At 68.9% G+C, this 227970-nt stretch carries 200 protein-coding genes, 4 tRNA genes and 5 pseudogenes (2 of these 209 only partly in view); 105 read left to right on the forward strand and 104 right to left on the reverse strand.

The window, feature by feature from the left end; genetic code table 11:
- Positions 1-415: the end of a DUF3014 domain-containing protein gene (locus ASF94_RS07125; RefSeq protein WP_056663638.1), read on the forward strand. Its footprint begins 518 nt before the window's first position; only the last 415 of its 933 coding nucleotides appear in the window; its start codon lies off the left edge, out of view; its stop codon occupies positions 413-415.
- A gap of 75 nt (positions 416-490) precedes the next feature.
- On the forward strand, positions 491-793 hold the full coding sequence (locus ASF94_RS07130) for an antibiotic biosynthesis monooxygenase (RefSeq protein WP_200933034.1): 303 nt from the start codon (positions 491-493) through the stop codon (positions 791-793).
- Between the two features lie 31 nt (positions 794-824).
- Here ASF94_RS07130 and ASF94_RS07135 read toward each other — a convergent pair whose 3' ends face one another.
- The gene (locus ASF94_RS07135; protein WP_056664805.1) at positions 825-1295 is read right to left on the reverse strand and encodes an Lrp/AsnC family transcriptional regulator; all 471 of its coding nucleotides are present in this window, start codon (positions 1293-1295) and stop codon (positions 825-827) included.
- A 103-nt stretch (positions 1296-1398) separates the two neighbouring features.
- Between ASF94_RS07135 and mdeB the strand changes: the two genes are divergently transcribed.
- A complete protein-coding gene (mdeB, locus tag ASF94_RS07140) occupies positions 1399-4086 on the forward strand; it encodes an alpha-ketoglutarate dehydrogenase (RefSeq protein ID WP_056664807.1) in 2688 nt (895 codons plus the stop codon).
- Positions 4087-4133: 47 nt separating this feature from the next.
- Here mdeB and ASF94_RS07145 read toward each other — a convergent pair whose 3' ends face one another.
- Entirely contained in the window at positions 4134-5090 is a 957-nt protein-coding gene (locus tag ASF94_RS07145) for a LysR family transcriptional regulator (RefSeq protein ID WP_056663643.1), read from the reverse strand.
- A 133-nt stretch (positions 5091-5223) separates the two neighbouring features.
- Between ASF94_RS07145 and ASF94_RS07150 the strand changes: the two genes are divergently transcribed.
- Both ASF94_RS07150 and ASF94_RS07155 read left to right on the forward strand, forming a co-directional pair.
- The gene (locus tag ASF94_RS07150) at positions 5224-6225 is read left to right on the forward strand and encodes a tripartite tricarboxylate transporter substrate binding protein (RefSeq protein ID WP_056663646.1); all 1002 of its coding nucleotides are present in this window, start codon (positions 5224-5226) and stop codon (positions 6223-6225) included.
- Positions 6225-7877, forward strand: a complete 1653-nt coding sequence (locus ASF94_RS07155) for a gamma-glutamyltransferase family protein (protein ID WP_056663648.1) — start codon at positions 6225-6227, stop codon at positions 7875-7877. Before ASF94_RS07150 ends, ASF94_RS07155 begins: the two co-directional genes overlap by 1 nt.
- A 191-nt stretch (positions 7878-8068) precedes the next feature.
- Here ASF94_RS07155 and ASF94_RS07160 read toward each other — a convergent pair whose 3' ends face one another.
- The 6 genes from ASF94_RS07160 to ASF94_RS07185 all read right to left on the reverse strand — a co-directional run bounded on the left by ASF94_RS07160 (position 8069) and on the right by ASF94_RS07185 (position 13628).
- Positions 8069-8929, reverse strand: a complete 861-nt coding sequence (locus tag ASF94_RS07160; RefSeq protein ID WP_056663651.1) for a zinc-dependent peptidase — start codon at positions 8927-8929, stop codon at positions 8069-8071.
- 6 nt (positions 8930-8935) lie between these two features.
- Positions 8936-9739 carry a UDP-2,3-diacylglucosamine diphosphatase gene (locus ASF94_RS07165; RefSeq protein ID WP_056663654.1) on the reverse strand — a complete coding sequence of 268 codons (804 nt, stop codon included), beginning with the start codon at positions 9737-9739 and terminating at the stop codon, positions 8936-8938.
- 163 nt (positions 9740-9902) lie between these two features.
- Complete coding sequence (locus ASF94_RS07170; protein WP_056663659.1) at positions 9903-10409, reverse strand: peptidylprolyl isomerase; 507 nt, start codon at positions 10407-10409, stop codon at positions 9903-9905.
- 82 nt (positions 10410-10491) lie between these two features.
- Complete coding sequence (locus ASF94_RS07175; protein WP_056663660.1) at positions 10492-11076, reverse strand: peptidylprolyl isomerase; 585 nt, start codon at positions 11074-11076, stop codon at positions 10492-10494.
- Positions 11073-12410, reverse strand: a complete 1338-nt coding sequence (locus tag ASF94_RS07180; RefSeq protein ID WP_056663666.1) for a L,D-transpeptidase family protein — start codon at positions 12408-12410, stop codon at positions 11073-11075. The genes ASF94_RS07175 and ASF94_RS07180 overlap by 4 nt, the downstream gene beginning before the upstream one ends.
- 60 nt (positions 12411-12470) lie before the next feature.
- A complete protein-coding gene (locus ASF94_RS07185) occupies positions 12471-13628 on the reverse strand; it encodes a tetratricopeptide repeat protein (protein ID WP_056663668.1) in 1158 nt (385 codons plus the stop codon).
- A gap of 215 nt (positions 13629-13843) precedes the next feature.
- On the opposite strand from ASF94_RS07185, the gene cysS reads away from it, so the two are divergent.
- The 6 genes from cysS to ASF94_RS07215 all read left to right on the forward strand — a co-directional run bounded on the left by cysS (position 13844) and on the right by ASF94_RS07215 (position 19557).
- Complete coding sequence (gene cysS, locus ASF94_RS07190) at positions 13844-15223, forward strand: cysteine--tRNA ligase (RefSeq protein ID WP_056663671.1); 1380 nt, start codon at positions 13844-13846, stop codon at positions 15221-15223.
- 44 nt (positions 15224-15267) lie between these two features.
- Positions 15268-15939: a DNA-3-methyladenine glycosylase gene (locus tag ASF94_RS07195; protein WP_056663674.1), complete on the forward strand. Its 672-nt coding sequence runs from the start codon at positions 15268-15270 to the stop codon at positions 15937-15939.
- Positions 15940-16032: 93 nt separating this feature from the next.
- A complete protein-coding gene (locus tag ASF94_RS07200; RefSeq protein WP_056663677.1) occupies positions 16033-17010 on the forward strand; it encodes an acetyl-CoA carboxylase carboxyltransferase subunit alpha in 978 nt (325 codons plus the stop codon).
- Positions 17011-17103: 93 nt separating this feature from the next.
- The gene (gene tilS, locus ASF94_RS07205) at positions 17104-18054 is read left to right on the forward strand and encodes a tRNA lysidine(34) synthetase TilS (RefSeq protein WP_056663680.1); all 951 of its coding nucleotides are present in this window, start codon (positions 17104-17106) and stop codon (positions 18052-18054) included.
- Positions 18055-18154: 100 nt separating this feature from the next.
- Complete coding sequence (locus ASF94_RS07210) at positions 18155-19423, forward strand: aspartate kinase (protein ID WP_056663683.1); 1269 nt, start codon at positions 18155-18157, stop codon at positions 19421-19423.
- A 41-nt stretch (positions 19424-19464) separates the two neighbouring features.
- Positions 19465-19557: transfer RNA gene (locus ASF94_RS07215), tRNA-Ser, on the forward strand.
- Between the two features lie 155 nt (positions 19558-19712).
- Here ASF94_RS07215 and ASF94_RS07220 read toward each other — a convergent pair.
- On the reverse strand, positions 19713-20210 hold the full coding sequence (locus tag ASF94_RS07220; RefSeq protein ID WP_056663685.1) for a DUF4142 domain-containing protein: 498 nt from the start codon (positions 20208-20210) through the stop codon (positions 19713-19715).
- 195 nt (positions 20211-20405) lie between these two features.
- Here ASF94_RS07220 and ASF94_RS07225 point away from each other — a divergent pair, with 195 nt between their 5' ends.
- Positions 20406-20624, forward strand: a complete 219-nt coding sequence (locus ASF94_RS07225; protein ID WP_056663688.1) for a hypothetical protein — start codon at positions 20406-20408, stop codon at positions 20622-20624.
- Positions 20625-20753: 129 nt separating this feature from the next.
- Here ASF94_RS07225 and ASF94_RS07230 read toward each other — a convergent pair whose 3' ends face one another.
- The 9 genes from ASF94_RS07230 to ASF94_RS21880 form a co-directional block, all read right to left on the reverse strand.
- Complete coding sequence (locus ASF94_RS07230) at positions 20754-21299, reverse strand: Rrf2 family transcriptional regulator (RefSeq protein ID WP_056663692.1); 546 nt, start codon at positions 21297-21299, stop codon at positions 20754-20756.
- A 214-nt stretch (positions 21300-21513) separates the two neighbouring features.
- Positions 21514-21906, reverse strand: a complete 393-nt coding sequence (locus ASF94_RS07235; RefSeq protein WP_056663695.1) for a hypothetical protein — start codon at positions 21904-21906, stop codon at positions 21514-21516.
- A 28-nt stretch (positions 21907-21934) separates the two neighbouring features.
- Positions 21935-22648, reverse strand: coding sequence for a two-component system response regulator KdpE (gene kdpE, locus ASF94_RS07240; RefSeq protein WP_056664808.1), 714 nt, complete (start codon positions 22646-22648; stop codon positions 21935-21937).
- 22 nt (positions 22649-22670) lie between these two features.
- Entirely contained in the window at positions 22671-25412 is a 2742-nt protein-coding gene (locus ASF94_RS07245) for a DUF4118 domain-containing protein (protein WP_056663696.1), read from the reverse strand.
- Positions 25413-25517: 105 nt separating this feature from the next.
- The gene (gene kdpC / locus ASF94_RS07250) at positions 25518-26126 is read right to left on the reverse strand and encodes a potassium-transporting ATPase subunit KdpC (protein ID WP_056663699.1); all 609 of its coding nucleotides are present in this window, start codon (positions 26124-26126) and stop codon (positions 25518-25520) included.
- Positions 26127-26165: 39 nt separating this feature from the next.
- Positions 26166-28331 (reverse strand): potassium-transporting ATPase subunit KdpB, encoded by a 2166-nt coding sequence (kdpB, locus tag ASF94_RS07255; RefSeq protein WP_056663701.1) that lies wholly within the window; start codon positions 28329-28331, stop codon positions 26166-26168.
- 146 nt (positions 28332-28477) lie between these two features.
- Positions 28478-30286, reverse strand: coding sequence for a potassium-transporting ATPase subunit KdpA (gene kdpA, locus ASF94_RS07260; RefSeq protein ID WP_056663702.1), 1809 nt, complete (start codon positions 30284-30286; stop codon positions 28478-28480).
- 1 nt (position 30287) lies between these two features.
- Positions 30288-30386, reverse strand: a complete 99-nt coding sequence (locus ASF94_RS07265) for a potassium-transporting ATPase subunit F (protein WP_082493042.1) — start codon at positions 30384-30386, stop codon at positions 30288-30290.
- Entirely contained in the window at positions 30383-30511 is a 129-nt protein-coding gene (locus ASF94_RS21880) for a hypothetical protein (RefSeq protein ID WP_255355223.1), read from the reverse strand. The genes ASF94_RS07265 and ASF94_RS21880 overlap by 4 nt, the downstream gene beginning before the upstream one ends.
- A 392-nt stretch (positions 30512-30903) precedes the next feature.
- Here ASF94_RS21880 and ASF94_RS07270 point away from each other — a divergent pair, with 392 nt between their 5' ends.
- The 12 genes from ASF94_RS07270 to ASF94_RS07325 all read left to right on the forward strand — a co-directional run bounded on the left by ASF94_RS07270 (position 30904) and on the right by ASF94_RS07325 (position 43373).
- Positions 30904-31872, forward strand: a complete 969-nt coding sequence (locus ASF94_RS07270) for an ABC transporter substrate-binding protein (protein ID WP_056663708.1) — start codon at positions 30904-30906, stop codon at positions 31870-31872.
- Positions 31872-32681 carry an ABC transporter permease gene (locus tag ASF94_RS07275; RefSeq protein WP_056663710.1) on the forward strand — a complete coding sequence of 270 codons (810 nt, stop codon included), beginning with the start codon at positions 31872-31874 and terminating at the stop codon, positions 32679-32681. Before ASF94_RS07270 ends, ASF94_RS07275 begins: the two co-directional genes overlap by 1 nt.
- Positions 32681-33460, forward strand: a complete 780-nt coding sequence (locus tag ASF94_RS07280; RefSeq protein WP_056663714.1) for an ABC transporter ATP-binding protein — start codon at positions 32681-32683, stop codon at positions 33458-33460. The genes ASF94_RS07275 and ASF94_RS07280 overlap by 1 nt, the downstream gene beginning before the upstream one ends.
- A gap of 25 nt (positions 33461-33485) precedes the next feature.
- Positions 33486-34268 carry a histidine utilization repressor gene (gene hutC, locus ASF94_RS07285; protein ID WP_082493043.1) on the forward strand — a complete coding sequence of 261 codons (783 nt, stop codon included), beginning with the start codon at positions 33486-33488 and terminating at the stop codon, positions 34266-34268.
- Positions 34269-34384: 116 nt separating this feature from the next.
- Positions 34385-35926 carry a histidine ammonia-lyase gene (gene hutH / locus ASF94_RS07290; RefSeq protein ID WP_056663720.1) on the forward strand — a complete coding sequence of 514 codons (1542 nt, stop codon included), beginning with the start codon at positions 34385-34387 and terminating at the stop codon, positions 35924-35926.
- 45 nt (positions 35927-35971) lie between these two features.
- A complete protein-coding gene (gene hutU, locus ASF94_RS07295) occupies positions 35972-37732 on the forward strand; it encodes a urocanate hydratase (RefSeq protein WP_056663723.1) in 1761 nt (586 codons plus the stop codon).
- A complete protein-coding gene (locus ASF94_RS07300) occupies positions 37732-38610 on the forward strand; it encodes a phytanoyl-CoA dioxygenase family protein (protein ID WP_056663727.1) in 879 nt (292 codons plus the stop codon). Before hutU ends, ASF94_RS07300 begins: the two co-directional genes overlap by 1 nt.
- A complete protein-coding gene (locus tag ASF94_RS07305) occupies positions 38607-39197 on the forward strand; it encodes a HutD family protein (protein ID WP_082493045.1) in 591 nt (196 codons plus the stop codon). Before ASF94_RS07300 ends, ASF94_RS07305 begins: the two co-directional genes overlap by 4 nt.
- Before the next feature lie 70 nt (positions 39198-39267).
- Positions 39268-40521, forward strand: a complete 1254-nt coding sequence (hutI, locus tag ASF94_RS07310) for an imidazolonepropionase (protein ID WP_056663731.1) — start codon at positions 39268-39270, stop codon at positions 40519-40521.
- A gap of 29 nt (positions 40522-40550) precedes the next feature.
- Entirely contained in the window at positions 40551-41987 is a 1437-nt protein-coding gene (locus tag ASF94_RS07315) for a formimidoylglutamate deiminase (protein WP_082493047.1), read from the forward strand.
- Positions 41988-42058: 71 nt separating this feature from the next.
- Complete coding sequence (gene hutG / locus ASF94_RS07320) at positions 42059-42880, forward strand: N-formylglutamate deformylase (RefSeq protein WP_056663733.1); 822 nt, start codon at positions 42059-42061, stop codon at positions 42878-42880.
- Between the two features lie 187 nt (positions 42881-43067).
- Positions 43068-43373 (forward strand): hypothetical protein, encoded by a 306-nt coding sequence (locus ASF94_RS07325; protein ID WP_235505294.1) that lies wholly within the window; start codon positions 43068-43070, stop codon positions 43371-43373.
- Positions 43374-43412: 39 nt separating this feature from the next.
- Here ASF94_RS07325 and asd read toward each other — a convergent pair whose 3' ends face one another.
- The gene (gene asd, locus ASF94_RS07330) at positions 43413-44282 is read right to left on the reverse strand and encodes an archaetidylserine decarboxylase (RefSeq protein WP_056664822.1); all 870 of its coding nucleotides are present in this window, start codon (positions 44280-44282) and stop codon (positions 43413-43415) included.
- Positions 44283-44590: 308 nt separating this feature from the next.
- Here asd and infA point away from each other — a divergent pair, with 308 nt between their 5' ends.
- The 3 genes from infA (at position 44591) to ASF94_RS07345 (ending at position 45932) form a co-directional block, all read left to right on the forward strand.
- Complete coding sequence (infA, locus tag ASF94_RS07335; protein ID WP_056663735.1) at positions 44591-44839, forward strand: translation initiation factor IF-1; 249 nt, start codon at positions 44591-44593, stop codon at positions 44837-44839.
- An 83-nt stretch (positions 44840-44922) separates the two neighbouring features.
- Positions 44923-44999, forward strand: a tRNA-Pro gene (locus ASF94_RS07340).
- Between the two features lie 183 nt (positions 45000-45182).
- Positions 45183-45932: a heparan-alpha-glucosaminide N-acetyltransferase gene (locus ASF94_RS07345; protein ID WP_369818652.1), complete on the forward strand. Its 750-nt coding sequence runs from the start codon at positions 45183-45185 to the stop codon at positions 45930-45932.
- 37 nt (positions 45933-45969) lie between these two features.
- On the opposite strand, the gene ASF94_RS07350 is transcribed toward ASF94_RS07345, so the two are convergent.
- Entirely contained in the window at positions 45970-46977 is a 1008-nt protein-coding gene (locus ASF94_RS07350) for a D-2-hydroxyacid dehydrogenase family protein (protein ID WP_056664825.1), read from the reverse strand.
- A gap of 332 nt (positions 46978-47309) precedes the next feature.
- On the opposite strand from ASF94_RS07350, the gene ASF94_RS07355 reads away from it, so the two are divergent.
- Entirely contained in the window at positions 47310-48998 is a 1689-nt protein-coding gene (locus ASF94_RS07355; RefSeq protein WP_056663743.1) for a long-chain fatty acid--CoA ligase, read from the forward strand.
- Positions 48999-49062: 64 nt separating this feature from the next.
- Here ASF94_RS07355 and ASF94_RS07360 read toward each other — a convergent pair whose 3' ends face one another.
- Positions 49063-49431 (reverse strand): PilZ domain-containing protein, encoded by a 369-nt coding sequence (locus ASF94_RS07360; RefSeq protein ID WP_056663747.1) that lies wholly within the window; start codon positions 49429-49431, stop codon positions 49063-49065.
- 153 nt (positions 49432-49584) lie between these two features.
- On the opposite strand from ASF94_RS07360, the gene ASF94_RS07365 reads away from it, so the two are divergent.
- The 4 genes and pseudogenes from ASF94_RS07365 to ASF94_RS07380 all read left to right on the forward strand — a co-directional run.
- A complete protein-coding gene (locus tag ASF94_RS07365) occupies positions 49585-50379 on the forward strand; it encodes a 2OG-Fe dioxygenase family protein (protein ID WP_056663749.1) in 795 nt (264 codons plus the stop codon).
- Between the two features lie 185 nt (positions 50380-50564).
- Positions 50565-51002 carry a universal stress protein gene (locus ASF94_RS07370; RefSeq protein ID WP_056663753.1) on the forward strand — a complete coding sequence of 146 codons (438 nt, stop codon included), beginning with the start codon at positions 50565-50567 and terminating at the stop codon, positions 51000-51002.
- 128 nt (positions 51003-51130) lie between these two features.
- A pseudogene (locus tag ASF94_RS21750) lies at positions 51131-51647 on the forward strand (hypothetical protein); the annotation flags it as partial.
- Positions 51648-51709: 62 nt separating this feature from the next.
- Positions 51710-52153: pseudogene (locus ASF94_RS07380) on the forward strand (IS3 family transposase); the annotation flags it as partial.
- A 104-nt stretch (positions 52154-52257) separates the two neighbouring features.
- On the opposite strand, the gene ASF94_RS07385 reads toward ASF94_RS07380, so the two are convergent.
- The 3 genes from ASF94_RS07385 to ASF94_RS07395 all read right to left on the reverse strand — a co-directional run bounded on the left by ASF94_RS07385 (position 52258) and on the right by ASF94_RS07395 (position 53865).
- Positions 52258-52347, reverse strand: a tRNA-Ser gene (locus ASF94_RS07385).
- A 72-nt stretch (positions 52348-52419) separates the two neighbouring features.
- The gene (locus ASF94_RS07390; protein WP_056663756.1) at positions 52420-53337 is read right to left on the reverse strand and encodes an SPFH domain-containing protein; all 918 of its coding nucleotides are present in this window, start codon (positions 53335-53337) and stop codon (positions 52420-52422) included.
- Positions 53338-53439: 102 nt separating this feature from the next.
- Entirely contained in the window at positions 53440-53865 is a 426-nt protein-coding gene (locus tag ASF94_RS07395; protein WP_056663759.1) for an NfeD family protein, read from the reverse strand.
- 146 nt (positions 53866-54011) lie between these two features.
- On the opposite strand from ASF94_RS07395, the gene ASF94_RS07400 reads away from it, so the two are divergent.
- Together ASF94_RS07400 and ASF94_RS07405 are read left to right on the forward strand one after the other, a co-directional pair.
- Positions 54012-56393 (forward strand): arginine/lysine/ornithine decarboxylase, encoded by a 2382-nt coding sequence (locus ASF94_RS07400; protein WP_056663762.1) that lies wholly within the window; start codon positions 54012-54014, stop codon positions 56391-56393.
- A 369-nt stretch (positions 56394-56762) separates the two neighbouring features.
- On the forward strand, positions 56763-57335 hold the full coding sequence (locus ASF94_RS07405) for an NADPH-dependent FMN reductase (protein WP_056663764.1): 573 nt from the start codon (positions 56763-56765) through the stop codon (positions 57333-57335).
- Positions 57336-57555: 220 nt separating this feature from the next.
- Here the strand turns inward: ASF94_RS07405 and ASF94_RS07410 are convergent, their stop codons facing one another.
- On the reverse strand, positions 57556-58200 hold the full coding sequence (locus ASF94_RS07410; RefSeq protein WP_056663769.1) for an FMN-dependent NADH-azoreductase: 645 nt from the start codon (positions 58198-58200) through the stop codon (positions 57556-57558).
- A 167-nt stretch (positions 58201-58367) separates the two neighbouring features.
- On the opposite strand from ASF94_RS07410, the gene ASF94_RS07415 reads away from it, so the two are divergent.
- The 8 genes from ASF94_RS07415 (at position 58368) to ASF94_RS07450 (ending at position 65863) form a co-directional block, all read left to right on the forward strand.
- Positions 58368-59336, forward strand: a complete 969-nt coding sequence (locus ASF94_RS07415) for a LysR family transcriptional regulator (RefSeq protein ID WP_056663772.1) — start codon at positions 58368-58370, stop codon at positions 59334-59336.
- Positions 59337-59549: 213 nt separating this feature from the next.
- Positions 59550-60272, forward strand: coding sequence for a hypothetical protein (locus ASF94_RS07420; protein ID WP_156382447.1), 723 nt, complete (start codon positions 59550-59552; stop codon positions 60270-60272).
- Positions 60273-60500: 228 nt separating this feature from the next.
- A complete protein-coding gene (locus ASF94_RS07425; protein WP_056663778.1) occupies positions 60501-61112 on the forward strand; it encodes an alpha/beta hydrolase in 612 nt (203 codons plus the stop codon).
- A 132-nt stretch (positions 61113-61244) separates the two neighbouring features.
- On the forward strand, positions 61245-62255 hold the full coding sequence (locus tag ASF94_RS07430; RefSeq protein WP_056664827.1) for a sulfate ABC transporter substrate-binding protein: 1011 nt from the start codon (positions 61245-61247) through the stop codon (positions 62253-62255).
- Between the two features lie 3 nt (positions 62256-62258).
- Positions 62259-63146, forward strand: coding sequence for a sulfate ABC transporter permease subunit CysT (cysT, locus tag ASF94_RS07435; RefSeq protein WP_056663782.1), 888 nt, complete (start codon positions 62259-62261; stop codon positions 63144-63146).
- A complete protein-coding gene (gene cysW / locus ASF94_RS07440; RefSeq protein WP_056663787.1) occupies positions 63143-64048 on the forward strand; it encodes a sulfate ABC transporter permease subunit CysW in 906 nt (301 codons plus the stop codon). Before cysT ends, cysW begins: the two co-directional genes overlap by 4 nt.
- Positions 64049-64066: 18 nt before the next feature.
- Positions 64067-65191, forward strand: a complete 1125-nt coding sequence (locus ASF94_RS07445; protein WP_056663791.1) for a sulfate/molybdate ABC transporter ATP-binding protein — start codon at positions 64067-64069, stop codon at positions 65189-65191.
- Between the two features lie 147 nt (positions 65192-65338).
- Positions 65339-65863 (forward strand): disulfide bond formation protein B, encoded by a 525-nt coding sequence (locus ASF94_RS07450; protein WP_056664828.1) that lies wholly within the window; start codon positions 65339-65341, stop codon positions 65861-65863.
- A gap of 68 nt (positions 65864-65931) precedes the next feature.
- Here the strand turns inward: ASF94_RS07450 and ASF94_RS21990 are convergent, their stop codons facing one another.
- The gene (locus tag ASF94_RS21990; protein ID WP_056663795.1) at positions 65932-67599 is read right to left on the reverse strand and encodes a rhodanese-related sulfurtransferase; all 1668 of its coding nucleotides are present in this window, start codon (positions 67597-67599) and stop codon (positions 65932-65934) included.
- A gap of 52 nt (positions 67600-67651) precedes the next feature.
- Positions 67652-68518 carry a LysR family transcriptional regulator gene (locus ASF94_RS07460; RefSeq protein WP_056663797.1) on the reverse strand — a complete coding sequence of 289 codons (867 nt, stop codon included), beginning with the start codon at positions 68516-68518 and terminating at the stop codon, positions 67652-67654.
- Between the two features lie 127 nt (positions 68519-68645).
- Here ASF94_RS07460 and bla point away from each other — a divergent pair, with 127 nt between their 5' ends.
- Positions 68646-69548, forward strand: a complete 903-nt coding sequence (gene bla, locus ASF94_RS07465) for a class A beta-lactamase (protein WP_056664832.1) — start codon at positions 68646-68648, stop codon at positions 69546-69548.
- A gap of 11 nt (positions 69549-69559) precedes the next feature.
- On the opposite strand, the gene argA is transcribed toward bla, so the two are convergent.
- From argA to ASF94_RS07485, 4 genes are all read right to left on the reverse strand, one after another.
- The gene (gene argA, locus ASF94_RS07470; RefSeq protein ID WP_056663799.1) at positions 69560-70906 is read right to left on the reverse strand and encodes an amino-acid N-acetyltransferase; all 1347 of its coding nucleotides are present in this window, start codon (positions 70904-70906) and stop codon (positions 69560-69562) included.
- Positions 70907-71061: 155 nt separating this feature from the next.
- Entirely contained in the window at positions 71062-72801 is a 1740-nt protein-coding gene (locus tag ASF94_RS07475; RefSeq protein ID WP_056663803.1) for a tannase/feruloyl esterase family alpha/beta hydrolase, read from the reverse strand.
- A gap of 120 nt (positions 72802-72921) precedes the next feature.
- A complete protein-coding gene (locus tag ASF94_RS07480) occupies positions 72922-73914 on the reverse strand; it encodes a Bug family tripartite tricarboxylate transporter substrate binding protein (protein ID WP_056663807.1) in 993 nt (330 codons plus the stop codon).
- 34 nt (positions 73915-73948) lie between these two features.
- Positions 73949-75127, reverse strand: coding sequence for a porin (locus ASF94_RS07485; RefSeq protein WP_082493053.1), 1179 nt, complete (start codon positions 75125-75127; stop codon positions 73949-73951).
- A 674-nt stretch (positions 75128-75801) separates the two neighbouring features.
- On the opposite strand from ASF94_RS07485, the gene hrpA reads away from it, so the two are divergent.
- Complete coding sequence (gene hrpA, locus ASF94_RS07490) at positions 75802-79911, forward strand: ATP-dependent RNA helicase HrpA (protein WP_056664834.1); 4110 nt, start codon at positions 75802-75804, stop codon at positions 79909-79911.
- A gap of 238 nt (positions 79912-80149) precedes the next feature.
- On the opposite strand, the gene ASF94_RS21145 is transcribed toward hrpA, so the two are convergent.
- The gene (locus tag ASF94_RS21145; protein WP_156382448.1) at positions 80150-80719 is read right to left on the reverse strand and encodes a hypothetical protein; all 570 of its coding nucleotides are present in this window, start codon (positions 80717-80719) and stop codon (positions 80150-80152) included.
- 319 nt (positions 80720-81038) lie between these two features.
- Complete coding sequence (gene lexA, locus ASF94_RS07500; protein WP_056663813.1) at positions 81039-81713, reverse strand: transcriptional repressor LexA; 675 nt, start codon at positions 81711-81713, stop codon at positions 81039-81041.
- A 93-nt stretch (positions 81714-81806) separates the two neighbouring features.
- Here lexA and ASF94_RS07505 point away from each other — a divergent pair, with 93 nt between their 5' ends.
- Positions 81807-82805: an asparaginase gene (locus ASF94_RS07505; protein WP_056663816.1), complete on the forward strand. Its 999-nt coding sequence runs from the start codon at positions 81807-81809 to the stop codon at positions 82803-82805.
- 74 nt (positions 82806-82879) lie between these two features.
- On the opposite strand, the gene adk is transcribed toward ASF94_RS07505, so the two are convergent.
- From adk to ASF94_RS07535, 6 genes are all read right to left on the reverse strand, one after another.
- Positions 82880-83536, reverse strand: coding sequence for an adenylate kinase (gene adk / locus ASF94_RS07510; protein ID WP_056664837.1), 657 nt, complete (start codon positions 83534-83536; stop codon positions 82880-82882).
- 246 nt (positions 83537-83782) lie between these two features.
- Positions 83783-84598 carry a 3-deoxy-manno-octulosonate cytidylyltransferase gene (gene kdsB / locus ASF94_RS07515; RefSeq protein ID WP_056663818.1) on the reverse strand — a complete coding sequence of 272 codons (816 nt, stop codon included), beginning with the start codon at positions 84596-84598 and terminating at the stop codon, positions 83783-83785.
- On the reverse strand, positions 84595-84783 hold the full coding sequence (locus ASF94_RS07520) for a Trm112 family protein (RefSeq protein WP_056663824.1): 189 nt from the start codon (positions 84781-84783) through the stop codon (positions 84595-84597). Before ASF94_RS07520 ends, kdsB begins: the two co-directional genes overlap by 4 nt.
- 91 nt (positions 84784-84874) lie before the next feature.
- Positions 84875-85882, reverse strand: a complete 1008-nt coding sequence (lpxK, locus tag ASF94_RS07525) for a tetraacyldisaccharide 4'-kinase (protein WP_056663827.1) — start codon at positions 85880-85882, stop codon at positions 84875-84877.
- A 4-nt stretch (positions 85883-85886) separates the two neighbouring features.
- Positions 85887-86312, reverse strand: coding sequence for a biopolymer transporter ExbD (locus ASF94_RS07530; RefSeq protein WP_056663831.1), 426 nt, complete (start codon positions 86310-86312; stop codon positions 85887-85889).
- 34 nt (positions 86313-86346) lie between these two features.
- The gene (locus tag ASF94_RS07535) at positions 86347-86988 is read right to left on the reverse strand and encodes a MotA/TolQ/ExbB proton channel family protein (RefSeq protein WP_056663834.1); all 642 of its coding nucleotides are present in this window, start codon (positions 86986-86988) and stop codon (positions 86347-86349) included.
- Between the two features lie 374 nt (positions 86989-87362).
- On the opposite strand from ASF94_RS07535, the gene xseA reads away from it, so the two are divergent.
- Together xseA and ASF94_RS07545 are read left to right on the forward strand one after the other, a co-directional pair.
- On the forward strand, positions 87363-88703 hold the full coding sequence (gene xseA / locus ASF94_RS07540; RefSeq protein WP_056663837.1) for an exodeoxyribonuclease VII large subunit: 1341 nt from the start codon (positions 87363-87365) through the stop codon (positions 88701-88703).
- A gap of 190 nt (positions 88704-88893) precedes the next feature.
- Positions 88894-89475, forward strand: coding sequence for a superoxide dismutase (locus tag ASF94_RS07545; protein WP_056663840.1), 582 nt, complete (start codon positions 88894-88896; stop codon positions 89473-89475).
- Positions 89476-89796: 321 nt separating this feature from the next.
- Here ASF94_RS07545 and ASF94_RS07550 read toward each other — a convergent pair whose 3' ends face one another.
- Complete coding sequence (locus ASF94_RS07550) at positions 89797-91620, reverse strand: DEAD/DEAH box helicase (protein WP_056663843.1); 1824 nt, start codon at positions 91618-91620, stop codon at positions 89797-89799.
- A gap of 395 nt (positions 91621-92015) precedes the next feature.
- Between ASF94_RS07550 and ettA the strand changes: the two genes are divergently transcribed.
- Complete coding sequence (gene ettA / locus ASF94_RS07555) at positions 92016-93677, forward strand: energy-dependent translational throttle protein EttA (protein WP_056663846.1); 1662 nt, start codon at positions 92016-92018, stop codon at positions 93675-93677.
- Between the two features lie 109 nt (positions 93678-93786).
- Complete coding sequence (locus ASF94_RS07560; protein ID WP_162244631.1) at positions 93787-96159, forward strand: DUF1631 family protein; 2373 nt, start codon at positions 93787-93789, stop codon at positions 96157-96159.
- Between the two features lie 206 nt (positions 96160-96365).
- On the opposite strand, the gene ASF94_RS07565 is transcribed toward ASF94_RS07560, so the two are convergent.
- From ASF94_RS07565 to ASF94_RS07600, 9 genes and pseudogenes are all read right to left on the reverse strand, one after another.
- Positions 96366-97748, reverse strand: a complete 1383-nt coding sequence (locus ASF94_RS07565; protein ID WP_056663850.1) for a TAXI family TRAP transporter solute-binding subunit — start codon at positions 97746-97748, stop codon at positions 96366-96368.
- A complete protein-coding gene (locus ASF94_RS07570) occupies positions 97745-98851 on the reverse strand; it encodes a P1 family peptidase (protein WP_082493055.1) in 1107 nt (368 codons plus the stop codon). Before ASF94_RS07570 ends, ASF94_RS07565 begins: the two co-directional genes overlap by 4 nt.
- Positions 98852-99057: 206 nt before the next feature.
- Positions 99058-99411: a cupin domain-containing protein gene (locus ASF94_RS07575; protein ID WP_056663853.1), complete on the reverse strand. Its 354-nt coding sequence runs from the start codon at positions 99409-99411 to the stop codon at positions 99058-99060.
- Between the two features lie 160 nt (positions 99412-99571).
- Complete coding sequence (locus tag ASF94_RS21765) at positions 99572-99778, reverse strand: copper-binding protein (RefSeq protein ID WP_235505320.1); 207 nt, start codon at positions 99776-99778, stop codon at positions 99572-99574.
- Between the two features lie 66 nt (positions 99779-99844).
- Positions 99845-100369, reverse strand: a pseudogene (locus ASF94_RS21770) (DUF411 domain-containing protein); the annotation flags it as partial.
- A gap of 127 nt (positions 100370-100496) precedes the next feature.
- The gene (locus ASF94_RS07585) at positions 100497-101909 is read right to left on the reverse strand and encodes a multicopper oxidase family protein (protein WP_056663858.1); all 1413 of its coding nucleotides are present in this window, start codon (positions 101907-101909) and stop codon (positions 100497-100499) included.
- 14 nt (positions 101910-101923) lie between these two features.
- The gene (locus ASF94_RS07590) at positions 101924-103378 is read right to left on the reverse strand and encodes a TolC family protein (protein WP_056663860.1); all 1455 of its coding nucleotides are present in this window, start codon (positions 103376-103378) and stop codon (positions 101924-101926) included.
- A 564-nt stretch (positions 103379-103942) separates the two neighbouring features.
- A complete protein-coding gene (locus ASF94_RS07595) occupies positions 103943-104419 on the reverse strand; it encodes a hypothetical protein (RefSeq protein WP_056663863.1) in 477 nt (158 codons plus the stop codon).
- Between the two features lie 181 nt (positions 104420-104600).
- Positions 104601-106775, reverse strand: coding sequence for a cation-translocating P-type ATPase (locus ASF94_RS07600; RefSeq protein ID WP_056664838.1), 2175 nt, complete (start codon positions 106773-106775; stop codon positions 104601-104603).
- 120 nt (positions 106776-106895) lie between these two features.
- Here ASF94_RS07600 and ASF94_RS07605 point away from each other — a divergent pair, with 120 nt between their 5' ends.
- From ASF94_RS07605 to ASF94_RS07620, 4 genes are all read left to right on the forward strand, one after another.
- Positions 106896-107354 carry a MerR family transcriptional regulator gene (locus ASF94_RS07605; protein ID WP_056663864.1) on the forward strand — a complete coding sequence of 153 codons (459 nt, stop codon included), beginning with the start codon at positions 106896-106898 and terminating at the stop codon, positions 107352-107354.
- Between the two features lie 108 nt (positions 107355-107462).
- Positions 107463-108275: an ABC transporter permease gene (locus tag ASF94_RS07610; protein WP_056663867.1), complete on the forward strand. Its 813-nt coding sequence runs from the start codon at positions 107463-107465 to the stop codon at positions 108273-108275.
- 47 nt (positions 108276-108322) lie between these two features.
- Positions 108323-109345 carry an MlaD family protein gene (locus ASF94_RS07615; protein ID WP_056663870.1) on the forward strand — a complete coding sequence of 341 codons (1023 nt, stop codon included), beginning with the start codon at positions 108323-108325 and terminating at the stop codon, positions 109343-109345.
- The gene (locus tag ASF94_RS07620; RefSeq protein ID WP_056663873.1) at positions 109342-110049 is read left to right on the forward strand and encodes a hypothetical protein; all 708 of its coding nucleotides are present in this window, start codon (positions 109342-109344) and stop codon (positions 110047-110049) included. Before ASF94_RS07615 ends, ASF94_RS07620 begins: the two co-directional genes overlap by 4 nt.
- 213 nt (positions 110050-110262) lie before the next feature.
- On the opposite strand, the gene ASF94_RS21555 is transcribed toward ASF94_RS07620, so the two are convergent.
- From ASF94_RS21555 to ASF94_RS07630, 3 genes are all read right to left on the reverse strand, one after another.
- Positions 110263-110439, reverse strand: coding sequence for a hypothetical protein (locus tag ASF94_RS21555; protein ID WP_200933035.1), 177 nt, complete (start codon positions 110437-110439; stop codon positions 110263-110265).
- A gap of 119 nt (positions 110440-110558) precedes the next feature.
- Positions 110559-112163, reverse strand: a complete 1605-nt coding sequence (locus tag ASF94_RS07625) for an NAD(P)H-hydrate dehydratase (protein WP_082493056.1) — start codon at positions 112161-112163, stop codon at positions 110559-110561.
- A gap of 83 nt (positions 112164-112246) precedes the next feature.
- Positions 112247-113497 (reverse strand): FAD-dependent oxidoreductase, encoded by a 1251-nt coding sequence (locus tag ASF94_RS07630; RefSeq protein ID WP_056663875.1) that lies wholly within the window; start codon positions 113495-113497, stop codon positions 112247-112249.
- A 281-nt stretch (positions 113498-113778) separates the two neighbouring features.
- Here ASF94_RS07630 and rpsB point away from each other — a divergent pair, with 281 nt between their 5' ends.
- From rpsB to ASF94_RS07710, 16 genes and pseudogenes are all read left to right on the forward strand, one after another.
- Positions 113779-114531, forward strand: coding sequence for a 30S ribosomal protein S2 (gene rpsB / locus ASF94_RS07635; RefSeq protein WP_056663881.1), 753 nt, complete (start codon positions 113779-113781; stop codon positions 114529-114531).
- Between the two features lie 108 nt (positions 114532-114639).
- Positions 114640-115569, forward strand: a complete 930-nt coding sequence (tsf, locus tag ASF94_RS07640; RefSeq protein ID WP_056663884.1) for a translation elongation factor Ts — start codon at positions 114640-114642, stop codon at positions 115567-115569.
- 58 nt (positions 115570-115627) lie between these two features.
- A complete protein-coding gene (gene pyrH, locus ASF94_RS07645) occupies positions 115628-116350 on the forward strand; it encodes a UMP kinase (RefSeq protein WP_056663887.1) in 723 nt (240 codons plus the stop codon).
- Positions 116351-116396: 46 nt separating this feature from the next.
- Entirely contained in the window at positions 116397-116957 is a 561-nt protein-coding gene (gene frr / locus ASF94_RS07650) for a ribosome recycling factor (protein WP_056663891.1), read from the forward strand.
- Positions 116958-117010: 53 nt separating this feature from the next.
- Complete coding sequence (gene uppS, locus ASF94_RS07655; RefSeq protein ID WP_056663893.1) at positions 117011-117754, forward strand: polyprenyl diphosphate synthase; 744 nt, start codon at positions 117011-117013, stop codon at positions 117752-117754.
- Positions 117755-117788: 34 nt separating this feature from the next.
- Positions 117789-118643 carry a phosphatidate cytidylyltransferase gene (locus tag ASF94_RS07660; protein ID WP_056663896.1) on the forward strand — a complete coding sequence of 285 codons (855 nt, stop codon included), beginning with the start codon at positions 117789-117791 and terminating at the stop codon, positions 118641-118643.
- Entirely contained in the window at positions 118640-119824 is a 1185-nt protein-coding gene (ispC, locus tag ASF94_RS07665) for a 1-deoxy-D-xylulose-5-phosphate reductoisomerase (protein WP_056663898.1), read from the forward strand. Before ASF94_RS07660 ends, ispC begins: the two co-directional genes overlap by 4 nt.
- A gap of 25 nt (positions 119825-119849) precedes the next feature.
- A complete protein-coding gene (gene rseP / locus ASF94_RS07670; RefSeq protein WP_056663900.1) occupies positions 119850-121214 on the forward strand; it encodes an RIP metalloprotease RseP in 1365 nt (454 codons plus the stop codon).
- Positions 121215-121259: 45 nt separating this feature from the next.
- Positions 121260-123557, forward strand: a complete 2298-nt coding sequence (gene bamA / locus ASF94_RS07675; RefSeq protein WP_056663903.1) for an outer membrane protein assembly factor BamA — start codon at positions 121260-121262, stop codon at positions 123555-123557.
- Positions 123557-124084, forward strand: coding sequence for an OmpH family outer membrane protein (locus tag ASF94_RS07680; protein ID WP_056663905.1), 528 nt, complete (start codon positions 123557-123559; stop codon positions 124082-124084). Before bamA ends, ASF94_RS07680 begins: the two co-directional genes overlap by 1 nt.
- A gap of 42 nt (positions 124085-124126) precedes the next feature.
- Positions 124127-125110 (forward strand): UDP-3-O-(3-hydroxymyristoyl)glucosamine N-acyltransferase, encoded by a 984-nt coding sequence (gene lpxD / locus ASF94_RS07685; protein ID WP_056663909.1) that lies wholly within the window; start codon positions 124127-124129, stop codon positions 125108-125110.
- A 12-nt stretch (positions 125111-125122) separates the two neighbouring features.
- Entirely contained in the window at positions 125123-125563 is a 441-nt protein-coding gene (fabZ, locus tag ASF94_RS07690; protein ID WP_056663912.1) for a 3-hydroxyacyl-ACP dehydratase FabZ, read from the forward strand.
- A gap of 25 nt (positions 125564-125588) precedes the next feature.
- Positions 125589-126386 (forward strand): acyl-ACP--UDP-N-acetylglucosamine O-acyltransferase, encoded by a 798-nt coding sequence (lpxA, locus tag ASF94_RS07695; protein ID WP_056663916.1) that lies wholly within the window; start codon positions 125589-125591, stop codon positions 126384-126386.
- A 19-nt stretch (positions 126387-126405) separates the two neighbouring features.
- Positions 126406-127575 carry a lipid-A-disaccharide synthase gene (lpxB, locus tag ASF94_RS07700; protein WP_056663919.1) on the forward strand — a complete coding sequence of 390 codons (1170 nt, stop codon included), beginning with the start codon at positions 126406-126408 and terminating at the stop codon, positions 127573-127575.
- A pseudogene (gene rnhB / locus ASF94_RS07705) lies at positions 127547-128284 on the forward strand (ribonuclease HII); the annotation flags it as partial. The gene lpxB and the pseudogene rnhB, both read left to right, overlap by 29 nt.
- Positions 128285-128499: 215 nt before the next feature.
- Positions 128500-129279 (forward strand): RNA methyltransferase, encoded by a 780-nt coding sequence (locus ASF94_RS07710; protein ID WP_056663922.1) that lies wholly within the window; start codon positions 128500-128502, stop codon positions 129277-129279.
- Between the two features lie 62 nt (positions 129280-129341).
- On the opposite strand, the gene ASF94_RS21775 is transcribed toward ASF94_RS07710, so the two are convergent.
- From ASF94_RS21775 to ASF94_RS07745, 7 genes are all read right to left on the reverse strand, one after another.
- A complete protein-coding gene (locus ASF94_RS21775) occupies positions 129342-129719 on the reverse strand; it encodes a hypothetical protein (RefSeq protein ID WP_235505295.1) in 378 nt (125 codons plus the stop codon).
- 601 nt (positions 129720-130320) lie between these two features.
- A tRNA-Thr gene (locus ASF94_RS07720) sits at positions 130321-130396 on the reverse strand.
- An 11-nt stretch (positions 130397-130407) separates the two neighbouring features.
- A complete protein-coding gene (locus ASF94_RS07725; RefSeq protein WP_056663926.1) occupies positions 130408-131415 on the reverse strand; it encodes a class 1 fructose-bisphosphatase in 1008 nt (335 codons plus the stop codon).
- A gap of 42 nt (positions 131416-131457) precedes the next feature.
- Positions 131458-134166 (reverse strand): aminopeptidase N, encoded by a 2709-nt coding sequence (gene pepN / locus ASF94_RS07730; protein ID WP_056664840.1) that lies wholly within the window; start codon positions 134164-134166, stop codon positions 131458-131460.
- A gap of 226 nt (positions 134167-134392) precedes the next feature.
- The gene (locus ASF94_RS07735; protein ID WP_056663929.1) at positions 134393-135418 is read right to left on the reverse strand and encodes a hypothetical protein; all 1026 of its coding nucleotides are present in this window, start codon (positions 135416-135418) and stop codon (positions 134393-134395) included.
- 40 nt (positions 135419-135458) lie between these two features.
- Positions 135459-136563 (reverse strand): peptide chain release factor 2 gene (prfB, locus tag ASF94_RS07740; protein ID WP_156382449.1). Its coding sequence is split into 2 segments (ribosomal slippage): positions 135459-136481 and positions 136483-136563, totalling 1104 coding nucleotides; the frame shifts between segments, so codons are not numbered across the junction.
- 199 nt (positions 136564-136762) lie between these two features.
- Complete coding sequence (locus ASF94_RS07745; RefSeq protein ID WP_056663934.1) at positions 136763-137746, reverse strand: alpha/beta fold hydrolase; 984 nt, start codon at positions 137744-137746, stop codon at positions 136763-136765.
- A 183-nt stretch (positions 137747-137929) separates the two neighbouring features.
- Between ASF94_RS07745 and ASF94_RS07750 the strand changes: the two genes are divergently transcribed.
- Complete coding sequence (locus ASF94_RS07750) at positions 137930-138991, forward strand: aldo/keto reductase (protein WP_056663939.1); 1062 nt, start codon at positions 137930-137932, stop codon at positions 138989-138991.
- Positions 138992-138997: 6 nt separating this feature from the next.
- Here the strand turns inward: ASF94_RS07750 and ASF94_RS07755 are convergent, their stop codons facing one another.
- Positions 138998-139753, reverse strand: a complete 756-nt coding sequence (locus ASF94_RS07755; protein WP_056663943.1) for a DUF4852 domain-containing protein — start codon at positions 139751-139753, stop codon at positions 138998-139000.
- 58 nt (positions 139754-139811) lie between these two features.
- Positions 139812-140618, reverse strand: coding sequence for a hypothetical protein (locus ASF94_RS07760; protein ID WP_056663945.1), 807 nt, complete (start codon positions 140616-140618; stop codon positions 139812-139814).
- Positions 140619-140733: 115 nt separating this feature from the next.
- Between ASF94_RS07760 and ASF94_RS07765 the strand changes: the two genes are divergently transcribed.
- The gene (locus tag ASF94_RS07765; RefSeq protein ID WP_056663947.1) at positions 140734-141234 is read left to right on the forward strand and encodes an aminoacyl-tRNA deacylase; all 501 of its coding nucleotides are present in this window, start codon (positions 140734-140736) and stop codon (positions 141232-141234) included.
- A gap of 107 nt (positions 141235-141341) precedes the next feature.
- Complete coding sequence (gene plsY / locus ASF94_RS07770; RefSeq protein ID WP_056663950.1) at positions 141342-141992, forward strand: glycerol-3-phosphate 1-O-acyltransferase PlsY; 651 nt, start codon at positions 141342-141344, stop codon at positions 141990-141992.
- Between the two features lie 55 nt (positions 141993-142047).
- On the opposite strand, the gene ASF94_RS07775 is transcribed toward plsY, so the two are convergent.
- Together ASF94_RS07775 and ASF94_RS07780 are read right to left on the reverse strand one after the other, a co-directional pair.
- Positions 142048-143514 (reverse strand): diguanylate cyclase domain-containing protein, encoded by a 1467-nt coding sequence (locus tag ASF94_RS07775; RefSeq protein ID WP_056663953.1) that lies wholly within the window; start codon positions 143512-143514, stop codon positions 142048-142050.
- A gap of 365 nt (positions 143515-143879) precedes the next feature.
- Positions 143880-146054, reverse strand: a complete 2175-nt coding sequence (locus tag ASF94_RS07780) for a TonB-dependent receptor (RefSeq protein WP_056663955.1) — start codon at positions 146052-146054, stop codon at positions 143880-143882.
- A 422-nt stretch (positions 146055-146476) separates the two neighbouring features.
- On the opposite strand from ASF94_RS07780, the gene ASF94_RS07785 reads away from it, so the two are divergent.
- Entirely contained in the window at positions 146477-146809 is a 333-nt protein-coding gene (locus ASF94_RS07785) for an SMR family transporter (protein WP_056663958.1), read from the forward strand.
- 188 nt (positions 146810-146997) lie between these two features.
- Positions 146998-148383 carry a sorbosone dehydrogenase family protein gene (locus ASF94_RS07790; RefSeq protein ID WP_056663961.1) on the forward strand — a complete coding sequence of 462 codons (1386 nt, stop codon included), beginning with the start codon at positions 146998-147000 and terminating at the stop codon, positions 148381-148383.
- A gap of 97 nt (positions 148384-148480) precedes the next feature.
- On the opposite strand, the gene ASF94_RS07795 is transcribed toward ASF94_RS07790, so the two are convergent.
- The 3 genes from ASF94_RS07795 to ASF94_RS07805 are packed head-to-tail and all read right to left on the reverse strand — an operon-like array spanning position 148481 to position 151151.
- Positions 148481-149791 carry a type II toxin-antitoxin system HipA family toxin gene (locus tag ASF94_RS07795; RefSeq protein ID WP_056663964.1) on the reverse strand — a complete coding sequence of 437 codons (1311 nt, stop codon included), beginning with the start codon at positions 149789-149791 and terminating at the stop codon, positions 148481-148483.
- A gap of 46 nt (positions 149792-149837) precedes the next feature.
- Positions 149838-150149, reverse strand: a complete 312-nt coding sequence (locus ASF94_RS07800) for a helix-turn-helix domain-containing protein (protein ID WP_056663969.1) — start codon at positions 150147-150149, stop codon at positions 149838-149840.
- A 36-nt stretch (positions 150150-150185) separates the two neighbouring features.
- Complete coding sequence (locus ASF94_RS07805) at positions 150186-151151, reverse strand: LysR family transcriptional regulator (RefSeq protein ID WP_056664841.1); 966 nt, start codon at positions 151149-151151, stop codon at positions 150186-150188.
- Between the two features lie 85 nt (positions 151152-151236).
- Between ASF94_RS07805 and ASF94_RS07810 the strand changes: the two genes are divergently transcribed.
- From ASF94_RS07810 to ASF94_RS07825, 4 genes are all read left to right on the forward strand, one after another.
- Positions 151237-152625: a D-serine ammonia-lyase gene (locus tag ASF94_RS07810; RefSeq protein WP_082493059.1), complete on the forward strand. Its 1389-nt coding sequence runs from the start codon at positions 151237-151239 to the stop codon at positions 152623-152625.
- Between the two features lie 55 nt (positions 152626-152680).
- Positions 152681-153703, forward strand: a complete 1023-nt coding sequence (locus ASF94_RS07815; RefSeq protein ID WP_082493061.1) for a tripartite tricarboxylate transporter substrate binding protein — start codon at positions 152681-152683, stop codon at positions 153701-153703.
- A 131-nt stretch (positions 153704-153834) separates the two neighbouring features.
- Positions 153835-155385 (forward strand): amidase, encoded by a 1551-nt coding sequence (locus ASF94_RS07820; RefSeq protein ID WP_056663971.1) that lies wholly within the window; start codon positions 153835-153837, stop codon positions 155383-155385.
- Between the two features lie 17 nt (positions 155386-155402).
- Positions 155403-156602 (forward strand): FAD-binding oxidoreductase, encoded by a 1200-nt coding sequence (locus ASF94_RS07825; protein WP_056663974.1) that lies wholly within the window; start codon positions 155403-155405, stop codon positions 156600-156602.
- A gap of 180 nt (positions 156603-156782) precedes the next feature.
- Here ASF94_RS07825 and ASF94_RS07830 read toward each other — a convergent pair whose 3' ends face one another.
- From ASF94_RS07830 to ASF94_RS07840, 3 genes are all read right to left on the reverse strand, one after another.
- Positions 156783-156995: a YjfB family protein gene (locus tag ASF94_RS07830; protein ID WP_056663977.1), complete on the reverse strand. Its 213-nt coding sequence runs from the start codon at positions 156993-156995 to the stop codon at positions 156783-156785.
- Positions 156996-157099: 104 nt separating this feature from the next.
- Positions 157100-158521, reverse strand: a complete 1422-nt coding sequence (locus tag ASF94_RS07835) for a dihydrolipoyl dehydrogenase (protein ID WP_056663981.1) — start codon at positions 158519-158521, stop codon at positions 157100-157102.
- A 143-nt stretch (positions 158522-158664) separates the two neighbouring features.
- Positions 158665-159258, reverse strand: a complete 594-nt coding sequence (locus ASF94_RS07840; RefSeq protein ID WP_056663986.1) for a YigZ family protein — start codon at positions 159256-159258, stop codon at positions 158665-158667.
- Between the two features lie 151 nt (positions 159259-159409).
- On the opposite strand from ASF94_RS07840, the gene azu reads away from it, so the two are divergent.
- Together azu and ASF94_RS07850 are read left to right on the forward strand one after the other, a co-directional pair.
- Complete coding sequence (gene azu / locus ASF94_RS07845; RefSeq protein ID WP_056663988.1) at positions 159410-159865, forward strand: azurin; 456 nt, start codon at positions 159410-159412, stop codon at positions 159863-159865.
- 175 nt (positions 159866-160040) lie between these two features.
- Entirely contained in the window at positions 160041-160223 is a 183-nt protein-coding gene (locus ASF94_RS07850; RefSeq protein WP_056663991.1) for a hypothetical protein, read from the forward strand.
- A 3-nt stretch (positions 160224-160226) separates the two neighbouring features.
- Here the strand turns inward: ASF94_RS07850 and ASF94_RS07855 are convergent, their stop codons facing one another.
- A complete protein-coding gene (locus ASF94_RS07855) occupies positions 160227-161828 on the reverse strand; it encodes a methyl-accepting chemotaxis protein (RefSeq protein ID WP_235505297.1) in 1602 nt (533 codons plus the stop codon).
- Between the two features lie 268 nt (positions 161829-162096).
- Here ASF94_RS07855 and ASF94_RS07860 point away from each other — a divergent pair, with 268 nt between their 5' ends.
- Positions 162097-164541, forward strand: a complete 2445-nt coding sequence (locus tag ASF94_RS07860) for a YgiQ family radical SAM protein (protein ID WP_056663997.1) — start codon at positions 162097-162099, stop codon at positions 164539-164541.
- A 72-nt stretch (positions 164542-164613) separates the two neighbouring features.
- On the opposite strand, the gene ASF94_RS07865 is transcribed toward ASF94_RS07860, so the two are convergent.
- The 3 genes from ASF94_RS07865 to ASF94_RS07875 form a co-directional block, all read right to left on the reverse strand.
- Complete coding sequence (locus ASF94_RS07865; RefSeq protein WP_056664000.1) at positions 164614-165027, reverse strand: hypothetical protein; 414 nt, start codon at positions 165025-165027, stop codon at positions 164614-164616.
- Between the two features lie 202 nt (positions 165028-165229).
- Entirely contained in the window at positions 165230-166210 is a 981-nt protein-coding gene (locus ASF94_RS07870) for a CoA transferase (protein WP_082493062.1), read from the reverse strand.
- 74 nt (positions 166211-166284) lie between these two features.
- Entirely contained in the window at positions 166285-167649 is a 1365-nt protein-coding gene (locus ASF94_RS07875; RefSeq protein ID WP_156382450.1) for a CitMHS family transporter, read from the reverse strand.
- Between the two features lie 389 nt (positions 167650-168038).
- Here ASF94_RS07875 and ASF94_RS07880 point away from each other — a divergent pair, with 389 nt between their 5' ends.
- The 4 genes from ASF94_RS07880 (at position 168039) to alaS (ending at position 174377) form a co-directional block, all read left to right on the forward strand.
- Positions 168039-168653, forward strand: a complete 615-nt coding sequence (locus tag ASF94_RS07880) for a response regulator transcription factor (protein WP_082493063.1) — start codon at positions 168039-168041, stop codon at positions 168651-168653.
- A 163-nt stretch (positions 168654-168816) separates the two neighbouring features.
- Positions 168817-170409 carry a sensor histidine kinase gene (locus ASF94_RS07885; protein ID WP_082493065.1) on the forward strand — a complete coding sequence of 531 codons (1593 nt, stop codon included), beginning with the start codon at positions 168817-168819 and terminating at the stop codon, positions 170407-170409.
- Positions 170406-171629, forward strand: coding sequence for an ABC transporter substrate-binding protein (locus ASF94_RS07890; protein WP_082493067.1), 1224 nt, complete (start codon positions 170406-170408; stop codon positions 171627-171629). The genes ASF94_RS07885 and ASF94_RS07890 overlap by 4 nt, the downstream gene beginning before the upstream one ends.
- Positions 171630-171755: 126 nt before the next feature.
- The gene (alaS, locus tag ASF94_RS07895) at positions 171756-174377 is read left to right on the forward strand and encodes an alanine--tRNA ligase (RefSeq protein ID WP_056664006.1); all 2622 of its coding nucleotides are present in this window, start codon (positions 171756-171758) and stop codon (positions 174375-174377) included.
- 99 nt (positions 174378-174476) lie between these two features.
- Here alaS and ASF94_RS07900 read toward each other — a convergent pair whose 3' ends face one another.
- The 5 genes from ASF94_RS07900 to ASF94_RS07920 all read right to left on the reverse strand — a co-directional run bounded on the left by ASF94_RS07900 (position 174477) and on the right by ASF94_RS07920 (position 179566).
- Positions 174477-175520: a GGDEF domain-containing protein gene (locus tag ASF94_RS07900; RefSeq protein ID WP_056664008.1), complete on the reverse strand. Its 1044-nt coding sequence runs from the start codon at positions 175518-175520 to the stop codon at positions 174477-174479.
- Positions 175521-175566: 46 nt separating this feature from the next.
- Positions 175567-176412, reverse strand: coding sequence for a tRNA (guanosine(46)-N7)-methyltransferase TrmB (gene trmB / locus ASF94_RS07905; protein WP_082493120.1), 846 nt, complete (start codon positions 176410-176412; stop codon positions 175567-175569).
- A complete protein-coding gene (gene gluQRS / locus ASF94_RS07910) occupies positions 176370-177383 on the reverse strand; it encodes a tRNA glutamyl-Q(34) synthetase GluQRS (RefSeq protein ID WP_235505298.1) in 1014 nt (337 codons plus the stop codon). Before gluQRS ends, trmB begins: the two co-directional genes overlap by 43 nt.
- Before the next feature lie 26 nt (positions 177384-177409).
- A complete protein-coding gene (locus tag ASF94_RS07915) occupies positions 177410-178552 on the reverse strand; it encodes an NAD(P)/FAD-dependent oxidoreductase (protein WP_082493068.1) in 1143 nt (380 codons plus the stop codon).
- 75 nt (positions 178553-178627) lie between these two features.
- Positions 178628-179566 (reverse strand): LysR family transcriptional regulator, encoded by a 939-nt coding sequence (locus ASF94_RS07920; protein ID WP_056664015.1) that lies wholly within the window; start codon positions 179564-179566, stop codon positions 178628-178630.
- 224 nt (positions 179567-179790) lie between these two features.
- Between ASF94_RS07920 and ASF94_RS07925 the strand changes: the two genes are divergently transcribed.
- Entirely contained in the window at positions 179791-180345 is a 555-nt protein-coding gene (locus ASF94_RS07925; RefSeq protein ID WP_056664019.1) for a flavodoxin family protein, read from the forward strand.
- Between the two features lie 12 nt (positions 180346-180357).
- Positions 180358-181263 (forward strand): pirin family protein, encoded by a 906-nt coding sequence (locus ASF94_RS07930; RefSeq protein WP_056664021.1) that lies wholly within the window; start codon positions 180358-180360, stop codon positions 181261-181263.
- Between the two features lie 72 nt (positions 181264-181335).
- Here the strand turns inward: ASF94_RS07930 and ASF94_RS07935 are convergent, their stop codons facing one another.
- The 4 genes from ASF94_RS07935 to ASF94_RS07950 form a co-directional block, all read right to left on the reverse strand.
- Positions 181336-182091 (reverse strand): sulfurtransferase, encoded by a 756-nt coding sequence (locus ASF94_RS07935; RefSeq protein WP_056664024.1) that lies wholly within the window; start codon positions 182089-182091, stop codon positions 181336-181338.
- A gap of 190 nt (positions 182092-182281) precedes the next feature.
- Positions 182282-183127, reverse strand: a complete 846-nt coding sequence (locus ASF94_RS07940; protein ID WP_056664027.1) for a MinD/ParA family protein — start codon at positions 183125-183127, stop codon at positions 182282-182284.
- A gap of 10 nt (positions 183128-183137) precedes the next feature.
- Positions 183138-183923, reverse strand: a complete 786-nt coding sequence (locus tag ASF94_RS07945; protein ID WP_369818653.1) for a GGDEF domain-containing protein — start codon at positions 183921-183923, stop codon at positions 183138-183140.
- A gap of 53 nt (positions 183924-183976) precedes the next feature.
- Complete coding sequence (locus tag ASF94_RS07950; RefSeq protein ID WP_056664032.1) at positions 183977-185668, reverse strand: SulP family inorganic anion transporter; 1692 nt, start codon at positions 185666-185668, stop codon at positions 183977-183979.
- A 246-nt stretch (positions 185669-185914) separates the two neighbouring features.
- On the opposite strand from ASF94_RS07950, the gene ASF94_RS07955 reads away from it, so the two are divergent.
- The 3 genes from ASF94_RS07955 to ASF94_RS21560 all read left to right on the forward strand — a co-directional run bounded on the left by ASF94_RS07955 (position 185915) and on the right by ASF94_RS21560 (position 188071).
- Complete coding sequence (locus ASF94_RS07955; RefSeq protein ID WP_056664035.1) at positions 185915-186400, forward strand: BON domain-containing protein; 486 nt, start codon at positions 185915-185917, stop codon at positions 186398-186400.
- A 114-nt stretch (positions 186401-186514) separates the two neighbouring features.
- Positions 186515-187837: a PLP-dependent transferase gene (locus tag ASF94_RS07960; protein WP_082493070.1), complete on the forward strand. Its 1323-nt coding sequence runs from the start codon at positions 186515-186517 to the stop codon at positions 187835-187837.
- Between the two features lie 57 nt (positions 187838-187894).
- Positions 187895-188071: a hypothetical protein gene (locus ASF94_RS21560; protein WP_200933038.1), complete on the forward strand. Its 177-nt coding sequence runs from the start codon at positions 187895-187897 to the stop codon at positions 188069-188071.
- Positions 188072-188120: 49 nt separating this feature from the next.
- Here the strand turns inward: ASF94_RS21560 and ASF94_RS07965 are convergent, their stop codons facing one another.
- Complete coding sequence (locus tag ASF94_RS07965; RefSeq protein WP_369818654.1) at positions 188121-188789, reverse strand: arylesterase; 669 nt, start codon at positions 188787-188789, stop codon at positions 188121-188123.
- Between the two features lie 30 nt (positions 188790-188819).
- Between ASF94_RS07965 and ASF94_RS07970 the strand changes: the two genes are divergently transcribed.
- Both ASF94_RS07970 and rlmB read left to right on the forward strand, forming a co-directional pair.
- Entirely contained in the window at positions 188820-189536 is a 717-nt protein-coding gene (locus tag ASF94_RS07970; RefSeq protein ID WP_056664042.1) for an ABC transporter ATP-binding protein, read from the forward strand.
- Between the two features lie 99 nt (positions 189537-189635).
- Complete coding sequence (rlmB, locus tag ASF94_RS07975; RefSeq protein WP_056664044.1) at positions 189636-190382, forward strand: 23S rRNA (guanosine(2251)-2'-O)-methyltransferase RlmB; 747 nt, start codon at positions 189636-189638, stop codon at positions 190380-190382.
- A gap of 194 nt (positions 190383-190576) precedes the next feature.
- Here rlmB and ASF94_RS07980 read toward each other — a convergent pair whose 3' ends face one another.
- The 11 genes and pseudogenes from ASF94_RS07980 to ASF94_RS08030 form a co-directional block, all read right to left on the reverse strand.
- On the reverse strand, positions 190577-190816 hold the full coding sequence (locus ASF94_RS07980) for a hypothetical protein (protein ID WP_056664047.1): 240 nt from the start codon (positions 190814-190816) through the stop codon (positions 190577-190579).
- A gap of 21 nt (positions 190817-190837) precedes the next feature.
- Positions 190838-191374 carry a hypothetical protein gene (locus tag ASF94_RS07985; RefSeq protein WP_056664049.1) on the reverse strand — a complete coding sequence of 179 codons (537 nt, stop codon included), beginning with the start codon at positions 191372-191374 and terminating at the stop codon, positions 190838-190840.
- A 67-nt stretch (positions 191375-191441) separates the two neighbouring features.
- A complete protein-coding gene (locus ASF94_RS07990; RefSeq protein WP_056664052.1) occupies positions 191442-192425 on the reverse strand; it encodes an aldo/keto reductase in 984 nt (327 codons plus the stop codon).
- 178 nt (positions 192426-192603) lie between these two features.
- The gene (locus ASF94_RS07995; RefSeq protein WP_056664055.1) at positions 192604-193200 is read right to left on the reverse strand and encodes a chromate transporter; all 597 of its coding nucleotides are present in this window, start codon (positions 193198-193200) and stop codon (positions 192604-192606) included.
- A complete protein-coding gene (locus ASF94_RS08000) occupies positions 193197-193832 on the reverse strand; it encodes a chromate transporter (protein WP_082493073.1) in 636 nt (211 codons plus the stop codon). The genes ASF94_RS07995 and ASF94_RS08000 overlap by 4 nt, the downstream gene beginning before the upstream one ends.
- Before the next feature lie 156 nt (positions 193833-193988).
- The gene (gene mmsB, locus ASF94_RS08005; RefSeq protein WP_056664058.1) at positions 193989-194888 is read right to left on the reverse strand and encodes a 3-hydroxyisobutyrate dehydrogenase; all 900 of its coding nucleotides are present in this window, start codon (positions 194886-194888) and stop codon (positions 193989-193991) included.
- A gap of 206 nt (positions 194889-195094) precedes the next feature.
- Positions 195095-195523, reverse strand: a pseudogene (locus ASF94_RS08010) (TfoX/Sxy family protein); the annotation flags it as partial.
- Between the two features lie 13 nt (positions 195524-195536).
- Complete coding sequence (locus tag ASF94_RS08015; RefSeq protein WP_200933039.1) at positions 195537-196112, reverse strand: MOSC domain-containing protein; 576 nt, start codon at positions 196110-196112, stop codon at positions 195537-195539.
- An 86-nt stretch (positions 196113-196198) separates the two neighbouring features.
- Complete coding sequence (locus ASF94_RS08020; protein ID WP_056664061.1) at positions 196199-197365, reverse strand: acyl-CoA dehydrogenase family protein; 1167 nt, start codon at positions 197363-197365, stop codon at positions 196199-196201.
- Between the two features lie 53 nt (positions 197366-197418).
- On the reverse strand, positions 197419-197847 hold the full coding sequence (locus tag ASF94_RS08025; RefSeq protein ID WP_056664064.1) for a lysozyme inhibitor LprI family protein: 429 nt from the start codon (positions 197845-197847) through the stop codon (positions 197419-197421).
- Positions 197848-197936: 89 nt separating this feature from the next.
- On the reverse strand, positions 197937-199460 hold the full coding sequence (locus tag ASF94_RS08030; protein WP_056664067.1) for a CoA-acylating methylmalonate-semialdehyde dehydrogenase: 1524 nt from the start codon (positions 199458-199460) through the stop codon (positions 197937-197939).
- A 141-nt stretch (positions 199461-199601) separates the two neighbouring features.
- Here ASF94_RS08030 and ASF94_RS08035 point away from each other — a divergent pair, with 141 nt between their 5' ends.
- Together ASF94_RS08035 and cycA are read left to right on the forward strand one after the other, a co-directional pair.
- Positions 199602-200474 carry a LysR family transcriptional regulator gene (locus ASF94_RS08035; RefSeq protein WP_056664070.1) on the forward strand — a complete coding sequence of 291 codons (873 nt, stop codon included), beginning with the start codon at positions 199602-199604 and terminating at the stop codon, positions 200472-200474.
- Between the two features lie 220 nt (positions 200475-200694).
- Complete coding sequence (gene cycA, locus ASF94_RS08040) at positions 200695-202107, forward strand: D-serine/D-alanine/glycine transporter (protein ID WP_056664875.1); 1413 nt, start codon at positions 200695-200697, stop codon at positions 202105-202107.
- 112 nt (positions 202108-202219) lie between these two features.
- Here the strand turns inward: cycA and ASF94_RS08045 are convergent, their stop codons facing one another.
- From ASF94_RS08045 to ASF94_RS08070, 6 genes are all read right to left on the reverse strand, one after another.
- Positions 202220-204184 (reverse strand): response regulator, encoded by a 1965-nt coding sequence (locus tag ASF94_RS08045; protein ID WP_056664074.1) that lies wholly within the window; start codon positions 204182-204184, stop codon positions 202220-202222.
- Positions 204185-204204: 20 nt separating this feature from the next.
- Positions 204205-205152, reverse strand: coding sequence for a sensor histidine kinase KdpD (locus ASF94_RS08050; protein WP_082493121.1), 948 nt, complete (start codon positions 205150-205152; stop codon positions 204205-204207).
- A gap of 80 nt (positions 205153-205232) precedes the next feature.
- Entirely contained in the window at positions 205233-206333 is a 1101-nt protein-coding gene (locus tag ASF94_RS08055; RefSeq protein WP_082493075.1) for an ATP-binding protein, read from the reverse strand.
- Positions 206324-206728, reverse strand: coding sequence for an anti-sigma regulatory factor (locus ASF94_RS08060; RefSeq protein WP_056664077.1), 405 nt, complete (start codon positions 206726-206728; stop codon positions 206324-206326). Before ASF94_RS08060 ends, ASF94_RS08055 begins: the two co-directional genes overlap by 10 nt.
- Complete coding sequence (locus ASF94_RS08065) at positions 206718-207092, reverse strand: STAS domain-containing protein (RefSeq protein ID WP_056664080.1); 375 nt, start codon at positions 207090-207092, stop codon at positions 206718-206720. The genes ASF94_RS08060 and ASF94_RS08065 overlap by 11 nt, the downstream gene beginning before the upstream one ends.
- 31 nt (positions 207093-207123) lie before the next feature.
- The gene (locus tag ASF94_RS08070; protein WP_056664083.1) at positions 207124-207966 is read right to left on the reverse strand and encodes an STAS domain-containing protein; all 843 of its coding nucleotides are present in this window, start codon (positions 207964-207966) and stop codon (positions 207124-207126) included.
- A 278-nt stretch (positions 207967-208244) separates the two neighbouring features.
- Between ASF94_RS08070 and ASF94_RS08075 the strand changes: the two genes are divergently transcribed.
- Positions 208245-208817, forward strand: coding sequence for a hypothetical protein (locus ASF94_RS08075; RefSeq protein WP_082493076.1), 573 nt, complete (start codon positions 208245-208247; stop codon positions 208815-208817).
- 91 nt (positions 208818-208908) lie between these two features.
- Here the strand turns inward: ASF94_RS08075 and ASF94_RS20735 are convergent, their stop codons facing one another.
- From ASF94_RS20735 to ASF94_RS08090, 4 genes are all read right to left on the reverse strand, one after another.
- On the reverse strand, positions 208909-209067 hold the full coding sequence (locus ASF94_RS20735; RefSeq protein WP_082493077.1) for a DUF3309 family protein: 159 nt from the start codon (positions 209065-209067) through the stop codon (positions 208909-208911).
- Positions 209068-209397: 330 nt separating this feature from the next.
- Positions 209398-211233, reverse strand: a complete 1836-nt coding sequence (locus ASF94_RS08080; protein WP_200933053.1) for an ABC transporter ATP-binding protein — start codon at positions 211231-211233, stop codon at positions 209398-209400.
- 76 nt (positions 211234-211309) lie between these two features.
- Positions 211310-212023: a hypothetical protein gene (locus ASF94_RS08085; RefSeq protein WP_200933040.1), complete on the reverse strand. Its 714-nt coding sequence runs from the start codon at positions 212021-212023 to the stop codon at positions 211310-211312.
- A 72-nt stretch (positions 212024-212095) separates the two neighbouring features.
- A complete protein-coding gene (locus tag ASF94_RS08090; RefSeq protein ID WP_056664091.1) occupies positions 212096-212566 on the reverse strand; it encodes a CopD family protein in 471 nt (156 codons plus the stop codon).
- A gap of 156 nt (positions 212567-212722) precedes the next feature.
- Between ASF94_RS08090 and ASF94_RS08095 the strand changes: the two genes are divergently transcribed.
- The 10 genes from ASF94_RS08095 to ASF94_RS08140 all read left to right on the forward strand — a co-directional run.
- Entirely contained in the window at positions 212723-213049 is a 327-nt protein-coding gene (locus ASF94_RS08095; protein ID WP_369818647.1) for an iron uptake protein, read from the forward strand.
- Between the two features lie 51 nt (positions 213050-213100).
- Complete coding sequence (locus ASF94_RS08100; protein WP_056664092.1) at positions 213101-214813, forward strand: PepSY domain-containing protein; 1713 nt, start codon at positions 213101-213103, stop codon at positions 214811-214813.
- Positions 214806-215138 carry a DUF3325 domain-containing protein gene (locus ASF94_RS08105; protein WP_235505299.1) on the forward strand — a complete coding sequence of 111 codons (333 nt, stop codon included), beginning with the start codon at positions 214806-214808 and terminating at the stop codon, positions 215136-215138. The genes ASF94_RS08100 and ASF94_RS08105 overlap by 8 nt, the downstream gene beginning before the upstream one ends.
- Positions 215139-215411: 273 nt before the next feature.
- On the forward strand, positions 215412-218585 hold the full coding sequence (locus tag ASF94_RS08110) for an EAL domain-containing protein (RefSeq protein WP_056664100.1): 3174 nt from the start codon (positions 215412-215414) through the stop codon (positions 218583-218585).
- A 24-nt stretch (positions 218586-218609) separates the two neighbouring features.
- Positions 218610-218951: a YnfA family protein gene (locus ASF94_RS08115; RefSeq protein ID WP_056664102.1), complete on the forward strand. Its 342-nt coding sequence runs from the start codon at positions 218610-218612 to the stop codon at positions 218949-218951.
- Positions 218952-219160: 209 nt separating this feature from the next.
- Positions 219161-222694 carry a chromosome segregation protein SMC gene (gene smc, locus ASF94_RS08120; RefSeq protein ID WP_056664105.1) on the forward strand — a complete coding sequence of 1178 codons (3534 nt, stop codon included), beginning with the start codon at positions 219161-219163 and terminating at the stop codon, positions 222692-222694.
- 43 nt (positions 222695-222737) lie between these two features.
- Positions 222738-223847, forward strand: a complete 1110-nt coding sequence (locus ASF94_RS08125) for a hypothetical protein (protein ID WP_056664107.1) — start codon at positions 222738-222740, stop codon at positions 223845-223847.
- A gap of 8 nt (positions 223848-223855) precedes the next feature.
- Positions 223856-224359, forward strand: coding sequence for a hypothetical protein (locus ASF94_RS08130; protein WP_056664110.1), 504 nt, complete (start codon positions 223856-223858; stop codon positions 224357-224359).
- Positions 224360-224464: 105 nt separating this feature from the next.
- Positions 224465-226774: an NAD-dependent DNA ligase LigA gene (gene ligA / locus ASF94_RS08135; RefSeq protein ID WP_056664113.1), complete on the forward strand. Its 2310-nt coding sequence runs from the start codon at positions 224465-224467 to the stop codon at positions 226772-226774.
- A gap of 261 nt (positions 226775-227035) precedes the next feature.
- Positions 227036-227970: the 5' portion of a DASH family cryptochrome gene (locus tag ASF94_RS08140; RefSeq protein ID WP_056664116.1), read on the forward strand. 388 nt of this gene lie beyond the right edge of the window; the window shows 935 of its 1323 coding nt (coding positions 1-935); it begins with the start codon at positions 227036-227038; its stop codon lies beyond the right edge, outside the window.

A 227970-nucleotide genomic window follows, 5' to 3' on the forward strand; every position in this document is an offset into this window, starting at 1 on the left:
TGCCGCGCGCTACAGCGCCTTCGTCGCCTTCGCCGAGTCGGTGCCCAAGGACGGGGCGGTCAAGCTGTATGCGCAGCTGTATCCGCTGTTCCAGTCGGCCTACGAAGAGCTGGGCTATCCCGGCAAGTATTTCAACGACCGGCTGGTGGCCGTGCTGGACCACCTGATCGCCGCGCCCGAGCCGCGCGGCCCGCTGCTGGTGCAGCTGACCCGCGTGCAGGGCGACGTGCCCTCGACACGGCCCTGGGTGCGCTACGAATTCGCCGATCCGAAGCTGCAGGCGCTCTCCAGCGGCCAGAAGATGCTGCTGCGCATGGGCCCGGACAACGCGCGGCGCCTGAAAGCCGTGCTCACCGACGTGCGCAAGCGCGTGGCGACCGGCGGGGCCGTGCCGCGCGCGGCCACAGCGGGTTGACCGCCGCCTTCCACTGCACCGCCTTCCATTCCAGAATCCCTCTCCCGTCCTTCATCCTGCACAGGAACCATGCCCATGTTCATTGCCATGAACCGCTTTCGCATCGCGCCCGGACACGAAGCCGAATTCATCGAGATCTGGCGGCAGCGCGACAGCCACCTGGCCCAGGTGCCGGGCTTCAAGCAGTTCCAGCTGCTGCGGGGCGCGTCGACCGAGGAACACACGCTGTTCGCCTCGCACACGGTGTGGGAGTCGCGCGCCGCCTTCGAAGACTGGACGCGCTCGGACGCTTTCCGCGCCGCCCATGCCGGCGCGGGCACCCGGCGCGAGATCTACCTCGGCCCGCCGCAGCTGGAGCTGTTCGACGCCGTGCTTTGACGGCGCACCCCGGGGGCTGGCGGCCTCGTCGTCAGCCCGGGCCGGGCAGCGGCAGCGCGGTCTTGTAGCGCACCTGCTTGAGCGCGAAGCTCGAGCGGATCTTCTCGATGCCCGGAATCGGAGTGAGCTGCTCCAGGATGAAGCGCTCCAGCGCGCCGATGTCGGCCACCGCGACGCGGATCAGGTAGTCCGAGTCGCCGCTCATCAAATAGCACTCCATCACCTCGTCGTGCTCGGCGATGCGGCGCTCGAAGTCGGCCAGTGCCGTCTTGGCCTGCGATTGCAGGCTGATGTTGATGAACACGTTCAGGCCGAGGCCCAGTGCGGCGGCATTGGCCAGCGCCACGTAGCGGGCGATGACGCCGGCCGCCTCCAGTGCCTTGACGCGGGCCAGGCAGGGCGAAGGCGACAGGTGGACGCGCCGTGCCAGTTCCACGTTCGACAGCGAGCCGTCGGCTTGCAGCTCCGCCAGAATGCGCAGGTCCAGTGCATCGAGTTTCATCTGCTGCATTTTAGGAATTTGGCGGCACAACATGCCGTGATTGCGGGTTAATCACGAGCCGCAACAGCCGCTCATGCTGCAACGCCGCCGATACAGTGGCCTGATGAACGCACCCCTGCCGCTCCACGCCCTGGCCCTCCAGCCCGAAGCTGCCCCCGACACCGACCCGCAGGAAACCGCCGAATGGCGCGACGCCTTCCTGGCACTGGTGGCCGCCCACGGCCCGGAGCGCGCCCGCTTCGTGCTGGATGAACTGGCCGCGCTGGCCCGCCAGCAGCGCACCGGGTGGCAGCCCACGCTGAACACGCCTTACGTGAACACGGTGCCGGTGGAAGCGCAGCCAGTGTTTCCGGGCGATCTGGCGATCGAGGAGCGGCTGGCCTCGCTGATGCGCTGGAATGCGCTGGCGATGGTGGTGCGCGCCAACCAGGCCGAGATGGGCGGATCGAGCGAACTGGGCGGCCATGTCGCCAGCTACGCCAGCGCGGCCGACCTGTTCGAGGTCGGCTTCAACCACTTCTTCCGCGCCCGCGAAGGCACGGCGGCAGGGCAGCACCGGGGCGACCTGGTGTTCTTCCAGCCGCACAGCGCGCCGGGCGTCTATGCGCGGGCGTTTCTGGAGGGGCGCCTTTCCGAGCGCGACCTGCAGCACTACCGCCAGGAGATCACCGCGCCGAACGAGGGCGCAGCGGGCCTTTCGAGCTACCCGCATCCCTGGCTCATGCCCGACTTCTGGCAGTTCCCGACCGGCTCGATGGGGATCGGCCCGATCAGCAGCATCTACCACGCGCGCTTCATGCGCTACCTCACGCACCGCCAGTTGCTCGACTGCCAGCAGCGCAAGGTCTGGGGCGTGTTCGGCGACGGCGAGATGGACGAGCCGGAAAGCATGAGCGCGCTGACGCTGGCCGCGCGCGAGGGGTTGGACAACCTCGCCTGGGTGGTCAACTGCAACCTGCAGCGGCTCGATGGCCCGGTGCGCGGCAATGGCCGCATCGTCGATGAGCTGGAGCGGCTCTTCGCCGGCGCGGGCTGGAACGTGGTCAAGCTGCTGTGGGGCAGTGACTGGGATGGCCTGTTCGCGCGTGACCTGACCGGAACCCTCGCCCGCACGCTGGGCGGCACGGTCGATGGGCAGATGCAGACCTTCGCCGCCAAGGACGGCCGTTTCAACCGCGACCATTTCTTCGGCCAGTCGCCCGAACTGGCGGCGCTGGCCCAGGGCCTGACCGACGAGCAGATCGATCGCCTGAAGCGCGGCGGGCACGACCTGGTGAAGATCCACGCCGCCTATGCCGCGGCGGCCGCGCACCGCGGGCAGCCCACCGTCATCCTGGCGCACACCAAGAAGGGCTATGGCATGGGCGCGGCGGGGCAGGGCAAGATGACCACGCACAGCCAGAAGAAGTTCGACGAGGGCGACCTCATCGAATTCCGCAACCGCTTCAACCTGCCCTTGAGCGATGCACAGGCCACCGGCCTGGCTTTCTACCGCCCGGCGGAGGACAGCCCGGAGATGCAGTACCTGCATGCGCACCGCCAGGCGCTGGGCGGGTCGCTGCCGCGCCGCGAGACCGCTTGCGACGCCGTCCCCGTGCCGCCCCTGGCGCAGTACGCGCAGTTCGCGCTGCAGGCGCAGGGCAAGGAGATGAGCACGACGATGGCCTTCGTGCGCATGCTGGGGGCGCTGCTGAAAGACGGGCAGCTGGGACCGCGCATCGTGCCCATCGTGGCCGATGAGGCGCGCACCTTCGGCATGGCCAACCTGTTCAAGCAGGTGGGCATCTACAGCAGCGTGGGCCAGCGCTATGCGCCGGAGGACATCGGCTCGGTGCTGCCGTACCGCGAGGCGCTGGATGGCCAGATCCTGGAAGAGGGCATCAGCGAAGCCGGCGCCATCGCCAGCTGGACGGCTGCGGCCACCAGCTACAGCGTGCATGGCCTGGCGATGCTGCCGTTCTACATCTACTACTCCATGTTCGGCTTCCAGCGGGTGGGCGACGCCATCTGGGCCGCCGCCGACCAGCGGGCACGGGGTTTTCTGCTGGGCGCCACGTCGGGCCGCACCACGCTCGGCGGCGAAGGGCTGCAGCACCAGGACGGCTCCAGCCACCTGGTGGCCGCCACCATCCCGAACTGCAAGGCCTATGACCCGGCCTATGCGGGCGAGCTGGCCGTCATCGTCCATGCCGGGATGCGCGAGATGCTGGTCGAGCAGCAGGACGTCTTCTACTACGTCACGCTGATGAACGAGAACTACGCCCAGCCCGACCTGCCGGCGGATGCCGAGGCCGGCGTGCTGCGCGGTTGCTATGTTTTCGATAGCTGGAGGCATACGACAGATGAGCGCGAGCGCCAGATATCGCCTGAAAAGTCGGTCACGCTGCTGGGTTCCGGCGCCATCCTGACCGAGGTGGTGCATGCCGCGCGGCAACTGGCGGCCGAGGGCGTGGACGTGACGGTCGTCAGCGTGACCAGCTGGAGCGAGCTGGCCCGCGACGGCATCGCCTGCGAACAGCGCGCCCTGGCGGGCGAGGCTGCCGGCGGCATGCCGTGGATTGCCCAGGTGCTGGCGAACACCAGCGGCCCGGTCATCGCCGCGACCGACTATGTGCGCGCCGTGCCGGAAAGCGTGCGCGCCTTCCTGCCGGCCGGGCGCCGCTATGTCACGCTGGGCACCGACGGCTTCGGCCGCAGCGACACCCGCGCGGCGCTGCGCCGCTATTTCGGGGTGGACGCCGCGCACGTCGCGCGGGTGGCGCGGCAGTGCCTGGGCATTCCAGCCGCCTGATTTCGAGCCAAAACGGGCTGCAGCGCTTGATCTGCAAGGGGCTTATGCTATAAATGTGATAGCGTCTGTGGCGCGGGCCGATCGACCGAGCGCGTGATGTGTTCCACGAACAGCTGCACCGCCTCGGCCGCGTTGTCGCGGCTCCAGACCACGCCCACCGGGCCGAAGCGGATGGCGCGGTCCAGCGGCAGGATGCGCAGCGTGCCCAGCGCGGCCTGGTACTCGGCCATGGCTTGCGAACAAACGCCGACATAGTCGCCCTGGTGCACCAGCGCCTGCAGGGTGGTGATGGCCGCGGTCTCCACCTTGGGCAGCAGCCAGGGCACGCCGCTGTCGAGCAGGGCGGTGTCCAGCTGCGATCGCATCAGCGTGCCCTTGGGCGGCATTATCCAGCGCTCCTGCAGCAGGTCGGCCAGCCGCACGGGGCCGGCGGCATCCCAGAACCGGCTGGCCCGGCCCACCACCAGGCAGACGTTGTCCTCGAACAGTTCGCGGTGCTGCAGGCGCGGGTGGTGCGCCCGGGCGTCGAGCGAGCCCACCACCACGTCGAGCTGCTTGTTTGCCAAGCCTTCGAGCAGATGGCCGAACGGGCTTTCCGAAACGGTGACCGAGATGTGCGGGTGCAGCGCCTGGAATTGCGCGAGCGCCTGCGGCACCCCCCGCGCCACGCCCGCCCACACGCTGCCGATGTGCAGGCGGGCCGTGCGGCCCTCGGCCACGGCGCCCAGTTCCAGTTGCGTGCGGGAGATGTCGCCCAGCACGCTCACCGCCAGCCGTTTCATGATCACGCCGGCCGCCGTCAGCTGGATGCGCCGCCCGCGCGTGACCAGCGGCATGCCCACCAGCTCTTCCAGATCGGACAGCCAGTGCGAAATGGCCGACTGGGTCATGTGCATGCGAACGGCAGCCTCGGTCAGCGTGCCGGCCTCGTCTAGCACCAGAAAGGATTCGAGATGCCGGATCTTCAGGCGCCGCGCCCAAGCCACTTGTTCATAGGAAAGCATGAGCAGATGCTAATGGAACCATCGGGCGAATTCGCTGGTGCCGTTGTCGATGGACTCGAATAATGCGAGCAAGACAGTCGCTCTCTGCCCAGAAGTGGCTCCTTCCACCCGCATGCATCGGAGATTGCCCACCATGAATAAACGTTCCTGCCTCGCGAAGATCGCGGCCACGGCGCTGGCCTGGGGTGCCCTGGGCGCCGCGCCGGTGTTGGCCCAGGCTGACGCCGCCGCCGGCTACCCGGGCACGCGGCCCGTCCGCCTGGTCGTGTCGCAGCAGGCGGGCGGCAGTTCCGACACCGTGGCGCGCCTCTGGGCCGAGCATGCGGGCAAGGCGCTGGGCGCCAACATCGTGGTGGAGAACAAGCCCGGCGCAGGCGGCATCATTGCCGCGCAGCAGGTGCTGAGCCAGCCCGCCGACGGCTACACGCTGATGTTCGGCGGCGTGTCGCAGATGGTGCTCAACAAGTTCGTCTATAAGCCCCTGCCGTACGACCCGGAGAAAGACTTCACCGGTGTCGGCATGCTCAGCACCGTGCCCTTCGTGCTGGTCGCCAACCCGGCCACGGGTTTCAAGACGCTGGACGACCTGGTCAAGTACGCCAAGGCACACCCGGGCCAGCTCAACTTCTCGTCGTCCGGCCTGGGCAATTCGACCCAGCTGGCGGTGGAGCTGCTGCAGAGCAAACTGGCCATCTCGATGACCCACGTGCCGTTTCGCGGCGAGCCCGACGGCCTGATGGCCACCATTGGCGGCCAGACCCAGGTGATGGCCCCGGTGCTGGGCACGGCGCTGCCGCACATCAAGAGCGGCAAGGTGGTCCCGCTGGTGGTGCTGGCGCCCTCGCGCCTGGCCGAGCTGCCGGACGTGCCGGCCGCCAACGAACTCGGTGTGAAGGACTTCGACACCATGGGCTGGAGCGGCATCGTGGCGCGCGCCGGCACGCCGCCCGCCATCATCGCCAAGCTGCACGAGGGCACGCAGTCCTTCCACGCCAGCCCCGACGTGCAGGCCAAGCTGAAGGGCATGAACGCCATTCCGATGGCCGGCCCCGCCAGCCAGCTGATGGAAGTGGCCCGCCGCGATGCCCAGGCCTGGGGCCCGGCGCTGAACGCCTTGAACCTGAGCGCCAAGTGATGACGGCCGCGCTGCAGCACAAGGAGGCCATGGTTTCCTGCCCGCAGCCCGAGGCGGCGGAATCGGGCATCGAGATCCTGCGCGCGGGCGGCAACGCGGTCGATGCCGCCGTGGCCACCGCGCTGGCCCAGACCGTGGTCGATCCGCTGATGTGCGGCATCGCCGGCTTCGGCACGGCGGCCGTCTACATGCAGGGCCCGGGCGGGCCGGCCGCGCACGAGTATTTCGATTTCCATGCGCCAGCGCCCTTCGCCTGCCGCGAAGACATGTGGGCCGACCGGCTGGAAGGCGAGACGCGGGACGGCTTCGGCTTCATCCTGAGGGGACGCGTCAACGACATCGGCCCGCAGTCCATCGCCACGCCGGCCACGCTGAAGGGGCTGGCGGCCATGCACCGCGCGCACGGCCGCCTGCCATGGCGCGACGTGGTGGCGCCGGCCATCGGCTGGGCGACGGAAGGTTTCTTCGTGCGCCCCGGCATGCACGCCTTCTGGATCGACGAGCCCGCCATGGGCCGGGTCAGCAACCTCGACCGGCTGCGCTTCAGCGACGAAGGCCGGGCGCTGTACTGCCGCGCGGACGGTTCGCCCAAGCCCATCGGCACGCCGCTCGCCAACCCCGGCATGGCCGGCGTGCTGGCCCAGGTGGCGGAGGAGGGCATTGCGCCGTTCTACCAGGGTGAACTGGCGCGCCGCATGGTGGCGCATGTGCAGTCGCTGGGCGGCCTGCTGTCGATGGACGACCTGGCGCGCTTTCAGGTGCGCCGCGCGGCACCGCTGGTGGGCCGCTACCGCGACCGCACGGTCACCACCAACCAGCCGCCGGGCGGCGGCGCCATGCTGCTGCAGATGCTGAACCTGCTGGAGAACTTCCCGCTGGCCGGCATGGAGCACAACGGCCCGGACTACCTGCGCCTGCTGAGCGAGGTGATGAAGCGCGCCACGACCGACAAGGACCGCCACATCGGCGACCCGGCCTTCGTGGAGGTGCCGCTGGAGGCGTTGCTGTCCAAGGCCAACGCAGCGGGCTCGGCCGAGGCGATCCGCGCCGGCGAGCGGCACCGCGTGGAGCGTGTGAACCCGGGCGCCCCGGTGCCGCGCGACACCACGCACCTGAGCGTGGTGGACGGCGAGGGCAACTGCGTGTCGATGACGCATTCGCTCGCCATGCCTTCCGGCGTCATCACGCCGGGCATGGGTTTCTTCTACAACGGCTGCATGGGCGTATTCGACCCCCGCCCGGGCCGCGCCGGCAGCATCCAGCCGGGCAAGAGCCGGTTCACGTCGTCGTGCCCGAGCATCGTGTTCGGCGCGGACGGCCGGCCCGAGATCGTGCTGGGCGCGCCCGGCGGCACGCAGATCGCCATGGGCGTGCTGCAGGTGCTGCTGAACATGATCGACCACGGCATGGGCATGCAGGAGGCCGTGTCGGCGCCGCGCTTTTCATCCACCAGCAATTCCATCGACGTGTGCAACCGCATCCCGCGCCATGTCACGCGGCAGCTGCAGGCCGAGGGGTATGAGGTGCTTCGCAACCCCTACAACTACACCATCGGCTGGGTGCACGGCGTGCAGATCGCCGCGGACGGCCGGTTGCATGGCGGTGCCGACCCGGGGCGCGACGGCGTGGCGTATCGCACGCGGGTGGATTGATGTGCCAGTGCGGGGCGGTGGCGGTTGGTCACCGTCCCCACACACCGCTCGGGCCGAGCCCGTCGAAGCCAGGGCGCGGCCCAGGGCAGCCGTCCGCCCTCTCTGTGCGAATGGGGCGGCAGACCCGTTTCACTAGCAGAGGGTCACGCACGGCCCTGCCCGGCACCGGCACCGGCACCGGCAAACGCCTGTCAATCGCCCGTGCGAAAGAATGCGTCCAGCAGCGGCATGAGCGTAGGGAATTCCTCCGCGAACCGCTCGCGGCTGACGAAGTAGGCCTCGCAGGCCACGGCGAAGAATTCGGCCGGGGCGGTGGCGCCGTAGCTGTCCAGCCAGGGTCGCTCGCCGCCGAAGCGCTCGGCGATGATGACTTTCTCGCGGAAGGCGTCGTAAGCCGGCGCCCAGGCGTCGCGCCACCGGGTGCGGGCCTCGCGCGTGTCGCGCGCGCCCATGAAGCCGGCGGGCAGCGGCGGGCAGCCGTCGGCATGGCCGCCCTGCATGTCCAGCTTGTGCACGAACTCATGGATCACCACGCTGGTGCCGCTTGCCTGGGCGATGCCTGCGGCATGCGCGAGGGGGCGGCCGGCGCCATCCACCGCCGGCCAGCTGAGCATGACGGGGCCGCGCTCCATGGCTTCGCCCAGCAGCACCTCGTCGTAGTCGTGCACCACGCCGGCCTCGTCCACCGCCTGGCGCCGCGCGAGCGCTTCGCCGGGATGCACCACGATGCCCACGAAGTCGTCATACCAGGCCAGCGCCCGGGCCGGGTCGCCCCAGTGCAGCAGGGGCAGGCAGGCCTGGGCGGCAATGGCGACAGCCATGGCATCGGTCACCTCGAAGCCGTGGGCACCGGTGAATTCCTTGCGTTGCAGGAAGAGCGCGCTCAGCGCACGCAGCTTGGACTGTTCCTCCGCACTCAGGCGGGCCAGAAAGGGGTAGCGCCGCACCGTCTGCAGCCACAGCGGCACGTCGATGTCGGGAACGGGAGCCAGGGTGGCGCGTACGCGGTTGGCCAGTCGGCGCAAGGCGTGGGGTAGGAGTGCGGCGGGCATGAAGCCCTAGCTGGGGGCGAGCGCGATGCGTTCCAAGCCCTGCCCGGTCAGCCGCAGCACGCCGGCGCGCGCGGGCTCTGCGTCCAGGTCCCAGTCGGTGAGCACGTGGCGCGTGAGGACGGGAGCCCCTGGGGCGCCCTGCGGATTCAGCACGTGGTCGGCCGGCAGGTGCGTGTGGCCGTGGATCAGCGCCTGGGCCCCGGCGGCCTGCAGCCAGGCCACCGCTGCGGCGGCGTCCACGTCGCCATAGAAACCGGTGCCGGACTGCTTGCGCGCCTCGCTCTCGGTGCGCACGCTGCGCCCCAGCGCCCGTCGCTCGGCGAGCGGGCGCGACAGCACCTGGGCCTGCCACTGGGGGCTGCGCGCCGTGGCGCGGAAGCGCTGGTAGTCCACATCGTCGAGACACAGCGCATCGCCGTGCGACAGCAGCCAGCGCCGGCCGGCGAAGCCCAGCACCGTCGGGTCGTCCAGCACGGGAATGCCGGTGCGTTGAGAAAACCCCTCCGCCACCAGGAAGTCGCGGTTGCCGTGCATGAAGAAGAGCGGGGTGCGCAGCGCCGTGCGGCGCAGCAGCTCGCAGCATTCGGCCTCGAAGCTGCCGGACTCCTGGAGCGCATCGTCGCCCGGCCAGACCTCGAAGACGTCACCCAGCAGGAAGACGGCGTCGGCCGGCGTGGCGGCCAGGTAGCGGGCCAGGGCTTGCACCGTGGCCGGGTGGGCCGCGTCGAGGTGCAGGTCGGAGACGAAATCCACCATGCGCCAGCCGGCGGGCGCGACGAACTCGCGGGCGTCTGGCATGGGCGGATTCATGGAAGGGGAATGAGGAGTCGCTCGCACCGGGCCAGGGCGTCTGGACAAACGCGGCTCCCGGCGGGTCGAGAGGCCGCGCATCGGGCCATGCCCGCCGACGCCGCAGACCGGGCTGCCGGCGTCGTCCCCCCGTGGGGGAGGGCGCGAAGCGACTGAAGGGGGCTTAGATGGCCACGGCCTTTTCGATGATCACGTCGTCCTTCGGCACGTCGTCGTGGAAGCCCTTGCGGCCGGTCTTCACGGCCTTGATGGCATCCACCACTTCGGTGCCCTTGACCACCTTGCCGAACACGGCATAGCCCCAGCCCTGTGCGGAGGGCGCGGTGTGGTTCAGGAACCCGTTGTCGGCCACGTTGATGAAGAACTGCGCCGTGGCCGAGTGCGGGTCGCTGGTGCGGGCCATGGCCACGGTGTAGTTGGCGTTCTTCAGGCCGTTCTGCGCTTCGTTCTGGATCGGCGCATCGGTGCCCTTCTGGTTCATGCCGGGCTCGAAGCCGCCGCCTTGCACCATGAAGCCGGGGATCACGCGGTGGAAGATGGTGTTGTCGTAGTGGCCCTTCTTCACGTAGGAGAGGAAGTTTTCCACCGACTTGGGCGCCTTTTCGGCGTCCAGTTCGAGGGTGATGACACCGTGGCCGGCGATGTGGAGTTCGACTTGGGGGTTGCTCATTGCAGTTCCTTGGTGGTTCGGGGAGGCTGCCCGGTGGGCAGGGTTGGAGAGAACGGTGGAAGGCCCGGTGTTCAGCCGGCCGTCACTTCACCACCGTGGCGGACGTGATGGTGACAGGTGTCACGGGCACGTTCTGGTGCGGGCCCTTGTTGCCGGTGGTGACCGCCTTGATCTTGTCGACCACGTCGGTGCCCGAGACGACCTTGCCGAACACGGCATAGCCGTTGCCTTCGCCATTGGCGTTCAGCATGGCGTTGTCCTTCACGTTGATGAAGAACTGCGCCGTCGCCGAGTCGGGATTGTTCGTGCGCGCCATGGCGATGGTGTACTTGTCGTTCTTCAGGCCGTTGTTGGCCTCGAGCGCGATCGGCGGCTTGGTGGGCTTTTGCTGCAGGTCGGGCGTGAAGCCGCCGCCCTGGATCATGAAGCCGTCGATGACCCGGTGGAACACCGTGCCGTCGTAGTGCTTGTCGTTCACGTAGGCCAGGAAGTTCGCGACCGTCTTGGGCGCCTTGGCGGGGTCCAGCTGCACGACGATGTCGCCCATCGACGTGGCGATCTTGACGCGCGGGGCCGCCGCGCCCTGGGCGTGGACGGGCGCTACGAAAACCATAGCGGAAAGCGCAGCACCGGCGAGCGCCAGTACGGTATTTCTTCTGGAAATCATCCAATCACTCCTTCGAAAAAGATCTGCCATTGGTTGCCCTGGCGCATCCAGTACTGGCGTTTGACCGGGCCGGTGCGGGCGCCGGCAGCGACCTCGCCGAACGTGACGACCATGGTGTCGGCCGTATCCGTCCAGCGCAGGTACGACTTGTCCTTGAGCTGCAGTTCGCGCCCGCGCAGCGCGCGTGCCTCGGCTTCCAGGCCCCGGCTCCATTCGGAGAGCGGCATCTTGCCGTAGCTCTCGAAGCCCGGCGCGTAGAAGGCCAATAGCCGCTGCATGTCGCCGCGCGACTTGGCCGTGCGCCAGGCGTCCAGCACGGCCTCGAACTTCTGCCGCTCGGGCTGCAGGCTCTGCGGCTGCACCCACTGCAGCTGGCGGGCGATCACCACCGGCGTGGTGCGCGGCTCCACCGTGCGCAGGATGCGCTCGAGGTCGGGGTTGGCCAGGGCCAGGCAGCCGTCGGTGGCGAGCGGCGCGCGCGAGAACTGGTCGGGCGGCGTGCCGTGCAGCCAGATGCCGCTGCCCGTCTTGCCCCGGCTGAGGTCCAGTGGGCTGGGATAGTTGATGGGCAGCGCCCCGGCGCCGTAGAAGTCGGACAGCTTGGCCGCGTCGAGCCGGCTGGTGATGTAGTAGATGCCCAGCGGCGTGCGCTGGTCGCCCTCCAGGGCCTTCTCGATGCCCAGCTTGCCGACGGAGGCGTAGTAGTCGGCGATCAGCTCCATCCCTTTGCCGGTGTTCTCGAACAGATAGAGGCGCGAGCGAGACGCATCCACGGCGATGGCGTGGCGCGTGCGCGGCGCGATTTCCAGGAACTGCGCCGGAATGCTGCCGGCCGGTGGACGGGCGCGGAGCGCGTCGGTCCGCTGGCGCGATTCGGCGCGCAGCTCGCCCAGCACGTCGCCTGCGGCCCGGGGCGGGGCGGCGTCACCGGCCGCAGGCACGGACGCAGGCACGTCGCCCATCTGCCGCAAGGGGCGCACGCGCGCAGCCAGCAGATCGCCCAGGGCCAGCTGCGCCAGCTGGAAGTTGGGGTAGTCGCGGGCCAGCGACTCGGCCTTGGCCAGCGCCTCGCGCGTGCGGCCTTCGCCGGTCAGGCGGTAGACCTCGACGAGCCGGGTCTCGGCCAGGCCGTCGCTCAGAGTGGCCGGGGGCGGTGTGGCGCGCGCCGTCTTGCCGGGCTTGGCCTGACCGACGTGGCGGAGCTTTTCGCCTTGCGCGTGGCTGGGGGCCGACATGGCGGCCAGCGTCAGCAGCAGGCCCGCGGCGGCAGGCCAGCGCAGAGCTGTGCAAGCAGCGGGCGCGCCGGAACGCTGCATCGCTCTAGCGGCAGGCATGAAAGAAGCGACCCAGGCAGGAAGAGGGCGCCATCGCCCAAGATACCGCAGCAAGCGGAATCAACCGCCGGTGGATTCGCGCACGATGACCCAGCGGCCACCGTGGTTGACCAGATCCAGCGTCTTGCGGCTGTTGACGTTGTAGCTGCCCGAGCTGTAGCCCTGGCGGAACTTGGCCTGGGCCTTGTTGCCGTTGACGGTCACCCGCAGATCGTTGACCGAGACGTTGATCTTGGCGCGGCCGACGATGCGGTCGCGGCGCTCTTTTTCCCAGGCCGCGCGCGACTGCTTGCCGGGCGCGTAGCTGCTGTCATAGGCGCCCAGGTAGCCGGCCATGTCCTGGCTTTCCCAGGCGGCGGCCCAGGCGTTGACGGCGCGCACGACGTCCTTTTCTGCGGCGTTGGCATTGGCCGCAGGGGCTGCGGCAGCTGCAGGGGCCGGGGCGGAGGCAGGTGCCGGTGCGGGCGCCGGCGCCGGAGATGGCGCAGGAGCGGGAGCCGGTGTCGGAGCAGGGGCAGGCGCGGGCGTCGGGGCCGGGGCAGGCGCCGGTGCCTTGGGCGCTGGTGCCGGAGCCGCCGCGACAGCAGGTGCAGGTGCCGGGGTGGCGACTGGCGCAGGGGCGGGCGCTGCAGCCGTCACCGGTCGGGTCGCGGTGGCGGCCGAGCGCGTGCCGCCAGCGGAAGCCGTCTTGCCGTCGGCCGAGAACAGGTCACGGATCAGTGCCAGCTTGGGCCGCACCGAGTTGGCGTTGCTGCCGTCGAGCTGCAGCGCCTTGTTGTAGGCCTGGCTGGCGAGCTTGGCGTAGATGTCGCCCAGGTTCTCGTGCGCGGTGGAATAGCTGGGGTTGGTGCGAATCGCCATTTCCAGGGCGGTGCGGGCCTTGTCCAGCTGATTCTGGCTGGCGTAGAGCACGGCCAGGTTGTTGTAGGGCTCGGGCAGCTCCGGATAGTCTTCCGTCAGCCGCGTGAAGGTGGTCACCGCCTCGGCCTGCTTGCCGGAGTCGGCCTGCGCCACGCCGCGCAGGAAGCGCAGCTGCGGGTCGCGCGGGTTGGCCGACAGGCGCTGGTCGGCCTTGGCCAGGGCGTCGGCAGGCTTGCCCGCACGCAGCAGTTGCGTGATGTCGGCGTAGTCGTCTGCATGAGCGAGCGGCGCACCCAGCGCGGCCGACAGCGCGATCAAGCGCAGGAGGTGGGGGAGGGTGCGAAGGACAGGCTTCATGGGCGTGGCAAGGGAGTTGGAGCGGTGTCAAGCCGTAACGAGGCTTATACTGCGGCGGATTGTAGCTGAGGGGTTTGTCATGCCGGTGCGCTGTTGCCGCTCCTGATCGACGTGGCGCACGCCGTGCCGCCGCCACCTTTCAACAGGCCCGAAACCCCCTCCGCGCGAGCCTTTCGCTGTCGCCGGCTGCATCCCCCACACCTCACCGATATCCCATGAGTTTGCGTATCTACAACACGCTGTCGCGTGCGTTGGAAGACTTTGCCCCGCTGGAACCCGGTCATGTCCGCATGTATGTCTGCGGCATGACCATCTATGACCTGTGCCACATCGGCCACGCCCGCATGATGATGGCGTTCGACGTGGTGCAGCGCTGGCTGAAAAGCAGCGGCTACCGCGTCACCTACGTGCGCAACATCACCGACATCGACGACAAGATCATCCGCCGCGCCGTGGAGCGCGGCATCACCATCCGCCAGCTGACCGACGAGATGATCGCGGCCATGCACCAGGACATCGGCGCGCTGGGCATCGAGTCGCCATCGGTCGAGCCGCGCGCCACGGAATACGTGCCGCAGATGCTGTCGCTCATCGGCGCTCTGCAGGACAAGGGCCTGGCCTATCGGGGCAGCACCGGGGACATGAACTATGCGGTGCGCAAGTTCCCCGGCTACGGCAAGCTGTCGGGCAAGTCGCTGGACGAATTGCGCGCCGGCGAGCGCGTGGCCGTGCTGGAAGGCAAGGACGACCCGCTCGATTTCGTGCTGTGGAAGTCCGCCAAGCCCGAGGAACCGCCCGAGGCGAAGTGGGACAGCCCCTTCGGCGCCGGCCGCCCCGGCTGGCACATCGAGTGCTCGGCGATGAGTTGCGCCACGCTGGGCGAGAGCTTCGACATCCACGGCGGCGGGGCCGACCTGCAGTTCCCGCACCACGAGAACGAGATCGCCCAGAGCGAAGGTGCCACCGGCCAGCCGCTGGCGAAGTTCTGGGTGCACAACGGCTTCGTGCGCGTGGACAACGAGAAGATGAGCAAGTCGCTCGGCAACTTCTTCACCATCCGCGACGTGCTGGCCCGGTACGACGCGGAGACCGTGCGCTTTTTCATCGTGCGCGCGCATTACCGCAGCGCGCTGAACTACAGCGACGCACATCTGGACGATGCCCGCGGCGCGCTCAAGCGGCTCTATACCGCCTTGAGCCAGGTGGCCGCTGCCGACGGGGCGGACATCGATTGGTCCAACCCTTTCGCTGCGCGCTTCAAGGCCGCCATGGACGAGGACTTCGGCACGCCTGAAGCCGTGGCCGTGCTGTTCGACCTGGCCGGCGAAGTCAACCGCAGCCGGTCGCCCGAAGCAGCGGGTCTGCTGAAGGCGCTGGGCGGCTGCCTGGGACTGCTGCAGGGCGACCCGCAAGGGTTCCTGAAGGCGGGAGCCGGCCTGCAGAGTGCCGACATCGAGGCCCGTATCGCGGCCCGCGCTGCCGCCAAGGCTGCGCGCGACTTCGCGGAGGCGGACCGCATCCGCAACGCGCTGCTGGCCGAAGGCATCGTGCTGAAGGACTCCGCCGCGGGCACGACCTGGGAGGCCGCGCAGTGAGGTTTTTCGTGTCAAAACAGCCTCTGGCGCAGGTGGAATAAGCGGTGGCTGCTATCAAAAAAATAGCGGACTATCCGCTGACCCAACCGCCGGGCGTGCCGGTGCCCGCTTACTGGGCGGAAGCCTGCAGGCACCTGATGAAGAAGGATCGGGTGATGAAGCGCCTGATTCCGCAACTTGGCGACGTGGCGCTCACCCAGCGGGGCGACGCCTTCACCACCCTGGCGCGCAGCATCGTCGGCCAGCAGGTGTCGGTCGCCTCGGCCCAGAAGGTGTGGGATGCCTTCGCTGCGCTGCCGCCCAGCATGACGCCCGCCAACGTGCTCAAGCTCAAGATCGACGACATGCGCGCGGCCGGCCTGTCCGCCCGCAAGGTCGACTATCTGGTCGACCTGGCCGTGCACTTCGACACCGGCCGCCTGCATGTGAAGGACTGGGACGCGATGGACGACGACGCCATCACCCGCGAGCTGGTTGCCATCCGCGGCATCAGCCGCTGGACGGCCGACATGTTCCTCATCTTCCACCTGGCGCGGCCCAACGTGATGCCGCTGGACGACGCCAGCCTGATCAGCGGCATCAGCCAGCACTACTTCTCGGGCGACCCGGTCAGCCGCAGCGATGCGCGGGAAGTGGCCGACGCCTGGAAGCCCTGGTGCAGCGTGGCGAGTTGGTATATTTGGCGATCTCTCGCCCCCTTGCCGGTGGACTACTGAATTTGTATTCCGGCGCGCCTTTGCAGCGCGCTCGGCGCCCCTGGCGCGCACCGCAGACCGACACTGGGCACACACCGCCCAAGGAGAAACCAATTGGCGAAAAAGACATTTCTGGACTTCGAACAGCCCATCGGCGAACTCGAGTCCAAGATCGAAGAACTGCGTTATGTCCAGACCGAAAGCGCGGTCGACATCTCGGAAGAGATCGACCAGCTGAGCAAGAAGAGCCAGCAGCTCACCAAGGACATCTACGGTGACCTGACGCCCTGGCAGATCACCAAGATCGCGCGCCATCCGGAGCGTCCCTACACCATGGACTACCTGCGCGAGATCTTCACCGACTTCGTCGAGATGCACGGCGACCGCCATTTCGCGGACGACCTGTCGATCATCGGCGGCCTGGCGCGCTTCAACGGCCATGCCTGCATGGTCATCGGCCAGCAAAAGGGCCGCGACACCAAGGAGCGGGCCGCCCGCAACTTCGGCATGAGCCGCCCCGAGGGCTACCGCAAGGCCCTGCGCCTGATGAAGACCGCGGAAAAATTCAAGCTGCCGGTGTTCACTTTCGTGGATACACCCGGCGCCTATCCCGGCATCGACGCCGAGGAGCGGGGCCAGTCCGAAGCCATCGGCCGCAACATCTTCGAGATGGCTCAGCTGGAGGTGCCGATCATCACCACGGTGATCGGCGAGGGCGGCTCCGGCGGCGCGCTGGCGATCAGCGTGGCCGACCAGGTCATCATGCTGCAGTACTCCATCTATTCGGTGATCAGCCCGGAAGGCTGCGCCTCCATCCTCTGGAAGACCGGCGACAAGGCGCAGGATGCGGCCGACGCCATGGGCATCACCGCGCACCGGCTGAAGGCGCTGGGTCTGGTGGACAAGATCGTGAGCGAGCCCGTCGGCGGCGCGCACCGCGACGTCAAACAGATGGCCGCTTTCCTCAAGCGCGCGCTGGGCGAAGCCTTCCGCCAGCTGGCGGACCTGAAGCCCAAGGAACTGCTCGACCGCCGCTACGAGCGCCTGCAGAGCTATGGCCGCTTCACCGACACCAAGGCGGAAAGCCGCTGAGGCGTACGGCGTGCGCCGGCCTACTGCCATGCGGCCCTGCGGGGCCGTTTTTCTTGGGCGCCGCCAGGGCAGGGCCGCACCCCGCACCCTGCCATGACCCAGGCGTTCGACGCGGCCCTGCGCGCCTTCACACCCCGGCTGCCCCTGGGTGTGGGCTTCAGTGGCGGCGCCGATTCCACGGCCCTGCTGCTGGCCTGCCATGCGCGCTGGCCCGGGCAGGTGGTCGCGCTGCATGTGAACCACGGCCTGCAGGCTGCGGCCGATGGGTTCGAAGCGCACTGCCGCGCGCTGTGCGAACGGCTGCAGATCCCGCTGCGCACCGGCCATGTCGATGCCCGGCCGCAGCCCGGGCAGAGCCCCGAGGACGCTGCCCGCCGCGCGCGTTATGCCTCCCTGGGCGCTCTGGCGCTGGCTGATGGCGCGACGCCGGCGATCAAAGACATAGCCATCGCCCAGCATGGGGACGACCAGGCCGAAACGCTGCTGCTGGCGCTGTCGCGCGGGGCCGGCGCGCCCGGGCTGGCCGCCATGCCGGCGCAGTGGGAGCGGGCCGGCATTCAGTGGTACCGCCCGCTGTTGGGCGTGGCCGGGCAAGACGTGCGCCGCTGGCTGCAGGACCAGGGCGTCCCTTGGATCGAAGACCCGACCAACACCGACGAGCGCTACACCCGCAACCGCATTCGCCGGCAACTGCTGCCTGCGCTCGATGCGGTGTTTCCGCAGTTCCGCGACACCTTTGCGCGCTCTGCCGCCCACGCGGCGCAGGCCAGCCTGCTGCTGCAGGAAATGGCCCAGGGCGACCTGGCCGCGAGCGGCGACCCGCCACGCATCGCCGCCCTGCGTGCCCTCAGCCCGCCGCGCCAGGCCAACCTGCTGCGCCACTGGCTCCGCCAGGCCCATAGCGTGGTGCCGTCCGCAGCCCAGCTGGCGGAGTTGCAGGCGCAACTGGCTGATTGCGCCACGCGCGGACACCGCATACGCATTCGCGTGGGCGCAGGCTTCGTCGTGCGCGAAGGCGAAATGCTCGGTTGGTACAATTCCTAGGTTTTGGTATCAACTTCTGCACGAACCGGCGGCGCGCCAAAACACCTTTTCCTCCTCCTCTGCGCCCTGTCAGTCATCGGTTCGTCGTTCCACATATCCAATGGCACTGATCGTTCATAAATACGGCGGCACGTCGATGGGCTCCACGGAGCGCATTCGCAACGTCGCCAAGCGCGTGGCCAAATGGGCGCGGGCCGGCCACCAGATGGTGGTGGTGCCCAGCGCCATGAGTGGCGAAACCAATCGCCTGCTGGGGCTGGCCAAGGACTTGGCTCCGTCGCGTGCCACGTCGGCCTACCACCGTGAACTCGACATGCTGGCCGCCACCGGCGAGCAGGCGTCGTCCGCGCTGCTCGCCATCGCGCTGCAGTCCGAGGGCATGGAGTCGGTGAGCTACGCCGGCTGGCAGGTGCCCATCCGCACGAACAGCGCCTACACCAAGGCCCGCATCGAGTCGATCGACGACCAGCGCGTGCGCGCCGATCTGGCGGCCGGCAAGGTCGTCATCGTCACCGGCTTCCAGGGCATCGACGAGCATGGCCACATCACCACGCTCGGCCGGGGCGGCTCCGACACTTCGGCCGTGGCCGTCGCCGCCGCCATGAAGGCGGCCGAATGCCTGATCTACACCGACGTGGACGGCGTCTACACCACCGACCCGCGCGTGGTACAGGAAGCCCGTCGCCTCGCGACCGTGAGCTTCGAGGAAATGCTGGAGATGGCCAGCCTCGGCAGCAAGGTGCTGCAGATCCGCTCGGTCGAATTCGCGGGCAAGTACAAAGTGCCCCTGCGCGTGCTTTCGAGCTTTACGCCCTGGGACATCGACATCGACGAAGAAGCCCGCTCCGGCACGCTGATCACTTTTGAGGAAGACGAAAAAATGGAACAAGCCGTCGTATCCGGCATCGCTTTCAACCGCGACGAGGCCAAGGTCTCCGTGCTCGGCGTGCCCGACACGCCCGGCATCGCCTACCAGATCCTGGGCGCGGTGGCCGACGCCAACATCGAAGTGGACGTCATCATCCAGAACCTGAGCCGCGACGGCAAGACCGACTTCAGCTTCACGGTGAACCGCGGCGACTACGCCCGCACCATCGACCTGCTGAAGGAAAAGGTCGTCCCGCAACTGGGCGCGCAGGAAGTCGTGGGCGACGCCAAGATCTGCAAGGTGAGCATCGTCGGCATCGGCATGCGCAGCCACGTGGGCGTGGCGGCGAAGATGTTCCGTGTCCTGAGCGAAGAGGGCATCAACATCCAGATGATTTCCACCTCGGAAATCAAGACCTCGGTCGTCATCGACGAAAAGTACGTCGAGCTGGCCGTGCGCACCCTGCACAAGGCATTCGATCTCGACCAACCCACCGCCTGATCGGCCGAGAGCCTCTGAAACTGAGGCATAATAGCGGGATTGGAAACGTGACCGAGTGGCCGAAGGTGCTCCCCTGCTAAGGGAGTATGGGGTGTAGAGCCTCATCGAGGGTTCGAATCCCTCCGTTTCCGCCAGGACCAAAAGCCCTAAGCAGTTGATCTGCTTGGGGCTTTTTCCTTTTGCGCTCTCTGTTTTCCGCTGCGAGAATCGCCCGCCGTTTCAGGGTCACAGGGTCCCGAATGGAAGATGCCGTCCCCAGGCTGCGGGTCGCCCCGCAGCAGCCTCGGTCTCAGCGCTTGGCTTGCTGTGTCAGCCCGTCAGCATGCTCCTTGTGCGCCTTCAGCGTGGGCAGGGTCTTGGCGGCGAAGGCCTTCAGGTCCGCATCATCTGCGCTCTTGCTGGCTTTCTCGAACAGCGAGATGTCCGTCTTGTGGTCGGCCTGGCCCACCTGCTTGACGAACTGTTTGTCGAAGTCCTTGGCGCTCCCGATTTTTTCGAGCTTGCGGGTTTTGTCGGCGGGCAGAGCGGGGGGAAGTGTGGCTCCCTTGCTGGTGGCAAGCGCCTTCAGTTCCTCGTTGGCGGCGGTGTGGTCATTGACCAGCATGTCGCCATAGGACTTCACGCCCTCCGACATTCCCTTGGTCTTGGCAAGCTTGCCTGCTTCCACTTCGTACATTCCGCCCGCTGCTGCCTTGGTGATGAATTCCTGGTCCTTCTTGGACACGTCGGCGTGGGCCAGGGTGGCCAAGCCCATCATGGCTGCGGTAAGGATGTGGATTGGTTTCATGGGAATCTCCTTGGAAAAGAACCCAGCCTCCGGGGCGGTGGCCGCGCAGGGCGTGGGTGTCCATGCGAGCCGCGTGAAGGGCCAGTCCTACGCGGCAGAGGGCCTTATCGCCGAATCGTGCGATCTGTCCGGCTTACGATGGGACACGCCGAATCAGGCGCACACTGAAGGCCAACCCTGCTGAGAACGAAATCCATGAAAACCATCGACGAGATGCTGAACCTTGATCTGCTGACCCGTGAACAGCATTCCGAAATCAGTGCGTGGATCGCAAAATCGGCGTCGCCGGAAGACATCCTCGGAATGCCCAGTGGCTTGTGGCAGGCCGTGGAGCGGGCCAGCCAGGTCATGGGCGTCAACGAAGACCTGTTGCGCCCGCCGGCGCTCGACGCAGGCAATCTGTTGGCGCAGTAAGCCTCGGCCTGCGTGTCCGCATTCGGACCAGCCGGGGCATGGGAGCATGCGGCCAAAAGAGAGGGCTGCGTTCGTCAGGCCCCGGGAGCAGGGAGCGGCGCGGGCAGCCATGCCGCCCGCTCCGTCACCTCATGCCGAGCTGAGCTGGCCCAGCGCAAACACCGAGTTGGGCACGTTGCGGGCGGGTAGCTGTGTTCGCACCGCTTTGCGCGCGGCAGGCCGCGCTTCGCGCGCTGCGGGTTCCCACGCACCCGGCTGCACGGTCTGCTGTTTCAGCAGATCGGCCACGGTAATGGACTGCAGGTAGTCCTTCACGCGCGAGTGAAAAGACGTCCAGAGCTCCTCGGTCATCTCGGCCGAAGGCAGAGCGGAACCGTCCGACGCCGCCTCTGCCGCATCCGCAGGTGAGCGGGCCATGAATTTTTCCGACGCGGACACAATCTCGGCCACGGACAGTTCCTGAGGGCGACGGGTGAGCGTGTAGCCGCCGCCGGGGCCGCGGATGCTGGTGACGAGGCCCGCACGGCGCAACGCGCCAAAAATGTCTTCCAGGTACGACAGCGAAATGCCCTGGCGGGCGCTGATGCCCGGCAAAGCCACGGGGCCACCGTGGGAGCGCAGGGCCATGTCGGTCACTGCAGTCACGGCCATCTTGCCTCGGGTGGTCAAACGCATGATGAAAACTCCTTGCTGAATCACTGACGGCGCGCCGCCGCATCACGGCGTCGGATGGGGCGGGGGCCTCGCCGAACGGGGCCACGGTCACCCGTGCGAGGTCAGGGTGTGCCCAGAGGCACGAATGGGGGAAAAGGGGGAGGGGCGCGGTCGCGCGCGGAGCCTTGGGCCCTGAGTGCCGGGGGCGATGGCGGCGCGAAAGCGCCGCGATGCCTCAGGCGAAAAGACCGACGCGTGGTGGCTTGCGCGGAGTGGCAGGCGCGTGCGAGGCAGACCGCGACTGGTCCACCTGCAAAGGAGGATAGCTCTCGCCAGGCTGACGCAGCACCGCCGTGGGAGGTGTCAGCTCGTCCGGCAAATCATGCAGGTCGTCGGCAAGCGCGTGGCCGGGCATGTCGGGCACGGCATCGGACGGGGCGTGGGCGGGGGTATCGGCGACAGCCACCAGCGTGGGGTGCTGCAGTACGGATTCATCCAGGCTGGCGGTGACTGACGGGCCCGAGCCGGCGGTGAGCTCAGCGCCCAGAGGCTTGGCCACGCCCACGGCAGACACTCCTACGCTGAGGAAGAAGTGCAGAGTGAAGACCGTGATAAACCACCGAAGCATCGTGGGTAAATTATAGCCAGGCATACCTTCAGCCTGCGGGCAGTGGCTCCAGGACGAGGCGGTAGCCTACGCCCGTCTCGGTCAGCAGGTGTTTCGGTTGCGCAGGGTCGGCCTCCAGTTTGCGGCGCAGGTGGCCCATGTGGATGCGCAGGTAGTGGCTCCTGTCCACATGGCCCGGTCCCCAGACGTCGATCAACAGCTGGCGCTGCGTCAGCACCCGCCCGGGGTGGGCCGCCAGCACCGACAACATGCGGTATTCGATGGGTGTCAGGTGCACGGGCTGCCCGGCGCGCCAAACAGTGCGCGCGGCGCGGTCGACCTCCACGTCTCCGAACATCAGGCGCGGTTCCGGGTCCGCGCCGCCTTCGCCCAGCCGGGGCCGTCGCAGGTTGGCCCGCACGCGGGCCAGCAACTCGCCGGTACCGAAGGGCTTGGTCAGATAGTCATCGGCACCCGCGTCGAGCGCCGCGATCTTGTCGGCCTCGTCCGCACGGGCCGACAGCACGATGATGGTGACCGGCGACCAGGAACGCGCATCGCGGATCAGTTCCAGGCCGTCGCCGTCAGGCAGCCCCAGGTCCAGCACCACCAGGTCGGGCTTGCGCGTCGCCACCGCGGCCAGGCCCGCACGCAGCGTGTCCGCCTCGTGCACCAGCCAGCCCTCGCCTTCCAGGGCCGAACGCACGAAGCGCCGTATCTGCGGCTCATCCTCAATCACGATCACGGTGCGCGGTGCTTGCATGGCGGCCATTGTCTGCGAGTGCTCAGTCGGCCGTGAGCTCGGGCGGCTCGCGGCGCGGCAGGGCGAGGTGGAACACCGCGCCGCCTCCCGCCGCCGTCTCTGCCGTGATGTCTCCGCCGTGCGCCTGCGCAATGGCCTTGCAGATGGCAAGCCCGAGCCCGACGCCCGGTATGGACGATTCGACGTGTCCGCGGGTGAACTTGTCGAAGGGGGTGTGGCCCGGGCCGCGCAGGGAGGCGGGCAGCCCGGGCCCGTGGTCGGCGATGGTCAGGTGCAGCAGCGAATCGTCGGTCCACGCACGCACCTCGACGGGCGCTGCGCCGTATTTGGCCGCGTTCTCCAGCAAGTTGACCAGCACGCGTTCCACCAGCACCGCATCGAATTCGACCAGCGGAAGGTCGGCGGGCAAGTGCGTATGCACCGGCATGGCGCCCAGCGCCGCTTCGCTGGCCCGGATGGCAGCGCCCACCACTTCCTCCACCGACTGCCAGTCGCGCCGCAATTGCGGCCCGCCGCCCGGCAGGCCGCCGTCCAACCGGGCCATGTCCAGCAGATTGGTCACCAGGGCGTGCAGCGCGCGCGTCTGCTGGGCGATGGCCCGTGCGGTTTCGGCGTGACGCTCGGCGGGCTGGCCGGGCAAACCTTCGGCCAGCCCGCGCAGCACCGTCAGCGGCGTGCGGATGTCGTGCGACAGCGCGCCCAGCAGGGTGTTGCGCAGGCGCTCCGACTCCATGTCGACGACGGCCTGCTGCGCGATGTCCACGTAATGCACCCGCTCCAGCGCGATGGCGATCTGACGGGCCAGGGTGTCCAGCTGGCGCGCATGCTCCGGCACGGCCAGCACCCCAGGGTCGGGCAGGGTCAGGGCCAGCACGCCGCGAACGCGCATGGGCGCCTGCAGCGGCACGTAGCGCCAGGCGCGCGCGGACAGCGTCGCGGTCCCCAGGCCGGCCGCCTCGCCATGGCGAAAGGCCCATTCGGCCACGTCGCCGTCCCACCCGGGCGGGGGGGCGGCGGGCAACGCCAGCCGATCGGAGGCGTCGGTCAGCACCACCACCGCCTGGCCGCCGTAATAGGCGCGAATCGCCTGCTCGCCCAGCACGGCCACCTGTCCCGCCTCCAACGCGCCCGACAGCTCACGGGTCAGCTCGAAAAGCGAATGCGTGCGCCGCTCCCTTTCGGCGGCCACCCCCGCGGACGACCGCAGGCCGGCCGTCAGCTGCCCGATCACCAGGCCCACGGCCAGCATCACGGCGAAGGTGACGAGGTACTGCGCATCGCTGACCGCGAAGGACATGCTCGGCGGAACGAAGAAATAGTCGAAGGACAGCACGTTCAGCAGGGCCGCCAGGGCAGCGGGAGCGCGGCCCCAGCGCAGCGCCACCCCGAGCACGCCCAGCAGGAACAGCATGGCGATGTTCACTTCGTCGAGCGTCTTGTCGAGCGGCAGGGTGAGCAAGGTGAGCGCCACGCTGACGGCGGTGGCCCCTGCGAAACCCCAGGCTGCGCGGGCCGGGCGCGGGCTGGCCGCCGCCCGCGCGGCAGTGTCCGCCACGGGCGTGGAGGCCAGCGCCCGCGCCAGCGACCGATGCTGGGGCGCCGGGGCCACCTCGACGATGTCCACGCCAGGCAGCTGCTGGCTCAGTTGGCGGTGCAGGCTGGCCTGGGGCCACAGCCTGCGCCAGGCAGGCGCGGCGGCTGCCCGGCCGACCACCAGCGTCGCGCAGTTCAGCCGCGCTGCCTGCTCGGCCAGACCCCGTGGCACGCTGGGCGCGGTGGGCACGGCCGTTTCCGCGCCCAGGCTCTGCGCCAGCTGCAGCGTGGCCAGCGCCTGCTCGCGCCGGGCGGTGGGCAGGCGCCGCTGCGGCACTTCCACATGCACGGCATGCCAGCGCACGTTCAGCTGGCCGGCCAGCCGCGCCGCGGTGCGCACCGTCTGTGCCGACGCCGGCTGGCTGCCCACGGCCACCAGCAGCGCGCCGGAAGTGTTCCAGGCCTGCGCCGCGCCGCCAGCCGCAGCGCCGCTGCCGGAGTGCTCGATGCGCCAGTCGCGCATGTCGTCTTCCACGTGCTCGGCCGTGCGGCGCAGGGCGATCTCCCGCAGCGCGATCAAATTGCCGGTGCGAAAGAAATTGCGGGCAGCCTGCTGCGCCTGCGCGGGCACATAGACCTTGCCGGCCTTCAGGCGGGCCAGCAGTTCGTCGGGGGTGACGTCCACCAGCACCACTTCGTCGGCGTCATCCAGCACGGCGTCGGGCACGGTTTCGTGCACGCGGATGCCGGTGATGGTGCCCACTGTGCCGTTCAGGCTCTCCAGGTGCTGCACGTTCAGCGCCGTCCACACGTCGATGCCGGCGGCCAGGAGCTCCTGCACGTCCTGCCAGCGCTTGGCGTGCCGCGATCCGGGCGCGTTGGAATGGGCGAGTTCGTCCACCAGCAGCACCTGCGGACGTGCGGCGATGGCGGCGTCCAGGTCCAGCTCGTAGAGGGTACGGCCCCGGTAGGGCACCTGCCGCAGCGGCAGCACGGCCAGGCCCTCCAGCAGCGCAGCGGTTTCGGCGCGGCCGTGGGTTTCGATGACGCCCACGCGCACATCGCGCCCCGCCTGCCGCTCGCGCTGCGCGGCGCTCAACATCGACCAGGTCTTGCCCACGCCCGCGTTGGCGCCGAAGTAGATGCGCAGCCGCCCGGTGCGCTGGCCGGCTTCGTCGGAGCGCAGCTGCGCGATCAGGGCATCGGGGTCGGGACGGTCGATCTCGGGCATGTGGCGCAATGATGACTCAGGACGGGCCGGGCCTCGGCGGGGCTCCGGCGGGCAGGCAGGCGAGGGCGAGGAGGCAGTGCAGCGTCGGACGGATGGCGACCCGCCTCAGGGCGCGGCGCGCGCCGCCGTGCCGGCCTGGGCCAGCGCCAGGTTCAGCGCCAGCACGTTGACGCGGGGCTCGCCGACCAGGCCCCAGAGCGGTGCCTCCGTGTGGCGGTCGATCAGCGCCTGCACCGTGGTTTCCGGCAGGCCCCGCAGCCGCGCCACGCGGGCGGCCTGGTAGCGCGCTGCGGCGGGCGTGATGTGTGGGTCGAGCCCGCTGGCCGATGCGGTCACCAGGTCGACCGGCACGGGCGCCGTGTTGCCGGGGTCGGCCGCCCTGAGGGCCTGCACGCGGGCCTCGACGGCCTCGGTCAATGCGGGATTCAGCGGCCCCTGGTTCGACCCGCCCGATGCGGCGCCGTTGTTGGGCATGGGCGCGGTGGCCGATGGCCGGCTCCAGAAGTTGCGCGGGTCGGCAAACGGCTGGCCGATCAACGCGGAGCCGACCGTGCGGCCATCGCGCTCCAGCAGGCTGCCCTGGGCCTGCCAGGGGAAGGCGGCCTGCACCGCGCCGGTGACGACGGCAGGGTAGAGCAGCCCGGTGAACGCGCTGAGCGCTGCGAGCAGCACCACGGCGGGGCGAATCATGGAAGCAAGGAGGTGGTTGGCCATGGCAGTGGATCCTTCAGGCGACTTATCGGGAAACGGGGTTCAGACCAGGCCGGCAGCCGCCAGCAGCACGTCGATCAGCTTGATGCCGGCGAACGGCACGACCAGGCCGCCCAGGCCATAGATCGCCAGATTGCGGCGCAGCAGGGCCGCGGCGCCCACCGGGCGGTAGCGCACGCCCTTCAGGGCCAGCGGAATCAGGAACACGATGATCAGCGCGTTGAACACCACCGCCGACAGAATGGCCGAAGACGGGCTGGCCAGCTGCATGACGTTCAGCGCATTGAGCTGCGGGTAGGTCGCGGCGAAGAGGGCCGGCACGATGGCGAAGTACTTCGCGACGTCGTTGGCGATGGAGAACGTGGTGAGCGAGCCGCGGGTCATCAGCAGCGCCTTGCCGGTTTCCACCACTTCCAGCAGCTTGGTGGGGTTGGAGTCCAGGTCGACCATGTTGCCGGCCTCCTTGGCCGCCTGCGTGCCGCTGCCCATGGCGACGGCCACGTCGGCCTGGGCCAACGCGGGCGCGTCGTTGGTGCCGTCGCCCGTCATGGCGACGAGATGGCCCTCCGCCTGGTACTTGCGGATGCGCGCCAGCTTGTCCTCGGGCGTGGCCTCGGCCAGGAAGTCGTCCACGCCGGCCTCGGCCGCGATGGCCGCCGCCGTGAGGCGGTTGTCGCCGGTGATCATCACCGTCTGGATGCCCATGCGGCGCAGTTCGGCGAAGCGTTCCTTGATGCCGGCCTTGACCACGTCCTTCAGCTCGACGATGCCGAGGATGCGCGCGCCTTCCGCCACCGCCAGCGGCGTGCTGCCGCGGCGGGCCACGTCGTCTGCCGTGGCCTGCACGGCGGCTGGAATCATGCCGCCCAGCGACTCGACATGTCGCAGCACTGCATGCACCGCGCCCTTGCGCACGGCGAGAGGCGCGGTGCCGGTGGCCGGCGCGGGCAGGTCGATGCCGCTCATGCGGGTCTGGGCGGTGAAGGGCACGAAGACGGCGTCGGGCACTGCCTCTGCCAGCACGCCCGCCTGGTGGGCCAGCGCCACGATGCTGCGGCCCTCGGGCGTCTCGTCGGACAGCGACGCCAGCAGGGCCGCGCGGGCCAGCGTGCCGCTGTCGCAGCCCGGTGCCGGCAGGAAGGCGCTGGCCTGGCGGTTGCCGTGGGTGATGGTGCCGGTCTTGTCCAGCAGCAGCACGTCCACGTCGCCGGCGGCTTCCACTGCGCGGCCCGAGGTGGCGATCACGTTGGCCTGCATCATGCGGCTCATGCCTGCCACGCCCACGGCGGACAGCAGCCCGCCGATGGTGGTGGGAATGAGGCACACCAGCAGCGCGATCAGCGCCGCCAGCGGCACGGCGCTGCCGGCGCCCGCCGCCTGCACGCTGAAGAGCGAAAACGGCAGCAGCGTGGACGTGACGACCAGGAAGACGATGGTCAGCGCCACCAGCAGGATGGTGAGCGCGATCTCGTTGGGCGTCTTCTGGCGGCGGGCGCCTTCCACCATGCCGATCATGCGGTCGAGAAACGATTCGCCGGGGTTGACGGCGATGCGCACGATGAGCCAGTCCGACAGCACGCGCGTGCCGCCCGTCACGGCGGAGAAGTCGCCGCCCGACTCGCGCACCACCGGAGCCGACTCGCCGGTGATGGCGCTCTCGTCCACCGACGCCACGCCGTCCACCACCTCGCCATCCAGCGGGATGACGTCGCCGGTCTCGACCAGCACCACGTCGCCACGCCGCAGGTCGCTGGCCTGGGCGGGCAGCCAGGCGCGGTCGGCGCTGGGCCAGCCGGCCTTGAGCTTCTTGGCCCAGGTGTCCTTGCGCAGGCCCTTGAGCGACGCCGCCTGCGCCTTGCTGCGGCCTTCGGCCAGCGCCTCGGCGAAGTTGGCGAACAGCACCGTGAACCACAGGCCCAGCGCCACCGCCAGCACGAAGCGGGGCGCCATGCCGCTGGCCTGGGCCGCCTCGGGCGCTGCCATGGCCTGCGCCCAGAGCAGCGTGGTCACGATGCTGCCCACATACACCACGAACATCACCGGGTTGCGCCACTGCGCAGCGGGGTTGAGCTTGGTGATGGCGCCGACCAGCGCCGGCTTGATCAGGGCCGCGTCCCATAGCGAGGGCACTGCGGGTTTCACGGAAGAGGGAACGGGTGCCGCAGCCGCCGTGGCGCCGGGCGTGGGGGAAGGTAGGGGGGCGGACATGGTTGTCTTTCTGGAGGCGCTTCACTCGCCCTGCCCACAGCGGGCGGGCAGGGTGATGAGGGTGATCGGGGCGCTCAGGCTGTCAAGCGATCAAGCGATCAAGCGATCAAGCGATCAAGCGATCAGGTGGGCAGGCGATCAGGCGGTCAGTGGGCAGGCCAGAGCATCAGGTGCTCGACCACCGGTCCTAGCGCCAGCGAGGGCACGTAGTTCAGCAGGCCGACCAGCAGCACGGTGGCGACCAGCAGGGCCACGAACAGCGGGCCGTGCGTGGGCAGGGTGCCGCTGGTGACGGGCAGGCGCTGCTTGGCGGCCAGCGCGCCGGCAATGGCCAGCACCGGCACGATCACGCCGAAGCGGCCCAGCCACATCGCCACGCCCAGCAGGGCGTTGTAGAAGGGCGTGTTGGCCGACAGGCCGGCGAACGCGCTGCCGTTGTTGTTGGCGGCCGAGGTGAAGGCGTACAGCACCTCCGAGAAACCGTGCGCGCCGGGGTTGGCGATGCCCGCGGTGCCCGCGCCCGTGCTCACCGCCACGGCGGTGCCCAGCAGCACCACGATGGGCGTGACCAGGATGGCCAGCGACACCAGCTTCATCTCCCGCACCTCGATCTTCTTGCCGAGGTATTCGGGCGTGCGGCCGATCATCAGCCCGGCGATGAACACCGCGAGCATGGCGAACACCAGCATGCCGTAGAGCCCGCTGCCGACGCCGCCGAACACCACTTCGCCCAGTTGCATCAGCACCAGCGGCACCAGCCCGCCCAGGGGCGTGAGCGAATCGTGCATGGCGTTGACCGCACCGCACGACGCCGCCGTGGTCACCGCGGCGAACAGGGCCGAGGCGGTGATGCCGAAGCGCACCTCCTTGCCCTCCATGTTGCCGCCGGCTGCGAGCACGCTCGCCGTCTGGTCGACGCCCAGGCGAGTGAGGGCCGGGTTGCCGGCCTGCTCGGCGGCGGTGATGGCGACCACGGCGGCCACGAACAGCACCGTCATTGCAGCCAGCAGCGCCCAGCCCTGGCGCACGTCGCCCACCACGCGGCCGAAGGCAAAGCACAGGGCGGTCGGGATGAGGAAGATGGCCAGCATCTCGACGAAGTTGGCCAGCGCCGTCGGGTTCTCGTACGGGTGGGCCGAATTGGCGTTGAAGAAGCCGCCCCCGTTGGTGCCCAGCATCTTGATGGCCTCCTGCGATGCCACCGGGCCCATGGCGAGGGTCTGCGTATCGGTGCGCGCGGCATCGGTCGCCGGGACGCCGGCGGCATCCAGCACGGGCTGGCCGGCAGCGTCCAGGCGCGGCGCCTGGTAGACGGTGGTTTCCAGCGTGCTCACCGTGGCGTCGGCTTTGAAGTTCTGGATCACGCCCTGGCCCGCCAGCACCATCGCAATGGCGAACGAGAGAGGTGCCAGCACCCACAGCGTGATGCGGGTCATGTCGGCCCAGAAGTTGCCGACCAGCCCCTGCGGGTCCGCACGCCGGCCGGCGAAGCCACGCGACAGCGCGAATACCACCGCGATGCCGGTTGCGGCGGAGAGGAAGTTCTGCACCGTCAGGCCCAGCATCTGCGTCAGATGGCTCATGGTGGCTTCGCCCGCATAGCCCTGCCAGTTGGTGTTGGCGACGAAGCTGACTGCGGTGTTGAAGGCTGAATCGGGCGCCACTGCGGCGCGCTGCATGGGGTTCAGCGGCAACCGGTCCTGCAACCGCTGCAGGGCATACAGCAGCACGGCGCCGAGGCCGTTGAAGGCGATGAGGTTCAGCGCATAGCGGTGCCAGGGCATGGCCACGTCGGGCTGCACGCCGGCCAGCCGGTAGAGGGGGGCCTCGATGCGCTGCAGCAGGCGGGGCAGGCGGCCCTCGCACAGCGCGGCCAGCACGCGGCCCAGCGGCCAGGCCAGCAGCGCCAGCACGGCCAGGAAGGGGGCGAGCAGCCCCCAGGCGGATGCGGTCATTTCAGAATTCCTCCGCGCAGATCAACGCGAACACCAGATAGGCGAACAGCAGCACCGCCACCATGCCGGCCAGGCCATACAGCACGTCGGTCGTCATCACGCCCGCTCCCCGCGCGGCGCGGCGGACCGATGCAGCCACCAGGCCAGTTCCGCCGCCCCCACCCACAACACCGCTATCGCGGCCACCCAGATCGCATCCATCGCATGGCTTTCGTTGTCCAACATGGCGGCGATTCTGGAAATTCGCGCGCAAAGACAGTGCAGAGATGGGAGGGCGGGTTGTATAGAAACCGTAAATGCCCAAGGCGGGGCGCTGCGTGCTGGCTGCTATGAAAAGAGTAGCTAACTACCCAGGTGGGATGGGCGCAGGCGGGCGAATTCACCAAGGAAGACGCCTTCCCGCAAGCCTCTGCACACACATGCCTATACAGGTTGGCCCACGTCTTGCATGGATGGCCGGGCAGTCTTCCGGGCTGCACCGGCCGGGTGCGCAGCGCCTTGTCGGGCTGACCGGGCGGGGGAAAGCACGTGGTGTTTTCCCTGTATAGACAGCCGTGCGGCGCGCGCATCATTCCGGCGCGGTGGACTTTCGATGGATTTCACAAGGAGCTGATCACATGAACCGAACGATGGGTTGCAAGATGGCGTCGCTGATGGCGGCCGGGGCGTGTCTGCTGGGCGCGGCCACGGCGGTGCAGGCGCAGGACACGAAGATCGCGCTGGGCATGTCGGGCTGGACGGGCTTCGCGCCGCTCACGCTCGCCGACAAGGCGGGACTCTTCAAGAAGAACGGGCTCGACGTGGAACTGAAGATGATTCCGCAGAAGGACCGGCATCTGGCGCTGGCTTCCAAGGCCATCCAGTGCGCCGCCACCACCGTGGAAACGCATGTGGCCTGGAACACCAATGGCGTGCCCATCGTGCAGATCTTCCAGATGGACAAGTCCTACGGCGCCGACGGCATCGCGGTGCGCAATGACGTCAAGAGCTTCGCCGACCTGAAAGGCAAGACCGTCGCCGTCAGCGCGCCGGGCACCGCACCGTATTTCGGCCTCGCCTGGATGCTGTCGAAGAACGGCATGAGCCTGAAGGACGTGAAGACCGTGTCGCTGGAGCCGCAGCCGGCGGCGCAGGCCTTCGTGGCCGGCCAGAACGATGCGGCCATGACCTACGAGCCGTATCTGTCCACCGTCCGCGCCAATCCGCAGGCCGGCAAGATCCTGGCGACCACCATCGACTACCCGATGGTGATGGACACCGTCGGCTGCGCGCCCGAATGGCTCAAGGCGAACCCCAAGGCCGCGCAGGCGCTTACACAGTCGTATTTCGATGCGCTGGAGATGATCAAGAGCGACCCGGCCAAGGCCAACGAGATCATGGGCGCGGCCGTCAAGCAGACGGGCGAGGCCTTCGCCAAGTCGTCTGCCTTCCTGCGCTGGCAGGACAAGGCGGCGAACCAGAAGTTCTTCGCGGGTGAACTGCAGCAGTTCATGAAAGACGCAGCCGCCGTGCTGCTGGAGGCGGGCGTCATCCGCAAGCAGCCCGACAGCTTCGGCGCCATGTTCGACGACAGCTTCATCAAGTGATGCCTGCAGTGCGCCCGACCCCCGTCCGCCGCAGCCTGCGCCCGTTGGAGCCCGTGGGCGCGGCCACGCGCTGGCTGCTCGGCACGGCGTTCTTCGTGCTGTTCTTCGCGGTGTGGGCGGTGGCGACGCTGGGCGGCTTCGTCTCGCCCACCTTCCTGGCCAGCCCCGTCACCATGGTGCAGGAGGGCTGGCTGCTGTTCACGCAGTTCGACTTCCTGCACGACATCGGCATGACGGTGTGGCGGGTGCTGGGCGGCTTCGTCCTGGCGGCCATCGTGGCGGTGCCGCTGGGCATCGGCATGGGCGCCCACAAGGGGTTCGAGGCCTTCCTCGAACCCTTCGTCTCGTTCTGCCGCTACCTGCCGGCCTCGGCCTTCATTCCGCTGCTGATCCTCTGGGCGGGGCTGGGCGAGATGCAGAAGCTGCTGGTGATCTTCATCGGCTCGGTGTTCCAGATCATCCTGATGGTCGCCGTGATCGTGGGCAGCGCGCGCCGCGATCTGGTCGAAGCCGCCTATACGCTCGGCGCCACGCCTACCGGCATCGTGCGGCGCGTGCTCATTCCCGGGGCGGCGCCCGACATCGCCGAGACGCTGCGGCTCGTGCTGGGCTGGGCCTGGACCTATGTGATCGTGGCGGAACTCATCGGCTCGTCCTCGGGCATCGGCCACATGATCACCGACAGCCAGGCGCTGCTGAACACGGGGCAGATCATCTTCGGCATCATCGTGATCGGCGTCATCGGGCTGGTTTCCGATTCGCTGTTCAAGGCGCTCAACCGCCGCCTCTTCGCCTGGAGCACCATCTGATGAGCGAGCTGTCCATCCAGGGTGTGTCGCGCACCTTCACTTCCGCCAAGGGCCAGGCCACGCAGGCCCTGCTGCCGGTCGACTTCCACGTGGCCGACAACGACTTCGTGACCATCCTCGGCCCCTCGGGCTGCGGCAAGTCGACCATGCTGCGCATCGTCGCAGGCCTGGACCACCCCACCAGCGGGCAGGTGCTGCTGGACGGCCGCCCCGTGGACGGCCCGGGTGCCGACCGGGGCATGGTGTTCCAGAGCTACACGCTGTTCCCCTGGCTCACCATCGAGCAGAACATCCGCTTCGGCCTGCGCGAGCGCGGCATGCCCGAGGCGCAGCAGAAAGAGCGCGCGGCGTATTTCATCGCCAAGGTGGGCCTGCGGGGCTTCGAGCAGCACTATCCGAAGCAGCTGTCCGGCGGCATGCAGCAGCGCACGGCCATCGCCCGGGCGCTCGCCAACGACCCCAAGATCCTGCTGATGGACGAACCCTTCGGTGCGCTCGACAACCAGACCCGCGTGCTGATGCAGGAGCTGCTGCTGGGCATCTGGGAGGCCGAGCGCAAGACGGTGATGTTCGTCACCCACGACATCGACGAAGCCATCTTCATGGCCAACCGCGTGGCCGTGTTCAGCGCGCGGCCGGGGCGCATCAAGACCGAACTGGCGGTCGATCTGCCGCATCCGCGGCACTACACGATCAAGACCTCGCCCGAGTTCATGCAACTCAAGGCGCGGCTGACCGAGGAGATCCGCGCCGAGTCGATGGCGGCGGATGCGCACTGAGGCTGCGCTGCTAGAGTCCCGCGCCATGAAGTCTTCAGCACGCAAGAGCCCCGTGAAGCGCCCGGCCGCGCAGGCCCCCGCCGAACCCGCCGTGGCGCTCTACCAGCAGGTCAAGGACCACATCGTGCGCCGCATCCAGGACGGTTCCTGGCGCGCGGGCGACCGCCTGCCGTCCGAGAACGAGCTGGTGCTGCAGTTCGGCATGTCCCGCATGACGGTGAACCGGGCGCTGCGCGAGCTGATGGAGCAGGGCCGCATCGTTCGCGTGGCGGGCGTGGGCAGTTTCGTGGCGGAAGACAAGCCGCAGTCCACCCTGCTGCAGATCGCCAATCTGGCCAGCGAGATCCGCCAGCGCGGGCACGACTACCACTGCGACGTGCTGACCGTGGAGCGCGTCGCCGCCACGCTGGAGATCGCTGCGGCGCTGGATTTGCGGACCGGCGAATCGGTGTTCCATTCGCTGTGCGTGCACCGCGAGGACGGGGTGCCGGTGCAGCTGGAAGACCGCTATGTGAACCCGCGGGCTGTGCCGGACTTCGGCACGCAGGACTTCACGCGGCTGCAGCCGTCCGAATACCTGGTGCGCAACGTGCCCTTCGACCAGATGGAGCATGTGGTCGATGCCGTGCTGGCCACGCCGGAGCAGGCCCGGCTGCTGGACATGGCCGCCACCGACCCCTGCCTGCTGCTCACCCGGCGCACCTGGTCGCGCGGCGTGCCCGTCACGATCGTGCGCTGCCTGCACCCGGGCTCCCGCTACCGGCTGGGCAGCCGGATCCGCGCGGACGGGCATCCACTGGTCGGGTAGGGCCGGTGCTCAATGTCTTGTCTATACAAGATGGGATTTCCGTGATTCAATAATGACCAACGGCTGCGCAACAGCCGCTTTTAATCCAGATATAGTTGTATAGACAGGATGCATCCATGAGTGCCGACCCGACTTCCCTCGTCCTTCGCCCGGGCCACGTGACGCTGGCCGATCTGCGCGCCATCGCTGCGGGCGGCGTGCAGCTGGCCCTGGACCCATCGGCGCTGCCTGCCATGCAGGCCGCCCAGGCGGCCGTGGACCGCATCGTCGAAGCGGATGAGGTGGTCTACGGCATCAACACCGGCTTCGGCAAGCTGGCCAGCACCCAGATCGCGCAGGAACGCCTGGCGGAACTGCAGCGTAACCTGGTGCTGTCGCACAGTGTCGGAACCGGCGAGCCCTTGGGCGACGACGTGGTGCGCATGGTGCTGGCGACCAAGGCCATCAGCCTGGCGCGCGGGCACTCGGGCATACGCCCGGCGCTGGTCGATGCGCTGCTGGCGCTGGCCAACGCCGACGTGCTGCCGGTCATTCCCGCCAAGGGCTCGGTGGGCGCGTCGGGCGACCTGGCGCCGCTCGCCCATCTGGCGTGCGTGCTGATCGGTGAGGGCTTCGCCAAGGTGCAGGGCCAGGTTGTTCCAGGCCGCGAGGCGATGGCCGCCGTGGGGCTGGAGCCGTTCGTGCTGGGCCCGAAGGAAGGGCTGGCGCTGCTCAACGGCACGCAGGTGTCCACCGCGCTGGCGCTGGCCGGGCTGTTCGGCGCCGAAAGCGTGTTCGCCGCCGGCCTGGTGGCGGGCTGCCTGACGCTGGAAGCCATCAAGGGCTCCGTCAGACCCTTCGATGCGCGGATCCACGAGGCGCGTGGCCAGGCCGGTCAGATGGCCGTGGCGGCGGCGGTGCGCGGCCTGCTGGAGGGCAGCGCCATCGATCCATCCCATCCGAACTGCGGCCGCGTGCAGGACCCGTATTCGATCCGCTGCGTGCCCCAGGTGATGGGCGCCTGCCTGGACAACCTGAACCATGCGGCGCGCGTGCTGCAGATCGAGGCCAACGCCGCGTCGGACAACCCGCTGGTCTTCACCGACACGGGCGAAGTGATCTCCGGCGGCAACTTCCATGCCGAGCCGGTCGCCTTCGCGGCCGACATCCTGGCGCTGGCGCTGGCCGAGATCGGTGCCATGTCGGAACGCCGCCTGGCGCTGCTGCTCGACACCGGCCTGTCGGGCCTGCCGGCCTTCCTGATCCGCGACAGCGGCGTCAATTCGGGCTTCATGATCGCGCAGGTCACCGCCGCCGCGCTGGCGGCCGAGAACCAGTGCCTGGCCCACCCGAGCAGCGTGACCAGCCTGCCCACGTCGGCCAACCAGGAAGACCACGTCTCCATGGCGACCTATGCCGCCCGCCGGTTGCTGGACATGGCGCGCAACACGGGCGTCATCGTCGGCATCGAGGCCATGGCCGCCGCGCAGGGGATGGAATTCGACCGCAGCCTGAAAAGCTCCGTGCTGATCGAAGCGCAGTTCGCCGCCGTCCGCACGCGCGTCGCTTTCCTGGAGCAGGACCGCTATCTGGCACCCGACATCGAGGCGATGCGTGTCTGGGCGCAGGAAGCCTCCTGGCCGGATCCGCTGCGGGCCTGCCTGCCCAGCTACCAGTGACCTGACGCCCGTTCTCTTCGCCCATTCTTTGCAAGGATCAACGCCATGAACGCCAACGACGCCATCCTGTCCGCCGCTGCTCCCGCAAGCGCCAACGCCAACGCCAACGTCCCAGTCAGCGCCGACCCGCGCCACGACCCCACCCGCGTCATCCGCGCGCCGCGCGGCAACCACCTGCATTGCAAGAACTGGCTGGCCGAAGCCGCCTACCGCATGCTGCAGAACAACCTGGACCCGGACGTGGCGGAGAACCCGCAGTCGCTGGTGGTCTATGGCGGCATCGGCCGTGCCGCGCGCAACTGGGAATGCTTCGACCAGATCCTTGCTTCCCTCAAAACGCTGGAAGCCGACGAATCGCTGCTGATCCAGTCCGGCAAGCCGGTAGGCGTGTTCAAGACGCACGAGAATGCGCCGCGCGTGCTGCTGGCCAACTCCAACCTGGTGCCGAAATGGGGCACCTGGGAGCATTTCAATGAGCTGGACCGCAAGGGCCTCTTCATGTACGGCCAGATGACCGCCGGCAGCTGGATCTACATCGGCAGCCAGGGCATCGTGCAGGGCACGTTCGAGACCTTCGTGGAGGCCGGCCGCCAGCACTACGGCAACGATCTGTCGGGCAAGTGGATCCTGACCGCCGGCCTGGGCGGCATGGGCGGCGCGCAGCCGCTGGCGGCCACGCTGGCCGGTGCCTGCTCGCTGAACATCGAATGCAAGCAGAGCAGCATCGACTTTCGCCTGCGCACCCGCTACGTGGACAAGCAGGCCCGGGACATCGACGACGCGCTGGCGCTCATCGCGCACCACACCGCGAAGAAGGAAGCCGTCTCCATCGCGCTGCTGGGCAACGCGGCCGAAGTGCTGCCGGAGCTGGTGCGGCGCGCGAAGGCCGGCGGCCCCCGGCCCGACATCGTGACCGACCAGACGTCGGCCCACGACCTGGTCAACGGCTACCTGCCGGTGGGCTGGACCGTGGAGCAGTGGCAGGCGGCCGCTGCCGACCCGGCCCAGCACGCCCGCCTGGTGCAGGCGGCGGCCGAAGGCTGCGCCGTGCATGTGCAGGCCATGCTCGACTTTCAGGCCCTGGGCGTGCCCACGGTCGATTACGGCAACAACATCCGCCAGGTCGCCTTCGACCAGGGCGTGAAGAACGCCTTCGACTTCCCCGGCTTCGTGCCGGCCTACATCCGGCCGCTGTTCTGCGAAGGCAAGGGCCCGTTCCGCTGGGTGGCGCTCTCGGGCGACCCGGAAGACATCTACAAGACCGACGCCAAGATCAAGGAACTGTTCCCCGAGAACAAGCACACCCACCGCTGGCTGGACATGGCCCGCGAGCGCATCGCCTTCCAGGGCCTGCCCGCGCGCATCTGCTGGCTGGGCCTGGGCGAGCGCCACAAGGCGGCGCTGGCCTTCAACGAGATGGTGAAGAACGGCGAGCTGAAGGCGCCCATCGTCATCGGCCGCGACCACCTGGACACCGGCTCGGTCGCCAGCCCCAACCGCGAAACCGAGGCCATGAAGGACGGTACCGACGCCGTCAGCGACTGGCCGCTGCTGAACGCGCTGCTCAACACGGCCGGCGGCGCCACCTGGGTCAGCCTGCACCACGGCGGCGGCGTGGGCATGGGCTATTCGCAACATGCAGGCGTGGTGATCGTGGCCGACGGCACGGACGAAGCCGCCGCGCGCCTCGCCCGCGTGCTGTGGAACGACCCCGCCAGCGGCGTGATGCGCCATGCCGATGCGGGCTACGACATCGCCATCGCCACGGCGAAGCAGCAGGGGTTGAAGCTGCCGATGGTGAAGTGATGCTGCGCGCCGCCGTCACTCCCGAAATTCTCCGCCGCGCGGGCGAACACGTCACCGACGCGCTGGTGGAGGATTTCGCGCGCGACGGCGCGGTCTGCCTGCGCGGCCTGCTCACACCCGCCGAAGTCGCCTTGCTGCGGGACGGCATCGACACCAACTTGGCCGCGCCCAGTCCGCGCGCGAAGGTCGCCAGCCGGCCGGACGACCCGGGCAGGTTCTTCGAGGACTTCTGCAACTGGCAGGACATTCCGGCATTCGGGCGTTTCATTGCCGAAACTCCCGTGGCCCTGGCGGCGCAGCGGCTGATGCAGTCGCGCAGCGTGCGGCTCTACCACGACCATGTGCTGGTCAAGGAGCCCGGAACGCGGCAGCGCACGCCCTGGCACCAGGACCAGCCCTACTACAACATCGATGGCATGCAGAACGTGAGCTGCTGGATTCCGGTGGATGCGGTGCCGCGTGCCAGCACGCTGGAGTTCGTGGCGGGCTCGCACCGGGGGCCTTGGCTCATGCCGCGCAGTTTCATGGACCATCAGGCGAAGTGGTTTCCCGAAGGCAGCCTGCAGGACCTGCCGGACGTGGACGGCGACATAAGCGCCTTCGACATCATCGGTTGGGACATCGCACCCGGCGACGTGGTGTGCTTTCACATGCTGACGCTGCATGCGGCCGGCGGCTTCGAGGGGCCAGGGCGGCGGCGCGTGTTTTCGGTGCGCTTCGTGGGCGACGATGTGCGGCATGCGCCCCGCGCCTGGAAGACCTCGCCCGAATTTCCCGGTCTGGCCGACCAGCTGCCTGCCGGCGCGCCCCTGGCGCACCCACTGTTCCCGCTGCTGGCGGGAGATGACGAGACAACGCACACACCGACCGAGCCATGACACTGCACCGTTTCGACCTGAATGACATCGCCCCCACCCCATGGAAGAACGGTGGCGGCACCACGCGGGAGATCGCCTGCTGGCCGCCCGGTGCGGGCACGGGCGACTTCGGCTGGCGCGTGAGCGTGGCGACGGTCGAGCAGGCGGGCCCGTTCTCGGCCTTTCCGGGTGTGGACCGGCAGATCATGTGGCTGGCGGGGGGCGGGCTGCGCGTGCGCTCGGCCGATGGCGCCATCGACCGGCTTCTGCAGGCGCCGTGGCAGCCGTTCGCGTTTGCTGGCGAAGCCGCGCTCGACTGCACGCTGGCGGGAGCGGTGTCGCAAGACTTCAACCTGATGCTGCGGCGCGGCGCGTGGCGTGGGCAGATCGACGTGGTGCACCGGGGCGTGCAGCCGGGGGTGGCGGTGGCCGGGCTCTGCCTGGTGCTGGCGGGCCGTTGGCTGCAGGGCGGCGTGGTGCTGCAAGCCGGGCAGGGGCTTTGGTGGAGCGAGGCGACGGCGACGGGCCCGATGGCGCCCGATGGGGCGGCGGACGAGTCGGGCGCCCGTCCTGCGCTGGCGTGGATCGAACTGCATCCGGAAATTTGAACGAAATTGGCTTCAAGCGCTTGTGAATAGGGCGCATGTAGCTATAAATATAATAGCATTGGAGCTTTGCATGTCCGAGTCTTACGCCACATCCCTGCCCAGCGCCGACGGTGTGTGGGTCGATGTGCGCCTGGTCGATGGGCTGGCCCGGCCCGACGTGCCGGTGCCGCCGGGCGAGGGGGCGGCCATCGTCGTGCAGCAGGGCCTGATGCGGTGGGTCGGCCCGGCCGCCGCGCTGCCGGCCGCGTTCGACGCGCTGCCGCGCCGTGCGGGTAATGGCCGGCTGGCCACGCCGGGCCTGGTCGATTGCCACACCCATCTGGTCTACGGCGGCCAGCGTGCCAACGAATTCGCCATGCGGCTGGCAGGGGCCAGCTATGAAGAGGTGGCGCGCGCTGGCGGCGGCATCGTCTCGTCGGTGCAAGCCACCCGCAGCGCCACGGAAGACGAACTCTTCGCCCAGGCCGTGCCGCGGCTGCAGGCCTTGCTGGAAGAGGGCGTCTGCGCGGTGGAGATCAAGTCCGGCTACGGGCTGGCGCTGGAGCATGAACGCAAGCAGCTGCGCGTGGCGCGGAGGCTGGGCGAAGCCTTCGGCGTGACGGTACGCACCACCTTCCTGGGCGCGCACGCGCTGCCGCCCGAGTACGCCGGCCGCAGCCAAGATTACATCGACCTGATCTGCGGCAGCATGCTGCCCGCGCTGGCAGAGGAAGGACTGGTGGACGCGGTCGATGTGTTCTGCGAGCGCATTGCGTTCACACTGGCGGAGACCGAGCAGGTGTTCCAGGCGGCGGAGCGCCTGGGCTTGCCGGTGAAGCTGCATGCAGAGCAGCTCTCCGACATGGGCGGCGCGCAGCTGGCGGCGCGCCATGGCGCGCTGTCCTGCGATCACATCGAGCACCTGTCGGCAGAGGGCATCGCCGCCATGCAGGCGGCGGGCACGATAGCCGTGCTGCTGCCCGGCGCCTACTACACGCTGCGTGACACGCAGCTGCCCCCGATCCAGGGGCTGCGTGACGCAGGCGTGCCGATGGCGGTGTCCACCGACCACAACCCCGGTACCTCGCCCGCCCTGAGCCTGCGCCTGATGGCCAACATGGCCTGCACGCTGTTCCGGCTCACCGTGCCCGAAGCGCTGGCCGGCATCACCACCCACGCCGCGCGGGCGCTGGGCCTGCAGGCATCCCACGGGTTGATCGCCTCTGGCCGCCCCGCCCACTTCGTGCTCTGGCCCCTGGCCGAGGCGGCCGAGATCGCCTACTGGTTCGGCGACCGGCCTGCGTGCACCGTGGTGCGCCAAGGCCGCGTGGCGCGTGGCGGTTGAAGGCCCTGCCGCAGAGAGACCCAAGACCGATGCCCCACGACCTCGACACTCCCACCGCACAACCCGCCTCCGCATCCAGCGCGGGCGGCGGCAGCCTGTTCGCCGCACACGCCTTGCTGCCGGACGGCTGGGCGCGCGACGTGCTGTTGCGCTGGGATGCGGCCGGCACGCTGCAGTCGGTGCAACCGAATGCCCAGCCCGGCGGCGCGCCGCAGGTGGCCGGGCCGCTCGTTCCCGGCATGCCGAACCTGCATTCGCATGCGTTTCAGCGGGCGTTTGCCGGGCTGACTGAGTACCGGGGCGAGAGCCAGGACAGTTTCTGGAGCTGGCGCAACCTGATGTACCGCTTCGCCGCGCGCATCACGCCCGCATCGCTGGAGGCCATCGCCACCTGGCTCTACGTGGAGATGCTGGAGGCGGGCTACACCTCGGTCTGCGAATTCCACTACGTACACCACGACCAGGACGGCACTCCGTATGCCGATGACGCGACGCTGGCGCAGGCGCTGCTGCGCGCTGCGCGCACGGCGGGCATCGGCATCACGCTGCTGCCGGTGCTCTATCAGACCAGCGGCTTCGGCGCCAAGCCGCCGCGCCAGGACCAGGCACGGTTCATCCGCTCCACCGATTCGATGCTCTCGTTGTTGGAGCGCATCGCCCCGGTGGTACGCGCCCAGGCGGGCTGCCTGGGCCTGGCGCCGCACTCGCTGCGCGCGGTGCCGCCCGACGGCCTGCGGGAAGCCCTGGCCGGGCTGACCGCGTTGGACGCCCACGCGCCCATCCACATCCACATCGCCGAGCAAACCCAGGAGGTGGAAGACTGCCTGACCTGGAGCGGCCAGCGGCCCGTGCAGTGGCTGCTCGAGCATGCTGCCGTCGATGAACGCTGGTGCCTGGTGCATGCCACGCACATGACGCCGCAGGAATACGCAGCCGCCGCACGCACTGGCGCCGTGGCGGGGCTGTGCCCCACGACCGAAGCCAATCTTGGCGACGGGCTGTTCGACGTGCCGCTCTGGCGGCAGCACGGCGGCCGCTGGGGCGTGGGCTCCGACAGCCATGCCTGCGTCAACGCGGCTGAAGAACTGATGCTGCTGGAATACGGCCAGCGGCTGGCCACCCGACAGCGCAACGTGCTGGCCACCGCCGCCCAGCCGCAGGTGGCAACCGCCATGACGCTGCAGGCCGTGCAGGGCGGGGCTCAAGCGGCGGGCCGCCCCGTGGCGGGTCTGGCCGTGGGGCAGCAGGCGGACTGGGTGGTGCTGGATGCCGACCATCTGGCTCTGCAAGGCCTGCCGGTGGAAAGCCAGCTGGCGGCGCATGTGTTCGGCAGCCACCGCACTTCCGCGGTGCATGGGGTGTGGGTGGGGGGCCGCCAGCGGGTTCAGGCCGGTCGCCATGCGCAGCACGCCAGCGCTGCCGCAGCCTTCGTGCAGGCGCGAGCCGCCACCATCCATACTGGTTGATCGTTTTTCCTCCGCCGATGCCGGCCTGCCCGCGGCCACCTTCGGCACATCGACCCATCGACCCCCGACCCATGACCACCGATACCGCCCCTATTCCCCCGTTTACTTTCCACCAGGGCACGGCGCCGCTGCTGGTGTCGATGCCGCACGTCGGCACCCATGTGCCGCCGGCAGTGGCGCAGCGTTTCACCGATGAAGCGCGGCAGGTGCCCGACACCGACTGGCATCTGGAGCGGCTCTACGACTTCGCGCGTGATCTGGGGGCGTCCATCCTCGTCGCCACGCATTCGCGCTACGTCATCGACCTGAACCGTCCGCCGGATGGCGCCAGCCTGTACCCCGGCCAGAGCGTGACGGGCCTGTGCCCTGTCGATACCTTCGACGACACGCCCATCTATGCCCATGGCGATGCGCCGGACGCCGCCGAAACCGCAGCGCGGCGCGACGCGGTCTGGGCGCCCTACCACGCGCAGCTGGCGAGCGAGCTGGAGCGCCTCCGCGCCGCGCATGGCGTCGCAGTGCTGTGGGACGCCCATTCCATCCGGTCGGTGCTGCCGCGCTTCTTCGAAGGCCGGCTGCCGGACCTGAACCTGGGAACGGCCGACGGCGCCAGCTGCGAGCCCGAACTGGCCCGGGAGTTGCTGGCCATTGGGGAGGCGAGCGGGTTTTCCACCGTGCTGAACGGTCGCTTCAAGGGCGGCCACATCACCCGCCAGTACGGCCGTCCCGCCGACAACGTGCATGCCGTGCAACTGGAGATGACCCAAGCCAGCTACATGCAGGAGGCGCTGCCATTCGACTACCTGCCCGCGGTGGCGGCGCGCGTGCAACCGACCCTGCGGCTCATGCTGGAGACCTCGCTGGCGTTTGCCCGGTCACGCGCATTGGGCTGACGAGGCGGTGGTGCTGGGTGCGTCCGTTGGCGAGGCGCCGGTTGAAGAGTTGGGGGTGACCGATGACCCCTCGTTCCGGCAACGCTCGCCCCTTGCGCGACAGGCGGCGGAAGGCTGCGGATCGCGCTGGAAAAAAAGGTGCTTTCCGCTGGTCGAAATACTCGTTTACATCCGCTAACATATCGGCATGCACAACCTGCAGACCGCTCCCGGGAACCAGCCTCCAGAGCCCGCTGATGCCGCCAACCTCGGCAATGTCGGCAATGCAGAAGTGCCATGGGGCTGGGCCGACCGCTTTTGCATGCCGCTCTTCAGGCCGGGCACGCGTGTTCGCATGGCCGGCAACTGGCAGACGGTGAGCCACGTGATGCTGCGGCGGCTGGAACTGGCCATTTACCTAGTCGGTCAGGAAAAGCCGGTGGACCCGGCCAAGCTCGAACTGGAGCCCACCACCTTCACCACGCGGCGCGTGCCACCCCCACCGTCGCAATGACGATGACGTCCGGCCCGGTGCAGCGGCCCCCGCCGAGGGTCAGTGGGCGGCGGAGGTCAATGGCGCGGACCTGCGGCCCATGGCTTCCCCCAGTCGGGTGTGTCGCAAGGGCACCCAGCCGGGTTCGAACTGCACCGCGCCGCGCTGGAACAGCAACACCACCGTGGAGCCCAGCAGGAAGCGGCCCATCTCGTCGCCCTGGCCCAGCGTGATGTCGCGGTCTGCGTAGTCCCACCGCACCAGCCGGCCGGGGCGGGGCGGGTTCACCTGGCCGTGCCAGACGGTCGCCATGCTGCCGACGATGGTCGCGCCCACCAGCACCAGCGCCATGCGGCCCAGCGGGGTGTCGAACAGGCACACCACGCGTTCGTTGCGGGCGAACAGGCCCGGCACGCCGCGCGCCGTCAGCGGGTTCACGGAAAAGAGATCGCCCGGCACGTGCACCATGGACAGCAGCCGCCCGGCGCAGGGCATGTGGATGCGGTGGTAGTCGCGCGGGCTCAGGTAGATGGTCGCGAAGCTGCCGTCGTTGAATTGCGCCGCCGTCGCTGCATCGCCGCCGAGCAGTGCGGTGGTCGAATACTGATGGCCCTTGGCCTGGAAGATCTGGTCGTGGGCGATGGCGCCCATCTGGCTCACGGCGCCATCGACCGGGCACACCAGGTCGGCGGCGGCCAGCGGGCGCGCACCCGGGCGCAGTGCGCGCGTGAAGAAATCGTTGAAGGTCGCGTAGCTCGTGATGTCCGGATTGGCCGCCTCTTGCATGTCCACGCCGTACTGCGCCACGAAACGCCGGATCGCCGAGGTGGTGAAGCGGCCCGCGCGGGCAGAGGCGAAACGCCCGGCGATCATGGTGAGCGCCTGCTTGGGCAGCAGGTACTGGGGGAGGACGGCGAGGCGGTCAGACACGTGGGAGAAATCCTTGGGGTGGGCCGATGATTCTAGGGGCGCCCCCAGGCAGGCGAGGGCGTGGCTCTCCTGCATGGCGCTGAAGTCCGTAGCGCGGTACAATCGACAGGCTAATGCACAGCGATTCGCCTGTCCATTGAAGCCGTCGCCCCCGGGCCTTTCGCCTGCTGCGCCCCGGGTGCCGCGACTCCCCTGCATGCCATGCCCGCACTGCCGAGCCATTCGACAGGCACGGCGGCCCGCTGTGAGCCTCCCATCAGCATGCAGGTGCACCCCAGAATAATCGTTATTGGAATCCGACTACAAACATGGCAAAAGAAGAACTGATTGAGATGCAGGGCTCCGTGACGGAAGTGCTGCCTGACTCGCGCTTTCGCGTCACGCTGGACAACGGCCACCAACTCATCGCCTATACCGGCGGCAAGATGCGCAAGCACCACATCCGCATCCTGGCCGGCGACAAGGTCTCGCTGGAGCTGTCCCCCTACGACCTGACCAAGGGCCGCATCACGTTCCGCCATCTGGCCGGCCGCGGCCCGGGCCCGTCCAGCCGCTGATCTGCGGTGGCCGCGAAAAATTTCGCGGCAACTTCTGCAAATCGGCCGGGAAGGCTCAAATTGCAGGTTAGAATTCTTTTTGTCGGAGCGTAGCGCAGCCTGGTAGCGCATCTGCTTTGGGAGCAGAGGGTCGCGAGTTCGAATCCCGCCGCTCCGACCATTGATTCAAGGGGTTGTACCGCAAGGTGCAACCCCTTTGTCATTTCCGGGGTACCCCTCGAGGCCAGCGGTTCCGAACCCCATGGGCACGCTCCCAGGTCCAACACCTTCACACGTTCACACGTTCGCGCCGCTGCTCAGGCATTGCATGCTTTCGTTGTCCCGTTCTTCATCCTCGGCCTCGCTGCCAGCATCTGCGCGCCGCTTCGATGGCGTCGATGCCCTGCGCGGCATCGCCATGCTGTGGATGACCGTCTTCCATTTCTGCTTCGACCTGAGCCACTTCGGCTACTGGGTGCAGAACTTCCGCTCCGACCCGCTCTGGACCGTGCAGCGGACGCTCATCGTCAGCATGTTCCTGGCCTGCGCAGGGCTGGGGCAGGCGCTTGCCCATGCCCAGGGCGTGGGATGGGGGCGGTTCGGCCAACGCTGGGCGCAGGTGGCCGGTGCCGCGCTGCTGGTCAGTGCAGGCTCGGCGCTGATGTTTCCGCGCACCTTCATCTATTTCGGCGTGCTGCACGGCATGGCCGTGATGCTGCTGATCGCCCGGGTGACTGCGCCCGCCGGCCGCTGGCTCTGGCCCGCTGGGCTGGTCGCGCTGCTGCTGCCCGCCGTGGCGGGCTGGGCGCTGGCGGGCCCGCTGGCTTTCGCGGCCGAGTACTTCGACAGCCGGGCGCTCAACTGGCTTGGGTTGATCACGCACAAGCCTGCGACGGAAGACTACGTGCCAGTGCTGCCGTGGCTGGGGGTGATGTGGTGGGGCCTGGCCGCAGGCCAGTGGCTGCTGCGCCATCGGCCCGGATGGCTGGCGTGGAGCGCGCCGCAAGGGCTGCGGTGGCTGCCTGCACTGGGCCGGCACAGCCTGGCGTACTACCTGCTGCACCAGCCGGTGATGATCGGTGCCCTGATGGCCTGGGGCCTGCTGGTTCGTTGACCGATGCGCCGGGCTGCGCCAGCGCGGCTGCAGCTCGCTAGCGGCGGACCTGCAGCGCGCCCGGGTTCACGATGTTGGTCGGCGTGCCCCGGATGTAGTTCACCACGTTGTCGAATGCGGCGCCGAAATACAGCTCGTAGCTGTCCTGCTCGACATAGCCGATGTGCGGCGTGCAGATGCAGTTCTCCAGCCGCAGCAGGGCATGGCCCTGCAGGATGGGCTCGCTCTCGAACACGTCCACCGCCGCCATGCCGGGCCGGCCACGGTTGAGCGCCGCGATGAGCGCATCGGGCTGGATCAGCTCGGCGCGCGACGTGTTCACGATGAGCGAGGTCGGCTTCATCGCCGACAGGTCCTCCAGCGTGACGATCCCGCGGGTGTCGTCGTTCAGGCGCAGGTGCAGCGACACCACGTCGCACTCCGAGAAAAACTCGGCCCGCGTGCGCGCTACCTGCAGCCCGTCGCTCAACGCCTGCGCGCGCGACGCCTCGCGGCCCCACACCCGGACGTTCATGCCGAACGCCCGGCCGTAGCCAGCGACGATCTGGCCGATGCGTCCGTATCCCCATATGCCCAGCGTCTTGCCGCGCAGCACGGTGCCGACGCCGAAGTTGGGCGGCATCGATGCCGAGCGCAGGCCCGATTGCTGCCAGGCCCCGTGCTTCAGGTTGGCGATGTACTGCGGCAGACGGCGCATGGCGGCCATGATCAGCGCCCAGGTGAGTTCAGCCGGCGCCACGGGCGAGCCCACGCCTTCGGCCACGGCGATGCCGCGTTCGGTGCACGCCTGCACGTCCACGTGGCTGCCGACCTTGCCGGTCTGGGCGATGAGCCGAAGGCGCGGGAGCTTCTCCACCAGCTGGCGGGTGATCTGCGTGCGCTCGCGCACCAGCACGATGATGTCTGCATCCTTCAGGCGCACGGAGAGCTGCCCGAGGCCCTTGACGGTATTGGTGTAGACCTTGGCGGTATAGGCATCCAGGCGCGACGCGCAATGCAGTTTGCGGACCGCGTCCTGGTAGTCGTCGAGTATGACTATGTTCATGTTGTCCATTGCGTCCGCACGGAAAGTGCGGTCCGGGGGCGCGGAAGCGGCTTCCATCGCCACTGGGTCCTCAAGAAAAAAGCGAATCGACAGGGCAGCCGCGTTGCGCGCTGCGTCGCGGTGCATTGTCGTTCATCCCTGCGGGCCGACGGCTGGGCTCGGCCCCGCGAGGCCCCTGCCGGGACACACCGTTACAAAACGCCCGGCCGGCGGAAATGCCTCAGGAGCGCCACCACTCCCCCAGGGTCGCTTGGGTGACGCGGCATTGGTGCGATCCCCAGTACGGTCCACGGCGCTGCTCTTTAGGCTGTGGCCGCAAAGGAAGACTGTTCATGGCACCTCATCATCGATTCTGGCCTCGCCGCCTGCCGCACGCGCTGCGCGTGCCCGCCACCTCCCTCTGGGACAACTTGGCCACCAATGCGCGCCGCTACCCCGAGAAGGCTGCGCTGGTATTTTTCGGCACCCCCATGTCCTATGGCGAGCTGGCGGCCTCGGCTGAACGGCTTGCCGCCCGGCTGCACGGGCTGGGCGTGCGCAAGGGCGACCGCGTGGTGCTCTGCATGCAGAACTGTCCGCAACTGGTACTGGCGCATTTCGCCATCCTGCGGGCGAACGCAGTGGTGGTGCCGGTCAACCCGATGAACCGGGCGGAAGAACTCAAGCACTACATCACCGACCCGGATACGCGCGTGGCCATCACCACGGCTGACCTGGCACCCGAACTCGCCGCGGCGAGCGATGCGCTCCCGGCCGATGGAGCCCTGCGGCATCTGATCGTCACCCAGTTCACCGATGCCTTCGACCCGGCGGCCGCCGGCCCCGATGCCGTGCCGCCGCAGTGGCACGACTGGCTCTGCACGCAGCGCCCCTTGCCGGCGATGGCGCAGGGACAGGTCCACGCCTGGGCCGATGCGCTGGCCTGCACCGACGAGCCGCCGCCCCACGAGGCTTTGAGCGCCGACATGGCCGTGCTGCCCTATACCAGCGGCACCACCGGCCTGCCCAAGGGCTGCATGCACCCGCACCGCAGCATCATGCACAACGCGGTGGCCGGCAGCCTCTGGGGCACGGCCACACCGGAAAGCGTGGTGCTGGCGGTGGTGCCCATGTTCCACATCACCGGCATGGTCAGCGTCATGCACACCGCGATCTATTCCGGCTCGACGCTCGTCGTCATGCCACGCTGGGACCGCGACCTCGCGGGCCGGCTCATATCGCACTACCGCGTGACCAGCTGGACCAACATCCCCACGATGATCATCGACCTGCTGGCCAGCCCGCACTTCGGCGACTACGACCTGTCCAGCCTGGTCTACGTCGGCGGCGGCGGCGCGGCCATGCCGCAGGCGGTGGCCCAGCGGCTGTTCGACCATTACGGGCTGCGCTTTTCCGAGGGGTACGGCCTCACGGAAACCGCAGCGCCGTCGCATTCCAACCCGCCGGACCATCCCAAGCAGCAGTGCCTGGGCATTCCGTTCATGAGCACCGATGCGCGAGTGATCGACCCCGACACGCTGCAGGAAGTGGGTGTGGGCGAGCAGGGCGAGATCGTGATCCACGGCCCCGAAGTGTTCGACGGCTACTGGAAACGCCCCGACGCCACCGCATCGGCTTTCATCGAGATCGATGGCAAGCGCTTCTTCCGCTCCGGGGATCTCGGTCACCGTGACGAGGAGGGCTACTTCTTCCTCACCGACCGGCTCAAGCGCATGATCAACGCCAGCGGCTTCAAGGTGTGGCCGGCGGAGGTGGAGGCGCTGATGTTCCGCCACCCCGCGATCCAGGAAGCCTGCGTGATCTCGGCACGCGACCCTTACCGGGGCGAGACCGTCAAGGCCGTGGTGGTGGTGCGCCCCGACCAGCGCGGCCAGGTGTCCGAGGCGGACATCGCCGCCTGGTGCCATGAACACATGGCGGTGTACAAGGCGCCGCGTATCGTGCAGTTCGTCGATGCCCTTCCGAAGAGCGGCAGCGGCAAGGTGATGTGGCGGGCGCTGCAGGAGGCCGAGCCGCAGTAGGCCGGCCCCGCCGGCCCCGCCAGCTCCTGCGGCGCGTTCAGTGCCCGCGCGGCTGGCAGCCGCTTCAAGGGGCGGGCGCGGCCAGCTCGCCCAGTTCGCGCTCCAGCAGGGCCGGGTCTTCCAGCTGCAGCTCGATCAGGCGGCGCAGATGCGTGACGCTGTCCAGATCGATCACGCGGCACAGCACGCCGACCTGCTCGCCATCGATGTGCGCGACTTCCGCGCTCATCCCGATATGGGCTTCGCCCGGCTGCAGCGGCAGGGCGAGCTGGCAGAACATGCCCACGGCCAGCACCATGTCGGGCGGCACCTGGAGCAGGGCGCCCTTGAGCGAGAGATCCAGCACCTGCACCGCGAACGTGCCATGCCCGGTGGTGAACTGCGCCGGCGCTTGAAAGCCGATGCGGACGAAATGGCGGCGCTCTGAAGGCATGGGGAAGACGCTCCTGGTGGATGGCCGCCATGCTAGCGCAAGGTGGCTGCGGCGCAGCCGTAAGCACAAGCCAGTTTGGGGCCGCATCACGGATGTCCCGGTGACGCCTGTCGCCGTCGCTGGACGGTGCCATTGGCCTTAAGCTCGCAGCCCATGGGTCACATCACGTTCTCTCCTCCCTATGTGTCGCCGGGCGACGTCGAAACGCAGCTGCGCAACCTGGGCCATGCGGTCCTGCGCCCGCAGGACGTCATGGCGTGGTCGGGCAACACGGCCGAAGAGTTGGGCGCACTCGGCGCCAGCTGGGGCGATTTGCCGCCCGATGAGTTCCTGAAGGACGGCGGCCGCTACCGCCGGCGCCGGCATGCCAGCTTCGTGGCAGAGCCTGCGGCGCCAGCCGGCGGCGCCATGCAACTGCGCTCGGTGGCGCATCGGGCGCACTGGCAGCCGGTCGAATACAACGCCTTGCATGGCGGCATGGAGCGCTGGTTCGCGCCGGTGACCGAGGCGGTGCAGCAGGCGCCCGCCTGGCAGCGGCTGCTGGCATCGCTCGCCCACCTGGCGCAGACCACGCTGGCGAACGCTCCCCAGCCCTGGTTCGTGGAGGCCCATCAGTTCCGCATCGACACCGCGGGCGGCATCGGCCGGCCGACGCCCGAGGGCGCGCACCGCGACGGTGTGGATCTGGTGGCGGTGTTTCTCGTCGCGCGGGACGGCGTGAAGGGCGGCGAAACCCGCATCTTCGACGCAGCCACCCCGTTCGGCCAACGCTTCACGCTGACGGAGCCCTGGTCCCTGCTGTTGCTGGACGACACCCGCATGATCCATGAGACCACGCCGATCCAGCCCGTGACCGAAGGCGGCTGGCGCGACACCCTGGTCGTGACCTGCCGGCGCGGCGGCTTCCAGGACGCAGTGGAGCCGGCGCCCAAAATCCCTGCGGCTTGATGGGCATCAATGCATCGCCGAGCCGGCGCTGCCACACTAGGACACCTCTGCACGACGGCACGCCTAGCGTGCCTGCACCCACCGGGAATCCGCCAGGGCGGCTGGCGGGTGATGCGGGCAGGGGCGGCGGCTCCAGCGCCTTCGAGGCCACCGGGCCTTCCTTCCACCTTTGAGGAGAAGACAACATGTTCCAGCACATTCTGATTCCCGTCGACGGTTCCAACACCGCCATGACGGCAGTGGCCAAGGCGGCCGGCCTGGCCAAGGCATTCGGCAGCAAGGTGACGGCGCTGTACGTGGTCGATCCCTATCCCTTCACCGGCGTGGGCGCGGACTTCGCCTATGGCCAGTCCCAATACCTGAGCGCGGCGACGGCCGAGGCCAACACCGCGCTGGACGCTGCCAAGGCCGCGCTGGAACAGGCGGGCGTGCCGGTGGCAACGCTGGTGGGTGAAGGCCATTCCGTGCACGACGGCATCGTGCGCGCCGCCGAATCTGCGGGTGCCGACCTGATCGTGATGGGTTCGCACGGCCGCCGGGGGCTGGAAAAACTGGTGCTCGGCAGCGTGACGCAGCGCGTGCTGGGCGTGGCCAAGGTGCCCGTGCTGGTGGTGCGCGACTGAGATCCGGAGTCGCCCATGAAAAAGGCTCCAGTCGCGATGGCGGCTGGAGCCTTTTTTTATGCACGTGACCCGTCCTACCCAGAGTTGACACCTGGGCCTTGCACAAAGGGCAGGAGTCATGGAATCGAGTGTCAAACGGACGCAGCGCGACTACACGCWAGCYTTTAAATTGGCGGTGGTGGAGCAAGTAGAAAAAGGCGAACTCACCTACAAAGAGGCGCAGCAGAAGTACGGCATCCAGGGCCGCTCGACGGTGTTGGTGTGGCTGCGCAAGCACGGCAGGCTGGGTCACCTACAAAGAGGCGCAGCAGAAGTACGGCATCCAGGGCCGCTCGACGGTGTTGGTGTGGCTGCGCAAGCACGGCAGGCTGGGTTGGGGGTCTGCGGCATCATCTGCAGCTATGCCGATAGACAAGACCGCAAGGCCGCTCACGCCSGAGCAGCAGATCAAGGCGCTGCAGGTGCAGCTCGAGGAGGCGCAGCAGAAGGCTCGGCTGTTCGAGGCCGTCATCGACGTGCTGMGCAAAGACTACGGGGTGCGTGTCGTAAAAAAGCCTTTGGGCAAGTCCTCTCGCAAGACCTCGTCCCGGGGTTGAGCGTGAAGAGGGCTTGCCAGCACATGGGCCAGAGCCGACAGGCGTACTANGCAAAGACTACGGGGTGCGTGTCGTAAAAAAGCCTTTGGGCAAGTCCTCTCGCAAGACCTCGTCCCGGGGTTGAGCGTGAAGAGGGCTTGCCAGCACATGGGCCAGAGCCGACAGGCGTACTACCARGGCAGGCGCCGTGAGGCCGATCGTCTTGCTGGTGCGAAGGCGGTGGTGGAGTTGGTGCGCGAGCAGCGCATGCGCCAGCCGCGCATCGGCACACGCAAGCTGCACCACCTGCTGCAGGARCCACTGCAGCGCCGAGGCATCGACTTGGGGCGTGATGCTATGTTCGACGTGCTGCGCAACGCCAAACTGCTGGTGGCGCCGCGGCGGGCGTACCACAAGACAACCGACAGCCATCACCGCTTCAGGCGCCACCCGAACCTGCTCAAGGCCGGRCCGCAGCAGATCCACGCCAGCGGCAGCGAGCGGGTCTGGGTGGCTGACATCACCTACCTGCCCACGGACGGCAAGTTCGTGTACCTGAGCCTGGTCACGGATGCAAATGCGAACGCCCGATGCAGTGCATCGGGCGTCATTGGCCGGATAGTCCGGCTGGAGTTTTAACAGTCCCTCAGTGTCAACGCTATTCAGGACGGGTCACTTACTGGCGGAGAGGGCGGGATTCGAACCCGCGGTGGGGATTAGCCCACACACGCTTTCCAGGCGTGCGACTTAAACCGCTCATCCACCTCTCCGAAGCCCGCAATTGTAGCAGTGCTTTGAGCCGGCTCGAACAAGTTGGCCAATCTTCCCTGCATTGCGCGCCCTCAGGGTGCCCGCTGTGCGGTCTGGATCATGTTCATTGCCGACCCGATGAGCGCGGACACTTCGGTCATGTTGCTCGGCACGATCAGGGTGGTGTTGGAGTCTTCGGCCACCTTGCTGAACGCTTCCACGGCTTTTTCCGCGACCTTCAACTGCACGGCCTGCTCGCCGCCGGGCTGGCGGATGGCGGCGGCCACGCGCTCGATGGCGAGGGCCGTGGCTTCGGCGACGGCGGTCAGCGAGGCGGCTTCCCCTTGTGCGTTGTTGATCAGGGCCTGCTTCTCGCCTTCCGAGCGGGCGATGAAGGCTTCGCGTTCGCCGGTGGCGATGTTGATCTGCTCCTGGCGCCGGCCTTCGGAGGCTGCGATGAGGGCGCGCTTTTCGCGCTCGGCGGTGATCTGCTGCTGCATGGCCCGCAGGATCTCGGCGGGCGGCGTCAGATCCTTGATCTCGTAGCGCAGCACCTTCACACCCCAGTTGAGGGCGGCTTCGTCGATCGCAGCGACCACCTGCGCGTTGATCACGTCGCGCTCTTCAAATGTCTTGTCCAGTTCCAGCTTGCCGATCACGCTGCGCAACGAGGTCTGGGCCAGTTGCGTCACGGCCATGATGTAGTTGCTCGACCCGTAGCTGGCGCGCATCGGGTCCGTCACCTGGAAGTAAAGAATGCCGTCCACCTGCAGCTGGGTGTTGTCCCGCGTAATGCAGACCTGGCTGGGCACGTCGAGCGGGATTTCCTTCAGGCTGTGCTTGTAGGCGACGCGATCGACGAAGGGCACCAGGAAGTTGAGCCCCGGTGTCAGGGTGCCTGCGTATTTGCCCAGCCGCTCCTTCACCCAGGCATTCTGTTGCGGAACGACCTTGACCGAGCGGGCGATGAAGATGGCCGCGATGACGATGATGACGATGGCGATTTCCATAAGGCCTTTCAGTGAGGTGGGCGGTTGGGGAGGGGAGGGTGGAGCCGCAGGCCGTGGTGCCGGCAGCAGGGCGAAAAACGCGGCGCACCTGCCGAGGGGGCGTCACGCGCGGTCGACGAGCAGGCGGTTGCCGATGACTTCCGCCACGCGGTGGGTGCCCGGGGAGGGTTCGTTGCCGGGCCGCAGCATGACGGTCCACTGCGCGCCACGGTAGCGTACCTGCGCCGTGCCGTCGGCGTTCCAGGCGTCCACCTGCACCGACTCTCCGATGTCGAGGTTCACGTCGCGGTTGCTGGCGGCCGGCTGGCCTGCAGGCCGGTGGCGGCGGAAAAGATGGCAGGCTCCCACGCCTGCGGTGCCCACCACGGCGGCGCTCAACAGCTGCGCCGACGTGGAGACCCCCGCATGCGCTGCGATGGCGCCGGCGACCAGGCCCACGGCCATCATCAGCAGGTAGAAGGTGCCGGTCAGCAGTTCGGCCACCACGGCGCCTCCTGCCAAAAGCCACCAGATGGTCGATTCCTCCATGACTCACTCCTTGTGATCCCATCGTCGAAGCGGTGGGCTGGGCAAATTGTGGGACAAAAGCCCGCACGTTCAAATGCGCGACATTGTTATTCCTTACACTGCGCGGCTATTTCGTTTTTTTGGCCCGATCGCCCCGGAGGCAGCGCATGAAATTCCGCTTTCCCATCGTCATCATCGACGAGGACTACCGTTCAGAAAATACGTCCGGACTGGGTATCCGGGCGCTGGCGCACGCCATCGAGTCGGAAGGCTTCGAGGTGCTGGGCGTGACGAGCTACGGCGACCTGACGCAATTCGCACAGCAGCAGAGCCGCGCCAGCGCGTTCATCCTGTCGATCGACGACGAGGAGTTCACGCTCGGCTCCGACCTCGACCCCATCGTGCAAAGCCTGCGCAACTTCATTGCCGAAGTGCGTCGCAAGAACACCGAAGTGCCGATCTACGTGCACGGCGAAACCAAGACCTCGCGCCATCTGCCCAACGACATCCTGCGCGAGCTGCACGGCTTCATCCACATGTTCGAGGACACGCCGGAGTTCGTCGCCAAGCACATCATCCGTGAAGCCAAGAGCTACCTGGAAGGCGTGCAGCCGCCGTTCTTCAAGGCCTTGCTGGACTACGCGGAAGACGGTTCCTACTCGTGGCACTGCCCCGGCCACTCGGGTGGCGTGGCATTCCTGAAAAGCCCCGTGGGCCAGATGTTCCACCAGTTCTTTGGCGAGAACATGCTGCGTGCCGACGTGTGCAACGCGGTGGAAGAGCTCGGACAGCTGCTCGACCACAACGGCGCCATCGGCGAATCGGAACGCAACGCGGCGCGCATCTTCAATGCCGACCATTGCTTCTTCGTGACCAACGGCACCAGCACGTCCAACAAGATGGTCTGGCACCACACGGTGGCGCCGGGCGACGTGGTGGTGGTGGACCGCAACTGCCACAAATCGATCCTGCACTCGATCATCATGACCGGGGCCATCCCCGTGTTCCTGAAGCCGACGCGCAATCACTTCGGCATCATCGGGCCGATCCCGCAGGCCGAATTCGAGCGTAACGCCATCGAAGCGAAGATCCGCGCCAATCCGCTGCTCAAGGGCGTGGACGCCAAGGCGGTGAAGCCGCGCGTGCTGACCATCACGCAGTCCACCTACGACGGCGTGCTCTACAACACGGAAACCATCAAGTCGATGATGGACGGCTACGTGGACAACCTGCACTTCGACGAGGCCTGGCTGCCGCACGCGGCCTTCCACCCGTTCTACGGCAGCTACCACGCCATGGGCAAGAAGCGCGCCCGGCCCAAGCACTCGGTGGTGTATGCAACGCAATCCATCCACAAGCTCCTGGCCGGCATCAGCCAGGCCAGCCATGTGCTGGTGCAGGATTCGCAGACCGTGAAGCTGGACCGCCCGCTGTTCAACGAGGCGTACCTGATGCACACCTCGACCAGCCCGCAATACAGCATCATCGCCAGCTGCGACGTGGCCGCGGCGATGATGGAGCCGCCCGGCGGCACGGCGCTGGTGGAAGAGAGCCTGCTCGAAGCGCTGGACTTCCGCCGCGCCATGCGCAAGGTGGAAGAGGAATTCGGCAAGGACGACTGGTGGTTCAAGGTCTGGGGGCCGGACAAGCTGGTGGACGAGGGCCTGGGCCGTGCCGAGGACTGGATCATCCGCAGCGACGGCAAGGGCAAGAAGAGCGCCAGCAAGTGGCACGGCTTCGGCCAGATGGCGGACGGCTTCAACATGCTGGACCCGATCAAGTCCACCATCGTCACGCCTGGCCTGAACCTGGACGGCAAGTTCGACAAGACCGGCATTCCCGCGTCGATCGTGACGAAGTACCTGGCGGAGCACGGCGTGGTGGTCGAGAAGACGGGCCTCTACAGCTTCTTCATCATGTTCACCATCGGCATCACCAAGGGCCGCTGGAACACGCTGCTGACCGCGCTGCAGCAGTTCAAGGACGACTACGAGAAGAACCAGCCGATGTGGCGCATCCTTCCGGAGTTCTGCCAGCAGCACAAGCGCTACGAGCGGATGGGTCTGAAGGACCTGTGCCAGCACGTGCACGAGCTGTATGCCAAGTACGACATCGCGCGCCTGACGACCGAGATGTACCTGTCGGACCTGACGCCCGCGATGAAGCCCAGCGATGCGTTCGCGCACATTGCGCACCGCAAGACCGAGCGGGTGGAGATCGACCACCTGGAAGGGCGCATCACGACCAGCCTGATCACCCCGTACCCACCGGGCATTCCGCTGCTGATCCCGGGCGAGGTGTTCAACAAGAAGATCGTGGACTACCTCAAGTTCTCGCGCGAGTTCTCCAAGCTGTCGCCCGGGTTCGAGACCGACATCCACGGCCTGGTCGAGATCGAGGACGAGCACGGCGTGGTGCGCTACTACGCCGACTGCGTGACCAAGACCGAGCAGCCCAAGCCCGGGCGTCGCGGCGGTTTGAAGGACGCGCCCGATGCGCAGGAGATCGTGCAGGTCGGCAGCGACGGGCCGTTCGGCCGCAAGGTCTGACCTCGCGCTGCGCCGCGCCAGCCATCGCAGCGCGGTGGGATGCGGCGCGGCAAGGCGAGCGAATGCCTGCCGCAGACAGCCCGGCCTGGACCCAGCGCCGGCTTTTTTTCGCCTGGGAAGCGCGCCTTGCTCGGCCTCTGCTGTAGGACTGGGCCGTAAGCGGCCGGCCGTAGATGTGCCCGCGCCTCGTGGGCGATCATGCTGGCTCAGCGCTCAGGCCTGCAGCTTTGCTGGGTCTTGCGCTGCAAAAGATATAGCGAATGGCAGCTTGAGGCAGCTCTCCCAAGCAGCCACGCCCGTGCTTATCATGTCCGGCGCTGCGGCTGATCGCCGCTTTCCCATCACCTTCTGCAACCCCCAGGAAACTCCATGGACAAGTACCAGATCGCTGTCGTCGTCGGCAGCCTGCGCAAGGACTCGATCAATCGCAAGCTGGCCACTGCGCTCACGCGGATGGCGCCTGAAGGCTTCACCTTCACCGACGTGCGGATCGACGATCTGCCGCTCTACAACCAGGACGACGATGGCCACCAGGCTGCACCGGTGATGCGCCTCAAATCCGACGTGTCGGCCGCACAGGGCCTGCTGTTCGTGTCGCCCGAATACAACCGCTCCATTCCCGGTGTGCTCAAGAACGCGCTGGACCACGGCTCGCGGCCGTACGGCCAGAGCGTGTGGGGCGGCAAGCCTGCCGGCGTGATCGGCGCGTCGATTGGCGCCATCGGCACCGCCGTCGCCCAGCAGCATCTGCGCAACGTGCTGGCCTATCTGGACATGCCTACGCTGGGCCAGCCGGAAGCGTTCATCCACTACAAGGAAGGCTTCTTCGACGAAGACGGCAACGTGGGCGAAGGCAGCCGCAAGTTTCTGCAGTCGTGGATGGACAAGTACGTTGCCTGGGTGAAAACGCACAACAACCCGGGCGACCACAAGCCAGCCTGAGACAAGGTGGCCAGACCCTAGCCGCCAGCGGGTGCCACGACCCGGCCGGCCATCTACAGCCGGGGCAACCAGTTTATGCTATTGATTTGATAGCTATAAACCCAGTGCTGACAAGCGCCAGAGGCCTGTATGGCTTGAAATGCGCAACGAGAAAGAGCCGGCGATGCCGGCTCTTTGCTTTTCGGTCTGGCCCGGGGCCGCAGACGTTCCCTCTCGGATGTCAGGCGGCTTCTGCCAGCAGGGCGGTGGCGCCTGTCTTCACGTGCTGCTGAATGTCGCGTTCGGCGCTGGCCAGGGCAGCCGTCTTGGCTTCGCCGCCCATCGCCACGCCTTCGGCGCGCACGAACCGCACATCGGTGATGCCGAAGAAGCCGAACACGGTCTGCAGATAGCTTTCCTGGTGCTCCATGGCGCGGCCGCCTTCGCTGGTGGAATACACACCGCCGCGCGAGGAGGCGACGATCACCGTCTTGCCCTTCGCCAGGCCTTCAGGACCGTTGGCCGTGTAGCGGAAGGTGCGGCCCGGCTGGGCGATGCGGTCGATCCACGCCTTGAGCTGGGTGGGGATGCCGAAGTTGTAGAGGGGGGCGCCCACCACAACCACATCCGCTGCCAGGAACTGGCTCACCAGGCGCTCGGAGACCGCATTTTCCCGCTGCTGCAAATCGCTCAGCCCTTCCGTCTGGCCAGTGCGCGGGGCCATGGAATCCATGGTGAAGTGGCTGGGTGCGTCCGCGACCAGATCGAGGTGCTCCACCTGCGTGCCGGGGTGGGCAGCGAGCCACGCCTCCACGGTGCGGGCCGTCAGCTGACGGGAGACAGAGGCGTCGCCGGTGATGGCGGAATCGATGTGAAGCAGCTGCATGGCGGAACTCCTGGAAAACGGGTGAAGAAGGTCCCCAGACGGGGTGCCGCGAATTGCGGCGTTGGATAGATTGTATGGATGGTCACAACGCTTGATAAGCAGCGAGATATGCAATAGATTGTCCTGATTACGATGGCAGTGAAGCCTCGGCTTTGAAAGGGCGCGCCATGCAGGATCTGAACGACATGCTGTATTTCGCTGAGGTGGTGGAACGCGGCGGCTTTGCTGCGGCCGGCCGGGCCTTGGGGGTGCCCAAGTCGCGGCTATCGCGGCGGGTCTCCGATCTGGAAGCTCACCTGGGCGTGCGTCTGCTCCACCGCACCACCCGCAAACTGTCGCTCACGGACGTCGGCGAGGCCTACCTGCGGCACTGCCAGGCGATGCGCGACTCGGCGCAGGCGGCGGCCGATACGGTGGCCCAGGTGCAGACCGAGCCCCGCGGCACGGTGCGGGTGACCTGCCCGGTGACCCTGGCGCACAGTGTGGTGAGCGAGCTGATCCCGCAATTCCTGCTGAGCCACCCGATGGTGCGGGTCGACATGCAGGTGACCAACCGGGTGGTCAATCTGGTGGAAGAAGGCGTGGACGTGGCGCTGCGCGTGCGCACCACGCTGGACGCGAGCGGCAGCATGGTCGTCAAGCGGCTGGACGAAGGCACCCAGGTGCTGGTGGCGAGCCCCGCGCAACTGGCGCGCCAGGGCGTGCCGGTCACGCTGGCGGACCTGGGCGCGCTCGACACGCTCGCCATGTCGGCGGCGGATGGGCGTACCACCTTCCAGCTCATCAGCCCCGACTGCCGCGAGGAAACCGTGCAGCACAGTCCCCGCTACGTGGCGGACGATCTGGTGTCACTGAAGTTCGCCGCGCTGGCGGGCATCGGTGTCTGCTGGCTGCCCGACTATCTGTGCCACGCCGAACTCGCCGACGGCCGGCTGGTGCGGGTGCTGCCCGATTGGTCCACGCCGCGCAGCGTGGTCTATGCGGTGTTTCCATCCCGCCGCGGCCTGTCGCCGGCGGTGCGCCATCTGCTCGACTTCCTGGGGGAGGCCGTACCGGGCCGGGCCGCGGTGCCGGAATGCGCCGAGCATACAGTCCGCCAAGCGCATGACGACTCTGCCCAGCTGGCATCGGACTGAGCCTGCTGTCCGGCGGCGGGAGCCGTTCGTGCGCGGCCCGTCCTTGCGCGTCGAAGCGGGCTCGCGGCGCCCGTGTGCCGGCGTTTCGAAACTGCGACGTCTATTTCATGCACTGAGCAGTTTTCTCGGCAATACTTTCAGGTTTCCATCCCGGTGCAGGGAAGGGGCCGCCCAGCGCGTCCCTGCAGCCTCTTCGCGCCTCATCATCCCTTCATGACCTTTTCACAAGGCGCACCTTCGTCGTCGCCGTCGCATTGGATTTCCCCGTCCCGCTGTGCGCTTCTGCTGTTGATCGCAGCGTGGCTGCTGGCGGGCTACTGGGTGGTGCCGGGGCTGCCGGCTTCTGCCGGTTGGGAAAACAGCTGGCTGGAGAACACCCAGGTCGTCATCCTGCTGGGCGGGGCGGTGACGGCGGCCCTCTACGCGCAGCGCTTTGCAGGCGGCGCCCTGGGGCGGCCGGCCGTCGCGCTGGCGGCTTGCCTGGTTCCCGTCTGGCTGGCGCTGGCCGGGCGCGAACTGGCGTGGGGCGCGGCCTTCCTGCCGCCGATGGACATCGAGGAGGGTGAGCCGATCTATTCCTCCTCCATCCTGTTTTACAAAGCGGCCGTCGCGCCCGTGGTCGGTGCGGCGGCGGCGGCGGTGGTGGCTGTCCTGGTTTGGCAGCGCTCGGACCGGCTTGTCTGGCCGCATCTGCTGACCCGCCGCTTCCCCTGGTTCGAAATGGCGCTGGGAGTGTGCGCAGGCCTTGTGAGCACCTATGCGGAAGGTCACCTGGGCCTACCGGTGTCTTCCACGTGGATGAGCTCGGCGCCCGTGCTGGAAGAGTGGGTGGAGGTGGCTGCGTATCTGGCCCTGTGGGCGGCGCAGTGGCAGATGTTCCGTGCCGTCTTGCGGGCGGCGCATGGGCCGCAGCCGGACGCCGCCGACGGGAAATGACCCTGGGTTCTGATAGATGTTTTGTCTATTAAGTCACAACGAGATATTCGTTTGGGTTTGTTAGACAGCCTCGCAGAATGGCCGGCATCCGCACACCAGGAGCGATGGCATGGCCGCTGCGACCTCTTTTTTCCTTTCACACCCGGTATCTCACCTTGTCTCCGCCCCGCCGGCCGGCGCGACCCTTCCGCACGGGTGGCCCCAGTGTGGCGCTGAGGAGGGCCTGCGGTGACCGCGTCGGGCCCGGTGGCCGCAGCCACATCGGTGGTGGTCGTGCCGGGCTGGCGCGACTCCGGCGCAGGACATTGGCAGACGCTCTGGGCCGAGCGCATTCCCGAGGCGATCAGGGTGGTGCAGGACGACTGGATCACCCCCACCCGCAATGCCTGGGTGCGCACGCTGGAAAGCACCATCCTCGCGGCGCCGCACCCTGTCGTCGTCGTGGCCCACAGCCTGGGCTGCATTGCGACGACGCACATCGGCCCGGCTGCGGCCGAGCGCGTGCGCGGTGCCTTGCTGGTGGCGCCAGCCGACCCGGAACGTCGCGCCGTGCTGAGCGATTTCGCGCCGGTCCCGTACGCTGCCCTGCCTTATCGCAGCATCCTCGTGGCCAGCAGCAACGACCCCTACTGCCCCGTACGGCTGGCAGGTGCCTACGCACGGGCCTGGGGCAGCGAGTTCGTGCGGCTGCAAAACGCGGGCCACATCAATGTCGAATCAGGTCACGGCGACTGGCCGCTGGGCTGGGCGCTGCTGCAGTCGCTGGCCGGCGAGGCGCAGGACGCCGCTCTGTTGGCTCGGCCCGACCCTTCCTTGGAGCGCTTGCGCTCTGCCGCGTGAGCCCGGCGGCCAGCAAAGCCGCCTCGCGGCTTATGCCGGCATCCAATAAATAAACAAGAATTTAGTCTTTTGCGTTTGAAGGGCGGATGTCCACAATGCAGGTTACTTTCAGCTACGTGGATGGACGCCAGCATGCCAACGAAGAATTCTTTCAAGACCCTCATCGCCGCCGCGGTTTTCGCGGCCAGCGGCCTGGCCGCGGCCCAGCCCTCGACGCTGCTCAACGTCTCCTACGACGTGGCCCGTGAGTTCTACAAGGACTACAACCCGGCGTTCGTCGCGTACTACAAGAAGACCACCGGCAAGGACGTGAAGATCGACCAGGCGCACGGCGGTTCCAGCGCCCAGGCCCGCGCGGTCAACGACGGGCTCGACGCAGACGTCGTCACTTTCAACACCACCACCGACATCGACTTCCTCGCGAGCAACGGCGTCGTGGCGAAGGACTGGGCCAAGAAGTTTCCGAACGACGCGTCGCCCACCACGTCCACCATGCTCTTTTTGGTGCGCAACGGCAACCCCAAGAACATCAAGGACTGGGACGATCTGATCAAGCCCGGTGTGCAGGTGGTGGTGGTGAACCCCAAGACCGGCGGCAACGGCCGCTACGCCTACCTGGGTGCCTGGGGCGCGGCGCGCGAGAAGGGCGCCACCGATGCGCAGGCCGCCGAGTTCGTGGGCAAGCTCTACAAGAACGTGCCCGTGCTGGGCAAGGGCGGACGCGATGCGACCAGCATCTTCCTGCAGCGCAACACCGGCGACGTGCTGATCACGTTCGAATCCGAAGTGCTGTCGATCGAGCGTGAATTCGGCAAGGGCAAGGTCGACGCGGTGTACCCGTCCACCAGCATCGTGGCCGAGAACCCGGTGGCGGTGGTGGAGCGCACCGTCGCCAAGAAGGGCTCGGGCGATCTGGCCCGCGCCTATCTGAACTACCTCTATTCCGACGAAGGCCAGGAAATCGCCGCCAAGCACGCGCTGCGACCCCGCTCCGAAGCGGTGTTGAAGAAGCACGCCGACCTGTTCAAGCCGGTCAAGCTCTTCACCGTCGCCAAGTACTTCGGCTCGCTGGGCGAGGCGCAGAAGGTGCACTTCAACGACGGCGGCCAGTTCGACAAGCTCTACACGCCCGGCGCCAAGTAAGCCATGGCCGCCGCCACGACCTTGGTGCCATCGGGCACCGGCGGCCCGGCGCCCGGCCGCGCACGCCGCGCCCAGCGTGTGCTGCCCGGCTTCGGCCTCACGCTGGGCTACACGCTCTTCTATCTCAGCATCATCGTGCTGATCCCGTTGTCGGCCCTGCTGTTCAAGACCTTCAGTCTGACCTGGGACCAGTTCTGGACCGCCGTCACCGCGCCGCGCGTGCTGGCGTCCTACCGGCTGACCTTCGGCGCGTCGCTGATCGCGGCGCTGGTCAACCTGGTGTTCGGCCTGCTGATCGCCTGGGTGCTGGTGCGCTACACGTTTCCCGGGAAGAAGATCGTCGATGCGCTGGTCGATCTGCCGTTCGCGCTGCCGACGGCCGTGGCCGGCATTTCGCTCACCGCGCTGCTGGCGGGCAACGGCTGGCTGGGGCGCTACCTGGAGCCGCTGGGCATCCAGCTCGCCTTCAAGCCCGCGGGCGTGGTGATCGCGCTCATCTTCATCGGGCTGCCCTTCGTGGTGCGCACCGTGCAGCCCGTGCTGGAAGATTCCGAGAAGGAACTGGAAGAGGCGGCGACCAGCCTGGGCGCGACGCGTCTGCAGATCTTCTGGAAGGTCATCCTGCCTTCGATCACCCCCGCGCTGATGACCGGCTTCGCCATGGCGTTTGCGCGGGCCATCGGTGAATACGGCTCGGTGATCTTCATCGCCGGCAACATGCCCATGGTGTCCGAGATCACGCCCCTCATCATCATCGGCAAGCTGGAGCAGTACGACTACGCGGGCGCCACCGCGGTCGCGGTGGTGATGCTGGTCATCTCCTTCGCGCTGCTGCTCGTCATCAATGCGCTGCAGGCCTGGCAGCGCCGCCACGCGGGAGCGCCGGCATGAGTTCGTCCGTCACCACCACTCCGCCCGCCAAGCGCCGCGTGCAGGCCGGCACCACCGAGGCGCCCTGGGTGCGCTGGACGCTGCTGGGCATCGCCTTCGCCTTCCTGCTGCTCTTTTTGGTGCTGCCGCTGGCCGCCGTGTTCGTGGAGGCGTTCTCCAAGGGCATCGACGCTTACCTGGCCAGCCTGCGCGACCCCGATGCCTGGTCGGCCATCAAGCTCACGCTGATCACGGCCGTCATCGCCGTGCCGCTCAACCTGGTGTTCGGCGTGGCGGCGGCCTGGGCCATCGCCAAGTATGAATTCAAGGGCAAGGCGTTCCTCACCACGCTGGTGGACCTGCCGTTCTCTGTGTCGCCCGTCGTGGCCGGCCTGATGTACGTGCTGGTCTTCGGCGCCAACGGCTGGTTCGGCCCCTGGCTTCAGGAGCACGACATCAAGATCATCTTTGCCGTGCCCGGCATCGTGCTGGCGACCGTGTTCGTCACCTTCCCCTTCATCGCGCGGGAGTTGATTCCGCTCATGCAGGCGCAGGGCAACGACGAGGAACAAGCCGCCATCGTGCTCGGCGCGACCGGCTGGCAGACCTTCTGGCATGTGACCCTGCCCAACATCAAGTGGGGGCTGCTCTACGGCGTGATCCTCTGCAATGCGCGGGCCATGGGCGAATTCGGCGCGGTGTCGGTGGTGTCCGGTCACATCCGTGGGCAGACCAACACCATCCCGCTGCATGTCGAAATTCTCTACAACGAATACCAGTCGGCAGCGGCGTTCGCGGCGGCCTCGCTGCTGGCCCTGCTGGCGCTGGTCACCCTGGTCATCAAATCCGTTGCCGAGTGGCAGAGCGAGCGCGAACAGCAGGCCGCCCGCGACCTGCCGCCCGAGCGGCCCACGCCGCACTGACAACCAAGCGAGCCCTTCATGAGCATCGAAATCCGTCACATCAGCAAGCAGTTCGGCGACTTCCAGGCGCTGCGCGACGTCAGCCTGGACATCCAGTCGGGCGAGCTCATCGCTCTGCTCGGTCCGTCGGGCTGCGGCAAGACCACGCTGCTGCGCATCATCGCCGGGCTGGAAACTCCCGACACCGGCAGCATCCACTTCAGTGGCGAAGACACCACCGACGTTCACGTGCGCGAGCGCAACGTGGGCTTCGTGTTCCAGCACTACGCGCTGTTCAGGCACATGAGCGTGTTCGAGAACGTGGCCTTCGGCCTGCGCGTGAAGCCGCGCGACCAGCGGCCCAGCGAGGCGCAGATCAAGCAGAAGGTCATGGATCTGCTGAAGCTGGTGCAGCTCGACTGGCTGGCCGACCGCTTTCCCTCGCAGCTGTCCGGTGGGCAGCGCCAGCGCATCGCCCTGGCGCGCGCGCTGGCCGTGGAGCCCAAGGTGCTGCTGCTCGACGAGCCGTTCGGGGCGCTCGACGCCAAGGTGCGCAAGGAACTGCGCCGCTGGCTCCGCCGGCTGCACGACGAGCTGCACGTCACCTCGATCTTCGTGACGCACGACCAGGAAGAGGCGCTCGAGGTGGCCGACCGCGTCGTAGTCATCAACCAGGGCCGCATCGAGCAGAGCGGCTCGCCCCAGGAAGTGTGGGACCAGCCGGCCAGCCCGTTCGTCTATGGCTTCCTCGGCGACGTGAACCTTTTCAAGGGCCGCGCCCACGAAGGGCAGGTGCATGTGGAGGGCGTGCAGATCGACTCGCCAGAACATGCCGGCGCGCAGAACGCGAATGCCTCGGCCTACGTGCGCCCGTACGACCTGGACGTGCGCCGCCATGTGCCTGGCGAGGGCGTGGATGCCCAGGGCCGGCAGCGCGGCATCGTCGCCCGGCTGGAACGGGCCATCGTGGTCGGGCCCATCGCGCGCCTGGAACTAATTGCGACCGAAGGCGACAAACCATCCGACAATGCAGCCCCCGAGTCGGTGATCGAGGCACAGATCCCTGCGACCGAGTTCCGCGACATGGGGTTTATGGAGGGTGAAACGCTGGTGGTGACGCCGCGCCGCGCCCGCGTGTTTCTGGACCAGGCCGCAGGCATCTGATTCCCCTTCAACTGCTTTGCGCTCTCCTCGTGGGAGGGCGCACCGGGCGGTCTGGCGGATCCGGACGGCCCGGTGTTCTGGCGAAGGAGTGCTGCATCGATACGCGGTGCGCCGCCTTTGGCAATGCTTTTGGATGAGGGAAAAGAAATGAATTGGTTGGATCGCGCGCCTCGCCGCGTGCTGGCGTTGATCTCTGCGGCCTGCGTGGCCATGCTGGCTTTCGGCATGTATCTGCAGCACAGCCTCGGGCTGGAGCCGTGCCCCATGTGCATCGTGCAGCGGTATGCTCTTATTTTTGTAGCAGTATTCGCAGGCATTGCAAGCGCCCGAAGCCAAAAAGGCTGGCAAATCGGCTGGGGCGTGCTGGCTTTGCTGGCGGCGGGCTTCGGCGCCTTCGTCGCGGCGCGGCAAAGCTGGCTGCAGTGGTACCCGCCTGAAATCGCCACCTGCGGGCGCGACTTCTACGGAATGATCGAGCACTTCCCCATCGGCCGGGCGATCCCCATGATCTTCCGCGGCTCGGGCGACTGCACGGCGATCGACTGGACCTTCCTCGGCGGCTCCATCGCCAACTGGTCGTTCATCTGCTTCACGGCTTTCGCGTTGGCGCTGCTCGTGCTGCTGGCCCGTCAATGGCGCGGTGGGGGCCCTCGCGGCCTGGCGGCCGCCTGATCCCCACCGCCCACTGGCGGCGGTTCAAGCACCACGACAACGGGGCGCCTGCGGCGCCCCGAATCGTTTCAGGCGGGCGGGAAGAGGGTGGGCGAGTCGCCTTCCTTCCACGCCTCGTACTTTCCCATCACGCCCTCGAACAGATCGCCGGCCTGCCAGTCGGCCAACCAGCGGCGCAACGGCAGCCAGGGGCCGGCCTCCCAGCGCGCCGGATCGATGCCGGCGAACTGCCGCACGAAGGGCGCGATGGCCATGTCGGCCAGCGTGGCGTGTCCACCGAACAGGTGGCTGGCTGCCTCCAGACGGGCGTTCAGTTGCATCAGCCAGGCCTGCGCGGCAGACCACTGCACCGCTGGGTCTGAATCCGGATAGCGGCTCGGGTACTTGCAGCGGTCCAGCGCCTGCTTGAACGGGCCGTCGCATTCCGCGATCAGCGCCCACAGGTCGTCCGTGCTGCCGTGCTCCGGGGCCAGCCAGCCGCCAGGGTCGTTGCGCTCCAGCGCCCAGCGCATGATGTCCAGGCTCTGGTCGATGACCTGGCCGTCAGGCAACACCAGCACCGGCACCGTGGCCTTGGCCGAGGCCTCCCGCAAGGCGGTGGGTTTGTCGCGCAGCACCACTTCGCGCAACTGGCAGCGCTCTCCGCTGGCAGCCAGCGCCAGACGGGCGCGCATCGCATAGGGGCAGCGCCGGAATGAGTACAGGATGGGCAGGTCGCCGGCGGTTTCGGTTTCGGTTTCGGTTTCGGTTTCGGCTTCCGGCTGCGGGCGGCCGGGCACCGCCGCGCCGTCGCTGTGCGCGCCGGCCGGCTGCGCCTGGCTGCCGATGTGCTCGCGGCCCTGCATCGCCGCCAGCGCCACCTGGCGCTCGCGCTCAGCCAGGGCCTGCAGCTGCGCTTCGCTGCGCGTGCCGTGGCAGTAGGGGCAGCTCACGCCCGGCACGTAGTGGGGAGACGCCCGGTCGTCCGCCGACAGCGGCATGCGGCACGACCGGCAGAGCTGGTGGTGCCCTGGCGCTAGCCCATGCCCGACCGAGACCCGCTCGTCGAACACGAAGCAGTCGCCCCACCAGCGGCTATCGGTCTCGGGCACCGTCTCCAGGTACTTCAGGATGCCGCCCTCCAGGTGGTAGACCTCGTCGAAGCCGCGCGACTTGAGGAAGGCGGTCGACTTCTCGCAGCGGATGCCACCAGTGCAGAACATGGCCACGCGCGGATTGCCGGCCAGCACGCCGCCTGGCGCGCTCTGCTGCTCCACCCAGGCCGGAAATTCCGTGAAGCTGCGCGTGCCGGGGTCGACCGCGCGGGCGAAGCTGCCGATGCCCACTTCGTAGTGGTTGCGGGTGTCGATCACCACCACCCCGGGGTCGTCGATCAGCGCGTTCCAGTCCTCGGGCGCCACGTAGGTGCCGGCCTGTGCGGCAGGGTTCAGGCCCGGCACGCCCATGCTCACGATCTCGCGCTTGAGCCGAACCCGCATGCGGTAGAACGGCATGCGCTCGCCCATCGCCTCCTTGTGCTTGAGCGGGGCGAACCGTTCATCGCTGCGCAGCCAGGCCAGCACCGCGTGCACGCCCTCCGGGGTGCCGGCGATGGTCCCGTTGATGCCCTCCGGCGCCAGCAGCAGCATGCCGCGCACCGAGTTCGCATCGCACACGGCTTGCAGCGGCGCCTGCAGCGCGGCGAAGTCGGGCAGATCGACGAACAGGTACAGGGCGGCGGTCAGGTAGCGGGGCATGGGGCGGCGATGATAGCGGTTGGGTCGGACAAGGGGAGCGGGGGGCTGCGGTTCAGGCGGGCTGCGCACAACCGGCCAGCAGCCAGTCGCGAAACGCGTCCATCGCCGCGCCCGGTGGGCGTGATTTCAGCCGGGTGAGCCAGTAGGCCCCCAGCGCGATCTCCGTGCCGAAGGGCTGCACCAGCCGGCCCTGCTGCAGCTCGCGGGTGAAGAGCCGCGCGGGCAGCAGAGCGATGCCCGCGCCCTGGGCCGCCGCCTCGGCCAGTGCCAGCGACGAGTCGAAGACCGTGCCCCGCACGAGCGGGCAGGGCACGCCGGCCGCGCTGAACCAGGCACTCCATTCGTCGGCACGGTAGGAGCGCAGCAGCGACTCGCGCGCCAGGTCGGCCGGCGCCCGCAGCCGCAGTGCGACGGCCGGAGCGCACATGGCCGAGAGCGGCGCGTCCAGCAGCCGGTCCGCCTCGGTGCCGTGCCAGGCACCGTCGCCGAAGCGGATGGCGCAGTCCAGTCCCTCTGCTGCCAGATCGACCCGGTTGTTGTGCGTCATGAGGCGCAGGTCCACGAACGGGCAGGCCTGCTGGAAATCGCGCAGCCGGGGCAGCAGCCAGCCCACCGCGAAGGTGCCGACGGCGCCGACGGTCAGCACCTCGCGCGGACGGCGGTCGTTCAGCTGGTCCAGCGCGGCGGCCATGCGTGCGAAGCAGTCGCTCAGCACCGGCAGCAGCGACTGGCCCTCGTCGGTCAGTGCCAGCCCGCGCGGCAGGCGCCGGAAGAGGGGCTGGCCCAGGCGGTCCTCCAGGTTGCGGATGTGCTGGCTCACCGCGGTCTGCGTGACGTTCAGCTCCTGCGCGGCGCGGGTCAGATTCAAGTGCCGGGCAGATACCTCGAAAGCGCGCAGGGCATTGAGCGGCAGATGCATGGAGGGCGGGGAGGGTGAAGTTTTTCTGGGGTGTCGTCCTGATTATTGTCGATGGTGCCACGGCACTCTTGCCCGTATCGTTTGCACCATTCCACACCACAGCGAACGAACAGAGAGGATCTGGATGATGAAGAGGCGTGAGTTTTCCTTGGGGGTTCTGGGCGGTATCGCCCTGGCCCATCCCGCCTGGGCTGCAGCCACGGCAGGGGCGGGCTCCACTTTGAGCGATGCCGGCTGGCAGGCGGCCCTGGGGGCTGTCGAAGCGGGCTTGCAGGGAGGCCGGCTGGGTGCGGCCATGCTCGACACGGGCACCGGGCGCCTGCTCAGCTGGCGCGGGGACGAGCGCTTTCCGATGGCCAGCACCTTCAAGCTGATGCTGGCGGGCTGGATGCTGGAGCGGGTGGATCGTGGCCAGGAATCGCTGGCCCAGCGCGTGCGCTACGAGCGGGACGCCCTGGTCCCGTATTCACCCGTCACCGAGAAGCACGTGGGTGCCGACGGCATCACCGTGGCCGAATTGTGCGAGGCAACGGTCACGCTGAGCGACAACACCGCTGCCAACCTGTTGCTGGCCCGGCATGGCGGCCCGGAAGGGTTCACCGGTTTCGCCCGGTCGCTGGGCGATGCCGTCACGCGGCTCGACCGGACCGAACCCACGCTGAATGAAGCGCTGCCCGGCGATCCGCGCGACACCACCACGCCGGTCGCGATGCTGCACAGCCTGCGCACGCTGGTGCTGGGCCAGGCGCTCAGCCCGGCATCCCGCGCCCAGCTGACGGAGTGGATCGTCAACAACAAGACGGGCGACAAGCGGCTGCGCGCTGGCGTGCCGGGCTGGAAGGTGGGCGACAAGACGGGCACGGGCAGCAACGGCTCGTCCAACGACATCGGCGTGCTGTGGCCTGCGGGCGGCGGCGCGCCCGTGGTGGTGACCTGCTACATGACCGGCGTGCCGGCGTCGCCCGAGGTGCGCGATGCCGCCATCGCCCAGGTGGCGCGGCACGTGGCAGCGGCGGTGCGGGGCGGCTGACCGCCCGGGCGCTACAGCTTTTTGATCAGCACCTGGCTCTTGCGGTCCCAGTTGTATTTCTTCTTGCGGCCCTCGGGCAGCCAGTCCGGGTCCACCGGCTGGAAGCCGCGCTTGATGAACCAGTGCATGGTGCGGGTGGTCAGCACGAAGATGCTTTTCAGGCCCATGAGGCGCGCACGCTGCTCGATGCGTTTGAGCAGCTTCTCGCCGTCGCCCGTGCCCTGGCTGTGGGGCGACACCGTCACGGCAGCCATCTCGGCCGTGCCCGCCTCAGGGTAGGGGTAGAGCGCGGCGCAGCCGAAGATCACGCCGTCGTGCTCGATGATGGTGTAGTTCGCCACGTCGCGTTCGATCTCGGTGCGGTCGCGCTTGACCAGCGTGCCGTCTTTCTCGAACGGTTCGATCAGCTGCAGGATGCCGCCCACGTCATCGGGCTTGGCCTCGCGCAGTTCCTCGAGCTTCTCGTCCACGATCATGGTGCCGATGCCGTCGTGGACGTAGATCTCCAGCAGCAGCGCACCGTCGACCGAGAACGGAATGATGTGGCTGCGTTCCACGCCGCCTTCGCAGGCCTTCACGCAGTGCTGCAGGTAGAACGACGTGTCCGACGGCGTGCGGGCCGGCGGCAGGGTGGCCAGCATGCGGCGCGCGTGGTCCAGCGGCAGCTCGGTGTCGATCGGGTTCTCTTCGCCGTCGGGCAGGAAGGGGTCGGTGCGGATGCCCGGCACTTCCGAGACGAACACCAGCTTGTCGGCCTTGAGCGCGATGGCGACCGAGGTGGCCACTTCCTCCATGCTCAGGTTGAACGCTTCGCCGGTGGGCGAGAAACCGAAGGGCGACAGCAGCACCAGAGCGTCCATGTCCAGCGCCCGGCGGATGCCGGCCGTATCCACCTTGCGCACCAGCCCGGAATGCTGGAAATCGACCCCGTCCACGATGCCCACGGGCCTTGCGGTGAGGAAGTTGCCCGAAATCACCCGCACGGTGGAGCCCGCCATCGGCGTGTTCGGCAGGCCCTGGCTGAAGGCGGCCTCGATCTCGTAGCGCAGCTGGCCAGCCGCCTCCTGGGCGCAGTCGAGCGCCAGCGAGTCGGTGACGCGTATGCCGTGCGAGTACTTGGGCTCGTGGCCCTTGGCCCGCAGCTGCTCGTTCACCTGCGGCCGGAAGCCATGCACCAGCACGATCTTCACGCCCATGGCCTGGATCATCGCCAGGTCCTGCGCGATGTTCTGCAGCTTGCCCGCGGCAATGGCCTCGCCGGGCAGGCCGATCACGAAGGTCTGGTGGCGGAACTTGTGGATGTACGGCGCAACGGAGCGGAACCAGGGAACGAAGGTGAAATTGAAAACAGCGGACATGTGAAGGCGGTGGGGCAGCGGGCGGGCCGTCGGAGGGGGCGGTGCGGAGGCGAAATCATAGTGGCTGCCTGTGTCCGCAGTGGCCGAGCCGCCCTGCCATGGCCCCGGTCCAGGCCGGCCCGCCGCGGGGCCGGCCTGGACCGGGGCGCTTCAGGTCACGGCCTGCAGCTGAAGCTGGCCGCGCTTTCCACGTCGCCCGAGCCGTTGTAGCGGGCGACCAGCGGATACGGGCACAGCGGCCGGGTGCGCTGGGCGCTCCAACTGGCGGGCACCTCCGCGTTCACCACCGCGGAGCCGGCGCCCCGCGCCTGCGCGATCACGCGGTCGGGCGCCTGTCCCTTTTCCACCCAGTTGACCAGCGCGGTCACCATGTCGAACTGGTCGGTGGCGGGGCCGTTGGCGCAATGGTTCATGCCGGGCACCAGGTAGAGGCGCGCATAGTCCGGCGCGCGGCCCTGCTCGGCCGTTTGCAGCGCGTCGTACCAGCGGGCGGTGTCCGCAGCGCTGAACACGCCGTCAGCCGTGCCGTGATAGACCATCAGCTTGCCGCCGCGATCGCGCAGGGTGGACAGGTCGGTCTCGCGCGGCGGCGTCATGAACGACCAGCTGGACTCGGTGAACGCGCCGCTGGTCGCGAAGAGCTTGCCGTAGTCGCGGTTCAGGTCGTAGTCCAGCGCGATCTTCAGGGGCGGCGTGCTCACGAAGGTGCTGACCGGCAGGGGCGGCGTGTTGAAGACCAGCGACACCGACCCCGGGTCCAGGTTCTGCGCGATGAAGTAGTGCCAGAGCGCGAAATCCTTGCCGGCCACGCCCGGGTCGAACCAAGTGTTGGAATACGCGGCCGTCCCGTCCGCCAGGCGGGGCCCGGCGAACAGGCGCTGCAGCGTGTTCTTCTGCACCGGCGTCAGGCAGGCGCCATCGCGCTCGCCGGAGCAGGTGGGCACGTCGGTCTGGATGTCGAAGGCCGCCTGGCAGGCCGCCACGTCGGACACCATCCCGTCCTTCGCGCCGTCCAGCGCGTCGCACTTGGCGGTGATGCGCGCCGCCACCGTGCTGTATTCCGCCGGCGTGACGGCCCTGGAGATGTCGGGCAGGCCGTTGGCGCCCTGGCTGGCGATGGAGGCGTACTGCTGCACCTTCCACAGCTGCGCGCTCGCAGCCTTGGGCAGATGGAAGCCGGGGTTGCCCGCCAGCACGCCGTCGTAGTCCTTGGCGTAGCGCGCCGCGGCCACCATGGCGTGGCGGCCGCCGTTGGAGCAGCCGGCGAAGTAGGAGCGATCCGGCGCCTTGCCGTAGGCCGCCTTGATGACGCCCTGCGCCATCGGCGTGAGCGTGGCCACGGCCTGGTAGCCGTAGTCCAGCCGCGCCTGCGGATCTGCGCCGAAGAACGGCGTGGGCTGTGGATGGCCGGCGTCGGAGCTGAGCACGGCAAAGCCCATCGACAGGGCGGTGGTGTTGGGGGCGCCGCCGCCGATGGGGCCGGTGGCAGGCACCACGGCGCCGTCCAGCCCGCCGTTGCCCTGGTGGAAGAAGCGGCCATTCCAGTCCTGCGGCAGGCGCATCTCGAAGCCGATGGCGTAGGCATTGCCGTCCACCGCGCTGGTGCGCTCATTCATGCGGCCGCTCACCAGGCAATGCTCCGGCATGGCGGGCTGGCCGTTGCCGCCGTCCGTCGCCGCTACGGAGGTCACGGACGTGATGCGCGTGGACGGTAAGGCCAGGGCCGCCAGCTGGCTGCACTGCGCGAGCTTGCCGGGCGTCGCCGCCGCCAACTGCGGCGGGCCGCTGTCGGAGCCCCCACAGGCCGACAGGGCGATCGCGGCGCCGGCAGCCGCCGCGCCCGCAAGCCAGCCGGCAGGCAGCCGCCCGGGTGCCAGGGAAGGGAAATGGGTCATGGATGTCTCCTCCGCCCAGCGCCTGCGGCTGGCCGGCTCGAAAGGTGGGTTCGTTGTGGATCTGCTGCAGCGCAGGCGGCCGGGCCGCAGCGTGCTGCGCCGGCCGCCTGAACCGGGGCGTCACGACTCGGCGGTGAAGCCGATCTGCTTGACGATGGGCGCCCAGCGGTCGGACTCCTGGTGCGTCATGGCATCGAGTTCGGCCGGCGTGGAGCCGCCCGCGATCAGGCCGAAGGTGGCCAGGTTGTCGATCACCGCCTTGTCCTGCAGCGCCTTGTTGATGGCCGCGCTGGCGGCGGCCACCACGGCGGGCGGCGTGCGGGCCGGCGCGTAGAAGCCATACCACTCGTCGAACTTGATGTAGTCGTAACCCTGTTCGGCGAAGGTGGCGACGTCGGGCGTGAACGGCGTGCGCTTGGGGCCGGAGGTGGCCAGGATGCGCAGCTTGCCGGTCTTGGCCTGGGGCAGGAAGTCGCCCACCGGCGTGATCATGGCGGCGATCTGGCCGCCCACCGTGTCGGTCACGCCCGGAATGGAGCCGCGATAGGGCACATGCCGCAGATCGACGCCGCTGTTCTTCGTCAGCAGTGCGCCGATGAAGTGCGGAATCGAGCCTGCGGCGGGCGAGCCGTAGCTGGCCTCCTTCGGGTGGGCCTTGGCCCACGCCAGGAAGTCGGCCACCGTCTTCACATCCGCGGGCACGGCAGGGCCCACTGCCAGCGCATGCGACATGGTGGCGCCCAGCGATACGGGCACCAGGTCCTCGAACGGCTTGTAGCCGAGCTTGGGGTAGATGCCCGGGAAAACGGTGAGCACCGAGTGCGGCGTGAGCAGCAGCGTGGCGCCGTCGGGCGCGGCGACCTTCACGGTTTCCACCGCGATGCGCCCGCCGGCGCCACTCTTGTTGTCCACGATGCCTGCGGTCTTCACGTAGCCGCCGGCGGGCAGCCGGTCGGCCACGCGGCGGGCCATCACGTCGGCCGTGCCGCCCGGCGGGAAGCCGACGACGACGCGCGCGGTGTCCAGCGTCTGTGCGAACGCGGCGAGGGGCGCAAGGGCGCCCAGGGCGGTGAGCGAGCCCAGGGTCTGAATGAATTGGCGGCGATGGGTCATGGCGTGGGTCCTGTGGAACGAAGAGCGGCGGGGGTCAGAACGCATGACGCACGCCGATGTTGAAGCCGGTCTGCGACTTGCCGGCCGCCGGGTTGCTGCCCGCAGCGCCGCCGCTGACCGAGACGGCCGCCAGCCGGTCGTTGCGGATGTGGCCGAGCTGGCTGTAGAGGCTGGTGCGCTTGGAGAGCGCGTAGCTCAGCCGCGCCACCAGCATCTGCGAGTCGAAGTCGTTCACGGATCGGTAGTCGATGCGCAGGTACTGGCCATCGAGCGTCAGGTTGCTGGTGAGGGGGTAGGAGGCGCCGACGAACCACAGGTCGCTGCGCGGCTTGGTGGCATCGCCGTCGTTGTCGCGACGCACCACGCCCGCGCCGATCTTGGCGCCGGCCAGCTTGACATAGCCGTTCACGCTGAGGCGGGAGTCGGTCTTGGCGCTGGTGTTGAGGTTGCCGAAGACCACATCGGTGGCGCCGGCGGTGTTGCGGCCGTTCTGCCGGTCGTAGGCCACGGCAGCACCCCAGACGGGCGAGTCGTACTTGACCATGGCGGACCACTGGCGGCAGGCCTTGCTGTCGCTGGCGCTTTCGCCTGCACAGTTGGTGCCCACGGGGCTCGGGCCGGCATTGACCGTGTCGCGGCCGAAGCTGTATTCAGCCCCCAGCGTGAGGCCACTGAAGGTGCCGCGGTAGGACAGCGAATTGTCGGCGCGGGCATTGGGGATGTAGCTGTCGAGCGAGCCTGCGGCATACACCGCCGGGCCGATCACGTCGGCATCCAGCATGGAATAGAACAGCATCGAATACTGGCGGCCGGCGGACACCGTGCCCCACGGGCCCTGCAGCCCGATGAACGACTGCCGCCCGAAACCGCGCCCGCCCTGGCCCAGCGTGCCCTGGTCGGGCGCCAGGCCCATTTCCAGCGTGAAGATGGCCTTCAGCCCGCCGCCCAGGTCCTCGGTACCGCGAAAGCCCAGGCGAGACGGCAGCGTGCCGGTGTTGCTGGGCATGCGGGTGAGGCCGCTGTTGCTGGCGCCCACGTTGTTCAGGCGCTCGACGCCCACGTCGATGAGCCCGTACAGATTCACGCTCGATGCGGGCGCGGATGCGGGTGCGGCAGCGGTGGCGGGCGGGGTCTGGGCATGCGCTGCGAAGGTGGCGGTCGTGCCCACCAAGGCCGCGCAACCTAGTCGGCGGATGCGTGTCGTCTTGTTCATGAAGGTCTCCTTCCTTGTCCGGGCTTGGGGCAGGCCGAAGGCCAGGCGCCGCCCGTTGCCCGGGTTGTCACTCTCTCGTCATGGATGCCGGTCGATCGACGCGGCATGTGCGGATGCACTCGGTGGGCCGGCTGCCTGTGGGCAGAGGGCGATGGGGGGAGGCGTGCCAGAAGGCCGGGCCGGCCGCTTGCCTACGGCCGGCCGAGCGGCGCGGCGCCGCCCCACCGACATCGACCGGCGCCCCGGACTGCGGCATGGCGGCTTGGCAGGCGCTGGCAGGGCGCGCCCGGTGCGGGCACGGTGGCTGACGCTGGCATCTGGACTCCTTGATCCGTGGAGGGCGCGCGGGCTCGACACCTGCGGTGCCTGAAAACTGTTGGGTTGCTTATAGTTAGTCAGGCTATCGGATAAAGTCTATAACCAGTTGCTCGGTTTTTTCTCGGTAGAAGCTCTAGGTGCGGTGGGCCCGGATTCGATGCAGAAGGTGCCAGTGGGGCGGGGGCCAGGCTTATATGCAGCGGCCCGTTCGCCACCCGCCGCGCCGCGTCGATGGGAGGGTGGGCGGGGCGGGCAGGCGTCACCGGGGGACGCTCGCGGCTGAAGAGTGCGCCCGCCAGGGCCAAGGGCGCAGCGGCGTGCGTCGCCGGCGGGGCGCTTGGATAATGGCGGTCTTCATGAGCGAAACCCTGTCCTCCCATCCCCGGCCCGCCGCGCCCGCCTTGCGCATCGAATTCCCCGAATCCCTGCCCGTGTCGGGCAAGCGCGAAGAGATCATGGCTGCGATCCAGCAGCATCAGGTGGTCATCGTGTGCGGTGAAACCGGCTCCGGCAAGACCACCCAGTTGCCCAAGATCGCGCTGGCGCTGGGGCGCGGGAAGTGCAACGCCCCCGCAGGCAGCAAGGGCCAGTTGATCGGCCACACCCAGCCGCGCCGGATCGCCGCCAGCAGCGTGGCCAAGCGGATCGCTGAAGAGCTGAAGACGCCGCTGGGCGACGTGGTGGGCTTCAAGGTGCGGTTCCAGGACCGGCTCTCCCGCGATGCGTCGGTCAAGCTGATGACCGATGGCATCTTGCTGGCCGAGACGCAGACCGACCCGCTGCTGAAGGCCTACGACACGATCATCATCGACGAGGCGCACGAGCGCAGCCTGAACATCGACTTCCTGCTCGGCTACCTGCGCCAGATCCTGCCGCGCCGGCCCGACCTGAAGATCGTGGTGACCTCGGCCACCATCGACGCCGACCGGTTCGCCCGGCATTTCGAATCGAGCAAGGGCCCTGCGCCGATCATCTACGTGTCGGGCCGCACGTTTCCTGTCGAGCAGCGCTTCCGGCCGTTCGAGGAATCGCGCGACTACGGACTGAACGAGGCCATCGCCGACGGGGTGGACGAACTCTGGGCGGGCAACGCCAGCGGCGACATCCTCGTCTTCCTGCCGGGCGAGCGCGAGATCCGCGAGGCGGCCGACCACCTGCGCAAGCACCTGGCGCACCAGCCGGTGATGCGCAATGCCGAGGTGCTGCCGCTGTTCGCCCGCCTGTCGCAGGCCGAGCAGGACCGCATCTTCGACGGCCACACCGGCCGGCGCATCGTGCTGGCCACCAACGTGGCCGAGACCTCGCTGACCGTGCCGGGTGTCCGGTATGTCATCGACGCGGGAACGGCGCGGGTCAAGCGCTACAGTTTCAGGAGCAAGGTGGAGCAGTTGCTGGTTGAGCCGGTGAGCCAGGCCGCCGCCAACCAGCGCGCCGGCCGCTGCGGCCGCGTCGCCAACGGCATCTGCATCCGCCTGTACGACGAGGCGGATTTCAACAGCCGGCCGCGCTTCACCGACCCGGAGATCCTGCGCTCGTCGCTGGCGGGCGTCATCCTGCGGATGAAGTCGCTGCACCTGGGCGATGTGGCGCACTTCCCGTTCATCGAGGCGCCGTCGGGCCGTGCCATTGCCGATGGCTACCAGCTGCTGGGCGAGCTGGGTGCGGTGGATGATGCCAATGAACTCACCCCCATGGGCGTGGAGCTGTCGCGCCTGCCGCTGGACCCGCGCGTGGGCCGCATGATCCTGGAGGCGCGCGACCGCAAGGCGCTGGACGAGGTGCTGGTGATCGCCTCGGCCCTGTCGGTGCAGGACGTGCGCGACAGGCCGCTGGAGGCGCAGCAGCAGGCCGACCAGGCGCATGCCAAGTTCGACGACGAGAAAAGCGAATTCAGCGGTTACCTCAAGCTCTGGAAATGGATCGGCGAGGCGCGGGGCGGCGCACCCAGCCTCCCATCGGCCCGCATGCAGCGCGAAGCGGCCCGCAAGGGCGCGCCGTCGCAGGCGGTGCTGCCGGTCGCGCAGCGCATTGCGAGTGCCGCCCCCGCCCCCGCGGCCCTGCAGGCCGCGGCGACGGCAGCGCAGGCCGCGGCGACGGCAGCGCAGGTGCAGCCCACCCACAAGCTCAGCAATCGGCAGTACGAAGCGCTGCTGCGGCAGAACTTCATCAGCATCCGCCGCCTGCGCGAGTGGCGCGACATCCACACCCAGCTGCTGACGGTGGTGACCGAACACCGCTGGAAGATCAACACCACGCCCGCCAGCTACGAGCAGATTCACCTGTCGATGCTGGCCGGCCTGCTGGGCAACATCGGCATCAAGAGCGAAGAGGAAGACTGGTACCTGGGCGCGCGCGGCATCCGCTTCTACAAGCACCCCGGCGCGCATCTGAGCAAGAAGCCGGGCCGCTGGATCGTCGCTGCCGAACTGGTCGAGACGACACGGCTCTTCGGGCGCGGCATCGCGGCCATCGAACCGCAGTGGGTGGAGCAGATCGCCGGACATTTGCTTAAGAAGCAGCTGCTGGATCCGCACTGGGAAAAGAAGGCCGCGCAGGTGTCCGCCGTGGAACGGGCAACGCTCTACGGCCTGGTCATCTACAACAACCGGCGGGTGAACTTCGGCAAGGTCGACCCGCATGCCGCCCGCGAGATCTTCATCCGCGAGGCGCTGGTCGGCGGCCAGTGGGAAACGCGGCTGCCGTTCCTGGCCGCCAACCAGAAGCTGATTGCCAAGGTGGAGGAGCTGGAGCACAAGTCGCGCCGCCAGGACGTGCTGGTGGACGATGAGCTGATCTACGCCTTCTACGACCAGCAGCTGCCGGCGGACATCTGCACGGGCGCCGGCTTCGAGGCCTGGTACAAGGACGAGGCGCGGCAGAACCCCGACCTGCTGAAGCTGACGCGCGACGAGCTGATGCGGCATGAAGCGGCCGGCATCACGAGCAATGCGTTTCCCAAGACGGTGCGGCTGGGCGGCGTGGACTGCGCTGCCGCCTATCTGCACGAACCGGGCGACGCGCGCGACGGCATCACCGTGACCGTGCCGCTCTTCGTGCTGAACCAGGTCCAGGACGAGCGCTGCGAATGGCTGGTGCCCGGCATGCTGCAGGCCAAGATCCAGGCGCTGCTCAAAAGCCTGCCGCAGCGCCCGCGCAGCCGTTTCGTGCCCCTGCCGGAGAGCGCGGCGCGCCTCGCCGAGCTGCTGGGCACGCCCGAGCGCTTCGGCCACGGCAGCCTGACCGACGTGCTGCTCAAGCAAGTCCAGACAGAGACGTCTCTGGACGTGAAGCGCGCCGACTTCAAGCTCGACATGCTGTCGCCGCACCTCTTCATGAATTTCCGCGTGGTCGACGAACATGGCCGGCAACTGGGGCAGGGCCGCAACCTCGGCGCATTGAAAGCCGAGTGGGGCGCCAAGGCGCGCGGGGCGTTCCAGGCGCTGGCAGGATTGAAGCTTGCAGCGGTCGCCGCAGGCAGCGATGCGGCATCCAATGGGGCTGGAGCGCAGGAACCGCCTGGGTCTGATGCTATGAAAGGAGTAGCAAAAGAGGGCACTGGCTCTTCGGCGAGGGTGGCGCATGCCCCCGCCGCGCCGCAGGCCCCGGCGGCCCCCGCAGGGCAGCGCTACACCGCGTGGACCTTCGGCGAGCTGCCCGAGCTGATGGAAATCCGCAAGGCGGGGCAGACGTTGATCGGCTTTCCCGCGCTCATCGATGGCGGCGATGCCGTGAGCATCGAAGTGTTCGACGAACCCGAGGTGGCGGCGGCCAAGCACCGCGCCGGCCTGCGGCGGCTGTTTGCGCTGCAGATCAAGGACGCCCTGAAATACCTGGAGAAAAACCTGCCCGACCTGCAGAAGATGGCCGTGGCCTACATGCCGCTTGGCACGCAGGAAGAGTTGCGCACGCAGATCCTCGACATCGCGCTGGAGCGCGCCTTCCTGCAGGAGCCGCTACCGACGAACGAGGCCGACTTCAAGCGGCGGGTGGAGGAGGGCCGTGGCCGGCTCACGCTCATCGCCAACGAGGTGGCCCGGCTGGCCGGCGCCATCCTGGTGGAGTTCGCTGCGGCAGCCCGGAAGATCAAGGACACGAAGAACGCTCCGGATGCAACGCAGGACGCGCAACAGCAGCTGCAGCGGCTGATGCCCCGACAGTTCCTGGCCGCAGCGCCCTGGGCGCAACTGGCGCACTTTCCCCGCTATCTGAAAGCAATCACCCAGCGGCTCGACAAGTACCGCGCCGACCCCGCCCGCGACGCCGCCCGGCTGGCCGAGCTGCGGCCGCAGGAGCAGCGCTATTGGCGCCTGGTGGCGGAGCGCAAAGGCCACGTGGATGCGCGCATGGTGGAGATGCGCTGGCTGCTGGAAGAGTTGCGGGTGAGCTTCTTCGCGCAGGAGCTGCGCACGCCCCAGCCGGTGAGCGTCAAGCGTCTGGACAAGCTGTGGGCGCAGATCAACGCGTGATGAGCGCCAGCGTGCCACGGCCACCCATGGGCAGAGGCGGCGCGTCGGGTCGGGCCACAGTCTGGTCAGTTCACTGAGAGGTCACCCCGGTGGGCACCTTGTTCCGTTTGGTGGATACGACGCCGACAGGATCAGGGAAGTGCCGACGCCCCGGGGCGGATCGGGGCAAGAGAAGAAGGGGTGACGGGCTCCGGCTGGGCCGGCCTGGAACCCGCTCGGCGCCTGGGCCCCTCGACGTTCAGGCGGCCGTGAGACTTGCGGACTCGGAGGCTGCGAGACGGTCCAGCTCGGCGCATACATCTGCCATGCGGCCCGACAGCACGAGCCGGGTCGGGTCGGCCACCTGGATGCGGCGCAGAACCCGGAGTACGGGGCTCCTGCGGGAGGCCGCCGCTGCCGCACCGGCCGGGGAGCCGTCTGCGTCACCGTGGAACGACGCCGCATTGGCGGCCTGCGAGGCGACCAGGGGCAAAGCCAGACGGGCACGGATGGACTGCACGCGCAGCGGATGGAAGGCCGGGGCCGCAGTAGCCGCAGGCAGCTTGGTCATGGGTACCACGCAAGCGGGTGCCGCAGCAGACACTCCGGTCATCGACGCGGCGTTGGCGGAGGGCGATGCAGCGTCCAGCCCTTCTGCTGGCGCCCGCGATGCGGCGGCGGCTGCGTGGCCCGCGCCGTTGTCGGCCAGCGAGCGCTGCCGGGCAGCGGAGGCGGTCAGGCCTGCAGCCCGGGCTGGGCGGGCAAACCACTGGGTCAGGGCCTTGACGGGGTGCGACAAGGACGAAAAGGCAAGCAGGGCAATTCCCATGTGAAAACTCCATCGTGGCCAGTGCCTAGAACAGTGCTGGAACGCTCCGGTGACGGATGCCGGATCACGATCGGGGTTCAGCGCCTGCCGGGCAGGCCCGCAATACGCGGACCGGTCGGCAGATGCGCCTCGATGGCAATCAGGTCACCCAGGGGGAGGGCACCAGCCCCGTGCGAGGGCACGGAGGATTGAACACAGGCAGGATTGCCATTGAGCGACTTGCCGCAGGGTTGGCGTGTAGGGATTTGGGAAAGCGAACTGTGCGCCGCACCCCCACCCTACCGCCAGACGCCCGCCACCTGGGCAGCCGCGGTGACAGCTACATGAGCATGGTGTTGCGGATCAGGCCCACGGCCAGCCCTTCGATCTCGAAGGGCTCCCCGGGCTGCACGGTGATGACCGGGTAGTCCGGGTTTTCCGGCAGCAATTCGATGGCACTGCCGCTGCGGCGCAGGCGCTTGACGGTGACGTCGTCTCCCAGCCGGGCGACGATGATCTGGCCGTTGCGGGCCTCCCGCGTGGCCTGGACAGCGAGCAGGTCGCCGTCCATGATGCCCGCGTCCCGCATGGACATGCCGCGCACCTTCAGCAGGTAGTCGGGCTTGTGCTGAAACAGGCTGCCTTCCACGCTGTAGGTTTGGTCGACGTGTTCCTGCGCGAGAATGGGGGAGCCTGCCGCAACGCGGCCGATGAGGGGCAGCACCAGCTGGGTGAGCCCGGGAATGGGCAGGCTGAACTGGGTGCCGCGCGCCGCGTTGATGGACCGGACGGTCTCGCTGCGCAGACGGATGCCGCGGGACGTGCCGCTGACCAGTTCGATGACGCCTTTGCGCGCCAGGGCCTGCAAGTGTTCTTCCGCCGCGTTGGCGGATTTGAAACCGAGCTGAGCGGCGATTTCCGCACGGGTGGGTGGCGCGCCGGTGCGTGCGATGGCGGTCTGGATCAGATCCAGAATCTGCTGCTGGCGGGCTGTGAGCTTGGGACTGTCGAGCATGGCAGGTTTCCAGTGCGTTGCGATGACCAAAGGGATCGACTGCGGGACTGTTGTTTAATCCAGTACCTGTATTTTTAACCAGTTTCTTCGAGGATGCAAGTGGCCGCTCAAAAAATCGTGGTGTTGGGAACCGGAGGCACCATCGCCGGTACGGCGGGTGACGCGTCCGACAACATCGGCTACACCGCCGGCCAGGTCGGTGTGCAGCAGTTGCTGGAGGCCATTCCCGGCCTGGCGAAGGCGGCGGGCGGTGGCGAGCTGGTCACCGAGCAGATCGCTCAGGTGGACAGCAAGGACATGGATCACGCGATATGGCAGCGCTTGTCAGAGCGCTGCGCCGTGCATCTGGCCGACCCCGAGGTGCGCGGCATCGTGATCACGCACGGGACCGACACGCTGGAAGAAACCGCCTGGTTCCTGCGGCTGGTGCTGGATGCGCGCAAGCCTGTCGTTCTCACCTGCGCCATGCGACCGGCCACGGCCTTGAGCCCTGATGGTCCCCAGAATCTGCTCGATGCGATGGCCGTCGCAACCGCCGAGGGCGCGCACGGCGTGGTCGCCGTCGCTGCCGGCACGGTGCACGGCGCCGAGCAGGTGCGGAAGGTGCATCCGTACCGCGTGGATGCGTTCGATTCCGGCGAGTCCGGTCCGCTGGGCTGGGTGGAGGAAGGGCAGGTGCGGCTGGCACGCGACTGGCCGGCCGCAGAGCCCCTCTACCCACAGCTGCCCTGGAGCCGGGCTGGCGAAGCCCCGCCGGCGAACCCGGCAAGCGCAGTGGACTGGCCGCGGGTGGACATCGTGTTGAGCCACGCCGCCGCCTCGGGTCGCGTGGTGGATCTGCTGGCTGCGGATGGCGTCGATGGCCTGGTGGTGGCCGCGACGGGCAATGGTACGGTGCACGCCGCGCTGGAGGCCGCACTGCTGCGGGCGCAGATGGCGGGTGTGGCGGTGCGGGTGGCCTCCCGCTGCCCGCTGGGTCGCGTGCTGCCGCGCCCTGGCGACGCGCTCCAGGCCGAAACGCAGGGCCTGGGCGCGGTCAAGACGCGCGTGTCGCTCATGCTTCACCTGCTGGCGGCACGCCACCGTCGCTGACGTTCAGCGTCCGGATACGAAAACGCCCCGCACAGCGGGGCGCGATGCCGGGCGCGGCGCTTTCTCGGTTTCTATCAGCTGGCCAGGGCCTGCAGTGCGCGCTGGGTGATCTCTTCCACCGAGCCGGTGCCGCTGATGGCGCGGTACTTGGGCGCGTTCGCCGGGTCCTGCTGCGCCCAGGTGGAGTAGTAGTCGACCAGCGGACGCGTCTGGGCACTGTAGACCTCCAGGCGCTTCTGGACGGTGGCCTCCTTGTCGTCCTCGCGCTGGATCAGCTCCTCGCCCGTCACGTCGTCCTTGCCTTCCACCTTCGGCGGATTGAACTTGACGTGGTAGGTGCGGCCGCTGGCCGGGTGCGAGCGCCGGCCGCTCATGCGCTCGATGATCGCCTCGAACGGCACGTCGATTTCCAGCACGTAGTCCAGCTTCACGCCTGCGGCCTTCATGGCGTCGGCCTGGGGAATGGTGCGGGGGAAACCGTCGAACAGGAAGCCCTGCGCGCAGTCCGGCTGGGCGATGCGTTCCTTGACCAGATTGATGATCAGGTCGTCGCTGACGAGCGCGCCCGCATCCATCACGGCCTTGGCTTGCAGGCCCAGCGGCGTGCCGGCCTTGACGGCGGCGCGCAGCATGTCCCCGGTCGAAATCTGGGGAATGCCGTACTTGGTGCAGATGAACGCGGCCTGTGTGCCCTTGCCCGCCCCAGGCGCGCCCAAAAGAATCAGCTTCATGAATCTCCTCTCGATGTTGAATTCGGCGGGCAACCGGCCGCAGGCGAGCGTGCGCCGCGCGGGTGCCTTCATTCCAGTCGAGGATAGCATGCGATACCTTCGCTTCCCTGACGCGTCATCACCGCGACTCAGCGGTGTGCGAGGGGCGAAAAACCAGGATTTCACCCGTCGCTGGCCCGTCTGCGGCCCGCCGATACCGCAGTCCGGCGGACCGCCCGGGCGGCCTTCTCCGGCCTTTCCCGGCCTTCAGCCGAGCAGGGCGCGCACGAGGTCGAGGTCGGCCGGAGTGTCCACCCCCGGGCCAGGAGCGGCGGCGGTAACATGAACGGCAATCCGATGGCCGTGCCAGAGGGCCCTCAATTGCTCCAGCGCCTCCAGCGCTTCGGTGGGCGCCGGGGGCAGCTGGGGAAACTGCCGCAGGAAGCCCGCGCGGTAGCTGTAGATGCCGATGTGCCGGAGCGGCGCGAACCCGTGCGGCACCGCAGGTGCGGCCGGGTCGTTCCACCATGCGGTGCCGGCAGCATGGTCGCGGGCATGCGGAATGGGTGCGCGGCTGAAATAGTGCGCGAGACCGCGCCCGTCCAGTACCACCTTCACCACGTTGGGATTGACGAAGTCCGCTACGGCGTCGATGGCGTGCGCGGCCGTGCCCATGCTGGCATCGGGCCGGTCGGCGAGCAAGCGGGCGACGGCGTCGATCAGCGCGGGGTCCATCAGCGGCTCGTCGCCCTGCACGTTGACCACCACGTCGTCACCCGCCAGGCCCAGCAGCTCGCAGGCCTCGGCCAGCCGGTCGCTGCCGCTGGCGTGGTCGGCCCGGGTGAGCAGGGCTTCCACACCGTGGTGCCGGCAGGCTGCGACGATGCGCTCGTCGTCTGCCGCCACCACGCTGCGCAACGCTCCACTCTGCGCCGCGCGCCGCGCCACATGCACGACCATCGGCAGGCCGGCGATGTCCGCCAGCGGCTTGTTCGGCAGGCGGGTCGACGCCAGCCGCGCCGGGATCACAACGGTGAAGGCGGGCAGCGCTGCCGGCGCGGTGGCCGAGGCGGCGGCGCTCATGCCGCCGCGTCGATTTCGTCGTCGGTCAGCGTGCGTGCCTCGTTTTCCAGCAGCACCGGAATGCCGTCGCGCACCGGATAGGCCAGCCGCGCGCTGCGCGACACCAGCTCCCGGCGGTCACGGTCGAAGACGAGGGGGCCCTTGGTGACGGGGCAGACCAGCAAGTCGAGTAGTTTGGAGTCCATGGCATGGGCGCCCGGCGGGGCGATGGGGAGAAGGCGAAACAAAGATGGGCCGGAAAAAGCCGACCCCGAGCGGATGGGGACCGGACGTTCGTCAGGCGGTGTCCGCCGATGATAGTGGCGTGGCGACGGTCGCCAACCGCGCATCCAGCAGGGTGAAGAAGGGCGCAGGAATCTGCACCGCCAGCGGAACGGCCAGCGCGTCGGGGTGCCGTGGCCACAGCTTGACCGCGTCTTTCTCGGTGCAAATCAGCTGCAGGCGCTTGTCCGATGGGCGTTCCCAGCTATCAAAATCATAGTGATCGGGAAGCGCCTCCGCCTGGGCCAGTGAAAGCCCCTGCTGGCGCAGCATGGCGAAGAAATCGTTTGGCCGGGCGATTGCGGCGACGGCATGCAGCGGCTCGCCCCGCAGGCCCGACAGCGGCACGCGGTGCCCGTCGGCTCGAACCGCCTGGGCGGTGAGGCCGCGCTGCAGGGCGAAGGCGGGCGCGTTGCCACCCGCAGGCCGGGGCCCGGCGTGCAGCACGGCAGTGACGGAGCGCGGCCAGGGCTCGCGCAGCGGCCCGGCAGGCAGTTGCCAGCCGTTGCCCACGCCGTCATCGTTGAAGACACAGATCTCGATATCTCGCGCCAGCGCCAGGTGCTGCAGGCCATCGTCGCAGACGATCACGTCCACGTCGGGGTGCGCTGCCAGCAGGGCCTGGGCCGCCTCGGCCCGCCCCGCTGCCACGAAGACGGGCGCACCGGTGCTGCGGGCGAGCAGGGCGGGTTCGTCGCCCACTTCGGCTGCGGTGCTGCCGGGCCCGACCGCCCGGCAGTCGTGGGTGCGACGGCCATAGCCGCGGGAGACGATGCCCGGATGCCGGCCCCTGGCCTGCAGGTGGCGCACGATGGCCTGCGTGACCGGTGTCTTGCCCGCTCCCCCCGCGATCACGTTGCCCACCACGATCACCGGCACCGGCAGGCGATGCGAGCGCAGCAGGCCGCTGCGATACAGCAGGCGCCGCAGCGCCGTGACGCTGGCGTAGACCAGCGACAGCGGGCGAAGCGCCCAGGCCACCCAGCCGCGATGCGACCAGGCCTGCTGCAAGCCCTGCGCCATGCGGCTAGCGCGCCGCGCCGCCGGAGGACTGGGTGGCGAAGGTGATCTGCGAGAGCCCCGCACGGCGCGCCGCTTCCATCACGGTCACCACAGCCTGGTGCGGGGAAGTGGCGTCCGCGCTGATGATGACCACGCTGTCGCGGCCGGCGGCCGCGGCGGCGGTCAGCGCCCGGGCCACGCCCTCCACACCCTTGCCTTCGACGGCAGCGCGATTGACGGCGTAGCGGCCGTCGGCGGCGACGGAGACGATGATCTCCTTCGGATGGTCGCGCTGCTGCTCGGCGTCGGCCACGGGCAGCGTCAGCTGCAGCTCGGTGAACTTGCTGTAGGTGGTCGACAGCATCAGGAAGATGAGGATCACCAGCAGCACGTCGATGAACGGGATCAGGTTGATCTCGGGCTCTTCCTTGGCGCGGGGGCGGAAGTTCATGGGCGGCGTGCTCCGGGGGCGATCGGCAGGCGCGTCACTTGCGCAGGCGCGCGATGTGGCGCAGGAACTGCTCGGCGGACAGCTCCAGCGCCAGCAGGTACGCATCGACCCGGCTGCGGAAATAGCGCCAGAAGATCAGCGTCGGAATGGCCACGATCAGGCCGAACGCCGTGTTGTAGAGCGCGATGGAGATGCCGTGGGCCAGTTGCGCCGGATTGCCCCCGCCCATGGCCTGGCCGGCACCGCCGCCGCCGGCTTGCGAGCCGAAGATCTCGATCATGCCGATGACCGTGCCCAGCAGCCCCAGCAGCGGGGCTGCCGAGGCGATCGTGGCGAGGGCGCTCAGGTATTTCTCCAGCCGGTGGGCCACCGCCCGGCCGGCGCCTTCCATGGCCGCGCGCAGGTCGGCCTCGGTGCTGTTGGGATGGCTGTTGAGGGTGCGCAGCCCGGTGGCCAGCACTTCGCCCAGGGCGGAGTTCTGCGCCAGCTGGTTCACCACGTCCGGCGTCGGCAGGCCGCGCGACGAGACGGAGATGGCTTCGTCCAGCAGCTTGGGCGGGACGACGCGGGACGTTTTGAGGGCGAGAAAGCGCTCCAGCACCAGCGCCAGGGCGATGACGGAGCAGGCTATCAGGGGCCAGATGGGCCAGCCTGCGGCTTGTATGATCGACAGCAATTCTCTCTCCGGGCGGGTGACATCCAGCCGGCGATTATGGCCCACGCCGCTCTGGCTGCCGGGCGGATCGGCCCGCATTCCGGCCAGGCACCGCCCGCACTCCCCCGGCACTCGCGGCGCAGCGAATCGACCCACAAAAACTGTGGATAACTTTGTGGGCAACTACCCCGCGACGGCCCGCCAAGCGGCGCCAGATCACGACTTTGACAGATTGATGAAAAATCGCGCAGTGAAAATTCATTTGAAATCAATGGCTTGCGCCGGTTTGCTGGCGATGCCGGGGGGTGGCGCCCGGGGCGCTGGAGCAGCCGCCGCTCCCTCTGCGCTGTGGACTAATGTGCAGGCGCAGATCCCTGCCAGGCCGCGCCCCGCCTATGTTTGAGCGCGCAGAGCCAGGCCCGGCGCCGCGCATCTGGGAGGTCGGCTCGCTGTGCCGCGCGATTGCTGACGCGCTGGAGGCCCGATTCAATCCCGTGGCCGTGCGCGGCGAGATCACGGGCTTCTCGCGGGCCGGCAGCGGCCACTGCTACTTCACGCTGAAGGACGCCAGCGGCCAGATCCGCAGCGCCATGTTCCGGCGTGCGGCCACGCTGCTCGACTTCCAGCCGCGCGACGGTGAACTGGTGGAAGTGCGCGGCCGGCTGGGTGTGTACGAGGCCCGGGGCGACCTGCAGTTGATCGTCGAGAGCATGCAGCGGGCGGGGCAGGGCGCCCTGTTCGAGCAGTTCCTGCGCCTCAAGTCGCGGCTGGAAGGCGAGGGCCTGTTCGACAGCGCGCGCAAGCGGGGCGTGCCGCTGATGCCGCGTGGAATCGGTGTGGTGACCTCGCTCGGTGCTGCCGCGCTGCACGATGTGGTCACGGCACTGCGGCGGCGGGTGCCGCACATCCCGGTGGTGCTCGCGCCAGCGCTGGTCCAGGGTGCGCAGGCGCCGGCATCGATCTGCGCCGCGCTATCGAAACTGTATCGGCACGCCGAGGCGGCAAGGGCGCCAGCGGCGAAACCCGCATTGGGCGAGGCGCCAGACCCGGTACCGGTCGATGTGATCCTGCTGGTCCGGGGTGGTGGCTCCATCGAAGACCTGTGGGCGTTCAACGACGAGCAGGTCGCCCGCATGGTCGTCGCCAGTCCGGTGCCGCTCATCAGCGGCGTGGGGCACGAGACCGACTTCACCATCGCGGACTTCTGCGCCGACCTGCGCGCTCCCACCCCCACGGCAGCGGCCGAGCTCGTCTCCCAGCCGCGTGCGGTCTGGCTGGGTGCGCTGGATCTGCTGGCCGAGCGCCTGCAGGCCGCGGTGCAGCGGCAGATGGACCTGCGCCACCAGCGGCTGGACGGCGCAACGCAACGCCTGGGGCGGCCTTCGGGGCTGGTCGGGCGCCAGCAACTGCAGCTGGCACGCCACGCCCAGCGCATGCGCCATGCCGTGCTATTGAAATTGCAGCGTATGGCCCAGGAAAATCAAGCGCTACGGGCCCGTTTGCCCCTGGCGCTCGAGCGCCGCGTCGGCGCGCAGTCCGACCGGCTGGAGCGCGCCGCGCTGCGGCTGCAGCTGCTCGACCCCCGGCTGGTGCTGCAGCGCGGCTATGCCCTGCTGACCGACGCGCAGGGACAGCCGGTCACGCGGCCGGCCCAGGTGCGCCCGGGCGATGCGCTGGTGGGCCGGCTGGCCGAAGGCGAGATCGACCTCACCGTGTCGCAGCGGCGGCTGCTCTAGGCCGGCGTGGCGGCGGCACCGGCGCTGCCGTTGCCGGGCAGGGGTGGCCGTACCGCCGATCTCTCTGCCATTGCCTACACGGAACGTGCCGGTTTCCTTCCTACAATCGCTGTTCGCCGCGTGCGGATGCGTGCCGTATTCGCCAGCGAAGCGCTCCCGGAATTTCAATCAACCCACGAAGGACTTCACCATGGAACATACCCTGCCGCCGCTGCCCTACGCGAAAGACGCCTTGGCGCCGTACTGCAGCCAGGAAACGCTGGAATACCACCACGGCAAGCATCACAACGCCTACGTGGTGAACCTGAACAACCTGCAAAAGGGCACCGAATTCGAGAACATGCCTCTCGAAGAGATCATCAAGAAGTCCAGCGGCGGCATCTACAACAACGCGGCCCAGATCTGGAACCACACGTTCTTCTGGAACTGCATGACTCCCAACGGCGGTGGCGAACCCTCGGGTGCGCTGGCTGACGCCATCAATGCCAAGTGGGGCAGCTACGCCGCCTTCAAGGAAGCGTTCGTCAAGAGCGCCGTGGGCAACTTCGGCTCCGGCTGGACCTGGCTGGTGAAGAAGGCCGACGGCAGCGTCGACATTGTCAACATGGGCGCCGCCGGCACCCCCCTGACCACCGCCGACAAGGCGCTGCTGACGGTGGACGTGTGGGAGCACGCCTACTACATCGACTACCGCAACCTGCGTCCGAAGTTCGTTGAGACGTACCTGGACAAGCTGGTCAACTGGAAGTTCGTCGAATCCAACTTCGCCTGATCGCGGGCGAACCCGGGTCGGCAGCCCGGGTGCGGGGATGAATCCCTGCTGAACCGGACCGTTCCGATCATGAAAAAGGGCCTGGGAGCATCGCGCTTCCAGGCCCTTTTCTCGTTCCAGTGCCATTGCCTTGAACGGCAGGGGATGGGGTGGGGCGGACGTGACAACGTCGCTCTCGGCGGCGTCCAGGCCTTGGCAGGGGCCTCCTGACCCTTCCTGCCGCCCCAAAAGACACTGGCGGCCCTCAGGCCGCCAGTTTTACGTTCAAGGCGTCACGATGCAGGCACAGGCTGCGCCCGTGCAGGATCGAAACGAGGCCGATCAGCGGCCGTAACCGCCGCCACCGCCGCGTGGGCCGCCCCGGCCGCCGCCGCCAGCACCGCCCCGGTTGCCGCCGCCGTAGCCGCCGCCATTGCCGCCGCGGAAACCGCCACCGCCGCGGCGTCCGCCCGCCATGCTGTCCACGCTGGTGCGCATCGGATCGGGCTGGCCGCCGGCACCGCCGCCGCCATGGCGGACCGCACCGAGGTTCACACCCGCCTGGGTCACCAGGTGAGCGTTTTCGCGGCGTGGCTGGCTGTCGTCAAAGCGTGCGCCACCGCCACCACCGCCACCACCACCGCCGCTGCGCTGCCCACGGCCTGGCTGGCCGGATGGGCCGCCCTGGCCGCGCGGAGCACCGCCACCGTTGCCGCCGGCGCGCGGAGCGCCATTGCGCCCGCCGCCGTTGTGGCCGCCACCCTGGCCGCCACCATTCGCGCCGGCATTGGCACCACGGCCGCCGCCGGAGCGCTGTCCGCCACCGCCCGCAGGCTTGCCGCCGCGATCACTGCCGCCGGCGCCACCGCCGCCCTGGCTGGCCTTGTTGGTGCGAATGCGGTCCATCATTTCGCTGCGCGCTGCCTTGGCGGCCGCCTGCATGACCTCGCGGCTCGGCGGCTTGCCGGCACCGCCCCAGATGGTCTGGCGGCCCATGGCGATGGGCTCGGCCTTCTCGCCGGCTTCGGGGCCGAAGCCGTCCAGCACCTGCACCGGGATCTCCTGCTTGGTGAAGCGTTCGATCTCCATCATGAAGCCTTCTTCGTCCATGCAGACCAGGCTCACGGCCTCGCCGCTTGCGCCTGCGCGGCCCGTGCGGCCGATGCGGTGCACGTAGTCTTCAGGGACGTTGGGGATCTCGTAGTTGACGACGTGCGGCAGCTCGTCGATGTCGATGCCGCGCGCCGCGATGTCGGTGGCCACCAGCGCGCGAATCTCGCCGCTCTTGAAGCCGGCCAGGGCCTGGGTGCGGGCGCTCTGGCTCTTGTTGCCGTGCAGCGCCATCGAGTTGACGCCGTTCTTGGTCAGGAACTCGGCCACGTTGTTGGCGCCGAACTTGGTGCGGGTGAACACCAGCACCTGGCTCCAGTTGTGCTGCTGGATGATGTGCAGCAGCACCTGCTTTTTCTTGCCGCGGCCCACGGGGTGGATCACCTGGGTGATGCGCTGCACCGTGGTGTTGCGCGGGGTGACCTGGATGCTCTGCGGGTTCTTCAGGAGCGTGCCGGCCAGATCGCGGATCTCGTCGCTGAAGGTGGCCGAGAACAGCAGGCTCTGCTTGTCCTTGGGCACCAGCGCCAGGATCTTCTTCACGTCGTGGATGAAGCCCATGTCGAGCATGCGGTCGGCTTCGTCCAGCACCAGGATCTCGACGGTGGAGAGGTCGAGGAAGCCCTGCTGCTGCAGATCCAGCAGACGGCCGGGGGTGGCCACCAGCACGTCCACGCCGCGCTTGATGCGGTCGATCTGCGGGTTCATGCCCACGCCGCCGAAGACGACGGTGGAGTTGATGTCGAGGTACTTACCGTAGTCGCGCACCGATTCTTCCACCTGGGCGGCGAGTTCCCGGGTGGGGGTCAGCACCAGGGCGCGCACGCCCTTGCCACCGAATTTGCTCTTCGGCGCCGTGCCTTGCGAAAGGCGGTTCAGCAGGGGCAGGGTGAAGGCAGCCGTCTTGCCGGTGCCGGTCTGTGCGCCGGCCAGCAGGTCGTGGCCTTCGAGCACCAGAGGAATGGCCTGTGCCTGGATCGGCGTTGGCGTCTCGTAGCCTTGCTCATGCACGGCCTTAAGGATCTCTGGGGCCAGGTTCAGTTCGTCAAAGTTCATTCAAGGAGGCGCCCTGTCCAGGGCGCTTGGGGCATCGGCCTGTCGCGAACCCGTGGGGCTGCGGCCAGTCATAGGCAGATGATTCTTCAGGATCGGGAGTGAGAAAGCGCCGCAAGGCGGCTTTCGGATCCCCAGCAGGTTGCTGAGTCCGCCGGTCACTGGAGCCGGCGTCTGAGCTTCTATTGTGGCACGACTCCCGCCCCGGTACGTGGGGCACCCTTTCGCAGCCACGTTTTTTCTGGCGCCTGCGGGCGGCAGAAGGGTCTCCTCGGCCGTCCCTGGCGACCGCTTCCCCAAAGCACCCGATAATCGCTGCTGAACCGCGTCGTGCGGCCCGACCCCGCGCCGGTCGTTCCGCCCCACGACGCCGCACCCATTTGAAGGAAAGAAAGCCAATGGCCCAGTACGTTTATTCGATGAATCACGTCACCAAGACCGTGCCGCCGAAGCGGCAGATCTTGAAGGACATCTCCCTGTCGTTCTTCCCCGGCGCCAAGATCGGCGTGCTGGGCCTGAACGGCTCCGGCAAATCCACGCTGCTGAAGATCATGGCCGGCGTGGACAAGGAGATCGAGGGCGAAGCCATCCCCATGCAGGGCCTGACCATCGGCTACCTGGAGCAGGAACCGAAGCTGAACCCGGAACACACCGTGCGCGAGAGCGTGGAGGAGTCCATGGGCGCGGTCTTCGCGGCCAAGGCGCGGCTGGAAGAGGTCTACGTGGCCTACGGCGCGGAAGACGCCGACTTCGACGCGCTGGCCGCCGAGCAGGCCGAGCTAGAAGCCATCATTGCCACCGCCGGCACCGACTCCGAGCACCAGCTCGAAATCGCCGCCGACGCGCTGCGCCTGCCCGCCTGGGACGCCAAGATCGGCCTGCTGTCCGGTGGCGAGAAGCGCCGCGTGGCGCTCTGCCGCCTGCTGCTGTCCAAGCCCGACATGCTGCTGCTCGACGAACCCACCAACCACTTGGACGCCGAATCGGTCGAGTGGCTGGAAGTGTTCCTCAAGCGTTTCTCCGGCACCGTGGTGGCCATCACCCACGATCGCTACTTCCTCGACAACGCGGCCGAGTGGATCCTGGAGCTGGACCGCGGCCGCGGCATTCCATGGAAGGGCAACTACAGCACCTGGCTGGAGCAGAAGGGCGACCGCCTGGCGCAGGAACAGAAGAGCGAAGAAGCGCATGCCAAGGCCCTGAAGAAGGAACTGGAATGGTCGCGCCAGAACCCGAAGGCCCGCCAGGCCAAGAGCAAGTCGCGCCTGGCCCGCTTCGAGGAACTGAGCGACTTCGAATACCAGCGCCGCAACGAGACGCAGGAAATCTTCATCCCCGTGGCCGAGCGCCTGGGCCAGCAGGTGTTCGAGTTCCACAACGTCACCAAGTCCTTCGGCGACCGCGTGCTGATCGACAACCTGAGCTTCAGCATTCCGCCCGGCGCCATCGTCGGCATCATCGGCCCCAACGGCGCCGGCAAGTCCACGCTGTTCAAGCTGCTGGCCGGCCGCGAGCAGCCTGACAGCGGCCACGTGGTGGTGGGCCAGACCGTCAAGATGGCCTTCGTGGACCAGCACCGTGACGAGCTGGGCAACGACAAGACCGTCTGGGAAGACATCTCCGGGGGCCTCGACATCCTGAACGTCGGCAAGTTCCAGATGGCCAGCCGCGCCTATGCCGGCCGCTTCAACTTCAACGGCTCCGATCAGCAGAAGAAGGTCGGCAGCCTCTCGGGCGGCGAACGCGGCCGGCTGCACCTGGCCAAGACGCTGATCGCGGGCGGCAACGTGCTGCTGCTCGACGAACCCTCCAACGACCTGGACGTGGAAACCCTGCGTGCCCTGGAAGACGCACTGCTGGAATACGCGGGCACCGTGCTGGTCATCAGCCATGACCGCTGGTTCCTTGACCGCATCGCGACGCACATCCTGGCCGCCGAAGGCGACAGCCAGTGGGTGTTCTTCGACGGCAACTACCAGGAATACGAAGCCGACAAGAAGAAGCGCCTGGGCGAAGAGGGCGCCAAGCCCAAGCGCATGCGCTACAAGGCGCTGAAGTAAGCCACGCCCCGGCGCGGGTGGCGAGCGGGCGGCGCCGGCCCATGGCCGCCGCCCGGCTGCCCACCGCCGTCCTGCCGTCCCCCAAGCCCGTCCCGTCGAGATGGCAACCATGGCCACAGCCGCACCCTACGATCGAAACGCCTTTCGGATCTGCGTGGCCCAAGCCGTGCGGGACGGTGTCCAGGCGCTGAAGAAGGCGCTGGCCGAGACGGAGGCCGCGCTGTCCCGTGATCAGGACACCGCACGGGACAACCGCGAGCGCGACCGCCTGGGCGAAGCCCTGGCACTGCTGCGCGCACAGCAATCCACGCTGGTCCAGGTCTACCCCGTCGCGCTGATGGAGCATTTCTCGGGCGCGCAGATGGTGTCGCCGCCGGCCCCGGGCGCATCTGCTCACCACGCGCTGGCGGGCGGGCCGATCGCGTGGGACGCGCTCACGCTCATGGACGATGCGCAGGTGCTGGCCCAGGTGGAGCTGTCGAGGGCGCAGCAGCTCGTCACGCATGCGACGGAAGGCGTTCTGGAGGAACTGGATCGGTTGATGAGCGCGGCCCTGGGCCTCACGCGCGTGGCACCGGAGCGCAATCCGCTGCGCCCGGAAACCTTCCTGCGGGCGCTGCAGCAGGTGGTTGCCGATGCCGGTGTGGCCGAGGGCCCGCGTCAGCTGTGGATGCGTCACCTGCCCGACCTGCTGGGCAAGCGGCTGGTGGGCGCCTACCAGCGCGCTTCCGACCGTCTGCGCGAAGGAGGTTTGCGCCCGGTCGGCTACGGAGCGGCCCCGGCTGCCGGCAGGCCGGCGACCGCGCCGCGCAGCGGTCCGGACTCATTGCCGGAGTGGCAGGGGTACCCGGCACCGCAGCGCGGCCCCGGCGCCCATGCCTATACCCATACCCATGCCCATGCGGCTGCGGCAACGCACGAACGGTCCGGCTTCGGGGCCAGCGCACTGCAGGGCATGCCGTCCAGTGTCGCCAGCCCCCTCGCTGCCGAAGCCGAGGAGGCCTTGCTCACCGTCGCCATGCTGCAGCAGATGCTGGACGAGCTGAGTGCCGCCCGGACCCCCGCCACGGGCTTTGCCAGCGGCGCCACCGAAGAGGGGTTGCTGGCGGCGGCCCTGCCGGACGGCGCCGTGCAGGCTCCCGACACCCTGGCGCGCCACGGCCCAGCGGCGCTCCCTGCCAGCGGCGCGCCCGCGTGGCAGGCACCGCCATCGCTCATGACCATCGACGCGGACATAATCGCGCACCAGCAGGCCGAATCGGATGCGGTGGTGGCCGAGATGATGCGGCGCATTGCCAGCGACGAGCGGCTGCTGCCCACCGTGCGCCGTGCGCTGCAGCGCATCGAGCCGGCCATCCGCCGCATCGCGCGGCAGGAGCCGGCCTTTTTTTCCGACGAGCAACACCCGGCCCGCCGCCTGCTGGATGCGCTGACCGAACGCAGCCTGGCCTTCACCGCTGACGACCAGCCGGGTTTCACGCGCTTCGTGCGGCTGCTCAATGGCGCGGTCAAGCATTTGAATGCCGCTAACGCGCCCGACGCCAAGCCGTTCAAGGCCGTGCTGCGCGCGCTGCACAAGGCCTGGGACGCGCTGGCCCAGGAGTCGGCGGCGCAGCGCGCACAGGCCGATGCCGATTGGCTGCACCTGGAGCGCAAGGCGGTGCTGGCTCGCGCTGCGGCGGACGACATCCGCCGCATGCCGGGTGCCCGTGACCTGCCTGCGGACCTGCTGGCCTTCGCGACCGGCCCGTGGGCCGAGGTGGTGGCGCGCGCGCAGATCGGCGGTGGAGGCGAGGACGGCGGCGGCGATCCGTCCGAGTACCTGGCGCTGATCCCCGTGTTGCTGAGCTGCGCGCAGGCGGACCCGGTGCCCGAGGATCCGGACGCCATGGCCCGCGCCATCGCGGGTCTGCTGCCGGTGGTGCGGGAGGGCCTGCAGGGCATCGGCCATCCGCAGCCGGACATCGATGCGGTGCTCGAACGCCTGGCCGGGCTGGTTCCCGTCGGCGGCCAGGCGACTGCTCCCGCTGCAGCGGCGAGCGATACGCCAACCGTCGTCCCGCCTGAGGCGTTCAGCGACATTGCGGCTCCGGCACTCCCGGTTCCGGCCCTCCCGGCTGCGGTTCCTGCTGCGGCTCCCGCCTCGCAAGGCGGGGAGCCGGTCATCGAGCCGGCGGCGCATGGCTCCGATGCGGAGCCGGTCGCCCGCGCCCCGTACGGCCCCGAGGTCTCGGTGCCCGAGCCCGGGGCAGAGGCTCCTGCGCCGCAAGGGCCCGGCGACTATGCGCTGGGTCAGTGGATCGAGCTGAGCCGCGACCGCCAGGTCGTGCGCACGCAACTGACCTGGTGCAGCCCGAACGGAGCGCTGTTCCTCTTCACTGCGGCCGACGGCAGCACCCAGTCGATGACGCGCCGGATGCGCGACAGGCTGGTAGCGCAGGGTGCGTTGCGTACGGTCGAGACGCCGCCTTCGCCGCGCTGAACCGGTGCGCCAGGCCTGCGGTTCAGATAGCTATATTAGTTATAGCAATGGGTCCTTTATCTGTGGGCACTGAAGGCGTTTCAAGCTCTCAATGACCGATGCCGCCACGCCGTCAGGAAGCGCTGCCACAGGGCACACACGCCCGTGGCACCACGCCCAGCGCACCGGTCGCCGCGCACCGGCCGCACCCGCTGCCCACCCCACGGTCACGCCGCAGCGGCCGGCGCTGCAGGGCCTGCGGGCCGCAGCTTGCGCCTCACCAAGTGGATGTGGTTGCGCAGGGCGTAGAGCTCCTCGGCATACGACAGCGGCACGCTGACCTTTTCCACCTGGGCCTCCAGCCGGTCCAGCTGGTTGCGCAGGGCCTCGGGCGTGCTCTGGCCGACTTCCATCTCGTCCTCGATCTCGCGCAGCCGGCCATACCAGCGGAAGACGCGGGAGCGCACCCGGAACTGGTAGAGCGGCGGCACGATGCGCGACAGCGGCAGCATGGCCGCCAGCAGCACGCCGAGGACCAGCCACATGCGCTCGACCAGATTGGCCAGCCAGAACGGCAGATAGCGCTGCAGCATCGGCGGCGAACCGTTGATGGCCCGGTCTCCCTCGGCGGCCATCGGCACCTCGCTGTTGCGCGTGTTCGGAAAATCCCGGGCGCGGTTGAACCAGCCGGCCCCGCCGTGCAGCTGCTGCGCGGCCTGCGCGAACAGCTGCAGCAGGGCTGGGTGCGTGCCTTCGCGCGCCAGCAGCGAAGTGGTGGATGCCACCAGATGCACGTCGGCCGGCGGCACATTGGCCGCCAGGTCCACCACGCCGCGCGGCAGCGTGACCGGGGTGAGGAACGGGAACCGCCGGCCATAGGCCTCGTTCTGCGGGAAGCCCATCAGCCGCACGCCGGGTGTCTGCAGCAACATCTGCACCATCTGCGACTCGGGCGCGGAGGCGAAGACCACCGCGTCGAGCCGCCCCGCCAGAAAGTCCACGGTGGCGGGCGTCTGGCCCAGGTGCGTCAAACGCACTTCGCCCGGATCCACGTGGTTGGCGTCGAGCAATTTTTCCATCAGCGTGGGCACGCCGCTGCCCGGTGTGCCCACGTTGACCCGCAGGCCCCGCAGTTGCGCCAGGCTGGTCAGCCGGGACTGGCGGGCCACGCGCCGGGCGGCGTCTTCCCGGTAAAACAGCCAGACGGGCTCGACGAACAGGCTGCCCAGGGATTCCAGCGCCTGCGCATCGTCGGGCCGCAGCTCGCCCGTGCCGCCCTGCACGAAGGCCAGGTCGGCGCCGCCGCCGCGCAGCAGCTGCAGGTTGGCGGACGAGCCTTCCGTTTCCAGCAGCACGACTTCGATGCCGTCGGCCGCCAGCGCCTTCTGGTAGCGCTGGCCGAATTCCGAATAGGCGCTCTGCGCCGGCCCGGTCGCCAGCGTCACCCGGCGCGGCGGGTTGGGCTGCAGCCACCAGTAAGCGAGCGCCACCAGGGCGACGGCCAGCAACGCCAGCGGTCCGGCGGAGAGCAGCAGATCGCGCACATTGAGCAAGGCCGTGCGCAGGCGGCGGGCGGCCGTGCGCGACCGGGCAGCGAACACCGCGTTCATGGGCGGGGTCCGTCGGCTTGCGCGCCGCCCGGTCCACCGGCGTGACCGTCGGTTGCGCGCGAGGTGTCGCTGGCCCTGCGGATGGCGGCGGCCAGATCGACGGCGGCAGGCAGATGCAGCCCCTCGGGCGTGATGATCGACTGCGCCGCCAGCACGGCGCGCAGCGTGGCCCGCGCAGTGGCCTCGGCCGCCAGGGTGGACAGCACCATCATCCCGAGCGTTTTGCCCGCGAGGCCCGTGCCCAGCGCGAACAGCGTGTCGCCATCGGAGAGCGTGTGCACCGGGTTGATCGCCCGCGCCAGCCCGTCGTGCGCGCACACCGCAAGCCGGCGCGCCTGCGCCTTGGTGATGAGCGCATCGGTGGCCACCACCCCGATGGTGGTGTTGGTGCCCGCCAGCAGCGTGCGCGGCACGTCCCCGGCCAGCAGGGCGCGGCGGCTGTCCCGCAGGCGTTGACCGTCGTCCGTGCGGGCGCCAGCCACGGGGCGGCCGGTGTCCGGGTCCACGACGTCGCCGACCGCATTGCAGGCCACCAGCGCCCCGACGGTCACGCCATCGACCGTGATCGACGCGCTGCCGATGCCGCCCTTCATCGCGTGCGCCATGCCGAAGAGCTTGCCCACCGCCGCGCCCGTGCCGGCGCCCACGCAGCCCTCGGCGACCGGCCCGCCCGATGCGGCCTGGCACGCTGCGTATCCGGCCGCGGCATCGGGGCGAATGCGGGCGTCGCCCACATGCAGGTCGAACAGGACGGCCGCCGGGACCAACGGCACGCGCGCCACGCCGACGTCGAAACCGATGCCGCGCTCTTCCAGCCACCTTACGGCACCGGTGGCCGCGTCCAGCCCGAACGCACTGCCGCCGGCCAGCATCACCGCGTGGATGCGATCGATCAGGTGGGTGGGCTCCAGCAAGTCGGTCTCCCGCGTGCCGGGCGCGGCGCCCCGCACGTCCACGCCGGCCACCGCGCCTTCGCGCGCGAGCACGACGGTGCAGCCGGTGGGGCGCAGGGAAGAGGTGGAATGGCCGACTTCGATGCCGGCGACGCGGGTCAGGCATCCGGCATCGTGGCCGGACGGATCAAGGGCGGGGAACTGCAACATGCGCTGAAAGCCAGGGACGGACGAGGACCGAGACGATATCGCATGCGTACGGCGGACCTGGCGAACGCCGCCTGGTGGACGGGCGCGGCGCCTGACCGGCCCCCGCGATTTCGCCAAGCCACACGTGCCGCCGGCCACCGGTCAGCGCAGAGCCGCTCCACCGGCGTGCGGACCGGCGTGCGGAGCGGCGCCGCGCAGCGCCGCGGTCAGGCCATCACCCATACCTTGCGCACGGTCTCGATGGTGCGCCAGGTGCCGACGTATCCGGGCTTCATGATGAAACAGTCGCCCGGGCCGTAGCGCCTGGGTTCCTGGCCGCGCTCGGTGATCTCCACCAGGCCGGAGAGGATCAGGCAGAACTCCCAGGTTTCACCCTTGATGGAGTGGTTCACGCCCGGCGTGGCTTCCCACACGCCTGCTCGCACGGCGCCGTCCTTGGCGCTGTCGATGTCCCAGTTGCGGCAGACGATGTCGCCTTCGATCACGCGCTCGGCCGGGGGGCGGTACTCGCGGGCTTCGCCCAGGGCGTTGAAGGGGAAATCGACGAGCAGTTCGGACATGGCGCAGGCTCCAGCAAGGATGGGTTTGGAAGCTGTCGATGCTAGGAGCGGCGGCTGCGGGCGTGGTGCGGAACTGGCCGGCCCGGGCGGCGGCAAATGCGCTATGCGCCCCCGGTTTCGGCGCAATCTGCGGGGGGGCTTGCGCCAGCTCGGATTCCGCTCAAGGCTTCACGACTTCGATCCGGCGCGCCACCAGGCCCGAGCGATCCTGCTCGGCCAGGAAACGCACCCGGGTGCCCGGCGAGAGCTGCAGTCCGGCAGTGGAGTCGGGCACGCGGAACACCATCGTCATCGCCGCCATGCCCAGGCGCTTGAGTTCGCCGTGGCGGAGGGTCAGCCGCTTCGCCGCAGCGTCCCAGCGCACCACTTCGCCATCGCTCAGATCCGCATCCGCAGGGCCGGGCGAGGGCTCGGCCGCCGTCGCCGCACTGCCACCGGCGTAGTGCGTGAAGACGGAACTGCTGCCGTCGCGCGCCATCAGCAGCACATCGTAGGCATCGCGCCGGCCGCCGTAGACGGCACCGTCCATTCCGGGCGAACCGATCGGCATGCCGGGCACCGCCAGCCCGAGCGCCTGGGGCTTGTCCCGCAGCAGGCGCTGCACGTCGGCGGCCGGCACATGGCCTTCGACCAGATAGCCGCCGACGAGCGCGGTGTGGCAGGACCCGAGCCGGGGTGGCAAGCCCAGCCGCTGGCGCACGGCCGCGTTGCCGCTGTCCTGCACGCTGACGCGGAAGCCTGCGGCGCGGAGGTGCTCGACCCAGTCGTTGCAGCAGCCGCAGTTCGGGTCTTTCCACACTTCCATCTGGGGGGCGTTCGAGGCGGCGGGTGCGGCCGTTGCGGTGGCCGCACGTGCGAGGCAGGGCATGGCGGCGAACGCCATGGCGGAAGCGGCCAGGTGCAGCCAGGCGCGGCGGGAGGCAGGGGCGGTGGCAGATGCGGATGCGGGGACGGTCATGGTGTGTCTTTCTGAGGGAGTTTTCCCCGTGGGGAAACTTCTTATTCGATTGAAAAGTGGTCTTCGCGCTTTTCGATAAAGGGTTTATAGCTATAAAAGCTATAGCAATCGAATGGATTGCGGCATGTCAGTGCCCGTGGTGGCCCGCGCCGGGCTTGCGCACCTGCGCTGCGCCCTCGGCGCCCAGGGCGCTCAGGCCGCTCGATGGAGGCCGCGCCTCGGAGGCGCGCTGCGCGGCGGGCAGCGCAGCCGGCTCGCCCGTCCACTCCCAGGCACGGGTGCCGGGGGGCTGCACATAGTCGCCCGGGACGCGCCAGTCGTTCGGCGCCAGCCCCTCGCGCACTTTGAGCACGCTGAACATGCCGCCCATCTCCAGCGGGCCGAAGGGGCCCTGGCCGGTCATCATGGGCAGGGTGTTGTCCGGCAGCGGCATCGCCATGGCGCCCATCTCGCCCATGCCGGTGCTGCCCATGGCCATGTAGTCGGGCACGATCTTGCGGATCTTCTCCGCCAGGTCGCTCTGGGGCACGCCGATCATGTTGGGCACCTCGTGGCCCATCGGTCCCATGGTGTGGTGGCTCTTGTGGCAGTGCACGGCCCAGTCGCCCGGCTCGTCCGCGATGAACTCGATCTGCCGCATCTGGCCCACGGCCACGTCCGCAGTCACCTCGGGCCAGCGCGCGCCTTTCGGCACGGGGCCGCCGTCGGTGCCGGTCACCTCGAATTCATGGCCGTGGATGTGGATGGGGTGGTTGGTCATGGTCAGGTTGCCCACGCGCAGGCGCACGCGGTCGCCGCGCCGCGCCACGAACGGGTCGATGCCGGGGAAGACCCGGCTGTTCCAGGCCCAGATGTTGAAGTCCGTCATCTCGTTGATGCGCGGCGTGCGGGTGCCGGGATCGACGGCGAATGCGTTCAGCAGGAAGGCGTAGTCGCGGTCGGCCGCGGCAATGTGCGGGTGCGCGGCACGCGGGTGGGTGATCCACAGGCCCATCAGTCCCATCGCCATCTGCACCATCTCGTCGGCATGCGGGTGGTACATGAAGGTGCCGGGCCGGTGGGCGGTGAATTCGTAAACGAAGGTCTTGCCCGTCGGAATGGCGGGCTGGTTGAGGCCCGAGACGCCGTCCATGCCGTTGGGCAGCCGCTGGCCGTGCCAGTGCACGCTGGTGTGTTCGGGCAGCCGGTTGGTGACGAAGATGCGCACCCGGTCGCCTTCCACCACTTCGATGGTCGGGCCGGGGCTCTGGCCGTTGTAGCCCCACAGGTGGGCCGTGAAGCCGGGCGCGAATTCGCGCAGCACCGGCTCGGCGACGAGGTGGAACTCTTTCACGCCTGCGTTCATGCGCCAGGGCAGGCTCCAGCCGTTCAGGGTGACCACGGGCCGGAACGGCCGGCCGCTGGCTGGCGGCGGGGGCACGGCGGTGCCGGTGCCGTCCTGCGTGGCGATTTCCGGCAGGGCGGCCAGGGCCCCACGGGCCACGGTGGCACCGGCCACGGCGCTGGCTGCGCCGGCAGCGAAGAAATGGCGTCGATTCATGTGCGGGTCTCCAGTCAGTGGCCGGCCGCGCTGGCTGGCGCGGGGGCAGGGGGATCGAGGGGTGCCGGTGCGGCAACGGAACGAGCAGAGCCCGCGGTGAGCGCGAACTGCAGTTCGGCCTCGGCCAGCCAGAAGTCGCGCTGCGCCTGCACGGCCTGCGCGACCGCACCGGTGCTGGCCCGGGCCTCGGCCAGCAGGTCCCACACGCTGGCCAGCATCCCGTTGTAGCGCAGCAGCGTTTCGTCCTGGATGACGCGGCGCAGCGGCACCACCTCGTACGTCTGCTGCCGGGCGACGTCCCAGGCGGTGCGATAGGCCAGCCACCGGGTGCGCGCTTCGCTGCGGGCGTTCAGGGCGGTGTCCTGCAACTGCGCCGCGCTCTGCTGGGTCAGCAGGCGCGCCCGGGCGCTGGCCGCGCCGCCCCAGTCGAAGAGCGGCAGCGGCAGCGCCAGCTCCCAGCCGCGTTGCACGTCGCTGTGGCCCGCGCCCGTGCGCTCGGTGGTGGTGTTGCGCTGGTAGGTGACGCCGATGTCGCCGAACACGCTGGCGATGCCGCTGGTGCCCTGCTGGTCGGCGATGCGGTCCAGCGACAACCGTGCTGCGCGCACGTCGAGCCGCTCGCGCAGCGCGCGCGACTCGATGCCCTCCGCGCCGATCGGCTCGGATGGCAGATCGGGCAGCCGTTCCGCCAGCGTGAAGCGCGCCGTGTCGCCCCAAAGGCCCAGGGTGCGCGCCAAGGCCTCGCGCGTCGCGGCTGCATTCCAGCGCGCCTGCGCCAGCTGGCTGCGGCTCTCGGTCAGCGCCGCCTGCTCGCGGGCCTGCTGCAGCGCACTCCAGTGGCCCACGCGCACCATGCGGCGGGCCAGTTCGGCGCCGGTATCTGCCGCTTCGTGCATCTGCTCGTGCGCGGCCAGCACCTGCTGAGCGGCCACGGCGTTCAACCACGCGCGGCGCGCATCTGTGGCCAGCCGTGCCACGTCCTGCGCGGCGGCCAGCGTGGCCTGCTGCACGGCCTGGGTTTGCCAGCGGGTGCGCCAGGGCAGGGTGACGAGATCGACCAGGCCGAAGGACAGGCTGCGCTCGATCTCCCGCTCATGGCCGTTCGTGAGCCGGCCGATGGCGAAGGTCGGATTGGGCAGGGTGAGCGCCCGCACGCGGTCGGCGTCCTGCACGCCCAGGGCGGCCAGGCGCGCCTGCAGGCCCAGGTTGTTCAGCAACGCGATGCGCACGGCCATATCGACGCTGAGTGGCTCGCCCAGCCAACGCTGCAGCGCGGCCTGGGCCTCAGCGGAGTGGGCGGCATCGGCACCCGGCAGCGCTGCGTCGTGCACGCCGGCGGTGCGGCCCTGGCTCAGCACCTGCACCTCGGTGCGCAGGCCGTCCGGAGACACGCTGGCACAGCCGGCGAGCAACGCGAGCACTGCCAAGGCAGGAGCCGTGCGCAGGGCGAAACGAAGGCGGGCGGTCATGGCCTGCCCTCCGGGGCGCTCTTGACATCCGGGCCGTGGTCGCGGTGACCAGGCGCGTGTGCATGGGACGCATCGTGGCGCGCGCCAGCGGCGGGCTGGGCAGGCGCCTCAGCACCGGCAGGGTGCGCCGTGTGCTTGGTGTGCGCCGTGTGCGCCGTGTGCGTCGCAGGCGCCGCATGATCGTGCGCGGCGGACGGGGCAGTGACCTCCCGATTGGCCCGGCGCCAGTCGGTGCGATCGGTTTCCACACCGGTGGGGCCGGCTGGCCAGGCGGGCAGCCGCATTGGCGCAGTGGGCTCGGCGGGTGCGGCGGCGCCTGGAGGAAAAGGCTGGGCGAGGACGGCGGCAGGCAGCGCAGCCGCGCAGCACCAGGGCAGGCAGCCGAGAGAGCGGAGCAAAGCAAGCCGATAGATGGCGGCGAAACAACGTGGCAGTGCACGCATGGGTATTTCTCCTGAACGGAAACGAAAGAACGCGGTGAGGCGAGGCCCGCCCTCTTCGGCGTTGCGCGCGGCCTTTGGCAGCCGGCGCAGCGCGCGAAGGACGCACCTCGGGTGTCGGCGTTCAGGAGATGGGTGGCTTGATGGCCAGCGCCGCCCCGGCGCTGGCAAAGCGCGTGGCGGCCGCAGGTGCCCGGTCGGCTTCGCGCCCGGGGGGCGGTGCGGCAGCGGGCACGTCCACCAGCACGGCGGTGTGGCAGATCTCGCAATCCGCACAGTTCGCGTGCGCGGCTGCGCCGCTGCCCGAGCAGTCGGCGGAATGGGGCAGTGCCAGTGACGCCTCCGCGGAGGCTGCCTCGCGGCAATGCTGCCCTCCCGATGCATCGGGGTGCGCCCCGACCGCCGCGACGTCGTGCTCGCCGTGGGAGCCATGGCCGTGGCCTGCGTGTTGCACGCCCTCGTCAGCCAGCAGCGCCGCCGCCGCCGTCTGCAAAGCCGGCGCATGCGGCATCGCCATGCCGGCAGCCATCGCCGGGCCGACGAGCCCACGCAGGGTCATCAGGACGATCAGGAGCAGCAGGATGCAAGGGCCTCGGCGCATGGCTCGAATGATAAGGCGCGAAAGAAACCGGTCTTCAAACGCCGGCAGCATGCCGGGTCAGCAAAGCCAGACCGTCGGGCCTGCCGGTCAACGGGGTTGCGTTGGCAGTGTGCGTCGCCCTGGCGGCCCCGGCCGACGGATGCTGCGGCCCATGGCTCGGTGAGAGCCGTTGGGCTCCTGGTTACCGGGCACGCTCTGCCGGCGCCCCCCGCAGCATCCGCAGCCCGTTGGCCACGACCAGCAGGCTGGCGCCCATGTCGGCGAAGACGGCCATCCACATCGTGGCGTGGCCGGCCAGTGCCAGGCCGAAGAAAACCAGCTTGATGCCGAGCGACAAAGCGATGTTCTGCCACAGCACGGCATGGGTGCGGCGCGACAGGCGCACGGTTTCGGCCACGCGGCGCAGGTCGTCGTTCATGATGACCACGTCGGCCGTTTCCATCGCCACGTCGGTGCCGGCCGCGCCCATGGCGAAGCCGATGTCGGCGCGGGCCAGTGCCGGGGCGTCGTTGATGCCGTCGCCGGCCATGGCGGTGGCGCCGTGCCGCTGCTGCAGCGCGGCGATGGCCGCCAGCTTCTGTTCGGGCAGCAGCCCGGCCTGCACCTCGGTGATGCCGGCTTCGCGCGCGGCGGCCTGCGCGGCGGCGGCATGGTCGCCGGTGAGCATGACCGGCACGATGCCGAGGGCGCGCAGATCCGCCACGGCCTGGGTGGCCTGAGGGCGCAGGGTGTCCGAGACGGCGAAGAGGGCACGCACGGCTTGGCCGTCCGCCAGCAGGGTGACGCTGCGGCCCTCGGCCTCCTGCGCGGCCACTGCGGCTTCCACTTCGGCGGTCCAGAGCTGTCGCTCCTGCATCAGCCGCCGGTTGCCGAGCGTCCACATGGCGGCACCGACCCGCGCGGAGACACCGCGCCCCGGCAGGGCGGTGAAGTCCTCCACCGCCGGCAGGTCGGCAGGTGCGCCGCTGCCGGCCCGATCAGGCGCGGCGAGGCCTGCCGCAATGGCGCGCGACACCGGATGGTCCGAGCGGGCTGCCAGCGCCATCGCGACGTCGTCCGCCGCATCGGGGCCGAACGGCTGCCGGGCCACCAGCACCGGCCGCCCGGCGGTGACGGTGCCGGTCTTGTCGAAGGCGACGGCGCGGATGCCCCGGGCCTGTTCCAGCCACGTCCCGCCCTTGATGAGAATGCCGCGCCGCGCCGCCGCAGCCAGCCCGCTCACCACGGTGACGGGGGTGGACAGCACCAGCGCGCAGGGGCAAGCGATGACCAGCAGCACCAACGCGCGGTAGATCGCGTCCAGCCAGGTCCAGCCCAGCAGCAACGGCGCGCCGATGGCGACCAGCACCGCGCCCACGAACACCGCCGGGGTGTAGATGGCGGCGAAGCGGTCGACGAAGCGCTGGGTGGGTGCGCGCGTGGCCTGGGCTTCCTCGACGGCGCGGATGATGCGGTCCAGGGTGGTCTGGCCGGCGGCAGCCGTGACGCTGAACTCCAGCTCGGACTGGGCGTTCAGCGTACCGGCGAAGAGCGGGTCGCCGGGTGCCTTGTCCACCGCCAGGCTTTCGCCCGTGACGCTGGATTCGTCCACCGCGCCGCGGCCGGCGGTCACCACGCCGTCCAGCGGCACGCGCGCGCCGGGGCGGATGCGCAGCGTGCGGCCCACCGGCACCTCTGCGGCCGGCACGGTGCGCCACTGGCCGTCCTCACCCCGCAGGTCGGCCTGATCGGGGCTGAGCGCCAGCAGCGCGCCGATGGCATTGCGTGCCCGGCCCACGGCACCGTCCTCGATCCGCTCGGCCAGGGCGTACAGCGCCATGACCATCGCCGCCTCGGGCCACTGGCCGATCAGGAACGCGCCGGTGACGGCCACGGCCATCAGCGCGCTGATGCCCAGTTGCCCACGCCGGAGCGAACGCAGGCCGCTGCGGTAGATGCCCAGGCCTGCCAGCAGGATGGCGACCGCGGCCACGGCCATGCCGGCAATGCGCCAGGGCGTGGTGTCGGGGCCCAGCAGGTGCAGCAGCTCGGCCGCCAGCGCGAAGACCAGGGCGGCGCCGAGCCGGCCCCAGCCGGGCAGGGCTCCGTGGTCGTGGCCGTCGTGCGCATCGTGTTCTCCCTGGGCGGCGTGGGTGTCTCCGTGGGCAGGGTCCGCCCCGTCGTCGTGGTGATGGCCGTGATCGTGGTCGTGATCGTGGCCGTGGCCGGCGTGCCCGCCATCGCCAGCGGCACTGCGGGCGGCAGGTCGGGCCACGGGCGGCGTGGTGACGGTCGAGCAGCCACCTCCGCAGCACGAGACGTCGATCCGGGGCTGTCTGACTGCGCCGGGCGCAGCGTTGGGGCGGGGTGATGGCATGGCGTGGGGTTCCTTCAAGTCGATGCGGGGGCCCGGCTGCTGGTCTGGATGCAAAAAGGGGCCGTCAGCAGCCGGGCGATGGCATGATTGAAAACCTTGAAGCCACTCGAAGGTCAAGCGATGTCCGCCCCAAGCCCCCACCACCGTATCGGAGACGCCGCCCGCCTGTCGGGGGTGACGGCGGCGAACATCCGCTACTACGACAAGGAGGGCCTGCTGCCCGCGCCCGCCCGGGGCGAGAACCAGTACCGCCTGTACACCGACGACGAGGTGCACCGGCTGCGCTTCATCCGCCTCTGTCGGGCCATGGACATGTCGCTGGACGAAGTGCGCACGCTGCTTGCGCTGGACGTGCGCAGTCCGGAGGCCGACCATGCCGCCTGCGCCACGCTCGACGAGCACTTGTCGCACGTGCGCACCCGGCTGGAGGAGTTGCGCGTGCTGGAGGCCGAGCTGCTGTCCCTGCGCGGCCGCTGCACCGGCGAAGGCGTGCATTGCCGGGTGATCGAGGCGCTGCACGAGCGGGCGGACGCGCAGCCCGCACCGGCCCCTGGGCCCGCCAGTCGGCGGCACGTCTGAGAACCACACAGGGTGATGCTATTAAAATTGTAGCTATCCACCCAGTATCGACGAGCGCTGGTGGCAATCTTGACCGGAATCCGCCAACGATTCCCCTATGATCGCCCGATGCTTCCCACCCCGCAGCTTGCCCTGACGCTGACCGAGCGCATCGGCCAGGGCGTTCGGCGGCGGGCGCTGGCCTGGTGGCGCATCGTCTACCTGGGGGCCGTGGTGCTGGTGCTGATGCTGTCGCCGTCCAGCTGGGGACGCAGCGCGCGCTGGCGGCTGGCGCGGCAGGTGTACCTGGGCACGGCGCCCATCCTGCTGGGCTTCACCGTGCTGGCGGCGCTCATCAGCCTGGTCATCACGCGCATCGTGGTGGTCACGGCGCTGAGCTACGGGCTGTCGCGCTACGCCCTCGAGATGGTGATTCGCGTGCTGGTCCTGGAGCTGATACCGCTCACCGCCGCGCTCTTCGTCGCCATGCGGGCCACGATTCCGAACGGCACGCAGCTGGCGCTGATGCGCCAGTCCGGACGGCTGGCGGCGCTGGCCGCGCACGGCGGCGACCCGGTACGGCTGGAAGTGCTGCCGCGCGTGGTGGCCGGCATGTACGCCAGCATCACCCTGGCGGCGCTGTCGTGCGTGGTGGCGCTGGTGACGGCCTATCTGGGCGTGTACGGCTTCAACACCTCCGAGCTGTCCGGCTACACCCGCATGTTCGGCCAGGTCTTCACACCGCAGATCACCCTGGTGTTCGTGTTGAAGACACTGTTCTTCAGCCTGGCGGTGGCCTTGATTCCGATGGCCGCAGGGCTGTATGAGACCAGACAGGCGCGCACTGCCTTGCAACCCGATTCCGAACTCGGCGGCCTGGCCCGCATGTTCGCCGTGCTGCTGCTGATCGAGATCGCATCGCTGGTGGGCAACTACTACTGAATAAGTGGCACCCGGCCGCGGACCTTTCCCCTTATCCCTTGCTTGCGATGACACCCCACGATCAAGATCCTCGCGCCGTACCGCCTCCGCCTCCGCCCCTGCCGCCGCCTTCCGATGACCTGCTGCTGCGACCCGTCGCGCACCTGGAGCGCAAGGCGGCCGCGCTGCTGATCCTCACGCTGGCGCTGGTGATCGGCGCCGGACTCTATCTGCTCTATGCGCGCGGGGTCTTCGAGCCCACGCAGCGGCTGGTGCTCACCGCCGACGACTCCGAGGGTGTGGTGGTCGGCATGGACATGACGTTTTCGGGGTTCCCGATCGGCCGCGTGCGCGCGATCGAGCTGGCGCCCGATGGCGACGTGCGCATCCTCATCGACGTGGCCCGGCGCGATGCCCACTGGCTGCGCGAATCCAGCGTCTTCACGCTGGTGCGCGGCATCGTCGGCGGCACCACCATCAAGGCGTATAGCGGCATTCTGACCGACCCGCCCATGGCGGACGGGGCCGAGCGGCCCGTGCTGCGCGGCGACGCCACGGCCGAGATCCCGCAGCTGATGGCCTCTGCCCGCGAACTGCTGGGCAACCTGAACGCCATCACTGCCGAAGGCGCCGCCCTGAGCGGCACGGTGGCCAACGTGCGCAGCTTGACCGAGCGACTCAATGCCCCGGGCGGCGCGCTCGGCGTGCTGATGGGCAACGCCGACGATGCGAAGAAGATCACCCGCACACTCGACCGCACCAACCAGTTGCTCGCCCGCATCGACGGCATGGCCGCCAAGGCCGACCGGCAGGTGTTCGGCGCTGCCGGCGACCCGGGGCTGGTGCCCGAGGCGCGCGCCACGGTGGTGCAGCTGAACGGCCTGCTGGCCGACACGCGGCAGAGCCTGATGAAGGTGGATGCCGTGCTGGCCGAGGCGCAAGCCATCGGCGCCAACACGCGCGAAGCGACCAACGACCTGGGAACGCTGCGCGCCGAGGTCGAGGCCAATCTGCGCAAGGTGGAGGGGCTGGTCAATGACATCCAGCGCAAATGGCCCTTTGCGCGCGACACGGAGTTGAAGCTGCCATGACCCAGACGCCCCGCCCCCCGTTCTGCCGCACCAAGGCGGCGCCGCTGCGCATCGCACCGACACTGGCACTGCTCGTGCTGGTGCCGCTGGCCGGCTGCGGTACCCGGCCTGCAGCGCCCGACTGGGAAATGAACGCCCATGCATCCGCCACCAAGGCCACGGAAGCCTACCTGTCCGGCGACACGCGGATCGCGGAACTGGAGTGGACCCGCGCGCGGGCCGAGATCGCCCGCACCGGGCGGCCGGACCTGCTGGCCCGGCTGGAGTTGATGCGGTGCGCCGCGCAGCATGCAGCGCTGGACTGGCAGCCGTGCTCCGCTTTCGAGGCCCTGCGGGCCGATGCAGAGCCGGGTGAGCGGGCCTACGCCGACTATCTGACCGGCCGTTTCACGCCGGGGGACAGCGCGCTGCTACCACCCGCGCAGCGCAAGGCGGCGGTGGGTGGCGCAAGCGCCTTGGCGGGGATCGAGGATCCGCTGTCGCGGCTGGTTGCGGCTTCCGTCGTGGTGGCGGGTGGCTCTGCCAGGGCCGACGCAATCGCCCTGGCGGTGAAGACTGCATCGGACCGCGGCTGGCGCCGGCCACTGCTCGCCTGGCTGGGTTTGCAGCGAAACCAGGCGCAAGCTGCCGGCAACGCGCAGGAAGCGGCGGCGCTGCAACGCCGCATCGATCTCATCGAGCTCAAAGGCGCGCCCGGCCTGTGAGGCGGGTGCGAGGGTAAGGGGAGACGGGGGAAGAGCCGGAGTCGGCCGGCTGATGAAAATACGCGAGACTGATAGTGGCCCGCGCCAGACGGAGGTGGAGCGGTGCTGCGGCCTGTGGCCTGTGGCCGCTGGGCGTGAACTTCACCGCAGAGTGCAGTACAGGGCAGCTACCGGATCGGATTGGGAATGCGTCTTCCAGCCCGCCCGCCACGCTCAGAGCAGCGGATCGACCGGGAAGATGTTGTCCAGCTGATCGGGCAAGGTGACCAGCGAATCCGCTGCCTGCACCGCTTCATCGGGCACCAGCGTCATGGCCGTGGCGGCCACAGCCAGCAACACCGTGACGGTGAATGCAGTGAAATCGCGGAGTCCGGATGGGATGCGTTTCATGGCGGTGTCCTGACTTGAAGCTAAGGGTGAAGGGGTGGGTGGGCGTTGGTTGAATTAGAAACGCACCTACCCCAGCCAAATGTCAGACAAAGTCATGGCGCCGCGTGCGGCAAGAGAATTTACCTTTGGTTGCTGCTTTTTGGAATCTGATGGCGGCCGATGGGTTGAGGTTGCTTCCACGTCGCGCCCCGGCAGGGCTGATGAAGCGCCCTGGCCAACGAAGAGGCAGTCAGAGGGCGGCCGACAGGCCACCGGTCGGCGGTCGCGCCGTGAATCCAGCACGCCGCTTGCGCGGCATGGAAGCCGGCAGCATCCGCGCCTTCCGGCTGCGCCGCCAGCAATGCGCCCAGCAACCCGGCCAGCACATCGCCCGTTCCGCCCGTGGCCAGCAAGCCATTGCCTGTGGGATTGATGCGAGCGAGCTGGCCCGGGGCAGCCACCACCGTGCCCGAGCCCTTGAGCACCACGGCGCACTGGTACCGCGCGGCCAATCGATGACCGGCCTGCAGGCGATCGCCTTGCACCGTGCGGGTGTCGCTCGCCAACAGCCGCGCGGCCTCCAGCGGGTGCGGCGTCAGCACCGTGGCGCCGCTGCCCAGGCGGCCCGCCCGCTGGGCGAGCCGCAGCTGCAGTGACGGGTCCTGGGCGATGGCATTGAGCGCGTCCGCATCCAGCACCAGGCGGCGCGACTGCTGCAGCACGGCAGGCAGTACCTCGCGCACCGCCTCGCCACCGCCGCAGCCGCACACCACGGTGAGGCTGTCCAGCGACAGCGCCTCGAAGCGCCGGAGCATGCATTCGGGTTGCATCGCATCCACCTGCAGCGCGCCGCCGTCCAGCAAGGCGAGCATCACCCGCCCGGCGCCGCCGTGCAGCGCGGCCGATGCGGCCATCAGTGCGGCGCCGGTCATGCCGAGCCCGCGCGCCAGCAGGCCCTCGCCGCCGACGATGGCCACGTCGCCGAAGCTGCCCTTGTGACTGGCGTGGGCGCGAGGCGCACCTGCTGGCGGTGCTGCCAGACCTGCGCAGGGCGGCTCACCGGCAAGGTCAACGCCCAGGTCGTCCCACCACACGTCACCCGCCACATCGCGGCCGACGCCGGTGAAAAGGCCGGGCTTGAGCGTCAGCAGGGCCAGCGTGTGCCGGGCGGAGCGGGGCGGGCCGTGCGGCGGCTCCAGGCCGGGTGCGAACTGGCCGGTGTCGGCCCGCAGGCCTGAGGGCAGGTCTACGCACAGCACGGGCGCGCTGGTGGAATGCAGGTGGTTGAGCAGCCCTTGCAAGGCTTGCGACGGAGCGCGGTCGCGGCCTTCGCCCGAGAGGCCGATGCCCAGCAGGGCGTCGATGCAGAGATCGTCAGGACCGAGAACGTCAGGCGGGCCGTGGGCGAATACCACTCCGGCTTCGCGGGCGCGCTGCCACGCCGCCAGCGCATCCGGTCGCGAAGTCTCCGGTGTGCCCAGCCAGGTGACCGCTACCTGGCAGCCCGCCCGCCGCAGGTGCATCGCGGCCTCCAGGCCGTCACCGCCGTTGTTGCCAGCGCCGCAGGCCAGCCAGACGGTGCGCGCGTGCGGCGCCACGGCCTGCGCCAGCCGGGCGACGGCGAGCCCGGCGCGCTGCATCAGGGTGTGGGGCGCAAGCCGTTGCGCCGCTGAGGTTTCCAGCCGCCGCGTGGCGGCCGAGTTATGTAGGGGGTAAGGGTGTTGGGGGGTGATGCGCAGCAGCATGCGCCCATTGTGGCGGGCACCGGCAGGCCCTGTTCAGCGACCAGCGACTGCCGCGCACCCGGGGACCTCCGGTGGGGCCGGCGTCAGAAGCGCCGCATCGCCAGCGCCTGCACGTCCACTGCGGGTTCGCGGTGCATCAGCAGATCGGCGACGATGCGGGCGCTGCCGCAGGCCTGCGCCCAGCCCGCCGCTCCATGCCCTGCGTTCACCCAGACGCCCGGCATGCCGCTCGCGCCCAATACCGGGCCGCCATCGGGCAGGGTCGGCCGCGCGCCGCGCCAGACCTGTACCTGTGTGGACGACAGTTGCGCGCCGCCCGGGAACCAGCCGGACAGTGTGTGATAGAGCTTTTGCAGCGTGGGCTCGTGATGCGCCCCGTCGCCCCGGCCGAGCTCCGCGCCCCCGGCCACGCGCACCCGCTGCCCTTGCCGGGTGATCGTCACGCGGTGGTGCGGGTCGATGACGGCGCCCTGCGGCGCGTGGCATTCATCGCGCAGCGGCGCGCTGATCGAATAGCCGTGCAACGCCCTGACGGGCAGTGTGCAACCCAGCGGACGCAGCAGGCTGGCAGTGGACGTGCCCGCGCACAGCACGACGGCATCGAAGCGGCGCGGCTGACCGGCGGCGTTGCCCGCGATGCGCAGGCTGGTGGGCGCCGAGCCGATGGCCTGCACCCGCGACTGGAAGACGAAGCGGGCGCCGCGCTCCTGCGCCGCATAGCGCAGCATCTGGGCGAACAGCCGGCAGTTACCCGATTCGCCGTCCGGTGTGTGCAGGGCGCCGGCCAGCGGCACCTCGGGGCTGAGGCCGGGCTCGATCAGGCGGGCCATGTCGGCATCGACTGCGTTGACCACCACACCGGCATCCCGCAGCGCCCGGAGCGCGGGCTCGAGCTGTTCCTGTTCCTGGGATGTGCGCAAGAGCAGCAGGGTGCCGCGGCTGGTCTCCGCCTCCATGCCCATCTCCGCGGCCGTCTGGCGGGTGCGCGCCAGGCTGTACTCGCCCAGCCGTGCCAGTGCAGCCAGCGTGGCTGGCGCGTTCGGCGCACGCGCGGCGCGGCGCCACTGCCAGAGCCACGCCAGGTCCGCCCGCCCGGCGCCGCCCAGGCGCAGCGTGGCCTGGGCGCCCCACAGCTGGCGCCGCAGGCCGCCGCCCAGCCCGGGCGCGGCCCAGGGAATCAGCAGCGCAGGCGACAGCAGGCCCGCGTTCGCGAAGCTGGCTTCCTCGGCTGCGGCGCTGCGCTGCTCGAAAACGGTGACGTCGTGGCCGTCGATGGCGAGTTCATGGGCGGTGGCGGCGCCGACAATGCCGGCTCCGACGATGGCGATCTGCATGGATGGGGATTATCCGGCCTGAAGCGCCCGATGCATGGGCGCGTGCAGCTATTGTTTTGGGAGTGGTATGTGCGGCCCCGGCCGGCGCGGCGGCGGCCAGCGCAGACGCTGCTGTGCTAGAATCCCATGGTTTTGCCGATGACTGCGGGCTGTGATGGCCTCGCGGCGTGTGGCAAGACCAATCGCAAACCAGCCCCTCCAAGGTGTCGCGCCTTGCCGCTTTCGCGGCGCCCGGCGTGAAGTCGGGGCTGGATTTAAGACCCAACCTTTTGGAGAATCTCATGTCCGTCACCATGCGCGAAATGCTGGAAGCCGGTGTCCACTTCGGTCACCAAACCCGCTTCTGGAACCCCAAGATGGCCCCGTACATCTTCGGCCATCGCAACAAGATCCACATCATCAACCTGGAAAAGTCGCTCCCGCTGTTCCAGGAAGCACAGAAGTTCGCCAAGCAGCTGGCTGCCAACCGCGGCACCATCCTGATGGTCGGCACGAAGCGTCAAGCCCGTGAGATCCTGGCCACCGAAGCGCAACGCGCCGGCGTGCCTTTCGTCGACCAGCGCTGGCTGGGCGGCATGTTGACCAACTTCAAGACCGTCAAGACCTCGATCAAGCGTCTGAAGGACATGAAGGCGCAGCAGGAAGCCGGCCTGGACAGTCTGAGCAAGAAGGAACAGCTGACGTTCAGCCGTGAAATCGCCAAGCTCGAGCGCGATATCGGCGGCATCCAGGACATGAACGCTCTGCCCGACGCCATCTTCATCATCGACGTCGGCTTCCACAAGATCGCCGTCGCCGAAGCCAAGAAGCTGGGCATTCCACTGATCGGTGTGGTGGACTCGAACCACTCGCCCGAAGGCATCGACTACGTGATCCCCGGTAACGACGACTCGGCCAAGGCCGTGGCGCTGTACGCCCGTGGCATCGCCGACGCGATCATCGAAGGTCGCAACGATGCCGTGAACGACGTGGCCAAGGCCGTGTCGAAGGAAGGCTCTGACGAATTCGTGGAAGTGGAAGAAACCGCTGCCTGAGTTCCGGGCCACGCGATGCGTCGCGAATCAAAGCGGGGCCCCTGAGTGAGCCCCCTTTTTTTTAGCCTTTTATTCTGTAACGAACCGAACTGAGATTGGAGAAAACCGATGGCTGCAATTACCGCAAGCATGGTGGCTGAACTGCGCGCCAAGACCGACGCGCCCATGATGGAATGCAAGAAGGCTCTGACCGAAGCCGACGGCGATCTGGCCAAGGCGGAAGAGCTGCTGCGCGTCAAGCTGGGCACCAAGGCTGGCAAGGCCGCATCGCGCATCACCGCTGAAGGCGTGGTTGCCAGCTACATCGACGGCACCACCGGTGGCCTGATCGAAGTGAACAGCGAAACCGATTTCGTCTCCAAGAACGACAGCTTCATCGCTCTGGCCAAGGCTGCCGCCGAGCTGGTCGCCAAGCACAATCCCGCCGACGTCGCCGCCCTGGGCGCGCTGCCTTACAGCCAGGAAAGCTTCGGCCCCACGCTGGAAGAAGTCCGCAAGGGCCTGATCGGCAAGATCGGCGAGAACATGTCGTTCCGCCGCTTCAAGCATTTCTCCGGCTCCAACAAGCTGGCTTCCTACCTGCACGGCACGCGCATCGGCGTGGTGGTCGAGTTCGAAGGCGACGAAGTCGCTGCCAAGGACGTGGCCATGCACATCGCCGCCATGAAGCCCGTCGCCCTGACCAGCGCCGACGTGCCTGCCGACCTGATCGAAAAGGAACGCTCGGTCGCCGCTGCCAAGGCCGCGGAAGACAAGGCCAAGGCCCAGGCCGAAGGCAAGCCTGTGCAGTCCGACGAGATCGTGAATAAGCGCATCGAAGGCGGCGTGCAGAAGTACCTGAAGGAAGTCTCGCTGTTCGACCAGGTCTTCGTGAAAGCTGCCGACGGCAAGCAGACCGTGGGCCAGATGCTCAAGGCCGCCAACACCACCGTCAAGGGCTTCACCCTGTACGTGGTCGGCGAAGGCATCGAGAAGAAGGTCGACGACTTCGCGGCTGAAGTGGCTGCACAGGTCGCGGCTGCCAAGTCGGCCGCCTGACCTCGGCCCCTTTTTCCGCCCCCTACAGAACACCGCATTGCCTCACGGAGAACCGCTCATGACCGTCGCCGCCCCAGCCCACAAGCGCATTTTGCTCAAGTTGTCTGGCGAGGCGCTCATGGGGGACGACGCGTTCGGCATCAATCGCGCCACCATCGTTCGCATGGTGGAGGAGATCGCCGAAGTCACCCGGATGGGTGTGCAGGTGGCGGTGGTCATCGGGGGCGGGAACATCTTCCGCGGCGTGGCCGGCGGCTCGGTCGGCATGGACCGTGCCACGGCCGACTACATGGGCATGCTTGCCACCGTGATGAACGCGCTGGCGCTGGCCGACGCCATGGACAAGCAGGGCCTCACGGCCCGCGTGATGTCCGCCATCGCCATCGAACAGGTGGTCGAGCCCTACGTGCGGCCCAAGGCGCTGCAATACCTGGAAGAGGGCAAGGTGGTGGTCTTCGCGGCTGGCACCGGCAACCCCTTCTTCACGACCGACACGGCCGCTGCGCTGCGCGGTGCCGAGATCGGCGCAGAGGTGGTGCTCAAGGCCACCAAGGTGGACGGTGTGTACACCGCCGATCCCAAGAAGGATCCGGCCGCGACACGCTATACCCAGCTCACGTTCGACGAGGCCATGTCCCGCAACCTGGGCATTCTGGACGCCACTGCGTTCGCGCTGTGCCGCGACCAGAAGCTGCCGATCCGTGTGTTCTCCATCATCAAGCATGGCGCCCTCAAGCGCGTGGTGATGGGCGAGGACGAAGGCACGCTGGTGTACGCTTGACGGCTGGCCGGCGCTGCGAGCGCGGCCCTTTGCAGAGGAGAACGATATGACGATTGCCGACATCAAGAAGAACGTCGAAACCAAGATGGACCAATCCATCGCGGCACTGAACAACAACCTGGGCAAGATCCGCACCGGCCGTGCCAACCCGGCGCTGCTGGACTCGGTGATGGTCGAGTACTACGGCTCGGCCGTGCCGCTGTCGCAGGTGGCCAACGTTTCGCTCATCGATTCCCGCACCATCAGCGTGCAGCCCTGGGAAAAGGGCATGGGCGCCAAGATCGAGAAGGCCATCCGCGAGAGCGACCTGGGCCTGAATCCCGCGTCCATGGGCGACCTGATCCGTGTCCCGCTGCCGCCCATGAGCGAAGAGCGCCGCAAGGAAATGACCAAGCTCGTGCGCAACGAAGGCGAGGGCGCCAAGGTCGCCGTGCGCAATCTGCGCCGTGATGCCAACGAGGGCGTCAAGAAGCTGGTCAAGGACAAGCTGGCCTCCGAGGACGACCAGAAGCGTGCCGAAGCCGACGTGCAGAAGCTGACGGACAAGCACATCGCCACCATCGACGCGTTGGTGAGTGCCAAGGAACAGGACATCATGGCGGTCTGACGCCTCGCGCGTCCGGCCGTCCCTCCTGCCTTCCTGTCATGGGTGCTCCTTCCATGTCCGCAACGCCCCCCGGCATTCCCGCGCACATCGCGATCGTGATGGACGGCAACGGCCGCTGGGCCACGCGCCGCTTCCTGCCGCGCCTGGCCGGCCATCGCCAGGGCGTGGAATCGCTGCGGCGCTGCGCGCGCGCCTGCGCCGACCGCGGCGTGTCGGTGCTGACGGTCTTCGCGTTCTCCTCGGAGAACTGGAACCGGCCGGCCGACGAGGTCTCGGGCCTGCTCGATCTGATCGCGCGGGCCTTGTCGCGGGAAGTGCCGCACCTGCTCAAAGATGGCGTGCGGCTGCACTTCGTGGGCGACAAGGAAAGCCTGTCCGAGAAGGTGCGCATGGGCCTTTGCGAGGCGGAGCGGGCCACCGCACACAACCACCGCCTGGTGCTGAATGTGTGCTTCAACTACGGTGGCCGCTGGGACATCGCCCAGGCCGCCGCAACCCTGGCCGCGCGCGGCGAGCCCATCACCGAAGCCAGCCTGCACACCACCATGGGGCTGGCCCACGTGCCCGACCCCGACCTCGTCATCCGCACCGGCGGCGAGATGCGCATCAGCAATTTCCTGCTCTGGCAGGCCGCCTACTCCGAGCTGTTCTTCAGCGACCGCCTCTGGCCGGACTTCGACGAAGCGGCGCTGGACGAGGCCATCGCCTCGTTCGCCCGGCGCGAGCGGCGGTTCGGTCGCACGTCCGCGCAGGTTCTGAATGCGGCGGCGCCGCAAACGGACCCATTGCACGCCTGATCCCTCGTTCCACCTCTCATTCGAAGGGCGCTCCATGCTCAAACAGCGTGTCATCACTGCCCTGGTCCTGCTGGCCATCCTGCTGCCGGCGTTGTTCTACCCGTCACCGGTTCCTTTCACCGCTGTCGTGCTCGTGCTCATGGCGGCAGGTGCGTGGGAGTGGGCGCGCCTGAATGGTGTGCAAGGCGCCGCTGCGGTGGCCGTGGGCGGCGTGTGTGTCGCGCTGTGCGGGCTGACCTGGGCTCTCGGTGGCCTGAACAGGCACCTGCCCTGGGTGTGGGCCGTGGGCGGCGCTGCCTGGGTGCTGGGCGGTGCCTGGCTGCTGCGCGCCGGGGTGGCGGGCTGGCCCCGCGTGCCGCGCGCCGTGCGGCTCGTGGGCGGCATTCTCGCGCTCTGGATGGCCTGGGTGGCCGTGGTGCAGGCCCGCATGATGGGCATCAATTTCCTGATGTCGATCCTGGTGCTGGTGTGGGTGGCCGACATCTTTGCCTACTTCGCCGGGCGTGCGTTCGGTCTGCGTTTCACCAGCGGCAAGCTGGCTCCGTCCATCAGCCCCGGCAAGAGCTGGGAGGGCGTGTGGGGTGGCATGGCGGGCGTGGTTGCGCTGGCGTGCGCCTGGGTTGCGGCGGATCACTACTTTCAAGCGGCCGTGCCCAGCTTCTACAGCCGCCTGGCCGCGTCCGGCTGGTGGCTGGTGCTGATCGGCGCCGTGTTCATGGCGGCGATGAGCGTGGTGGGCGATCTGGTCGAGTCGCTCATCAAGCGCAGCGCCGGCGTGAAGGACAGCAGCGCGCTGCTGCCCGGCCACGGCGGCGTGCTCGACCGCATCGACGCGCTGCTGCCCACGCTGCCCCTGGCCATGATGCTCTCCTCCTTCGCCTCTGCATGAAACAACGCCTCACCGTCTTGGGATCGACCGGATCGATCGGTACCAGCACGCTCGACGTGGTCAGCCGCCACCCCGACCGCTACGAAATCTTCGCGCTGAGCGCCGCGACGCAGGTCGACCAGATGCTGGCACAGTGCGCCCGGTTCCAGCCGCGCTTCGCCGTGATGGCGAGTGCGCCGCATGCGCAGGCGCTGGCAGAAAAAATCAAGGCAAATGGCCTGTCTACGCAGGTACTGCAAGGACCTGATGCTATTGAATCGATAGCGTCTCATCCGGATGTCGATCTGGTCATGGCGGCCATCGTCGGCGCTGCCGGGCTGGCGCCCTGTCTGGCTGCCGCGCATGCCGGCAAGCGCCTGCTGCTGGCCAACAAGGAAGCCCTGGTGGTGGGGGCCGATGTCTTCATGGCGGCGGTGAAAACGGGCGGGGCCACCTTGCTGCCCATCGACAGCGAGCACTCGGCGATCTTCCAGAGCCTGCCCGAAGATGCCTCCACCTGGGCTCGCCGCATCGACCATGTGATCCTGACGGCGTCGGGCGGTCCGTTCCGGCAGCGGGACCCGGCCACGCTGCGCGAGGTGACGCCCGAGCAGGCCTGCGCGCACCCGAATTTCTCCATGGGCCGCAAGATCTCGGTCGATTCGGCGACGATGATGAACAAGGCGCTGGAAGTGATCGAAGCGCGCTGGCTGTTCGACCTCACCCCCGATCAGATCAAGGTCGTCATCCACCCGCAGCAGATCATCCATTCGATGGTCCAGTTCGTCGATGCTTCCATCATTGCGCAGCTGGGCACCCCCGACATGCGCGTGCCGATCGCCTGCGGGCTGGCATGGCCCGAGCGCATCGAGAGCGGCGCGGCCCGGCTCGACTTCGCTGCACTGGCGGGCCTTACGTTCGAAGAGGCGGATGCGAAGCGTTTCCCCGGGCTGCATCTCTCCTGGCAGGCGCTGCGTGCAGCACCCGGCACCACCGCCGTGCTGAACGCCGCCAACGAAGTCGCGGTCGCGGCTTTCCTGGAGCGCCGGATCCGCTTCGACCAGATTCACCAGCTGAACCTTGCAACTTTGGAGGCGCTGTCGCCCTCCAAGCCGGATTCGCTCGAAGCCCTGCTGGCGCTGGACGCCGAGGCCCGGGCAGCGGCCGACCGCATCGCGGACCGGCTGCAGGCGTCCGTCTGAATCCGATCTTCGCTGGGAAATTCACATGCTCTTGACCGTGGTTGCTTTCGTCGTCGCGCTGGGCTTGCTGATCGCGGTGCATGAATACGGCCATTACCGCGTCGCCGTGGCCTGCGGGGTCAAGGTGCTGCGGTTTTCGGTGGGTTTCGGCAAGCCGCTGCTGCGCTGGCAGCCCAAGGGCTCGCCCACGGAATTCGTGATCGGTGCCATTCCTTTGGGTGGCTATGTGCGCATGCTCGACGAGCGCGAGGCGCCGGTCGACGCGCAGGAGCGCCATTTGGCGTTCAACACGCAGCCGCTGCGTTCCCGCGCAGCCATCGTGGCCGCAGGACCTGCGGCCAACCTGCTGCTGGCCATCGCGCTGTATGCGGCCGTGAACTGGTCGGGCGTCGAGGAACCGAAAGCCTATCTCGGCAGCCCCGTGGCGGGCTCCATCGCCCAGCGCGCCGGCCTGCAGGGCGGGGAACTGGTGCTCTCGGCCGCCCTGGACGGCGAAGAGGCCGAGCCGGTGCGATCCTTCGAAGACCTGCGCTGGCTGCTGACCCGGGGCGCGCTGGACGGTGACAACGTGCGGCTGGAAGTGCAGCCCGCAGCGGGTTCCGGCCGGCGCCAAGTGCTGCTGGAGCTCTCGCAGATCGAAACCCGCGAGGCCGACGCGCAGCTCTTTCGCAAGATCGGCATCCTCGGCCCCTGGACGCGCCCGGTCATCGGCGAGGTGATGGCCGGCGGTGCGGCGCAGCGCGCCGGGCTGCGGCAGGGCGACCTGGTGCGCCAGGTGGGCGCCACCGTGGTGGTCGATGGCCAGCAGCTGCGGGACGTCATCCGGTCGTCGGTGCGCGGTTCGCAGCCGCTCGCGCAGACCTGGCTCGTCGAGCGCGGCGGCCGCACGCTGTCGTTGCAGGTCACGCCCGATGCGCACCAGGATGCAGGCACGACGGTGGGGCGCATCGGCGCCTACGTCGGCACGCCGCCAGAGTTCGTGACCGTGCGCCACGGTCCGCTGGAAGGTCTCTGGAGCGGCGTGGTGCGCACCTGGGACGTCTCCCTGCTCACGCTCAAGATGATGGGCCGCATGGTGATCGGCGAAGCGTCGATCAAGAACCTGAGCGGGCCGCTCACCATCGCTGATTACGCGGGCCGCTCCGCGAGCATGGGACTCACGCAATACCTGGCTTTCCTGGCCCTCATCAGCGTGAGTCTGGGCGTGCTCAACCTGCTGCCGCTGCCCGTCCTCGATGGGGGGCACCTGATGTATTATCTTTGGGAGGGCGTGACGGGCAAGGGCGTGTCGGAAGCCTGGATGGAGCGCTTGCAACGCGGGGGTGTTGCGGTGCTGCTTCTGATGATGTCCATTGCCCTTTTCAACGATGTCACCCGCCTGTTTGGCTAACTTCACGCCGCGCCTGCAAGCTCGCAGCGGCTACAGCTTCACTTCATGAAAAAACACATCAATCGCATGGACGTGCGCAGAGCGGTGGCCGCGGCCGCCATGGTCCTGTCGGTCAACGCCGCGTGGGCGCTGGAACCCTTCCGGGTGCAGGACATCCGTGTCGAAGGACTGCAGCGCGTCGAGCCCGGCACCATCTTCGCTTCGCTGCCGCTGCGCGTGGGTGATGACTACAACGACGAGAAGGGTTCGGCCGCGATCCGCGCGCTGTTTGCGCTCGGTCTGTTCAAGGACGTGCGGCTCGAGGCGTCCGGCAACGTGCTGGTCGTGGTGGTCGAGGAACGTCCCACCATCGCCGACGTCGACTTTGCCGGCACGAAGGAATTCGACAAGGACACGCTGAAGAAGGCCATGCGCGACGTGGGCCTCACGGAAGGCCGTCCCTACGACAAGGCGCTGGCCGACCGCGCCGAGCAGGAACTCAAGCGCCAGTACATCAGCAAGAGCCTGTACGGAGCCGAGGTCGTGACGACGGTGACGCCCATCGAGCGCAACCGCGTCAACCTCACCTTCACGGTCACCGAAGGGGAGCCCGCCAAGATCAAGGACATCCGCATCGTCGGTGCCAAGGCATTCAGCGAATCGACGCTCAAGGGCCTGTTCGACCAGGACACGGGCGGCTGGCTCAGCTGGTACACCAAGTCGGACCGCTATTCGCGCGCCAAGCTCAATGCCGACCTGGAGACGCTGCGGTCCTACTACCTGTCGCGCGGCTACCTCGAATTCAAGATCGACTCCACCCAGGTCGCCATCTCGCCCGACAAGCAGGACATCACCATCACCGTCAACGTGACGGAAGGCCAGAGCTACGTGGTGTCGGGCGTGAAGATCGAAGGCAACTTCCTCGACCGCGACGACGAGTTCAAGTCGCTGATCACCATCCGCCCGGGCGAGCCGTACAACGCGGACAAGGTGGCGGAAACCACCAAGGCATTCACGGACCACTTCGGCAATTTCGGTTTCGCGTTCGCGCGTGTCGAGGCGGTGCCCGAAATCGATCGTGAGAACAACCGTGTGGCCGTGGTGCTGAAGGCCGAGCCCTCGCGCCGGGCGTATGTGCGCCGCATCAACGTGAGCGGCAACAACCGCACGCGGGACGAAGTGATCCGCCGCGAATTCCGCCAGTACGAAGCCTCCTGGTACGACGGCGACAAGATCAAGCTGTCGCGCGATCGCGTGGACCGCCTGGGCTATTTCACCGAAGTGAACGTCGAGACGCAGGAGGTGCCCGGCTCTCCCGATCAGGTGGATCTGGTCATCAACGTGGCGGAAAAGCCCACCGGCTCGCTGCAGCTGGGCGCCGGCTTCTCCAGCGCCGAAAAGGTCTCGCTGTCCTTCAGCATCAAGCAGGAAAACGTCTTCGGTTCGGGCAACTACCTGGGCGTGGACGTCAACACCAGCAAGTACAACCGCACGCTGGTGTTCAGCACCACGGACCCGTATTTCACCCAGGACGGCATTTCGCGCACGCTCGATCTGTACTACCGCACCAGCAAGCCTTACCAGGAGCAGGGCGGCAACTACGAGCTGGTCACCGCGGGCACCAGCGTGCGCTTCGGTGTGCCGTTCAGCGAGACCGATACCGTGTTCTTCGGCGGCGGCGTCGAGCAGACGAAGATCAAGGCCGGCACCAACATCCCTGCGGCTTACCTCGCTTACGCCGACACCTATGGCGCGACGAGCTTCTCGGTGCCGCTGACGCTGGGCTGGTCGCGCGACGACCGCGACAGCGCGCTGGCGCCCAACTCGGGCCGTTACCAGCGCCTGAATTCGGAGTGGTCCGTGGCTGGCGACGCCCGCTACGTGCGCGGCAACTATCAGATCCAGCAGTACGTCCCGCTCAACAAGCAGTTCACGATGGCATTCAATGGTGAGCTGGCCTTGGGCACGGGCCTGAACGGGCGTCCGTTCCCCGTGTTCAAGAACTACTACTCCGGCGGCCTCGGTTCGGTGCGTGGTTTCGACCAGGGAACGCTGGGTCCGCGCGACGTGACCGGTGCGTCGCTGGGCGGTGCGAGGAAGATCACGCTGAATGCCGAATTCATCGCGCCGTTCCCAGGCGCCGGCAATGACCGCACCCTGCGGGTCTTCACCTTCCTGGACGCCGGCAACGTCTATGGCGAGAACGACAGGGTGGAACTGAGCGAGCTGCGCGCTTCGGCCGGGCTGGGCCTGAGCTGGATTTCCCCACTCGGCCCGCTGCGCATCGCCTTCGCGCAACCGGTGCGCAAGTTCGCCGGCGATAGAATCCAGAAACTGCAATTCCAGATCGGAACGTCTTTCTAATGAAATCCTTTTCCCGCCACATTCCTCTCGTCCTCCTGCTCGGCACGCTGTCTGCTGCAGTGCCTGCCCAGGCGCAGGAGTTCAAGGCCGGGTTCGTGAACACCGACCGTATCTTCCGTGAAGCCAATACCGCCAAGGCGGCCCAGGCCAAGCTGGAGCAGGAATTCTCCCGCCGCGAAAAAGACCTGGTCGATCAAGGCAACGCCCTGAAGACCGCGACGGAGAAATTCGAACGCGAAGCGCCGACCATGGCCGAAAGCCAGCGCACCACCCGCCAGCGCCAGCTGGTGGAGCAGGACCGCGATTTCCAGCGCAAGCGCCGCGAGTTCCAGGAAGACCTGGGCGCCCGCAAGAACGAAGAGCTGAGCCAGGTGCTCGAGCGCGCCAACCGCGTGGTCAAGCAAGTGGCAGAGGCCGAGAAGTACGACGTGATCCTGCAGGAAGCCGTCTACATCAACCCCAAGCACGACATCACCGACAAGGTGCTGAAGGCGCTGAATGCAGCGAATGGCACGGCCGCCAAGTGAGCTGCTGCAGCCTGAGCCGTCGCGCGTGGTGACGGGTCGTTCGTGAGCTTGCGCCTCGGAGCGATCGTCGATGCGCTGGGTGGGACTCTGGAGGGTGGTGATGGCGAGGTGGAGATACTCCGCATCGCACCCCTCGAGTCCGCAGGACCTGGCGACCTCGCCTTCCTGAACAACCCGCGATACCAGCCCCAACTGGCCGCCTCCCGGGCGGCCTGTGTCATTGTGGCGCCCGCGTTGCGGGACGCCGCGCTGGCGCGCGGGGCGTGCATCGTCACGCCCGATCCCTACGTGTACTTCGCCCGGGTGACGCAACTCTGGAAGCGCGCGTATGCGCCCTCGGCGGCCGGTGGCGTGCACCCCTCGGCGGTGGTCGATGCCGAGGCGTTCGTCGATCCCACGGCCACGGTCGGCCCGCTCTGCGTGGTGGAGCGGGGCGCCCACATCGGCGCTCATACCGTGCTGAAGTCGCGCGTCACCCTCGGTGAGGGCTGCCGCATCGGGGAGCGCTGCCTGGTGCATCCCGGGGTGGTTATCGGCGCCGACGGCTTCGGGTTCGCCCCGCAACGCGGCACCTGGGTCAAGATCGAGCAGCTGGGCGCCGTGCGGATCGGCGACGACGTGGAGATCGGGGCCAACACCTGCATCGACCGGGGCGCGCTCGAAGACACCGTGATCGAAGACGGCGTCAAGCTGGACAACCTGATCCAGATCGCGCACAACGTCCGGATCGGCCGACACACCGCGATGGCGGGATGCTCTGGCGTCGCCGGCAGCAGCACCATCGGCGCGCATTGCACCATTGGTGGCGCGGCATCGATCCTGGGTCATCTGGAGCTGGCCGACAACGTGCATGTGTCGACCAACACCGTGGTCACGCATTCGCTGAAACGCCCCGGGCATTACACCGGCGTCTACCCGATGGACGAAAATGCGAAGTGGGAAAAGAACGCAGCGACGCTCCGGAACCTGCACGGCCTGCGCGAGCGGATCAAGGCCCTTGAAAAACAAACTGAAAAGGACGGCTAGGCCGCTCCAGCAATGATGGACATTCACCAAATTCTCAAGCTCCTGCCCCACCGTTATCCGTTTCTGCTGGTGGACCGGGTGGTCGAGCTCGAACGGGGCAAGTGCATCCGTGCACTCAAGAACGTCACCATCAACGAACCCTTTTTCACGGGCCATTTCCCGGCCCGTCCGGTCATGCCCGGCGTGCTCATCCTGGAAGCGCTGGCGCAGGCCGCCGGGCTGCTGTCGTTCGACATGATGGGCGAGGCCCCCGGCGACGACAAGGTGTTCTACTTCGTCGGCATCGACGGCGCGCGCTTCAAGCGGCCCGTGGAGCCGGGCGACCAGCTCATGCTGAATGTCGAGCTCGACCGCATCAAGGGCGGGATCTACAAGTTCAAGGGCGTGGCACGCGTGGGCGACAGCGTGGCCTGCGAAGCCGAGATCATGTGCACCATGCGCAGCGTGGTCTGAGCGGTCCACGAGGGCAGGGCGGCACGTGAGCAGCAGCACCAGCATTCACCCCACCGCGGTGGTCGACAGCGCGGCGCGTATCGACGCGTCCGTCGCCATCGGGCCTTACGCCGTCATCGGGCCGCAGGTGAGCATCGGTCCAGGAACCACCATCGGCGCGCACTGCGTGATCGAGGGCCGCACGACCATCGGCGCGGACAATCGGATCTTCCAGTTCGCCTCGCTCGGCGCGGCCCCGCAAGACAAGAAGTACGCGGGCGAGCCGACCGAGCTGGTCATCGGCGACCGCAACACCATCCGGGAATTCTGTACGTTCAACACCGGCACCGCGCAGGACCGTGGCGTGACCACACTGGGCGACGACAACTGGGTGATGGCCTATGTGCACATCGCGCATGACTGCGTGGTCGGCAACCAGACGATCCTCGCCAACAACGCCACGCTGGCGGGCCATGTCCATGTGGGCGACCACGCCATCATCGGCGGGCTGACGGGCGTGCACCAGTTCACCCACGTCGGCGCCCATGCCATGGCGGGCTTCGCCAGCCACGTGTCGCAGGATGTGCCGCCCTTCATGATGGTGGACGGCAACCCGCTGGCCGTGCGCGGGCTGAATGTGGAAGGACTGCGCCGCCGCGGTTTTTCCGCCGCGCGCATCGCCGGCATCAAGCAGGCGCACCGTGTGCTCTACCGGCAGGGCCTGACGCTGGACGCTGCCCTGGCGGCCCTGCAGGATCTGCCTGCGGAGCATCCCGAAGCCGCTGCCGACATCGCACTGCTGCGCGACTTCGTCGCCGCGTCGCGGCGCGGCATCGCGCGCTGAAATTCAGGAAGCGATCACGATGGGGCAGACGCCACGCGTAGCCATGGTTGCCGGCGAGACGTCCGGCGATCTGTTGGCCGGGCTGCTGCTCGACGGTCTGCGCAGGCAGTGGCCGGGCCTGGTCGCCCAGGGCATCGGCGGCCCGCAGATGGAGCGGCGCGGTTTCGATGCGTGGTGGCCGAGCGAGCGGCTGGCCGTGCATGGCTACAGCCTGGAGCTGGTGCAAAAGCTGCTCGGCATCCTGTCGATCCGCAAGCAGCTGCGCCAGCGGCTCCTGCAGGGGCCCGGTGAGCGGCCCGACGTCTTCATCGGCGTAGATGCGCCGGATTTCAACCTGGGACTGGAGGCGGCCCTCCGCGCCGAAGGTGTGAAGACCGTGCATTTCGTCTGCCCTTCGATCTGGGCCTGGCGGGCGGATCGGGTGGAGAAGATCCGCCGCAGCGCCGACCACGTCCTGTGCATTTTCCCCTTCGAGCCCGCGCTGCTTGCCAGCCACGGCATCGCCGCCACCTATGTGGGGCATCCGCTGGCCAACGTCATTCCCATGGAGCCCGACCGCGCCGCCGCGCGCGCCCAGCTCGGACTGGCGGCAGGCGACGAGGTGGTCGCCATCCTGCCCGGCAGCCGCTCCGCCGAAGTGGCCTACATCACCGAGCCGTTCTTTCGGGCGGCGGCGCTGATGCTGCAAGCGCGCCCCGCGCTCAAGATCATCGTGCCCGCCGTCCCCGCGCTACAGCACCGCATCGAGCAGATCGCGCGCGAGTGCGGTCTGCCACCGGCCCATCTCCAGATCATCCGCGGTCAGTCGCATACGGCGCTGGCTGCCTGCGACTGCACGCTGATCGCCAGCGGCACCGCCACGCTGGAGGCTGCGCTCTTCAAGCGCCCCATGGTCATCGGCTACCACATGCACCCCATCAGCTGGCGGTTGATGCGCCGCAAGCAGCTGCAGCCCTGGGTGGGCCTGCCGAACATCCTGTGCCAGGACTTCGTCGTGCCGGAACTGCTGCAGGACCAGGCCACGCCCCGGGCGCTGGCCGACGCTATGCTGCAGTGGCTGGATGCCCCCCGCAACAACCCGTCCGCGCTGACCGCGCTGCATGCACGCTTCACGGCGCTGCATGAAAGCCTGCGGCGCGACACGCCGCGCCTTGCCGCCGATGCGATCCAGAAAATCATCGCTGCCTGAGCAGGGCTCGCTCGCCTGGCATCCGCCCGGCCTGGTGGCCGGCGTGGACGAGGCCGGCCGGGGGCCGCTGGCGGGCCCCGTGGTGGCGGCAGCCGTCATTCTGGACGAGCGCCAACCCATCAAGGGCCTGGCGGACTCCAAGACGCTGACGGCCCTGCGCCGCGAAAAGCTCTACGACGAGATCCGTGCCAAGGCGCTGTGCTGCAGCGTGGCGCAGGCCAGCGTCGGCGAGATCGACGACATCAACATCCTGCAGGCCACGATGCTCGCCATGCGGCGCGCCGTGCAGGGCCTGCGACTGCGGCCGGTGCGCGTTCTGGTGGACGGCAACCGCCTGCCGTTGCTCGACGTGCCGGCCGATGCCATCGTCAAGGGCGATGCGCTGGTGCAGGCCATCTCGGCCGCTTCCATCCTGGCCAAGGTCACGCGCGACCGCTGGTGCGCCGAGCTGCATTCGCAGTACCCGCAGTACGGATTCGCCGCGCACAAGGGCTATGGCACGGCCGAGCACCTGGCCGCGCTGCGCCAGCACGGCGCATGTCCGGAGCACCGTCGGTCGTTCAGCCCGGTGGCGCAAGTGCTGCAGGTCACCCGGCCGGGACAGGGCGGCTCGATCCTCACCGAGACGACCGTATCCACGGCGGTTCTGGCATCGCCGACGGAGGCTTCGGTGCGTTCCGCGCCCGCCAGCGCCGTGGCTGCCAATGCCGACGATGCCGACGATGCCCAGTGGGGCCTGGCCGATCAGGTCAGCCTGCTGCAGGTCAGCAGCACCGTGCTGACGCTGATGCCGCCGCCCAGCCTGCCGGGCGGAGCGCCCCGGCGCCCCGCGCGCAACCGCGCCTGAGCCGGCGCAGCCCGACGGTTCGCCGAGGCAGCCATTCCGAGTTTTCATTTTGGGCTCTGCCCTCCCGAGCTCCCCGCATGACATCCCCCATCACGCCCATCCGATCCCGCGACAACACGCTCGTCAAGGACCTGCGCCGGCTGGCGCAGGACAGCACGGCCTACCGCAAGCAGGGGTGCGTCTGGCTGGAGGGCGACCATCTCTGTCGCGCAGCGCTCGACCGGGGCCAGCGGCCGGCCACGGCGGTGTTTTCGGAGTCTTTCTGGCCCCTCGCGCACGGTGAGTATGGACATGCCGCTATCAAAAATATAGTGATCGACGACGCCTTGTGGCCCGACATCAGTTCGCTGGAATCACCCGCCCGCATGGGCTTTGTGCTGGAGCTGCCCTCCGTCCAGGGCCTGCAGCCGGGCGTGTCCACCGTGGTGCTCGACCGGCTGCAGGATGCGGGCAACGTCGGCTCCATCCTGCGCAGCGCGTCGGCCTTCGGTTTCGGTCAGGTCGCTGCCTTGAAAGGCACGGCTGCGCTCTGGAGCGCCAAGGTCCTGCGCGCCGGCATGGGCGCGCACTTCGCGCTCCGGATGGTGGAAGGGCTGGAGCCGCAGGACATCGAGGCGCTGGGCCTGCCGCTGCTGGCCACCAGCTCGCACCAGGGCCACTATCTGCACCGTGCCAGCCTGCCCTGGCCGTGCGCCTGGGTCATGGGCCATGAAGGGCAGGGCGTGTCGGACACGCTGCAGCAGCGCGCAGCCCAGCACATCCGCATCACGCAGCCGGGCGGGGAGGAGTCGCTCAACGTCGGCGCGGCGGCCGCCATCTGCCTGCACGCCAGCGCAGCGGCTCGGTCCGCCGACTGACGGAGCGGCCGAGGCCGGGGCGCTGCCGCGTGCCCACGGGGCGCGGGGCAGGGCGATAGCGCTCAGTGGTTGCGCAGGAACTGCTGGATGAAGTCGCCCTGGTTGGGCGCGTCCTCCTGCGTGGTGAAGACCAGTTGCTGGCCCTCGACCCGCAGCTTCAGTTCGTCGCCGAAACGGCAACTGACCCGGCCCAGTTCGGCCACCTTCGCCTTGAACGCCGGCGTACTGCGGCACTGCTGGTCCAACTGCTCGGCCACTTCGCCGCAGTAGCCGGCGATGCTCATGCTCTTGAACTGCGCCTCGGTGATGGAGGGCCAGTCCACCGTGGTCTTGACCTGCGTGCCGCACGATTCGCTCGCGGTCTGGTCGGCACGCTGCAGTGCCTGCTGGGCCTGCGCCATGCGCTTTTCACGGTCGAAGCGGGCCAGCGTGTTCTGCACGCCTTCCTTGTTCTGCCGCTCGTAGGTGGCCAGCAGCGACGCAGGTTGCAGGGCCTTGCTTTTCTGCTCGTCGTAGGTGAGCGAGATGCCTTCGCGCTGCCGGGCAGATAGGCCAGCGTCTGCTCGCCACCGCCATAGGGGCTGCGCTGCTTTTGCACGAGGCCATGCGCCCGGCCGTCCAGCGTGGTGACGAACGCCTCGGTCGAGGCGCCGCGCTGCTCGCGCTTGCCGAGGAAGACGACCGAGTCCACGGGGTTGTTGACGCCACTCACCCGCATCAACGCCTCCTTGCCGTCGCGGCTGGGAGCGAAGGCCACCTCCACGCCCTGCGGGCCGTTGAACACCTGTGGGTATTTGGCGAGTTCGATGGCCGAGGCCCCGAACGAAAGCAGGACCATCGCGCAGCCGAGCGCGACCGAAGACTTGAACATGCAGACAACTCCTGACTGATCTGAGGGGGGCCTCCAAGAAGGCATCCGCAGAAGTCTAGCCAGAATGCATGGCGCCGAAGGCCGATCGCCGGGGCCAGGATGTTGCAAACCGTTGGCCCCACGCGGCCATGAAAAAAGCCCTGACTCTTGCGAATCAGGGCTTTTTTGTTTGGTGCCGGAGAGATGAATCGAACACCCGACCTTCTCATTACGAATGAGCTGCTCTACCGACTGAGCTACACCGGCGAAGACTTGAATTATATACCGGAATGGTAGCCGGTCACGCGTTCGACTTCATTTTTTGAGCCGAGGATCACGCTGACGCGCTGGTGCAGTTGCGTGGGCTCGATGTCGAGGATGCGCTGGCGGCCATCGGTGGCGGCGCCGCCCGCCTGCTCGACCAGCCAGCCCATGGGGTTGGCCTCATACATCAGGCGCAGCTTGCCGGGCTTGTTCGGTTCGCGCTTGTCCCAGGGATAGAGGAACACACCGCCACGGGTCAGGATGCGGTGCACGTCCGCCACCATGCTGGCGATCCAGCGCATGTTGAAGTCCTTGCCGCGCGGGCCTTCGGTGCCTTCCAGACATTCGTCGATGTAGCGCTTCACCGGGGCGTCCCAGTGCCGCATGTTGCTCATGTTGATCGCGAATTCCTTGGTGTCGGCCGGGATCTTCACGTTCTCTTCGATCAGCACGAACGAGCCCTGCTCGCGGTCCAGCGTGAACATGGCCACGCCGTCGCCCACGGTCAGCACCAGGGTGGTCTGCGGGCCGTAGATGCAGTAGCCGGCCGCGACCTGCTTGCTGCCGGCCTGCAGGAAGTCTTCCGTGGTGACGCCCGGATGGCCTTCGGGTTTTTTCAGCACGCTGAAGATGGTGCCGATGCTGACGTTCACGTCGATGTTGGAGGAGCCGTCCAGGGGATCGAACAGCAGCAGGTATTCGCCCTGCGGGTAGCGGTTGGGCACCACGTAGATGCTGTCCATCTCCTCCGACGCCATGGCCGCCAGGTGGCCGCCCCATTCATTGGCTTCGATCAGCACCTCGTTGGCGATGATGTCCAGCTTCTTCTGCACCTCGCCCTGCACGTTCTCGCTGCTGGCCGAGCCGAGCACGCCGCCCAGGGCGCCCTTGTTCACGGCGTGGCTGATGTGCTTGCAGGCGCGCGCCACCACTTCCAGCAGCAGACGCAGTTGCGAGGGAATGAGGCCGTCGACGCGTTGCTGCTCGACGAGGTAGCGGGTTAGGCTGATCTTCTGGGCCATAAAGGGTTCTTTCGTTGGGATGCGGTGATGGGCGGTGCGCCGTCAGTCGGCGAGCGCGCGCGTGACGACTTCGCGGACGTCGTTCGACAGCGCGGGCTTGGCGGCCACGCGTTCGATCGCGGCGCGGGCGGCGGTACGGTAGGGTTCGGCCAGCTGGGTCCAGCGGTCGAGCGAGCGTGCCAGGCGCGAGGCGACCTGCGGGTTGATCGCGTCCAGCTCCAGCACGCGGTCGGCCCAGAAGGCATAGCCCGCACCGTCCTGGCGGTGGAAGCCGCCCGGATTGGCGTTGCAGTAGCTGAAGATCACGCTGCGGGCGCGGTTGGGGTTCTTGATGCTGAAGTCCGGGTGCGTCAGCAGGGCCTTCACGGCCGGCAGGGCCTGGCCGCCGCGGTCGGGCGTGGAGGCCTGCAGCGCAAACCACTTGTCCAGCACCAGCGCATCGTCCTTGAACAGGGCATGGAAGCGGGCCAGCGCCTGTTCGGCCAGCGGCTGACCGCTGCCGACCAGCGCGCTCAGCGCGTTGAACCGGTCCGTCATGTTGCCCGCGTCCTTGAAGCGCTGGTAGGCCCGGCCGGGCCAGACCGTGTCGCCCGACTCGCGCGCGGCCAGGCACAGCATGGCCAGCGCCATGCCGGCCAGCGCGCGGCGGCCCGACGAGAGCGCGTCGGGGCGGTAGGCGCCGGTGTCGTGGTGCTGGTCCCAGATGGCTTCCCATTCCGGCTGCAGAGCGACGGCCAGTTGCGTGCGCATGGCACTGCGCACGGCATGGATGCGCTGGGGATCGACCACGTCGAGCTGCTCGGCGATGTAGCCCTCGGATGGCAGGGTCAGCACCAGCTCCTTGAAGGCCGCGTCCAGCGTGGGATGGCGCAGCACGTCGCGCATGGCGGCGATGTAGCTCTGCGGCAGCAAATCAGGGGTATATGGGGCTTCGGCGCCCGTGTCGCCTTGGGAGTTTGCTATTGAAGTAATAGCAAAACGCAGCGCCAGGCGCTGGCCGGCCTCCCAGCGGTTGAAGGCATCGGTGTCGTGCGCCAGCAGCGCCAGCAGTTCCTCGTCGGTGTACTCGATGTCCAGATGCACCGGTGCGCTGAAGCCGCGCAGCAGCGAGGGCACCGGGGCGGAATCGATGTTGACGAAGGTGTAGCTGTGGCTGGGCTCGGTCAGCACCACGGTGCGGTCGGCACCGCCGGGGGCGGCTTCGCCCTCCAGCTGCAGCGCGACGGGCTGGCCGTTCGCGTCCAGCAGGCCCAGTGCGACGGGAATGACCATGGGCAGCTTCTCTGCCTGGCCAGGCGTGGGCGCGAGCGACTGCGACAGCGTGAGCGTGTAGGTGCGGGCCGCCATGTCGTAGTTGCCGGTGGCGCGCACGCGGGGCGTGCCGGCTTGGGCGTACCAACGCTTGAACTGTGGCAGCAAGCGGGCCAGGTCGCTGTCGGGGTTGGCGTCGGCAATGGCCTGGGCGAAGTCGTCGCAGGTCACGGCCTGGCCGTCGTGGCGCTCGAAGTAGAGCTTCATGCCCTTGGCGAAACCGTCACGGCCGACCAGCGTGTGCTGCATGCGGACGACTTCCGAGCCCTTTTCGTAGATGGTGACGGTGTAGAAGTTGTTGATCTCGACATAGCTGTCGGGGCGCACCGGGTGGGCCATCGGGCCGGCGTCTTCCGGAAACTGCACCGTGCGCAGCACGCGCACGTCTTCGATGCGCTTGACGGCGCGTGCCGATGGGCTGCCCGACAGGTCCTGGCTGAATTCCTGGTCGCGAAAGACGGTGAGGCCTTCCTTCAGCGACAGCTGGAACCAGTCGCGGCAGGTGACGCGGTTGCCCGTCCAGTTGTGGAAATACTCGTGCCCCACCACCGATTCGATGTTGCCGAAGTCCACGTCCGTGGCCGTCGCCTGGCTGGCCAGCACGTACTTCGTGTTGAAGATGTTCAGGCCCTTGTTCTCCATCGCGCCCATGTTGAAGTCGCTGGTGGCGACGATCATGAAGCGCTCCAGGTCCAGCGGCAGGCCGAAGCGGGCCTCGTCCCAGGCGATGCTCGCCATCAGCGAATTCATCGCGTGCTCGGTCTTCTCCAGGTCGCCCGGGCGCACGTAGATCTGCAGCAGGTGGTCGGTGCCGCTGCGGGCGCGGATGCGCTGCTCGCGCGCCACCAGCTTGCCCGCGACCAGCGCGAACAGGTAACAGGGCTTCTTGTGCGGGTCGACCCATTTGGCGAAGTGGCGGCCGTCGTCCAGCTCACCCTGTTCGACCAGGTTGCCGTTCGACAGCAGCACCGGGTAGTCGGCCTGGCTGGCGCGCAGCAGCACGCTGTAGCTGGCCATCACGTCGGGCCGGTCGAGGAAGTAGGTGATGCGGCGGAAGCCCTCGGCCTCGCACTGCGTGAAGAAGGTGCCCTGGCTCACGTAGAGCCCCGACAGCTGCGTGTTCTTCGCGGGGCAGCAGGTGGTGAAGATCTCCAGATCGAAAGGCTCCTCGCCTTCGGGGAGGTTCTCCAGCACCAGGCAGCTGCCCTCCATCTTGAACGACGTGCCGGCGCCGTTGACCATCACGCGGGCCAGGTTCAGTTCGTCGCCATCCAGCCGCAGCGGCGCGGCCGGCACGGCGGGGTTGCGGCGCACCCGCATCTTGTTGAGCACGCGGGTCTTGGCCGGGTCCAGGTCGAATGTCAGGTCGACCGTGTCGATCCACCATGCGGGGGCCTGGTAGTCGGCGCGGTGCACGGTCTGTGCTTGTCCTTCACGCATCATGGATGCTTCTCCAAAAATTGGTTGTTGAGCCGGGTCAAAGAAATCGGGTGTCGGAGGGGGATCATGTTGCCACTCCGTGGCGAGGCACTGGCGCCATGCCGAGAGGCATGGCGGCGCGACAGGGGCTGGCGCGCAGGTTCCTCGGCGATGAGACGCGGTGCGCGCACCGCTGGGGTGGGTTGGCACGCAGCGTTCGTGCGCGTGTCAACAGGAGGGCGGGGGGTCACGGAGCGCCAGCCCCGCTGCCGAGCAGCTCGACCTGCAGAGCCTCCTGGATATGGCAGCAGTCCTCAGGGATATCGGCATGACCCTGCAGGATGTTTCGCGCTCGCTCGACCTGACCTGCGTGTACGCCCACGTCGAACTGCAGCTTTCGATAATCAAAGGACAAGCTCATCAGCAGCGGGGGCTCGCTCGGCCGGACGGCGGGAGAGAGCGCGCCAAGGATGCGGGTTTCGAGGCGCTCGATCTCTGCCTTGCTCATGGCAAAGGGCACCACACGAACATCACGCAGCCTCTTGACTGCGCGCAGCTGCCGCAGTTGCGCCGGCCGGGGCTGGTACACGAATACATCCAGCGTCGCGTGGCCCAGCACCTCATTGTTCCAGGCCATGGTGACGAGTTGTTCGCCAAAAATCCCCTGCGCTGCGTCGCCCAGAGCATTGATCTCCGCTGGCCAATGCTGGATGAAAACCTCATCGGGCAACGCATTGACCGACTGCAGGCTGGGGTACTGCACCTGGTACGTTTGCAGGGAGGCCGCTTTCGCCTGCGGCGACAGATCCTGCCATCGGTGCTCTTTTTCGATCTGCCGGCTCAGCCGGGGAATGTCCTGCAGCGAATAGGCCGTGTCCGCCAGCGACACGCCGGCCAAGGCCGGGTCTGATTGAACGCGGGCCCGGTCTGCCGCAGTCAGACCTTTGACGAAATACAGAATCCGCGGCTTGAAGTCATCGAGCGCGACGACGCTTCCCAGGTAGCGCCCCGCAAACATCTGGTTCAGCCGCGGCACCTGCGCTTCGGCGGCCTCGCGCCGGGCGGGGTACTGCAGGAGTTCGTCGGTCGGGATCGCGGCAATGCCGGCTTCGGAGACTCCGCCTGCGTTGTAGCAGCACTCTTGCAGGTACTGGATCTTGCGCTGGCGAATCTCCTCCGCACCCGGCGTTTGCGCCCAGGCAGCCAAGGCCCATGCAGACGCCAGCACGCCAAGACTCCATCGAGGGATCAACCGTTGGTGGAGCATGGGCATGGTGCTGGGCGGCTTGTGGGTGGCTTGCGGGCGGCTTGGCTCAAACGCCCTGCTTGAGGGAAGCCTCGATGAAGGCGTCGAGATCGCCGTCCAGCACCTTCTGTGTGGCGGAGATTTCGACGTTGGTGCGCAGGTCCTTGATGCGGCTGTTGTCCAGCACATAGGAACGGATCTGGTGGCCCCAACCCACGTCGGTCTTGGTGTCCTCCAGCTTTTGCTGCTCCTCCTGGCGCTTGCGCATCTCGTAGTCGTACAGGCGCGAGCGCAGGCGCTGCCACGCCACGTCGCGGTTGCTGTGCTGGCTGCGGCCGTCCTGGCATTGCACGACGATCCCGGTCGGGATGTGCGTCAGGCGCACGGCCGAATCGGTCTTGTTGATGTGCTGCCCGCCCGCGCCGGATGCGCGATAGGTATCGGTGCGCACGTCGGACGGGTTGATGTTGATCTCGATGGAGTCGTCGATCTCCGGATAGACGAACAGCGAGGCGAACGAGGTGTGGCGGCCGCCGGACGAATCGAACGGGCTCTTGCGCACCAGGCGGTGCACGCCGGTTTCGGTGCGCAGCAGGCCGTAGGCGTATTCGCCTTCGATCTTGATGGTGGCGCTCTTGATGCCGGCCACGTCGCCCGGGGTTTCTTCCTCCACCGTGGTCTTGAAGCCCTTGCGCTCGGCGTACTTCAGGTACTGGCGCACCAGCATGCTGGCCCAGTCGCAGGCCTCGGTGCCTCCGGCGCCGGCCTGGATGTCCACGAAGCAGTTCAGCGGGTCGGCCTCGTTGCTGAACATGCGGCGGAATTCCAGCTCTTCGATCAGCGGACGCAGCTTGGCGGTCTCGGCCTCGATGGTTTCGAGGCCGGCTTCGTCACCTTCTTCCTTGCTCATGTCGTAGAGCTCGGTGTTGTCGGCCAGCTCGCGCGTGAGTTTGTCGAGCGTGACGACCACGCCGGACAGGGACTTCTGTTCCTTGCCCAGTTCCTGCGCCTTCTTCGGGTCGTTCCAGACGGCCGGGTCTTCCAGCGATGCGTTTACCGTGCGCAGGCGTTCGAATTTGGCATCGAAGTCAAAGATACCTCCGTAACTCTTGCGTGCGCAGAGCCAGGTCTTGAAGGGTGGTGCCGATGAGGTTGATGCGTTCTGCGTCCATGGTGCGGGTGTCCTGTGTTCTGTATGAGAAGAAGTAACCGGCGATTTTCTCACGCGGTGGAGCAGGGCGGCCCAATGCCCCGCGCCCGGCCACGGCTGTGGCCACGCGGCGCCGCGAAAATATCAAAAATGATAGCATGGTATGCCCTTTCGACGGGCGCTGGCGGCCTTTTTGGCCTGGGATTGCGCTGCCGACGGAATCAGGGCGCGGTCAGAAACTCTTCGATCAGCGCCGCCACAGCCTGCGGCTGGTCGTGGTGCAGCATGTGGCCGGCGTCTTCCACCAGCGCCGTGCGGCAGTCGGGCACGCGCAGCAGGCGCTCGTGGTAGTCGGCCAGGGTGTACTGTCCCTTGAACCAGAGCCCCAGGCTGTCGTCGCTGGCTTCCACCGCCAGCAGCGGCGCGACGATGCGTTCGTAGAGCGCCAGGGTCTCGTCGGCACGGTAGATGTGCGGGCGCACGATCTTGTGCGCCGCATCGCCCAGGATGCGCCAGCGCCCGGCGTCGTCGGGCCGGGCCCACTGGCGCGCCAGCCACGCTGCCTTGTCGGCGGACAGGCGCGGGTTGGTCTTCATCAGCCGCTCGGCCACGCCGTCGGCGCTGGCGTAGTCCTTCAGGTCCTTTTCCCCCCGCTCGAGCTGCGCCAGCTCTTCCAGCCACTGCACGTAGCGGTCGGGCGCCTTGGCCGCGGGCACGTCGGGCATGCCGAAGCCCTCCAGGTTCACCAGCCGGCGGATGCGCGAGGGCCGCACGCCGGCATAGGTCATGGCCACGTTGCCGCCCATGCTGTGGCCCACCAGGTCCACCTGCTGGCCCGGCGCGTAATGGTCCAGCAGCCGCTCTAGGTCGGCCAGATAGTCGGCGAACTGGTAGTGGTCGCAGCGTGCCTCGGGCATCGACAGGCCGAAGCCGCGCCAGTCGGGCGCGATGATGGTGCGGCCCTGCACGAACGCCTCGGAGAACGCATCGACCACGAATTGGTACGACGCGCCCACGTCCATCCAGCCATGCACCAGCACCAGGGGCGCAAGGGTGGCAGCCGGCGAATGAGGGGCAAGAGGGGCAAGAGGCTGTGGCTCGGGCAGGGCGGACGCGCCGGCGGCCGGCCCCCACAGGCGCACGTGGTAGTCGAGGGTGCGGACGGGCAGCATGGCGCTGCGGGACGGGCGAAGGGGCTGGTACATGCGCCCGATTATTCCGGAACGCCCCGGTGTGCCGATGGCCCGAGGGCGACAGTCGATCCGGGCGGATGGGTGCGGATCGGTGCGGACCGGGGCGGGCGCGCCCAGGCGCCTTGCGTCCTCTTCCTGCACGACGCGCGGGCAAAACGTAAACTGCCCCGCTTGTCCATGAAAGCTTTTTTTCCCATGAACACACTTCTGCTGGGGCAGAGCGATCTGCGCGTCACCCCCATCTGCCTGGGCACCATGACCTTCGGCGAACAGGTGGCCGAGGCCGATGCCCACGCCATCCTCGACCGCTCTTTGGACCGCGGTGTCAACTTCATCGACACGGCCGAGATGTACGCCGTGCCGGCCCGCGCCGAAACCTATGGCGCCACCGAATCCATCATCGGCCGCTGGCTCGCCCAGCGCCCGGGCGCGCGCGGCAAGATCGTGCTGGCGACCAAGGTGGCAGGCCCCTCGCGCGGCATGCCCTGGGTGCGTGAAGGCAAAGGTATGACGGCCGCAGACATCGTGGCATCTTGCGACGCCAGCCTGAAGCGCCTGCAGACCGACGTGATCGATCTCTATCAGATCCACTGGCCCGAGCGGCACGTGCCGGCCTTCGGGGCGCTCTACTACGACCCGGCCAAGGAAACCTCGCAGACGCCGATCCATGAACAGCTCGAAGCGCTGGCCGGGCTGGTGAAGGCCGGCAAGGTGCGGCACATCGGCCTGTCGAACGAAACACCTTACGGCGTGCATGAATTCGTGCGCCTGGCCGAAGCGCACGGCCTGCCCCGAGTGGTCAGCGTGCAGAACCCCTACTGCCTCATCAACCGCAGCTGGGAAAACGGCCTGGACGAAACCTGCCACCGCCTGAACGTGGGCCTGCTCGCCTATTCGCCGTTGGCCTTCGGCCTGCTGACGGGCAAGTTCGACCAGCACGCGCCCACCGACCCCGGCGCACCCCAGGCTGCCCGCATCGCCCGCTATGAGTCGGTGCGCAAGCAGCGCTGGGGCCGGCCGGAAGCGCTGGCCGCGTCGCGCCGCTACAACCAGCTGGCGCGCGACAACGGCCTCACGCCCACGCAGATGGCGCTGGCGTTCTGCTACACCAAGTGGCAGGTGGCCAGCACCATCATCGGCGTCACCTCCGTCGCCCAGCTCGACGAGGATCTCGATGCCTGGGGCACGCAGCTCTCGCCGGAGCTGCTGGCTCAGATCGACGCGGTGCGCTGGGAGGTCCGCGACCCGGGCCAGTAATCTGGCTCAACGGCCGCCTTGCGTGGTCAGGACGTTGCCCTTCCTGTCCACCAGTTCCATCTTGAGGATCTGGGCCTGGGTGGCGTTGTTGCTGATGTCGGCATCCTGCGCGTAGCTGTAGACCACCAGTTCCAGCGGCTCGTACTTGCTGCGCAGGCTTTCGATGACGCGGGCCTTGTCTTCGTCCGGGACACTCAGGTACCGATAGTCGGCGCCGTTGTGGAAGCTCAGGCGGTATTTGCCGTTGTCCCCGAAGTAGCGGTAGTTGCCCTTGTCCCAGACCGACGCTGCGATCGGAAAGCCTTTCTTCTCGAAATCGTATTTCTGCAGCGCGTTGTCGATGCTCAGCTTGAGATAGCGCTGCTGCGACGCCTGCGCCACCGCGTTGTCGATCTTCGGCTTGAGCGCCTTCAGGAGATCGTTCTTCTGGAATTCGTCCGACGACCGTGCGTATTCGGGCGAGTAGCTCTGCGCCACCTCGCTGTAGTTCACCGGCAGGTTGGCCAGAGCCAGATAGGTGAACATCAGCTGGTTTCCGCTCTGCAGCTGGACATAGCTGGCCGATGGCGTCTGGGGGTCGCCTTGCGGCAAGGCGGCGCGCATCTGCTCCTTGGCTTTCTCGGCGATGACTGCCGGCTGGTTCGCATCGGCCAGGCTGGGTGGGGTGTTCGTTGCGGGGGCAGGCGCGCTTTTGTCGCCGCACGCGGCCAGGCCGGCGAGCAGGGCGACGGCGATCGGGAGGGTCTTGAAGAGGTCTTGCATGGTGTAGCCGTGAGGGGGTGGAGGAAAGGTCGGAGGGCGCGAGAGGAAAGGTCGTGGCTCAGGTCCTTGCGGCCAAGAAATGGACGCCCGCACGCGCCGCGAGGTAGAGGCTGGCAATGAGCGAGACGTAGAAGCCCAGGCCCAGCGAGACCGCGTTCCACACCTGTTTCATCATTTCGCGGCCCATGGCTTCGGCCATCTGCCTGGCCTGTTGGCCGCCGAAGCCGCCGACCATCTCACGCGTCTGCGCCAGGCCGTCCTGGATGCCCGCATAGATCAGGACCGCCGTGACCAGCATGAAGGCCAGGGGCAGCAGGCCGCAGAGATGGGCTCGCCGGTCCTTCCAGAAGAAGGGTACGAACGGGCCTGCGAATGCCAGGATGCAGAGCAGGGCATAGATTCCGCCGCCGCCGCTGGCGGCGTTCGCGCTCAGGCTGGACACCAGGGAGGCCGGGGAGTTCAGCAGCGCCAGCAGCTTCCAGAACGACATGCCGATGCGCATGCCCGGCGTGAGCTGAACCACGACGGTGTTCAAGACGAACCAGCCGATGCCGAGAGCTGCCATCGCCACCAGCAGCGGTGCGCCGAAACGCGCGGTCAGCCCGGCGGTCCACTGGCCACCCCGGGCCCGGGCCATCTTGAGCGCCTGTTCAGCCTGCTCCTTCATCACTTGGCCATCGGCCACCGGCATCGCCGCCAGCAGGCTGCCTGCATCGTCGAGTTCCGCATCGACCACCATCCCCACGCGCGGCGGTACGTCGGACCGCCAGTGGGCTTCGAGCGAAAATGGATGTTGCTTGCCGTCGATGCTCAGCAGGCCGGGGCCCGCATTGGTATCGCGCAGAACCTTGGCGCGGTGTTTCATGTGTGTCGCTTCCCCGATCAAGTGTGTGGCGCCCGCCTGGCTGGCGGCGCTCTACAACTTGTTCGCCCGAGGAGCCGCGACGGTTCAAAAATTTTTTCCGAAAGCTTCTCAAGGCATGGCCAAGAAAGACAAGACCACGCATGTGAGCGAGACGCCCGCGACGCAGCTGTTGCGCGCGCGGAAGATGCCCTTCACGGAGCACCCCTACGACTACGTGGAACACGGCGGCACGGCCGAGTCTGCGCGGCAGCTGGGCCTGGACGAGCATGCGGTGATCAAGACGCTGGTGATGCAGGACCAGGACGCCCGTCCGCTGATCGTGCTGATGCACGGCGACTGCAAGGTGTCGACCAAGAATCTGGCGCGGCAGATCGGTGCCAAGTCGGTCGAGCCGTGCAAGCCCGAGGTCGCCAACCGCCACAGCGGCTATCTGGTGGGCGGCACGTCGCCTTTCGGCACGCGGCGCGACATGCCCGTCTACATCGAAGAGAGCGTTCTTGCGCTGCCGCGCATTGGCATCAACGGAGGCCGGCGAGGCTTTCTGGTGCAGATCGATCCGCGGGTGTGCGTGGACCTGCTGGGCGCGCGGCCCGTGCAGTGCGCGCTGGCAGAATAGCCGGCTGTTCCGGCACGGCGCGCGCCTGGGGCGCGGCCGCGTGCCCTGGTGCGGCGGTGGCTCGCCGCGCGCAGTCAACCCCTCCCAATCCCACAAGAGACAACACCTTGACCGCCCTGTACCCGCTGCTCGCTGCCGTCGCCGCCTACCTGCTCGGCTCGCTTTCGTTCGCCGTCATCGTCAGCCGGGCGATGGGGCTGAACGATCCGCGCACCTATGGCAGCAAGAACCCGGGTGCCACCAATGTGCTGCGTTCGGGCTCGAAGGCGGCAGCCATCGTCACCCTGCTGTTCGATGCGCTCAAGGGCTGGCTGCCGGTGGCGCTGGTGCGCTGGTTCGGCCAGCCCTACGGCCTGGAAGAGGGCACCGTCGCACTGGTGGGCCTGGCGGCATTCCTGGGCCACCTCTGGCCGGTGTTCTTCCGTTTCGAGGGCGGCAAGGGCGTGGCGACCGCGCTGGGCGTCCTGGTGGGCATCAGCGGCTGGCTGGGCCTGGCCACGCTGCTGACGTGGATCATCATCGCCTTCTTCTTCCGTTACTCGTCCCTGGCTTCGCTGGCCGCCGCCTTGTTCGCGCCGCTCTACTACGTCCTGTTCAGCGGCGTGGTCTGGTATGCCGACGCGCGCATCGGGCTTGCGATCGCCGTCATGTCGGCGCTGCTGGCCTGGCGCCACCGCGAGAACATCCAGCGGCTGATCAAGGGCACGGAGTCACGGCTGGGCTCGAAGAAGCCGAAGGCGGGCCCCTCACGCGGCTGATGGCGGCATGCGGCGCACCGGGCGGTTGCACGCCCGTCAGGTGCCGCGCATCGCGTCAATCCGGTGCGGGCGCCTCCGGTGCCTCCGCGAACGCATAGCCCCCGCCTTGCTTCTTGGCCTCATACATCGCCAGATCGGCAGCATGCACCACGTAGTCGCCGGTGGCACCGTGCTGCGGCGCAGAGGCGATTCCGATGCTGGTGCCCACCTCCACCCAGGTGCCGGACGCCAGCTGGATCGGTTGCGCCACCGCGTCCACGATGGCCTGTGACAGGGTGATGAGACGCTGCGCGTCGTGCGTGTGCACCAGCACGGCGAATTCGTCCCCGCCCAGCCGGGCCAGGGTGTCGGGCGTGCGCATCAGCTTGCGCACGCGCTGAGCGACGGCCTTCAGCACCACGTCGCCGGCCTCGTGCCCATAGGTGTCGTTCACCTGCTTGAACTTGTTCAGGTCCATCATCATGACGCTGAAGCCGCTGCCCAGGGCCGCCTGGTTCTGCTGGGCATTCTTCAGGTTGGACTCGAACAGCCGGCGGTTGGCCAGGCCGGTCAGCGCGTCCTTCTGCGCCACGTCTTCCAGCGGCTTCACCACGCGGCGCGTGATCAGGTTCGCCGCCAGGATGGAGATCAGCGAGCTGAGCAGGATGCTGGTCGCGAACAGGCCCTCCAGCTTCAGGAACGGTGAGAACACCGGTGCGAAGGGCTTGGCCACCACCGCCTCGACCGTGTAGCCCGCAATACCCCCCATCGGAAGCAGCTTGACACGGTACTGGTCCCCCGTGGAAGACGTCACCGTGGAGCCCGACGCCTTCAGCTCGTCATGGGGAATGTCGGCCACTCCCAGATCGGGGGGCAGCGTGGACGTGTGGACCGACAGTTTCGGATGGGCGCCTTCGCCATGCGACACGAAGGCCATCCACATCTGCGTCATGCGGGTGAACTCGGCGATCGCGGCATCGTTGATGCGAAACGCCAGATACATCTGCGCGACAGGCATGGGGGCGCGGACTTCGATCTTGATCAACGCAAAGAGGGGCGTGCGGGCCTCGCCGGTGGGAATCGGCAGCAGGTTTCCCGACGGGCGCTTCACGTCGCTCAAGACCTCCTTGAGACGGCGGTCGAAATCGGCATCGGTTTCGTTCAGGGACGGCGTGCTGGAGGCGCGTGCGATGACCCGGTCCTGCAGGTCGGTGAGTACGATCATTTCGGCGCCGGTCCGCGCCAGCTGGCTCATCAGCGCGGATTCGATGGTGGCACGGTTGCCATTCGCGATGGTGCCCACCAGCCCGAAGTCCTTGGCCACCAGCTGCGAGGTCAGTTGCCGGTACTCGCGCCGCGTCGCCGTGGTGTAGGCAAAGGTGCGCGAGCCTGCTTCCAGCGCGGCGTCCACGCTCTCCAGAGCGATGCGCCGGTTGGAGAAGTGGAGGAAGAAGAATGCCACCACCTGCGCCACGATCAGCACGGGCACCAGCAACTTCAGGATCTTGCGGGTGGACTGGCTGATCGGCTTCGCTGAACGCATGAACGCGGCTCCTCTTGCGGCGTGGTTCCTCGGAGCCCTCCCTGGCGCCCGGTCTCGCGCCGGGAATGAGGTCATTTCGCCGGTTGAAACTGACGTGAAACTTACATAACGTCCACCAGCAGCCCAGCCGGGGCAAACGCTGCCTCCTTTCGTCGAACCTGACGACACCCACCCTCGACCCTCGCCGACACCGGAACGCCCGAGGATTGGTGCACGCGCGCGCGAGCGCAGACGCTGAATGGCCGCCAAGCCAGGGGACGGATGTGCCCGGGCTGAGCGCCCAGGAGGCGCTATAAAAATAATAGCTTGAAAGGCTTGCGTATCAAGCGCCGAGGCCGAAAACGAGCCCGAGCCGGGAATGAGCTCTACAGGAATTGCGCCCGCAGCCCCACCATCACCCTGCGGCCCGCAGCCGGCTCGAAGAATCGTCCGTTGCCGTCGTTGACGATCACCGACCCTGCGTAACGGCGGTCCATCAGATTGTCCAGCCGTGCCCACAGCTGCCATCGCGGCGATGTGCCTGCGGTGCCCGCACCCCGCCCGCCCAGCGTGTAGCCGGCGCGCAGCCCCACCACGGCGTAGCCCGGCGCAGCGTCGGTGTTGGTGTCGTTGACCGGCACTTTGCTCGACACATCGAGCGATGCGCTCAGCTGCCATGCCTGCGTGGGTGCGTAGTCCACCACCAGCTGCGCCACGTGTCGCGCGGTGCCGGGCAGGCGATTGCCGGCACCGACCTGCGCGCCCCCCGCGCCGTCATAGGGGCTGCCGAAATACGCGTCCAGGTAGGTGTAGGCGGCGCGGGGCGTCCAGGCGCCCGCGCGGGCGCTCCAGGCCAGCTCCAGGCCACGCCGGCGCACGTTGTCGGCGTTCTGGAACACCGTGCGGCCGTTCACCGTGGCAGCGGGCACGATCTCCCCCTGGCTGCGTGCGTCGAACCATGCGGCTTCCACGCGGTGCACGACGCCCTGCCACTTGGCGCCCAGCTCCATCTGCCGGCTGCGCGATGCGGCCAGCCCGAAGTTGGGGCCGTTGTTGCTGGCGCTGTACGCCATCTCGGCCAGGGTGGGCGTCTCGAATCCGCGGCCCACGTTGGCGTACAGATTCAGTGCGTCGGTGGCGGCCCAGACCAGCCCCAGCGCAGGGCTGGTGTGCGTCCAGGTGCGGCCCCCGCTGTCGTCCGGGTTCACGGCGTTGACCAGCCGGTCGTCCACCGTGCTGCGCACCCGGCTGCTGCGCAGGCCGGCCACCGCCCGCCATGCGGGCGCGATCCAGGCATCCACCTGCGCATAGACGTCGGTATTGCCGGCGCGGTCGCGCTCGTCGCGCCGCAGGGCGCCGGCCGTGCCGTTGTTGTTGACGAAGCCCTGGCGAAGCTCGCTCTGCCGATCGGCATCGACACCGAGCGTCCAGGTCAGCGGCAGTCCCGAAGGCAGGCGCGTGGCATGCGTCCAGGCCAGGCCGAGCCCGTAATAGTCGCGGTCCAGATCCACCACGCCGCCCGAGCTGTTGCTGGCCGCACCGCTGAACGACAGGTACTGGCGCAACTGCCGCGTGCCGCCATAGGCGCGGGCGCGCACGCTGTCGTGCTCGCCCAGGCGGCGCTCCAGCACCACGCCCAGCTGGTTCTGCGACACGGACTTGCGGGTGTCGAAGCTGTCGGCCACCGCAGGCGCCTGGCGAGCGTTGGCGTCCCACTGCGCGCGGGTCAGGCCCAGCGGGTCCTGCGCCTTGGGCTGGTCGTAGAGGTTCACCAGGGTGGTGATGGTGGTGTCGCCATCAGGCCGGGCGACCAGCTTGCCGTTCAGGTGGGTGCGGCGTGCAGCGCTGTGGTCGCGAAAGCCGTCGGTCTCGAAACGCGACACATCCACCAGGCCACCCAGCGTCCGGTCGCCGAAATCGATCGATCCGTCCACCAGCCGCTGCCCGTACGAGCCGGCTGCCACCGACGCCTGCGCGCCCCCGCCCTCGCGCGGCTCGCGCGTGGTCACCTGCAGCACACCGCCGGCGGCGTTGCCGTAGAGCTGGGCCAGCGGGCCGCGCAGCACGTCCACATGCGCCGCCGACTGCAGTTGCGCGGTGGCGGCCTGGCCCTGGCCATCAGGCATGGTCGCGGGGATGCCGTCCACCAGGATGCGCACGCCGCGCACGCCGAAGGTGGACCGCGCCCCAAAGCCCCGCACGGCGATCTGCAGGTCCTGCGCGTAGTTCTGCCGGTCCAGCGCCACCACGCCGGCCTGCCCGGCGAGCAGCTCCGACAGATTGACCAGGGGCGTCGGCGCGGTGAACGTGTCCACCTCGACGCGCGTGCTGCTGGCCGCGGCGTCGAAGCGGCGTTGCGCTTGCGCGCTGCCACCCTGCACCTCTACCGTGGGCAGCGAGCGGGCGTCGCCCGGCTCCTGGGCCCAGGCCCCTGGCGCGGAGGCGGCCATGCCGGCCAGCGCGGCCAGCACGGCGGCTGCCGTCTTCTGGGGGCGGGCCAGCGGGGTAGGGCGGGCTGGGCGAAGCAGAGGGGCGTTGCGTGGGAGTGGATACGGGTGCATGGCGGACAGGCAGAGAGAGATCAACAGGGTTGGGGCAGACGCGCCGAGGGGCCCGCGCGCAAAAGCCACTTGGGGGAAGCGGGGCGATGCCCGTAGGCTAAGGCCTGCAGCGCGCGCATCGCGCCGCCGAGGGCGAAATGCGGTGTTCGCCTACATGGCGCCAAACGAGTTCCGATGGTCTGGCGCGGCTGGCCGGGCCGCTGGCTCACAAGCACCTGGCGCTGGCAACCAAGCCCGCAGAACGAGGCGGGGCACCCGGGCGCGGAGACGAGAGGCGGCCCGGTGGTTCGTATAGTCCGGCACCAAGCGGGATTCTCGCCAGCCCTGGCACCGAAGCCGCTCCAGTATGCAGGCAACCATCCAGTCGCAGCTGGCTGGCTGGCTGGCTGCCATTGCGCCATCCACTACCCGTCCACCTTCTCATGCATCCCTACGCACTCCTGGGCATCGCCATCGTGGCCGAGGTCATCGCCACCTCCGCACTCAAGTCATCGCAAGGCTTCACCCGCTTCTGGCCCGCCGTGCTGACGGTGATCGGCTACGGCATCGCGTTCTTCATGCTCTCGCAGGTGATGAAGAGCCTGCCCACCGGCATCGTCTACGCCATCTGGTCGGGGCTGGGCATCGTGCTCATCTCCATCGTCGGCTGGGTGCTGTATGGCCAGAAGCTCGATGCCGCAGCGATCGGGGGCATGGCGCTGATCGTGGCGGGCGTGGCGGTGATTCAGCTGCTGTCGAAAAACGCGTCGCACTGAGTTCTGTTTCAAGCCGAACCGTCCAAAGGTCAGGGACACCGGCGCGCTGGCTCAGGGCGTCGGCATGAGAGGCTTGAGGACCGCGACGCCCGTGCATGCGCAGCAATTAGGTCAGGCGGGCCGCTGACAGACGCGCGGGCGGGCAGGCGCCACACTGCGCTCCACCTTCCGCTCTTGATTCCCGCGCCATGCCCCATCCGCTTGCAACCTCCCACCGCCCCGGCACCTGGCGCCGCGTCCCGTCCTATCTGCTGGGCGCCGTCGCCCTGGCCAGCCTGGCCGCCTGCGGCGACACCGCCAAGCTGCCCTTCGATGCCGGCGTCGGTCCCACGCCGACCTTGCCCGAGCCGAACAAGACGCTGATCCCGACCGTGCACATCGCGCCCGCCAAGGGCTGGCCGCAGGGGCAGCAGCCGTCTCCCATGGCCGGCATGCAGGTGACGGCGTTCGCCACCGGGCTGGACCATCCCCGCTGGGTCATCACCCTGTCCAACGGCGACGTGCTGGTGGCTGAAACCAACACGCCGCCCAAGGCCCCGCAGCCCGATCAGGGCGTGGTGAAGAAGGCGATGGACTGGGTCGTGGGCAAGGTGATGGCCCGCGCAGGCTCGGGCGGCACGCCGGCCAATCGCATCACGCTGCTGCGCGACGCGGACGGCGATGGCGTGGCCGAAACCCGCAGCGTGCTGCTGCAGCAGGGTCTGAATTCGCCCTTCGGCATGGCGCTGGTGGGCGGCGACCTGTATGTGGCCAACACCGACGCGGTGGTGCGCTTTCCGTACCAGCCGGGCCAGACGCAGATCACCGCGCCGGGCACCAAGGTGGCCGATCTGCCCGCGCTGCCGTTCAACCACCACTGGACGAAGAACCTCATCGCCAGTCCCGATGGCGCCAAGCTCTACGTGACCGTGGGCTCCAACAGCAACGTCGCGGAAAACGGCATCGAGGCCGAAACCGGGCGCGCGGCCATCTGGGAGGTGGACCGTGCCACCGGCGCCCACCGCATCTTCGCCAGCGGCCTGCGCAACCCGAACGGCATGGGCTGGGCGCCCGGCACGCAGACGCTCTGGACGGTGGTCAACGAGCGCGACCAGATCGGCAGCGACCTGGTGCCGGACTACCTGACCTCGGTGAAGGACGGCGGCTTCTACGGCTGGCCCTACAGCTACTTCGGCCAGAACGTGGACGAGCGGGTGAAGCCGGCGCGCCCCGACCTGGTGGCCGGGGCCATTTCCCCCAGCTACGCGCTGGGCGCACATGTGGCGCCGCTGGGCCTGGTTTTTTCCGACCCGCAGGTGCACACGGCCTTGCCGCCCGCCCTGGCCAGTGGCGCGTTCGTCGGTCAGCACGGCTCGTGGAACCGCAAGCCGCGCAGCGGCTACAACGTGGTGTTCGTGCCGTTCGCCGCGGGCCAGCCCGCCGGCCAGCCGGTGGAAGTGCTCGGCGGCTTCGTCAGCCCCGAGGGCGATGCCTGGGGCCGGCCGGTCGGCGTGGCGCTGGACGCCAAGGGAGGCCTGCTGGTGGCCGACGACGTGGGCAACGCCGTCTGGCGGGTGAGCGCAAAGGCACCCTGACCGGCGGACCGGACCCGACGCGGACCCGGGCGCAGGCACAGCGCGCAGCGCGCAGCGCGCAGCGCGCGGTTGCGTCCGCTTCATTCGGCAGATACGGTCAGCCTCCGAGCGCCGTCTGCCCGTGCAGCCGCGCCAGAACGGTCGTCCGCACACTGACCGGGGCCTGTTCCAGCAGCGCCGGCCATTGCGCCTGCGCCGTGGCGGCCGCTTCTCGCGCCCAGGCCACGTAGCGCGTGGGGCGCAGCAGGCCTGCGGCCTTCAGCAGCGCCTCTAGGTCCGCCCAGCCAAAGGCCAGCAGCGTGCGGTCGATGGCGCGGTTGACGGCGTATTGGGTTTCCGGCGTGTCCTGGAAGAAGGCCGCCACGCACACCGGGTCGTACACCGGCGCAAGCCGGGGTGTGCGCCCATCGGGGTAGATCAGGGCCCAGTTCTTCAGGTGCGCATCGGTATTGCCCAGCAGGATGAACGCGACCATGCGGTTGACGAACTCCCGCACGTCCTGCACCGGCTGGGCGCTGAGCCGATCCAGCACCCGCAGCATGGTGGCCCAGTCCTGCAGCAGCCCGCGGCCGTACTTCTGGCGCGGGGGATAGCCCAGTACCTGGTTGAACTCTTCCATGTGCACGCGCGACCCATCCGGCAGGTGATCGAAGCGCTGTACGGCGAGGATGGCGTCGAAGGGCACCGTCTCGGGCAGTTCGGCGTCGGCGCGCAAGATCACCTGCGCCTCGGCGCATTCCAGCCCCAGCGAGCGGCAGAGCTGGTAGCAGGCGAATTCGTTGGCGACGAGGTCGGGGTGGGCGGTGGTCGGCAGCTTCAGGATGACGCTGCCGGCGGCGCCGCGTCGCTTGACGATGTAGCGGCGCCCGTCCTGCACCGCGCTGAACTTGGTCACCACGCCTGGCAGCGAGGCCGCGTCTTCCACCGGAAATTCGACGAAACCCGGCTCCAGCACGTCCAGCCCCTGGGTGGTGTGCCAGTGCCGCACCACATCGGGAATACCGTCCTGCGGCGGCACCGGCTCCACCTCCAGCGCACCCATCAGGTCATGGCCGGCAGCGGCTAGCAACTCGAATTCATCGTCGGCGCTGCAGCCGCGCTCGCGTGCCAGCCGTTCGCGGTTGTGGCCTTCTGGCAGCAGGTTCTGGAAATAGGGGGGCCAGCGCCCGTCGGTGCGCACCAGCCGTGCGTCCCGGGCCGACGACAGGATCTGCCGGGTGGCGGCTTCGTTGTCGCCCCGGTAGCCCAGCGACAGGGTGGGCCGCGACGGGTCGTCGATGTAGTCGGTATCGAAGGACACGCGCAGGATGTCGCCGTACTGCGAAAGGTAGCCGATGGCGCGCCGTCCGCCGCCTGCCGCAGCGGGGCGGTGCAGGTAGAGGCGCAGATAGCGGATGGCGGTGGACATGGCAAGGCCTGGCGGCGTGGCGGGGCTTCAGCGCACTGCCGGGCTGTCAGAGGTTTTGGCGCAGACCGTCCACCACCGAGGGCGGGGCGTCGGCGCCTGCGGGTTGGCCCAGGAAGCGGCCACCGGACTGGATGAACGCCTGCAGTTCCGGCCGCAGCGCTGCCGGCACGGCGATGAGCTCCAGCCCCAGCACCCGCGCCATTTCCGCCAGCGTGGAAAAGCGCGGGTCGAGATCGCCGCCCTCGGTGCGCTGCACCGTCATGCGGGAGAGCCCTGCGCGCTCCGCCAGTTGGGCCTGGGTGATCTGCTGCGCCTTCCGGGCCGCAGCCAGGGATTCAATTAACGAAGCGTCATTCATGATGCTATTTATACTCTTTTTTCCTGTAAAGAGTATTTAAATATTCTTTTTGGCTGGTGGGGCTAGGACCGATGCCCGCTGGGCGGCGAAGCGCTGGCCTTCCTGCACCAGCCATTCGCCTACCCGCGCCATGGCGGGGTCCGGCCGGGGCAGGGTCACGAAGGAGTAGGCGGCGCGGGACTGTACGCAGTGGGGAAACACCGGCACCAGGCGGCCGGCGATCAGGTCTTCCAAGACCAGCGCGGCCCGGCCCATGGCGATGCCGCGACCGGCCAGGGCCGCGCTGAGGGCCAGCTGCGACAGGTTGAACTGCGGGCCCCCGCCCCAGGTGGGCAGCGGGGCGCCGACACCGCTGAGCCAGTGTGCCCATTCCTCATGCGCGCCGGCACCTTCCCAGGCGGTGCTGTCGTGCAGCAACCAATCGCCCTGCAGCTGGGCAGGGTCCTGCAGCCCCGGGTGCGCCGCCATGAAGCCGGGGCTGGCGACCGGAAGCAGCCACTCGTCGAGGAATTGCGTCGCCTGCAGATCGGTGTAGCCGCCCAGGTCGAACCGCACCGCGGCTTCGATGCCGCCCTGCACCATGCGGGCGCGGTCCAGCCGATGGAACTCGCCGAACACCCGCAGACCGATATCGGGGTGCATGCGGAAGAATTCCCCCATGCGGGGCGTGAGCCACTGCATGGCGAAGGACGGCGAGCAGCTCAGCGTGGCCACTGGCGTTTCGCCCGGCCGCCGCATCTGCGTGAGCGTGCCTTCGATGGCCTCGAAGCTCTCGCGCAGCACCACGGCCAGCCATTGGCCTTCGGGCGTCGCCAGCAGTGCACGCGGCGTGCGCAGAAAGAGCGGGCGGCCCAGCCACTGTTCCAGCTGCTTCACCTGCTGGCTCACCGCCCCCTGCGTGATGCACAACTCGGCCGCTGCGCGGGTGAAACTGCCGTGCCGAGCGGCTGCGTCAAAACACCGCAGCCAGGCCAGCAGGGAGGGGGAGAGTCGCGTGTCCATGGCGGGTTCCGGCATTAGTCTGGCTGATGGCTGCATCAATATAAATGGGTTGCGCGCCGGGCTTGGCCGGGCGAAGAATGGGGCCATGCCGAACACCGAGCCGCCACGCCTGCCTGCCCACAACACCGCTGCTGTCGAGACGCTGCTCTCGCTGGAGCAGGCCCAGCCCTGCTTCTGGGCCAACCCCGACCGCGCCCCAGCGCTGCCCCGGGTACTGGCAGCGGAAGCGGCTGCGGAAGCGGCTGGCATTAGCATCGATGATACGAAGGCCGCCGTGGCGCGCTTCGTGCGGTTCTCGGCGTTGCTGGCCGACCTGTTCCCCGAACTGGAAGGCCATGGCGTGATCGAGTCGCCCCTGCTGCCCGCAACCGCGCTGCAGCCCGCGCTGAACTGGGCCGACGGCAGCGGCGCGCTGTGGATCAAGGCCGACCACCGCCTGCCCGTCGCCGGCTCCATCAAGGCGCGGGGCGGGCTGCACGAGGTGCTGGAATTCGCCGAGCGCCTGGCGCTGGAGCACGGCCTGATCGCGCCGGGCGACGACGCCCAGGCCTACCGGGCCCTGGCCGCGCCGAAGGCCAGGGCGCTGTTCGGCCGCTACCAGGTGGCGGTGGGTTCCACCGGCAACCTCGGTTTGAGCATCGGCGTTGCCGCGTCGGCGCTGGGCTTCCAGGCGGTGGTGCACATGTCGGCCGACGCCAAGGAATGGAAGAAGGAGCGGCTGCGCCAGCGCGGTGTGCGGGTGGTGGAGCACGCGGGCGACTACGAACGCGCCGTGGCCGCCGGCCGCGCCGAGGCCGAGGCCGACCCGCTCTGCCACTTCGTGGACGACGAGCGGTCCCTGTCGCTGCTGCTGGGCTACAGCGCCGCTGCCTTCCACTTGCAGGCGCAGCTGGGTGCGGCGGGCATCGCCGTGGATGCGGACCATCCGCTCTTCGTCTACCTGCCCTGCGGCGTGGGCGGGGCGCCGGCCGGCATCGCCTTCGGGCTGCGCCAGCTGCTCGGGCCGCATGTGCACTGCTTCTTCGCCGAGCCGGTGCAGTCGCCCTGCTTCCTCGTGCAGATGCTGGCAGGCGAGGGCGGCCACCCCTCGGTGTACGACCACGGCCTGACCAACGAAACCGAAGCCGACGGGCTGGCCGTGCCACGCGCATCGCTGCTGGCCGCCGCGCTGATGCGGACGGTGATTTCCGGCTGCTACACGGTGCGCGACGCCACGCTGTTCGAGCACCTCGCCCAGGTGCTCGACGCCACGGGCGAGCGCATCGAGCCGTCTGCGGCCGCGGGCTTCAGTGGCCCGGGCCTGTTGACGGGCAGTGCCGCCGGCCGCGAATGGCTGGGCAACACGGGGCTGGACCGCGTGCTGGCGCACAGCACGCATCTGGTCTGGACCACCGGCGGGCTGTTCGTGCCACCGCAGGAATATGCGCGGTTCGTGGAGCGGGGTCGCGCCGGCCTGGCGGCCCACGACCGCTGACCGGAAGCCCGAGCCTTCGCACCCCTTTCACCCAACCCCTTCCGGAGCTGTCGCCATGAACCGTCCCACGATACTGTCCTCCACCCCCGGGGCCGTCGCCCGTGCGCTCGCCCGTGCGCTCGCGCTTGCAGCGCTTGCCGGTGCCGCCCTCGTCCCCAGCCTCGCCGCCGCGCAGGAGGGCTATCCGAGCAAGCCCATCACGCTGGTCATCCCGTTCCCGCCGGGCGGAGCGACCGACGTGCTGGGCCGGCTGATCGGCAAGAAGCTGGGCGATCAGCTGGGCCAGAACGTGGTGATCGACAACCGCGCGGGCGCCGGCACGGTGATCGGTGCGAGCTATGTCGCCAAGGCGGCGCCGGACGGCTACACGCTGCTGATGAGTTCCGGCACCACCTTCACGGTCAACCCGGCCATCCGGCCGCGCCTGCCCTACGACCCGGTCAAGAGTTTCGAGCCCATCGGCATCGCCGGGCGCACGGGGCTGGTCCTGCTGGCCGGCAAGGACGTGCCGGTGCGCGATCTCGCGCAGTTCATCCGCACGGTGAAGGCGGCGCCCGACAAGTATTCCTACGGTTCCTACGGCACCGGCACCACGTCCCAGTTCGCGGGCGAGATGTTCTTCCACGCCGCGGGGCTGAAGATCCAGCACGTGCCGTACAAGGGCAGCGCGCCGGCCATGGTCGACCTGATGGGCGGGCAGATCCCGTTCACGGTGGACACGGTGTCCGCTGCCGTGCCGCAGCTCAAGGAAGGCAAGATCCGCGCGCTGGCGGTCACGTCCGCGCGCCGCTCGGCCCTGCTGCCGCAGGTGCCCACGCTGGCCGAGAGCGGTTTTCAAGGGGTCGAGATGGACACCTGGCTCGCCCTGGTCGCGCCCGCCGGCCTGCCCCCCGCCGTGAAGACGAAGCTGGAGCAGGCCCTGGCCCAGGCGGTGGCGGATGCCGACATGCAGAGCAAGCTGCTGGCCAACGGCTTCGAGCCTGCCTACGCGCCCGCCAAGGACGTCAGCGCACTGATCGAGAGGGAGCTGCCGCAGATGCGCGCCATCGCCCAGCGCGCCGGCATCCAGGCCGACTGACGCAGTCTGCCCCGCTGCCGCGCAGCACGCGCCTCCTGCTCGGGCGCGCCGCCTTGCCCGCCGCACCGGCCTCCGTTACCTTCCGCTTTCCTCCCGCTTTCCTCTCGTATTCCTTCCTGCACGACCACGCCATGACCTTCGATTCCCGCCTGGTGGAGCTGTCCGCCCCTGAACTGCGCCAGCGCATCGGCACGCGCGAGATCTCGCCCGTGGAGCTGCTGGAGGCCTGCATCCAGCGCATCGAAGCGGTCAACCCGCTCGTCAACGCCATCACCGCCACCTGCTATGACCGGGCCCGCGCCGAGGCGCGCGCCGCCGAACAGGCCGTGCTGCGCGGCGACGCGCTCGGGCTGCTGCACGGCCTGCCGCTGGGCGTGAAGGACCTGGAGGCCACGGCCGGGCTGCTCACCACCTATGGCTCGCAGATCTACCGCGAGAACATTCCCGCCGAAGACAATGTGCTGGTGGCGCGGCTGCGCGCGGCCGGCGCCATCGTCACGGGCAAGACCAACATCCCTGAAATGGGCGCGGGCGCCAATTCCCGCAACACCGTCTGGGGCGCCACCGGCAACCCGTTCGATCCGAACCTGAATGCGGGCGGATCGTCCGGCGGCTCGGCGGCCGCGCTGGCCTGCGACATGCTGCCGGTGTGCACCGGCTCGGACACCGGTGGTTCGCTGCGCATACCCGCCGCGCTGTGCGGGGTGGTGGGCTTCCGGCCGTCGCCCGGCGTGGTGCCCAGTTCGCGCAAGCTGCTGGGCTGGACGCCGATCTCCGTCGTCGGCCCCATGGGCCGCACGATGGACGAAACCTGCCTGCAGCTGGCCGCCACGGCCGGCATGTCGGCCGGCGACCCCCTCAGCTACCCGCTGGATGCGATGGCCTTCCTGGACCCTCCGCCGGTGGACCTGGCGGGCCTGCGGGTGGGTTACACCGAAGACTTCGGCGCCTGCGCGGTCGATGACGGCATCCGCCGGGTGTTCCGCCAGAAGGTGGCGGCGATGCGCCACCTCTTCAAAAGCTGCGACGCCATCCGCTTCGACCTGGGCGACGTGCATCGCTGCTTCGATGTGCTGCGCGCCGAAGCCTTCGTCGCCGGCACGCGCGAGGCCTACGAGCGCGACCCGGCGAGCCTGGGGCCCAACACCCGCGCCAACTACGAAATGGGCGCTGCGATGTCGCTCATCGACAGCGCATGGGGCCAGGCCGAGCAGACGCGCATCCTGGCGCGCTTCCAGCAGGCTTTCGAGGCCTTCGACGTGATTCTGGCGCCCACCACCCCGGTGCCGCCATTCCCGTGGACGCAGCTTTTCGCCAGCCACATCAACGGCGAGCCACAGGCCAACTATTACCGCTGGCTGGGGCTGACCTACGTCACCACGCTCACCACGCATCCGGCACTGAGCCTGCCCTGCGGCCGTGACGAGGCAGGCATGCCCTTCGGGCTGCAGGTGGTCGGGCCGTTCCGCGGCGACGTGCGCACGCTGGGCGTGGGCCGGTCGCTGGAGCAGGCGTTCGCCGGCATCGCCGGGCTCGAACGCCCGCGGCCCGACCTGGCGGCGCTGGTGCCGGCAGCGCCCGCGCTGACCTCCATCGTGACCCAGGCGCCCGATGCCAACGATGCGCGGGGCGTGGCGCGGGCCGGCGGCCCGGCGGCTGGCGGCTCCGTCTCCGCTGTCTGACACCCGAGGTTTCCGCCATGCAGTCGTTCGATTTCATCGTCATCGGTGCCGGCATCGCCGGCGCGTCCGTGGGCTGGCAGCTGGCCGCCCGCGCCCAGGCAGGGGGCACGTCCCACGCCGACAGGTCCGCGGCCCCGGCCAGCGTGCTGGTGCTGGAACGGGAGCCGCAGCCGGGCTATCACACCACCGGGCGTTCCGCCGCGCTCTACATGGAGACCTACGGCACGCCCAACATCCGCGCGCTGACGCGGGCGAGCCGGGACTTCTTCGACGCGCCGCCGCCAGAGTTCGGCACCGATCCGATCCTGAGCCCGCGCGGCGTGGTGTTCGTGGCCGGGCCCGAGCAGCTGCCGCTGCTGGACGAGGCCATCGCCGAAGCACGGGAGCGGTCGCCCGATGTGCGCCGCATGGAGCAGGCGGAGCTGCTGGCGCTGCTGCCGTGCCTGCGGCCCGAGGCGGTAGCGGCCGGCATGCTGGAGCCGGGCGCTGCGGACATCGACGTGCATGCGCTGCACCAGGGCTACCTGCGCGGCCTGCGCCAGCGTGGCGGCCAACTGCGCACGGGGGCCGAGGTCACCGCACTGGAGCGGCTGCCGGCGGAGGGCGGGGCGCCGGCCTGCTGGCAGGTGACGCTCTCCAGTGGCGAACGGCTGCGGGCCGGCACCCTCGTCAACGCGGCGGGCGCCTGGGCGGACGTGGTGGCGCAGCAGGCGGGCGTGCGGCCCATCGGCCTGGAGCCGCGCCGCCGCACCGCTTTCACCTTCAGCGCGCCGGCCGGCATGCACACCAGCGACTGGCCTGCGGTGGTGGCGATCGACGAGTCTTGCTACTTCAAGCCCGATGCCGGCCAGTTGCTCGGGTCCCCCGCCAATGCCGACCCGACCCATCCGCACGACGTGGTGCCCGAGGAGCTGGACGTGGCCACCGGCATCTACCACATCGAGGAGATGACCACGTTCCAGATACGCCGCCCCTCGCACACCTGGGCGGGGCTGCGCTCCTTCGTGCCGGACGGCGACATGGTGATCGGCTGGGACGACGAGGTGCCGGGCTTTTTCTGGCTGGCGGCGCAGGGCGGCTACGGCATCCAGAGCGCGGCGGGTGCCTCGCTGCTGGCCCGGCAGCTGCTGCTGGGCGAGCCGCTGGACGCGTCATTGACAGGGGAGGGCGTGGACGTGGCAGGGCTGTCGCCCGCGCGCCTCAGACCGCCGATGTGAGCATGCCGGTTGCCGCGGCTGGCATCACGGCGGCTTGTTGCCTCGCGAGCCGCAGCGACGAGTGCCGGATGTGCAGGGCTGCGGTCGCGCTGCCAGCCGAATCCCTCGAAAATATAGGTCAAATACGGCTCGGGCGCTTGTATTTGCTCAAGATGACGCTATAAAAATAATAGCAAAAGCTCAGGCGAAGGTGTTGACTTGCGTGCCCAGCGTGCCGGAGGTTGCCAGCGCCGGCTGGGCTGCGGGCGCCACCGACTGCAGCAGCGTGGCCGCGCCGGCGGCCTGGATGTCCATGGCCTTCTTGAGCACGGCCACGTTCACGGCATCGGAAGTCTGCCGGTTCGAGGCGGCGGTGGCGGCACTGACGATGGAATTGCTGAGCGAGACGTCCATGGCAAAGGCTCCTGAAATCGGGATCGATGCCCCGTTATCGGCCAGCCGGAGCCGAAATTGAGCCGAAGTTGCGCCGAGGTTCGCCCCCGTGGCGAGGCGGTGGCTCAGTCCAGCGCGCTGGCCCCGAAGGCACCGCAGGCCCCCAGGTCGGAGTCCTGCATGCGCGGCAGGTGCGTTGCCGCGTCGCGCAATGCGCTGCGCAGGCCTTCCTCCAGCACCGGGTGGTAGAACGGCATGCCCAGCATCTCGGCCACGGTCAGTTCCTGCCCGATGGCGAGCGCCAGCAGATGCGCCAGGTGTTCACCGTCCGGCGCGCAGAGTTCGGCGCCCAGCAGCCGGCCGGTGTCCTTGGCGGCATACACGTGCAGCCGGCCATGGTTGCGCTGGGCCACGCGGGCGCGGCCCTGGTCGTCGAAGTTGACCTTGCCGGTGATGAAGCCGCCTTCGCCGTCTTCCATCAACGCGGCGTGCCTGCGGCCCACGACGGCGGCGTTCGGCTGCGTGAACGAGATCGCCAGCCGGGTGCGGCGCTTGAACGAGCGGGGCTGCTCCGCAAAAGCGTTCAGCCCGGCGATATGGCCGTCGTCCGCAGCCTCGTGCAGCAGCGGCCGGTCGCCGTCGGCGTCGCCCGCAAGAAACACGCGCAGACCCCCCACCTGCATCGAGTGGCGGTCCACGGGCGGCAGGCCCTTGTCGTCCAGGTCCAGCCCCAGGGTGTCCAGGCCCAGGTGATCCACGTTGGGCTTGCGGCCCAGCGCCGCCAGCACCTGGTCGACCACCACCGTGGCGGTGCCATTGGTGACCTCGATGCCGCCCGCCACCTCGCGCAACTGCACGTCGCCGCCGATGTTGACGGGGAACTCGTGCTTCATCAGCGTCACCAGCGTGTCGTTGACGACCGGGTCCGTCAGCCCCGCGACCGTGGGCTGCTTGCTGAATGCGGCCACCTCCAGGCCCAGCCGCGCGAGCGCCTGGGCCATCTCGGAGCCGACCGCGCCCAGGCCGATCACGGCGATGCGCGGGCCGAGCGTCGGCTGCTCGAACAGGGTGTCCGTGGTGAGGATGCGGTCGCCGAACGCGAGCCAGGGTTCCGGCACCACCGGGCGCGAGCCGGTCGCAACGATGATGTTCTTCGCTTCGTAGGTCGTGCCGTTCACTTCCACCCGCCGCGCGTCGAGCAGGCGCGCGCGGCCCGAGATCTCGCGCTCGCCCGCATCGGTGGCCTTCAGGGTCGCTTTGACGAAGTCGTCGCGCAACGCCCGCACGCGCCGCAGCACGGCAGGCAGATCCACGGTCAACCCGTCGCCGCCGTGGATGCCCAGCGCGTGCATCTTGTGCCGCGCATGGAACGAGTTGCCGGCTTCCAGCAACATCTTGGACGGCATGCAGCCCACGCGGGCGCAGGTCGTCCCCCAGGGGCCGTCGTTGATGATGAGATACCGCTCGGTGCGTTTGCGGACTTCGCGCAGCGCGGCCAGGCCGGCCGAGCCAGCGCCGATGATGATGACGTCGAGAGGGAGGCTCATGCGCGCAGTCCTGACTGGAAGAATGAAGGGGTGAACGAGTGTCGCCGGCTCCGCCTGCACCGTCTGTAGGCGGCCAGCGCTCGCGCCCGGCGGGCGGCGTGCTGTCGCGCTGCGCTGCACCCGTCCCGGGCTGCGCTTGGCGCTCAGGCAGTGGCCGTGTGCCAGCCGATCCGGCCCTGGGCGACGTCGTTCGCCCGCTGGGTGAATGCATCGGCCCCTGACTGCGGCAGCCGGATCCGCAGCACGACCTGCGAGCCGTGGGCGACCTGCAGCAGTTCGGCGTGCGCCGCTTCGATCTCGCGCCGCAGCGCACCTTCCAGCGCATAGGGCACTTCGCATTCCAGCACGCACATGCGCTGCAGCAGCACCTTGTCGGCCGTGAGAAGCGCCTGGGCGATGGAGTCCGTGTAGGCGCGCACCAGCCCGCCGGCCCCCAGCTTCACGCCGCCGAAGTAGCGCACCACCGTGGCCAGCACGCCTTCCAGGTCCTGGTGCCGCAGCACGTCGAGCATGGGTCGGCCGGCGGTGCCGCCGGGCTCGCCGTCATCCACGGCGGCCGATTGCCCGCCGGCCAGCAGGGCCCAGCAGATGTGCGCCGCGCCCGGGTGCTGCTTCCAGAGCGCGTCGACCGCCGCCTGGGCCGCAGCGCGGTCGGCCATCGGTTGCACGCAGCCGATGAAGCGGCTCTTCTTGATGACGATCTCGCTGTGGGCAGGGGCGCTCAGGGTCTGTGGCATGGGGCAGGAAGTTTAGGCGCGCCGGCACGGGCCGGGAGCGGGGAGGGTGCGAGCTTGATGCACGTCAACCTGCGCGCGGGCCATCTGCCTACGATGCACCCACGAAGCCCGACAACGCTTCGCCCCTCTTAATCTGAAAGGTGACGACGACATGGCAAACCTCTGGAAACCCCTGGCGCTTTGGGCGGTGTGCGCGGTGGCCGCGCCTGCATGGGCGGCCGGTTGCGCCGTCGAGATCGAAGGCAATGACGCCATGCAGTTCAACAAGGCCGCCATCGCCGTGCCCGCCAGCTGCAAACAGTTCACCGTCAAGCTCAAGCACGCAGGCAAGCTGCCCAAGACCGCGATGGGCCACAACTGGGTGCTGACCCGGGCGGGCGACATGCAGGGCGCCGCCACCGATGGCATGGCGGCAGGCGCGGCCCGGAACTACGTGAAGGACGGCGACACCCGGGTGATCGCGCACACCAAGGTCATTGGCGGCGGTGAGGCCGATACGGTAACGTTTGCCACGACGGCGCTGAAGGCAGGGGAGCCGTACACCTACTTCTGCTCGTTCCCCGGTCACTCGGCCATCATGAAAGGCACGCTCACGCTCGCCAAGTGAGACGCGGGGCGGGCACGCGCGTGCGGCCGGCCAGACAGGGCAGAGCGGAGCAGCACGGGCCTGCACGGGGGGTCATCGGCCAGCGCCACGGGTCGGGGGACTACACCCGATGAGGCGCCGGCGACCTAGTCTCGACGCATTCCGCGCTGCTTCAGGCCGCCATCGAAAGCCCGCCATGCTCTCCATCCCCCTGCCGACCGCCTTCGCCCGCTTCTTTTCCGCACCGTCCTTCGTGGGGCCGGCGGAAGGGGCCGGCGAGCCGGCGTCCATTCTCGCGGCCGCACCCGAGCTGGTGTCGGCCTATGAGGATCCACCCCACGACCTGGACCAGCGGGTGCGCGCCATCGGCGAGTGGTGAGCTTTAGGCCAGGCGCAGCGGCGCTGACGGCAGGGCCAGCCCGGCAGGGTCCGACGGCAGCTTGAAGAGCGCCACCGCCTCGACCAGTTCCCGCGCCTGCTGCTGCAGGCTCTGCGCCGCAGCGGCGCTTTCTTCCACCAGCGCGGCGTTCTGCTGCGTGGCCTGGTCCATCTGGGTGACGGCCATGCCCACTTGCGCGACGCCGTTGCTCTGCTCGCTGCTGGCGGCGCTGATTTCGCCCACGATGTCGGTGACGCGCTTGATGGAGGTGACCACTTCCTCCATGGTCGCGCCGGCGCGATCGACCAGCGCCGTGCCTTCCTCCACCCGCGTCACGCTTTCGCTGATGAGGGTCTTGATCTCGCGGGCGGCCTGTGCGCTGCGCTGAGCGAGATTGCGCACCTCGCTCGCCACCACGGCAAAGCCGCGGCCCTGGTCGCCGGCACGGGCGGCTTCCACGGCCGCGTTCAGCGCGAGGATGTTGGTCTGGAAGGCGATGCCGTCGATCACGCCGATGATGTCCGCGATGCGGCGTGAGCTGTCGTTGATGGTGCGCATGGTGGTCACGACCTGGCTCACGACCTCGCCGCCCTGCACGGCGACGGTGGAGGCGCCCTGGGCCAGCTGATTGGCCTGGCGCGCGTTCTCGGCGTTGTGGCGGACGGTGGCGCTCAGCTCTTCCATGGTGGCCGCGGTTTCCTGCAGCGCGCTGGCCTGCTGCTCGGTGCGGTTGCTCAGGTCGCTGCTGCCCATCGCGATCTGATGCGAGCCCGTGGCGATGGAGTCCGACGAGCTGCGGACCTTCGCCACGATGGACGCCAGGCTGTTCTGCATGATCGCCAAAGACGCCAGCACGCTGTCGGGGGTGACCAGGCTCGACGTGCTCAGCGGGCTCAGGTCGCCGGCGGCCACGCGGTGTGCCGCCAGGCCCAGTTCTGCCGGCTCGGCACCGAGGGCGCGCGACAGGCGGCGGGCGATGATCACGCCGGCCGCGATGGCCAGCGCCAGCGCAACCAGGCAGGCCACGACCATCACCGCCCGCTGGTGGCCGAAGCGCTCGTCGGCCTCCAGCTGCAGGGCTTCGGCGCGTCGGCCCGCGTCGACGACGAATTCGCCGACCTTGGTCGTCAACTGGGCCAGCAGCGGGCGGCATTCCAGGTTGATCTTGGCGATGGCCGGGTCACGCTGGCCTTCGGTGGCCAGACGCACGATGTCGCGCGCCACGGGGCCATACACCGATTCGATGCGCACCATGTCGGCCAGCAACGCCTGGGTGGGGGCGGGCACGGCGGTGTCGGCGCCGATCATCCGCTGCAGCTCGGCCATGCGGGTCTGCACTTCGGCGTCGGCCTTCAGCACCAGATCGCGCTCCTTGTTGGCCTCTCCCGCCGCGGTGGCCAGCACCTCGTTGCGCACCGCGACGGCGCGCCGGTTGACGGCATCGCGCATCTCCTCGGCCAGGTTGGCCTGCCGGTCGATGCCGTGCACGTAGTTCTTGAAGGTCCGGTCGGCTTCGTTGAGCGAGCGCAGGGAGAGGCCGGAGACGGCGAGGACCACGACCACGAGCGCGCCAAAGGCGAATCCGAGCTGGGCTTTGACTTTCATGGCGGGGTGGCTCATGGGTTGGCTTTCTGCCGGCGCCTGTACGCCGATGTTTAACAAGAAGAATGTTTTGTCTCAATACGTAAGCGGACTATCTTTGGATTGGCTGTTTGAATCAACACTCAAATGTCAATGAGCAGCTAGGGGAAAACACTATCGTTCTGCCGGGTGGAATAGAAATGGCTGGGCAGGCGTAGCCATTAACACCCTGCTGCTGCACCGAAACGCCGAACCGCCTAAAATCCACGGCCCTCCCCCCACACACTTTTTGATGAACGCCCCTGTCGACGTTTCCTTTTTCGCGCGCGCTGCCAAGCCGCTGACCAGCTATCGCCCCTATTGGGCGAAGCGGTTCGGCACGGCGCCGTTCCTGCCCATGAGCCGCGAGGAGATGCAGCAACTGGGCTGGGACAGCTGCGACGTGATCCTGGTGACGGGCGACGCCTATGTGGATCACCCCAGCTTCGGCATGGCCGTGGTCGGCCGCACGCTGGAGGCGCAGGGCTTTCGCGTGGGCATCATTGCGCAGCCCGACTGGCAGAGTGCAGAGCCGTTCAAGGCGCTGGGGCGGCCCAATCTGTTTTGGGGCGTGACGGCGGGCAACATGGATTCGATGATCAACCGGTACACCGCCGACCGGAAGATCCGCAGCGACGACGCCTACACGCCCGGCGACATCGGCGGCAAGCGCCCCGACCGGGCTGCCATCGTCTACAGCCAGCGCTGCCGCGAAGCCTTCAAGGACGTGCCGATCATCCTGGGCGGCATCGAAGGCAGCCTGCGCCGCATCGCGCATTACGACTACTGGAGCGACAAGGTGCGCCGCTCCATCGTGGTCGATGCCAAGTGCGATCTGCTGCTCTACGGCAACGCCGAGCGTGCCCTGGTCGAAGTGGCCCACCGCCTGGCCGCGCGCGAGCCGGTCGAGCAGATCACCGACGTGCGCGGCACGGCCTTCGTGCGGCGCCCGGGCGACGAATCGGGCCAGGGCTGGTTCGAGATCGACTCCAGCACCGTGGACGAGCCGGGCCGGGTGGAGGCGCACGTCAATCCCTACATGACGACCAGCGAGCAGGCGGCGTCGCAAGGCGCGACCTGCAGCAAGGATGATGCTCCTGATTCAATAGCGCAAGGTCCAGCCGCTCCGGCCGCTGCAGGCGAAAAGGATTCGAACCCCGCGATCCAGCCGATCCAGTTCGTCGCCAACCCGGCGTTGCGCACGCGGCTCAAGGTGCCGCCACGCGACAAGAGCGTGATCCGCCTGCCCAGCTACGAGCAGGTCAAGAGCGACCCGGTGCTCTATGCCCATGCGAACCGGGTGCTGCACCTGGAAACCAACCCGGGCAACGCCCGCGCCCTGGTGCAGGCGCACGGCGAGGGGGCCACGGCGCGCGACGTCTGGATCAACCCACCGCCCATCCCGCTCACTACGGCCGAGATGGACCACGTGTTCGATCTGCACTACGCCCGGGCGCCGCACCCGAGCTACGCCGACGAGAACGGCAGCCACGACCACGCCACCAAGATCCCGGCGTGGGAGATGATCCGTTTTTCGGTGAACATCATGCGCGGCTGCTTTGGCGGCTGCACCTTCTGCTCGATCACCGAGCACGAAGGCCGCATCATCCAGAGCCGCTCCGAGGATTCCATCATCCAGGAGATCGAAGACATCCGCGACAAGGTGGCGGGCTTCACCGGCACCATCTCCGACCTGGGCGGCCCCACGGCCAACATGTACCGCCTGGGCTGCAAGAGCCCGGAGATCGAAGCGGCCTGCCGCAAGCCCAGCTGCGTGTATCCGGGCATCTGCTCGAACCTCGGCACCAACCACGACCCGCTCATCAAGATCTACCGCCGGGGCCGTGCGCTCAAGGGCATCAAGAAGATCCTGATCGGCTCCGGCCTGCGCTACGACCTGGCGGTGAAGTCTCCCGAGTACGTCAAGGAACTGGTGCAGCACCACGTGGGCGGCTATCTCAAGATCGCGCCCGAGCACACCGAGCAGGGCCCGCTCACCAAGATGATGAAGCCTGGCATCGGCAGCTATGACAAGTTCAAGCAGATGTTCGAGCAGTTCACGGAAGAGGCCGGCAAGAAGCAGTTCCTCATTCCGTACTTCATCGCCGCTCACCCGGGCACCAGCGACGAGGACATGATGAACCTCGCCATCTGGCTGAAGAAGAACGGTTTCCGCGCCGACCAGGTGCAGACCTTCTACCCCAGCCCCATGGCGACGGCGACGGCGATGTACCACTCGGGCAAGAACCCGCTGCGCAAGATCGGGCGCGACAGCGAGGGCGTGGACATCGTGCGGGGCGAAAAGCGCCGGCGACTGCACAAGGCCTTCCTGCGCTACCACGACCCGAACAACTGGCCGCTGCTGCGCGATGCGCTCAAAAGCATGGGCCGTGCCGACCTGATCGGCAACGGCAAGCACCATCTGATCCCGACCTTCCAGCCGATGACCGATGGCAGCTACCAGAGCGCGCGGCGCAGCAACAGCACCGTCGCATCCTCGGCGCGCAAGCCGGTGCAGCAGCAGCCGGTGCAAGGCCGCCTGCTGACCCAGCACACCGGTCTGCCGCCGCGTGCCGGGCTGGTGACGGGCAAGCCGGCCAGGCCGGTGGCTTCGGGCGGCGCCAAGCCGTTCGGCGGCGCGGCGAAGCCCGGAGCGGGCAAGGGGCAGGGCGCCAAGCCCCAGTGCAAGGGCGGCTGAAGGCGCGCCCTTCGGCGATCCCCGCCAGTCAGCCGGGCCCCGGTTGGGTGGCCGGGGTGCGTGACCCGGCGCTCAGGGCACCGGTGTGGAGATCAGCTCTTCGATGATCAGCCGCCGGTAGTAGAACGCGGCCTGGCAGCCCAGAGGTTCCAGCAGGTCGGTCAGCGACTCGGGTGAATCCTCGTCATGGGCTTCGAAGAACAGCGCATGGCTGCCGTTGCTGGCCATGTCCGCAATGCGCCGCACGATGACGCCCTCGGCTCCCACGGAGGGCAGGGGATCGTCGGCATTGCCCAAGGTGCGCACCACGTGCTGGAGGATCGCGTCCGGCGGGGCATGGGCCACGTCGGTGCGGTCCTGTTCCTGCATGGCGTCCGCTGCGGCGCGGGCCCCGGCCTCGTCGGGGAACACGGCGAAGACGTAGCCGGTCGGGTAGAAGGTGCCGACCGCGGAGGTCATTTCCGGCGTCAGGGCGAAGGGCTTCATGGCATTCCTCGGGGTGGGGTATGGCGATGCATTGAACGACAGAGCCAGCCTGTCGGGTGTCGGACGGTGTCGGTCTGCTGTGCCGGTGTTTGAAGCCAAAGCTTGCTGAAGCCCAAGTACAGCATTGGTTTGCTGCTATTCAATCGATAGCAATATCGTCGGTGACCAGTGCTGGCAGAGTGGCGCTCAGGGCCTCCTGGGCTCACTCCGGCGGCAGCGTGTGCAGCGGTATGTCCTGCAGCGCCGCCAACGCGTCCAGCCCGGAGCGCGTCTGCCCCTCCAGAAAAGCCGCCACGGCGCCACGGGTTTCCGGGGCGCGCGGATCAGTGGCCGGGTCCAGCCCGGCGGCGGCGAAGAGCCGCGCCGCGAAGTGGGGCTCCAGCGCGGCCACCGCGACACGCCCGTCGGCGCAGGGATACACCCCATAGCCCGCATGGGCGCCGCCCACGTCGCCGCCGGCAGTGGTGAGTCCCCAGCCGCGCGGCAGGGCAAGCCAGTGCGCGGCGTCTTCCAGCGCGACGTCGATGCACACGCCTTGCCCCGACACGGCCCGCGCCAGCAGCGCCTGCAGCACGGCTTCCGACGCAGCCAGCGCGCCGGCCATGTCGGCCTGCAGCGATGCCGGCAGCGCGCAGCCCGTGCCTGCGAGCAAGCCGGCTTCCGCCTGGTATGTCAGGTCGTGACCGGGCTCTTCGGAGCGCGCGCCGGCCCCGCCCACGATGCGCACCATGGAAAGGCGCGGCCAGCGTTGCTGCAACGCGTGCCATTCCAGCCCCAGCTTGCGCAGCGCGGACGGGCGAAAGGAAGTGAGCAGCACGTCGGCCGCATCCAGTTCGGCATGCAGCGCGGCCTGCCCTGGGCCTGTTTTCAGGTCGGCCTGCAGGGTGCGGATGCCTTCGTGCAGCGCCGCGTAGGCATTCGGGCTGTAGCGGGCCATGGGGTCGCCGCTGGCGTGGCCTGGCGCGGGGGCAGGCGGCTCCAGCTTGACGCAGTCGGCCCCCAGGCGCTGGCAGCGCAGCAGGGCGGCCGGGCCTGGCAGGTTCAGCGCCAGGCTCAGGATGCGGGTGCCGCGCAGGGTGTGCGAGGGCTCGAAGGCCGGAACAGGCCGGGCGGCGGGTGCGGCCTGTGCGGCCGGTGCGGCTCTGGAGGGTGTGGCGGATGTGGAGGATGTCGCTAAGGGCATCCGCGGTTTATATCCACGGACGCCCTGGGCGGCCAGTCGCGTTCGCCCGGGGGGCGTCGATCGCCAGAAAGCGGTCAGCGCACCAGCGCCTGGCCCACCAGCGGAAAGAGGCCCAGCACCAGGCAGGCGGCCATCAGCGCCAGGCACACCAGCACCGCCCACTTGAGCGTGAAGCGCTGGTGGTCGCCGAAGTCCACGCCCGCCAGGCTGACCAGCAGGTAGGTGGACGGCACCAGCGGGCTCAGCAGGTGCACCGGCTGGCCGATGAGCGACGCGCGTGCCATCTCCACCGCGCTGATGCCGTAGCCCTGGGCGGCTTCGTTCAGGATGGGCAGCACGCCGAAGTAGAACGCGTCGTTCGACATGAAGAACGTGAGCGGCATGCTGAGCAGTGCGGTGATGGTGGGCAGGTAAGGCCCCAGGCTGGGCGGAATGGCCGCCAGCAGGCCGCGCGACATGGCTTCGACCATGCCCGTGCCGGACAGGATGCCGGTGAAGATGCCGGCCGCGAAGATCAGCGCCACCACTGCCAGTGCATTGCCCGAGTATTCGGAGATCAGGTGCCGCTGGTGCGCCAGATTGGGGTAGTTGATGACGATCGCGATGGCGAAGCCGATCATGAAGAGCACGGGCAGCGGCAGCAGGCCCATCACAAGCGTGACCATCAACGCCGTGGTGAGCGCAAAGTTCACCCACAGCAGCTTGGGGCGGCGCAGGTCGGCGGTTTCGGGGCCGGCCATGGTGGGCAGGTGCTCGCCGGTGTTGTCGTCGTCGCCCTGCGCGCCCGGCAGTGGCGCCAGCGGCTCGCCGGGCAGCGCCACGCGGCCCAAACGGCGTCGCTCCCGCAGGCCCAGCCAGAAGGCGATGGCCATCAGGCTCAGGATGGCAACACCCATGGCGGGGACCATCGGCACGAATACGTCGCCCGGGTCCACGTGCAGGGCGCTCGCGGCGCGGGCGGTGGGGCCGCCCCAGGGCGTGAGGTTCATGATGCCGCTGGCCAGCAAGGCCACGCAGGTCAGGTTCAGCGGGTTCATCTTGAGCCGCTTGTAGAGCGGCAGCATCGACGCGATGGTGATCATGTAGGTGGTCGAGCCATCGCCATCGAGGGAGATCAGCAGCGCCAGCGCCGCCGAGCCCATCACGATCTTGAGCGGGTCGCCCTTGACCAGCCGCAGGATGAAGCCGACCACCGGGTCGAACAGGCCCGCGTGGATCATCACGCCGAAATAGAGGATGGCGAACATCAGCATCACGCCCGTCGGCGCGATCTTGCGGATGCCCTCCAGCATCATCGTGCCCATCGTGGGACCGAAGCCGCCGACCAGGGCGAACACGATGGGGATGATGATGAGCGCGACCAGCGGCGAGAGGCGCCGGGTCATGATGAGCGTCATGAACGTCAGCACCATGCCGAATCCGAGCAGGGTCAGCAGCATGGCGGGGTTCTCCGAGTGAACGACATCTTTGTCTCCGTGATCTTTTGGATGGACTGCGGGTGGCTCAAGGCCATCGAGGGAAAGGGGGCCGCGCGCCCGGGCGGTACACCCCGGATCGCGCGACGGGGTGAACCTTAGGGATCGACCCTGTCGTGCGCCTGTCGTGGCGCGGGCCATAAGTGGATGTGCTGATGGGGTAAACCCGGAGCCTGCCCGCGCCTCGCCCACCGGATTGCGGCGATACTGCCGGCCTTCGAGCCACCCTCGGCAATCCCTCGCCTTCCGTTCGCGCGCGTCCTGCGTCCCACGCCCACCGCCATGTACTGCCGATCAGCCTTCCTGGCCGCGTCCACCGCCCGTCCACCGTCCTGTCCAGGGAATTGACGGCCATGCGCATCCTGGTGGTGGAAGACGACACCGATCTCGCCGAGGCGGTGGTGCGGCGGCTGCGGCGGCAGGGCCACGCGGTGGACTGGCAATCGAACGGCCGCGAGGCCTGCGAGGTGCTCGGCTATGCGCAGTTCGATCTGCTGCTGCTCGATATCGGCCTGCCCGGCATGGACGGCCTGGCGCTGCTGGCGCACCTGCGCCGGCAGGGCAACAAGACGCCCGTGCTGATGCTCACCGCCCGCTCCGACATCGAAGACCGTGTGAACGCGCTGGACGAGGGCGCCGACGACTACCTGGACAAGCCCTTCGACTTCCGCGAACTGGACGCCCGCTGCCGTGCACTGCTGCGCCGCCCGCAGGGGCAGGCGGCGGGGCTCTGGACCGTCGGCGGCCTGGCGATCGACAGCGCGGCGCGACGGGTGAGCCTGGACGGGCAGGACCTGGACCTGCCGCACCGCGAATTCAGCCTGCTGGAGATCCTGGTGGGCCGGCTGGGCCGCGCCGTCAGCAAGGACGAGATCGCCGGGCGCCTCTTCCATTTCGACGAGGATGTGGGCCTCAACGCCATCGAGGTCTACATCGGCCGCTTGCGCCGCAAGCTGGCGGGCAGCTAGCTGCAGATCACCACCCTGCGCAGCGTGGGCTACCGTGCCGACGCGGTGGCCGCCCCGGCCGCCCCGGCCGCCCCGGGTCCTTCAGTGGGCGATGCCCTCGCAGCGGGCTCGCCGCCGGCTGCGGCTCCAGCGCCCGCGCCCGCAGCCCAGCAGGCGCCGCCGGATGCCGACCGCAGCTGAAGCTGCCCGCGCGGCGGTGCCCGCGCACGCCCCGGTGCGCACGCTGCCTGCCGTGCGCCGCACGCTGCTCGCGTCCATCGCCACGCTGTTCGCGCTGGCCACCGTGGCGCTGTTCTTCGCCGCCCGCAGCTACGGCCAGGGTGCGGCCGACCGGTCCTACGACCATCTGCTGCGGGCCTCGGCGCTGTCGATGGCCGACAGCGTGGCCTTCGTTCAGGGGCGCTGGCAGGTCGATCTGCCGTACGCGGCGCTCGACCTGCTGGCCATGGCCCCGCAAGACCGCGCCTTCTACCGCATCGCAGGGCCGGACGAGGCCACCATCACCGGCTATGCCGACCTTCCCCGGCCGCCCGCCACGCTGGCGGCGGGCGATGCCGAGGGGCTGCAGCCGGTGTTCTTCACCGCCAATTACCGGGGAGCGCCCGTGCGCTTCGTCGCCGTGCCGCGGTCGATAGCGGGCGGGCCGGGCTCGGGCCGGTTCTGGGTGCAGGTGGGCCAGACCCGGCAGGCGCGCGACGCGCTGGCGGGCGACATCGTGTGGCGGGCCACCGCCGCCATCGCCGTGCTGATGGCCTGCGTCTTCGGCCTGCTCTGGCTGGGCGTGGACCGCGCCCTGCGCCCGCTGGCCCAGCTGCAGCGCGAACTGCTGGAGCGGGATGCGGCCGACCTGCGGCCCGTGGCCAGCCCCGTCCCGCGCGAACTCGCCCAGGTGGTGGGCGCGCTCAACGGCTTCATGGGGCGCCTCGCCCTCAACCTCGACGCGCTGCGCACCTTCATCGCCGAAGCGGCCCACCAGATGCGCACGCCACTGGCCGCCCTCATCGCCCAGGCGCAGGAAGGGCTGGACGACGACGACCCGCGCGCCCAGCGCCAGAGCCTGCAGGCAGTGGAGCGCAATGCGCTGCGGCTCAGCCGGCTGCTCAACCAGCTGCTGAGCGACGCCAGCGTGTCGCACCAGGGCCAGCTGCGCCGCTTCGCCCCGGTCGATCTGCTGGCGCTGGCCCGCGAGGCGCTGCGCGACGTGGTGCCCCGTGCCGAGCCCCAGCCGCTGGTGCAGTTGTGGCAAGCGGTCGATTTGCTATCGAAAGATGAGCTGTTGGCCCGGTATCCATCGGCGCTGGCTGCCAAAAATACCCAAGGTTCGGGGTCTCCGGCATGGGTGCGCGGCGACGCGCTGATGCTGCGCGAGGCGATCAAGAACCTGGTGGACAACGCGCTCAAGTACGGGGTGCCGCCAGGGCAGGGCGGGGCCGGACCGGGGGCGCGGCTCGTGGTGGACGTCAGCATGCGCGCGGTCGACGGCGGCTGGCGCCTGGAGGTGGCCGACCGCGGTCCGGGCGTGCCGGAGGGCCAGCAGGCGCAGCTGTTCGAACGGTTCGTGCGCGGGCCGGGCGCAGCGCCTGGCGGCGCGGGCCTGGGGCTGGCCATCGTGCAGCGGGTGGTGGCCGCCCACGGCGGCCGCATCGACACCCAGGGGCGTGCCGGCGGCGGCTGGTGCATCGCGTTCACCCTGCCGGCCGTGCCGCCCCCGCCCGAAGGCAGCGCGCCGGCGCTGCCGATGGAGCCGTCCCGATGACTCCGATGCCCCCGCCACACGCCCGCCGTCAGCTCCTGCGCAGCCTGGGCGCCCTGGTGCTTTTCCCCGCCGTGACGGGGATGGCGCCCGCGCGGGCCGCGCTGCCCGACGCCGCGGTCCAGGCCATGCGCGGCACGATGGTGACGCGGGGCGACAACGCCATCGTCACTTTTTTTCCACCCGCGTCCGGCCCGCAGCGGGCCTTGCTCAGCATCGACTGCGCCACCGAAACCGCGCTCTTCGCCCCGGCGATCCGCGACTTCCAGCGCCGCGTGCCGGGCCTGGCCGTGCGCTGCGCCGACCGGCAGAGCCTGGACATCCACGCCCAGGCCCTGGCCCGCGCCGAAGGCCGGCTGCGCGGTGCGGCGCCTCCGCTGGCGGCAGGCGAGGGCGCGCCCGACCTGCTCGTCAGCAGCAGCCTGGACCTGCAGACCCAATTGGCCAACGACGGCCATGTGCTGGCGCACCCCTCCTCGCTGGCGCAGTCCCTGCCCGCCGGCGCCCACTGGCGGCACGAAGTGTTCAGCCTGGGCGCTGACGCGGTGGTGATGGTCTACCACCCGCGCCTGTTGGCGCCGGACCGGGCGCCCCGCACCCGGGGCCAGCTGCTGGCGCTGTTGCGCGACCCGGGCCGGCCGCTGGCCGGGCGCATCGGCACCTACGATGCCACCCGCAGCGGGCTGGGCTATCTGCTGGCGACGCAGGACGCCCGCCACGACAGCACGGCCAGCGTGCTGCTGGCGGCCATGGGCGCCAACCGCGTGCGGCTGGGCGACCACATCGAGCCGATGCTCGACGCGCTGGAGCGCGGCGAGCTGGCCCTGGTCTACAACGTGCCGGCGTCCTATGCGCAGGCCCGCATCGCCGCGGGCTCGCCGCTGCGGCTCGCGGTGCCGGAGGACTACACCCTGCTCACCACCCGCTCGGCCGTCATCCCCGCCACCGCGCCGAACCCGCAGCTGGCACGCCCGTTCCTCGACTACCTGATCTCGCCCGAAGGCCAGGCCGTGCTGGCCCGCGACACCCGGCTGATCCCCATCCGCAAGGCGGTGGCCGCCGGCACGGCCGGGCGCACGTCCGGCATCGACCCGGAGCTGCTGGGCGCGGGCCCCAGTTCCTGGCGGCTGCTGGCGCCGGGCCTGGGGCTGCTGGTCTACCTGGACCCGCTCAAGCGCCAGCGCTTCCTGCAGGCCTGGGCGACCAGCATGGGTACCGGCTGACCGGCACGGCCCGCCGGGGGATCGATGAGATAATCGAAGGTTTTCGCTCCCCTTCCTTTCACATTCCAAGACGCCGCCGGGCCCAGCGCTTTTCCACAGCGCGGCAGGCCGCGCAGAAAGACCCGGATGAAAGTCTCCGAAATCCGCGCCAAGTTCCTCGACTTCTTCGCCGAGCGCGGCCACACGGTGGTGGCTTCTTCGTCGCTCGTGCCGGGCAACGACCCCACGCTGATGTTCACCAATTCGGGCATGGTCCAGTTCAAGGACGTGTTCCTCGGCTCCGACAAGCGCCCCTACAACCGCGCCACGTCCGTGCAGGCCTGCCTGCGTGCCGGCGGCAAGCACAACGACTTGGAGAACGTGGGCTACACGGCCCGCCACCACACCTTCTTCGAGATGCTGGGCAACTGGAGCTTCGGCGACTACTTCAAGCGCGAATCGCTGAAGTGGGCCTGGGAGCTGCTGACGAAGGTCTACGGCCTGCCGCCCGAGCGCCTGCTGGCCACCGTCTACCAGGAAGACGACGAGGCCTACGACATCTGGACGAAGGAGATCGGCCTGCCGCCCGAGCGCGTGATCCGCATCGGCGACAACAAGGGCGGCCGCTACAAGTCCGACAACTTCTGGATGATGGCCGACACCGGCCCCTGCGGCCCCTGCTCTGAAATCTTCTACGACCACGGCGACCACATCCCCGGCGGCCCTCCGGGCAGCCCCGACGAAGACGGCGACCGCTTCATCGAGATCTGGAACAACGTGTTCATGCAGTTCGACATGAAGGAAGACGGCAGCGTCACGCCGCTGCCCGCGCCCTGCGTGGATACCGGCATGGGCCTGGAGCGCCTCGCGGCCATCCTGCAGCACGTGCACAGCAACTACGAGATCGACATCTTCGCCGCGCTCATCCAGGCCGCCGCGCGCGAAACGCACACCACCGACCTGGCGAACCCCTCGCTCAAGGTCATCGCCGACCACATCCGCGCCACCTCGTTCCTCATCAGCGACGGCGTGATCCCGAGCAACGAAGGCCGCGGCTACGTGCAGCGCCGCATCGTGCGCCGCGCCATCCGCCACGGCTACAAGCTGGGCCAGAAGACGCCGTTCTTCCACAAGCTGGTGAAGGACCTGGCCGAGCAGATGGGCGAGGCCTACCCCAAGCTGCGCGAGCAGCAGCAGCGCATCACCGAGGTGCTGAAGGCCGAGGAAGAGCGTTTCTTCGAGACGCTGGCCAACGGCATGGACATTCTGGACGCGGCGCTGGCCGGCGGCGCCAAGGTGCTGCCCGGCGACGTGGCCTTCAAGCTGCACGACACCTACGGCTTCCCGCTCGACCTGTCGGCCGACGTGTGCCGCGAGCGCGGCGTGACGGTGGACGAAGAGGGTTTCAAGACGGCCATGGAGCGCCAGAAGGCCCAGGCCCGCGCTGCCGGCAAGTTCAAGATGGACCGCGCGCTGGAATACGTGGGCGACGTCAACCGCTTCACCGGCTATGAACAGCTGAAGGAAGAAGCCAAGGTCGTGGCGCTCTACGTCAACGGCACCAGCGTGACGTCGCTCAAGGCGGGCGACGACGCGGTGGTGGTGCTGGACACCACGCCGTTCTATGCCGAAAGCGGCGGCCAGGTGGGCGACGTGGGCGTCATCAGCGGCGCCGCGGGCGGCGCATCGGCGCATTTCGCCGTGGGCGACACCGTCAAGATCAAGGCCGACGTGTTCGGCCACCACGGCACGCTCGAATCGGGCACCCTGAGCGTGGGCGACGCGGTGCAGGCCGAGGTGAACACGCAGCTGCGGGCCTCCACCGTGCGCAACCACTCCGCCACCCACCTGATGCACAAGGCCCTGCGCGAAGTGCTGGGCGAGCACGTGCAGCAGAAGGGCAGTCTGGTGACGCCCGAGCGCACCCGCTTCGACTTCGCGCACGGCGCGCCGGTGACCGAGGCGCAGATCCGCGACATCGAACGCCGTGTGAATGCCGAGATCCTCGCCAACACGCCCACCGGCGCGAACGTGATGGACATCGAGTCGGCGCAGAAGACGGGCGCGATGATGCTCTTCGGCGAGAAGTACGGCGAGACCGTGCGCGTGCTCGACATCGGCACCAGCCGCGAACTCTGCGGCGGCACCCATGTGCAGCGCACCGGCGACATCGGTCTCTTCAAGGTCGTGGCCGAGGGCGGCGTGGCTGCCGGCGTGCGCCGCATCGAGGCGGTGACGGGCGAGAACGCGCTGGCCTACCTGCAGAACCTCGAATCGACGGTCAACAAGGCCGCAGGCGCGCTGAAGGCCCCCGCGACGGAGCTGACCGGACGCATCGGCCAGACGCTGGAGCAGGTGCGGACCCTGGAAAAGGAAATCGCCGCGCTCAAGGGCAAGCTGGCATCCAGCCAGGGCGATGAGCTGATGCTGCAGGCCACCGAGATCAACGGCGTGAAGGTGCTGGCTGCGCGCCTCGAAGGCGCCGACGCCAAGACGCTGCGCGACACCATGGACAAGCTCAAGGACAAGCTCAAGAGCGCTGCCATCGTGCTGGCTGCGGTCGATGGCGACAAGGTGCAGCTGGCCGCAGGCGTCACCGCCGATGCGATGGGCCGGGTGAAGGCGGGAGAGCTGGTCAATTTCGTGGCCAGCCAGGTCGGTGGCAAGGGCGGCGGCAAGGCCGACATGGCCATGGCCGGCGGCACCAACGCCGCCGCGCTGCCCGGGGCGCTGGCCTCGGTGCAGGGCTGGCTGGCAGAGCGGCTCTGAGGTTTCGCGGCCCCGGCCGCAGCTGACACCCTCCAAGACAAAGGCCCGCGCATGCGGGCCTTTGCCGTTGGGTGCATCAGGGAGCCAGGGGCGCGGGTCTCAGAACAGCTCGACGTCGTCGTGCGCCACCTTGGTGTGCAGGTGGCCCTGTTCCACCAGCTCGTCGTAGAACAGCACCTGGTCCCGCCCATGCTCCTTGGCGTGGTAGAGCGCCTGGTCGGCCTGCCCGAGAATCTCCACCGGCGCGCCGCGCGAGGTGCTGGCGAAGCCCACGCTCACCGTCACCTGGCCCACCTGCGGAAAGTGGTATTCCTTCACCGCCAGGCGAAAGCGATTGAAGATCTTGTGCGCGGTGGACAGCGTGGTGGAGCGCAGCAGCACGACGAATTCCTCGCCACCGAAGCGAAAGATGCGGTCCTGCCCGCGGAACGAGCTGCGCAGGATGTTCGCGATCAGGATCAGCACCTCGTCGCCGTACAGGTGGCCGAACCGGTCGTTCACCTGCTTGAAATGGTCGATGTCCACCACCGCCAGCCATTGCTGCAGGGGCTCCTCGGCCGCCAGCGATGCGTCGCCCGGCGAAGTCAGCTCGGTGGCCCCGGCAGACGGCATCGACACCTGCCGCGAAAACTGTTCGTCGAAGGTCTTGCGGTTCAGCAGGCCCGTCAAGGCGTCGCGCTCGCTGTAGTCCAGCAGGCTCTGGTAGTTCTGGTAGACGTGGAAGACGCTCTTGATCACATCCAGCTTGTGAGCCGAGAAGGGCCGCGACTGGGTGATCTCCAGGCAGGTATGAACGTCTTCGTGCATCCACACCGGCAGCCAGAGCGTGTAGACGCCTTTCTGCGGCGAATGCAGCGCGGTGGCGGCCCGGTTCGCAATGCACTGCTGCAAGGCCGGAAAGTCCTTCAGTGGCTGGCGCCGGGCATCTGACTGCGCCACGTGCGCCTGCGTGGACACCAGCTGCCCCTGCTCGACCCAGGTGCGGGGCCGCACGTGCAGGGCGCCATCGACCTGGAACACTTCCAGCGCGCGCACTTCCTTCACCGTGGGCAGCTTCTGCAGCGTGGACAGCACCGACACCTCGAGCCGAAGATGGTCGCGATGGCCCGTCATCTCGACCAGGTTTTCCAGAATGGGCTTCATGAGGCGGAGATGTGCGGGTGAAGGAGGTGATGAGACGAAGCGCGGCTCAGCGGGTGCGGGTGAATACCACGTCCCACACGCCGTGCCCCAGCCGCAGGCCGCGGTTCTCGAACTTGGTCAGCGGGCGGTAGTCGGGCTGGGGCGCAAAGCCCTGCGCCGAGTTGGACAGCAGCGGCTCACCCGAGAGCACTTCGAGCATCTGCTCGGCATAGGGCTGCCAGTCGGTCGCGCAGTGCAGGTAGCCGCCCGGCTTGAGCCGCGCAGCCAGCTTGGCCACCAGCGGCGGCTGGATCAGCCGGCGCTTGTTGTGCTTCTTCTTGTGCCAGGGATCGGGAAAGAAGATGTGGATGCCGTCCAGCGAGCCGGGCGCCAGCATGTGGTCGATGACCTCGACGGCGTCGTGCTGCAGGATGCGGATGTTCTCGATGCCGTGTTCGCCGATGCGCTTGAGCAGCGCGCCGACACCGGGCTCATGCACCTCGCAGCACAGGAAGTTGTCTTGCGGCCGCACGCGCGCGATGTGGGCCGTGGCCTCGCCCATGCCGAAGCCGATCTCCAGGATCAGCGGGGCTTCGCGCCCGAAGGCGGTCGCGGCGTCCAGCGGCGCGGCCCGGTAGTCCAGCAGATAGCGGGGGCCCAGGTCTTCGAAGGCCTTGGCCTGGCCGGTGGTGGTGCGGCCGGCCCGGCGCACGAAGCTCTTGATGGTCTTGGGATAGGCCACGCCGGCGGGGGCCTGGCCTGCGGCGGCCGCCGCGTCGCCGGGGGCTGCCGCTGGGGGCGATGCCTGCGCTGGTGGCTCGGGCAAGGTGCCGGGCAGGGCGGCGTCGGAAGGGAGATGAGGGGTTTCGGTCACAGTGGACGATTGTAGATTCGCCGCCACGCCTCGACCCAGCCCGCGAGCGCATCCGCAACACATGATGACGGCGGGCTGCCCGCCTGGGCCAGCGGCGAGCCGGGCAGGCCGAGCGCCCGGGCGGCCGCATCCAGCGCCTGCAACGGCCGGGTGGTGTCGATCGGCGGCGCGCCGTGCTGCTTGGACAGCTTCTCGCCGTCGGCGGCCCGCACCAGCGGCGCATGCAGATACGCCGGTGCCGGGAGGCCCAGCGCCGCCTGCAGCAGCAGCTGGCGCGGGGTGTTGTCGGCCAGGTCTTCGCCGCGCACGATGTGGGTGACGCCCTGGTCGGCATCGTCCACCACCACGGCCAGCTGGTAGGCCCAGAGTCCATCCGCGCGGCGCAGCACGAAGTCGCCCACGTGGCGGGCCACGTCCTGCAATTGCGCTCCCAGCCGGCGGTCGTGCCAGCGCACACCGTCTTTTGCTATCAAAAACGTAGCTGCATCGCCAGATTCCGCCAGCGCCTGCGGGCAATTTTGCTGAAACTTGCCGGCCGCGAAGCGCCAGGAGCGTGCCGTGCGCCCGTCCAGTCCATGGCGGCAGGTGCCGGGGTAGGGCAGCTCGCTGTGGCGGTGCCGGGCATGGCCGGCCGCTTCCAGCGCCGCTTCGATATCGCGGCGCGTGCAGGCGCAGGGGTAGGCGAGCTGCTGCGCCAGCAGCCGGTCGAGCGCAGCCTGGTAGAGCGCACCGCGCGCCGACTGCCACACCGGGGTTTCGTCAGGGACCAGGCCGCAGGCCGTCAGCTGCGCCAGGATGGTTTCCGCCGCGCCCGGGACGCAGCGCGGCGTGTCCACGTCCTCGATGCGCACCAGCCAGCGCCCGCCGGGCACGGCGCGGGCGTCCAGCCAGCTGGCCAAGGCCGCCACCAGCGAACCCGCATGCAGCGGCCCGGTGGGCGACGGAGCGAACCGCCCGACGTAGGGCCGCGTGGGATGGGGCGATGGCGCTGAGGGCAGAGGATGCAGCAAGGCGACGGGTCGCAACGAACGGCTGCTCAGCGGGCGATGGCCTGCAGCGCCAGTTCCAGGCCGGAGACGAAGGCGTCTTCCAGACGATGGCCGATGCACCAGTCCCCGCAGGCGCCGATGCCGGCCTGGGCGTCCCACAGGTGGGTCTGGCCCAGCGGCTGGGTCGTCTGGGCATAGCGCCAACGGCGCACCTCGGCGAAGGTGGGTTCGGCGCGGATGCCGGTGATCTCGGCAAAGCCCTTGAGCAGCTTGGCCAGCACCCGGCCGGCGTCATCTTCCAGGTGCTCGGCGGACCATTGCGGGCTGGCCTGCACGGTCCAGCGTTCGATCTGCGAGCGCCCGGGCTTGGAAGATTCGCGTGCCAGCCAGGCGATGCGGTGGTGCGTGCTGCGCGCCGCGTTCCACTGCGGCCCGAGCGTGGTCAGGCCCGGACGCACCGCCTGGGCGAAGGCAAGCATCAGCGTCCAGCAGGGGGCGATGGCCACCGGCGCCAGCGCCTCAGTCATCGGCAGGTCGATGGCCGAGTGCTGCAACAGGGCGCGGGCCGGCACCGCCGGCTGGCTCAGCAGCACCGCATCGAAACCGGCATGCACATGCACCGAGCCGTCGAGCGATTCGGTGCGCAGCTGCCAGCCACCCGGCTTGAGCGGGTCGGCCTCGATGCGCATCACTTGCGTGCCGGTCAGCAGCCGGCCGTCCTGCAGCAGGGGCCGCGCCCAGGCGTGCACCAGGGATTCCATGGCCGGCGATGCCACCCAGTGGGCTTCACCCGGCGGCGGCGAGGCAGCGGCGACGCGGCCGGCCTCGTCGAGCACGCGCACGGTGTTGGCGCTCCAGGGGCGGCACAGGCCCGGCACCGTCTCCAGTGCCTGGCGAAAGCGGGCGTCGCGCACGGTGAAGTACTGCGCGCCGGAGTCGAAGCTGCCGAAGGGGGAATCGAGCGCGGTGGTGCGCCCCCCGGGGCGGGAGGATTTCTCGAACACCACCACGTCGTGGCCGGCCTGGGCCAGCGTGCGCGCGCAGGCCACGCCGGCCATGCCCGCACCGATCACGGCGAAGCGTCGGCGCGCCGGTGCGGCCAGTGCGGAGTCTGCAGGGGCGGGAGCGGAGGTCTGGGAGGGGTCGCCGTCTCGCAGGCGGCGCTGGGATCGGGGAACGGCAGTACGCATGGCAAACCCTTTCAATGAATGACGACAAAGGCTCGCATGCCACTCTACACGCGCTGAAGCGCCCGGACGGGCTGGTTACGGATGCTGATGGTTTTCCATGAGCGCCCGGCGCGTGGCGGGCTTGCGCAGCTGCTCCAGCCACCACTGCAGGGCGCGGCCCGGCGCGGAATGCCCCGGACCGCCCCAGGCGTAGTGCAGCTGCACCGTGCGCGCAGGCCGGGCCACGGCGCGCACCACCAGGCGCCCGTCCTCGAGATACGGGCGGGCCATGGATTCGGGGAGGAAGCCTCCGCCCAAGCCGCGCAGCTGCGCATGGATCTTGGCCTGCATGGAGTCCACGGTCAGCACGTCCTGGCCGCCCAGGATGCCCATCGTCACGCTGCCCTTCTCGGCGGAATCGGCCACCGCCACCAGCCGGTGGGCGCGCATCACCGCGTCGCTGATCGGTTCCTCGGCCTTGGCCAGCGGGTGGTGCGGCGCCACGACGAACTGGAACAGCATGTCGCCGAGCAGTTCCTGCTGCAGCCCGGCAACGGTGCCCGGGTTCACCGCCACGCCCAGCGCCAGGTCGGCACGCCCGGAGGTCAGCGCCTCCAGCGTGCCCGACAGAATGCCGTCGTGCAGCTTCAGGCGCGTGGGCGGCGACTGCGCGTAGAACGCCTCCACCAGCTCCATCATGGTGGTCGGCGAGATGACGCCATCCACCGAAATGGTGAGCTGCGGCTCCCAGCCGATGCCCACGCGCCGCACGCGGTGCGCCACGGCGGCCACGTCGCTCAACAGCCGCGCGCCCTCGCGCAGCAGCTCGGCCCCCGCCTCGGTGGGCCGGGCCTGGCGCGCGCTGCGGTCGAACAGCAGCACGTCGAGCGCCTCCTCGATCTGGCGGACGCGGTAGGTGAGGGCGCTGGGCACCAGCCCCAGGTGGCGGGCGGCGGCGGCGAAGCTGCCCAGCTCGGCGATCACCTGCAGCATGGACAGGTGGTCGGGCGTGAGCGAGTCGCGGGCTTTTTGCATGGAAGACACCGCGCAATGCTAATTCAATGGCTTTGAATGATCCGTTCAACCGCATTGCCTGGCTTGCCGCTGGCGCCTGGGCTACGCTGCGCTTCTTCGGGCAGCGTGGCGCTCGCGTGGCTGCATTCCTGGCGGCCGGCACGCAACCCCACCCGGCGTGTGCCACGAAGCGGTGGCATGCTGCGCTCCATTCTTCTCCGCATTTCAACGAAGGAATTTGTTCCATGGCCCAGATCGTCGTCGTCTTCCACTCCGGCTACGGCCACACCCAGCGCGTAGCCCAGCATGTGGCCGAAGGCGCAGGCGCCAGCTTGCTGGCCATCGATGCGGAGGGCGAACTGCCCGAAGGCGGCTGGGACGAACTGGCCGCCGCGGACGCGATCATCCTGGGCACGCCCACCTACATGGCCGGCCCGAGCTGGCAGTTCAAGAAGTTCGCCGATGCCTCGTCGAAGGTGTGGTTCAGCCGCGGCTGGCAGGACAAGCTCTTCGCCGGCTTCACCAACAGCGCCAGCCTGAACGGCGACAAGGTGCTGACGCTGGCCTATCTGCAGACCCTGGCCTGCCAGCACGGCGGGCTGTGGATCAGCCTGGGGCAGCTGCCCTCCAACCACAAGGCGGCCACCCGCAACGACCCCAACAACCTGGGCGGCTCGGTGGGCCTGCTGGTGCAGTCGCCATCGGACGCGAGCGCCGCGGAGATCCCCCAGGGCGACTTGGACACCGCCCGCCTGTTCGGCCAGCGCGTCGCGGCCATCGCCGCGCGCATCGGCCGCTGAAGGCCGAGCGCCATGGCGTCCTCACCCTCCGCTGCCGACAATCGCCTGCGCCTGACCGGGCACCAGAAGGACCTGGGCGGCGGGTTCACCGTGCGCCGGCTGCTGCCCGCGCTGCAGCTGCGCTCGGTCGGCCCGTTCGTCTTCTTCGATCATTTCGGGCCGGTGACGGTGGAGCCGGCGGACCAGTACGACGTGCGCCCCCATCCGCACATCGGCCTGGCGACGGTGACCTATCTCTTCGAAGGCGCCATCGAGCACCGCGACAGCCTGGGTTCGGACCAGATCATCGAGCCGGGCGCCATCAACTGGATGTCCGCCGGTCGGGGCATCGTGCATTCCGAGCGGCGGCCCGAGGGGCTGGCTGCGCGCCGCTATGTCAACCACGGGATCCAGCTGTGGGCGGCGCTGCCGGTGGGGCAGGAGGAGTCCGAGCCCTCCTTCGTGCACACGGCGGCGGCGGACATTCCGCAGTGGCAGGGCGACGGCGCGGTGGTGCGGGTGCTGGTGGGCGAGGCCTTCGGCCTGCGCTCGCCCGTCGCCACGCTGGCGCCAGCCCTCTATCTGGACATCCAGCTGCAGCCGGCCGCTGCACTGGAGCTGCCGCCGCTCGCGCCCCAGATGGCGATCTATCCGGTGGACGGCGACGTGCTGCTGGGCGCCGAGCGGCTGGGCCGGCAGACGCTGGCCACGCTGGAGCCCGGCCAGAGCACGGCGTTGCGCGCCGCCGACGCGCCGGTGCGCTGCATGGTGATCGGCGGCGAACCTCTGGATGGGCCGCGCCACCTCTGGTGGAACTTCGTCTCCAGCCGCAAGGAGCGCATCGTGCAGGCCGCGCACGACTGGGAGCAGCAGGCGATGGGCCTGGTGCCGGGCGAGACGGACTGGATACCGCTGCCCGAGCGCCGCTTCAAGCCGTGAAGCGCCCTGCGCGCAAGACACGGTTTCCAGGTCAAAAAAGCCCCCGGCGCCCATGGTTCGGGCGCATGGCGCTCACTTTTCAATAGCATCCCGCTCGGGGTGTGCAGACAGGTCGGGGGCCAGCACCCGGCGCTCGTCGAACACGAAGCAGCCGCCCTGGTAGTGCGCGCCATCGGTCAGCTCGAAGTATTTGAGGATGCCGCCTTCCAGCTGGTAGACGTGCTCCAGCCCTTCCTCGCGCATCAGGATGGCCGCCTTTTCGCAGCGGATGCCGCCGGTGCAGAAGCTCACCACGGTCTTGCCGGCCAGCTCGTCCTTGCGGGCCCGCAGCGCGGGGGGAAATTCGGTGAACTTTTCGATGCGCCAGTCGATGGCGTTCTCGAACGTGCCGTGGTCCACCTCGAACGCGTTGCGCGTGTCCAGCGTCACCACCGGCCGGCCCTCGTCGTCGTGGCCGGCGCTGAGCCAGCGGCGCAGCGTCGCCGGGTCCACTGCCGGCGCCCGCCCGCCCGCGGGGCGGATGGCGGGGTGGTCCATGCGGATGATCTCGCGCTTGACCTTCACCAGCATCTTGCGGAAGGGTTGCGCATCGGACCAGCTCTCCTTCGGCTCCAGCGCCGCGAAGCGCTCGTCCTGCCGCAGCGCGGCGACGAAGCTGCGCACCGCATCGGCCGGGCCGGCCAGAAACAGGTTGATGCCTTCCTCGGCTAGCAGGATCGTGCCTTTCAAGTCCAGTTCCACGGCACGTGCGTGCAGGGTGTCACGCAGCGCCTCGGCGTCGGGCAAGGGCACGAAGAGATAGCTGGAAATGTTGAGGACGTCGTTCACGGCAAGCGCGGATGGGGCGGGTGGAGCGGGTGGGGCGGAAAGCGAAAAACGGAAAACGGAAAACCAAGACGGCACGGGGCCAGTGCTGCGTGCCACCTGACACCCGGCACCTGGCACCTGGCACCTGGCGGCTCTCATGCGATCCGGCGCCCGCCGCAGCGAGACGCCGAGGCCGGCCAGGAAAGCCAGCTCAGGTGGCGGGCACCAGCAGCGTGGATTCGATCTTGTTGGCCAGCTGCGCAATGGCCAGCGCGGCCGGGCAACCGGGCATCTGCATCAGCAGCAGCTGCCGGCGCATGACGGCGTCGCGCACCGACGTGTCGGCTGGAATGTCGCCCATGTGCAGCAGCCGCATGGGGCGGCCGGATTCGGTGGTCACGAACCGGTCCAGCACCTGCTGCAACTGGCTGGTGATGGCGCGGCCGTCGCCAGGGCGGGCTGCCTGGTTGACCACCATGCGCACGTGCTGGCGCTTCTGCTGGGTGGCCATGACCTTGATGGCGGCATAGGCGTCGGTGAGCGACGTGGGCTCGGGCGTGGCGACGATCAGCACTTCGGAGGCGAGCGAGATCGAGAACAGCACCACGTCGGAAATGCCGGCGCCGGTGTCCAGCAGGATGACGTCGTAGCGCGGCGCCAGTTGCTGGATCACGCTCATGAACTGGTTGCGCACCTCGGGCGTGAGCCGCGAGTATTCGACCATGCCGGAGCCGGCCAGCACGACGGAGAAGCCCCCGGGCGCGTCGATGACGGCCTCGTTCAGCTGCGCCTTGCCGGTGAAGACGTCGTGCAGCGTGATCTTGGGGTGCAGGTTGAGCACCACATCCAGGTTGGCCAGGCCCAGGTCGGCGTCGAGGACCAGCACGCGCTGGCCCCGGCGGGTGAGGGCGGCCGCCAGGTTGGCGGAAACGAAGGTCTTGCCCACGCCGCCCTTGCCGCTGGTGATGGCGATGATGCGGGCGCCTGGCGGCGTCTTGGCGTGTGCGGGTGCAGCGCCCGTCGCCGGGGTGCTTCTGGAGGACAGCGCGTCGGTCATCTCGGGGCTTTCAATAGGCGCTGCCATGGGAGGAATCCAGCGGTGGAGGCAGGTCGCCCCAACCGGAGGGAGTGTATAGCGGCCCGAACAACAGGCTCTTTTCTTCGGCGGTCACGGTACTGTCGGGCTGTTCTTCAATGCTGACGCGGTTGCGTCCGGCCATCTTGGCCTGGTAGAGCTGGTTGTCAGCGCGCTCCGTCCAGAGCAGCGTGGTGCTGCGGATCCATTGCAGTGCAAAGGCGCCGCCGATGCTGATCGTGACACGCAGTTCCACCGTCGGCGAGATGCGGATGGGCGTCGCCTCGACCGCGCGTCGGATGCGCTCGGCCACGACCAGGCCGAAACCGGCCTGGCAGGCCGGCAGCACCACGGCGAACTCCTCGCCGCCATAGCGCGCGAGGGTGTCCATGGGCCGGACCGACGCATCGAGCGTGCGGGCGACGGACTGCAGCACGATGTCGCCGGCCAGGTGGCCGTAGGTGTCGTTGACCCGCTTGAAATTGTCGATGTCCAGCATCAACAGCAGCGCGGCCTCGCCGGAACGGGCCACCCGGTCGATCTCGCGTTCCAGCACGGTCCGGAAATGGCGGCGGTTGGCCAGTCCGGTCAGCGGATCCTTGAGGGACAGCTCGCACAGGCCGTCGATCAACGCCTGCAGGTAGTGCTGGGGCGTGTCCGTCTGCAAGGCGGCCTCCGACCCCAACGACTGCGCCACGAGCGCATGAGCGGTGGAGAGGCGCAGATCACGCAAGAGAACGGAGTGGGGCGGCGCAGTTTCAGTCACAAAATGCAACAAGCAGGAGTCTTGGGAGTGTATCAGCGCTGCCCGTATTTCGGCCTGCTTCGGGTTCAAACCCCCGTGGTATCCCGGAGTCGGGCCAGCGCGTTCAGCGCCTCGGCATCGGTGCGGTACATGGCCAGGTGCGGCGCGGGCTCCAGCAGGCCGGCGCGCCGCAGCACCTGGTCTGCGGGCAGCTTCAGGCCGCTCACATGCAGCACGCCGCCACGGCCCTGCACCAACAGCTTGAGCCGGCCGAAGGTTTCCACGCCGGTGACATCGACCCGATTGATGGGCAGGGCGAACAGACAGACGTGCTGCACGTCCGGGTGCTGCGCCAGGTGGTCCGCCACGCAGCGCTCCAGCGCTGCAGCCGACGCGAAGTCGAGTTCCGCGTCCATGCGCAGCGCCAGCAGCCGGGGCGCCAGGGGCGGCAGCTGCCAGAGGTGGCGGTCGCGCAGGCTGCCGTCCGGGTGCATGCCCACTTCGATGATGCGCGGATGCAGCCGCTGGTAGAGGAAATGCGCCAGGCTCATGAACATGCCGGCCAGCACGCCCCAGTACATGCGCGGGGCCGTGGCCAGCGTCAGCGCGAAGGTGATGCCGCCGATGGCCGCCTCCACCCGCGAGACGCGCGCCAGCCGCCACATGCCGGCGGGCTTGATCAGCCCCGTCACCGCGGTGACCACCACGGCCGCCAGTACCGACTGCGGCACGTGATAGAGCGCGGGCGTGAGCCACAGCAGCACGGCCAGCACCAGCAGCAGGGCGAAGAGCGTCGCCCAGCCGCTGCGCGCGCCGGCATACAGGTTGATGGCCGAGCGCGAGAAGGACGCGCTGGTGGCAAAGCTCCCGCACAGGCCCGAGCTGACCTTGGCCATGCCGTGGGCGATCAGGTCCTGGTTCTCGTTCCACCGCGTGCCGCCCCGGCCGTGCTCCACCTTGGCGCTGGAGGCGGTCTCCAAAAAGCTCACCAGCGTGACCACCAGCACCGGCAGCAGCAGCCCGCCGAGTTCGTCCCATGACAGCCAGCCGGGCCAATAGGGCGAAGGCAGGCCGGCCGGCAGGTGGCCCACTACCGCACCCTGGCGGTCCGCGTAGCCCATGGCCCAGCTGGCGAAGGCGGCCAGCCCCACAACAACGATCGCTGCGGGAAAGCTCGACCGCCAGCGGCGCGCTACGACCAGCAGCGCGAGGCTGCCCAGTCCGAAAGCCAGCGCCACGGGATCGAAATGGTGGATCGACGGATTGACGGCCAGCGCATGCCAGGTGGTGCGCAGGCCCAGCAGCGCCGGCAACTGGGATGCGAGGATCAGCAGCGCCGCGGCCTGGGTGAAGCCGTTCAACACCGGCGACGTGACCAGGTTCAGCAGCCAGCCGAAGCGCGCGGCGCCCAGCACGACCTGCACCACGCCCGACAGAATGGCCATCCAGGCGGCCAGCGCCACCCAGTGCGCGCTGCCAGGCTCGGCCATGCCGCTGAGCGATGCGCCGATCAGCAGGCTGGTCAGCGCCGTCGGCCCCACGCCCAGGCGGGTGGACGAACTCCACAGCACCGCCACCAGCGCAGGCAGCAGCGAGGCATAGATGCCCGTCACCAGCGGCATGCCGGCGAGGGCCGCATACGCCACGCCCTGGGGCACCAGCATCAGACCGACCGTCATGCCGGCCCAGAAGTCCGCCCGCAGCAGGTCGCGGTCGGGCCTGGGCCAGGCGAGGAACGGAAACCAGCGTTGCAGCGCCGCTGTGCGAGAAAAGCTCATGCCGCGATTGTCGCGCCCTGCGGCGCTGGCGCGCGTGTCTCCCGGGCCTGCCTTGCACTTGGCACGACGAATTGCGCTGACGAACCAAGCTGACGAGCCAAGATGACAAACCAGCCCGACAAGCCGAGCTGACAACCGGCTGCCCCGCTTGTCCTACGGCGGGTTCGGCCTGCTCCGACCAGCGCCCGTTCTCGCCGTCTTTACAGTCAGCCCATCTTCTTCCCCAGCGAACCCAAGGAGACCCTCATGATCCCCGCTCCGACTGTTTCCTCCTCTTCCTCTACTTCTTCGACCACCTCCGGCCTGCGCATGCTGGGTATCGCGTCCGCCGTCGCGCTGACGCTGGGCCTGGCGGCCTGCGACCGCAATGGCGCCGACCAGACGGCCGGCCAGAAGCTCGACTCCGCCGTGGCCAAGACGGAAGCCGCTGCGGGCGAAGCCCAGAAGAAGATGGAGGTGGCCGCCAGCGAGGCCAGCGCCGCGGCCCGCTCCGCTGCCGCCAATGCCGCTGCCGTCATGGACGATGCAGGCATCACTGCCAAGGTGTCCGCCGGCCTCGCCAAGGACGAGGAGCTGAGCGCCGTGAAGATCGACGTGGACACCCGCAACGGCATCGTGACCCTCAACGGCCCGGTCAAGAACACGGTGGCCAAGGAGCGGGCAGAGAACATTGCACGCAACGTCCAGGGCGTCAACAGCGTGGTCAACCAGCTGACGGTGACCGCCGGTTGATCGCTGCGCACCCTCTGAATCATCGATGGATGGCCGGCGGTGCGAGTCACCACCGGCCACTTCGCCGTGGGCCTTCCGGGAAGTTTCCGGCAGACGCGGCGCTAACATCGCCAGATGAATTCCTCCGCTGACGCCTCCCTTGACGCCTCCGTTGACGCATCGCCTGACGCTTCTTTAGTCACCCCCAGCGCCGCTGGCCACGACACGGCAGCGCTGACCACGCAGCTGGTACACCACGCCTACCAGCCGCCCGCAGGCTTCGCTGCGCCGCAGCCGCCGGTCTACAAAGCCTCCACCGTCATCTTCCCCAACGTCGCCGCCATGCGGGCGCGCGAGTGGAAGGATAAGACCAGCTACACCTACGGCCTGCATGGCACCCCCACCACCTACCAGCTGGAGGAACGCCTGGCGACATTGGAAGGGGGCGAGCAGTGCCTGCTGGTGCCCAGCGGCCTGGCGGCCATCGCCAATGTGTCGTTGGCGCTGCTGAAGACGGGCGACGAGGTGCTCATTCCCGACAACGCCTACGGCCCCAGCAAGGCGCTGGCCGAAGCCGAGCTGCAGCACTACGGCATCCGCCATGTGGTGTATGACCCGATGGACCCGTCCGACCTGGCGGCACGCATCACGCCCGCGACCCGGCTGGTCTGGCTGGAGGCGCCCGGCTCGGTGACCATGGAGTTTCCCGACCTCGCCGAGCAGGTGCGCATCTGCCGGGCACGCGGCGTCATCGCCGCGCTGGACAACACCTGGGGCGCGGGCCTGGCCTTCGCGCCGTTCGACCTGGCACCGGCCGACGGAGACGCCCAGGCGCGCTTGGGCGTGGACATCTCCATCCACGCCCTCACCAAGTACCCCAGTGGCGGCGGCGATGTGCTCATGGGCAGCATCACCACACGCGACCAGGCGCTGCACCTGCGCATCAAGCTGGCCCACATGCGGCTGGGACTGGGCGTGGGGGCCAACGACGTCGAGGCGCTGCTGCGCTCGCTGCCCAGCACGGCCCTGCGCTACGAGGCGCACGACCGCTCCGCCCGCGAACTGGCCCGCTGGCTGCAGGGCCAGCCTGCCGTCGCACAGGTGCTGCATCCGGCGCTGCCCGGCTCGCCCGGCCATGCGCAATGGCAGGCGCTGTGTGGCGGCCACCGGGGGGGCGAGGGCCTCGCGGCGGGTCTCTTCAGCGTGGTGATCGATGCAAGATTCGGGCAGGACGCGGTGGATGCGTTCTGCGACCGGCTGCGCCTCTTCAAGCTGGGCTACAGCTGGGGCGGGCCGATGAGCCTGGTGGTGCCCTACGAGCTGGCCAGCATGCGCGCACGCTCCACGCCGCACCTGCGGCCCGGCACCGTGGTCCGGTTCTCGATCGGCCTGGAGGCCGTCGAAGACCTGCGTGCCGATCTGGCGCAGGCGTTGCAGGGGGCGTTCGGCGCGCTTTGAAGGCAAGGCGTTCCAAACTGGTACATTGGTCTGTCACTTATCGAACGAGGAGCCATCTTGGCAACACCTAATTACGGATACGAAAAACGCCAGCGCGAACTCGCCAAGAAAAAGAAGAAAGAGGAAAAGCTGCAGGCCAAGTCGCAACGCAAGTCGGACGAACCGCAGGCTGACGGCGCTGCCGATCAGAATGCGCCCGCCAGCGACGACGCCGGCACGCCTGCCGGTCAGTGAACGCTTGCCCGCCGCGCCTGGCGGGCACTTTTGAGAAAGCTGCTGCGGGTCACCGCAGCAGCTTTTTCAATTCCGGCCACACATTCGCCAGCATGCGCGGCTGGGCTTCGGCCTTGGGATGGATGCGGTCGGCCTGGAACAGCGCCGTCGGGTCCTTCGCATCGGCCACGCCGGCCAGCAGAAAGGGCACCAGCGCCGCCTTTTGATCCGTGGCCACGGACGGAAACACCGCGCCGAAGCGGCGCCCGTAGTCGCCGCCATAGTTGGGCGGCACCTGCATGCCCACCAGCAGCACCTTGGCGCCGGCCTTGCGGGCCGCCTGCGCCATGAAGGCCAGGTTGTCCTCGGTGCCCTTCAGCGGCAGCCCGCGCAACGCATCGTTGCCGCCCAGCTCGATCACCACATGCGTGGGCCGGTGCTGGGACAGCAGCGCCGGCAGCCGCGAGCGGCCACCCGAAGTGGTGTCGCCACTCACGCTGGCGTTCACCACCCGCGCGGGAATCTTTTCCTCGGCCAGCTTCTTTTCCAGCAGCGCCACCCAGCCCGTGCCGCGCGCGAGGCCGTATTCGGCGCTGAGCGAATCGCCCACCACGAGGATCACCGGCGCGCCCGCAGCGCCTGCTGTGGCGGCTGCCTGCGCCCAGGCCGGCGGGGTGCAAAGCCCCACCGCGGCGGCCAGTGCTCCGGCCGCGATAAAGTCGCGTCGCCCTGTTCTCAGAATCGTTCGAATCACTGCCGAAAACCTTTCATGTCCGAATCCACTTCTCTGCCCGCCGCCGCTTCGTCCGTGCCTGGCACGCCCATCATCGCGGTCGAGCATGTGGTCAAGTCCGTGACGGATTCCACGGGCACGCTCGACATTCTGCGGGATATCGATTTCCGGCTGGCAGCGAGGGAAACGGCCGCCATCGTCGGCGCGTCGGGCTCGGGCAAGAGCACCCTGCTGTCGATCATCGCGGGCCTGGACACCCCCACCCGGGGCACCGTGCGGCTCGACGGCCAGGACCTCTTCGCCATCGACGAGGACGCGCGTGCCGCGTTGCGCGCCCGCAAGGTGGGCTTCGTGTTCCAGAGCTTCCAGCTGATGGGCAACCTCACCGCGCTGGAAAACGTGATGCTGCCCTTGGAGCTGGCCGAGCGGCGCGATGCGCGCCAGATGGCGGCGGAGATGCTCGCCCGCGTCGGCCTGGGCCAGCGGCTGTCGCACTATCCGCGCGTGCTGTCCGGCGGCGAGCAGCAGCGGGTGGCGCTGGCCCGTGCCTTCGTGGTGCAGCCGGCCGTCCTGCTGGCCGACGAACCCACCGGCAGCCTCGACTTCGCCACCGGCGAAACCATCATGCGCCTGATGTTCGAGCTGAACCGCGAATTGGGCACCACCCTGGTGCTGGTGACGCACGACCGCGGCATCGCCCAGCAGTGCGAACGCCGCATCACCATCGACGCTGGGCGCCTGGTCGAGGGCTAGCCAGAGCCTTTCGGGGCGCTTGCGCCCACAGTACCAGCGCCTCATGCTATCAATTGGATAGCGTTTCCGGGGCTGCGCTGCCACGCGGATAATCCAGGCATGTCCAGCCCCAAAGTTCTCTTCGGCTTTCACGCCGTCGGCGTGCGCCTGAAGACCGCGCCCCAATCCATCATCGAGATCTACTACGAGGCCACGCGGCGCGACGCCCGCATGCGCCAGTTCCTCGACCGTGCCCGCGAGGCCGGCGCCCGCCTGATCGAGGCCGACAGCGACCGCATCGCCAAGCTGGCCGGCAGCCACGGCCACCAGGGCGTGGCCGCGCGGGTGGAAACGCTCAAGCAGGCCACCTCGCTCGACGAGCTGCTGGAAGACCTGGAAGCCGCCGGCATCGAGCAGCCGCTGCTGCTGGTGCTCGACGGTGTTACCGATCCGCACAACCTGGGCGCCTGCCTGCGCGTGGCCGACGGCGCCGGCGCGCATGCGGTCATCGCCCCCAAGGACCATGCCGTGGGCATCAACGCCACCGTGGCCAAGGTGGCGAGCGGCGCGGCAGAGACCATGCCGTATTTCATGGTGACCAACCTGTCGCGCACGCTGGGCGAACTCAAGGAGCGCAACATCTGGTGCATCGGCACCAGCGACGACGCGCCCAGGACCATCTACCAGGTGGACTTGAAAGGCCCCGTGGCGCTGGTGCTGGGTGCCGAGGGCGACGGCATGCGCCAGCTCACGCGCAAGAACTGCGATGAACTGGTGTCCATCCCCATGAAGGGCGCGGTGGAAAGCCTGAACGTGTCGGTGGCGAGCGGCGTCTGCCTCTACGAGGCGCTGCGCCAGCGCGGTTGAGGGGCTGCGCCCACGGGCGGACTGTCGGGCTGTCGGACTGGCGGTGCCAACGCCGGGCGCAGCTTTTCGTTGCGCTGGCCCGCTGCACTCCGTCTGCAGCGGCTCCTCCGCATCGGTCGTGTGGTCCAGGCCGCAGAGTGCACGGCCCGAGTGCCCCGAGAGCGGACACGCCGCACGGCGCCGTGCCAGGGTTTTTACGGAAGAAAGTCGGCGGGAGTCAGCGGAGCAATGCCAAGCTCTGCCGGGCCGCATATCGAGGTGCTCGGCACATACCAGTTGTCGCTCCTCGGCAGGGCACACACACCTTGCAAATACATCTGCCCCGCGATTTTGGTAGCCGGGTCGGTCGCTCCCAATCTGGTGGTGTAGAGCCGGCCGGAGAGCATGCCGTTTTCATCGACCTTGAGATCCACCAGTTCATACGCGCTGACCATGCCCGGGGTGGAGAAGTACGATCAGACGTATGTGCCTTTGGAACGGAAGCTGTCGCCTGTGGGTTGCAAGTCCCCGGTGTAGCTGCATAGGATGTTGGAATTCAGCGTCATGGAAAACTGACCGGCGGCTGCCCGGATGTAGATCCGACCGGTCAACGGGTAGGCCGGGCTGCTACGGGACTGCAGTTGCAATTCGAACCTGTTGTTCAACCTGGCGAGATGGTCTTCGAATTGGTAGCGGTGCACCCGTTGGGGTTCTTCGCCAGGCAGCGTCAAAGTCCCGGAATTCGCACTGTCGAATGTGATGGCCACGGTGCCGAGCACGTTGGCCACCTGTCCGTTTCGCGCCGCCCCGCCGATGGCTCTGCCGTTTTTGTATTCGGTGAGGTCACCGGAAAAGGATCTGCCATCCGTGAGTTTTCCGCTCGCCTGCATGAACATCGACGAGCCGTCCTCCCGGTACCCGAAGTACGTCAGGATGAGGTAATCGCCGCCTTGGCGGTCCAGTTGAATGCCACGACCAGGCTTGCCATTGACTTCCGAACCGATGGACCACACGCCCTGCTGAGTACGGCCGCGCAGCCCGGCCGAACCCCCTCGCGCCGAGAGGGCCGATGAGCCAGTCTCATGGGGCGGCAGGCCTGGAAGTCTCTGCGCTCGCCTGGCTCAGGGATTCCAGCGCATCCGCATCCAGCTTGAGCTGGGCCGCCCCGACCAGGTCGCCCAGCTGTTCCAGCGACGTGGCGCTCGCGATCGGTGCGGTGATGACGGGCTGCGCCATCTGCCAGGCCAGCGCGATCTGGCCGGGCGTGGCCTCGTAGCGCTCTGCCACGGCATCCAGTTCGGCCAGGATGCGCAGGCCCCGGTCGTTCAGGTACTTGCCGATGGTGCCGGGCCCGCGAGCGCTCTTGCCCGCGTCTTCCTGGCTGCGGTACTTGCCGGTGAGGAAGCCGGCGGCCAGCGCGTAGAAATTGATGACGCCCACGCCACGCTCCAGGCACAGCGGCCGCAGCGTGTCCTCGAAGCCCGCGCGGTCGATCAGGTTGTAGAGCGGCTGCAGGCTTTCGTAGCGGGGCAGGCCCAGCCGTTCGCTGGTGTCCAGCGCCTCCCTCAGGCGCCCGGCGCTGTAGTTGGATGCGCCGATGGCGCGCACCTTGCCGGCCTGGATCAGGTCGGCATAGGCGCCCAGGGTGTCTTCCAGCGGCGTGCCGGTGTCGTCGTCGTGCGACTGGTAGAGGTCGATCACGTCGGTCTGCAGGCGCTGCAGCGACGCCTCCACCGCCTGGCGGATGTAGTCGGGGCGCAGCCCGACCCGGCCGTCGCCCATGTCCTTGCCGACCTTGGTGGCCAGCACGACGCGGTCGCGCTTGCCGCTGCTGCGCAGCCATCGGCCGATGACGGTTTCCGACTCGCCGCCGGCATGGCCTGGCACCCAGCGCGAATACACATCCGCCGTGTCGATGAAGTTGAAGCCGGCGTCGAGCCAGGCATCCAGCAGCGAAAACGAGGTGGCCTCGTCCACCGTCCAGCCGAACACGTTGCCGCCGAAGCACAGCGGCGAGACTTGCAGGCTGGAGCGGCCCAGGGGGCGCAGAGTGGGGGTGTTCATCGTCTTCGGTTCCTTCAGAAGTGGGGTTTCCGGGGCGACCCGCAGCCGTTGCGGTTGCAGTTGCCGTTGCGCGTGCGGCGAGCGGCTGCCGGGGCGAAAGCGGGCCTGGAGATGCCTCCGCATTCTTGCGCGCAAGTCGATGGCCCCACGCTGCGCTGCGGCATGGTGCGACCCCGCCTCAGACCCAGCCCAGGGCGCCCAGCAACGCGCCCGCGCCCAGCAGCCAGAGCAGGTGCACGCGGGTGTGCCAGACCAGCAGCGTGGTGACGAGCGTCACGCACCAGAGCCGCCAGTCGCGCGCGATGTCGCCGTGGGCGCTGGCCAGCACCCAGGCGGTGGCCAGCAGCAGGCCGATGACGACCGGCGCCATGCCGAGCTTGAACGCCCGCACCGAGCGGCGGTCGCGGTTGCGGTGCGCCCAGCGGGTGGCGAACCAGGTCAGCAGGCTGCTGGGCAGCATGATGCCCAGCATGCAGAGCGCCACGCCCAACGCACCCGCGGCCCAGCCGGCCGTGCCCGCGCCGCCGGTGTTGAGGCCGATGTTCCAGCCCAGCAGGGCGATGAACAGCACGTTCGGGCCGGGCGCAGACTGCGCCAGGGCGATGGACGCGCTGAACTGCGCGTCGGTCAGCCAGCCCTGCTGGCCGACCAGGTAGCGATGCATCTCCGGCGCGGTGGCGATGGCGCCGCCCACGGCCAGCAGCGACAGCGACAGGTAGTAGACGAACAGGTTCAGCCAGTCGGCCGGCTGCAGGTCGAGCACGAGAGGCGTCATGGCTGCGCGCTCCGAGGGGTGGGGGGCGGCAGGCTGCGCCAGCTCAGCACGCAGGCCGCCCCGCCCACGATCAGCAGGATCCAGGCGAGCGGCAGGCGCAGCACCACCATGGCGACGAAGGTGGCGAGCGCCAGCGCGCCGCAGACCCAGCGGCCCAGCGGGTGCCGCGCCAGCGGGGCCGCCAGCTTGCAGCCCACGCCGGCCACCAGTCCGGCCGCCACCGCGCCCATGCCGCGCAAGGCGCCGGCCACCGCCGGCAGGGTGGAGAAGCTGGCATACGCCAGGGCCAGCGCCAGCACCAGTACCAGCGGCATCAGCAACATGCCGGCCACCGCCACCAGCGCGCCCCGCAGGCCGAAATGCCGGTCGCCGATCATGATGGCCAGGTTGACCACGTTGGGGCCGGGCAGGATCTGCGCCACCGCCCAGTCCTCGACGAACGCCTCGTTGGTCATCCAGCGGCGCTTTTCCACCAGTTCGCGCTGCACCACGGCCAGCACGCCGCCAAAGCCCTGCAGCGCCAGCCAGGTGAAGGCCCAGAAAAGGGCGGAAAGCGACTGCGGCGCGGCGAGTGGTGGCTCAGCGAGGGGCGGAGCCGCCGTGGCTGCCAGGGGCGGGTTGGGCGAGGGCATAGCGGCCGATGTTAGGGCCGCCGGGGCGATGCGGCATGCGTGACTGCGGCCGTTTTTGCAGGTTGCGGCACAGCCGTTGGCCCGGCTGGCGGCCGCTCGCCCCGCCGGCGAGGCGCCCGGCACGGGTGCAGCGGCCCGCGCCCGGCCGAGGGCCTTTCAGCCCGCCTTTTTCTTCAGCGAGAAGACGATGCTCGAAAAGTCGAGCGCGCCGTGGCCCGCCAGGCTGTGCGATGCGTACAGGTTGCGGGCCAGGCCGCCGAGCGGGGTCGCGGCTTTCACCGCCATGGCGTTCTCTTGTGCCAGGCCCAGGTCCTTGAGCATCAGGTCGGTGCCGAAGCCGCCCGCGTACTGGCGGCTGGCGGGCGCGGCCTCCATCACGCCGGGCCAGGGGTTGTACTTCTCCAGCGCCCAGTTGCCGCCGGAGCTGCGGCGCATGATCTCGCTGAGCACCTTGGCGTCCAGGCCGTTGGCTACGCCGAGGGCGATGGCCTCGCTGGTGCCGGCCATCAGAATGCCCAGCAGCATGTTGTTGCAGATCTTGGCCGTCTGGCCCGCGCCCACGCTGCCTGCGTGGAAGATGTTGGCGCCCATCTTCTCCAGCAGCGGGCGGGCGCGCTCCAGGTCGGCCGCGTCGCCGCCGACCATGAAGGTCAGCGTGCCGGCGATGGCGCCGCCCGTGCCGCCCGAGACCGGCGCGTCGATGAAGCCCACGCCTTGGGCCCGCGCCGCGTCGGCCACCTTGCGCGACGTGGCGGCTGCGATGGTGGAGCAGTCGATCACCAGCGTGCCGGCCGGCAGCTGCGGCAGCAGGCCCGGCTGCCCGGCCTGGCCCAGGTACAGCGCCTCGACGTGCTGGCTGGCGGGCAACATGCTGACGACCACGTCCACCCCCGCTACGCACTGGCCGGCGTCGGCGCTGATGCGCACGCCGTCGGCGGACAGCTTGTCGCAGGCGGGCTTGGACAGGTCGAACGCGCCGACATCGTGGCCCGCCTTGTGCAGGTTCAGCGCCATGGGGCCACCCATGTTGCCCAGGCCGATGAATGCGATTTTCATGGTGTTGTCTCCGTTGGTGGGTTGGTCAGTTGGTGGTCTATGGGAATCGAGGTACAGCCAGTTCACTCTCCATTTGATAGCTGCATGCCCTTATGGAGAAAGCGCTGGAGGCCCAAATGGCGGTGAGGAGGCCAACCGTGGATGGCGGCCGCATTGCCGGCTGCATCCGTTGGATTGGCGGATACCTGGGCTCGCGTTGCGCATCGGTCGTCCGCCTCGAAGATGCCGTGGCGTCTCGCCTGGGCAGCGGACGGGGCGGGCGCTGCAGGCGCGCTGCGCTTGCGGCGCGGCGATGCCTTGGCGCGCGGGTTGTAGGCCAGGGCTTCGTCGATCCAGAACGTCCACTGGTCGCGCCTGGCGTACCCATTGGGCTCCACCCAGAAGTAGCCCTGCATGCCGCCGCCGGGCGACAGCTCCCGGGTGTTCTGCATTTCCTGGAACTCGCCGTGCCGCTCGGGCGGCAGGCGCACCAGCAGCTCGTCGCCCTTCACGCCGATGCAGAGCTTGCCGTCCACGAAGAAGGCCCAGCAGCCGAACAGCCGGCGCTCCTCGACATCGCCGCCGCGCTGCGCCAGCGCCTCGCCCACGGCGGCGATCAGGTGCAGCGTGGCGTCGGCGAGCGGGCGGGCAGGCATTCCGGACGCGCGCTTACACGCACTCCATGGCGCGGTGCGGCGCTGCGGGCAGCCGCAGCTCCACGGTGTCGCCGCCTTCGATGGCGCCACCCTCCAGCACCACGGCCATCACGCCGGTCTTGCGCACCAGGTTGCCGGCGGCGTCCCTGTCCAGCGTGGCAGCCATCAGGCCGCGCTGGAAGCGATCGATCTGGCTGCAGGGGTTGCGCAGGCCGGTCAGCTCCAGCACCGGGCCCCGGGCGAAACGCAGCTGCGTGCCGACGGGCAGGGCGATCAGGTCTTCCCACTGCAGGCCGGGCGCGCTCTGCAGCGTGACGTTCTCGCCCAGCTCGCCCGCCGCCACGACGAAGCCGCGCTCCAGCAGGTGGTCCAGCAGCGAGGCGCTGATGAGGTGCACCTGCCGCAGGTTGGGCTGCTCCGGGTCGACCTTGGCGCGCGAGCGGTGCTGCACGGTGCGGCCGTAGTGCGCATCGCCCACCACGCCCAGGCCCGCTTCCAGCACGATCGACGGCACCGGCTCCTTGGAAAACCGATGTTCGCCGTCGCGGTGGACGGCCAGCACGGTGGTCTGCAGGGCAGGGCTGCTCATGGGGTCTCCAGTGAAAAAAGGCATCGAATCAGGCGCGGGCGCTTGATTGGCGTAGGTTTGTTGCTATCGAATATATAGCTTTTATTTCAGCGGATGGCCTGCGGCGCGTCGGCTTCCAGCATGCGCCGCGCGATGATGACCCGCATGATCTCGTTCGTGCCTTCCAGGATCTGGTGCACGCGCGCGTCGCGCAGCAGGCGCTCCAGCGGGTATTCGCGGATGTAGCCGTAGCCGCCGTGCAGCTGCAGCGCCTCGTTCACCACCGTGAAGCCGGCGTCGGTGGCAAAGCGCTTGGCCATGGCGCAGTAGGTGGAGGCATCGCGCGCGCCGGCGTCCAGCTTGGCGGCCGCCAGCCGCACCATCTGCCGCGCGGCGACCAGCTCGGTCGCCATGTCGGCCAGCTTGAACTGCAGCGCCTGGAAGCTCGCCAGCGTCTTGCCGAACTGCCTGCGGTCGTGCAGGTACTGCTGCGCCGCGTTCAGCGCACCTTGCGCGGCGCCCACCGAGCAGGTGGCGATGTTGATGCGTCCGCCGTCCAGCCCCTTCATGGCGATCTTGAAACCCTCGCCCTCGGCACCCAGCAGGTGGTCGGCCGGCACGCACACGTTGTCGAAGCTGATGGCGCGGGTGGGCTGGCTGTTCCAGCCCATCTTCTCTTCCTTCTTGCCGTAGTGGATGCCGGGCGTGTCGGCCGGCACGGCGAAGGCGCTGATGCCGCTGGCGCCCGAATCGGCCGCGCCGGTACGGGCCATCAGCACCAGCACGTCGGTGCTGCCGGCGCCGCTGATGAAGGCCTTGGCGCCGTTGATGACGTAGGCGTCCCCGTCCCGTTCGGCGCGGGTCTTGAGCGACGCCGCATCCGATCCGGCGCCGGGCTCGGTCAGGCAGTAGCTGGCCAGCTTCTCGCCGCTGGTCAGCAGCGGGCCCCAGCGGTCGCGCACCGCGTCGGTGGCCCAGCTGCCCAGCATCCACGTCGCCATGTTGTGGATGGTGATGAAGGCGGTGGTCGATGGATCGACGGCCGCCATCTCCTCGAACACCAGCGTGGCGTCTAGCCGGGGCAGGGCGAGGCCGCCCGCGCTTTCCGGCGCATACAGGCCGCAAAAACCGAGTTCGCCCGCTTTGGCGATGGCCTCGCGCGGGAAGATGGCTTGCGCGTCCCAGTGGGCGGCATGGGGGGCCAGCTCCGCCTGGGCGAATTCGCGGGCGGTGTCGGCGAAGGCGCGTTGTTCTTCGGTCAGCTCGAAATCCATGGTGCGGGTGTCTCCGGCTCGTCGTTGTGGGAGGGGCGCTGATCCCGTGCGGCTCACTGCGGCCGGGCGGACGGGTGCTCCAGCGTCAGCCAGCGCATCAGGCCGCGGCGCCGGGCTTCGGTTTCGGCCGTCAGGCACTCGTGGTACAGGCGCGGGCCCTCGGGTTGGGCTTCGGTGGCGCGTGTGGACTGCTTGCAGCGCGTGACGCGCTCGCGCTGCCAGGCCGACTGTTCCTGCCGCAGCTGCGGCCGTTCGTGCGCCGACAGCGCGCGCATCACGTCGCCGTACAGGATCGTGATGGCCGTGTCGGCCTGCTGGTACGTCTGCACCGCGCAGGCATTCGTCTCGGCCACCGTGCCGCCCGGCTGGCAGACGGCACCTGCCTGGGCATGGGCGCCGGCAGCGCACAGCAGCGACAAGGCGGCGCCACCGGCCGTCCTGCCCCAGCCGGTCCGGGATCGATGGGTCTTAAAAATGTCCATCCTTCGCTTGTACCACTGCGCCGCAGCCCAGCCGCTTGCAGCCGTGCAGCCGTGCAGCCGTGCAGCAACGCAAGGGGGTCAGGGCGCGGTCACTTCAAGCTGATGGTGGTGTTGACCCCGTGGGAGACGGTGCTGTCGTCGAACCACCGCGCCGTCACCGTCTTGGTCTGCGTGTAGAACAGCACCACCTGCTTGCCGTAGGGGCCCAGGTCGCCCAGCTTGGAGGCGCGCGAGCCGGAGAACGAGAAGAGGGGCACCGGCACCGGGATCGGCACGTTGATGCCCACCTGGCCCACGTCGATCTCTTCCTGGAACTTGCGTGCCGCGGCGCCCGACTGCGTGAAGATGGCGGTGCCGTTGCCGTTCGGGTTGTCGTTGATGAAGCGAATGGCTTCATCGATGTCCGCCGCCGCGCCCAGGCACAGCACGGGGCCGAAGATCTCCTGGTCGTAGATGCTCATGCCCGGCTTCACGCCGCTGAACACCGTCGGGCCGACGAAGTTGCCGTTCTCGTAGCCGGGCACCTGCGGCTTGCGGCCGTCCAGTTCCAGCGTGGCGCCGTCGGCGATGCCCCGCTCGATCAGGCTCTCCACCCGGTCCCTGGCCGCGCAGGACACCAGCGGGCCCACGTCGGTGCCTTTCTCGGTGCCGCCGCTCACCTTGAGCGTCTTCGCCTTGGCGACCAGGTCGGGAATCCACTGCTGCGCCTCGCCCACCAGCACCACCACCGACAGCGCCATGCAGCGCTGGCCGGCCGCGCCGAAGGCGGCGCCCGCCAGGGCGTTCAGCGTCTGCTCCTTGTTCGCATCGGGCAGCACGATGGCATGGTTCTTCGCGCCCATCATGCACTGCACGCGCTTGCCGTTCAGGCTGGCGCGGTTGTACACATGGGTGCCGACCTTGGTCGAGCCCACGAAGCTGATCGCCTTGATGTCCGGGTGGTCGCAGATCGCGTTCACGGCGTCCTCGCCGCCATGCACCACGTTCAGCACGCCAGGCGGAACGCCGGCTTCCAGCGCCAGCTCGCAGAGGCGCATGGTGACCATCGGGTCCTGCTCGGAGGGCTTGAGCACGAAGGTGTTGCCGGTGGCGATGGCCATCGGGAACATCCAGAGCGGGATCATGGCCGGGAAGTTGAACGGCGTGATGCCGGCGCACACGCCCAGCGGCTGCATCAGCGTATAGGTATCGACGCCATTGGCCACGTTGTTGGCCAGCTCGCCCAGCTGCAGGTTGCCGATGGCGCTGGCGTGCTCCACCACCTCCAGGCCGCGGAACACGTCGCCTTCCGCATCCGGCAGGGTCTTGCCCTGTTCGGCCGTCAGCAGGGCGGCCAGCTCGGACATGTTCTCGCGGATGAGCTGCTGCAACTTCAGGAAGATGCGCGAACGCGCGCCGATGGGCGTCTTCTTCCAGGTCTTGAACGCTTCCTTGGCGGATGCGACCGCCGCGTCGATCTCCTGCGGCGTGGCGAAGGGCACGCGGGCCAGCACTTCCTGCGTGGCCGGGTTCACCACGTTGCGCCACTGCGTGGTTTGGGATTCGACGAGCTGGCCGCCGATCAGCAGCTTGACGGTGGGCGCCAGCACGGCGGTGGACTGGGGTGCGTTCATGAGCGATGTCTCCGGTAGATGTAGTGCGTCCGGCGCGGCAGGGGTGCCCGCGACCCATCCATCGTAGCTGTGCGAAATTGACAGGGCAATGCACAATCTCGCACTCCAGCTTTGCATTTCTGCACAGAGAACGAGACTCAGATGGATTGGGACAACCTGCGCTACTTTCTGGAACTGGCCCGCTCCGGCACGCTGGCCGCCGCCGCGCGCCGCACGGGGGTCGAGCACACCACCGTCGCCCGCCGCATCCAGGCGCTGGAAAAGCAGATGGGCAGCGCGCTCTTCGCCCGCGAGGCCGGCGGACACCGCCTGACCGAAGCCGGCCGCCAGCTGCTGCCTGCCGTCGAAGCCATGGAAACCGCCGTGCTGGGCGTGAACCACGCCGCGCCCGATGCGGGCGGCGGCCCGACCGGCGTGGTCCGCGTCGGCGCCACGGAAGGCTTCGGCACGCTGATGCTGGCGGCCCACCTGGCGCGCCTCACGCAGCAGCACCCGGGCCTCACCATCGACCTGCTGGCGCTGCCCCGGATGCTGCACCTGAGCCGGCGCGAGGCCGACATCGTCATCTCGCTGGAGCGGCCCACGCGCGGCTCGGTCATCGTCACCAAGCTGGCGGACTATTCGCTGCATCTCTACGGCCAGCGCGAATACCTGGCCCGACGCCCGCTCATCCGCACGCGCGACGACCTGCGGCACCATGCGTTCGTGAGCTATGTGGACGATCTGCTCTTCACCAAGGAGCTGCAGTTCCTGGATGCGCTGCACCCGCCCGAGCGCTTCGCCTTCCGCAGCACCAGCATCACCGCGCAATACGAAGCGGTGCGCGCGGGGGCGGGCCTGGCGGTGCTGCCCGCCTTCATCGCAGGCAGGGACCCCGTGCTCTCGCGCGTCCTGACCGAGGAGGCCAGCTTCACGCGCACCTTCTGGATGAGCATGCCCGCCGAGGCGAAGCACCAGGCGCGTTTCCAGGCAGTGTGGGGCTCGTTGAAGCAGGTGGCTGGACAGCTGCCTTGACGCACCGGCCGTGCCTGCCGCCCCTGCGCGGCCGCCACGGCCGCCACGGCTGCCACCCTCGCCGCATGGCTGAGAGGGGCCGGGCTGCCGCGCGCCGGCATTCCGATCGCTTATGCTCGCGCGCTTTGCCCTCGGGAAAACCCTTGTCCCGAGGCGCTGAGACGGGCCACGGCGGCGCGCGACGCGCACCGGCCGTACCCGCATTTCCCTCGGAGTGTTCATGACCCATCCAGCCCCGCCCACCGGCCCGGGCTCGCACGTCGTCCCAGACGACCTGCAGCGCAATCTCACCAACCGCCACATCCAGCTGATCGCCATCGGCGGGGCCATCGGCACCGGCCTCTTCATGGGTTCCGGCAAGACCATCAGCCTGGCCGGGCCGTCCATCGTGTTCGTCTACGCCATCATCGGCGTGGTGCTGTTCCTGGTGATGCGGGCGATGGGCGAGCTGCTGCTGTCCAACCTGCAATACAAGTCGTTCATCGACTTCTCGGCCGATCTGCTGGGGCCCTGGGCCGGGTTCTTCACGGGCTGGACCTATTGGTTCTGCTGGATCGTGACCGGCATCGCCGACGTGATCGCCATCTCGGCCTATGCCCAGTTCTGGTTTCCGCACCTGCCGCAGTGGGCTCCGGCGCTCGGCTGCGTCGGCATGCTGCTGGCGCTCAACCTGGTGACGGTGAAGCTGTTCGGGGAAATCGAATTCTGGTTCGCCATGATCAAGATCGTCGCCATCGTGGCGCTGGTCGCCACCGGCTTCTACATGGTGTCCACCGGGTTTCAGTCGCCTGCCGGGCGCACGGCATCGCTCGCCCACCTGTGGAACGACGGCGGCATGTTTCCGCACGGGCTGATGGGCTTCTTCGCCGGGTTCCAGATCGCCATCTTCGCGTTCGCGGGCATCGAGCTGGTGGGCACCACGGCCGCCGAAGCCAAGGACCCGGAGCGCACCCTGCCGCGCGCGATCAACTCCATTCCGGTCCGGATCATCGTGTTCTACGTGCTGGCGCTCGTGGCCATCATGGCCGTCACGCCCTGGCGCGACGTGGTGCCGGGCAAGAGCCCGTTCGTCGAGCTGTTCGTGCTGGCCGGGCTGCCGGCCGCGGCAGGGGTGATCAATTTCGTGGTGCTGACCTCGGCCGCCTCGTCGGCCAACAGCGGCGTGTTCTCCACCAGCCGCATGCTCTATGGCCTGGCGCTCAAAGGCGATGCGCCCCGCTCATTCAGCCGGCTGTCGCCCAGCAGCGTGCCGTCGCGCGGCCTGCTGTTCTCCTGCGCCTGCCTGTCGCTCGGCGCCTTCCTGATGTGGGTGGTGCCGGATCTGGTGGAAGCCTTCACCCTGGTGACCACGGTCTCGGCGATCCTGTTCATGTTCGTCTGGTCGCTGATCCTGCTGTCTTACATCGCCTACCGCCGCCAGCGCGCCGCCCTGCATGCCGCATCGCAGTACAAGATGCCGGGTGGCGTGCTGGTGTGCTGCCTGTGCCTGGCCTTCTTCGCGGCCGTGTTGCTGCTTCTGTCGTTCGAGGCCGACACCCGGCAGGCCCTGCTGGCCACACCGGCGTGGTTCGTGCTGCTGGCGGTCGCGTACCAATTCGTGCGTCGGCCCACCCCATCCAACGCCCCAGGCTGATTGCTATAAAAAGTATAGCAACAGACCCTTATTGCACAAGCGCTCGGGGCTGATTTGACCTGAAAACCAGTGGCCGGCTCGCGGAGACAGACTCCGCGAAGGCCGTCAGCGGTCAGACCAGCAGCTGCAGCAGCCGATGCGGCTGCAGCGGCTTGCCCAGGTGGGCGTCGAAGCCGGCGGCCAGGGCGCGTTCCCGGTCCTGCGGGCGGGCAAAGGCGGTGAGGGCGACCGAGTGCAGCCGCTGCGCGCGGCCGGCGGCTTCCTCGCGCTGGCGGATGGCGGCGATCAGCTGGTAGCCGTCCTTGCCGGGCAGGCCGATGTCGCTGACCAGCAGGTCGGGCCAACGGCGATCGATCTCCCGCAGGGCGTCGTCGTAGTTGTCCACGGACCGCACGCGCGCGCCCTGGTCGGTGAGGATGATGTTCAGCATCTCGCTGGTGTCCACGTTGTCCTCCACCACCAGGATGTCCTTGTCCTGCAGCCGAGGGACGCTGCCGTCGTCGATGGGCGCTCCGTCCGGCCCGTGGCCATCGGCACCGGTTCCGGCCAGCTCGTCGGGGGCCACCAGCAGGTGGGCCCGCATGGTGGTGCCCTGCCCGAGCCCCGCGCTTTCCGCCTGGATGGCGCCGCCGTGGAGCTCGATCAGGTGCTTGACGATGGACAGGCCTAGCCCCAGGCCCCCGTGCACGCGATTGTTCGGGGGGCCGCTCTGCGTGAAGCGGCCGAAGAGGTGCGGCAGGAACTCGGGCGCAATGCCCATGCCTTCGTCCTGCACCACCACGTGTAGGTCGTCGCCCTCCCGCGAGAGCGCAATGCGCACCGTGCTGCCGGCTTCCGAGAACTTGATGGAGTTGGTCACCAGGTTCCAGATGATCTGCTGGAAGCGCGTGGCGTCCAGCCAGGCGGGCGTGCTGGCGTTGTGGCGTTCCAGCACGATGTCGACCTTCTTGGCGTCCGCCGTCTCGCGCACGGCGTCCAGCGAGATCAGTGCCAGCTCCACCGGATCGGCCCACTCGCGGTGCAGCCGCAGCTTGCCCGACGCCAGGCGCGACACGTCGAGGATGTCGGAGATGATGCGGCTTTGCGCCTGCACGCCGCGTTCGATGGCGCTGATGCCGCGCGCCAGCATGTCGGGTGTGACGCCCGGCCGCTTGAGCATGTGCGCCCAGCCGGTGATCAGGGTGAGCGGCGTGCGCAGCTCGTGCGAGAGCACGGCGACGAAGTCGTCCTTGGTGCGGCTGTGGCGCTCGGCCAGCACGCGGGCGGCCTGCTCGCGCTCCAGCACCTCCTCGCGGCGGCGCTCGAATTCGATGCGTTCGGAGAGGTCCCGCGCGATGCCGATGCGCATGCCGGGTTCCACCGCGTCGGACATGCTCCAGTCCAGCAGGAGTTCCTGCCCGTCGGCCCGCAGCAGCGGCAGCTCGCCATGCCAGGCGGCGGCGGTGGGCGCCTCAGTGTGCTCGCGCACGAACTGCTGCCATGCCGGCGAGGCAAGCGACGCCACCTCCACGCCCACCAGGGCCGTGCGCGGGCGCTGCAGCAAGGCACAGGCGGCAGGGTTCACGTCGGAGAAATGGCCGCGCTCGTCGATCAGCATCATGGCGACGGGCGCCTGGTCGTAGATCACGCTGAAACGGGTCTGGCTGCTGCGCAGCCGGTCTTCGGCCATGCGCGCACGGATCAGCGCCTGCAGCGTGGCGATCAGCAGCGGCGGCTCCACCGGGTGCACCATGTAGGCGTCGGCCCCGGCGTTCAGGCCGGCCACCCGGTGTTCGCTCTGGACGTAGGCGGCGGACAGGTGCACCACCGGAATCAGGCTGGTGCGCGGGTTGCCGCGCAGGGCGCGGCACACGTCGAAGCCGCTCATGTCGGGCAGGTGCACGTCCAGCACCACGGCGGCCACACCGCCGCCGGCCATGCTGATGGCGCTGCCGCCGCTGTCGGCCTCCTCGGTCAGGAAGCCCGCAGCGCGAATGACACGGGTTGTGGAATAGCGCGTGGCGGGGTTGTCGTCCACGACCAGCACCGTGTGGCGACCCCGGTCGATGGTGGGGGCAATGATTCCGGAAAGCGGCATGCTGGCTGTCTCTGGGGGCGTCACGCCACCGGGGGCTGATCGGGCTGCGGGGTTGACTGGAAGGGGCCGCTTTCGCGCAGCGGAGCACCGGCGCCGCCGTCAGCCGGGGCTGGGGATAGGGATGTCGTGGCCGTGGCCGTGTCCTCGCTCTGCAGGCGCACCGGCACCGTCACGGCGAATTCGGAGCCGGCCCCGACGGTGCTGGCGACCGAGACGGTGCCGCCCAGCAGCGTGGCCAGCTGGCGCGACAGTGCCAGGCCCAGGCCGGAGCCGCGCAGACGCTTCTGGATCGGCGAGCCCACCTGCGAGAAATCGTTGAAGAGCGAGTTCAGGTGCTCCGGCGCGATGCCGATACCGGTGTCCGCCACCGCGAAGCGCACCCGGTCGCCGTCCACCAGCCGCACCGACACCCGCACTTCGCCCTGGGGCGTGAACTTGAGCGCGTTGGAGATGAAGTTGCGCAGGATCTGCGAGAGCTTGCGGTCGTCGGTGTAGAGCCGGGGCAGGCCCACGGGCTCCTCGAACACGAGGTTGAGCTGGCTGTTGTCCAGCACCGGCTTGAACATGCCGCGCAGTGCGGAGAAGAGATCGACCATCTCGAACCACTCGGCCGAGATGTCGAGCCGGCCGGCCTCGATGCGGGCCAGGTCGAGCAGGTCGTCCACCATGTCGGAGAACTCTTCGGCGGTGCTTTGGACGAAGCGCACCTGCACTTCCTGCTCGGGCGTGAGGGGGCCGTCCACCCGGTCCAGCAACAGCCGCGTGATGCTGCGGATGGCACCGATGGGCGTGCGGAACTCGTGGCTCATGTACGAGAGAAAGCGGCTCTTGAGCTCGGTCGCCTCCTTCAGCTCGTTGGCCTGTTCATCCAGCTCGGCGTAGAGCGCCACCACGCCCCGGTTGGTCTCGTCCAGCTCGGCGCGCAAGGCTTCGGTTTCCGCGCGACTTTCCTCCAGCAGGGCACGCAGATGGGCGGCATCTGGGCCGCCGCTGCCGGTCGCACCGCAATGGCTGGTGGCGGGCGGGTAGTCGGTCAGGGGTTGGTCGATCACGACGGTTCCTCTTGTTTCAGTACCACCACGGTGGCGTCGTCACGGCCGCGCAGCTGGGTCCACACCAGCGCTGCGGCTAGCAGAGTGGGGTCGCGCGGCATGAGCGGCGCCAGGGCGGAGGCAGGCCAGCGCGATGCGATGCCGTCGGTGTGCACGAGCATCATGGCATGGGAGGGGAGCTCCTGCATGCTGGGCTGCTCGGTGCGCCGCAGCTGCACGCCGGCCGTGCCGTGCGGTGTCAGCATGCTCTTGTCGTACACGCCCGACATGACGCGGCCCAGGACGTTGCCCGCCCCGGTGAAGTGCAGCGCCTGGCCGCGTGTGGCGCGCAGCAGGAAGAGCGCTGCGCCGCGTGTGCCGTGCAGCGCCCGATGCAGGGTCTGCAAGAGTGCGGGCAAGGGGGCGAACGGGTCTCGTGCGAAGGCGGCCAGGGCGGTGTCGGAGGCGGCCGCCGCGTCGGGCCCGTGCCCCAGGCCGTCGCTCACCAGCAGCGTTGCGCTGTCGTAGTGGGGAAGGCCATCGACCGTGTCTTCCGAACCGCCCGCCTGGAGCGGCTCGACGCCTGGGGCGCCTTCGGCCGGCGCGCTGCCCTGGAGGGCCAGCGCCCAGCCGTCGCCGCAGACCGTCTCGCCCGGCGCAGCGAGGCGCACGGCACCGAGCCGGGCGCCGAGGGCCGGCGGTGCCACCCCCTGCGGGCGAACCCTGGCCAGCACCAGCGTGCCCTGGGGCGACGAATGCACGTCGAAATCGTCGGCCATGCGCCGCAGCGCGCCCAGGCCCGTGCCCGGCGACCCGGAGCCGGTGGAGACGCCATCGGTCAGCGACCGCTGCACGTCTGCCATGCCCGGGCCTTTGTCCAGGGCGATGACTTCCACCTCGCGCCAGGCCGGCTTGAAGGCGATCCACAGCTGGCCCTGCACCGCGTGGCGCACCAGGTTGGTTCCCAGTTCGGTCACCACCAGCGACAGGCGCCCGGCGTCCTCCTCGGACCAGCCCCAGTCGCCGATGGCGTGCGCGCAGTGGCGCCGCGCCTCGCCCACGCAGGTGGCGTCGCTGATCGCGAACGCCCGGTGCGACCAGCCGGTGATCACTTCCACTTGGTGATGCTCACGCAGGTGCCCTGGCCCGGGGCAGAATCGATCATGAAGTCGTTGACCAGCCGCTTGCTGCCCGGAAGCCCCAGGCCCATGCCCGACTTGGAGGTGTAGCCGTCCGTCATGGCCATGGCGATGTCGGCGATGCCGGGCCCTTCATCCTCGAAGTGCAGGCGCAGGCCCTGGCGCATGCCGGCCTCGACCAGCTCCCAGCGCATGCGGCCGCCGCCGCCGTGGATCAGCGTGTTGCGCGACAGTTCGCTGGCGGCGGTCACCATCTTGGTCTGGTCCACCAGCGACAGCTTGAGGGTCTGGCACAGGGTCCGCACGGTCTGCCTGGCCGCGACGATGTGCTGCTCGGACGCGAGCGGCAGCGTCCCGGTGCGCTCACCGGACACCCTGGGCCTCCGCCTCGCTGCGGCGCAGCAGTTCCATGCCGCGCTCCACGTTCAGGGCGGTCTTCACGCCATTGAGCGAGAGGCCGAGTTCCACCAGCGTGATGGCCACGGCCGGCTGCATGCCGACCACCACGGTGGTGGCCGAAAGAATGCGCGCGATGCCCGAAATGCTGGCCAGCATGCGGCCGACGAAGGAATCGACGATCTCGAGCGCCGAGATGTCGATCATCACGCCGCTGGCGCCGGTCTGCGCGATGCGCTCGGCCAGATCGTTCTGCAGCGCCATGGCGGTCTGGTCCTGCATGTCCACCTGAATGGTGACCAGCAGCGTCTTGCCCATGCGAAGAATTGGAACGCGGTCCATGGTGTTGCCTTTGCCTGTTCGGGTGGCGCGGTCAGTCCGCGCGGCGGGTGACGTGCCAGCCCGTGCGTTGCAGCGCCACGCGCAGGGCGTCGGCCAGTGTGGCCTTGGTGCCGATGCCGTCCAGGTCGATGCCCAGGTGCACGATGGTCTGCGCGATCTGGGGACGGATGCCGCTGATGATGCAGTCCGCCCCCATCAGCCGGATGGCCGTGACGGTCTTGAGCAGGTGCTGGGCGACCAGCGTGTCCACCGTTGGCACGCCCGTGATGTCGATGATGGCCAGTTCGGCCTCGGTTTCGACGATGCGCTGCAGCAGGGTTTCCATCACCACCTGGGTGCGGTTGCTGTCCAGGGTGCCGATCATCGGCACGGCCAGCACGCCGTCCCAGAGCTTGACCACGGGGGTGGACAGCTCCAGCAGCTCTTCCTGCTGGCGGACGATGATTTCCTCGCGCACCTGCTGGAAGCTCGTGACCGTGTGCTGGGCCATGCGGTCGACCAGCATCGTGGCCGACCAGATGGCGGCCATCATCGTCTCCGGCTCGGCCATCAGCCGCTTTTGCAGCGCCGAGAACAGCGGGCGCTTGAGGGCCAGCACGAAGAGGCTGGTGGCGCCGGCCGTCTGGCCCTGGGCCGCGCGCGAGCGGGAGAAGTCGCTCAGCACCTGCTGCAGGTCGGCCCACTCGCGGCTGCCGAAATTTTCGGGCTGTGCGCCTGCCTGCAGCGCCTTGCTCAGCGCGGTCAGAATCTGGGAGGCCTCGCTCTGGGCGCTGCGGCCGAGGCCGGTGTCGCTGGCGCGGGCCTCGTCAAGCCACAGTTGCAGGAGCGCGTTGGCGTCCTCTTCGCGCAGGAGGTTCTGGATGTGGGTTGTCATAAAAAAATGGAAAAGGGGTAGGGGCCGGGGCAGCGAGACAGGGACTCGGGCGTCACACCCGATGAGAGGGAGCCGCGCTGCCCGCACAGGCCGAACCATTGTAGGACCCGTAACCAAGCGTTTCCGCCCAAAACGAGCAGCGGACATGGCGGGACAAACCCTTTCTGTTCCCCCTATCGGAAATCGCCATCTCTCCTAAGCTGGCGGCTTCCCGCCGGCCTTGATCGACATCGCCAGCACCCCCCCAGTCACAACCCCATCCAACCAGGCTCCACGCCATGACACCCTTGATCTCCGGTATCGCTTCGGTGGCCTCATTGCTGCTGAATGTCAGCAAGGCTTCGGCCCGCTCGGGGCCGACTGCCGATGAGGCCACGGCTCGACAGGCTCCGGCACCGTCGGCGCGGGTGTCGCTGAGCGCCGAAGCGCAGAAGGCCCTGGGGGCTGCGGGGCAGGGCGTGCGGGTCGACGCGCTGCCGGCCGGTGTATCGCCGGCCGACGCGCAACGTTCGGTTTCCGCTGCGGACTTCCGCGAACTGCTGAGCCAGTTCTGCGCCACGGAGAGCGAGCAGGCGTCGCTGGCCGCGGGCTTCGATGCCAACAAGGACGGGAGCGTCAGTGCGGAGGAATTCATGCAGGGGCTTTCGCGCGCGGCGGCATCGGCAGGCACGGGCGCCGGGGCCGGCGCCACAGGCACCGCCGCGCTCGGTGGGGCGGGCGGCGAGGCTTTCACCCAGTCGCTGTTGCAGCTGCTCGATCGCCAGGGGCAGGCGAACGGCGTCGTGAGCCAGTCCGAGGTGGCCGGGCTCACCACGGCGTTCGCCGGATTGCAGTCACTGCGCAGGTCGTGAGCCGCATCGGCTGCGCCACGCAAAAACGGCGCCCTGGGCGCCGTTTCCGCTAGCGGGCGGCGGGCTGTGCAGCCCCGCCAGAGTCGCATCGTCAGATCCTGCCCATCAGCAGCAGCACCAGCAGGATCACCACCACCAGGCCGATACCGCCGCTGGGACCGTAACCCCACGAACGGCTGTGGCCCCAGGTCGGCAGCACACCAATCAGGATCAGGATGAGGACGATGAGCAGCAGCAGGGAGATCGACATGGTTGGTTCCTTCGTTGTTGTGATTCAGCCCGCTGCGCAGGAAGACGCTGCGGGTCGGCGACATGCCTGGCTGCATTGTTGGAGGGGGTCGCAGGCAAGTTCGCAGGCGGCACGCGTGCGGCCCTGTCAGGCTTTTCCGACACCGTGCGTGGGTTGGCGGGTGCTCCACCCTGCGGGTGGGGGTGTCAATTTGCTATCGGTGTGATAGCTGGTGGCGGCAGCCTGGAGGGGCTGCCGACAGGAAAGCCGGCTGCGGCACGCTGGTGCTGCTGCGGCTGGTTCGGCCGGCAGGGCTGGTACGACGGGCAGGGCTGATACGACAGGTACGGATCAGTCGTCTTCCGTCTCGCCCAGGAACCCGCCGCTCTGGTGGCCCCAGAGCCGCGCGTAGACCCCGCCCCGTGCCAGCAGCTGCGCGTGGGTGCCTTCCTCGATGACGCGGCCGGCATCCAGCACGATCAGCCGGTCCATGGCGGCGATGGTCGAGAGGCGGTGGGCGATGGCGATCACCGTCTTGCCCTGCATCAGACCATCCAGGCTCTGCTGGATCGCCGCCTCCACTTCCGAGTCGAGCGCACTGGTGGCTTCGTCCAGCAGCAGGATCGGCGCGTCCTTCAGCATGACGCGCGCAATCGCCACCCGCTGGCGTTGGCCGCCCGAGAGCTTGACGCCGCGCTCGCCCACCTGCGCGTCGTAGCCGCTGCGGCCCTGCAGGTCGGTCAGCGACTCGATGAAACCCGTGGCCTCGGCGCGGCGGGCCGCGGTGTGCAGCTCGGCTTCGGTCGCGTCGGGCCGGCCGTACAGGATGTTGTCGCGCATGGAGCGGTGCAGCAGGGACGTGTCCTGCGTCACCATGCCGATGTGCTGGCGCAGGCTGTCCTGCGTGACGTGGGCGATGTCCTGTCCGTCGATCAGGATGCGCCCGCCCTGCACGTCGTGGAAGCGCAGCAGCAGGTTGACCAGGGTGGACTTGCCCGCGCCCGAGCGGCCGATGAGGCCGATCTTCTCGCCCGGTCGGATGGTGAGGGTCAGGTCATCGATGACCGGCCGGCTGTCCTGGTAGCCGAAGCGCACCTTGTCGAACCGCACTTCGCCCTGCGTCACCTGGAGCGGGCGGGCGCCGGGCGCGTCCAGCACCGTGCGCGGCTTGGTCAGGGTGTTGATGCCGTCCTGGATGGTGCCCACGCTCTCGAAGAGGGTGGTCATCTCCCACATCACCCAGTGCGCATGGCCCGACACGCGCAACGCCATGGCGGTGACGGCGGCCACCGCCCCGGCGCCCACCTCCCCGCGCGACCAGAGCCAGAGCGCCATGCCGCCCGCGCCCAGCATCATGGCGACGACGAGGGTGTGGTTGACGATCTCGAAGCGGCTCACGAGCCGCATCTGCGCGTAGCCGGTCTGCTTGAACGCGTCCATGGCCGATCGGGCGAATTCCGCTTCCCGCCGGGTGTGCGAGAACAGCTTGACGGTGGCGATGTTGGTGTAGGCGTCGGTGATGCGCCCGGTCATCACCGAGCGCGCGTCCGCCTGCGCCTTACCGACGCGGCCCAGCCGGGGCACGAAGTACCAGCAGGCGATGCCGTAGCAGACGATCCAGATCGCGAAGGGCAGCAGCAGGCGGGGGTCGAAGCCGGCCGCGAGCGCGAGGATGGTGACCAGGTACACGCCCATGCCGATCATCACGTCGGTGGTGGTGAAGATCATGTCGCGCACGGCCAGCGCGGTCTGCATGATCTTGGTGGTGATGCGTCCGGCGAACTCGTCGGCGTAGAACGCCATGCTCTGACCCAGCATCAGCCGGTGGAAGTTCCAGCGCAGGCGCAGCGGGAAGTTGATGGCCAGCGCCTGGTGCTTGACGCTGGTCTGCACCACCACCAGCCCGATGCTGGCGATCAGCATGGCGACGATCAAGCCCAGCAGCGTGCCGCGTTCCTGCCAGAACTGCGCCGGCGCCGTGTCGCTGATCCAGTCGACGAGCCGGCCCAGCACGGCGAACAGCAACGCCTCATACACCGCGATGGCCGCCGACATGCCTGCCATGGCGGCCACGTAGCCCCGCACGCCACGCGTGCCGGCCCAGACGAAGGCCATGAAGTCCTTCGGCGGCACGGTGGGCTCGCCGGCAGGGTAGGGGGGAACGCGGTTTTCGAAGAAGCGGAACAGCACGGTACGGAGACTCCTGGGCAACGGGCGATGTTACGGTGCACGGCCTGGCCGCGCCCGGCTGCCGGCCAAAGCCCTATGCAGCGGACGACGCGGCAGCAGCGGGCGCCTTCGCGGCCTGCGGATAGACCACGGTGATGCGCGGCACGGCCTTCACACCCAGCTGCCGGGCCAGGAAGTCGGCAAGAAAACCGGTCAGGCTCTTCTCGCACAGCGCCACCACGGCCGGGTCGGCCGCCAGCGCCGCGCCCTGGGCCTGCGCCCGGCGCGCGGCTTCTTCCTGCAGGCGGATGACGGCCGCTTTCTCGTCGGTCAGCAGGCCGCCCGAAAGCACGCGGTGGCGCAGCTGGGTCACGGCCGGCGTGGCCACCAGCGCCGGGCGGGCCAGGTGCACTTCCAGGCCGCGGGGCGTGTCCTTCAAGGTGTAGCTCCCTGGGCGCAGGTCATAGCCGAAAGCATATTCGGCGGTGTAGGAGATCGCCACCACGCCGGCCGATGCGAAGCCGAGCAGCGACTTCTCCACGATCTGCGTGGTGCTCTCTTCGCGCACCACCGTGGCCGTCAAGAGCTTCATCTGCTCGGCCAGGCGGGACTGCCCCGCGGTGAGGTAGTTGGTGTAGCGCGTATAGCCCAGCAACTCGTCCTGCGTCGTCTCCACCTGCCGCTGCAGGGCCGACACCTCGCCCATCGCCGCCCGCAGGCGGGACTGCATCCACCAGCCACCCGCCAGCGCGCCCAGCAGGGCCAGTGCCAGCACGGTGACGAGCAGGGAAGCATTGCCCGGTCTCATGACGGGTTCTCTTTTGCTATGAATATAGTAGCTGGATGTGCTTATCCATCAAGCGCTGCGGGCCATTTTGGCTTATAGCGGCAGCACGGCCGCCACCACGGTGGCCACCCCCAGCGCCAGGTTCACCCCGACCCAGGTGCGGATCGACGCCAGCGCCCGGCCTCCCGCTGCCCAGTCGCCCGACGCGGCCGCCACGCGCAGGCGCTTGTAGAGCGCGAAGCGGATGTGCCCGAAGATCGCGATCATCACCAGCCCGAGCGTGGCCATGATCGTCCACGACAGCGGCATGGCGAACGCGCCGCCTGCCTGCACGGTGGCCTTGGCCACGCGGCCGACCATCCAGAGACCCGACGCCAGCATGACGGCGGCCGCCACGGCCACCGCCGCGAAAAAGCGTTTCAGCACCGCCACCATCAAGGGGATGCGCGCGGAGGGGTCCAGCGCCATCGCGGCCGGGCGCATAAAGAAGTGCGCGAAGACCATGCCGCCCACCCAGACGATGGCAGCCAGCAGGTGGGCGAGTTTGAGCAGGGCGTAGAGCATGGGGCGGTTCCTTGGAGTGGTGCGAAGCAGGCCCCGAACGTGCGCGCAGGCGCAGCGGCCGGCGACGGGGCGGGTGCGGGCGACGATACCAGCAGCTTCCGACAGGCTGGGCCAAGCCGGCCGGCCGCCAAGGGTTTCCGGAGCAATGCGGGCATAATGCAAATCAATCCCATTAACGACCACGCCATGGCAGCTGCTGCAGTCCCCCGCCTTCAGATCGTCTCGCGCATTGCCGCGGGGGTGGTGGGCGGCTATGCCTTCACCTGGGGCTTCGTCGCCTTGTCGATCGCGCTGCTGTTCGCCGCGCGGCTCGAGTTCCACGACGCCGAGGCGCTCGGGACGATCACCGGCTTCCTCGTGTTTCTCACCGTCTTTCTTTGGGCATTCGCGGCAGCCAGCGTGGCCCGGGTGTGGGCCGTGCTGGTGGTGGGCGGGGCGTTGATGGCGGGCGCCGCGTCGCTCGTGCAGCGCGCCCTCCTGTGAGCCGCCCCCGGCTGCGTACCACCCTTCGTCCGTGCGATAGGAACCCTTTCGATGTTCAGTAACTTCCGGCTTGCCATGGCCTGGCTGCACACCTGGTTCGGCCTGGTGATGGGCTTCGTGCTGATGGTGGTGTTCTTCTTCGGCGCGCTGTCGGTGTTCGACCGCGAGATCGACCGCTGGGCCATCCCGCAGACCCGCTTCGAGCCTCAGCCCATGCCGTCCTTCGACCGCATGCTGCGGCCGATCTTCCAGTCGATGCAGCCCGATGCGGCCAATGTGGAGCAGGCACGCAGCCGCGTGAATGGGCCGATGGCCAAGGAATTTCCGGTCAAGAGCTGGGGTGCCTACACCACCCACCGCGACCCGGTGCTGGGCATCTTCGCCGGCTTCGAGCTGCCCAACGCCAAGGACCCCGAGGACACCGTCTGGGGCCTGCGCACGGTCGATCCGCGCAACGGCCAGACGCTGCCCGACGACCACCTCAAGATCGGCAGCCAGTTCTTCTATCCGCTGCACTACAGCCTGAACCTGAACTGGATGAACCTGGGCATCTGGATCGTCGGCTTCGCCGCGTTGATCATGCTGGTGGCGCTGGTGAGCGGCGTCGTCATGCACCGCAAGATCTTCCGGGAGCTGTTCACCTTCCGCCCGAAGAAGCACACCCAGCGCAGCGCGCTCGACCTGCACAACCTGACGGGCGTGGTGGCGCTGCCGTTCCACTTCATCTTCGCCTTCTCCGGACTGGTGATCTTCGGCTCCACCTATTACTTCCCCATCACGCACACGCAGCTGCACCCGTTGCACGAGCTGCACGAAAAGCACGAGGCCGAGGAAACCGGCCTGCCGCACGAGCGCGCCGGGGTGGCCGGGCCGCTGGCATCGGTCGATGCCATGGTGGCCGAGGCCCAGCGGCGCTGGGCCGAGTCCGGCAAGGCGGGCGACGTGGGCTTCCTGAACGTGCAGCATGCGGGCGACGCCAACAGCTATGTCAGCGTCTACCGCGCCGGTACCGACCGCATCGCGCTGGTGGGCGACGGCATCCACTTCAAGGCCGCCACCGGCGAGGTGCTGCGCGTGGACCCGCCGCTCACCGCCGTGGCGAGCGTCAACACCTTCCTGACCGGCCTGCACCTGCAGCACTTCCGCCATTGGCTGCTGCGCTGGCTCTATGTGCTGGGCGGCCTCTCGGGCTGCATCTGCATTGCCACGGGCTTCATCTTCTTCGTCGAAAAACGCAAGCGCCAGCACGCCAGGCAGGGCGTCACCGGGGCGCGCTGGGTCGATGGCTTCGCTGTCGCCACCGTCACCGGCATGGTGGTGGCCGCCCTCGCCATGCTGATCGCCAACCGCCTGCTGCCCGACCAGATGCCGCCCGGCTGGGCCGGCAAGGGCGACTGGGAGCGCTACGCCTTCTGGGGGGCGTGGCTGCTGGCTTTTCTGCACGGGCTCTGGCGCACTGCGCCGGTCGCCCAGGCGCGTGTCGCGCCGGCCTGGCGCGAGCAGTGCTGGGCGATCGCCGTGCTGGCCGTGGCGGCGGTGCTGCTCAACTGGCTGACGACCGGCGACCACCTGCTGCGCACCATCGGCGCCGGCTACTGGCCGGTGGCCGGGCTGGATCTGGCGATCCTGTCCAGCGCCCTGATCGCCCTGCTGGCAGCACGCAGGCTCAAGCGCCGCGCGGACGGTGCGCCGCTGGTCGATGCGGCCAAGGACACCGGCCGGTCCAGCCCGAAGGCCCCGCATCCGGAGGCCGCCCGTGCCTGATGCGTTGACCTACACGCTGGCGCTGGCCGCCAGTGGGACGGGGCTGGCCTGGCTGGCCCTGTCGATGGACGTGCACTGGGAACAGGTGCGCGGCGAGGGCGACGCCCTGACGCGCTCCACCGCCGTGCGGCTGCGTTGGCTGGGTGCCGTGGCGCTGGTGGCGTCGCTCGCGCTCTTCATTTCCGTGGACCACCCTTCGATGGCCTCGCTGGTCTGGTTCATGTCGCTGGCCGGCGGCGCGCTGGCCGTGGCCTTCACCCTGACCTGGAACGCGCACTGGCTGCGGCCCCTGCTGGCCTGGGCCGGTCGCCGCAGCACGCTCTGAAGCCGGGCGAGCAGCGAATCGGCGGTTCCGGCCGCTGCCGGGGTTGAACGCGGCGTCCGCCACGCCGTCCATCCAGAGATAGTCGGGCGGGCCGGCGGGCGTTGCGGCTGGGGCCGTGCCGGCGGATTCTTTCCAGCCTGCGGTGGGCACGCCGGCCGGCACGCCCGCCAAATACCGCTATCCTTCCCAGCTTCCTACGTTCAGGATGCGCCGTCTCCTACAAGTGACCCCTGTGGCGGCGGCGTCCGCATTTCCTGGCCCACCCCTCTTCAGATGACGGTCCCCGTCCCCCAGCGCACTCCGCACAGGCCATGGCTGCCGGGCACCCTCGTGGCCGTCGCGGGCCTGTTGGCCAGCCTCGCCCTGTGGCACCAGCAGGTCGCCTCCACCGAGGCCATTGCCGAAGTGCGCATCACCCAGGAGGCCCGGTCCTTCGCCGAGGCGCTGGAACTGCGGCTGGGTGCCCACGTGGAGCTGCTCTACGGGCTGCGCACCCTGTTCACGATGAACCCCGACCTGGGCCGGCGCGACTTCGAGCGGGTGGCGCGCGACATCGACCTGTCGCGCTACCACGCGGGCGTGCGCAACCTCACTTTCGTGCGCTACCTGCCGGCCGAAGAGCGCGGCGCCTTCGAGGCCAAGACGCGGGCGGAAGGGCTTGCCCCGGTATACGCCATCCATCCGCCGGCGGTGCGGCCCACCTACTACGTGGTCGAGTTCCTCTGGCCCATCGACGGCAATGAACAGGTGCTCGGCCTGGACATCGCCTCGCAGCCCCCCAATGCCGAGGCTTTCCTGCGCGCCCGCGACACGGGCGGCGCCGTGGCGTCCGCGCCGTTCAACCTGATCCAGACGAAAGAGCAGCCCATCGGCGTGACGCTGCGGGTGCCGGTGTTCGTCGACGGGCCGCGCCGCGTCGGCGAACGGGGTGCGCCGGGCGACAGTGCGGGCAGCGCCGGCCCGCATCGCTTTCTGGGTGCGCTGGGCGCCACGGTGCAGATGTCTGCCCTGGTCGAGAGCATGCGCCGCGAAGGCTACCTCAGCGGCCTGCGCCTGGGCATCGAGGACATCGGGCTGACCGGCGCGCAGCAGCACAGCGCCCCGGCCGTGCTGCTGGCGCTGGAGGGCGGCGCGACGCCCGCGGCTCCGCACTACCAGCGCGAGGTGCAGGTGGGCGGACGCAGCTGGCGGCTGGCGTTCTACCCCGAACGCGACTTCCTGTCCCATTCCGAGCAACAGCTGCCGCGTCTGCTGGCACTGGGTGGCGTGCTGGTGACACTGCTGCTGACGGCGCTGGTCACCCTGCTGGTGCGCCGGCGGATCCAGGCGCTGGACCAGGCGCAGGCCGCAGCCGATGAGCGCCACGACAGCGAGGAGCGGTTTCGCACCGTCTTCAGCCAGGCCGCGGTGGGCGTGTCGCAGACCCGGTCCGGCACGGGCGAGCTCGTGCGGGTGAACCAGAAGCTCAGCGACATCGTGGGCTACACGGTCGAGGAGCTGCAGACCATGCGCTTCCAGGACATCACCCATCCCGACGATCTGGAGGCCGACCTGGCCCTGACGCGCCGCATGAGGGCCGGGGAGCTGCAGGAATTCCGTCTGGAAAAGCGTTACGTGCGCAAGGACGGGGGCATCGCCTGGGTGGACGTGACCGTCGCGGTGATGCGCTCCTCGGGAGGCGAGGGCACCTTGCACACCGCAGTCATCCAGGACATCACCGAGCGCAAGGAGATGGAGCAGGCGCTGCGCAACAACGAGCAGCGGCTGCGCGACATCCTCAACCGCATGCCGGTGGGCGTCTGCCTGGTGCAGCCCGATGGACGGATCAGCTTTCGCAACCAGCACCACCAGCAGATCTGCGGCTACGACGCCACGGAGACCCCTGATGTGGAGAGCTGGTGGCTCAAGCTGTTTCCCGATCCGGCGCGCCGGGCCGATGCGCGCGCCCGCTGGCGCTCGGCCCAGGCCGACGCGGCCAGGAACGAAGGCGCCATCCGGGCCGGCGAATACCTCATCACCGGCAAGGACGGCCAGCTGCGCACGGTGGAGACCTCCGGCGTCGTGCTCGACGGCGGCCACCTGGTCACCATGGTCGACCTGAGCCAGCGCAAGGCCGACGAGGAAGAGATCCGCTACCTGGCCTACTACGACCCGCTGACCAGCCTGCCCAACCGCCGCCTGCTGGTGGACCGGCTGCAGCAGGCGCTGGCGGTGAGCGCCCGGCGCCACCGCTGCGGCGCGCTGCTGATGGTGGACCTGGACAACTTCAAGACGCTGAACGAAACACGCGGCCACGACAAGGGCGACCTGCTGCTGCGCGAGGTGGCGCTGCGCCTGCGGGGCTGCGTCAAGGGCGAGGACACCGTGGCCCGCCACGGCGGCGACGAATTCGTGGTGGTGCTGGAGGACCTGGACGAGAACCCGCAGGAGGCCGCCTCCCGCGCGGAAGAGGTCGGCCAACGCATCCTGTCGGCCCTGCGCCAGCCGTTCCTGCTCGACGGCGAGCCGCACCACAGCACGCTCAGCATGGGCGTGACGGTCTTCGAAGGCGAGCGCGAATCGGCCGACGAGCTGATCAAGCGGGGCGACCTGGCCATGTACCAGGCCAAGGCGGCGGGGCGCAACACGCTGCAGTTCTACGACCCGCAGATGCAGGCGCTGGTGGCGGCCCGCGCGGCGCTGGAGTCCGACATGCGCACGGGCCTGCAGCAGGGCCAGTTCGAGCTGTTCTACCAGCCGCAGGTGGTGCATGGCCGCATCACCGGGGCCGAGGCGCTGCTGCGCTGGCGGCATCCGCAGCGCGGCTTCGTCTCGCCGGCCGAGTTCATTCCGCTCGCCGAAGACAGCGGGCTCATCCTGCCGCTGGGCGGATGGGTGCTGCGCGCCGCGTGCGAGCGCCTGACCCAGTGGGCGCAGCGCCCGGGTCTGGCGCACCTCGGCCTGTCGGTGAACGTGAGTGCGCGCGAATTCCACCAGAGCGGCTTCGTCGCCCAGGTGCTGGCGGCCCTGGCCAGCACCGGCGCCGACGGCCGGCGCCTGAAGCTGGAGCTGACCGAAAGCCTGCTGCTGCAGGACGTTCAGGACACCATCGACAAGATGGCCCAGCTGCGGGCCTACGGCGTGGGCTTCTCGCTGGACGATTTCGGCACCGGGTATTCGTCGCTGGCCTACCTCAAGCGCCTGCCGCTCGACGAGCTAAAGATCGACCAGAGCTTCGTGCGCGACGTGCTGACCGACCCCAACGACGCGGCCATCGCGCGCACCATCGTCGCCCTGGGCACCAGCCTCGGGCTGCGGGTGATCGCCGAGGGCGTGGAGACGCCGGAGCAGCGCGCCTTTCTGGAGCGCGTGCACTGCCATTCCTGGCAGGGCTATCTGCTGAGCGCCCCGCTGGTGGGCTCGGCATTCGAGGATCTGGTGCTGTCGCGCGGCCAGACGCCGCTGTGACCGCCCCGCCGCGCCCGAGCCGCCATGTCCTTGCTGTCTGAACTGCGCACCCTGGGGCTTTTCATCGCCACCGCGCTGGCCGAGATCGTGGGCTGCTACCTGCCATGGCTCTGGCTGCGCCAGGGCCGCAGCGCCTGGCTGCTGGTGCCGGCCGCGCTCAGCCTGGCGCTCTTCGCCTGGCTGCTGACCCTGCATCCGGCGGCGGCCGGGCGGGTGTATGCGGCCTACGGCGGCGTCTACGTGGCCGTGGCGCTGGCTTGGCTCTGGGCGGTGGATGGCGTGCGGCCCAGCCCGTGGGACTGGCTGGGCGTGGCCGTCACGCTGGCCGGCATGGCGATCATCGCCTTCGCGCCCCGGTCCGGCTGAGGGCGCGCGGGCAGGGCGCCCCGCCCGCCCGCCGTCTGACTATTGTTTTCATAGCTGCCCGCGCTTGGTGGACAAGCGCTGCAGGCCATTCCGGGCCTGGCAGGGGAATGCAGGGCAGGTCGCGGCGCCACGGTATCATCGGCAGCTTGTCCCCGGCGCGCTGCCGCTGCACGCCCGCCAGGGCCGTACCTTCGCCGTCTCCACTACCCGTGCGTCTCAATTCCATCAAACTCGCCGGCTTCAAGTCGTTCGCCGAGCCCACCAACTTCATGCTGCCCGGGCAGCTGGTGGGCGTGGTGGGCCCGAACGGCTGCGGCAAGTCCAACATCATGGATGCGGTGCGCTGGGTGCTGGGCGAGAGCAAGGCCAGCGAGCTGCGCGGCGAGTCCATGCAGGACGTGATCTTCAGCGGCACCACCAGCCGCAAGCAGGCCAGCCGCGCCAGCGTGGAGCTGGTGTTCGACAACGCCGACCACCGGGCGGGCGGCCAGTGGAGCCAGTATGGCGAGATCGCCGTCAAGCGGGTGCTCACGCGCGACGGCAACAGCAGCTACTACATCAACAACCAGGCCGTGCGCCGCCGCGACGTGCAGGACGTGTTCCTGGGCACGGGCCTCGGGCCACGCGCCTACGCCATCATCGGCCAGGGCACCATCAGCCGCATCATCGAGTCGCGCCCCGAAGAGCTGCGGCTCTTCCTGGAAGAGGCCGCGGGCGTGTCCAAATACAAGGAACGCCGCCGCGAGACCGAGAACCGCCTATCGGGCACGGCCGAGAACCTGACGCGGGTGGAAGACATCCTGCGCGAGCTGAACGCCAACCTCGAACGGCTGGAAAAGCAGGCCGAGGTGGCCGCCAGGTACAACGCGCTGCAGGCGGATGTGACGCTCAAGCAGCACCAGCTGTGGTTCCTGAAGCGCGCCGACGCCGAGGCCGAGCAGAACCGCGTGCGCACCGAGGGGCTGCAGGCCGTGAACGACCTCGAATCGCGCATGGCCGACCTGCGCGCCGTCGAAGCCGACCTGGAGACCATCCGCCAGGCGCACTACGCGGCGGGCGACCTGGTCAACCAGGCGCAGGGCCGTCTCTACGAAGCCACGGCCGAGGTCGGCAAGCTCGAAGCCGAGATCCGCTACGTGGTCGAAGGCCGCCAGCGGGTGGAAACGCGCCTTGCCCAGTTGGCCGAGCAGATCGCGCAGTGGTCGTCGCGCAAGGACGACGCCGAGGCCGAGATGGAGAACCTGGCCGCGGGCGGCGTGGATGCCGAGGAGCGTGCAGAGCTGCTGGCCGCCCAGGTCGAAGAGCAGGCCCAGCTGATGCCCGACCTGGAGGACGCCCTGCGCCGCGCCCAGCAGGCCGCCACCAGCCAGCGCGCGGCCGTGGTGCAGGTGCAGCAGCAGATCGGCGTGCTGGCCGCCGAGCAGCGCAGCATCGACGAGCAGAGCCGGCAGCTGGACGTGCGCGAGGAACGCCTGCTCACCGACCGCAACGCCCTGGCCGCGCCGGATGAAAACCGCCTGGAACAGCTGCGCGAGGAACTGGAAGCCGCGCAGGAATCCGCAGAAATGGCCGAAGCGCGCCATGCCGAGCTGCAGGACGCCGTGCCCCAGCTGGACGAAGACCGCCGCACGCGGCAGCAGGCCGTGAACACCGAAAGCGCGCGGCAGGCCGACCTGTCCGCCCGGCTGGAGGCGCTGAAGGCGCTGCAGGAGAAGGTCAAGACGGACGGCAAACTGCAGCCCTGGCTCGCCCGCCACGGGCTGGACGGCCTGCAGGGCCTCTGGAGCCGCATCCACATCGAGCCCGGCTGGGAGAACGCGCTCGAAGCCGCGCTGCGCGAGCGCCTGGGCGCCCTCGAAGTCGGCCGGCTGGAGATGGTGCGTGGTTTTCTCGGTTCCGGCGGTACCGATGCGCCGCCCGCTCGGCTGGCCTTCTACAGCCCCGCAGGCACGCAGGCGGCTCCCGCCGGCCCCGGCCTGCCAGCGCCGTTGTCGGCCCTGCTGCGCGTGAGCGACGGCGGCCTGCGCGCCGTGCTGGTCGACTGGCTGCAGGGCTGCAGCACCGCGCCATCGCTGGAAGACGCCCTGGCCCGGCGCGCACAGGCGCAGCTGCAGCCGGGCGAGGTCGTCTACGTGCCCAGCGGCCATGCCGTCAGCGCGCATGGCGTCACCTTCTACGCGCCCGATTCCGAGCAGTCCGGGCTGCTGGCCCGGGCGCAGGAGATCGAACACCTCGAAAAGGAAGTGCGCGCCCAGCAGCTCATTGCCGAAGAATCCCGTACGGCGCTGGTGCGTGCGGAATCGGCCTATGCCGATGCCTCGCAGCGTCTGGTCGCCGCGCGCCGCGAAGCGGCCGACACGCAGACCCGCGCCCACACGCTGCAGGTCGAGACCCTGCGCATCACGCAGCTGGCCGAGCAGACCCGGGCGCGCAGCCAGCAGATCGGCGCCGATCTGGCGGAAGTGCAGGCGCAGCTGGCCGACCTGCAGGAGCGCCGCGTCACGGCCGAGGCCCGCTTCGAGGAACTCGACCTGCTGCTGGCCGACAGCCAGGAGCGCGACGCCCAGCTGGGCGACCGCGTGATCGACGCCGAGCGCAAGCTGGCCGAATGCCGCGAGCAACAGCGCACGCTGGAGCGGCAAGCGCAGGAAGCCACGTTCTCGCAGCGCAGCCTGGAAGCACGCCGCGCCGAGCTGGCCCGCACCATCGACACCGCCCGCCAGCAGGCCACGGCCCTGGCCGACGAAGACCAGCGGGCCCGCGAGGAGATGGGCCGGCTGTCTGCCGCCGCGGCGCAAGGTGGCCTGCAGCAGGCCCTGGACTTGAAGCTGGAGCGCGAGAAGGCGTTGGGTGCCCAGCGCAGCGAGTACGACGACCTGACCGCCCGCCTGCGCGCCAGCGACGAGCGCCGCTTGCAGCTGGAGCGCGCGCTCGACCCGCTGCGCCAGCGCATCACCGACTTCCAGCTCAAGGAGCAGGCAGCGCGCCTGGGCCTGGAGCAATACACCACGCTGCTGGCCGACGCGCAGGCCGATCTGGCGGCCGTGGCCCAGTCCATCGCCGAGGGCAATGTGCGCGCCACCGGGCTGCAGGGCGAGATCGACCGGCTGCACCGCGAGATCGCCGCCCTGGGCGCGGTCAACCTGGCCGCGCTGGACGAATTGAACCTGGCGCGCGAGCGCAAGACCTTCCTCGACGCGCAGATGGCCGACCTGACCGAGGCCATGCAGACGCTGGAGGACGCGATCCGCAAGATCGACGGCGAGACGCGCCAGCTGCTCTCGGGCACCTTCGACACGGTGAATAGCCATTTCGGCCGCATGTTCCCCGAGCTGTTCGGCGGCGGGCAGGCGCGGCTCATCATCACCGGCGACGAGATCCTCGATTCGGGCGTGCAGGTGATGGCGCAGCCGCCCGGCAAGAAGAACCAGACCATCCACCTGCTGTCGGGGGGCGAGAAGGCGTTGACGGCCATCGCCCTGGTGTTCGCCATCTTCCAGCTGAATCCGGCTCCTTTCTGCCTGCTGGACGAGGTCGACGCGCCGCTGGACGACGCCAACACCGAACGCTATGCCAAGCTGGTGTCCAGCATGGCCCGCGGCACGCAGTTCCTCTTCATCAGCCACAACAAGATCGCCATGGAGATGGCCGAGCAGCTCATCGGCGTGACCATGCAGGAGCAGGGCGTATCGCGCATCGTGGCGGTGGACATGGAATCCGCGCTGTCCATGGCCGACGCCTGACCCTCCCTTCCCTGTACCCTTTTTCGAAGACCGTCCTTCCACCATGAGCACTTTCCAACTCGGTCTCATCATCGCCGGCGGCGTCGTGCTGGCGGTCATCGTCGCCTACAACGCCTGGGTCACGCAGCGCAACGCGCCCAAGCGGCCCCGGCCGGAAGAGGAGAGCGCGGGGGCCGAGCCCGCGCTGCGCCAGGAGCCGGCCTTCGACGGGCTGGGCGGCGTGGTCCCCGGCGGCGGCGGCGCCCCGGCGGGCACCGAGCCTTCGCTCGACAGCCATGCGGTCGATCTGCAGGACGCTCTCGCCATGCCCGTGCCGCCGGCCGAACGCCGGGGCGGGCTCGACCCGCTGATCGACGCCATCGCACCCATGGTGGCCGAGCAGGTCGTCTCGGGCGACGCGGCGCTGGCCGCGCTGCCGCCCACCCGCCGCGCCGGCAGCAAGCCGTTCGCCATCGAAGGCTTCAACGAGGCCGCGCAGCAATGGGAAACGCCGGTGGCCGGCCAGCGCTACACGCACTTCCAGGCCGGCGTGCAGCTGGCCAACCGGCTGGGCGCGCTCAACGAGATCGAGTTCTCGGAATTCGTGGTCAAGGCCCAGGGCTTCGCGGATGCGATCAACGCGGCGCCGGACTTTCCCGACATGCTGCACGAGGTGGCCCGCGCCCGCGAGCTCGACCAGTTCGCCAGCGACCACGATGCGCAGCTGACCTTCGCCCTGCGGGCCCGCCAGGCAGCCTGGAGCCCCGGTTACGTGCAGCAGAACGCGCTGCGCCAGGGCTTCACCCCCGGCGCCATTCCGGGCCGGCTGGTGCTGCCCGCGACCACCGGGCCCGGCCTGCCGCCGGCGCTCACGCTGGCCTATGACACCCAGGCCGCGCTGTCGGACGACCCGGAGCAATCGGCCATCCGCGAGATCGCCCTCAGCCTGGACGTGGCGCAGGTGCACCGCGCCGAGCAGCCGTTCCAGCGGCTGCGCGACGTGGCTGCGGCGCTGGGGCAGGCCATGGATGGCGTGCTCTGCGACCAGAACGGCACGCCGCTGCCGGCGATGACGATGGACCCCATCGCCGCGGACCTGGAGCTGCTCTACGACAAGCTGGACGGTCGCGAGCTGTCCGCCGGCTCGGTGCTGGCGCGGCGCCTCTTCAGCTGATCGCCCCTATGGCCTGGTACGACGTGGTTCTGCCGCCATTGGTGGAGCAGCCGGGGGGCCTTTACCGGCCCGGGCAGCGGCGGCTGAACGTGGCCAAGGCGGCGGTGCTGGCCTTGGCGGGCGTGGGCGTCATCGCCTTCGGCGAGCTCTACGGAATGGGCTGCGTCTACCTGGCGCTGGCCGGCTGGCTGGCCTGGCGCGAAGGGTCGGACTGGCGCCGTTTCGGCGCGGCCGGCCGGCCGCTGGTGCGCATCGATGACGCCACCGCGTTCTTCGCGCTCCCCTCGCGCCTGGTGCACCAGTCCGTCGAGGTGCCCCTGCGGGAGGTCAGGGCGTTGAAGGTGCTGGGCGATGCGTTGCGTCGCAAGCTCGTGTTCGAGCGCCGGCATGGCGAGCCGGTGCGCTTCGACATCAGCTGGGGCCGGCACGATGCGCGGGTGATCGATTTCCTGCAGCGGAATCTGCCGGCGCGCATTCCGGTCACCATCCAGACCCTGCCGGTCGAGCGCTAGGCCAACGCTCGGCGGAGCACAGCCGGCCCGCACATCCGCCCGGATTCGTTTTCCATGCGGCGCTCCCCCCGTCGGGTTGCGACGCACTTTCAGGAGTGCCAGTCCATGGCCCAGAACCAAGACCTTTTTTCCGCTCCAGCGCCCGAGGAATCGAGGCAGTCTGCTATCAAAAAGATAGATGAGCTGCGCCAGCGGCTCACCACCTGGGCACACCAGTACTACGTGCTGGATGAGCCCACCGTGCCCGACGCCGAATACGACCGCGCGTTCCAGGCCCTCCAGGCGCTGGAGGCGGCGCATCCCGATCTCGTCACGCCGGACTCGCCCACGCAGCGGGTGATCGGCGCCGTGATGGAGGGCCTCACGCCGGTGCGCCACCACGTGCCCATGCTCAGCATCCGCACCGAGACCGACACCGAGGCGAGCGGCGCCGCCACCTTCGACGCCCGCGTGCGCCGCGAGCTAAAGCTGCCCGCCGATGCGCCACCGGTCGAATACGTGGCCGAACCCAAGTTCGACGGCCTGGCGATGAGCCTGCGCTTTGAGAACGGCCGGCTGGTGCAGGCCGCCACGCGCGGCGACGGCGAGGTGGGCGAAGATGTCACCCACAACATCCGCACCATCCGGCAGATTCCGAAGACGCTGCCGGCCGACGCGGCCACGCCCGTGCCGCCGGTGCTGGAAGTGCGCGGCGAGGTCTACATGCGCCGGGCCGACTTCGACCAGCTCAACGAACGCCAGCGCGAGGCGGGCGGCAAGACCTTTGTCAACCCGCGCAACGCGGCGGCGGGGGCTGTGCGGCAGCTCGATTCGGGCATCACGCTGCAGCGGCCGCTGTCGTTCTTCGCCTATGGGCTGGGCGACATCACGCCGGCCGGCGAGGGCGGGCCGGACTTCGCTACGCACTACGACATGCTGCAGACCTTGAAATCATGGCGTTTTCCGGTCGCAGCGCAGGTCCGGACGGCACATGGCGCTACGGAATTGGTAGCGTTCCACGAGGAGATGGGCGCCGGCCGCGACCAGCTGCCCTACGACATAGACGGCGTGGTCTACAAGGTCAACAGCCTGGCGCTGCAGCGGCAGCTGGGCTTCGTCACCCGCGAGCCGCGCTGGGCCGTGGCGCACAAGTACCCGGCGCAGGAAATGGTCACCCGGGTGGAAGGCATCGACGTCCAGGTCGGCCGCACCGGCAAGCTCACGCCGGTGGCGCGGCTGGCGCCGGTCTTCGTGGGCGGCGTCACCGTCACCAACGCCACGCTGCACAACCTGTTCGAGATCCGCAAGAAGGGCGTGCGCGTGGGCGACCAGGTCATCGTGCGCCGGGCGGGCGACGTGATTCCGGAGGTCGTCGGCACCGTGCCCGCCGCGCTGGCGCCCGTGGCTGGTGCGCTGCAGGGGTCGGATGCGCTGGCCGATGCCGCATCGAACGAGGACGGCACGGCGCCCGATGCGGCACGTGCTGCGCCGCGGAGCTTCCTCGCCGCCGGGCCGCCCCCAGGCGAGGACGGCCCCCTTGGAGGGCGGCGAACCACACGCAGTGGGGAGCGTGGGGGCAGGCCTGTTTATGTTCCCAACTTCCGCATGCCGCGCCAGTGCCCGATTTGCGGCAGCGCCGTGGTGCGCGAAAAGGGCGAGGCCAACCACCGCTGCACGGGCGGGCTGTTCTGCCCCGCGCAACGCAAGGAAGCCATCCTGCATTTCGCCGCCCGCCGCGCCATGGACATCGAGGGCCTAGGCGACAAGCTGGTCGACCAACTGGTCGAGGGCAACGTCATCCGCACCTTGCCCGACCTGTACCGCCTGGGCCTCACGGCGCTGGCGGCACTGGACCGCATGGCCGAGAAATCGGCGCAGAACGTGATCGCCGCGCTGGAGAAGTCCAAGCAGACCACGCTGCCGCGCTTCCTGTTCGGGCTGGGCATCCGCCATGTGGGGGAGGCCACGGCCAAGGACCTGGCGCGGCATTTCGGCAGCCTGGACGCCATCATGGGCGCGAGCGTGGAGCAGTTGCTGGAAGTGAACGACGTCGGCCCCATCGTGGCCGAGGCGATCCACACCTTTTTCGCGCAGCCGCACAACCGCGAAGTGGTCGAGCAGCTCCGGGCCTGCGGCGTGACCTGGGAGGAGGGCGCCCCCGCCGAGCGCGCCACCCTGCCGCTGGCGGGCCTCACGGTGGTCATCACCGGCACGCTGCCCACCTTGAGCCGCGACGAGGCCAAGGACCTGCTGGAGGGCGCAGGCGCGAAGGTAGCCGGCTCGGTCAGCAAGAAGACGCACTATGTGGTGGCGGGCGCCGAGGCCGGCAGCAAGCTGACCAAGGCGCAGGAGCTGGGCGTGCCGGTGCTGGACGAGGACGGGCTGCAGGCATTGCTGAAGCACGGCCCGAGCGGCCCGAGCAGCGCGAGCGGCTGACGCGAGGCCGGCGATGCCATCGCCCCGCGTGGGCCGCTGCTGACAGGCGTTGCCGGCCTTGTCCGCCGCGGCCGGGCGGGCGGCCATGGGCGGCAGTCCGTACGATCGGGCACCGGCCGATACGGAGCGCCAGGCCGGCCCCACTCGCTTCACTCCTGACTTGCCTCTGTCCATGCGTTCATTCGACCGCTCCATGCCGTGGCGCCTTCTTTGCCGAACGACCGCCGCCGCCCACGGAGATTTTTTGTCCGGGAGGACCGGATGAGCACCACGATCTTCTGGTTCCGCAACGACCTGCGCCTGCACGACCAGCCCGCCCTGGAGGCGGCCTTGCGCCACGGAGCCGACCACCTGCTGCCCGTGGTGTGCCTGCCGCCCGCAGGCGCCACCTCGCCCTGGGATTGCGAGCGCGTCGGCCCGCATCGCCGGGCGTTTCTGGCGGACACCGTGCAAGACCTCGGCGAGCGGCTGGCCGCGCTGGGCAGCCGGCTGTTCGTCTGCGATGCCGCACCCACCGTCGCGCTGCCGCTGCTCGCCCGGGCAGTGGCAGCGGACACGGTGTTCTGCGAGGCCATCGCCGCGCCGGAGGAAGAGAGCCAGGTAGCGCAGCTGCGCAGCGCCGGCCTGCGCATCGAGACCGTGTGGCACAGCAGCCTGCTGGCGCCGCAAGCGCTGCCCTGGCCGGTCGATCGGCTGCCGGGCGTCTTCACCGCCTTCCGGCACGCAGTGGAGCGGGCGGGCCTGCTGCCAGCCTCGCCGCTGCCCGTGCCGGCCCGGCTGCCGTCGCCACCCGATCTTCCCGAAGCGCTGCTGCGCGCCGTGGGCGCGGCTGCGGCGCTGCCTGGGGCCGAAGTACCCATGGCCGAACGGACGGGCGGAGCCGACCCGCGCTCGTCCTTTCCCTATGCCGTGCCCGCCTTCCGGGGTGGCGAAACGGCGGCACTGGCGCACCTGTCCCAGTACCTGGCCCGCAAGCTGCCGCACACCTACAAGGCCGCCCGCGACGGCCTCGCCGGGGTGGACTACTCGTCCAAGTTCTCGCCCTGGCTGGCCAGCGGGGCGCTCTCGCCGCGCCGCGTCCTTGCGGCGCTGAAGGCGTTCGAGCAGGCGCATGGCGCGAACGAGGGCAGCTACTGGCTGTGGTTCGAGCTGCTGTGGCGCGACTACTTCCGGCTGCTGCACCTGCAGCACGGCGC

Origin of the sequence: Acidovorax sp. Leaf160, assembly GCF_001424265.1 — a bacterium.
Lineage (GTDB): Bacteria > Pseudomonadota > Gammaproteobacteria > Burkholderiales > Burkholderiaceae_C > Paracidovorax.

Bases quoted from the DNA above. Each gene is read 5' to 3' on its own strand.
- ASF94_RS07130 (WP_200933034.1), top strand. From the start codon at position 491: ATGTTCATTGCCATGAACCGCTTTCGCATCGCGCCCGGACACGAAGCC.
- ASF94_RS07135 (WP_056664805.1), bottom strand. From the start codon at position 1,295: ATGAAACTCGATGCACTGGACCTGCGCATTCTGGCGGAGCTGCAAGCC.
- mdeB (WP_056664807.1), top strand. From the start codon at position 1,399: ATGAACGCACCCCTGCCGCTCCACGCCCTGGCCCTCCAGCCCGAAGCT.
- ASF94_RS07145 (WP_056663643.1), bottom strand. From the start codon at position 5,090: ATGCTTTCCTATGAACAAGTGGCTTGGGCGCGGCGCCTGAAGATCCGG.
- ASF94_RS07150 (WP_056663646.1), top strand. From the start codon at position 5,224: ATGAATAAACGTTCCTGCCTCGCGAAGATCGCGGCCACGGCGCTGGCC.
- ASF94_RS07155 (WP_056663648.1), top strand. From the start codon at position 6,225: ATGACGGCCGCGCTGCAGCACAAGGAGGCCATGGTTTCCTGCCCGCAG.
- ASF94_RS07160 (WP_056663651.1), bottom strand. From the start codon at position 8,929: ATGCCCGCCGCACTCCTACCCCACGCCTTGCGCCGACTGGCCAACCGC.
- ASF94_RS07165 (WP_056663654.1), bottom strand. From the start codon at position 9,739: ATGAATCCGCCCATGCCAGACGCCCGCGAGTTCGTCGCGCCCGCCGGC.
- ASF94_RS07170 (WP_056663659.1), bottom strand. From the start codon at position 10,409: ATGAGCAACCCCCAAGTCGAACTCCACATCGCCGGCCACGGTGTCATC.
- ASF94_RS07175 (WP_056663660.1), bottom strand. From the start codon at position 11,076: ATGATTTCCAGAAGAAATACCGTACTGGCGCTCGCCGGTGCTGCGCTT.
- ASF94_RS07180 (WP_056663666.1), bottom strand. From the start codon at position 12,410: ATGCCTGCCGCTAGAGCGATGCAGCGTTCCGGCGCGCCCGCTGCTTGC.
- ASF94_RS07185 (WP_056663668.1), bottom strand. From the start codon at position 13,628: ATGAAGCCTGTCCTTCGCACCCTCCCCCACCTCCTGCGCTTGATCGCG.
- cysS (WP_056663671.1), top strand. From the start codon at position 13,844: ATGAGTTTGCGTATCTACAACACGCTGTCGCGTGCGTTGGAAGACTTT.
- tilS (WP_056663680.1), top strand. From the start codon at position 17,104: ATGACCCAGGCGTTCGACGCGGCCCTGCGCGCCTTCACACCCCGGCTG.
- ASF94_RS07210 (WP_056663683.1), top strand. From the start codon at position 18,155: ATGGCACTGATCGTTCATAAATACGGCGGCACGTCGATGGGCTCCACG.
- ASF94_RS07220 (WP_056663685.1), bottom strand. From the start codon at position 20,210: ATGAAACCAATCCACATCCTTACCGCAGCCATGATGGGCTTGGCCACC.
- ASF94_RS07225 (WP_056663688.1), top strand. From the start codon at position 20,406: ATGAAAACCATCGACGAGATGCTGAACCTTGATCTGCTGACCCGTGAA.
- ASF94_RS07230 (WP_056663692.1), bottom strand. From the start codon at position 21,299: ATGCGTTTGACCACCCGAGGCAAGATGGCCGTGACTGCAGTGACCGAC.
- ASF94_RS07235 (WP_056663695.1), bottom strand. From the start codon at position 21,906: ATGCTTCGGTGGTTTATCACGGTCTTCACTCTGCACTTCTTCCTCAGC.
- kdpE (WP_056664808.1), bottom strand. From the start codon at position 22,648: ATGCAAGCACCGCGCACCGTGATCGTGATTGAGGATGAGCCGCAGATA.
- ASF94_RS07245 (WP_056663696.1), bottom strand. From the start codon at position 25,412: ATGCCCGAGATCGACCGTCCCGACCCCGATGCCCTGATCGCGCAGCTG.
- kdpC (WP_056663699.1), bottom strand. From the start codon at position 26,126: ATGGCCAACCACCTCCTTGCTTCCATGATTCGCCCCGCCGTGGTGCTG.
- kdpB (WP_056663701.1), bottom strand. From the start codon at position 28,331: ATGTCCGCCCCCCTACCTTCCCCCACGCCCGGCGCCACGGCGGCTGCG.
- kdpA (WP_056663702.1), bottom strand. From the start codon at position 30,286: ATGACCGCATCCGCCTGGGGGCTGCTCGCCCCCTTCCTGGCCGTGCTG.
- ASF94_RS21880 (WP_255355223.1), bottom strand. From the start codon at position 30,511: ATGTTGGACAACGAAAGCCATGCGATGGATGCGATCTGGGTGGCCGCG.
- ASF94_RS07270 (WP_056663708.1), top strand. From the start codon at position 30,904: ATGAACCGAACGATGGGTTGCAAGATGGCGTCGCTGATGGCGGCCGGG.
- ASF94_RS07275 (WP_056663710.1), top strand. From the start codon at position 31,872: ATGCCTGCAGTGCGCCCGACCCCCGTCCGCCGCAGCCTGCGCCCGTTG.
- ASF94_RS07280 (WP_056663714.1), top strand. From the start codon at position 32,681: ATGAGCGAGCTGTCCATCCAGGGTGTGTCGCGCACCTTCACTTCCGCC.
- hutC (WP_082493043.1), top strand. From the start codon at position 33,486: ATGAAGTCTTCAGCACGCAAGAGCCCCGTGAAGCGCCCGGCCGCGCAG.
- hutH (WP_056663720.1), top strand. From the start codon at position 34,385: ATGAGTGCCGACCCGACTTCCCTCGTCCTTCGCCCGGGCCACGTGACG.
- hutU (WP_056663723.1), top strand. From the start codon at position 35,972: ATGAACGCCAACGACGCCATCCTGTCCGCCGCTGCTCCCGCAAGCGCC.
- ASF94_RS07300 (WP_056663727.1), top strand. From the start codon at position 37,732: ATGCTGCGCGCCGCCGTCACTCCCGAAATTCTCCGCCGCGCGGGCGAA.
- ASF94_RS07305 (WP_082493045.1), top strand. From the start codon at position 38,607: ATGACACTGCACCGTTTCGACCTGAATGACATCGCCCCCACCCCATGG.
- hutI (WP_056663731.1), top strand. From the start codon at position 39,268: ATGTCCGAGTCTTACGCCACATCCCTGCCCAGCGCCGACGGTGTGTGG.
- ASF94_RS07315 (WP_082493047.1), top strand. From the start codon at position 40,551: ATGCCCCACGACCTCGACACTCCCACCGCACAACCCGCCTCCGCATCC.
- hutG (WP_056663733.1), top strand. From the start codon at position 42,059: ATGACCACCGATACCGCCCCTATTCCCCCGTTTACTTTCCACCAGGGC.
- ASF94_RS07325 (WP_235505294.1), top strand. From the start codon at position 43,068: ATGCACAACCTGCAGACCGCTCCCGGGAACCAGCCTCCAGAGCCCGCT.
- infA (WP_056663735.1), top strand. From the start codon at position 44,591: ATGGCAAAAGAAGAACTGATTGAGATGCAGGGCTCCGTGACGGAAGTG.
- ASF94_RS07350 (WP_056664825.1), bottom strand. From the start codon at position 46,977: ATGAACATAGTCATACTCGACGACTACCAGGACGCGGTCCGCAAACTG.
- ASF94_RS07355 (WP_056663743.1), top strand. From the start codon at position 47,310: ATGGCACCTCATCATCGATTCTGGCCTCGCCGCCTGCCGCACGCGCTG.
- ASF94_RS07360 (WP_056663747.1), bottom strand. From the start codon at position 49,431: ATGCCTTCAGAGCGCCGCCATTTCGTCCGCATCGGCTTTCAAGCGCCG.
- ASF94_RS07365 (WP_056663749.1), top strand. From the start codon at position 49,585: ATGGGTCACATCACGTTCTCTCCTCCCTATGTGTCGCCGGGCGACGTC.
- ASF94_RS07370 (WP_056663753.1), top strand. From the start codon at position 50,565: ATGTTCCAGCACATTCTGATTCCCGTCGACGGTTCCAACACCGCCATG.
- ASF94_RS07390 (WP_056663756.1), bottom strand. From the start codon at position 53,337: ATGGAAATCGCCATCGTCATCATCGTCATCGCGGCCATCTTCATCGCC.
- ASF94_RS07395 (WP_056663759.1), bottom strand. From the start codon at position 53,865: ATGGAGGAATCGACCATCTGGTGGCTTTTGGCAGGAGGCGCCGTGGTG.
- ASF94_RS07400 (WP_056663762.1), top strand. From the start codon at position 54,012: ATGAAATTCCGCTTTCCCATCGTCATCATCGACGAGGACTACCGTTCA.
- ASF94_RS07405 (WP_056663764.1), top strand. From the start codon at position 56,763: ATGGACAAGTACCAGATCGCTGTCGTCGTCGGCAGCCTGCGCAAGGAC.
- ASF94_RS07410 (WP_056663769.1), bottom strand. From the start codon at position 58,200: ATGCAGCTGCTTCACATCGATTCCGCCATCACCGGCGACGCCTCTGTC.
- ASF94_RS07415 (WP_056663772.1), top strand. From the start codon at position 58,368: ATGCAGGATCTGAACGACATGCTGTATTTCGCTGAGGTGGTGGAACGC.
- ASF94_RS07420 (WP_156382447.1), top strand. From the start codon at position 59,550: ATGACCTTTTCACAAGGCGCACCTTCGTCGTCGCCGTCGCATTGGATT.
- ASF94_RS07430 (WP_056664827.1), top strand. From the start codon at position 61,245: ATGCCAACGAAGAATTCTTTCAAGACCCTCATCGCCGCCGCGGTTTTC.
- cysT (WP_056663782.1), top strand. From the start codon at position 62,259: ATGGCCGCCGCCACGACCTTGGTGCCATCGGGCACCGGCGGCCCGGCG.
- cysW (WP_056663787.1), top strand. From the start codon at position 63,143: ATGAGTTCGTCCGTCACCACCACTCCGCCCGCCAAGCGCCGCGTGCAG.
- ASF94_RS07445 (WP_056663791.1), top strand. From the start codon at position 64,067: ATGAGCATCGAAATCCGTCACATCAGCAAGCAGTTCGGCGACTTCCAG.
- ASF94_RS07450 (WP_056664828.1), top strand. From the start codon at position 65,339: ATGAATTGGTTGGATCGCGCGCCTCGCCGCGTGCTGGCGTTGATCTCT.
- ASF94_RS21990 (WP_056663795.1), bottom strand. From the start codon at position 67,599: ATGCCCCGCTACCTGACCGCCGCCCTGTACCTGTTCGTCGATCTGCCC.
- ASF94_RS07460 (WP_056663797.1), bottom strand. From the start codon at position 68,518: ATGCATCTGCCGCTCAATGCCCTGCGCGCTTTCGAGGTATCTGCCCGG.
- bla (WP_056664832.1), top strand. From the start codon at position 68,646: ATGAAGAGGCGTGAGTTTTCCTTGGGGGTTCTGGGCGGTATCGCCCTG.
- argA (WP_056663799.1), bottom strand. From the start codon at position 70,906: ATGTCCGCTGTTTTCAATTTCACCTTCGTTCCCTGGTTCCGCTCCGTT.
- ASF94_RS07475 (WP_056663803.1), bottom strand. From the start codon at position 72,801: ATGACCCATTTCCCTTCCCTGGCACCCGGGCGGCTGCCTGCCGGCTGG.
- ASF94_RS07480 (WP_056663807.1), bottom strand. From the start codon at position 73,914: ATGACCCATCGCCGCCAATTCATTCAGACCCTGGGCTCGCTCACCGCC.
- ASF94_RS07485 (WP_082493053.1), bottom strand. From the start codon at position 75,127: ATGAACAAGACGACACGCATCCGCCGACTAGGTTGCGCGGCCTTGGTG.
- hrpA (WP_056664834.1), top strand. From the start codon at position 75,802: ATGAGCGAAACCCTGTCCTCCCATCCCCGGCCCGCCGCGCCCGCCTTG.
- ASF94_RS21145 (WP_156382448.1), bottom strand. From the start codon at position 80,719: ATGGGAATTGCCCTGCTTGCCTTTTCGTCCTTGTCGCACCCCGTCAAG.
- lexA (WP_056663813.1), bottom strand. From the start codon at position 81,713: ATGCTCGACAGTCCCAAGCTCACAGCCCGCCAGCAGCAGATTCTGGAT.
- ASF94_RS07505 (WP_056663816.1), top strand. From the start codon at position 81,807: ATGCAAGTGGCCGCTCAAAAAATCGTGGTGTTGGGAACCGGAGGCACC.
- adk (WP_056664837.1), bottom strand. From the start codon at position 83,536: ATGAAGCTGATTCTTTTGGGCGCGCCTGGGGCGGGCAAGGGCACACAG.
- kdsB (WP_056663818.1), bottom strand. From the start codon at position 84,598: ATGAGCGCCGCCGCCTCGGCCACCGCGCCGGCAGCGCTGCCCGCCTTC.
- ASF94_RS07520 (WP_056663824.1), bottom strand. From the start codon at position 84,783: ATGGACTCCAAACTACTCGACTTGCTGGTCTGCCCCGTCACCAAGGGC.
- lpxK (WP_056663827.1), bottom strand. From the start codon at position 85,882: ATGGCGCAGGGCTTGCAGCAGGCCTGGTCGCATCGCGGCTGGGTGGCC.
- ASF94_RS07530 (WP_056663831.1), bottom strand. From the start codon at position 86,312: ATGAACTTCCGCCCCCGCGCCAAGGAAGAGCCCGAGATCAACCTGATC.
- xseA (WP_056663837.1), top strand. From the start codon at position 87,363: ATGTTTGAGCGCGCAGAGCCAGGCCCGGCGCCGCGCATCTGGGAGGTC.
- ASF94_RS07545 (WP_056663840.1), top strand. From the start codon at position 88,894: ATGGAACATACCCTGCCGCCGCTGCCCTACGCGAAAGACGCCTTGGCG.
- ASF94_RS07550 (WP_056663843.1), bottom strand. From the start codon at position 91,620: ATGAACTTTGACGAACTGAACCTGGCCCCAGAGATCCTTAAGGCCGTG.
- ettA (WP_056663846.1), top strand. From the start codon at position 92,016: ATGGCCCAGTACGTTTATTCGATGAATCACGTCACCAAGACCGTGCCG.
- ASF94_RS07560 (WP_162244631.1), top strand. From the start codon at position 93,787: ATGGCCACAGCCGCACCCTACGATCGAAACGCCTTTCGGATCTGCGTG.
- ASF94_RS07565 (WP_056663850.1), bottom strand. From the start codon at position 97,748: ATGAACGCGGTGTTCGCTGCCCGGTCGCGCACGGCCGCCCGCCGCCTG.
- ASF94_RS07570 (WP_082493055.1), bottom strand. From the start codon at position 98,851: ATGTTGCAGTTCCCCGCCCTTGATCCGTCCGGCCACGATGCCGGATGC.
- ASF94_RS07575 (WP_056663853.1), bottom strand. From the start codon at position 99,411: ATGTCCGAACTGCTCGTCGATTTCCCCTTCAACGCCCTGGGCGAAGCC.
- ASF94_RS07585 (WP_056663858.1), bottom strand. From the start codon at position 101,909: ATGAATCGACGCCATTTCTTCGCTGCCGGCGCAGCCAGCGCCGTGGCC.
- ASF94_RS07590 (WP_056663860.1), bottom strand. From the start codon at position 103,378: ATGACCGCCCGCCTTCGTTTCGCCCTGCGCACGGCTCCTGCCTTGGCA.
- ASF94_RS07595 (WP_056663863.1), bottom strand. From the start codon at position 104,419: ATGCGCCGAGGCCCTTGCATCCTGCTGCTCCTGATCGTCCTGATGACC.
- ASF94_RS07600 (WP_056664838.1), bottom strand. From the start codon at position 106,775: ATGCCATCACCCCGCCCCAACGCTGCGCCCGGCGCAGTCAGACAGCCC.
- ASF94_RS07605 (WP_056663864.1), top strand. From the start codon at position 106,896: ATGTCCGCCCCAAGCCCCCACCACCGTATCGGAGACGCCGCCCGCCTG.
- ASF94_RS07610 (WP_056663867.1), top strand. From the start codon at position 107,463: ATGCTTCCCACCCCGCAGCTTGCCCTGACGCTGACCGAGCGCATCGGC.
- ASF94_RS07615 (WP_056663870.1), top strand. From the start codon at position 108,323: ATGACACCCCACGATCAAGATCCTCGCGCCGTACCGCCTCCGCCTCCG.
- ASF94_RS07620 (WP_056663873.1), top strand. From the start codon at position 109,342: ATGACCCAGACGCCCCGCCCCCCGTTCTGCCGCACCAAGGCGGCGCCG.
- ASF94_RS21555 (WP_200933035.1), bottom strand. From the start codon at position 110,439: ATGAAACGCATCCCATCCGGACTCCGCGATTTCACTGCATTCACCGTC.
- ASF94_RS07625 (WP_082493056.1), bottom strand. From the start codon at position 112,163: ATGCTGCTGCGCATCACCCCCCAACACCCTTACCCCCTACATAACTCG.
- ASF94_RS07630 (WP_056663875.1), bottom strand. From the start codon at position 113,497: ATGCAGATCGCCATCGTCGGAGCCGGCATTGTCGGCGCCGCCACCGCC.
- rpsB (WP_056663881.1), top strand. From the start codon at position 113,779: ATGTCCGTCACCATGCGCGAAATGCTGGAAGCCGGTGTCCACTTCGGT.
- tsf (WP_056663884.1), top strand. From the start codon at position 114,640: ATGGCTGCAATTACCGCAAGCATGGTGGCTGAACTGCGCGCCAAGACC.
- pyrH (WP_056663887.1), top strand. From the start codon at position 115,628: ATGACCGTCGCCGCCCCAGCCCACAAGCGCATTTTGCTCAAGTTGTCT.
- frr (WP_056663891.1), top strand. From the start codon at position 116,397: ATGACGATTGCCGACATCAAGAAGAACGTCGAAACCAAGATGGACCAA.
- uppS (WP_056663893.1), top strand. From the start codon at position 117,011: ATGTCCGCAACGCCCCCCGGCATTCCCGCGCACATCGCGATCGTGATG.
- ASF94_RS07660 (WP_056663896.1), top strand. From the start codon at position 117,789: ATGCTCAAACAGCGTGTCATCACTGCCCTGGTCCTGCTGGCCATCCTG.
- ispC (WP_056663898.1), top strand. From the start codon at position 118,640: ATGAAACAACGCCTCACCGTCTTGGGATCGACCGGATCGATCGGTACC.
- rseP (WP_056663900.1), top strand. From the start codon at position 119,850: ATGCTCTTGACCGTGGTTGCTTTCGTCGTCGCGCTGGGCTTGCTGATC.
- bamA (WP_056663903.1), top strand. From the start codon at position 121,260: ATGAAAAAACACATCAATCGCATGGACGTGCGCAGAGCGGTGGCCGCG.
- ASF94_RS07680 (WP_056663905.1), top strand. From the start codon at position 123,557: ATGAAATCCTTTTCCCGCCACATTCCTCTCGTCCTCCTGCTCGGCACG.
- fabZ (WP_056663912.1), top strand. From the start codon at position 125,123: ATGATGGACATTCACCAAATTCTCAAGCTCCTGCCCCACCGTTATCCG.
- lpxB (WP_056663919.1), top strand. From the start codon at position 126,406: ATGGGGCAGACGCCACGCGTAGCCATGGTTGCCGGCGAGACGTCCGGC.
- ASF94_RS07710 (WP_056663922.1), top strand. From the start codon at position 128,500: ATGACATCCCCCATCACGCCCATCCGATCCCGCGACAACACGCTCGTC.
- ASF94_RS07725 (WP_056663926.1), bottom strand. From the start codon at position 131,415: ATGGCCCAGAAGATCAGCCTAACCCGCTACCTCGTCGAGCAGCAACGC.
- pepN (WP_056664840.1), bottom strand. From the start codon at position 134,166: ATGCGTGAAGGACAAGCACAGACCGTGCACCGCGCCGACTACCAGGCC.
- ASF94_RS07735 (WP_056663929.1), bottom strand. From the start codon at position 135,418: ATGCCCATGCTCCACCAACGGTTGATCCCTCGATGGAGTCTTGGCGTG.
- ASF94_RS07745 (WP_056663934.1), bottom strand. From the start codon at position 137,746: ATGTACCAGCCCCTTCGCCCGTCCCGCAGCGCCATGCTGCCCGTCCGC.
- ASF94_RS07750 (WP_056663939.1), top strand. From the start codon at position 137,930: ATGAACACACTTCTGCTGGGGCAGAGCGATCTGCGCGTCACCCCCATC.
- ASF94_RS07755 (WP_056663943.1), bottom strand. From the start codon at position 139,753: ATGCAAGACCTCTTCAAGACCCTCCCGATCGCCGTCGCCCTGCTCGCC.
- ASF94_RS07760 (WP_056663945.1), bottom strand. From the start codon at position 140,618: ATGAAACACCGCGCCAAGGTTCTGCGCGATACCAATGCGGGCCCCGGC.
- ASF94_RS07765 (WP_056663947.1), top strand. From the start codon at position 140,734: ATGGCCAAGAAAGACAAGACCACGCATGTGAGCGAGACGCCCGCGACG.
- ASF94_RS07775 (WP_056663953.1), bottom strand. From the start codon at position 143,514: ATGCGTTCAGCGAAGCCGATCAGCCAGTCCACCCGCAAGATCCTGAAG.
- ASF94_RS07780 (WP_056663955.1), bottom strand. From the start codon at position 146,054: ATGCACCCGTATCCACTCCCACGCAACGCCCCTCTGCTTCGCCCAGCC.
- ASF94_RS07785 (WP_056663958.1), top strand. From the start codon at position 146,477: ATGCATCCCTACGCACTCCTGGGCATCGCCATCGTGGCCGAGGTCATC.
- ASF94_RS07790 (WP_056663961.1), top strand. From the start codon at position 146,998: ATGCCCCATCCGCTTGCAACCTCCCACCGCCCCGGCACCTGGCGCCGC.
- ASF94_RS07795 (WP_056663964.1), bottom strand. From the start codon at position 149,791: ATGTCCACCGCCATCCGCTATCTGCGCCTCTACCTGCACCGCCCCGCT.
- ASF94_RS07800 (WP_056663969.1), bottom strand. From the start codon at position 150,149: ATGAATGACGCTTCGTTAATTGAATCCCTGGCTGCGGCCCGGAAGGCG.
- ASF94_RS07805 (WP_056664841.1), bottom strand. From the start codon at position 151,151: ATGGACACGCGACTCTCCCCCTCCCTGCTGGCCTGGCTGCGGTGTTTT.
- ASF94_RS07810 (WP_082493059.1), top strand. From the start codon at position 151,237: ATGCCGAACACCGAGCCGCCACGCCTGCCTGCCCACAACACCGCTGCT.
- ASF94_RS07815 (WP_082493061.1), top strand. From the start codon at position 152,681: ATGAACCGTCCCACGATACTGTCCTCCACCCCCGGGGCCGTCGCCCGT.
- ASF94_RS07820 (WP_056663971.1), top strand. From the start codon at position 153,835: ATGACCTTCGATTCCCGCCTGGTGGAGCTGTCCGCCCCTGAACTGCGC.
- ASF94_RS07825 (WP_056663974.1), top strand. From the start codon at position 155,403: ATGCAGTCGTTCGATTTCATCGTCATCGGTGCCGGCATCGCCGGCGCG.
- ASF94_RS07830 (WP_056663977.1), bottom strand. From the start codon at position 156,995: ATGGACGTCTCGCTCAGCAATTCCATCGTCAGTGCCGCCACCGCCGCC.
- ASF94_RS07835 (WP_056663981.1), bottom strand. From the start codon at position 158,521: ATGAGCCTCCCTCTCGACGTCATCATCATCGGCGCTGGCTCGGCCGGC.
- ASF94_RS07840 (WP_056663986.1), bottom strand. From the start codon at position 159,258: ATGCCACAGACCCTGAGCGCCCCTGCCCACAGCGAGATCGTCATCAAG.
- azu (WP_056663988.1), top strand. From the start codon at position 159,410: ATGGCAAACCTCTGGAAACCCCTGGCGCTTTGGGCGGTGTGCGCGGTG.
- ASF94_RS07850 (WP_056663991.1), top strand. From the start codon at position 160,041: ATGCTCTCCATCCCCCTGCCGACCGCCTTCGCCCGCTTCTTTTCCGCA.
- ASF94_RS07855 (WP_235505297.1), bottom strand. From the start codon at position 161,828: ATGAAAGTCAAAGCCCAGCTCGGATTCGCCTTTGGCGCGCTCGTGGTC.
- ASF94_RS07860 (WP_056663997.1), top strand. From the start codon at position 162,097: ATGAACGCCCCTGTCGACGTTTCCTTTTTCGCGCGCGCTGCCAAGCCG.
- ASF94_RS07865 (WP_056664000.1), bottom strand. From the start codon at position 165,027: ATGAAGCCCTTCGCCCTGACGCCGGAAATGACCTCCGCGGTCGGCACC.
- ASF94_RS07870 (WP_082493062.1), bottom strand. From the start codon at position 166,210: ATGCCCTTAGCGACATCCTCCACATCCGCCACACCCTCCAGAGCCGCA.
- ASF94_RS07875 (WP_156382450.1), bottom strand. From the start codon at position 167,649: ATGCTGCTGACCCTGCTCGGATTCGGCATGGTGCTGACGTTCATGACG.
- ASF94_RS07880 (WP_082493063.1), top strand. From the start codon at position 168,039: ATGCGCATCCTGGTGGTGGAAGACGACACCGATCTCGCCGAGGCGGTG.
- ASF94_RS07885 (WP_082493065.1), top strand. From the start codon at position 168,817: ATGCCGACCGCAGCTGAAGCTGCCCGCGCGGCGGTGCCCGCGCACGCC.
- ASF94_RS07890 (WP_082493067.1), top strand. From the start codon at position 170,406: ATGACTCCGATGCCCCCGCCACACGCCCGCCGTCAGCTCCTGCGCAGC.
- alaS (WP_056664006.1), top strand. From the start codon at position 171,756: ATGAAAGTCTCCGAAATCCGCGCCAAGTTCCTCGACTTCTTCGCCGAG.
- ASF94_RS07900 (WP_056664008.1), bottom strand. From the start codon at position 175,520: ATGAAGCCCATTCTGGAAAACCTGGTCGAGATGACGGGCCATCGCGAC.
- ASF94_RS07915 (WP_082493068.1), bottom strand. From the start codon at position 178,552: ATGCGTACTGCCGTTCCCCGATCCCAGCGCCGCCTGCGAGACGGCGAC.
- ASF94_RS07920 (WP_056664015.1), bottom strand. From the start codon at position 179,566: ATGCAAAAAGCCCGCGACTCGCTCACGCCCGACCACCTGTCCATGCTG.
- ASF94_RS07925 (WP_056664019.1), top strand. From the start codon at position 179,791: ATGGCCCAGATCGTCGTCGTCTTCCACTCCGGCTACGGCCACACCCAG.
- ASF94_RS07930 (WP_056664021.1), top strand. From the start codon at position 180,358: ATGGCGTCCTCACCCTCCGCTGCCGACAATCGCCTGCGCCTGACCGGG.
- ASF94_RS07940 (WP_056664027.1), bottom strand. From the start codon at position 183,127: ATGACCGACGCGCTGTCCTCCAGAAGCACCCCGGCGACGGGCGCTGCA.
- ASF94_RS07950 (WP_056664032.1), bottom strand. From the start codon at position 185,668: ATGAGCTTTTCTCGCACAGCGGCGCTGCAACGCTGGTTTCCGTTCCTC.
- ASF94_RS07955 (WP_056664035.1), top strand. From the start codon at position 185,915: ATGATCCCCGCTCCGACTGTTTCCTCCTCTTCCTCTACTTCTTCGACC.
- ASF94_RS07960 (WP_082493070.1), top strand. From the start codon at position 186,515: ATGAATTCCTCCGCTGACGCCTCCCTTGACGCCTCCGTTGACGCATCG.
- ASF94_RS07970 (WP_056664042.1), top strand. From the start codon at position 188,820: ATGTCCGAATCCACTTCTCTGCCCGCCGCCGCTTCGTCCGTGCCTGGC.
- rlmB (WP_056664044.1), top strand. From the start codon at position 189,636: ATGTCCAGCCCCAAAGTTCTCTTCGGCTTTCACGCCGTCGGCGTGCGC.
- ASF94_RS07980 (WP_056664047.1), bottom strand. From the start codon at position 190,816: ATGGTCAGCGCGTATGAACTGGTGGATCTCAAGGTCGATGAAAACGGC.
- ASF94_RS07990 (WP_056664052.1), bottom strand. From the start codon at position 192,425: ATGAACACCCCCACTCTGCGCCCCCTGGGCCGCTCCAGCCTGCAAGTC.
- ASF94_RS07995 (WP_056664055.1), bottom strand. From the start codon at position 193,200: ATGACGCCTCTCGTGCTCGACCTGCAGCCGGCCGACTGGCTGAACCTG.
- ASF94_RS08000 (WP_082493073.1), bottom strand. From the start codon at position 193,832: ATGCCCTCGCCCAACCCGCCCCTGGCAGCCACGGCGGCTCCGCCCCTC.
- mmsB (WP_056664058.1), bottom strand. From the start codon at position 194,888: ATGAAAATCGCATTCATCGGCCTGGGCAACATGGGTGGCCCCATGGCG.
- ASF94_RS08015 (WP_200933039.1), bottom strand. From the start codon at position 196,112: ATGAGCAGCCCTGCCCTGCAGACCACCGTGCTGGCCGTCCACCGCGAC.
- ASF94_RS08020 (WP_056664061.1), bottom strand. From the start codon at position 197,365: ATGGATTTCGAGCTGACCGAAGAACAACGCGCCTTCGCCGACACCGCC.
- ASF94_RS08025 (WP_056664064.1), bottom strand. From the start codon at position 197,847: ATGGACATTTTTAAGACCCATCGATCCCGGACCGGCTGGGGCAGGACG.
- ASF94_RS08030 (WP_056664067.1), bottom strand. From the start codon at position 199,460: ATGAACGCACCCCAGTCCACCGCCGTGCTGGCGCCCACCGTCAAGCTG.
- ASF94_RS08035 (WP_056664070.1), top strand. From the start codon at position 199,602: ATGGATTGGGACAACCTGCGCTACTTTCTGGAACTGGCCCGCTCCGGC.
- cycA (WP_056664875.1), top strand. From the start codon at position 200,695: ATGACCCATCCAGCCCCGCCCACCGGCCCGGGCTCGCACGTCGTCCCA.
- ASF94_RS08045 (WP_056664074.1), bottom strand. From the start codon at position 204,184: ATGCCGCTTTCCGGAATCATTGCCCCCACCATCGACCGGGGTCGCCAC.
- ASF94_RS08065 (WP_056664080.1), bottom strand. From the start codon at position 207,092: ATGGACCGCGTTCCAATTCTTCGCATGGGCAAGACGCTGCTGGTCACC.
- ASF94_RS08070 (WP_056664083.1), bottom strand. From the start codon at position 207,966: ATGACAACCCACATCCAGAACCTCCTGCGCGAAGAGGACGCCAACGCG.
- ASF94_RS08075 (WP_082493076.1), top strand. From the start codon at position 208,245: ATGACACCCTTGATCTCCGGTATCGCTTCGGTGGCCTCATTGCTGCTG.
- ASF94_RS20735 (WP_082493077.1), bottom strand. From the start codon at position 209,067: ATGTCGATCTCCCTGCTGCTGCTCATCGTCCTCATCCTGATCCTGATT.
- ASF94_RS08085 (WP_200933040.1), bottom strand. From the start codon at position 212,023: ATGAGACCGGGCAATGCTTCCCTGCTCGTCACCGTGCTGGCACTGGCC.
- ASF94_RS08090 (WP_056664091.1), bottom strand. From the start codon at position 212,566: ATGCTCTACGCCCTGCTCAAACTCGCCCACCTGCTGGCTGCCATCGTC.
- ASF94_RS08095 (WP_369818647.1), top strand. From the start codon at position 212,723: ATGCAAATCAATCCCATTAACGACCACGCCATGGCAGCTGCTGCAGTC.
- ASF94_RS08100 (WP_056664092.1), top strand. From the start codon at position 213,101: ATGTTCAGTAACTTCCGGCTTGCCATGGCCTGGCTGCACACCTGGTTC.
- ASF94_RS08110 (WP_056664100.1), top strand. From the start codon at position 215,412: ATGACGGTCCCCGTCCCCCAGCGCACTCCGCACAGGCCATGGCTGCCG.
- ASF94_RS08115 (WP_056664102.1), top strand. From the start codon at position 218,610: ATGTCCTTGCTGTCTGAACTGCGCACCCTGGGGCTTTTCATCGCCACC.
- ASF94_RS08125 (WP_056664107.1), top strand. From the start codon at position 222,738: ATGAGCACTTTCCAACTCGGTCTCATCATCGCCGGCGGCGTCGTGCTG.
- ASF94_RS08130 (WP_056664110.1), top strand. From the start codon at position 223,856: ATGGCCTGGTACGACGTGGTTCTGCCGCCATTGGTGGAGCAGCCGGGG.
- ligA (WP_056664113.1), top strand. From the start codon at position 224,465: ATGGCCCAGAACCAAGACCTTTTTTCCGCTCCAGCGCCCGAGGAATCG.